General features: G+C 41.7%; 220 protein-coding genes, 1 tRNA gene, 1 rRNA gene, 1 other RNA gene and 3 pseudogenes (1 of these 226 cut by a window edge). 54 read left to right on the top strand and 172 right to left on the bottom strand.

Translation table 11 applies throughout. The features are described 5' to 3' along the window. The 9 genes from IGJ17_RS05275 to dnaE form a co-directional block, all read right to left on the bottom strand. Positions 1-1,255: ribosomal RNA gene (locus IGJ17_RS05275) — 16S ribosomal RNA — on the bottom strand (it extends 305 nt beyond the left edge of the window). A gap of 614 nt (positions 1,256-1,869) precedes the next feature. Then, complete coding sequence (locus tag IGJ17_RS05270) at positions 1,870-3,375, bottom strand: HAMP domain-containing sensor histidine kinase (RefSeq protein WP_034872519.1); 1,506 nt, start codon at positions 3,373-3,375, stop codon at positions 1,870-1,872. A gap of 14 nt (positions 3,376-3,389) precedes the next feature. Further along, entirely contained in the window at positions 3,390-4,076 is a 687-nt protein-coding gene (locus tag IGJ17_RS05265) for a response regulator transcription factor (RefSeq protein WP_005229193.1), read from the bottom strand. Positions 4,077-4,215: 139 nt separating this feature from the next. Further along, the gene (gene gndA / locus IGJ17_RS05260; protein WP_005229192.1) at positions 4,216-5,637 is read right to left on the bottom strand and encodes an NADP-dependent phosphogluconate dehydrogenase; all 1,422 of its coding nucleotides are present in this window, start codon (positions 5,635-5,637) and stop codon (positions 4,216-4,218) included. Between the two features lie 183 nt (positions 5,638-5,820). After that, positions 5,821-6,000: a 50S ribosomal protein L32 gene (rpmF, locus tag IGJ17_RS05255; RefSeq protein WP_005229191.1), complete on the bottom strand. Its 180-nt coding sequence runs from the start codon at positions 5,998-6,000 to the stop codon at positions 5,821-5,823. 56 nt (positions 6,001-6,056) lie between these two features. Next, positions 6,057-6,617 carry a YceD family protein gene (locus tag IGJ17_RS05250; protein ID WP_005237175.1) on the bottom strand — a complete coding sequence of 187 codons (561 nt, stop codon included), beginning with the start codon at positions 6,615-6,617 and terminating at the stop codon, positions 6,057-6,059. Between the two features lie 195 nt (positions 6,618-6,812). Then, on the bottom strand, positions 6,813-8,597 hold the full coding sequence (gene pyk / locus IGJ17_RS05245; RefSeq protein ID WP_005229179.1) for a pyruvate kinase: 1,785 nt from the start codon (positions 8,595-8,597) through the stop codon (positions 6,813-6,815). An 84-nt stretch (positions 8,598-8,681) separates the two neighbouring features. Further along, positions 8,682-9,644 (bottom strand): 6-phosphofructokinase, encoded by a 963-nt coding sequence (gene pfkA, locus IGJ17_RS05240; protein WP_005237177.1) that lies wholly within the window; start codon positions 9,642-9,644, stop codon positions 8,682-8,684. A gap of 161 nt (positions 9,645-9,805) precedes the next feature. After that, entirely contained in the window at positions 9,806-13,117 is a 3,312-nt protein-coding gene (gene dnaE / locus IGJ17_RS05235; protein WP_429961155.1) for a DNA polymerase III subunit alpha, read from the bottom strand. A 147-nt stretch (positions 13,118-13,264) separates the two neighbouring features. Here dnaE and IGJ17_RS05230 point away from each other — a divergent pair, with 147 nt between their 5' ends. Continuing rightward, positions 13,265-13,447 (top strand): YjzD family protein, encoded by a 183-nt coding sequence (locus IGJ17_RS05230; RefSeq protein WP_008377814.1) that lies wholly within the window; start codon positions 13,265-13,267, stop codon positions 13,445-13,447. 47 nt (positions 13,448-13,494) lie between these two features. On the opposite strand, the gene IGJ17_RS05225 is transcribed toward IGJ17_RS05230, so the two are convergent. Both IGJ17_RS05225 and IGJ17_RS05220 read right to left on the bottom strand, forming a co-directional pair. Next, a complete protein-coding gene (locus tag IGJ17_RS05225; RefSeq protein WP_016619879.1) occupies positions 13,495-14,700 on the bottom strand; it encodes a multidrug efflux MFS transporter in 1,206 nt (401 codons plus the stop codon). A 100-nt stretch (positions 14,701-14,800) separates the two neighbouring features. After that, the gene (locus IGJ17_RS05220) at positions 14,801-16,240 is read right to left on the bottom strand and encodes an NCS2 family permease (RefSeq protein WP_005237180.1); all 1,440 of its coding nucleotides are present in this window, start codon (positions 16,238-16,240) and stop codon (positions 14,801-14,803) included. Between the two features lie 250 nt (positions 16,241-16,490). On the opposite strand from IGJ17_RS05220, the gene IGJ17_RS05215 reads away from it, so the two are divergent. After that, the gene (locus IGJ17_RS05215; protein ID WP_005229159.1) at positions 16,491-17,294 is read left to right on the top strand and encodes a Cof-type HAD-IIB family hydrolase; all 804 of its coding nucleotides are present in this window, start codon (positions 16,491-16,493) and stop codon (positions 17,292-17,294) included. Between the two features lie 54 nt (positions 17,295-17,348). Here IGJ17_RS05215 and asnB read toward each other — a convergent pair whose 3' ends face one another. Beyond that, on the bottom strand, positions 17,349-19,244 hold the full coding sequence (gene asnB, locus IGJ17_RS05210) for an asparagine synthase (glutamine-hydrolyzing) (protein ID WP_061054487.1): 1,896 nt from the start codon (positions 19,242-19,244) through the stop codon (positions 17,349-17,351). A 464-nt stretch (positions 19,245-19,708) separates the two neighbouring features. Between asnB and IGJ17_RS05205 the strand changes: the two genes are divergently transcribed. Continuing rightward, positions 19,709-19,858, top strand: a complete 150-nt coding sequence (locus IGJ17_RS05205) for a hypothetical protein (RefSeq protein ID WP_005229155.1) — start codon at positions 19,709-19,711, stop codon at positions 19,856-19,858. Positions 19,859-19,917: 59 nt separating this feature from the next. Here the strand turns inward: IGJ17_RS05205 and IGJ17_RS05200 are convergent, their stop codons facing one another. Beyond that, positions 19,918-20,106 (bottom strand): hypothetical protein, encoded by a 189-nt coding sequence (locus IGJ17_RS05200; protein WP_008377804.1) that lies wholly within the window; start codon positions 20,104-20,106, stop codon positions 19,918-19,920. A gap of 229 nt (positions 20,107-20,335) precedes the next feature. Here IGJ17_RS05200 and IGJ17_RS05195 point away from each other — a divergent pair, with 229 nt between their 5' ends. Then, positions 20,336-20,995 carry an Ltp family lipoprotein gene (locus IGJ17_RS05195; protein WP_008377802.1) on the top strand — a complete coding sequence of 220 codons (660 nt, stop codon included), beginning with the start codon at positions 20,336-20,338 and terminating at the stop codon, positions 20,993-20,995. A 205-nt stretch (positions 20,996-21,200) separates the two neighbouring features. Here the strand turns inward: IGJ17_RS05195 and IGJ17_RS05190 are convergent. Beyond that, positions 21,201-21,288, bottom strand: a tRNA-Ser gene (locus IGJ17_RS05190). 84 nt (positions 21,289-21,372) lie between these two features. Continuing rightward, a complete protein-coding gene (locus IGJ17_RS05185; protein WP_086299272.1) occupies positions 21,373-21,939 on the bottom strand; it encodes a TetR/AcrR family transcriptional regulator in 567 nt (188 codons plus the stop codon). A 277-nt stretch (positions 21,940-22,216) separates the two neighbouring features. Between IGJ17_RS05185 and IGJ17_RS05180 the strand changes: the two genes are divergently transcribed. From IGJ17_RS05180 to IGJ17_RS05165, 4 genes are all read left to right on the top strand, one after another. Continuing rightward, positions 22,217-22,975 (top strand): threonine/serine exporter family protein, encoded by a 759-nt coding sequence (locus IGJ17_RS05180; protein ID WP_086332184.1) that lies wholly within the window; start codon positions 22,217-22,219, stop codon positions 22,973-22,975. After that, positions 22,972-23,442: a threonine/serine exporter family protein gene (locus IGJ17_RS05175; protein WP_005237187.1), complete on the top strand. Its 471-nt coding sequence runs from the start codon at positions 22,972-22,974 to the stop codon at positions 23,440-23,442. Before IGJ17_RS05180 ends, IGJ17_RS05175 begins: the two co-directional genes overlap by 4 nt. 188 nt (positions 23,443-23,630) lie before the next feature. Beyond that, complete coding sequence (locus tag IGJ17_RS05170) at positions 23,631-24,230, top strand: TVP38/TMEM64 family protein (protein WP_005229140.1); 600 nt, start codon at positions 23,631-23,633, stop codon at positions 24,228-24,230. Between the two features lie 173 nt (positions 24,231-24,403). Next, positions 24,404-26,206 carry a glycerophosphoryl diester phosphodiesterase membrane domain-containing protein gene (locus tag IGJ17_RS05165; RefSeq protein WP_086332183.1) on the top strand — a complete coding sequence of 601 codons (1,803 nt, stop codon included), beginning with the start codon at positions 24,404-24,406 and terminating at the stop codon, positions 26,204-26,206. Positions 26,207-26,267: 61 nt separating this feature from the next. Here the strand turns inward: IGJ17_RS05165 and IGJ17_RS05160 are convergent, their stop codons facing one another. The 3 genes from IGJ17_RS05160 to gdhA form a co-directional block, all read right to left on the bottom strand. Then, complete coding sequence (locus IGJ17_RS05160; protein WP_429961154.1) at positions 26,268-26,477, bottom strand: hypothetical protein; 210 nt, start codon at positions 26,475-26,477, stop codon at positions 26,268-26,270. Positions 26,478-26,839: 362 nt separating this feature from the next. After that, on the bottom strand, positions 26,840-28,186 hold the full coding sequence (locus IGJ17_RS05155; protein WP_086332139.1) for a glucose-6-phosphate isomerase: 1,347 nt from the start codon (positions 28,184-28,186) through the stop codon (positions 26,840-26,842). Between the two features lie 102 nt (positions 28,187-28,288). Further along, entirely contained in the window at positions 28,289-29,638 is a 1,350-nt protein-coding gene (gdhA, locus tag IGJ17_RS05150; RefSeq protein ID WP_086332138.1) for an NADP-specific glutamate dehydrogenase, read from the bottom strand. A 160-nt stretch (positions 29,639-29,798) separates the two neighbouring features. On the opposite strand from gdhA, the gene IGJ17_RS05145 reads away from it, so the two are divergent. Both IGJ17_RS05145 and IGJ17_RS05140 read left to right on the top strand, forming a co-directional pair. Continuing rightward, the gene (locus IGJ17_RS05145; RefSeq protein ID WP_016613916.1) at positions 29,799-31,061 is read left to right on the top strand and encodes an NAD(P)/FAD-dependent oxidoreductase; all 1,263 of its coding nucleotides are present in this window, start codon (positions 29,799-29,801) and stop codon (positions 31,059-31,061) included. A gap of 139 nt (positions 31,062-31,200) precedes the next feature. Then, positions 31,201-32,238 (top strand): tagatose 1,6-diphosphate aldolase, encoded by a 1,038-nt coding sequence (locus IGJ17_RS05140; RefSeq protein ID WP_005237193.1) that lies wholly within the window; start codon positions 31,201-31,203, stop codon positions 32,236-32,238. Positions 32,239-32,293: 55 nt separating this feature from the next. Here the strand turns inward: IGJ17_RS05140 and ybaK are convergent, their stop codons facing one another. From ybaK to IGJ17_RS05125, 3 genes are read right to left on the bottom strand one after another with little or no spacing between them, the layout of a single operon-like run. After that, positions 32,294-32,785: a Cys-tRNA(Pro) deacylase gene (gene ybaK, locus IGJ17_RS05135; RefSeq protein WP_429961153.1), complete on the bottom strand. Its 492-nt coding sequence runs from the start codon at positions 32,783-32,785 to the stop codon at positions 32,294-32,296. Between the two features lie 50 nt (positions 32,786-32,835). After that, positions 32,836-33,588, bottom strand: a complete 753-nt coding sequence (aroD, locus tag IGJ17_RS05130; RefSeq protein ID WP_008377653.1) for a type I 3-dehydroquinate dehydratase — start codon at positions 33,586-33,588, stop codon at positions 32,836-32,838. A 5-nt stretch (positions 33,589-33,593) separates the two neighbouring features. Then, positions 33,594-34,763, bottom strand: a complete 1,170-nt coding sequence (locus tag IGJ17_RS05125) for a class I SAM-dependent rRNA methyltransferase (RefSeq protein ID WP_010749701.1) — start codon at positions 34,761-34,763, stop codon at positions 33,594-33,596. A gap of 237 nt (positions 34,764-35,000) precedes the next feature. On the opposite strand from IGJ17_RS05125, the gene IGJ17_RS05120 reads away from it, so the two are divergent. The 3 genes from IGJ17_RS05120 (at position 35,001) to IGJ17_RS05110 (ending at position 38,455) form a co-directional block, all read left to right on the top strand. Then, positions 35,001-37,085, top strand: a complete 2,085-nt coding sequence (locus IGJ17_RS05120) for an LTA synthase family protein (protein WP_016613914.1) — start codon at positions 35,001-35,003, stop codon at positions 37,083-37,085. Between the two features lie 180 nt (positions 37,086-37,265). Then, positions 37,266-38,003, top strand: a complete 738-nt coding sequence (locus IGJ17_RS05115) for a hypothetical protein (protein WP_086332137.1) — start codon at positions 37,266-37,268, stop codon at positions 38,001-38,003. Next, positions 37,982-38,455, top strand: coding sequence for a hypothetical protein (locus IGJ17_RS05110; RefSeq protein ID WP_005237198.1), 474 nt, complete (start codon positions 37,982-37,984; stop codon positions 38,453-38,455). The genes IGJ17_RS05115 and IGJ17_RS05110 overlap by 22 nt, the downstream gene beginning before the upstream one ends. 117 nt (positions 38,456-38,572) lie before the next feature. On the opposite strand, the gene IGJ17_RS05105 is transcribed toward IGJ17_RS05110, so the two are convergent. From IGJ17_RS05105 to IGJ17_RS05095, 3 genes are read right to left on the bottom strand one after another with little or no spacing between them, the layout of a single operon-like run. Next, the gene (locus IGJ17_RS05105; protein WP_005237199.1) at positions 38,573-40,033 is read right to left on the bottom strand and encodes a sensor histidine kinase; all 1,461 of its coding nucleotides are present in this window, start codon (positions 40,031-40,033) and stop codon (positions 38,573-38,575) included. Then, positions 40,033-40,746 (bottom strand): response regulator transcription factor, encoded by a 714-nt coding sequence (locus IGJ17_RS05100; RefSeq protein ID WP_005237200.1) that lies wholly within the window; start codon positions 40,744-40,746, stop codon positions 40,033-40,035. The genes IGJ17_RS05105 and IGJ17_RS05100 overlap by 1 nt, the downstream gene beginning before the upstream one ends. Then, positions 40,727-41,077, bottom strand: coding sequence for an SdpI family protein (locus IGJ17_RS05095; protein ID WP_005237201.1), 351 nt, complete (start codon positions 41,075-41,077; stop codon positions 40,727-40,729). Before IGJ17_RS05095 ends, IGJ17_RS05100 begins: the two co-directional genes overlap by 20 nt. 145 nt (positions 41,078-41,222) lie before the next feature. On the opposite strand from IGJ17_RS05095, the gene IGJ17_RS05090 reads away from it, so the two are divergent. Together IGJ17_RS05090 and ssrA are read left to right on the top strand one after the other, a co-directional pair. Further along, complete coding sequence (locus IGJ17_RS05090) at positions 41,223-41,993, top strand: Cof-type HAD-IIB family hydrolase (RefSeq protein ID WP_016613911.1); 771 nt, start codon at positions 41,223-41,225, stop codon at positions 41,991-41,993. 62 nt (positions 41,994-42,055) lie between these two features. Further along, positions 42,056-42,419: a transfer-messenger RNA gene (gene ssrA, locus IGJ17_RS05085) on the top strand. Positions 42,420-42,742: 323 nt separating this feature from the next. Here ssrA and IGJ17_RS05080 read toward each other — a convergent pair. After that, positions 42,743-42,958 (bottom strand): helix-turn-helix domain-containing protein, encoded by a 216-nt coding sequence (locus IGJ17_RS05080; RefSeq protein ID WP_034872498.1) that lies wholly within the window; start codon positions 42,956-42,958, stop codon positions 42,743-42,745. A gap of 114 nt (positions 42,959-43,072) precedes the next feature. On the opposite strand from IGJ17_RS05080, the gene IGJ17_RS05075 reads away from it, so the two are divergent. The 3 genes from IGJ17_RS05075 to IGJ17_RS05065 all read left to right on the top strand — a co-directional run bounded on the left by IGJ17_RS05075 (position 43,073) and on the right by IGJ17_RS05065 (position 45,498). Then, positions 43,073-43,372 carry a hypothetical protein gene (locus tag IGJ17_RS05075; RefSeq protein WP_016613909.1) on the top strand — a complete coding sequence of 100 codons (300 nt, stop codon included), beginning with the start codon at positions 43,073-43,075 and terminating at the stop codon, positions 43,370-43,372. Between the two features lie 147 nt (positions 43,373-43,519). Continuing rightward, positions 43,520-43,888, top strand: coding sequence for an ACT domain-containing protein (locus tag IGJ17_RS05070; RefSeq protein WP_005237205.1), 369 nt, complete (start codon positions 43,520-43,522; stop codon positions 43,886-43,888). A 509-nt stretch (positions 43,889-44,397) separates the two neighbouring features. Next, the gene (locus IGJ17_RS05065) at positions 44,398-45,498 is read left to right on the top strand and encodes a mandelate racemase/muconate lactonizing enzyme family protein (RefSeq protein WP_086332136.1); all 1,101 of its coding nucleotides are present in this window, start codon (positions 44,398-44,400) and stop codon (positions 45,496-45,498) included. A gap of 53 nt (positions 45,499-45,551) precedes the next feature. On the opposite strand, the gene IGJ17_RS05060 is transcribed toward IGJ17_RS05065, so the two are convergent. Beyond that, positions 45,552-46,967: a glycoside hydrolase family 1 protein gene (locus tag IGJ17_RS05060; RefSeq protein ID WP_429961152.1), complete on the bottom strand. Its 1,416-nt coding sequence runs from the start codon at positions 46,965-46,967 to the stop codon at positions 45,552-45,554. A 15-nt stretch (positions 46,968-46,982) separates the two neighbouring features. Then, positions 46,983-48,287 (bottom strand): PTS sugar transporter subunit IIC, encoded by a 1,305-nt coding sequence (locus IGJ17_RS05055; RefSeq protein WP_061053887.1) that lies wholly within the window; start codon positions 48,285-48,287, stop codon positions 46,983-46,985. Between the two features lie 170 nt (positions 48,288-48,457). Between IGJ17_RS05055 and IGJ17_RS05050 the strand changes: the two genes are divergently transcribed. After that, on the top strand, positions 48,458-49,159 hold the full coding sequence (locus IGJ17_RS05050; protein ID WP_042890247.1) for a GntR family transcriptional regulator: 702 nt from the start codon (positions 48,458-48,460) through the stop codon (positions 49,157-49,159). Positions 49,160-49,208: 49 nt separating this feature from the next. On the opposite strand, the gene IGJ17_RS05045 is transcribed toward IGJ17_RS05050, so the two are convergent. The 4 genes from IGJ17_RS05045 to IGJ17_RS05030 all read right to left on the bottom strand — a co-directional run bounded on the left by IGJ17_RS05045 (position 49,209) and on the right by IGJ17_RS05030 (position 53,868). Beyond that, the gene (locus tag IGJ17_RS05045; protein WP_005237210.1) at positions 49,209-49,976 is read right to left on the bottom strand and encodes a serine hydrolase; all 768 of its coding nucleotides are present in this window, start codon (positions 49,974-49,976) and stop codon (positions 49,209-49,211) included. Positions 49,977-50,012: 36 nt separating this feature from the next. Beyond that, positions 50,013-50,924: an NlpC/P60 family protein gene (locus IGJ17_RS05040; RefSeq protein ID WP_429961151.1), complete on the bottom strand. Its 912-nt coding sequence runs from the start codon at positions 50,922-50,924 to the stop codon at positions 50,013-50,015. 21 nt (positions 50,925-50,945) lie between these two features. Next, complete coding sequence (locus IGJ17_RS05035; protein ID WP_086332134.1) at positions 50,946-52,019, bottom strand: dipeptide epimerase; 1,074 nt, start codon at positions 52,017-52,019, stop codon at positions 50,946-50,948. Positions 52,020-52,206: 187 nt separating this feature from the next. After that, the gene (locus IGJ17_RS05030) at positions 52,207-53,868 is read right to left on the bottom strand and encodes a peptide ABC transporter substrate-binding protein (RefSeq protein WP_008377628.1); all 1,662 of its coding nucleotides are present in this window, start codon (positions 53,866-53,868) and stop codon (positions 52,207-52,209) included. A gap of 709 nt (positions 53,869-54,577) precedes the next feature. Between IGJ17_RS05030 and IGJ17_RS05025 the strand changes: the two genes are divergently transcribed. After that, positions 54,578-54,916, top strand: a complete 339-nt coding sequence (locus tag IGJ17_RS05025) for an antibiotic biosynthesis monooxygenase family protein (RefSeq protein ID WP_086332133.1) — start codon at positions 54,578-54,580, stop codon at positions 54,914-54,916. An 81-nt stretch (positions 54,917-54,997) separates the two neighbouring features. On the opposite strand, the gene IGJ17_RS05020 is transcribed toward IGJ17_RS05025, so the two are convergent. The 15 genes from IGJ17_RS05020 to rpsP form a co-directional block, all read right to left on the bottom strand. Next, a complete protein-coding gene (locus tag IGJ17_RS05020) occupies positions 54,998-55,771 on the bottom strand; it encodes a hypothetical protein (RefSeq protein ID WP_086332132.1) in 774 nt (257 codons plus the stop codon). Positions 55,772-55,939: 168 nt separating this feature from the next. Beyond that, positions 55,940-56,167, bottom strand: a complete 228-nt coding sequence (locus IGJ17_RS05015) for a hypothetical protein (protein WP_005237217.1) — start codon at positions 56,165-56,167, stop codon at positions 55,940-55,942. Positions 56,168-56,348: 181 nt separating this feature from the next. Further along, positions 56,349-56,810, bottom strand: coding sequence for a GAF domain-containing protein (locus IGJ17_RS05010; protein ID WP_086332131.1), 462 nt, complete (start codon positions 56,808-56,810; stop codon positions 56,349-56,351). A 166-nt stretch (positions 56,811-56,976) separates the two neighbouring features. Beyond that, on the bottom strand, positions 56,977-57,627 hold the full coding sequence (locus IGJ17_RS05005) for an NAD(P)H-binding protein (protein WP_016613898.1): 651 nt from the start codon (positions 57,625-57,627) through the stop codon (positions 56,977-56,979). 130 nt (positions 57,628-57,757) lie between these two features. After that, positions 57,758-58,189, bottom strand: a complete 432-nt coding sequence (locus IGJ17_RS05000) for an Rrf2 family transcriptional regulator (protein WP_061053880.1) — start codon at positions 58,187-58,189, stop codon at positions 57,758-57,760. 192 nt (positions 58,190-58,381) lie between these two features. Next, positions 58,382-58,786, bottom strand: coding sequence for a VOC family protein (locus IGJ17_RS04995; protein WP_086332129.1), 405 nt, complete (start codon positions 58,784-58,786; stop codon positions 58,382-58,384). Between the two features lie 267 nt (positions 58,787-59,053). Then, positions 59,054-59,773, bottom strand: coding sequence for a helix-turn-helix domain-containing protein (locus IGJ17_RS04990; RefSeq protein WP_176257029.1), 720 nt, complete (start codon positions 59,771-59,773; stop codon positions 59,054-59,056). Positions 59,774-59,868: 95 nt separating this feature from the next. Then, entirely contained in the window at positions 59,869-60,882 is a 1,014-nt protein-coding gene (gene adhP / locus IGJ17_RS04985) for an alcohol dehydrogenase AdhP (protein ID WP_008377614.1), read from the bottom strand. Between the two features lie 775 nt (positions 60,883-61,657). Beyond that, the gene (gene rplS, locus IGJ17_RS04980; RefSeq protein WP_002357176.1) at positions 61,658-62,005 is read right to left on the bottom strand and encodes a 50S ribosomal protein L19; all 348 of its coding nucleotides are present in this window, start codon (positions 62,003-62,005) and stop codon (positions 61,658-61,660) included. A gap of 166 nt (positions 62,006-62,171) precedes the next feature. Further along, positions 62,172-62,918 (bottom strand): tRNA (guanosine(37)-N1)-methyltransferase TrmD, encoded by a 747-nt coding sequence (trmD, locus tag IGJ17_RS04975; RefSeq protein ID WP_005237230.1) that lies wholly within the window; start codon positions 62,916-62,918, stop codon positions 62,172-62,174. Then, a complete protein-coding gene (rimM, locus tag IGJ17_RS04970; RefSeq protein WP_005237231.1) occupies positions 62,908-63,432 on the bottom strand; it encodes a ribosome maturation factor RimM in 525 nt (174 codons plus the stop codon). The genes trmD and rimM overlap by 11 nt, the downstream gene beginning before the upstream one ends. Before the next feature lie 155 nt (positions 63,433-63,587). Beyond that, positions 63,588-64,412, bottom strand: a complete 825-nt coding sequence (locus tag IGJ17_RS04965; protein ID WP_034878719.1) for a hypothetical protein — start codon at positions 64,410-64,412, stop codon at positions 63,588-63,590. Positions 64,413-64,498: 86 nt separating this feature from the next. Further along, entirely contained in the window at positions 64,499-64,756 is a 258-nt protein-coding gene (locus IGJ17_RS04960) for a hypothetical protein (RefSeq protein ID WP_005228919.1), read from the bottom strand. A gap of 112 nt (positions 64,757-64,868) precedes the next feature. Next, positions 64,869-65,114 carry a KH domain-containing protein gene (locus tag IGJ17_RS04955; RefSeq protein WP_005228918.1) on the bottom strand — a complete coding sequence of 82 codons (246 nt, stop codon included), beginning with the start codon at positions 65,112-65,114 and terminating at the stop codon, positions 64,869-64,871. 11 nt (positions 65,115-65,125) lie between these two features. Beyond that, positions 65,126-65,401: a 30S ribosomal protein S16 gene (gene rpsP / locus IGJ17_RS04950; protein ID WP_005228917.1), complete on the bottom strand. Its 276-nt coding sequence runs from the start codon at positions 65,399-65,401 to the stop codon at positions 65,126-65,128. Between the two features lie 254 nt (positions 65,402-65,655). Here rpsP and IGJ17_RS04945 point away from each other — a divergent pair, with 254 nt between their 5' ends. Then, complete coding sequence (locus IGJ17_RS04945) at positions 65,656-66,207, top strand: NADPH-dependent FMN reductase (protein ID WP_016613846.1); 552 nt, start codon at positions 65,656-65,658, stop codon at positions 66,205-66,207. 83 nt (positions 66,208-66,290) lie between these two features. On the opposite strand, the gene IGJ17_RS04940 is transcribed toward IGJ17_RS04945, so the two are convergent. Both IGJ17_RS04940 and IGJ17_RS04935 read right to left on the bottom strand, forming a co-directional pair. Further along, positions 66,291-66,824, bottom strand: coding sequence for a dihydrofolate reductase family protein (locus IGJ17_RS04940; protein ID WP_005237235.1), 534 nt, complete (start codon positions 66,822-66,824; stop codon positions 66,291-66,293). A 6-nt stretch (positions 66,825-66,830) separates the two neighbouring features. Next, positions 66,831-67,409, bottom strand: coding sequence for a DNA-3-methyladenine glycosylase I (locus IGJ17_RS04935; RefSeq protein WP_016619836.1), 579 nt, complete (start codon positions 67,407-67,409; stop codon positions 66,831-66,833). Positions 67,410-67,509: 100 nt separating this feature from the next. Here IGJ17_RS04935 and IGJ17_RS04930 point away from each other — a divergent pair, with 100 nt between their 5' ends. From IGJ17_RS04930 to IGJ17_RS04920, 3 genes are read left to right on the top strand one after another with little or no spacing between them, the layout of a single operon-like run. Beyond that, on the top strand, positions 67,510-67,896 hold the full coding sequence (locus tag IGJ17_RS04930) for a GntR family transcriptional regulator (RefSeq protein WP_008377404.1): 387 nt from the start codon (positions 67,510-67,512) through the stop codon (positions 67,894-67,896). Beyond that, positions 67,893-68,774 carry an ABC transporter ATP-binding protein gene (locus IGJ17_RS04925; protein ID WP_005237238.1) on the top strand — a complete coding sequence of 294 codons (882 nt, stop codon included), beginning with the start codon at positions 67,893-67,895 and terminating at the stop codon, positions 68,772-68,774. Before IGJ17_RS04930 ends, IGJ17_RS04925 begins: the two co-directional genes overlap by 4 nt. 12 nt (positions 68,775-68,786) lie before the next feature. After that, complete coding sequence (locus tag IGJ17_RS04920; RefSeq protein WP_005237239.1) at positions 68,787-69,947, top strand: ABC transporter permease; 1,161 nt, start codon at positions 68,787-68,789, stop codon at positions 69,945-69,947. Positions 69,948-69,993: 46 nt separating this feature from the next. Here the strand turns inward: IGJ17_RS04920 and IGJ17_RS04915 are convergent, their stop codons facing one another. From IGJ17_RS04915 to IGJ17_RS04900, 4 genes are all read right to left on the bottom strand, one after another. Continuing rightward, complete coding sequence (locus IGJ17_RS04915; protein WP_008377398.1) at positions 69,994-70,194, bottom strand: CsbD family protein; 201 nt, start codon at positions 70,192-70,194, stop codon at positions 69,994-69,996. 409 nt (positions 70,195-70,603) lie between these two features. Then, entirely contained in the window at positions 70,604-72,022 is a 1,419-nt protein-coding gene (gene ffh / locus IGJ17_RS04910; protein WP_005228902.1) for a signal recognition particle protein, read from the bottom strand. A gap of 14 nt (positions 72,023-72,036) precedes the next feature. Next, on the bottom strand, positions 72,037-72,375 hold the full coding sequence (locus IGJ17_RS04905) for a putative DNA-binding protein (protein WP_005228897.1): 339 nt from the start codon (positions 72,373-72,375) through the stop codon (positions 72,037-72,039). Further along, the gene (locus IGJ17_RS04900; protein ID WP_005237241.1) at positions 72,365-72,838 is read right to left on the bottom strand and encodes a DUF523 domain-containing protein; all 474 of its coding nucleotides are present in this window, start codon (positions 72,836-72,838) and stop codon (positions 72,365-72,367) included. The genes IGJ17_RS04905 and IGJ17_RS04900 overlap by 11 nt, the downstream gene beginning before the upstream one ends. A gap of 150 nt (positions 72,839-72,988) precedes the next feature. Between IGJ17_RS04900 and IGJ17_RS04895 the strand changes: the two genes are divergently transcribed. Further along, a complete protein-coding gene (locus tag IGJ17_RS04895; protein ID WP_005237242.1) occupies positions 72,989-73,693 on the top strand; it encodes a response regulator transcription factor in 705 nt (234 codons plus the stop codon). Beyond that, a complete protein-coding gene (pnpS, locus tag IGJ17_RS04890; RefSeq protein WP_016613838.1) occupies positions 73,693-75,423 on the top strand; it encodes a two-component system histidine kinase PnpS in 1,731 nt (576 codons plus the stop codon). Before IGJ17_RS04895 ends, pnpS begins: the two co-directional genes overlap by 1 nt. 166 nt (positions 75,424-75,589) lie before the next feature. Here pnpS and IGJ17_RS04885 read toward each other — a convergent pair whose 3' ends face one another. Both IGJ17_RS04885 and IGJ17_RS04880 read right to left on the bottom strand, forming a co-directional pair. Next, positions 75,590-76,498, bottom strand: coding sequence for a phosphate ABC transporter substrate-binding protein PstS family protein (locus IGJ17_RS04885; protein ID WP_086332128.1), 909 nt, complete (start codon positions 76,496-76,498; stop codon positions 75,590-75,592). Positions 76,499-76,684: 186 nt separating this feature from the next. Next, entirely contained in the window at positions 76,685-77,854 is a 1,170-nt protein-coding gene (locus IGJ17_RS04880; protein ID WP_008377389.1) for a pyridoxal phosphate-dependent aminotransferase, read from the bottom strand. A 177-nt stretch (positions 77,855-78,031) separates the two neighbouring features. Between IGJ17_RS04880 and IGJ17_RS04875 the strand changes: the two genes are divergently transcribed. Further along, positions 78,032-78,751 carry a DUF2087 domain-containing protein gene (locus IGJ17_RS04875; protein WP_061053872.1) on the top strand — a complete coding sequence of 240 codons (720 nt, stop codon included), beginning with the start codon at positions 78,032-78,034 and terminating at the stop codon, positions 78,749-78,751. A 160-nt stretch (positions 78,752-78,911) separates the two neighbouring features. Here IGJ17_RS04875 and IGJ17_RS04870 read toward each other — a convergent pair whose 3' ends face one another. From IGJ17_RS04870 to map, 8 genes are all read right to left on the bottom strand, one after another. Continuing rightward, positions 78,912-79,439 (bottom strand): type II toxin-antitoxin system Phd/YefM family antitoxin, encoded by a 528-nt coding sequence (locus tag IGJ17_RS04870; RefSeq protein ID WP_005237249.1) that lies wholly within the window; start codon positions 79,437-79,439, stop codon positions 78,912-78,914. A 101-nt stretch (positions 79,440-79,540) separates the two neighbouring features. Continuing rightward, complete coding sequence (locus IGJ17_RS04865) at positions 79,541-81,865, bottom strand: heavy metal translocating P-type ATPase (RefSeq protein ID WP_086332127.1); 2,325 nt, start codon at positions 81,863-81,865, stop codon at positions 79,541-79,543. Between the two features lie 118 nt (positions 81,866-81,983). Continuing rightward, positions 81,984-82,193 (bottom strand): copper chaperone CopZ, encoded by a 210-nt coding sequence (copZ, locus tag IGJ17_RS04860; RefSeq protein WP_005237251.1) that lies wholly within the window; start codon positions 82,191-82,193, stop codon positions 81,984-81,986. A gap of 37 nt (positions 82,194-82,230) precedes the next feature. Continuing rightward, positions 82,231-82,677, bottom strand: a complete 447-nt coding sequence (locus IGJ17_RS04855; protein ID WP_008377382.1) for a CopY/TcrY family copper transport repressor — start codon at positions 82,675-82,677, stop codon at positions 82,231-82,233. A gap of 141 nt (positions 82,678-82,818) precedes the next feature. Beyond that, positions 82,819-83,805, bottom strand: coding sequence for an aldose epimerase family protein (locus IGJ17_RS04850; RefSeq protein ID WP_061053870.1), 987 nt, complete (start codon positions 83,803-83,805; stop codon positions 82,819-82,821). Between the two features lie 286 nt (positions 83,806-84,091). Then, complete coding sequence (locus tag IGJ17_RS04845) at positions 84,092-85,318, bottom strand: glycosyltransferase family 4 protein (protein WP_086332126.1); 1,227 nt, start codon at positions 85,316-85,318, stop codon at positions 84,092-84,094. A 19-nt stretch (positions 85,319-85,337) separates the two neighbouring features. Next, the gene (locus IGJ17_RS04840) at positions 85,338-86,261 is read right to left on the bottom strand and encodes a YihY/virulence factor BrkB family protein (RefSeq protein WP_005237256.1); all 924 of its coding nucleotides are present in this window, start codon (positions 86,259-86,261) and stop codon (positions 85,338-85,340) included. An 80-nt stretch (positions 86,262-86,341) separates the two neighbouring features. Next, on the bottom strand, positions 86,342-87,106 hold the full coding sequence (gene map, locus IGJ17_RS04835) for a type I methionyl aminopeptidase (RefSeq protein WP_086332125.1): 765 nt from the start codon (positions 87,104-87,106) through the stop codon (positions 86,342-86,344). Between the two features lie 176 nt (positions 87,107-87,282). On the opposite strand from map, the gene IGJ17_RS04830 reads away from it, so the two are divergent. Next, a complete protein-coding gene (locus IGJ17_RS04830) occupies positions 87,283-87,729 on the top strand; it encodes a flavodoxin (protein WP_005237258.1) in 447 nt (148 codons plus the stop codon). A 54-nt stretch (positions 87,730-87,783) separates the two neighbouring features. On the opposite strand, the gene IGJ17_RS04825 is transcribed toward IGJ17_RS04830, so the two are convergent. Next, positions 87,784-88,359 carry a TetR/AcrR family transcriptional regulator gene (locus tag IGJ17_RS04825; protein WP_005228861.1) on the bottom strand — a complete coding sequence of 192 codons (576 nt, stop codon included), beginning with the start codon at positions 88,357-88,359 and terminating at the stop codon, positions 87,784-87,786. Positions 88,360-88,590: 231 nt separating this feature from the next. Between IGJ17_RS04825 and IGJ17_RS04820 the strand changes: the two genes are divergently transcribed. The 11 genes from IGJ17_RS04820 to vanS all read left to right on the top strand — a co-directional run bounded on the left by IGJ17_RS04820 (position 88,591) and on the right by vanS (position 100,051). Beyond that, positions 88,591-89,826 carry an aminopeptidase gene (locus IGJ17_RS04820; protein ID WP_429961150.1) on the top strand — a complete coding sequence of 412 codons (1,236 nt, stop codon included), beginning with the start codon at positions 88,591-88,593 and terminating at the stop codon, positions 89,824-89,826. Positions 89,827-89,968: 142 nt separating this feature from the next. Continuing rightward, a complete protein-coding gene (locus IGJ17_RS04815; protein WP_008377371.1) occupies positions 89,969-90,616 on the top strand; it encodes a metal-dependent transcriptional regulator in 648 nt (215 codons plus the stop codon). 9 nt (positions 90,617-90,625) lie between these two features. Then, positions 90,626-92,152, top strand: coding sequence for a glucose-6-phosphate dehydrogenase (gene zwf, locus IGJ17_RS04810; RefSeq protein WP_008377369.1), 1,527 nt, complete (start codon positions 90,626-90,628; stop codon positions 92,150-92,152). Positions 92,153-92,255: 103 nt separating this feature from the next. Beyond that, entirely contained in the window at positions 92,256-93,044 is a 789-nt protein-coding gene (thiD, locus tag IGJ17_RS04805; protein WP_086299203.1) for a bifunctional hydroxymethylpyrimidine kinase/phosphomethylpyrimidine kinase, read from the top strand. Then, a complete protein-coding gene (locus IGJ17_RS04800) occupies positions 93,041-93,520 on the top strand; it encodes an ECF transporter S component (protein ID WP_086332124.1) in 480 nt (159 codons plus the stop codon). The genes thiD and IGJ17_RS04800 overlap by 4 nt, the downstream gene beginning before the upstream one ends. 5 nt (positions 93,521-93,525) lie before the next feature. Then, positions 93,526-94,071, top strand: a complete 546-nt coding sequence (locus tag IGJ17_RS04795) for a TIGR01440 family protein (protein ID WP_176256979.1) — start codon at positions 93,526-93,528, stop codon at positions 94,069-94,071. A 345-nt stretch (positions 94,072-94,416) separates the two neighbouring features. Beyond that, positions 94,417-95,469, top strand: coding sequence for a D-alanine--D-serine ligase VanC (vanC, locus tag IGJ17_RS04790; protein WP_086332122.1), 1,053 nt, complete (start codon positions 94,417-94,419; stop codon positions 95,467-95,469). Continuing rightward, positions 95,466-96,038 (top strand): D,D-carboxypeptidase/D,D-dipeptidase VanXY, encoded by a 573-nt coding sequence (gene vanXY, locus IGJ17_RS04785; protein WP_086332121.1) that lies wholly within the window; start codon positions 95,466-95,468, stop codon positions 96,036-96,038. Before vanC ends, vanXY begins: the two co-directional genes overlap by 4 nt. Beyond that, positions 96,035-98,137 carry a membrane-bound serine racemase VanT gene (gene vanT / locus IGJ17_RS04780; protein WP_086332120.1) on the top strand — a complete coding sequence of 701 codons (2,103 nt, stop codon included), beginning with the start codon at positions 96,035-96,037 and terminating at the stop codon, positions 98,135-98,137. The genes vanXY and vanT overlap by 4 nt, the downstream gene beginning before the upstream one ends. A gap of 98 nt (positions 98,138-98,235) precedes the next feature. Further along, entirely contained in the window at positions 98,236-98,931 is a 696-nt protein-coding gene (vanR-C, locus tag IGJ17_RS04775; protein ID WP_034872470.1) for a vancomycin resistance response regulator transcription factor VanR-C, read from the top strand. Beyond that, positions 98,921-100,051, top strand: a complete 1,131-nt coding sequence (gene vanS, locus IGJ17_RS04770; RefSeq protein WP_422705364.1) for a vancomycin resistance histidine kinase VanS — start codon at positions 98,921-98,923, stop codon at positions 100,049-100,051. The genes vanR-C and vanS overlap by 11 nt, the downstream gene beginning before the upstream one ends. A gap of 83 nt (positions 100,052-100,134) precedes the next feature. On the opposite strand, the gene IGJ17_RS04765 is transcribed toward vanS, so the two are convergent. The 19 genes from IGJ17_RS04765 to IGJ17_RS04675 all read right to left on the bottom strand — a co-directional run bounded on the left by IGJ17_RS04765 (position 100,135) and on the right by IGJ17_RS04675 (position 124,939). Then, positions 100,135-101,574, bottom strand: a complete 1,440-nt coding sequence (locus tag IGJ17_RS04765; RefSeq protein WP_086332119.1) for a glutamate synthase subunit beta — start codon at positions 101,572-101,574, stop codon at positions 100,135-100,137. Between the two features lies 1 nt (position 101,575). Next, on the bottom strand, positions 101,576-106,081 hold the full coding sequence (gltB, locus tag IGJ17_RS04760; RefSeq protein ID WP_429961149.1) for a glutamate synthase large subunit: 4,506 nt from the start codon (positions 106,079-106,081) through the stop codon (positions 101,576-101,578). A gap of 364 nt (positions 106,082-106,445) precedes the next feature. Continuing rightward, a complete protein-coding gene (gene ileS / locus IGJ17_RS04755) occupies positions 106,446-109,241 on the bottom strand; it encodes an isoleucine--tRNA ligase (protein ID WP_086332117.1) in 2,796 nt (931 codons plus the stop codon). Between the two features lie 582 nt (positions 109,242-109,823). Then, the gene (locus IGJ17_RS04750; RefSeq protein WP_005237274.1) at positions 109,824-110,579 is read right to left on the bottom strand and encodes a DivIVA domain-containing protein; all 756 of its coding nucleotides are present in this window, start codon (positions 110,577-110,579) and stop codon (positions 109,824-109,826) included. Positions 110,580-110,599: 20 nt separating this feature from the next. Then, the gene (locus IGJ17_RS04745; protein WP_016613826.1) at positions 110,600-111,382 is read right to left on the bottom strand and encodes an RNA-binding protein; all 783 of its coding nucleotides are present in this window, start codon (positions 111,380-111,382) and stop codon (positions 110,600-110,602) included. 18 nt (positions 111,383-111,400) lie between these two features. Beyond that, positions 111,401-111,664 carry a YggT family protein gene (locus IGJ17_RS04740; protein ID WP_005228822.1) on the bottom strand — a complete coding sequence of 88 codons (264 nt, stop codon included), beginning with the start codon at positions 111,662-111,664 and terminating at the stop codon, positions 111,401-111,403. A 26-nt stretch (positions 111,665-111,690) separates the two neighbouring features. After that, a complete protein-coding gene (locus IGJ17_RS04735) occupies positions 111,691-112,344 on the bottom strand; it encodes a cell division protein SepF (protein WP_016613825.1) in 654 nt (217 codons plus the stop codon). Between the two features lie 16 nt (positions 112,345-112,360). Beyond that, a complete protein-coding gene (locus tag IGJ17_RS04730) occupies positions 112,361-113,032 on the bottom strand; it encodes a YggS family pyridoxal phosphate-dependent enzyme (RefSeq protein ID WP_008377340.1) in 672 nt (223 codons plus the stop codon). Between the two features lie 12 nt (positions 113,033-113,044). Continuing rightward, the gene (ftsZ, locus tag IGJ17_RS04725) at positions 113,045-114,289 is read right to left on the bottom strand and encodes a cell division protein FtsZ (RefSeq protein ID WP_005237278.1); all 1,245 of its coding nucleotides are present in this window, start codon (positions 114,287-114,289) and stop codon (positions 113,045-113,047) included. Between the two features lie 31 nt (positions 114,290-114,320). Further along, on the bottom strand, positions 114,321-115,643 hold the full coding sequence (ftsA, locus tag IGJ17_RS04720; protein ID WP_005237279.1) for a cell division protein FtsA: 1,323 nt from the start codon (positions 115,641-115,643) through the stop codon (positions 114,321-114,323). Positions 115,644-115,796: 153 nt separating this feature from the next. After that, positions 115,797-116,789, bottom strand: coding sequence for a cell division protein FtsQ/DivIB (locus IGJ17_RS04715; RefSeq protein WP_086332116.1), 993 nt, complete (start codon positions 116,787-116,789; stop codon positions 115,797-115,799). A gap of 86 nt (positions 116,790-116,875) precedes the next feature. Continuing rightward, positions 116,876-117,970: an undecaprenyldiphospho-muramoylpentapeptide beta-N-acetylglucosaminyltransferase gene (gene murG / locus IGJ17_RS04710; RefSeq protein WP_005237281.1), complete on the bottom strand. Its 1,095-nt coding sequence runs from the start codon at positions 117,968-117,970 to the stop codon at positions 116,876-116,878. A gap of 15 nt (positions 117,971-117,985) precedes the next feature. After that, positions 117,986-119,344: a UDP-N-acetylmuramoyl-L-alanine--D-glutamate ligase gene (gene murD / locus IGJ17_RS04705; protein ID WP_042890037.1), complete on the bottom strand. Its 1,359-nt coding sequence runs from the start codon at positions 119,342-119,344 to the stop codon at positions 117,986-117,988. Between the two features lie 12 nt (positions 119,345-119,356). Next, on the bottom strand, positions 119,357-120,319 hold the full coding sequence (gene mraY, locus IGJ17_RS04700; RefSeq protein WP_005237283.1) for a phospho-N-acetylmuramoyl-pentapeptide-transferase: 963 nt from the start codon (positions 120,317-120,319) through the stop codon (positions 119,357-119,359). Positions 120,320-120,334: 15 nt separating this feature from the next. After that, a complete protein-coding gene (locus tag IGJ17_RS04695) occupies positions 120,335-122,530 on the bottom strand; it encodes a penicillin-binding transpeptidase domain-containing protein (protein ID WP_008377336.1) in 2,196 nt (731 codons plus the stop codon). Beyond that, positions 122,531-122,950 (bottom strand): cell division protein FtsL, encoded by a 420-nt coding sequence (gene ftsL, locus IGJ17_RS04690; protein ID WP_008377334.1) that lies wholly within the window; start codon positions 122,948-122,950, stop codon positions 122,531-122,533. It abuts the gene before it with no gap. 5 nt (positions 122,951-122,955) lie between these two features. Then, positions 122,956-123,915 (bottom strand): 16S rRNA (cytosine(1402)-N(4))-methyltransferase RsmH, encoded by a 960-nt coding sequence (gene rsmH / locus IGJ17_RS04685; RefSeq protein WP_008377332.1) that lies wholly within the window; start codon positions 123,913-123,915, stop codon positions 122,956-122,958. Positions 123,916-123,940: 25 nt separating this feature from the next. Then, positions 123,941-124,372 (bottom strand): division/cell wall cluster transcriptional repressor MraZ, encoded by a 432-nt coding sequence (gene mraZ, locus IGJ17_RS04680; RefSeq protein WP_005228792.1) that lies wholly within the window; start codon positions 124,370-124,372, stop codon positions 123,941-123,943. Between the two features lie 198 nt (positions 124,373-124,570). Beyond that, on the bottom strand, positions 124,571-124,939 hold the full coding sequence (locus tag IGJ17_RS04675; protein ID WP_005237289.1) for a DUF3397 domain-containing protein: 369 nt from the start codon (positions 124,937-124,939) through the stop codon (positions 124,571-124,573). A gap of 332 nt (positions 124,940-125,271) precedes the next feature. Between IGJ17_RS04675 and IGJ17_RS04670 the strand changes: the two genes are divergently transcribed. Continuing rightward, positions 125,272-125,391 carry a DUF4044 domain-containing protein gene (locus tag IGJ17_RS04670; RefSeq protein WP_005237290.1) on the top strand — a complete coding sequence of 40 codons (120 nt, stop codon included), beginning with the start codon at positions 125,272-125,274 and terminating at the stop codon, positions 125,389-125,391. A 62-nt stretch (positions 125,392-125,453) separates the two neighbouring features. Here IGJ17_RS04670 and cls read toward each other — a convergent pair whose 3' ends face one another. From cls to IGJ17_RS04590, 16 genes and pseudogenes are all read right to left on the bottom strand, one after another. After that, a complete protein-coding gene (gene cls / locus IGJ17_RS04665; protein ID WP_005237291.1) occupies positions 125,454-126,899 on the bottom strand; it encodes a cardiolipin synthase in 1,446 nt (481 codons plus the stop codon). 123 nt (positions 126,900-127,022) lie between these two features. Beyond that, a complete protein-coding gene (gene ftsX, locus IGJ17_RS04660) occupies positions 127,023-127,907 on the bottom strand; it encodes a permease-like cell division protein FtsX (protein ID WP_016620650.1) in 885 nt (294 codons plus the stop codon). Then, complete coding sequence (gene ftsE, locus IGJ17_RS04655; RefSeq protein ID WP_005237293.1) at positions 127,900-128,586, bottom strand: cell division ATP-binding protein FtsE; 687 nt, start codon at positions 128,584-128,586, stop codon at positions 127,900-127,902. The genes ftsX and ftsE overlap by 8 nt, the downstream gene beginning before the upstream one ends. Positions 128,587-128,698: 112 nt before the next feature. Continuing rightward, positions 128,699-129,806, bottom strand: a protein-coding gene (gene prfB, locus IGJ17_RS04650) for a peptide chain release factor 2 (protein ID WP_101495161.1) whose coding sequence is annotated in 2 segments (ribosomal slippage) — positions 128,699-129,733 and positions 129,735-129,806 — 1,107 coding nt in all. Because the reading frame shifts where the segments join, the coding sequence is not laid out codon by codon here. 88 nt (positions 129,807-129,894) lie between these two features. Next, a pseudogene (locus IGJ17_RS04645) lies at positions 129,895-129,969 on the bottom strand (SEC-C metal-binding domain-containing protein); the annotation flags it as partial. Between the two features lie 45 nt (positions 129,970-130,014). Further along, positions 130,015-132,399, bottom strand: a pseudogene (secA, locus tag IGJ17_RS04640) (preprotein translocase subunit SecA); the annotation flags it as partial. Between the two features lie 247 nt (positions 132,400-132,646). Continuing rightward, positions 132,647-133,462, bottom strand: a complete 816-nt coding sequence (locus tag IGJ17_RS04635) for a DUF1189 family protein (protein WP_005237296.1) — start codon at positions 133,460-133,462, stop codon at positions 132,647-132,649. 10 nt (positions 133,463-133,472) lie between these two features. Then, the gene (locus IGJ17_RS04630) at positions 133,473-134,306 is read right to left on the bottom strand and encodes a sugar ABC transporter permease (RefSeq protein ID WP_005237297.1); all 834 of its coding nucleotides are present in this window, start codon (positions 134,304-134,306) and stop codon (positions 133,473-133,475) included. 2 nt (positions 134,307-134,308) lie between these two features. Then, positions 134,309-135,598: a carbohydrate ABC transporter permease gene (locus tag IGJ17_RS04625; RefSeq protein ID WP_005237298.1), complete on the bottom strand. Its 1,290-nt coding sequence runs from the start codon at positions 135,596-135,598 to the stop codon at positions 134,309-134,311. A gap of 160 nt (positions 135,599-135,758) precedes the next feature. Continuing rightward, positions 135,759-137,024 carry an extracellular solute-binding protein gene (locus IGJ17_RS04620; protein ID WP_061053856.1) on the bottom strand — a complete coding sequence of 422 codons (1,266 nt, stop codon included), beginning with the start codon at positions 137,022-137,024 and terminating at the stop codon, positions 135,759-135,761. Between the two features lie 156 nt (positions 137,025-137,180). Beyond that, positions 137,181-138,128 carry a LacI family DNA-binding transcriptional regulator gene (locus IGJ17_RS04615; protein ID WP_005237300.1) on the bottom strand — a complete coding sequence of 316 codons (948 nt, stop codon included), beginning with the start codon at positions 138,126-138,128 and terminating at the stop codon, positions 137,181-137,183. Between the two features lie 187 nt (positions 138,129-138,315). Further along, positions 138,316-138,873, bottom strand: a complete 558-nt coding sequence (gene hpf, locus IGJ17_RS04610; RefSeq protein WP_005237301.1) for a ribosome hibernation-promoting factor, HPF/YfiA family — start codon at positions 138,871-138,873, stop codon at positions 138,316-138,318. A gap of 137 nt (positions 138,874-139,010) precedes the next feature. Then, positions 139,011-139,694, bottom strand: a complete 684-nt coding sequence (locus IGJ17_RS04605) for a ComF family protein (RefSeq protein WP_034872461.1) — start codon at positions 139,692-139,694, stop codon at positions 139,011-139,013. Further along, positions 139,684-140,994: a DEAD/DEAH box helicase gene (locus tag IGJ17_RS04600; RefSeq protein ID WP_086332115.1), complete on the bottom strand. Its 1,311-nt coding sequence runs from the start codon at positions 140,992-140,994 to the stop codon at positions 139,684-139,686. The genes IGJ17_RS04605 and IGJ17_RS04600 overlap by 11 nt, the downstream gene beginning before the upstream one ends. Before the next feature lie 106 nt (positions 140,995-141,100). Beyond that, on the bottom strand, positions 141,101-141,421 hold the full coding sequence (locus IGJ17_RS04595) for a PTS sugar transporter subunit IIB (protein WP_005228768.1): 321 nt from the start codon (positions 141,419-141,421) through the stop codon (positions 141,101-141,103). A 72-nt stretch (positions 141,422-141,493) separates the two neighbouring features. Further along, positions 141,494-141,787, bottom strand: a complete 294-nt coding sequence (locus IGJ17_RS04590) for a DUF7662 domain-containing protein (protein WP_005237305.1) — start codon at positions 141,785-141,787, stop codon at positions 141,494-141,496. A gap of 110 nt (positions 141,788-141,897) precedes the next feature. Here IGJ17_RS04590 and IGJ17_RS04585 point away from each other — a divergent pair, with 110 nt between their 5' ends. Further along, positions 141,898-142,539 carry a YigZ family protein gene (locus tag IGJ17_RS04585; protein WP_086317472.1) on the top strand — a complete coding sequence of 214 codons (642 nt, stop codon included), beginning with the start codon at positions 141,898-141,900 and terminating at the stop codon, positions 142,537-142,539. A gap of 200 nt (positions 142,540-142,739) precedes the next feature. Here the strand turns inward: IGJ17_RS04585 and IGJ17_RS04580 are convergent, their stop codons facing one another. Together IGJ17_RS04580 and IGJ17_RS04575 are read right to left on the bottom strand one after the other, a co-directional pair. Then, entirely contained in the window at positions 142,740-143,447 is a 708-nt protein-coding gene (locus IGJ17_RS04580) for a GntR family transcriptional regulator (RefSeq protein WP_005228765.1), read from the bottom strand. Between the two features lie 199 nt (positions 143,448-143,646). Further along, entirely contained in the window at positions 143,647-147,873 is a 4,227-nt protein-coding gene (locus IGJ17_RS04575; protein ID WP_086332114.1) for a 2-hydroxyacyl-CoA dehydratase, read from the bottom strand. A 174-nt stretch (positions 147,874-148,047) separates the two neighbouring features. Between IGJ17_RS04575 and IGJ17_RS04570 the strand changes: the two genes are divergently transcribed. Continuing rightward, on the top strand, positions 148,048-148,653 hold the full coding sequence (locus tag IGJ17_RS04570) for a TetR/AcrR family transcriptional regulator (protein WP_005237309.1): 606 nt from the start codon (positions 148,048-148,050) through the stop codon (positions 148,651-148,653). A gap of 43 nt (positions 148,654-148,696) precedes the next feature. On the opposite strand, the gene IGJ17_RS04565 is transcribed toward IGJ17_RS04570, so the two are convergent. From IGJ17_RS04565 to IGJ17_RS04515, 11 genes are all read right to left on the bottom strand, one after another. After that, positions 148,697-148,864, bottom strand: coding sequence for a hypothetical protein (locus tag IGJ17_RS04565; RefSeq protein ID WP_005237320.1), 168 nt, complete (start codon positions 148,862-148,864; stop codon positions 148,697-148,699). Positions 148,865-148,969: 105 nt separating this feature from the next. Continuing rightward, positions 148,970-149,161: a hypothetical protein gene (locus IGJ17_RS04560; RefSeq protein WP_086332113.1), complete on the bottom strand. Its 192-nt coding sequence runs from the start codon at positions 149,159-149,161 to the stop codon at positions 148,970-148,972. Positions 149,162-149,321: 160 nt separating this feature from the next. After that, entirely contained in the window at positions 149,322-149,729 is a 408-nt protein-coding gene (locus IGJ17_RS04555; protein ID WP_005237322.1) for a NusG domain II-containing protein, read from the bottom strand. A 25-nt stretch (positions 149,730-149,754) separates the two neighbouring features. Then, a complete protein-coding gene (locus IGJ17_RS04550; RefSeq protein ID WP_086332112.1) occupies positions 149,755-150,150 on the bottom strand; it encodes a hypothetical protein in 396 nt (131 codons plus the stop codon). Positions 150,151-150,187: 37 nt separating this feature from the next. Next, entirely contained in the window at positions 150,188-150,358 is a 171-nt protein-coding gene (gene rpmF / locus IGJ17_RS04545; RefSeq protein WP_005237324.1) for a 50S ribosomal protein L32, read from the bottom strand. A 29-nt stretch (positions 150,359-150,387) separates the two neighbouring features. After that, positions 150,388-150,522: a putative metal homeostasis protein gene (locus IGJ17_RS04540; protein ID WP_005237325.1), complete on the bottom strand. Its 135-nt coding sequence runs from the start codon at positions 150,520-150,522 to the stop codon at positions 150,388-150,390. Positions 150,523-150,537: 15 nt separating this feature from the next. Then, positions 150,538-150,807, bottom strand: a complete 270-nt coding sequence (gene rpsN, locus IGJ17_RS04535) for a 30S ribosomal protein S14 (RefSeq protein ID WP_005237326.1) — start codon at positions 150,805-150,807, stop codon at positions 150,538-150,540. 16 nt (positions 150,808-150,823) lie between these two features. Beyond that, positions 150,824-150,976: a 50S ribosomal protein L33 gene (rpmG, locus tag IGJ17_RS04530; RefSeq protein WP_005225339.1), complete on the bottom strand. Its 153-nt coding sequence runs from the start codon at positions 150,974-150,976 to the stop codon at positions 150,824-150,826. A gap of 298 nt (positions 150,977-151,274) precedes the next feature. Further along, entirely contained in the window at positions 151,275-153,254 is a 1,980-nt protein-coding gene (locus IGJ17_RS04525; RefSeq protein WP_086332111.1) for a S9 family peptidase, read from the bottom strand. A 78-nt stretch (positions 153,255-153,332) separates the two neighbouring features. Continuing rightward, positions 153,333-154,277: a tocopherol cyclase family protein gene (locus IGJ17_RS04520; protein ID WP_086332110.1), complete on the bottom strand. Its 945-nt coding sequence runs from the start codon at positions 154,275-154,277 to the stop codon at positions 153,333-153,335. Positions 154,278-154,491: 214 nt separating this feature from the next. Then, positions 154,492-155,529, bottom strand: coding sequence for an NADH:flavin oxidoreductase/NADH oxidase (locus IGJ17_RS04515; protein WP_086332109.1), 1,038 nt, complete (start codon positions 155,527-155,529; stop codon positions 154,492-154,494). Positions 155,530-155,792: 263 nt separating this feature from the next. Here IGJ17_RS04515 and IGJ17_RS04510 point away from each other — a divergent pair, with 263 nt between their 5' ends. Beyond that, a complete protein-coding gene (locus IGJ17_RS04510) occupies positions 155,793-157,931 on the top strand; it encodes a HelD family protein (RefSeq protein WP_429961148.1) in 2,139 nt (712 codons plus the stop codon). A gap of 163 nt (positions 157,932-158,094) precedes the next feature. Here IGJ17_RS04510 and IGJ17_RS04505 read toward each other — a convergent pair whose 3' ends face one another. After that, on the bottom strand, positions 158,095-159,477 hold the full coding sequence (locus tag IGJ17_RS04505; protein ID WP_223347066.1) for a CHAP domain-containing protein: 1,383 nt from the start codon (positions 159,475-159,477) through the stop codon (positions 158,095-158,097). Between the two features lie 392 nt (positions 159,478-159,869). On the opposite strand from IGJ17_RS04505, the gene IGJ17_RS04500 reads away from it, so the two are divergent. Then, positions 159,870-161,270 carry a metallophosphoesterase gene (locus tag IGJ17_RS04500; RefSeq protein WP_016620636.1) on the top strand — a complete coding sequence of 467 codons (1,401 nt, stop codon included), beginning with the start codon at positions 159,870-159,872 and terminating at the stop codon, positions 161,268-161,270. A gap of 449 nt (positions 161,271-161,719) precedes the next feature. On the opposite strand, the gene IGJ17_RS04495 is transcribed toward IGJ17_RS04500, so the two are convergent. From IGJ17_RS04495 to IGJ17_RS04475, 5 genes are all read right to left on the bottom strand, one after another. After that, complete coding sequence (locus tag IGJ17_RS04495) at positions 161,720-162,073, bottom strand: nuclear transport factor 2 family protein (RefSeq protein ID WP_061053848.1); 354 nt, start codon at positions 162,071-162,073, stop codon at positions 161,720-161,722. Positions 162,074-162,658: 585 nt separating this feature from the next. Beyond that, positions 162,659-162,859, bottom strand: coding sequence for a cold-shock protein (locus tag IGJ17_RS04490; protein WP_005225331.1), 201 nt, complete (start codon positions 162,857-162,859; stop codon positions 162,659-162,661). Positions 162,860-163,106: 247 nt separating this feature from the next. Beyond that, a complete protein-coding gene (locus tag IGJ17_RS04485; RefSeq protein WP_086332108.1) occupies positions 163,107-164,567 on the bottom strand; it encodes a glycoside hydrolase family 1 protein in 1,461 nt (486 codons plus the stop codon). A gap of 1 nt (position 164,568) precedes the next feature. Beyond that, complete coding sequence (locus IGJ17_RS04480; RefSeq protein WP_016620634.1) at positions 164,569-166,011, bottom strand: glycoside hydrolase family 1 protein; 1,443 nt, start codon at positions 166,009-166,011, stop codon at positions 164,569-164,571. Further along, positions 166,008-167,879, bottom strand: coding sequence for a beta-glucoside-specific PTS transporter subunit IIABC (locus IGJ17_RS04475; protein WP_086332107.1), 1,872 nt, complete (start codon positions 167,877-167,879; stop codon positions 166,008-166,010). Before IGJ17_RS04475 ends, IGJ17_RS04480 begins: the two co-directional genes overlap by 4 nt. Before the next feature lie 107 nt (positions 167,880-167,986). On the opposite strand from IGJ17_RS04475, the gene IGJ17_RS04470 reads away from it, so the two are divergent. After that, positions 167,987-168,796, top strand: coding sequence for a MurR/RpiR family transcriptional regulator (locus IGJ17_RS04470; protein WP_008377267.1), 810 nt, complete (start codon positions 167,987-167,989; stop codon positions 168,794-168,796). Between the two features lie 245 nt (positions 168,797-169,041). Continuing rightward, the gene (locus IGJ17_RS04465; protein WP_005237347.1) at positions 169,042-169,623 is read left to right on the top strand and encodes a polymer-forming cytoskeletal protein; all 582 of its coding nucleotides are present in this window, start codon (positions 169,042-169,044) and stop codon (positions 169,621-169,623) included. 193 nt (positions 169,624-169,816) lie between these two features. Here the strand turns inward: IGJ17_RS04465 and IGJ17_RS04460 are convergent, their stop codons facing one another. The 4 genes from IGJ17_RS04460 to IGJ17_RS04445 form a co-directional block, all read right to left on the bottom strand. After that, on the bottom strand, positions 169,817-171,481 hold the full coding sequence (locus tag IGJ17_RS04460; RefSeq protein WP_005237349.1) for a peptide ABC transporter substrate-binding protein: 1,665 nt from the start codon (positions 171,479-171,481) through the stop codon (positions 169,817-169,819). A gap of 228 nt (positions 171,482-171,709) precedes the next feature. Further along, positions 171,710-172,657, bottom strand: a complete 948-nt coding sequence (locus IGJ17_RS04455) for a hypothetical protein (RefSeq protein ID WP_005237351.1) — start codon at positions 172,655-172,657, stop codon at positions 171,710-171,712. Between the two features lie 108 nt (positions 172,658-172,765). Further along, on the bottom strand, positions 172,766-173,605 hold the full coding sequence (locus IGJ17_RS04450) for a Cof-type HAD-IIB family hydrolase (protein WP_005237353.1): 840 nt from the start codon (positions 173,603-173,605) through the stop codon (positions 172,766-172,768). 156 nt (positions 173,606-173,761) lie between these two features. After that, positions 173,762-174,385 carry a GNAT family N-acetyltransferase gene (locus IGJ17_RS04445; protein WP_086332106.1) on the bottom strand — a complete coding sequence of 208 codons (624 nt, stop codon included), beginning with the start codon at positions 174,383-174,385 and terminating at the stop codon, positions 173,762-173,764. A 73-nt stretch (positions 174,386-174,458) separates the two neighbouring features. On the opposite strand from IGJ17_RS04445, the gene IGJ17_RS04440 reads away from it, so the two are divergent. Beyond that, a complete protein-coding gene (locus tag IGJ17_RS04440; RefSeq protein ID WP_005237356.1) occupies positions 174,459-175,247 on the top strand; it encodes a MerR family transcriptional regulator in 789 nt (262 codons plus the stop codon). Between the two features lie 87 nt (positions 175,248-175,334). On the opposite strand, the gene IGJ17_RS04435 is transcribed toward IGJ17_RS04440, so the two are convergent. Beyond that, positions 175,335-177,107: an oleate hydratase gene (locus tag IGJ17_RS04435; protein WP_086332105.1), complete on the bottom strand. Its 1,773-nt coding sequence runs from the start codon at positions 177,105-177,107 to the stop codon at positions 175,335-175,337. Positions 177,108-177,351: 244 nt separating this feature from the next. After that, a complete protein-coding gene (locus IGJ17_RS04430) occupies positions 177,352-178,995 on the bottom strand; it encodes an SH3 domain-containing protein (protein ID WP_086332104.1) in 1,644 nt (547 codons plus the stop codon). 613 nt (positions 178,996-179,608) lie between these two features. Here IGJ17_RS04430 and IGJ17_RS04425 point away from each other — a divergent pair. Further along, positions 179,609-179,764, top strand: coding sequence for a hypothetical protein (locus IGJ17_RS04425; protein WP_176256976.1), 156 nt, complete (start codon positions 179,609-179,611; stop codon positions 179,762-179,764). A gap of 345 nt (positions 179,765-180,109) precedes the next feature. On the opposite strand, the gene IGJ17_RS04420 is transcribed toward IGJ17_RS04425, so the two are convergent. From IGJ17_RS04420 to IGJ17_RS04405, 4 genes are all read right to left on the bottom strand, one after another. Beyond that, positions 180,110-180,568, bottom strand: coding sequence for a GNAT family N-acetyltransferase (locus tag IGJ17_RS04420; protein ID WP_422705367.1), 459 nt, complete (start codon positions 180,566-180,568; stop codon positions 180,110-180,112). A 71-nt stretch (positions 180,569-180,639) separates the two neighbouring features. Further along, positions 180,640-180,939, bottom strand: a complete 300-nt coding sequence (locus IGJ17_RS04415) for a MazG-like family protein (RefSeq protein WP_005237365.1) — start codon at positions 180,937-180,939, stop codon at positions 180,640-180,642. A gap of 146 nt (positions 180,940-181,085) precedes the next feature. Beyond that, positions 181,086-182,399 (bottom strand): PTS sugar transporter subunit IIC, encoded by a 1,314-nt coding sequence (locus IGJ17_RS04410; RefSeq protein ID WP_429961147.1) that lies wholly within the window; start codon positions 182,397-182,399, stop codon positions 181,086-181,088. Positions 182,400-182,411: 12 nt separating this feature from the next. Beyond that, positions 182,412-183,791, bottom strand: coding sequence for a glycoside hydrolase family 1 protein (locus IGJ17_RS04405; protein ID WP_008377252.1), 1,380 nt, complete (start codon positions 183,789-183,791; stop codon positions 182,412-182,414). 199 nt (positions 183,792-183,990) lie between these two features. Here IGJ17_RS04405 and IGJ17_RS04400 point away from each other — a divergent pair, with 199 nt between their 5' ends. After that, the gene (locus IGJ17_RS04400; protein WP_034868333.1) at positions 183,991-184,689 is read left to right on the top strand and encodes a GntR family transcriptional regulator; all 699 of its coding nucleotides are present in this window, start codon (positions 183,991-183,993) and stop codon (positions 184,687-184,689) included. A gap of 64 nt (positions 184,690-184,753) precedes the next feature. Here the strand turns inward: IGJ17_RS04400 and IGJ17_RS04395 are convergent, their stop codons facing one another. From IGJ17_RS04395 to IGJ17_RS04385, 3 genes are all read right to left on the bottom strand, one after another. Further along, positions 184,754-186,073 carry a glycosyltransferase family 2 protein gene (locus IGJ17_RS04395; RefSeq protein ID WP_429961146.1) on the bottom strand — a complete coding sequence of 440 codons (1,320 nt, stop codon included), beginning with the start codon at positions 186,071-186,073 and terminating at the stop codon, positions 184,754-184,756. Further along, the gene (locus tag IGJ17_RS04390) at positions 186,073-186,579 is read right to left on the bottom strand and encodes a hypothetical protein (protein ID WP_086332101.1); all 507 of its coding nucleotides are present in this window, start codon (positions 186,577-186,579) and stop codon (positions 186,073-186,075) included. Before IGJ17_RS04390 ends, IGJ17_RS04395 begins: the two co-directional genes overlap by 1 nt. Before the next feature lie 98 nt (positions 186,580-186,677). Then, complete coding sequence (locus IGJ17_RS04385) at positions 186,678-187,424, bottom strand: YcjF family protein (protein ID WP_016613772.1); 747 nt, start codon at positions 187,422-187,424, stop codon at positions 186,678-186,680. Positions 187,425-187,824: 400 nt separating this feature from the next. Between IGJ17_RS04385 and IGJ17_RS04380 the strand changes: the two genes are divergently transcribed. The 5 genes from IGJ17_RS04380 to IGJ17_RS04360 all read left to right on the top strand — a co-directional run bounded on the left by IGJ17_RS04380 (position 187,825) and on the right by IGJ17_RS04360 (position 189,535). Further along, positions 187,825-188,022 carry a hypothetical protein gene (locus tag IGJ17_RS04380; RefSeq protein WP_086332099.1) on the top strand — a complete coding sequence of 66 codons (198 nt, stop codon included), beginning with the start codon at positions 187,825-187,827 and terminating at the stop codon, positions 188,020-188,022. A gap of 432 nt (positions 188,023-188,454) precedes the next feature. After that, positions 188,455-188,775 carry a hypothetical protein gene (locus IGJ17_RS04375; RefSeq protein WP_252704455.1) on the top strand — a complete coding sequence of 107 codons (321 nt, stop codon included), beginning with the start codon at positions 188,455-188,457 and terminating at the stop codon, positions 188,773-188,775. Between the two features lie 11 nt (positions 188,776-188,786). After that, positions 188,787-189,077: a DUF5960 family protein gene (locus IGJ17_RS04370; RefSeq protein ID WP_429961145.1), complete on the top strand. Its 291-nt coding sequence runs from the start codon at positions 188,787-188,789 to the stop codon at positions 189,075-189,077. A 1-nt stretch (position 189,078) separates the two neighbouring features. Continuing rightward, a complete protein-coding gene (locus IGJ17_RS04365; RefSeq protein WP_429961144.1) occupies positions 189,079-189,345 on the top strand; it encodes a hypothetical protein in 267 nt (88 codons plus the stop codon). Next, a complete protein-coding gene (locus tag IGJ17_RS04360; protein WP_429961143.1) occupies positions 189,275-189,535 on the top strand; it encodes a hypothetical protein in 261 nt (86 codons plus the stop codon). Before IGJ17_RS04365 ends, IGJ17_RS04360 begins: the two co-directional genes overlap by 71 nt. Positions 189,536-189,592: 57 nt before the next feature. On the opposite strand, the gene IGJ17_RS04355 is transcribed toward IGJ17_RS04360, so the two are convergent. The 42 genes and pseudogenes from IGJ17_RS04355 to IGJ17_RS04150 form a co-directional block, all read right to left on the bottom strand. Next, a complete protein-coding gene (locus IGJ17_RS04355) occupies positions 189,593-190,105 on the bottom strand; it encodes a GNAT family N-acetyltransferase (protein WP_051095404.1) in 513 nt (170 codons plus the stop codon). 52 nt (positions 190,106-190,157) lie between these two features. Beyond that, positions 190,158-190,322, bottom strand: coding sequence for a hypothetical protein (locus IGJ17_RS04350; RefSeq protein WP_010750016.1), 165 nt, complete (start codon positions 190,320-190,322; stop codon positions 190,158-190,160). Between the two features lie 563 nt (positions 190,323-190,885). Continuing rightward, positions 190,886-191,581: a lysozyme gene (locus IGJ17_RS04345; RefSeq protein WP_429961142.1), complete on the bottom strand. Its 696-nt coding sequence runs from the start codon at positions 191,579-191,581 to the stop codon at positions 190,886-190,888. Positions 191,582-191,603: 22 nt separating this feature from the next. After that, the gene (locus IGJ17_RS04340) at positions 191,604-192,260 is read right to left on the bottom strand and encodes a peptidoglycan amidohydrolase family protein (RefSeq protein WP_429961141.1); all 657 of its coding nucleotides are present in this window, start codon (positions 192,258-192,260) and stop codon (positions 191,604-191,606) included. A 101-nt stretch (positions 192,261-192,361) separates the two neighbouring features. Then, positions 192,362-192,742, bottom strand: a complete 381-nt coding sequence (locus tag IGJ17_RS04335; RefSeq protein WP_086317187.1) for a transcriptional regulator — start codon at positions 192,740-192,742, stop codon at positions 192,362-192,364. A 45-nt stretch (positions 192,743-192,787) separates the two neighbouring features. Next, positions 192,788-193,720, bottom strand: a complete 933-nt coding sequence (locus IGJ17_RS04330) for an N-acetylmuramoyl-L-alanine amidase (RefSeq protein ID WP_429961140.1) — start codon at positions 193,718-193,720, stop codon at positions 192,788-192,790. A gap of 33 nt (positions 193,721-193,753) precedes the next feature. After that, a complete protein-coding gene (locus IGJ17_RS04325) occupies positions 193,754-194,023 on the bottom strand; it encodes a phage holin family protein (protein ID WP_086317183.1) in 270 nt (89 codons plus the stop codon). Next, entirely contained in the window at positions 194,024-194,356 is a 333-nt protein-coding gene (locus IGJ17_RS04320; RefSeq protein ID WP_429961139.1) for a hypothetical protein, read from the bottom strand. Positions 194,357-194,358: 2 nt separating this feature from the next. Then, on the bottom strand, positions 194,359-194,718 hold the full coding sequence (locus tag IGJ17_RS04315; protein WP_086317179.1) for a hypothetical protein: 360 nt from the start codon (positions 194,716-194,718) through the stop codon (positions 194,359-194,361). 35 nt (positions 194,719-194,753) lie between these two features. Continuing rightward, a complete protein-coding gene (locus IGJ17_RS04310) occupies positions 194,754-195,002 on the bottom strand; it encodes a hypothetical protein (protein WP_005237380.1) in 249 nt (82 codons plus the stop codon). Between the two features lie 41 nt (positions 195,003-195,043). After that, positions 195,044-195,457, bottom strand: coding sequence for a DUF1617 family protein (locus tag IGJ17_RS04305; RefSeq protein WP_086317177.1), 414 nt, complete (start codon positions 195,455-195,457; stop codon positions 195,044-195,046). 31 nt (positions 195,458-195,488) lie between these two features. Next, a complete protein-coding gene (locus tag IGJ17_RS04300; protein WP_429961138.1) occupies positions 195,489-199,862 on the bottom strand; it encodes a hypothetical protein in 4,374 nt (1,457 codons plus the stop codon). An 11-nt stretch (positions 199,863-199,873) separates the two neighbouring features. Next, a complete protein-coding gene (locus IGJ17_RS04295; RefSeq protein WP_159151150.1) occupies positions 199,874-200,230 on the bottom strand; it encodes a DUF6711 family protein in 357 nt (118 codons plus the stop codon). A 13-nt stretch (positions 200,231-200,243) separates the two neighbouring features. Next, positions 200,244-205,139, bottom strand: coding sequence for a transglycosylase SLT domain-containing protein (locus tag IGJ17_RS04290; RefSeq protein ID WP_429961137.1), 4,896 nt, complete (start codon positions 205,137-205,139; stop codon positions 200,244-200,246). A gap of 10 nt (positions 205,140-205,149) precedes the next feature. Beyond that, entirely contained in the window at positions 205,150-205,524 is a 375-nt protein-coding gene (locus IGJ17_RS04285; RefSeq protein WP_429961136.1) for a hypothetical protein, read from the bottom strand. Positions 205,525-205,547: 23 nt separating this feature from the next. Next, positions 205,548-205,955 (bottom strand): DUF6096 family protein, encoded by a 408-nt coding sequence (locus tag IGJ17_RS04280; protein WP_429961135.1) that lies wholly within the window; start codon positions 205,953-205,955, stop codon positions 205,548-205,550. Between the two features lie 39 nt (positions 205,956-205,994). Continuing rightward, complete coding sequence (locus tag IGJ17_RS04275) at positions 205,995-206,258, bottom strand: putative Ig domain-containing protein (RefSeq protein WP_429961134.1); 264 nt, start codon at positions 206,256-206,258, stop codon at positions 205,995-205,997. Positions 206,259-206,278: 20 nt separating this feature from the next. Further along, entirely contained in the window at positions 206,279-206,692 is a 414-nt protein-coding gene (locus tag IGJ17_RS04270; RefSeq protein ID WP_429961133.1) for a phage tail protein, read from the bottom strand. A 12-nt stretch (positions 206,693-206,704) separates the two neighbouring features. Continuing rightward, on the bottom strand, positions 206,705-207,067 hold the full coding sequence (locus IGJ17_RS04265; RefSeq protein WP_010749493.1) for a hypothetical protein: 363 nt from the start codon (positions 207,065-207,067) through the stop codon (positions 206,705-206,707). Next, positions 207,067-207,609, bottom strand: a complete 543-nt coding sequence (locus IGJ17_RS04260; RefSeq protein ID WP_429961132.1) for an HK97 gp10 family phage protein — start codon at positions 207,607-207,609, stop codon at positions 207,067-207,069. Before IGJ17_RS04260 ends, IGJ17_RS04265 begins: the two co-directional genes overlap by 1 nt. After that, the gene (locus tag IGJ17_RS04255) at positions 207,599-207,949 is read right to left on the bottom strand and encodes a hypothetical protein (RefSeq protein WP_429961131.1); all 351 of its coding nucleotides are present in this window, start codon (positions 207,947-207,949) and stop codon (positions 207,599-207,601) included. Before IGJ17_RS04255 ends, IGJ17_RS04260 begins: the two co-directional genes overlap by 11 nt. Next, positions 207,946-208,281, bottom strand: a complete 336-nt coding sequence (locus IGJ17_RS04250; RefSeq protein WP_429961130.1) for a phage head-tail connector protein — start codon at positions 208,279-208,281, stop codon at positions 207,946-207,948. The genes IGJ17_RS04255 and IGJ17_RS04250 overlap by 4 nt, the downstream gene beginning before the upstream one ends. Positions 208,282-208,294: 13 nt before the next feature. After that, positions 208,295-208,555 carry a conjugal transfer protein gene (locus IGJ17_RS04245; RefSeq protein ID WP_121262110.1) on the bottom strand — a complete coding sequence of 87 codons (261 nt, stop codon included), beginning with the start codon at positions 208,553-208,555 and terminating at the stop codon, positions 208,295-208,297. An 11-nt stretch (positions 208,556-208,566) separates the two neighbouring features. Beyond that, positions 208,567-209,589, bottom strand: a complete 1,023-nt coding sequence (locus tag IGJ17_RS04240) for a major capsid protein (protein WP_429961129.1) — start codon at positions 209,587-209,589, stop codon at positions 208,567-208,569. A gap of 22 nt (positions 209,590-209,611) precedes the next feature. Beyond that, entirely contained in the window at positions 209,612-209,938 is a 327-nt protein-coding gene (locus IGJ17_RS04235) for a hypothetical protein (protein ID WP_429961128.1), read from the bottom strand. A gap of 19 nt (positions 209,939-209,957) precedes the next feature. Next, positions 209,958-210,623, bottom strand: a complete 666-nt coding sequence (locus IGJ17_RS04230; RefSeq protein ID WP_429961127.1) for a DUF4355 domain-containing protein — start codon at positions 210,621-210,623, stop codon at positions 209,958-209,960. Positions 210,624-210,820: 197 nt separating this feature from the next. After that, positions 210,821-211,027, bottom strand: coding sequence for a hypothetical protein (locus IGJ17_RS04225; RefSeq protein WP_142424825.1), 207 nt, complete (start codon positions 211,025-211,027; stop codon positions 210,821-210,823). 1 nt (position 211,028) lies between these two features. Then, positions 211,029-211,358, bottom strand: a complete 330-nt coding sequence (locus IGJ17_RS04220) for a polymorphic toxin type 50 domain-containing protein (RefSeq protein WP_429961626.1) — start codon at positions 211,356-211,358, stop codon at positions 211,029-211,031. A 150-nt stretch (positions 211,359-211,508) separates the two neighbouring features. Beyond that, a pseudogene (locus tag IGJ17_RS04215) lies at positions 211,509-212,615 on the bottom strand (minor capsid protein); the annotation flags it as partial. A 12-nt stretch (positions 212,616-212,627) separates the two neighbouring features. Next, on the bottom strand, positions 212,628-212,831 hold the full coding sequence (locus tag IGJ17_RS04210) for a hypothetical protein (RefSeq protein WP_086317145.1): 204 nt from the start codon (positions 212,829-212,831) through the stop codon (positions 212,628-212,630). After that, the gene (locus IGJ17_RS04205; RefSeq protein WP_429961126.1) at positions 212,824-214,263 is read right to left on the bottom strand and encodes a phage portal protein; all 1,440 of its coding nucleotides are present in this window, start codon (positions 214,261-214,263) and stop codon (positions 212,824-212,826) included. Before IGJ17_RS04205 ends, IGJ17_RS04210 begins: the two co-directional genes overlap by 8 nt. 13 nt (positions 214,264-214,276) lie before the next feature. Continuing rightward, on the bottom strand, positions 214,277-215,572 hold the full coding sequence (locus tag IGJ17_RS04200; RefSeq protein WP_429961125.1) for a PBSX family phage terminase large subunit: 1,296 nt from the start codon (positions 215,570-215,572) through the stop codon (positions 214,277-214,279). Further along, positions 215,557-216,336 (bottom strand): terminase small subunit, encoded by a 780-nt coding sequence (locus tag IGJ17_RS04195; protein ID WP_429961124.1) that lies wholly within the window; start codon positions 216,334-216,336, stop codon positions 215,557-215,559. The genes IGJ17_RS04200 and IGJ17_RS04195 overlap by 16 nt, the downstream gene beginning before the upstream one ends. Before the next feature lie 227 nt (positions 216,337-216,563). After that, complete coding sequence (locus IGJ17_RS04190; RefSeq protein WP_429961123.1) at positions 216,564-216,908, bottom strand: hypothetical protein; 345 nt, start codon at positions 216,906-216,908, stop codon at positions 216,564-216,566. Continuing rightward, on the bottom strand, positions 216,898-218,109 hold the full coding sequence (locus tag IGJ17_RS04185) for a helix-turn-helix domain-containing protein (protein WP_429961122.1): 1,212 nt from the start codon (positions 218,107-218,109) through the stop codon (positions 216,898-216,900). Before IGJ17_RS04185 ends, IGJ17_RS04190 begins: the two co-directional genes overlap by 11 nt. A gap of 52 nt (positions 218,110-218,161) precedes the next feature. After that, positions 218,162-218,347 carry a hypothetical protein gene (locus IGJ17_RS04180; protein WP_207490761.1) on the bottom strand — a complete coding sequence of 62 codons (186 nt, stop codon included), beginning with the start codon at positions 218,345-218,347 and terminating at the stop codon, positions 218,162-218,164. A gap of 234 nt (positions 218,348-218,581) precedes the next feature. Continuing rightward, positions 218,582-218,995 carry a hypothetical protein gene (locus tag IGJ17_RS04175; protein WP_113849809.1) on the bottom strand — a complete coding sequence of 138 codons (414 nt, stop codon included), beginning with the start codon at positions 218,993-218,995 and terminating at the stop codon, positions 218,582-218,584. Between the two features lie 488 nt (positions 218,996-219,483). Beyond that, positions 219,484-219,726 carry a hypothetical protein gene (locus tag IGJ17_RS04170; protein WP_429961121.1) on the bottom strand — a complete coding sequence of 81 codons (243 nt, stop codon included), beginning with the start codon at positions 219,724-219,726 and terminating at the stop codon, positions 219,484-219,486. A 2-nt stretch (positions 219,727-219,728) separates the two neighbouring features. Next, positions 219,729-219,947, bottom strand: a complete 219-nt coding sequence (locus IGJ17_RS04165) for a hypothetical protein (protein WP_429961120.1) — start codon at positions 219,945-219,947, stop codon at positions 219,729-219,731. Beyond that, positions 219,934-220,149, bottom strand: coding sequence for a hypothetical protein (locus IGJ17_RS04160; RefSeq protein WP_429961119.1), 216 nt, complete (start codon positions 220,147-220,149; stop codon positions 219,934-219,936). Before IGJ17_RS04160 ends, IGJ17_RS04165 begins: the two co-directional genes overlap by 14 nt. A 23-nt stretch (positions 220,150-220,172) precedes the next feature. After that, the gene (locus tag IGJ17_RS04155) at positions 220,173-220,454 is read right to left on the bottom strand and encodes a hypothetical protein (protein WP_429961118.1); all 282 of its coding nucleotides are present in this window, start codon (positions 220,452-220,454) and stop codon (positions 220,173-220,175) included. After that, a complete protein-coding gene (locus IGJ17_RS04150) occupies positions 220,441-220,770 on the bottom strand; it encodes a hypothetical protein (protein WP_429961117.1) in 330 nt (109 codons plus the stop codon). Before IGJ17_RS04150 ends, IGJ17_RS04155 begins: the two co-directional genes overlap by 14 nt. Positions 220,771-220,998: the final 228 nt, after the last annotated feature.

Raw genomic sequence — 220,998 nt, 5'->3', positions numbered from 1 at the left:
TGTAGCACGTGTGTAGCCCAGGTCATAAGGGGCATGATGATTTGACGTCATCCCCACCTTCCTCCGGTTTGTCACCGGCAGTCTCGCTAGAGTGCCCAACTAAATGATGGCAACTAACAATAAGGGTTGCGCTCGTTGCGGGACTTAACCCAACATCTCACGACACGAGCTGACGACAACCATGCACCACCTGTCACTTTGCCCCCGAAGGGGAAGCTATATCTCTAGAGTGGTCAAAGGATGTCAAGACCTGGTAAGGTTCTTCGCGTTGCTTCGAATTAAACCACATGCTCCACCGCTTGTGCGGGCCCCCGTCAATTCCTTTGAGTTTCAACCTTGCGGTCGTACTCCCCAGGCGGAGTGCTTAATGCGTTTGCTGCAGCACTGAAGGGCGGAAACCCTCCAACACTTAGCACTCATCGTTTACGGCGTGGACTACCAGGGTATCTAATCCTGTTCGCTCCCCACGCTTTCGAGCCTCAGCGTCAGTTACAGACCAGAGAGCCGCCTTCGCCACTGGTGTTCCTCCATATATCTACGCATTTCACCGCTACACATGGAATTCCACTCTCCTCTTCTGCACTCAAGTCTCCCAGTTTCCAATGACCCTCCCCGGTTGAGCCGGGGGCTTTCACATCAGACTTAAGAAACCGCCTGCGCTCGCTTTACGCCCAATAAATCCGGACAACGCTTGCCACCTACGTATTACCGCGGCTGCTGGCACGTAGTTAGCCGTGGCTTTCTGGTTAGATACCGTCAAGGGATGAACGTTTTACTCTCATCCTTGTTCTTCTCTAACAACAGAGTTTTACGATCCGAAAACCTTCTTCACTCACGCGGCGTTGCTCGGTCAGACTTTCGTCCATTGCCGAAGATTCCCTACTGCTGCCTCCCGTAGGAGTCTGGGCCGTGTCTCAGTCCCAGTGTGGCCGATCACCCTCTCAGGTCGGCTATGCATCGTTGCCTTGGTGAGCCGTTACCTCACCAACTAGCTAATGCACCGCGGGTCCATCCATCAGTGACGCAAAAGCGCCTTTCAACTTTCTTCCATGCGGAAAATAGTGTTATACGGTATTAGCACCTGTTTCCAAGTGTTATCCCCTTCTGATGGGCAGGTTACCCACGTGTTACTCACCCGTTCGCCACTCTTTTTCTTTCGGTGGAGCAAGCTCCGGTGAAAGAAAAAGCGTTCGACTTGCATGTATTAGGCACGCCGCCAGCGTTCGTCCTGAGCCAGGATCAAACTCTCATAATGATTTGTTTGAATGACCATACGGTCATTAAGCTCATAAAAATTAACTTTGCTAGCTATTGCTTGCATGTATTTGTTTCAATAAATTGAAACGTCCTACACATTGGTTCGTTTGCTTGCTTTGTTCAGTTTTCAAAGGTCTACCGTGCTGTGTTAGCAACTTTTATATCATATCAGAGCGACAGTTGATTGTCAACTCTTTTTTAAAAGTTTTTTTCAAGAAGTTGTTATTTAACTTCTTTCTTAACCTCAGCGACTTTTTCATCTTACCATCTCAACCGTTATATGTCAAACACTTTTTTGAAAATTTTTTTTGATTTATTAGGTTTTTCAGAGATGATATTTTTTCGACTTTGTTATAATAACACTTGTAAAATGTTTCGTCAACAACTAATTTCAAAAAAGTTCAATCAGTGTTTGTTACAAATGTCTTAACAAGGACAAGTAATAATATAGCAATTCTTAAAGGAAAAATCAACTAAAAAAATAGGCTTTTGGGCAACTATTTTTATAAGCGAATTATTCATTGTCAAACGATTCGAACGTTCGCTTATAAGAAGTATTTCACGGCTAAATCTATCAATAATGGATAAAAAAAGAGAACTTAAGCTTTTCGCCTAACGTTCTCTTTTCGTCCGATCTTCCGTTTGAAGAATCGGTATATAAATTCGAAAGATTGTTCCTTGGCCAATGACACTCTCCGCCGTGATTTTTCCTTTATAGCTTTCCAATAGTTGTTTTGCTATAGATAACCCCAAACCATTGCCACCTTTGGTTCTAGCACGAGCTTTATCTACCCGATAGAAACGATTGAAGATCTTATCGAGGTCTTCTTTGGAGATGCCTTCCCCGAAATCTTGGATGGCAATTTCAAAAGATTGACGATCCAATGAAATGGATAGATGAACTTCTTTTCGATCAGTGGAATACTTTACTGCGTTATCCAAGACAATAATAATGATCTGTTCAAAATGATTGCGATAGATTTTCAGCTTCAACTCATGATACAAATCATCATCCAATGTAAAGACAAAATCCGGATACAGTATTTTAAAGTTATTGAACACTTGATAGACAACTTCTTTTGCATTAGTTGTTTCATTTGCATAATGAACATCCACTTGTTCCGCTCTTGAGAGATCCAACATTTCCTGTACTAGCGTCTTCATTCGACTGATCTCTTGCATACTGGCTGCGAGGGACTCATCCAAGATCTCTGGATCATCTTTCCCCCAACGTTGCAACAAATTCATGTGTCCTTCAATGATTGCTACGGGTGTCCGTAACTCATGAGAAACATCTTCAACGAATCGCTCTTGCTGCTCAATGTACAGGCGCATGCGATCCAACATCTCATTAAATATATCTGCTAAATCAGACAGTTCATCATTCGTATTTAATTCTGGCATATGCACGGTTGACTGCGGGTTTTTCCGAACAGTTTCCATCGTATCCCGTAGTACCTTTAACGGCTGAAGGAAATATGCTGATAAAAAGAACCCGAGTACACTGCTGAGAATCAGAGAGACGACTTCTAAGATAATCAAAGTCAGCAGCAGTTTGCTGCGTATTTCATAAAAAGAAGTCAACTCATAAAAGGTTTGTGCATAGCCAATCCGCTCTCTGGTGCCTTTTGAATAAATGGGTTGGATCGAGAGAAAGCCTGTGATACCATCCAGCGTTACGATAGTTGGCGCTTTGCGCTGCGTGTCGATCAGTGCTAAATCATTTTCATGGGTTTTAAACACAAGGTCCTCATTCAAATTATAAACAAACAGGCTCAATGGTGCTTGGCCTAATTCCGAAATAAAGGAGTCGATTTTCATTAAGTTGCCATCGATTGTTGAAGTGCGATCATAAATGCTCGTCGTTCCCGCATCATTTTTGGTTAAATTACGATACGTTCGGACCAATGTTAGTTCTTGATCCGAATTGGCTAAACGAGAAGCAACCTCTGACATCGTCCGCTCCACATTGTTTTCTTCTTTAGCGACGATCAAATTCACCGATGTTTTATAGGTGATCACGGCAAAGATCGTAAATACGACGAATATAAAGAAAGAACTTGCGAAGGCCCACTTTACAGTTAAAGAAGGCCCCTTCAGTTCTTTTAATTTTTTCATTCTTTTTTTAAGGTTCACGACCGCATCACATAACCTGTACCACGAACGGTTTGGATATAGCTTTCCTCCCCTGGTACATCAATTTTATTCCGTAAGTAGCGGATGTAAACATCGACAACGTTGGTTTCAACTTCTGTCTCATAGCCCCAGACTTTGTTTAATAAAACATCTCTGGCCAAAACGACATTAACGTTTTCCATTAAAGTCAACAATAGCTCATATTCGCGTTTCGTTAGTTCAATGACATCTGTTCCGCGACGAACGACACGATTTTCTTTTTCAATCGTTAGGTCTCGGTATGTGATCGTGGTTTGTTTTGCAACGTTTTTGTCCCCTTCGATATCGATACGGCGAAGCAACGCACGTAAGCGTGCCAGCAATTCTTCAATTGCAAAAGGCTTCACAATATAATCATCGGCACCATGATCTAAACCTGATACTCGATCAATCACGGAATCTCGTGCGGTCATCATGATGATCGGGGTGTTCTTCGATTGACGCACGCGGCGGCAAACTTCTAACCCATTTAACTCAGGAAGCATCAGATCCAATAAGATCGCATCCCATTCATTATTCAGCGCCGCATCCAGTCCCGTCCGTCCGTTGTAATGAACTTCAGTATTATACCCTTCATGCTTCAATTCTAATTCCACAAATCGAGCTAAGTTCTTTTCATCTTCAATGATTAGAATATTACTCATTATTGATAGCCCCTTTATTGATTATTCTGCCTTTAAATTAGACATTATCTGTCTTATTTTATCATGTATCTAAAAAATAAAAAAGAGATTGACCGAAAGTTCTCACTTTCGGCCTTTCTCTTTTGGATTCTCTTAAAGCTTACGCTTCGTCATACCATGAATAATGGAAAATTCCCTCTTTATCTGTCCGTTCATACGTATGCGCTCCGAAGTAATCCCGTTGTGCTTGGATCAAGTTCGCTGGCAAACGATCAGAACGATAAGAATCGAAGTACGCGATCGCAGATGAGAACGTCGGCACAGGTACACCGGCTTGGACAGCTAGTGCAACTACTTCACGTACAGAAGATTGATAACGTTTCGTAATATCTTTGAAGTAGTCATCTAATAGTAAGTTTTCAATGTCGGCATTCTTGTCATAAGCATCCGTGATTTTTTGTAAAAATTGAGCCCGGATGATACAGCCTGCACGCCAAATTTTGGCAATTTCACCAAAAGGAAGATCCCAATCATACTCTTTTGATGCTGTACGTAATTGCGCGAATCCTTGTGCATAGCTCATGATCTTACTGAAGTATAATGCTTCGCGGATCTTATTGATAAACTCTTCTTTGTTTCCTTCAAAAGCAACTGCTTCTGGTTTTGGTAAGACTTTGCTGGCATTGACCCGTTCTTCTTTGTAAGCCGAGATATAACGGGCAAAAACAGATTCAGTGATCAATGGTAGTGGTACGCCTAGGTCTAAGGCACTTTGGCTTGTCCATTTCCCAGTTCCTTTATTACCAGCAGCATCTAAAATCACATCAACGATTGGTTTGCCTGTACCTTGATCGTCTTTGCGAGTCAAAATATCCGCTGTGATCTCAATTAAGTAGCTATCCAATTCGCCTTTGTTCCATTCAGCAAAAATATCAGCCATTTCATCAACAGATAGACCTAATATGTTTTGCATCAAGTCATAAGACTCAGCAATCAGCTGCATGTCCCCATATTCGATCCCGTTATGAACCATTTTTACGTAATGGCCTGCACCGTTTGGTCCAATATAAGTCACACAAGGTGTTCCATCTTCGGCTTTTGCAGAAATTTGTTCCAAGATTGGCGCAACCAATTCATACGCTTCTTTTTGTCCTCCTGGCATGATCGAAGGACCTTTCAAGGCGCCCTCTTCCCCACCAGATACACCTGTACCGATAAAGTTGATTCCTGAGTTTGCCAACTCTTCGTTACGACGAACCGTATCTTTAAAGAAGGTATTTCCGCCATCGATCAAAATATCGCCTTTGTCTAGATGAGGCAATAATTCTTGGATCGTTGCATCTGTCGCAAATCCTGCTTTTACCATTAATAAAATACGACGTGGTTTTTCAATAGATTGAACAAATTCTTCTATCGTATAGGTTGCTTTAAAATTTTTATCTGGATGTTCTTTTACTACTTCTTCTGTCTTTGAACCAGTACGGTTAAATAAGGCAACTGAATAACCGCGGCTTTCGATGTTCAACGCTAAGTTTTTGCCCATAACAGCCATACCGACAACGCCGATTTGTTGTTTTGTCATCTTTCATCCTCCTAAGATTCAATTATCTTTTTCATTATAGCGCAAATGTACCTGCTTTTGAACTATTCTCTTTCGCTGGACAAAAATATTTCTGAAAAGTTCCATATTAGTCAAAAAAACAAAAAAACCTCAGGCTCCATGGTTAGCCTAAGGTTTTAGAATCCTCTTTCTGAAAAAAAGGAATTATGCTTCTTTTGTTGCTACGTCTTTGCCATCGTAATGACCACAGTTTGAGCAGACATGGTGGCTTTTTTTCATTTCACCACAGTTTGCACATTCGTTCAAACCGTTGATTGTCAATTTGTAATGTGTACGACGTTTTGCTTTCTTCGCTTTCGAAGTTTTTCTAGCTGGTACTGCCATTTTGCTACACCTCCTTGTTAATGAACGCAACCTTGAGGCTGCAATTTATTCCAATCCTACGCGTTATCGTCATCTGATTCAGTGAATAATTCGGATAATTTTGCAAGACGAGGATCAACTTGTTGAGCTTGCGCTTCTTTTTGATTTGCAAAGTCTTCTTCTGACAAAACAGCCCAATCGTTGCCAGATGGCATTGCTGAACCTTGCTTTTCTTCTTCTGTCAGGACTTGCAAAGGAATCGCAAGTAATAGGTTATCAGCGACTGATTCATCTAAGCTGATGGTTTGACCTTCAACGATCAAAACTTCTTCTTCGACGATCGTTTCATCGCGACGCTGAAATTGCTCTGGTGTCATGAAGTGTTCATCCACTGAAAAATCAAAAGGAATCGCTACAGGTGTCAAAGAACGAGTAGATGGCAATGTCATCGTCGTTTCTACTTGATAGTGCAGCAAGTATCCTTGCTTATCAACACTCATCAGCCCTTTTACTTTTACAGGAGACAAATCAATGATCTGTCCATCGCGTTTTATCAGTTGACTCTTTAAGTCAAGTGTTTCTTCAAACATCAGCGGTGTCTCTTGGTATTTTTTTAATTCCAATAAAGACCATTTCATTTTTATCACCCCTAAGCAACAAAAGCAATTATACAGGGCTTCTGAGGCTTTGTCAATGAAATTTTCTTGACACCTTTTTCATTTTTGATCGTGTCATTTTAATGCCCTTTCTCAAGGGATTTCGACCCTCTCAAAAAAACAACAGGAAGCGCACAACGTGCACTTGCCTGTTGCTTGATCAATCGTTAAAAATCATTAGATCGCTGTTGTTTCTCCACGATAAACGATACCGCGACGAGAATCAAGAGTAACCAATTCGCCATCTTTGATGGTTGTTGTTGCGTCTTTGGCACCAACGATGACTGGTAGATCTTTCGCGATTCCGACAACTGCTGCATGAGAAGTCAAGCCGCCATCTTCAACAACTAAAGCTGCTGCTTTTTCGATTGCTGGCATATATTCTTTATCTGTTGTTGGTACAACTAAAATCATGCCATCTTTTGCTTTCGCAATTGCTTCTTCGGCACTGTGAGCGATCACGGCATTGGCAACAACTGATTTTTCACCAATCCCTTGCGCTTCAAGCAATTTTGAACCGATCAATTGGATCTTCATGACGTTGGTTGTTCCGCGTTCACCAACAGGAACACCGGCTGTGATCAAGATTAGATCGCCTTCTTTAGCAAAACCTAAATCAACTGCTTGTTTTGCTGCTAATTCAAACATTTCATCAGTTGTTGATGGTTTTTCAGCAACGGTTGGGTAGACACCCCAGTTAAGCATCAAGCCACGTTTTGTACGTTCATCAAATGTAACAGCTAAAATGTCAGCATCTGGACGATATTTAGAGATCATTTTTGCAGTGTAGCCAGATTCAGTCGCTGCAACGATTGTTTTAACCCCTAGGTTTTTCGCCGCACGAGCAACAGATAAACCGATTGTTTCTGTTACATCTGTTTTATCGAATTGGTTGATTTGGAATGTGCTGTTTTCTGATAAAGCTTTTTCAGCTTCAACGTCGATCCGTGCCATTGTTGCTACTGCCTCAACAGGGTAGTCACCGTTTGCTGATTCACCAGAAAGCATTGTTGCATCGGTACCATCAAAGACAGCATTGGCAACGTCAGAAGCTTCTGCACGGGTTGGACGTGGGTTTTGTTGCATTGACTCTAACATTTGTGTTGCTGTGATAACTGATTTACCAGCAGCGTTACATTTTTTAATGATGCTCTTTTGAACCATTGGTACTTCTTCAGCAGGGATCTCAACACCCATGTCCCCACGGGCAACCATGATACCATCAGAAACTTTGATGATTTCATCGATATTATCGATACCCTCTTGTGATTCGATTTTAGAGAAGATTTGCACATGAGTCATGTCTTTTTCTTCTAAAATTTCACGAATTTCTAAAACGTCTTGCGCTTTACGTACAAATGAAGCGGCAATGAAGTCGATATCGTTATCAAGACCAAAACGGATATCTTCTGCATCTTTTTCAGTAATACCAGGTAAGCTGATTGATACGCCAGGAGCGTTGACCCCTTTACGTGATCCTAACATTCCAGCATTTTTAACAACAACCACTAATTCGCGGGTTGCTTCGTCTTTTTCTTTGATTTCCATGTCGATCAAACCATCATCAAACAAGATGTGTCCGCCCACATGAACATCTTCAAATAAACCAGGATAAGTTACAGCAATTTTTTCTTTTGTTCCTTTGTGTTCTGGATCCATTGAAATGCGTGTTTCATCGCCAACGTTAAATTGGATGTATCCAGCACGACCAAAGTCAGCTTCTGTCGTATTTTGTACAGTTGTACGGATTTCAGCACCTTTTGTATCTAAAAGGATACCGACATCTTTACCAGTTTTCTTCACGGCTTCACGAACCATTGTCATACGCGCTAATTGTTCTTCATGATCTCCATGAGAGAAGTTAAAGCGGAAGACATTCGCACCGGCTTCAATCAGTTGAGAAATAATTTCCACACTGTTACTTGCTGGTCCTAATGTACTTACGATCTTTGTTTTTTTCATTACTAAACGCTCCTATTCATTTATTTAAAATAGCTAATAAGCTTTTTTTACAAAATTACTGTTGCGTTGCTCTAAAAAATCTCTTTAGAATGAGATTTCTTTGTTCAAGTTATACAAGCTAAGATCTGGCTTGTGACGATTGTTTTCAAGGGTTTCGATAATATCAGAAGCAATCATTTCATTGTTTTCGATACCGATACATAGACCGCCTTTGCCTTGTTGCAATAATTCAACGGCATATGAACCAAATTTACTTGCTAACACACGGTCACGAGCGCTTGGTGAACCACCACGGACAACGTGTCCTAGAATTGATACACGTGTATGGAAATCGCCGTATTCAGAAAGTTTGTCAGCAAAATCATTTCCGCCCATCACGCCTTCGGCTAAAACGATCAAGCAATGTTTTTTCCCGCGGTCGCGTCCTTCACGGATACGATCAGCAACAACTTGCATGTCAAAATCATGTTCTGGGATGATGATTTCATCTGCACCACCGGCCACACCTGACCATAAAGCGATATCGCCAGCACCACGTCCCATTACTTCGATCACAAATGTGCGGACATGTGATGTCGCTGTATCACGGATACGGTCAATCGATTCTAAGACAGTATTGATTGCTGTATCAAAACCAATCGTGAAATCTGTTCCTGGAATGTCGTTATCGATCGTTCCTGGAATCCCGATTGCTGGGAAACCGTGGCGAGTAAGTGCCATCGCACCATGATAAGATCCATCTCCACCAATCACGACTAGCCCTTCGATGCCAAATTTCTTTAATTGCTCGATTCCTTTTAATTGCCCTTCTTGTGTCGCAAATTCTGGATAACGTGCTGAATATAAGAATGTTCCACCACGTTGAATTTTGTCACCAACATCAGCAACATCTAAGCGACGAATGTCGCCTGCGACTAGTCCGGCATAGCCATAGTTGATTCCGTATACTTCAAGTCCGTCAAAAATACCCTTTCTGACAACTGCGCGAATCGCTGCGTTCATTCCTGGTGCATCGCCGCCACTGGTTAGAATTCCAATGCGTTTCATTATTCTTTCACCTCATCAAAAGATTTTGTTTAGGGAAGCCCCTGTTTGCTAGTTTTCAAGTAATAACCACGAGACATATTCTACCATTATTCCATGAAAATGTCTTGAAATAGTGGGAAAAAGTTGAAAAAAGTGTAAGTTGAATTATCGTTTTCGGAAAATTACTTGAAAATTACATTTCCATTTCCTAATAATGCCTTCAGTTGTGTGACAAAGTTCGGCTCATCCGTTACCCAGTTTTCTTCTGCTAATAACACTTTTTTGCCACTACTTTCATAAAACATCACCACTGGAATATTTCCTTGATGCTGCTTCATTTCCTTCGACAATGCTTGCAGGTGCGACGTTTCGGCTTCAGCAGAAATCTTTAAGTAGCAAGTTTGTGGCGCAATTTTATTTTGAACGTTTTCTGCTAAGTCTATTTTATCAGCAATGAGTTGGATTTCACCATTGTAACGACTTACCTCGACCTTTCCTTCAATATAGAGAACAGCATTTTCTTCGATCAAGGAACGCACTTGTCGATAAACGATGGGAAAAATCGTTACTGAAACTTCTTTGCTAGCATCCGTTCCTTCAACAAATGCCATCTGTTCGCCTTTTTTTGTACGTATCTCCCGAATCTTGCGGACATACAAAAGGATGCGGACCCGTTCATTCGGAACCAGATCGGCAATATCGGTGATTTGTTTTAATTGATGCAATTTTTGAAACTGTTCTACGGGATGGCCAGACAAATAAACACCTAAGTATTCTTCTTCCAAAGCCAGTTTCTCTTCCAGTTTGTAATCGGCAACGGCTTCTTCTTTTAAAGCCATGGTTTCTAAGAGATCCAAACTGCCGCCACTATAAGTAATATTTTGGATTTTCCCTTCTAGTTGGATCAATGCTTGTTTTCGATTAGGCGCAATCACATCGAATACACCGATGCTCAAAAGCGGCAATAAATAGTCCAACTTTAACCACTTGCTGTTCCGCTGATTCAAGCGAAGTAAAAATTGATCCATGGACGTGAAATTGCCATGCTCTTTTCGTTCTGTCAAAATGTCTTGGATCATGTCGCGCCGAATCCCTTTGATACTGCTGAACCCAAAGCGGATTTGTTTCTCATTTTGCAGTTGAAAACTAAACCCACTGGTATTGATCGATGGTGGCAATACTTCTACGCCATAACGTGCGGCTTCATTTAAGTATTCTTTCATTTTGCTTGCAGTATTGCGTACCGAGTGCAAGATCGAAGCAAAAAAAGGTGCCGGATAGTGCACTTTCAAGTACGCCATTTGAAAGCCGATAAAGGAATAGGCAAACGCATGGGAACGGTTAAACCCATAGTTGGCGAAGCGCTCAATATAGTCATAGACCAAATTGGCGGTCTTCTCGTCATAATGATTGGCCAACGCACCTTGCACAAAATGGCGACGTTCTTCATCCAACACGTCTTTTTTCTTTTTACTGATTGCTCGCCGCAAAATATCTGCCTGTCCTAGGCTAAAACCAGCCATTTTGGAAGCTACTTGCATGATCTGTTCTTGATAAACAATGATTCCGTAAGTGTTTTGCAAGATTGGAATCAAGCTGTCATCCGGATAAGAGACCCGCTCTTGTCCTTTTTTCCGCTTGATAAAAGTATCAATATTTTGCATCGGTCCCGGGCGATACAAGGCATTGACTGCAGCAATGTCTTCGATACTTTCTGGCCCTAGCTTGCGCAAGACATTGCGTATTCCCGCTGATTCAAATTGGAAGATCCCTGCCGTCTCCCCTTTTTGAAACAAACGCAATGTTGCTGGATCATCAAGAGGAATCTCTTTTTGGGTTACGATTTGTTGGCTGATTCGTTTGATACCTTTCAAGGTATTATCAATGATCGACAAGTTTCTCAAACCTAAAAAATCCATCTTCAATAGGCCAATGGCTTCCACGTCATTCATGGTAAACTGGGTCAGCCAAATCCCATCGCTGCCTTCTTGCAAAGGCACCAAATCAAGCAGATTCTTGTCACTGATCACCACACCGGCGGCATGGGTCGATACGTGACGGGGCAGTCCTTCTAAGATTTTGGCGACTTGAAACATTACTTGATTCCGCTCATTGAACGAAACCAGCTCTCGCAGCTGATTGGATTGTTCATAAGCAAGATCTAAGGTCATTTTCAAGGCATTGGGGATGGCTTTTGACCAGCGATTAGCTTCACTTTGCGAGAGACCAAAGACCCGAGAAACATCTCGCAAAACCATTTTGGCCGCCATGGTACCAAACGTGGCAATCTGTGCCATATATTCTTGCCCATATTTTTGGCGCACATACTGTAAAATCTCGTCTCTGCGATTGTCAGGAATATCTAAATCAATATCAGGCATCGTGTAACGTTCTGGATTCAAGAATCGTTCAAACAAAAGATCGTATTTGATTGGATCTACGTCGGTGATCGATAAAATATATGCCACCAGTGCTCCAGCAGCCGATCCCCGTCCAGCGCCGGTAACGATCTCTTGTTGGTGGGCAAAGTCCATGACGTCCCAAATAATCAAGAAATAGTCATCAAAGCCCATCTTATGGATAACGGACAACTCATAATCCAAACGCTGTTCGTACGCCGATGTAACGTGGGCAACACGCTGAGGCAGACGCTCAAAACAAATTTTCCGCAAATAGTCCGCAGCACTTTCTTCGGCTGGTAGCGGGTAATGAGGCAACAGCCGCTGATGCAGCGGCAGCTCGACGGCGCATTCAGCTGCAATCCGCTGATTATTCATCAATGCCTGCGACGCTTCGCCAAATGACGCAGTCAATTGGTCTGCCGGTTGTAAAAAAAGCTGCGTAGTCGCTTGCTCTTTTGCCTGACGAAAGTCTTCAATTTGCGAACCATCTTTGATATGGGTCATCACTTTGACTGCAAAGGCTTCTTCTTGTGCTAAAGCCGCGATGGGTTGATACGCACATGGTGCAATGTTTTGCTCGTTAAACCAAGCGATCGTTTCTGGATCTAGCCCTTTGCTAGTAATCCCTAAAAACAAGCTCTCAGAATCAAATTTATGGCTGATTGCTCGCAGTGCTTCTTGATTGGCTTCTAGATCATCGTGCTGAGAAGGCAGAAACCCCTCGCCTTCAGGCAGCAAACCAAAGAGATCCTGCAAAGAATCACAAGCAGCTAAATTCAACTGCTCGGTGATCATTTTTTCACTTGATAAACGCATCAAGGTTTGATAGCCCTTGAGGTTTTTGGCAAATACGTACAATGGAAAGGACATTGATCCCTCTCCGAAGGTACAGTCGAACAAAGCGCCAAAAATCGGCTTGATGCCCTGTGCTAGGCATTGTTGATAAAACTCGACCGCGCCATAGAGAACATTATGATCGGTCAGCCCCAATGTCTGATAGCCCATCTTTTTGGCTTGCTCTATATAGTGAGGAATTTTGATCGTACTTTGCAGCAACGAATAGGCGCTTAAGGTGGTGAGCTGTGAATACATTGAAATCCCTCCAAAAATGAAAATTCTCTTTCTTTCTGCTAGTAAATAGATTTGAAAAACAAAATGAAAAAGTGAAAATCTTTACAATAAATATTTTTGTGATAAACTAAAGTCGAAATGGAAGATACGCAGAAAAGAGGTGTCGTCATGCGTTACCTAGTCACTTTATTTTGGACTTTTGTATTAGGTCAAGTCGTTGGCTATCTAGGCAGCTCACTTGCTGGAGCAACTTATGATTTTCAATTAACTTCAATCATCTCTTTGGTCACAGGTGTGGTGATCATTCTTGTTGGTATTATCGCACCAGCGCCTGAAAAGACAAGCCATTAAAAAAAAACCAGTTACCTTTATTGTAACTGGTTTTTTTTTCTTTTCAACTATTCACTGATGTCCGTTTTACGTAAGCTTTTACGGAAATTAAATCCTGAGATAAAAATATTGATCAGTACAAACCCACTAGTTACCCAAAAGACAGCGGGATAACCAAAACCAGCTGCCACCGTTGAACCGACCATCGGACCTAACACTTGCCCAAAGTTAGAAAACATTTGGTTGTAGCTGTAGATGCGGCTGACCCCTTCCATCGGGGTGATCTTGCTGATCAGTGTATTGATGGACGGCATCAAGGCACCGGTAGAAAAACCAAGCAAGAAGCGTAACACGCCTAATTGAAACGGAGTAGAAACAAAGCCCATCGGAATGAAACAGAAAAATGATAGCACTAAGCCCCCCAATAGTACTTTGTGATTGCCATAACGATCACCGATTTTGCCTAAAAACGGCGAGGAGATAATCGCTGAAACACCGGCAACAGAGACGATCAATCCGCTGACGAACAAAATATTGCCCGTATCCCCGCTTAAATCACGAATATACAATGTGAGGATTGGGCTGATGCTGGTTACACCTAGCTGTAAAATCAGTGACGTAATAAACAAGCCAACAAGCAACTGCATATTTTTGATTTGACCAAAAATTTCTTTGATGGACAGCAGATCGCCCTTTTCAACCGGCTCAAAATCTTCTTGAACGAGAAAAATCGTGAGCAAGAGCGTAATTAGCAGCACGACACCGGTAATGATAAAAACATTTTTCATGCCGAACCATTGCGCCAACGCCCCACCCATGGAAGGACCAATCAAATTCCCTGCGATGGCTCCTGTAGCCAATGTCCCAAGCGCCCAACCGCTTTTTTCTCGAGGCGCCTGCGAAGCGATCAACGCAGTCGCATTTGGAATATACCCCGATAAAATTCCGGTAAAGAAACGCATGATCAATAACCAATAGACATTCGGTACAAAAGCCAAAGAACCCATCGTCACTGTCATCCCCGCAGCCGCGCGAATCATCATTAAACGACGACCTTTTTGGTCTGCTAGATTTCCCCAAACTGGAGCAATGATAGCCGCCGCAAACGCCGTTACTGAGATTGCTAATCCAGAAAACAACTCAATTTGACTCTCTGGAGCGCCTAACTCTTCTATATATAAGGGAATGAATGGCATGACAAGACTAAAACTGGCACCCGTAAAAAAACAACCTACCCATGAAATCAGTAGATTTCGTTTCCAATCAATCTTCATTTACAAACCTTCTTTCACAAATACTATACCGTATCGTGAGTAATAATCAAATAAAAAATCTTTCTGCATTTAAAATACAGAAAGATTTTCATCATTAAACTTAACTGATCAAAGCCAAAATGACAAAGTTCAGGATAAACAACGCATTGACGACCCAGATGATCGGAGACACTTCGTTGGCTTTTCCTTTCACTACTTTCACTAATGCATAGAAAATGAAACCAACAGCGATCCCATTTGAAATACTGTAAGACAAGCCCATAAAAATGGACGCGAAGAAGGCTGGAACTGCTTCTTCTAGATCAGTCCACTTGATGTCCGCAAAAGAAGCCATCATCATTACCCCAACCAAGATCAACGCCGGTGCTGTCGCTTGTGCGGGAACGATTGAGATCAGTGGAGAAAAGATACTGCTGATCGCAAAGAGTGCTGCCACCACAACGGAAGTCAAGCCCGTGCGTCCACCAGCACCGATGCCAGCTGCTGATTCCACATAAGTCGTTGTATTTGAGGTCCCTACGATGGCCCCTACAGAAGTGGCTACGGCATCTGCAAAAAGAGCCTTATCCATCTTCGTATTCAACCCATTACTGTTTTCAACCGCTTCTTCATCTTTTTTCGAAAAGATCCCAGTACGACGTCCGGTCCCAATAAAGGTACCGATCGTATCAAAGACATCTGATAAACTAAACGCTAAAATCGTCATGATTACTTGAGGGATTTTGGCAGAATCACTGAATAATGAGCCCATTCCTTCAGAGCCAAACGCAGCCCCAAAGGTGATGCCTAGTTCGCTGATGGAACTTCCTAATGAATTCCCGTGCCAATCAATGGCACTTAAATCCACCACACCCATCAAAATACCAATGATCGTCGTTCCTAAAATACCAAAAATAATTGCCCCACGAACATTTTTCACCACTAATAAAGTAGTCACTACTAAACCAATCACTGCTAACAAAACAGGTGCATTATTGAAATTCGCCAAAGCTGGGACGATCCCCCCATTAAAATTAGCACTCACGATCGTCTCACCGTCGACAACTGAACCCGTCACTGCGGCAGTGTCTGCACTGAAGTTTAGCAAGTTGGCATTTTTGATCCCTACATAAGCCACAAAGATCCCGATCCCGCCGCCGATTGCATGCTGCATGCTTTCTGGAATCGCATGAATGATCATTTTTCTGATTCGAGTCACCGTGATAAAAATGTTGATCAGGCCGCAGATGAAAACCATCGCTAATGCTTGCTGCCACGTATACCCCAAACCAAAAACAACGGTAAAGGTGAAGAATGCATTAAGTCCCATTCCAGGCGCTTGCGCGTAAGGCACATTTGCAAATAAGCCCATGATCAGGGTACCAATCACTGAAGCGATGATTGTTGCTAAGAAAACAGCTTGAAACGGCATGCCTGCAGCAGATAAAATCGTCGGATTCACAAACAAAATATAACTCATCGCGAAGAAGGTGGTGACCCCAGCCATCACTTCTGTGGAAACCGTCGTTTTATTCTCCTTTAATTTGAAAAACTTTTCCATGTTATGTTTCACTCCTGAACTTTAATCGTTTCTATGAAAAGAAAAAATGAATAATTGCGCTTTTCATCGAACAATTACAAATTATAAGGGAATAATTTTCGCTTTTCAAACCTTTTTCCGAATAAAACGAACCAAAAACGTTTAATGTTCGTGTTTTACTTTGTAACTATTATGAAAACTTACTTGTATTGTGAAATGACAGAAATATGTTACACTTAAGCCACTACCATAAGAGAATGGAGCGAGTCTTTTGAAACCAAAAATCATCGCCATTGATTTAGATGGCACAACCTTAAATACTGAATCCCAACTTTCCCCTCGCACACGTGAGGTACTGGTTCGCGCCACCAAAGCGGGACACTTTGTTACCATCGCTACAGGAAGACCTTTTCGTATGAGTGATCAATTCTATAAAGAATTGGCGCTCACAACACCAATGGTCAATTTTAACGGTGGGTTGGTCCATAAACCTCGACAAGTCTGGGCAAACGAAATGGAGCACTCGATCTCTCGAGAAATTGCGTTTGAGCTCATGGCACAAAAAGAGCAGCTGGGCCTGACGTTTGTGGCAGCAGAAAATCGTGAAACCTTTTTCATCGATGACCTAAGCGGATTTGATCAACACTTTTTCTTTTCGGGTAATGCTTCCGAAAAAAATCTATTAGCAAATTTAAAAACGGATCCCACTTCATTACTGGTGAAAACCGAAAATGAATTAGCAGAATCTGTTTCTTTACGTATCAAGGATCAATTTGACGATGCAGTCGATGTTCGCACGTGGGGCGGGCCTCAAGCCATCTTAGAGATCGTACCAAAAGGGGTCCATAAAGCACTTGGTCTTTCGGTGATCGCGGATTCTTTGTCTTTGGATCGGCAAGATATCATCGCTTTTGGTGATGAACACAATGATTTGGAGATGCTGGATTATGCGGGGTGGGGCGTTGCTATGGCAAATGGCACGCAACAATTAAAATCGATCGCCAATGATGTTACTGACAAAACCAATGCGGAAGATGGCATGGTCGATTACTTGGAAAAATATTTAGGTCTATAAAAAAAGCCGATGCGGGATTGTCCGCATCAGCTTTTTTTTGCTTCCATATTCAAATCAAAGTGTTTCATAAACGATTTCTTTGGCTTCGGGAATCGATTCATCAATAAAGAATACTTTGTACCAGGTCAAGAACGTAAAGATCGTCCAGATTTTTCGCTGAAGATTCGGTTTTCCTTGGCGATGGTCTTCTAGCATTTGCAAAATCGCTGTTTGATCAAAGAAGGTTGCTGCAAAGTCTGACTCAAAAAGGGCTTTAACTGCTTCATACCCTGTTCCTTCTTTCAGCCATGCCTTGATTGGTACAGGAAAGCCTAGCTTTTCACGGTTTGCCCATTCTTTTGGCAAATGACGGTTTGACGCTTGTCGAAACACATCTTTCGTATTGTTTTGATTGATCAAATATTTCGTCGGGATCGTTTGCGCCAATTTTTGCATCTCGATATCCAGTAACGGAACCCGTAATTCTAAAGAACTCGCCATGGACATTTTGTCTGCTTTTAACAAAATATCCTTCGGCATCCATTGATGAAGATCCAAATATTGCATCTTGTTGACCTCGTCTTTGAGACCATTGACTTTCTCATAATGAGGCGCAACGATTTCAGCAACAGATGGTCCTTTTTGATACGTTGGTTTTAAAAGCTGTAGTGCTTCCTCTTCTTCAAAGACCAGGGCTTGCCCGATAAAGAAGTCTTGGGCAGGTGCCGTTGCTTCATAAAGATGAATTCGACCATGGAAGTTTTTCATTTTGCCGATTTGACGCCCTAAACGAAAGCGGATGTTTTGCGGCAGTTTTTTCAAGCCTTGGGCAAAAACGCGAACCGCTTTAGAGTTTGTGTGGAAGCCATAGGCAGCATAACCGGCAAATAATTCATCTGCCCCTTCCCCAGATTGAACGACCCGCACTTGCTGTGCTGCTAGGTTGGCTAAAAAGTACAAAGGGACACAGCTTGGGTTAGAATCCGGTTCGTCCAAGTGATACTGAATCAGCGGAAATGCCTCAAAGGACATTTCACCATCGATGACCGCTGCTGTGTTGTTCAAGCCGAGCTTTTCCGTCAATTTGCGGGCTTCGATCGCTTCGTTGTAGGTTTTGTCATCAAACCCAATTGAAAATGAGTGATCTGGGCGCAAGACCGAGGCCACGTAACTTGAATCGACACCACTGGATAAAAATGAGCCGACTTCAACATCACTGATTTGATGAGCGGCAATTGATTCTTGGACTGCTTGATCGATTTTATCGACCCATTCTTCTCTTGAATGATTTTCTTTCACTGAAAAATCTGCATCCCAGTACTGCTTGATCGTCAATCCCTGTTCATTAAACAGATAATAATGCCCTTCTTGCAAACGATGAACGCCTTTAAAGAAGGTTTCTCCGTTCAAAGGCGAGTATTGGAACGTCAAATAAGGTTTCAACGCCTCCTGGTTTAATTCTTTCTTGAAATCTGGATGAGGCAAAAAGCTTTTGATTTCAGAGCCAAACATGAAACTGCCGTTCATTTGTGCATAGTAATACGGTTTGATGCCAAAGTGATCCCGCGCGCCGAAAAGCTCTTGTTTTTGAGTATCCCAGATGGCAAAAGCAAACATTCCCCGCAGGCGTTGCAAAACATCAATCCCCCACTCTTCATAGCCATGTAAGACTACTTCGGTATCCGCATGGGTAGAAAAGACATGACCTGCTTGGATCAATTCCTCACGCAATACTTGAAAGTTGTAAATTTCACCATTAAAAATGATTACTTTTGTTCGATCCTCATTAAAAATTGGTTGTGAGCCACCTTCTAAGTCGATGATCGATAAACGACGAAACCCTAATGCCACTCGGTCGTCGGTAAATTTCCCTGAACTGTTTGGTCCGCGATGAACGATCCGGTCCATCATGCGTTCAATAATGATTTCTTTTTGGTCTTTTGAATTGACAAAGCCGACAATTCCGCACATATTTTCACATCCGTTTTCATAATCCATTTTCATTTTCTAAAGTAAATCATACCATAGAATTCAAGAGATACGATCTCTTTTTCAAAAAAATACAATCAATATATTTTTGCACAAAACATAATTTGAAGATAAACCTTATGATATCAAGGTTTCCAATCATCTCATACTCTCAATCTTACAAATTTGTTATCTAAGAAAATAGCTATCCTCAAAATTCTTAAGAAATTTTTTATGAATTCTATTTTTCTGAAAATATACAAAGATACTTTTCCCGAATTTACTGACTCCAGCAAACTTCTTTTGCTTCCATTTTCAGCATTGATTTCCTGAAAATAATCAGTCAGATTTGTTCGTTTGATAGTTTTATTGGACTATTGTGAAAAAAAGTGTTATTCTAACTATGGAATTTCGTTATCAACTAACCGTTGCCTTTCAATGACAAGTTTTAAGAAAGGAGAATGACTATGACATTCTATAACACAGATCTACAATATCGTGTAACTCTGGATACCAAATTGAATTTATTTATCGTTTTCGATAAAAAAGATGCGAATCATTTTGCGACTGGAATTACGATCGAGCAAGCTGTACAAGAATTGAAAAAAACTGCATAAGGAGTTTATCCAAATGAAGGATACCGATTCGTACTGAAAGCACCTCGCTAAGGAAATAATTAGCTAGGTGCTTTCTTGTTTTTTGGCTCGCTTTTGTCTTTTGCAGCATCCACTTCTTGCTTCTGTCCACTTTGCTGTTCATCTAGCTGTAAGATTTCATCAACAGATCCTTGCGTAATAAACTTACTCAATCCCTGTGCCGCAACTTTTGTATAACGCATAAAATAATCTTTTTCTTCAAAATCCATCTTCTTGCCTCCTGCTGATACAACTGTGCTTTTATTAAGTTTACCATCTATTTCACTAGTCATTCTTGAGCGTCATTCCTTTAATACTTATGAATGATCCATTAATAGCATACACGTTACATTTGTCAAATCATCCTTTTCCTCTATTCATGAAAAGACAAATCTGTTTTCTGGTACAGAACATAGTACTATTGTCTTTTCAGGAGACTTTTATTTAGGAGGAATTTTTATGGCTACGTTTTTCGCCATTTTGTTTTTCATTGGATTGTTCTGTTTCGTTTTTGGCATTGTCTTATTTTATATTGGGCTAGTAAAACAAAATGCAAAACGAGATCGAAACGTTTTGATCATTGTCGCTTCCGCTTTTATTGCCTTGTTTTCTTATGGTGGCTTGTCCTTCTACCAAGATGTGACATCTTTCGATAGCATCACTGCGCAATTAAGCCTTTCTTTACGTAACGAATCAAGGCAAAGCGAATCCTTTGGCGATGCCGCTGCTTCCATGGAACAACCACAAGGAGAACAAAAAGCTGGCAACAACGAAGCAAGTAGCGCACAACAAGAAGAACCCGCGAACAACGAGCAACATACACCTGAACTTTCTCGTGAAGAAAGAAATGCACTGAATCGTGCAGAAAGATACTTATCCAGCAATGCGTTTTCTCAGTCGAGCTTAAAACGCCAACTACTCTATGAAGATTTTTCTGAGAGCGCAGCAGACTTTGCCGTAGCCACCGTGGATGCCGATTGGAACGAGCAAGCATTGAAAAAAGCGATTCGCTACTCGCAAAATTTATCCTTATCGGATGAGCGTGTGGCGAGCCAACTTTCCTTTGAAGGCTTTACTTCTGAACAAATTGAATACGCCTTAGCACGTTTGCCCGATTGATTCTTTTCGTTTGTTGCAGGACCACAAGCAAAAAAGATATCGGCAAGTTGACGGAACAATTATGCTGTTTTCTAGACCGAGTGTAGGTTAATCGCTTTTCAGATGGTTATCGATCAACCTCGGCAGTCATTTATATTCTTCTGCCCACAACAAACAAAAAAGCCTATCTCGAAAGATAGGCTAAACGCTCCAAAGCGTTGGTATAAGGAGAGTACAGGATTTGAACCTGCGCGCCGGGATGAACCGGGTCGGCGGATTTCGAGTCCGCTGCATTACCACTCTGCCAACTCTCCATAACAGTTATTTTCGCTAGTTTTACAAAAAATGTCAAGAAAAATCTGCATCCAAAATGGAAATGGATACAGATTTTTTGTTCTTTAATCGAAAATATAGTTTTCTTTCTTTTCGATTACGCCTGCGATCGTCTCGTTGATGATTTTGATGATCTGATCATCGGTGGGTGTGATGATACCCGCCGACATTAAGGAAGCCAAACCAGTCACAACGATCCATGCGCCATTATGTAGTGCATTTATCGCATCTTCGGATAGATCTGCATATTTTTCTTCTGATTTGATCAAGGATTTGAAATAGGTGGATGAAAAATCATGCATCAATTTCCCACCGCCGTAGTCGTCGATAAAAAGGGCGATGTAGAGATTGTGCTGCTCTTGCGCGAAGCGTATATAATTCAGGCCTAAATCAACAAGTTTGTCTCCTGTTCGAACGACTGGAAAAACATTTTCCGATAAATCTTTGAAAACAGCCTCCACCAAGGTATTTTTTAAGTCCTGCATATTTTCGAACTCAAGATAAATTGGTTGAGTAGAAATTCCCATGTGCTTAGCGATATTCCGGGCCGTAAAGTTGCCAAAACCTTCTCTATTGATCAGTTCATAAGCGGCCTTCAAAATGTGTTCTCTTGTATAGACCTTCCTTCGCATCAATAAATCCCCCTTTTTATATTTATTTAATTGTAACCGAGATATTCATTTTTTAAAAATAAAACACTCCTTCCGTTATCTTATTTCTATTCACTTTGTTCACTAAAAACGAATGTTTAGTAATAGGAAATGTTCTGCTTTTTTCATTTATCACAAAAAATCCAACGGATGGCGTTCTAGTTATTTTTCAAATCTACTTTTCTTTCTTGTTGAAAACTCGCTGAAATTGTACACTAAGAGTGTAGCACGCAAATTCGATTGAAAAAGGGGTTTGGAAATGGCTGAATCAAAAGAGCTATTATTGGAGACCTGCTTATTAGCAGGGAAAATCATGATGGAAAACGGCTCGGAAGTGTATCGCGTGGAAGATACGATGAATCGAATTGCGGCAAACGCTGGAGAGCAAGGTAGTATTAGTTATGTAACAGCAACTGGACTTTTTATGGGCTTACGCAGTAGCCACTATGCACAAGTAGAAAATGTTCATGATCGAGTCATCAATCTCGAAAAAATCGTTGCCGTCAATGGGCTCTCTCGCGCCTATGCGGAAAATAAACTTTCCTTAGCGGAACTGCATGAGGCATTAAAAAAGGTCAATCAGACAACACCAAGTTTTCCTTACTGGCTACAGGTTCTTAGTGCTGGCGTGGTCAGCAGTACCTTAATGATTATTTTTGGCGGTGCTTGGTTTGACTTTCTAGCGACCTTCGTCATTGGCTGCCTTGGCTTTTTGTGTGCGTATTGGGTCAAGAAACTGATCGACATTCGCTTTTTGGATATGTTTTGTGCCTCCTTACTGATCGGTACTTTGTCTGTCTTAGCGGTCTCTCTTCATATCGCAGAAAACGTCGATAATTTGATTATCGGTGCCGTCATGCCCTTAGTTCCTGGTGTAGCAATCACCAATTCCTTTCGAGATATCTTGGCAGGCCATCTCATTAGTGGCACAGCTCGGGGAACAGAGGCCATCTTTACTGCTGCCGCGATCGGTGTCGGCATTGCCACGGTCTTCACCTTATTTGGAGGGATCTCATGACGATTTTTATTCACCTTTCCTTCAGCTTCTTAAGCACTGTAACCTTCGGCATCTTGACCAATATTCCTAAAAGAGCCTTAGTTGCCACAGGCATTGCTGGAACGGTTGGCTGGATGATCTATTGGTCATTGCAAACGATTGGCTACGGTCTAGGCAGTGCCAACTTCTTAGCCGCATTTGCCGTCGGTTGCGTCAGCATCTTTTTTTCCCGCAGAAAAAAAATGCCCATGATCATTTTTAACATTCCCAGCCTCGTTCCCCTCGTACCGGGTGGCCCTGCCTACAAAGCCGTTCGAGAATTCGCTTTGGGCGACAACTTTGTCGGTTTTGAAAATCTGATGATCGTTGTCATCACCGCTGGGGCGATTGCCGGCGGATTCATGATGACGAGTGTGGTTGAAAAGATCGTCAATCGCTGGCAAGTGAAACGCACAAAAAAACGTCATCCAGATAAAAAAATCTCCTGAAACTATTGGCGCGCAGAAACTATAAATTTTTCTTATTTCAGACTTTAGTACAATGTTTTCTTTTCGGACTTCTTTTATAATAAGGGCATACCTTACAAAACTGTTTGACGTTTGTCATTTGTTTTACTGGATTTTTCTGGTCTCACCCCGTATAGTGAGATTATGAAACATAAAGGAGATGAAGTCCTGTGAGCATAGCAACTTCTCGTCGTATCATTAATACGATTTCTATTATTGGCTTAGGTTTATCGATCGCGTTAACCATCTATTTTATCAATCTAGGTGTTTTCAAAGACATTAATGCACTGCGAGGTCTAGTTGGAAATTCCGTTATCTTAGGACCAATCGTCTTTATCCTATTGCAGATCTTGCAAGTAGTAATCCCGATTATTCCCGGTGGTGTCTCCAGCGCTGCAGGTGTCTTGATTTTCGGTCCTTATCTAGGATTCGTTTATAACTATGTAGGAATCAGTATTGGTTCTGTCATTATTTTCCTGCTTGGCCGACGATACGGTAAACCATTCATTTTAAGTATGATCAGTGACAAAACTTACGATAAATATATCGGCTGGTTAGACAACCAAAGCCGATTTGAAAAACTGTTCGCCCTTGCAATCTTTCTACCGGTTGCCCCAGATGATGCCCTTTGTCTAATGGCTGGCTTGACCAACATGACAGTGAAGAAATTTACGTTGATTATTTTGTTGGCAAAACCTGCTTCAATTTTCTTGTACAGTATGGCATTGATTTACGGTGGAACATTCTTAACTGGTTTGTTAGGCGGATAAGAATCATATGTAAGAAAAACAACGATCAATTCAGCGAGCCGAACGTAAAGAAGCTGCTTTTCAAACAGGGAACTATGCCTGTGGCAAATGTGCTTCTAAAACTGTTCGGCTCTTTTTTACCGCCTTTCTAGAATAAATTGAACCACAATACTTACTTTGTTAGGATGACGACCATGAATTATTTAAAAAACAGCTTAGTCAACACGTGGGATTTTTTGAAAGACAGCAATGCCTACTTCCGTGATGTTTTATTGATGCACGGTGCCTTGTTGTTCTTAGTGATCCCGATATTATCGGCTTCCACCAAGTTCGTCTTAAAGCGCGGCGGCTTGCCTTACCTTTCTTTCGATAATATCGGTAGTATCTTTACAGATCACCCTGTTGTGTTGCTCTCATTAACCCTGATTTTGCTTTTGATCTTATTAGCCGTCTTTTTTGAATTTACTTTCTTGCTGCTGAGTGTCTATTTTATCAAAAAGAAGCAGCCCATCAGCTTGCGGCAATTGTTACGAATGACTATTTTGCAATTGCGCAAATTACGGCCGATGACCTTTTTATTTTTCCTTTTTTACTTCTTACTGATTTTACCCATCGGTGGATTGAGTTTTAATTCGGATTTACTCGCAAAAATCAAAATCCCTGCTTTTATCATGGACTTTATTTTTGCCAATCGTGTCTTGATCATTGGGGCAGTGCTTTTGGTTTATGTTTTGTTGATTTACTTGGGGATTCGCGTGATCTTTGCCTTACCGGAAATGATTTTACGTGATCTGCCCTTTCGAAAAGCGATCAAAGAAAGCCTCCAAGTAACAAAACGCCGTTTTTTTGCCATCGTTGGTCAATTTGTCTTTATCGGTGGTAGTATCTTATTGATCACGACTCTGGGCTTCACGCTGCTGATTACCCTTCAAGCGGTGATTGAAGTTGTTACACCGGACTATGCGTTGTATAGTGCTGTTTTTATTATGACTTTCTTGCAGTTTATTTTGTTACTGAATGTCATTTTATCGACCGTGGCTATTTTTTACATCATCGTTGATTTCATGGATGATGAAGGCTTTTTACCAGAGATCCCTTCGTGGTTCCACCAAGAACCATTGAACCAGCGACATTTTCTAGGACTGAAAAGTTCCTTGTTTACCTTGGTCACGGTACTTTTTGGTGTTGGGGTTAGTCTGTATAATATGAACTATCTGACCTCAGCTGCTTCGATCCATCCGGTAACGATCTCCCATCGAGGGGTAAGCGACGGACAAGGGGTCCAAAATTCCCTTGAAGCGTTACGTTTTACTAGTGAGAAATATCAGCCGGACTACGTGGAAATGGACGTCCAGCAAACAAGTGATGGTCATTTTATTGTCTACCATGATTTTTCTTACCGGCCTTTGACAGGCAGCAAAGGAAAACCCGAGCAATTGCCCTTGAGTTACGCCGAATCACTGACGGTTTCAGAAAACAACCAGACAGCCCGTATTCCAACTTTTGACGAGTACTTGGCGCTTGCCAATCAGTTGGACCAAAAATTACTGGTGGAGATCAAAACCCAACAAAAAGATACTGCGGCACTCGTAGATGCCTTCTTAGACCGATACCAAGAGGATTTAGTTGCAAATGGGCATATCATGCAAAGCCTCTCCTATACAGTAGTTGAAGAATTAAAAGAGAAGGCGCCTGAATTGACGTCGGGATACATCATGCCTTTCAATGTCGTAGGGCCGCCACTGACCAGTGCCGACTTTCTGACAATGGAATACAGTACGATCAACCGCAATTTCATCGCTTCTGCCCGGACCGATGGCAAGGAAGTGTTCGTTTGGACCCCCAATGATGCGGATACTATCAGCCGAATGCGTTTTTACGGTGTAGACGGGATCATTACTGACCAAATGGGGATTTTAAATGAAGAGTTGAGTTTGTCGGAAGAAGACATGACTTATTCAGACAAACTATTGAATTTCGTGATTGGCGTTGGCTGATCTCACACAAAGAAAAATACTGCTCACGGTGATCCGTTGAGCAGCATTTTTTGCTAGTTGGTTAGGCAACGTTCGTTTGCGTACAAATTTTATTGAAACTGACGATCATCCGACGATTACAAGCTTCTACTTGTGCTTGATCTTCTTCTTCATAACTTGAAGCGACGATCAACGCCTTATGTACGTATAGTTTTTCCACCACACCAATCACAGGCTTGCTCGCCCCGACAGGTCGGCAGACATATTTTTCACCGATCGTAATATTCTCCATATCCTCACCTCAACCGTTTTCTTTCATAAAGATATAATAACAAAAAAGCATCAAATTGAAAACGTTTTATTTCAATTTATCACGCATTTGTCACCAAGAAATGACAGTTTCGTTCGTTCAAACGCACTGGTTTGTTCGTGCCACTTCTTAAAAAGCATTTTATACTAAAGGAAATCAAAAGGAGATGAGTCAAATGCCAATTATTCAAACCTGTATCTTTGGACTATTGTCTGCTGCGTTGCTTTGGGGATTAAAAGAAGACCGCTGATTTTTTGGATCAACTATCGAGTAACACAACAAACGCGAAAATAAAACAACGCCTTGTGCCAATCAGAACTGGCACAAGGCGTTTCTTTGTCGAATTATAGACGTTCGTTCAATTCTTTTGCAAGATCTTCGAAACCTGGTTTGCCAAGTAAGGCGAACATGTTTTTCTTGTACGCTTCAACCCCTGGTTGGTCAAATGGGTTCACACCGTTTAAGTAACCAGAGATACCTACAGCGATCTCAAAGAAGTACATCGTGTAACCTAACGTGTACGCATCCATTGTAGGAATTTTTACTAACAGATTAGGTACATCCCCATCTGTATGGGCAAGTAACGTTCCTTCAAAAGCTTTCGTATTAACAAAATCAACTTCTTTTCCTTCTAAGTAGCCAAGACCATCAAGATCTGCTTCTTGTGTAGGGATCGCAATTGATTTGCGTGGTTTTTCAACTTTTACGACAGTTTCAAAGATATTGCGACGGCCTTCTTGGATGTATTGACCAAGAGAATGCAAATCTGTTGAGAAGTTTGCACTTGAAGGATAGATCCCTTTTTGGTCTTTTCCTTCAGACTCACCGAATAATTGTTTCCACCATTCTGAGAAGTATTGCATGCCTGGTTCGTAGTTGATCAGCAATTCGGTTACTTTGCCTTTGCGATAAAGGATGTTACGCATTGCTGCATATTGATACGCTTCATTTTTTTCAAGGTCGTCACTTACGTAAGCATCGCTAGCATCTGCTGCCCCTTGCATCAAGGCATCGATATCTGCTCCGCTGGCAGCGATTGGTAATAAACCAACAGCAGTCAATACAGAGAAACGGCCGCCGACGTCATCTGGAATCACAAAGGTTTCCCAGTTTTCGGCATCTGCTTCAACTTTTACTGCACCTTTCGCTTTATCCGTTGTTGCGTAGATCCGTTTGTTGGCTTCTTCTTTACCGTATTTTTCAATCAAACGTTCTTTGAAAACACGGAAAGCGATCGCTGGCTCAGTAGTTGTTCCTGATTTTGAGATCACATTCACAGAGAAGTCACGGTCACCAATGATTTCGATCAAATCTGCTAAGTAAGTTGAAGAAATCGAATTACCGGCAAAAAAGATTTGTGGTGCTTTGCGTTCTTCATTTGGTAACAAGTTAAAGAAAGAATGATTTAAGAAATCAATCGCTGCTTTCGCTCCTAAATAAGATCCGCCGATCCCGATCACGACTAGTACTTCAGAATCAGATTGAATTTTTTCCGCCGCTTTTTTGATACGCGCAAATTCATCTTTGTCATAATTTTTAGGAAGGTCGATCCAACCTAAAAAGTCGCTACCAGCACCTGTTCCTTCGCGTAATTGTTTGTCTGCTGCTGTAACTTGACTTTGCATGTAGCTCAATTCGTATTCGTTCACGAATGGTGCTACTTTCGAATAGTCAAACTTGATGTGTGACATGATTTGTCCTCCTTGAAAAAATAGTTTTTCATACACTACCTACTTTACGTTTTTTTCCAACTTTTTTCAAGTAATTCCTGATAGATAGCCTGTCAGGTGATTTTAGACAAGTCCTTGAGCAAACATTGCTTTAGCAACTTTTTCAAAGCCTGCTACGTTCGCACCTAACATAAAATTATTTTTTTGATCGAAGGTTTCAGCTGTATCACGGCATGCTTCATAGATCGACTTCATGATATCATCCAATTTGGCATCGACTTCGGCTTTTTCCCATTGCAATCGTTGGGAGTTTTGACTCATTTCTAAAGCAGAAACGGCTACGCCGCCGGCATTGGCTGCTTTTCCTGGGCAGTAGAAAATTCCTTCTTCAATAAAATATTCTGCTGCTTCTAATGAGCTAGGCATATTCGCGCCTTCAGAAACGACCCGGACGCCATTGGCTTTTGCACGTTTGGCTTGCGAGAGATCAATCTCGTTTTGGGTCGCACAAGGAAAGGCTAATTCCGCTGGAGTATCAAAATCCCAGACAGTTGCCCCTTCATGATATTCCGCTGTTGGCCGTTCCTTGGCGTAAGCCATCAACCGTTCGCGTTTCACTTCTTTGATCTCTTTTAATAAGGCCAGATCAATGCCGTCTTTGTCATAAATAAAACCAGAGGAATCAGAACATGTGACAGGGATCGCACCTAATTCTTGCAATTTCTCAATTGCATAGATCGCAACATTGCCGCTTCCAGAAACGATCGCTTTTTTGCCTTCAAATGTTTCACCTAAGTCTGTCAATAAATGCTTAACGAAATAAACAGCGCCATAACCCGTTGCTTCTGTGCGGTTTTTACTGCCCCAGAAGTCTAGTGGCTTACCGGTTAAAATCCCGGCATCGTATTGTTTCAATCGTTTGTAGGCACCAAACAAATAGCCGATTTCCCGACCTCCGACACCAATGTCGCCAGCAGGAACATCTAGGTCAGGTCCGATATGTTTTGACAGCTCCGTCATAAAGCTTTGGCAAAAACGCATCACTTCGGCATCTGATTTGCCTTTTGGATCAAAGTCACTTCCGCCTTTGCCGCCGCCGATCGGCAGACCCGTCAAGCTGTTTTTGAAGATTTGCTCAAACGCCAAAAACTTCAAAATACTCAAGTTTACACTTGGGTGAAAACGCAAGCCGCCTTTGTAAGGCCCCATTGCAGAGTTGAATTGAATCCGATAGCCACGGTTTACTTGCCAGTTGCCTTGATCGTCTTGCCACGGGACTCTGAATTGGATAAAACGTTCTGGTTCAGTTAAGAGTGCAAGGATATTTGATTCAATATATTCTGGATGCTCCTCTAAAAAGGGAACGATCGTAGGCAAAAATTCGTCAATTGCTTGAAGAAATTCCGGTTGGTGTTGGTCTTTCTCGTGAATCTTCGCTTGAATTTCTTTCACGTAAGCTGAAGCTTTGGTCATAGTGCATTACCTCCTTTAAGATATTTTCTATTTTAAAGAAATTTTCTGAAATTGCACGCTTTTTTTTAGAATTGTCAGAATTTTTTATCATTCGAAAAAAATCGCCCTCTCCTTTCAGCAGTCATAGGCGATGTGTTACAATCCCAAAGAGGTGAGAAGAATGGAAAAAACCTATGATGTCATCGTTGTTGGTGCAGGTACGAGCGGTATGATGGCTGCGATCACCGCTGCCAAACAAGGTGCTAGGGTCTTATTAATCGAAAAAAACAAAAAAATCGGCAAGAAACTATTGATGACTGGCGGCGGACGCTGCAATGTAACCAATAATCGGCCGGTAGATGATTTAGTTGCTCATATTCCAGGAAACGGCAAGTTTTTGTATAGTACGTTTTCCCAATTCAATAACTATGATGTAATGGCGTTTTTCGCAGACTTAGGTGTCGTCTTAAAAGAAGAAGACCACGGACGGATGTTCCCTGTGACGAACAAATCAAAAACCATCGTCGAAGCGCTGCTTCAAGCAATCAACGATCATCACGTCACCCTGTTGACGAATACGGTCGTAACCAAGCTGATCCATGATGGCAGCCAAATACGCGGCGTACGAACCGAAACCGATGAGTTCTCTGCCCCAAGCGTGATTTTGACGACGGGTGGCCGCACCTATCCTTCCACGGGCGCGACGGGGGACGGCTATAAGATGGCGAAAAAAGTCGGGCATACCATTACGCCGCTTTATCCAACCGAATCGCCGCTTGTTTCAGAAGAATCTTTTATTCAAGAACGGACCTTGCAGGGCATTTCCTTACAAGACATCACCTTGAGCGTCTTGGATCAAAAAGGAAAGCCCATCGTCGCCCATACCATGGATCTTTTGTTTACCCACTTTGGGTTATCTGGTCCAGCTGCTTTGCGCTGTTCCTCTTTTGTGAACCAAGAATTGAAAAAGCAGCAACCAGTGACGGTTGTTCTGGATTGTCTGCCGACGAAAGCCCAGGAAGCCTTGACCCAAGAATTAATTCAGTCTGCGGCTTCGAAGAAACAATTGCCGAATGCTTTAGCTGGCTTTTTGCCTGAGCGCTTGATGACCTTCTTTTTGCAGCAGCTAGACTTGCATGAGCTGGTTGCTGAAAAAGCCTCACCGGAACAGTTGACGGCGCTCGCTTCCTTGATCAAAGGCTTTTCAATCACCATTGTCCGCACGTTCCCATTAGAAAAGTCCTTCGTGACGGGCGGCGGGGTCCATCTGAAAGAAATCAACCCTAAGACCATGGAAAGTAAGAAAATCAATGGCTTGTATTTTGCCGGTGAATTGCTGGATATCAATGGTTATACAGGTGGTTTCAACATCACCGCTGCGTTTTGCACGGGTCATGTTTCTGGAAAAAACGCAGCAGAAACAGCTAGTTATTTCAATTATTGATCGACGACCCGGGTGTTCGCAGCAATATCCTGGCCTGTAGCTGCGAACACCTGGTTCTCCCCCTCTTTTTGCTTATTAGTTGGGTTTTTCTCAAAGTAGGCGTAGACTAAAGATAGCAAGATCGAGGGAGGTTTTTTTTATGAAACGAATTTCAAGAGGTAAATTTGAACGAATGCAAAAACTTTCAAATGAGGACGGTGTGATTGCCGCACTAGCGATCGACCAACGTGGTTCCATGAAAAAAATGATGAAGGCGGCAACTGGACCGGATGACTTTACGATGGAACACATTTATGAATTCAAACAGTTGGTTTCCCAAGAACTGACCAAATATGTCAGCAGTATTCTGTTAGATGAGGAATATGGCTTCTTAGGGATCGAAGCAAAGAATCCCAATGCTGGCTTGATCCTTTCCTATGAAAAAACAGGCTATGATGTCAACACGCCGGGTCGTTTGCCAGAGATTTTACCCAATGAATCGTTGCAGCGCTTGGTGAAAAAAGGTGCGGATGCTGCAAAAGTCTTGGTTTATTATAATCCAGATGAACCCCAAGAGATTTTAGATACCAAACATGCGTTTTTGGAGCGTTTAGGTACGGAGGCACAGGCGGCCGATATTCCCTTATTTGTGGAACCGATCGTCTATGATGATGAGATCACAGATGACAAATCACCTGCTTTTGCCAAGATCAAACCGAGCAAGGTCATCCGAACCATTCAGGAATTGACGAAAGATCACTACCATATCGATATTTTGAAAGTCGAAGTACCGGTTCAGTTCGACTTAGTGGAAGGCTTCCAAAAAGAAGGCTTAGAGGCCGTCTATACGCAAGAAGAAGCAGCCAATTACTTCAAAGAAGCCAGTGACGCCGCGACTCGGCCATTTATCTATTTGAGTGCGGGAGTTCCAGCGAATGTCTTTCGCGATGAATTGACCTTTGCTGGTCAACACGGTGCTAAATTCTCAGGAATCTTAGGTGGGCGAGCAACTTGGCGCGATAGTGTGGAAATCTATGGGAAGCAAGGCGCCAAAGCATTACTGGAATGGCTGGACACCCAAGGGAAAGAAAATGTTGAAGAATTAAACGCCATTCTAAAACAATATGCCACTCCATGGTTTGACTTTTATGGTGGTTTAGAAAATATTGAGGTTTTCGATATTGAAGTAATGGAATAAAATAGTACAAAATAATCCCCGTGAACGGCATTTCAAGATGGTTCACGGGGATTTTTTATTCGTGTTCAGGTGCCAACAAATCGGCAAAGATCGCCCTAGTCAATTGTTGCAACGCTTGTGGGGCAAGCCCCATCTGCAACCCGCGCTTTCCTGCAGAAACCACGATTTCTTCCAGTGTCTGCGCTTCACGATCAATATAAGTAGGAAAGAGCTTTTTCATCCCGATCGGCGAACAGCCGCCGCGAATATAGCCAGTCGTTTCTTCTAAATCTCTCAGATGCAGCATCTCTACTTTTTTGTTTCCACTGACTTTGGCTAACTTTTTCAGATCCACTTCTCTGTTTCCAGGAATCACAGCCACTAGCGGACCTGTTTTGTTGCCCAGTGCCACCAGCGTTTTGTAGATGGCTTGCGGGCGTGCTAGTTGCACAGCGACGGATTGCGCATCGAGATGGTCTTCCGACCACTCATAGGTGTATTCGTTATAAGCGATTTTCTGTTGTTCTACTTGACGGATCGCATTGGTTTTTTGTTTCTTCTTCGCCATTTTATCCCTCTTTTGTTTTGGTTTCTTTTAAGAGAAGGCCTTGGCTGGTCTTACTCATTGAGTGAAAATTCTTGTAAGTAGTTGGTCATTCGTTCGATCGGTATTTGTCCAGGTGCTGAAGCACCTTGCAACGAAGCAAAAGTAAAGACCGAACCAGTCAATGCCCCACTAATCCGGCTGATTTTCCCCAGCTCCCCCATCGACATGATCGCCAACGGCAGTTGGTTGAAGCCACGCGCTTTAGTAATGATCCCCATCAAACGTAAAACATCTTGGACTTGCTTGGGCATCATCGCTAACTTGCCAACATCGGCACCAAATTGATTCATTACGCCGATCTTTAAAATCAACACAGCATCTTCTGGCGTTTTCTCAAAATCATGATTGCTCAATATCAGCTTTACCTGTGCCTTTTTGATTTCTTGAATAAAGGCTCGACCTAAAAATTCAGCTTTCTCTAATTCGACATCGATCCAATCGATCAAGCCTGAATCAGCAGCAGCTAAACACAATTCTTTGTACTGGGTCAATGTGAACGCCCGCTCGCCCCCTTCTTCCAAGGTTCGAAAAGTGAAGAGCAGCTCTTTGTGCTTTAATGTCGTGCGAATATGTGATAACGCATCTAAGACCGCTTGCTGGTCTTCGACATGTTTGTAATGATCAACACGCCATTCGACGATCTGTGCCTCTGATTCCTCAGCAGCAATGGCTTGTTTCAAGATCTCTTCATTGGTTTTCCCAATCAATGGCACACAAATCAACGGTGTTTTCCCGTCTAACGTTACTGGTTTTGATCGGCTCATCTCCTTCACTCCTTTTTCATTTGATAAAAGAATACTTTCAGATAGTTCCCTTCGGAAAAATGCTTATCTACCGCAAAATCAGCTGGTAGACGATAACTTTGAATACATTCATAAGCAACGTGTGCTTTCTCTAAGGATGCTTCGATCATTTCTTGAAACTTCCTCGGTGAAAGATTGGCCGCATTCGTTGAGGCGATCAACAAGCCATCAGGCGCTAAAATCGCCAAACTATCAGTGACTAAGTCGCCATAATTTTTCGCAACCGAGAAGACCTTTTTCTTGTTGCGGGCAAAACTCGGCGGATCTAAAACGATCACATCAAAGCGCAAGTCTTTTTTGCTGGCATAATTGAAGTAATTGAAAACATCCATGACATGGATACGCTGGGTATCTGGATCAATGCCGTTGACTGCAAATTGTTCGCGGGTCTTTTCTAGACTGCGTTTTGCCAAATCGACGCTCGTTGTTTGAGCAGCGCCACCGACAGCAGCAGCGACAGAAAACGCCCCCGTATAACTGAACATATTTAAAACCGTCTTGCCAGCTGCCAAGCCATCAACAAGTTGCCCACGAACTTCTTTTTGATCCAAAAAGATGCCCGTCATTAGTCCTTCGTTCAAATACGTCGCATACGTGACGCCATTTTCCTTCACCAGTAAGGGTTCAGGTGCCGTTTTTCCATAGACCCATGCTGATTCAGGCAGCTCAGACGTAAAGCGGATTTTTTCATAAGCCCCTTTGATCTCGGGAAATATTTGACGAAAAGCCGCCACGATCGCTTTTTTATGTTGATAAAGGGTGGCATTGTACCAAGAAAAAACGACATACTCGCCATACAAATCTACGGTAAGTCCCCCCAATTGATCCCCCTCGCCATTAAACAGACGAAAGGCATCTGTCAGGTCATCTTGATAGTAAGCAATGCGTTTGCCTTTTGCTTTCGCAAAGCGTTGCGCAAAGAATGCTTGGTCGATCACTGTTTCTTCAAAGGATACGACCCATCCGATCCCTTTATTTTGTTCCCCAAGATAGCCGACACCTAAGAAATGGTTGGCCTGATCAATAAAGGTGACCCACTCCTTCGTCTCGATTGCTTGTTGAAGATCTTCTCGTTGGATCAACGGATTCTTTTTGCGAAGCTTCGCTGATCCTTGCTTCGTTAGTTTTATTTTCATGTTCATCTGCTCCATTCATTCTCCTTTTTAGTATAGCAAAAAGCGACAGTATTGTCTGTATCCTTGAAAGTAAAGAAATACTTAATTCCGCGTCATGACAAGGAATTCATTTGACACGTCTTTCACAGCCTAGTAAAATGTACTGTGATGTAAAATCGTAATTTACCGGTTATACTGGAAAAAGAGAGGACGATTCCTTTGAAAAAAAATAAAGTATCCACCTTTGTGAATACAAGAATGGGCTTTTTTTTCCTATTAGCCCTATTATTTTGGCTAAAAAATATCTTTGCCTATATGGTGGACTTCCACCTAGGTATTGAAAGCAGCATTCAGTACTTCATCTTATTCATCAATCCGATCGCAACGACTTTGTTGTTGCTGTCGATCGCATTGTACGTAAGAAGAACCAAAGCAGCTTATATCACGATGCTTGTGATCTATTTCTTGATGACTCTGCTGTTGTTCTCTAATGTTTCGTACTATCGAGAATTCACTGACTTTATCACCATCAACACGATGCTCGGTGTAGGAAAAGTAGCAAGTGGTCTAGGAGAAAGCGCAATTCGCTTGTTCCGTCCCTACGATGTGTTGTACTTCATTGACTTTATCGTGTTAATTGCAGCCTTTTCAATGAAGAAAATCAAAATGGACACTCGTCCTGTACGGGCACGGATGGCTTTCGCCATTTCAACATTGGCTGTCATGGTCTTTTCTGCCAACCTTTTCTTAGCAGAGGCGGATCGTCCTGAATTGCTTACTCGAACGTTTTCTCGTGACTATTTAGTCAAATATCTTGGGATCAACGCCTTTACGGTTTATGATGGGGTACAAACTTATCAAGCTTCGCAAGTACGTGCCGAAGCGAGTCCCAACGACATGAACGAAGTAGAGAGCTATGTTAAAGAACATTACGCAGAACCAAATGATGATCTGTTCGGTATCGCAAAAGGCAAGAATGTCATTTATATTCACTTAGAAAGTGTTCAGCAATTCTTGATCGATTATAAATTGAAAGATGAAGATGGCGTGGAACATGAAGTCATGCCGTTTATCAATAGTTTATACCATAGCGATAGTACCTTTAGTTTTGATAATTTCTTCCACCAAGTAAAAGCTGGGAAGACCAGTGATGCCGAAACATTATTCGAAAATTCCCTGTTTGGATTGAATCAAGGAGCGTTATTCACTCAACTGGGTGGGAAAAATACCTTTGAGGCAGCGCCAGATATTTTAGGTCAAACGCAAGGCTATACCAGTGCTGTTTTCCACGGAAATACCGGTACCTTCTGGAACCGAAATGAAACCTACAAACGGTTTGGCTATGATTATTTCTTCGACGCATCTTATTATGATGTCAATGATGAAAATTCATTCCAATACGGTCTACATGACAAACCGTTCTTTGAACAATCCGTACAATACTTAGAACGTCTGCAACAACCGTTCTATTCAAAATTCATTGCGGTTTCTAACCACTACCCATATTCTGAATTTACCAATGAAGAAGGCGGCTTCCCGCTAGCGAACACTTCTGATCAAACGATCAATGGCTATTTCGCAACCGCGAATTATTTGGATAAAGCCGTGGAAGAGTTCTTCAATTACTTGAAAGAAAGTGGCTTATACGAAAACTCAGTCATCGTTTTATATGGTGACCATTACGGAATTTCCAATTCTCGTAACCGTAACTTAGCAGAATTGCTTGGAAAAACAAGTTCTACATGGACAAACTTTGACAATGCCTCGTTACAACGTGTGCCTTATATGATTCATATTCCAGGACAATCAAACGGCGGCATCAATCATACGTATGGTGGCCAAGTCGATGCCTTGCCAACCCTATTGCACTTACTGGGTGTGGATACATCAAACTATATCCAATTAGGACAAGATTTATTCTCTGATCAAAACGAACAACTGGTTGCTTTCCGCGATGGCGACTTTGTGACACCAGACTACACCTACTACAGCAGTACATTGTATGACAATCGTACCGGCATGCCGATCAACGATCCATCCGATGAATTGCAAGCCAAAGTCGATGAATGGAAAGCCAAAGTCGACAAGCAGCTTTCGGTTTCTGATCAGATCAATAATGGTGACCTTTTACGATTCTACGCGAAAAGCGGTCTAGAAGAAGTTGATCCTTCGACCTATAACTACAAAGACGCCCTTCAGCAAATGATGGACATTGAAAAGAATCTAGGCAGTGATTCAACTAGTGCCTTTTCTCAAAATGGCAATCAATCGACCGTCGATCTGTATCAAACAAAAACCTTCCAAGAATACCAGCAGATGACGGAACAAGATAGCGGCGAGTAAAGTAAGAACAACCAATAATCAATCCAGTAAGGCACCTGCCTTGCTGGATTTTTTTGCACTATTTGATAAGAAAAAGTCGAACTTTCTTGCCACTTTTTTAGCTTCGATATTTTACTACAAGAACTTCATACTTTATTCAAACTCCCCTTTTATACTATGTACTAGGATGAGGTGACTTAGATGAAAACTATACATTTTGCGATTGCCAGCATTTTTTATCATAAAAAAGCCATGGTGCTTTATACGCTTGTATCCTTCTTTGCCGTGATTGGCTTGATCGTGACGTTTGCCTTGATCTATTCGATGGATCAAGTGATCGCTCAAACAAGAGATCTCTTGGCGACAGAAGATCTGCAAACGAAAGTAGCCGAAGAGATCCAACCAGTCACGACAATTTATCATCAACTGTTCTATTTGATTTTTAGTGCCTTTACACTGGTCTTTATTGGCTTTCAAGTTTACTATCAATTATATAAACGCTCGGAATACACAGCTTGGTTAGCAAGTGGCGCCACCACCAGACAATGGGTAGCGATGCAGATCATTGAAATGCTCTTGCCGCTCTTAGCAGCCGCTGTGATCGCCTTTGTCTTATTGCTACTCTTCCAGCCTTATTTCCAGCGGGAATTACTTAGTGGGCATATCATTGCCCTTGATCGAGAGCGTGCTTCTGATAACTTTTGGGAGGCTGTACAAAGTCTTCCTGGACAAGAATTCGCCATTACGATTCCGCAGAATAGTCAAATTCTGGTCCAAAATGTCGATTTGAACAGCACCACTTGGCTTGCTATTTTATTTGAAAGCACACGCCACACACTTGTCGTCATACTTGCCGCTGTTACCAGTTTTACTGGTTTGATTGCCAGCGGACATAGTCTGTATTGGAGGAAAAAACAATGGAAAAACCAACTCAGCTAACGAAACCAATTGGTTTCTATTATGTTTCGAAAGACAATGAAACAAAAACTTCTGAATTAAGTTTGCTGCTTTCACAAAAAAAAGCCATCTTGATTCGTGCTCAATGGCCTTCCGTTCCCTTTTTATCCGTCATGGACAATGTATCTCTTGCAAATAAAAAAGGGGGCGATTTAGAGGGTGTTCTGCCTTATGTTCAGCTTCCCTTATCGGCTTTGAAAAAAGAGCGGACAGAATTAGGCCCCTTTGAGGAGATCAAAATTCAGCTGCTCTTAGCGTTACTTTCAGAAAGAGAAACCCTTTTAATCGAAAATGTCTTGAGCACGTTAACAACAGAAGAGGTCCAAATCCTGCTACCTTTGTGCCAAGAAATCGCCGAACAATTTGCTGTTGCCATCTATTTGATCCATGAAGACGAATGCTTTGCCCATACGCCCTATACCACTTATCTATAGTTTACATAGCCCTCATACAAAAAGGCTTGCTTGCAAAAGCAAGTCTTTTTGTTTGGGCTGCTGCCAATGAACCGCAAAAAAATCGACCGGCTAAGCGAATTGCTGCCGGTCGATTCCTTATTCTTCATTTAAGTCGATATCTGGAAAAGAGATTTTAAAGGTCGTACCTTTGCCAAGTTCACTTTCTACACTGATCTTTCCTTTGTGCAGGCGTACGAGCTGTTCAACGATTGATAAGCCTAGACCTGATTCGCCAAATTGACGGTTTTTACGGGACGGATCGACTTTGTAGTAACGATCCCAAATATTTTTGACTTGTTCTTCAGACATACCGATCCCCGTATCACTGATTTCGATAATCGTTTCTAAATAGCCTTTTTCTATTCGGACCCGAATTTCTCCATCTTCCGTAAACTGGATCGCATTTTGTAAAATATTGACCATGATCTGGACGAAACGATCATAATCCGCGTAGACATCGATTGGCTCGGTTGTTTCTAAAATCAGCACATCTTTGGCAATTTCTGCCTTGCTCTCCAGTTGCGTCAACAGATTTTTGATGGTTTGCGTCGCATCAAATTTTTTGATGACCATCGAGATTTGATTGGTCCTGATTTTTTCGTAGTCAAGGTTTTCGTTGACTAATCGAATCAAGCGATTGGTTTCATTTTTCATCAAGCGGATCGCATTGTCTTTTTGATTCTCAGGAATTGCGTTGTACTCTAAGCCCTCCAATAAGCCATTGATGGTCGTCAACGGGGTACGCATCTCATGAGAAGCATCCGCCATAAATTGCCGACGACGTTCTTCTTGCCGTTCAATTTCTTCTTGGGATTCTTTTAAGGATTTCGTCATTAAATTAAAATCTTCGGCTAATTCATCAAATTCATCCCGATTATGCACCGGCAAGAAAATATCAAAATTGCCATTAGTAATTTCTTTGGTTGCTCGTTTCATTCGATTGATCCGTCTTACTTGGAACGTAGCGAAAAGGTAACTGATCAATAATGAGACAACGATCGAGATCAAACAAACTTTAAACAAGTTTTGATTAAAAGCACTGACAAGATTCAAAATACTGCTTGCCGATTGCGAAACCACCATTACACCGTAAAAATCCGTGCGATTGACAGAAAAAGGTATCAACACATAGGAAGTCAGTTCTTTTTCCCCGTATAAATTTGTGGCGGAAGTCAGTTGTAGACGCGCCCCATTTTCTAAGGATTGCCAGTCTTTTTCAGAGATCGGAAAATCAACAGCATGAGCGGTATCTAGTGGATAAATAATGTCATCAGGACTTTTAAAGAAAGCAAAGGAGATATCTTGGTTGCTCAAAATATTCTCAGCCAAACGCAAGGAATACTGTAGATAGCCATCCCGGGTCATATTTTGCTGTAAATATTCTGAATCACTGATTTGCGAAATCGTCGCGACCGACGAAGCATACCCCATTAACTGCTCATAATTTCGTTCTTGTAACGTTTGGCGTGTCATTTGAGTAAACGCAATACCAATCGTCATCAAGATCACGAAGATCACCACGAAAAATGCAATCAGCTGTTGATACAGGTAGCGCATTAAGCAGCACCCGCATCATCAAATTTGTACCCAACGCCCCAGACGGTTTGAATGATCTGTGGCCCCACTTTTTCAATTTTTTGTCTTAGTTTTTTGATGTGTGCATCAACGGTCCGTTCATCGCCAAAGTATTGGTAATCCCAAACCAGTTCTAACAGCTGTTCTCTCGAAAACACTTGTCGCGGTTTTTTCGCTAACGTATAAAGCAAATCAAATTCTTTCGGCGTCAACCCATCGATGGGTTTGCCATTTAAATAGGCTTCCCTTGTTTTTGTGTTCATTTTGAAATGATCGGTGACGATATCAAAGGTGGCATCGGAAGCTTCAGGTGTTGTTTTTTCAACCAATTCACTGCGGCGGTGTAATGCCTTGATCCGTGCAATCAAGGTCAATGGACTAAAGGGTTTCGTCACATAGTCGTCCGCCCCCATCTCTAACCCGATGACTTGGTCGCTTTCTGAATCACGGGCCGTCAACATAATAATAGGAACTGTACTAGAGATTTTACGAATTTCGCGCGCCACCATCATGCCGTCCATGGAAGGAAGATTCAAGTCAAGGGTGATCATATCCCACTTGTCTGGTTCAGCAGCAAAGGCCTCTAGTCCTTCTTTGCCATCGTATTTAAATACTGCTTCCCATCCTTCATTCAAGAAAAACATTTGCATCATTTCAGAAACAGATTCATTGTCTTCAATCATTAATATATTCATTTTCTTCACCTCTATGTTCTTTATCAAATCGTTGCAGATTTTCTTCGATCAGGCCAAAGATCGGCACGATGAACCAAGGGATCACGATCATTTCAACTAGAAAAAAATTGGTCCATTCTTGCCATTTCAAGACAAACCCAATGAGCGCCATGATTCCGCCAAAAAGCAGAAAGAATCGGGCAGATAGTTTTTGGGCCTGTCGCCAATTGCGTTCATTTTGTTTTGCTAGATAGGAACGGTATCCATAAATAAGGTTCATTTTTTTTGATGGAAAAAGAAAAAAAGTGAGACCAATCAAGAAAAAAATGCTGCCAATTACTAAAAAAATCATCGTTTCACTCCATTCTTCCTATAGTATACTCGAATTTCTTTCTTCTACCAACAACTTCACCGATTATTCATAAAGGTTTGCCTTTTTTTCAATCTTTGATAAGATTGTGAGTGGACTATGACTATAAACCTTAGGAGTAAGATACATGACCTATAAAGCATTAACTTTTTTTGATCTTGACGGTACACTTTTAGATGCGCACTCGCAAATCACTTCGGAAATTGCTGAGGCGATGGCGAGGTTGCGAAAAAACCAAGTACTGCCGATCATTGCAACAGGCAGAACCGAACCTGAAGTTACCGCTATTCGTGAAGCAGCTGGTATTACCTCGAACATCGTCATGAACGGTGCTTTTATCCGCATTGATGGCAAAGAAGTTTTTTCCGATACCCTTGAGCCTGAGCTTTGCGCAAGGATGTACCAAGCCGTCAAAGACAATGGCGATGAGCTGTGTTATTACAATGAGAAAGGCTATTGGGCGACTGGTCACACCGAGGAAATGGTTGGTGCATATAACTACGTCCGTAGCCCTCTACCAGAAATCGATCCTCTGCATTATGAAACTGATCGGACCAATATGTTGTTGGTTTTAGGTGTCGGCAACGATGCTTATTATCATGAGCGTTTTCCCGAACTAACTTTTTATCGTAATACGCCCTTTTCAATCGATGTCGTAAAATCCGGGACTTCTAAAGGGACTGGCGTAAAAACCTTGGTAGAATTATTGGGTCTAGAAGATGTACCTACCTTTGGCTTTGGTGACGGCAGCAACGATTTCGCCCTTTTAGAAGCTTGTGACCACAAGATTGCAATGGGAAATGGGATTCAAGAGTTAAAAGAGCTGGCAGACTTCGTGACCTTGAAAAATACCGAAGGCGGGATCGTACACGCCCTGAAACATTTTGACTTAATCTGATTCTTTGCACACGCACGAAAATATGGTATACTAGTGAATGGTAGCGATACCCCTTTTATCAAGGGGATGTTACGGATTCGACAGGCATAGTTGAGCCTGAATTGCGCTTCGTAGGTTACGTCTACGTTAAAACGTTACAGTTAAATATAACTGCTAAAAACGAAAACTCTTACGCTTTAGCTGCCTAAAAACAGTTAGCGTAGATCCTCTCGGCATCGCCCATGTGCTCGAGTAAGGGTCCTATTCTAAGTGGGATACGTTTTATCTTTCCGTCTGTAAGATAAAAAAGAGATCATCAGACTAGCGATACAGACTGCCTGTCACTCGGCAAGCTGTAAAGCGAATCTACAAATGAGTTGACTATGAGCGTAGATTTTTAGGTAGCAATATGTTTGGACGCGGGTTCGACTCCCGCCATCTCCATTTTAAACTGTCAGTAAGTGACACTAAGAGCCAAAACCTTGATTTTACAGGGTTTTGGCTTTTTACTTGTGCCAGTATGTGACACTATTTGACTACCAATCTAAATAGTTTTTTCAAAAGCACGCAAAAAAAATCCCGCCACTCCGAAAAGTGGTGGGCTAGAAGTGATGCCGTCCGCTGGCGTGCTTCCTAAATCCTTCTGTGTCGCCTTCTCTGATTTCTATAGGATATAAAAACAAAGAGAACCTTAGAATAGTCACGTCGCTACAGTGTGATTACGATATTCTAAGTGTTCTCTTTTTTGCCTTAGCCTACTTTTCAAAAAGTTATTTTTTCGTGAGTCTGATAATTTCTGAAATATCGTCAATTTCTAATGCATTAGCGATTCTTTCAATATGTTGAAGGTAAACTTTCTCTCGTTTTCCATTTGCCAGCTTATTAATAATCGAAGGTTCAATATCCGATAAGCGTGCTAACTCTCTTAGAGAAATTCCTCGGCTTTTTACAAGCTCTTTTAAGCCTATTTCTATTCTTCTGTTCATGTGTTCCCCACCTTTTCTGCAAACAGATGTTGTTCCTAGAGACATCATATAGTAAAATAGGATTAAAAGTGGTGTCTATACAAACATCAATAAAATCAGAATGGAGGCGTTACGTTGAAAGAAATAGAAAAGATGGGTATTAAGACGAGTAATAAGCAGCCGGTAAAAGAAATTAGCTACCAGGACATATATGGTTTAGGAGATACTTTGGAGCAATTGAAATCTTGGCAAGAACCACTCGGTGTATTAGAAAAATTTTTCAGTGACAAAAAAAGACCCGTGAATAAGCAGAAAATCATCCGAGATTATCATGCCTGCTCCTTATTATTCCATGTTTTTCTCACAGACTTAGGTAGCTCCCTCGAAAAACTGGAACTCCAGATTGGTGATTTAAAGACTCGAAGAAAAGTTTAATACCAGAACGATAGGTTGAGCTCCTATCAAGGTATAGACTATCGTTCTCTTTGCTAATTGGTTTGATAATTGAAAATGTTTAACAGCTTATTCCCTTAGTTCTTCCCATTTGATATGATGAAAGCATCAAACGAAGGACGTGATTAGATGAAACTAACCTTACTGGCTCCCTCTTTTTCTGTCATCCAAGTAAAGAGTATTGATCCTTCGATACTGAAGATTGTTCCTCTTTTTTTTGCCCATACGTCAGAAGAACTTTCTTTGGTGTTACCAACTGCAAACGTTCCAGCTGAAACGCTAAACAGAGAAGATGGATGGAAAGCGATGAAAATAATTGGTGTGCTGGATTTTAGCTTGATTGGCATTATTGCAAAAATCTCTTCCCTTCTAGCCGAGGAGTCAATCAGTATTTTTGCTGTTTCTACCTTCAATACTGATTATATTTTAATCAAGGAGCATCAGGTAGAACAAGCTCGTACTGTTTTAACCGCCAATGATTATTCTTTTGTCAATTGAGAAAAAACTTTTTCTTCCTTACTACAAGTTACTCTCGATCGCTTTATGAAATACAAAAGAACGACTGAACCAAAGAAGTTCAGTCGTTCTTTTGTATTTCACTTGTCGTTGAAGAAAGATAAGAGTACTGGGTATCCCAAATAAAAGACTTCCCCAAGCTTTCATTTTCCCCAGTACTCTTCATTGCTCGTTGTTAAGATAATCATAATACAAAAATGATTTTTATTCAATAACTATGCTTTAAAAATAAACAAAATGCTATTTTGTGACAATTTATAGGGGTTTCACTTCATTTCTAGCTAATATTCCCTATATCTGTTTATATTCTAAATCGTTACGTGAAGCATCAGTTGATGAGATGCGATCCCTTCGATAGCGATCCTCCTTCTTTTAAAGTTTTGAATTTGAGGAAATTCAGCCTTGTCAATCTCGCATTCCCATGCTAACATGAATATGCAAACGTTAACATTAAAATGCACACGTGAACATTAGTTTGAGGAGGATTTTTAATGGCAAAAATTACAGATGTACAAACAGCGTATTATCGGATACCTCTTCCGGAAATCATGGAAGATGCGAAGCACGGCTTACACACCCACTTTGAAGTGCCTATCGTCAAGATCGTTACTGATGAGGGACGTGAAGGTGTGGGCTATACGTATTCTGGTGGCTTCGGTGGCGAATCGATTGCCAAACTGATCGACAAAGAACTAAAAGCAATCCTCTTAGGGAAAGATCCAGCATGTGTGGAGGCCTTGTGGGATCAGATGAACTGGGGCATTCACTATGTTGCCAGAGGCGGTTTAGCGAGTTTCGCCATTGCGGCTTGTGATATTGCCTTATGGGACTTACGCGCGAAAAAAGCACAAGAACCCCTCTACAAACTTTTAGGCGGCGCAAGTAACAAAGTCAAATGCTATGGTGGTGCGATCGATCTAAACTTTTCTCTTGAAAAACTCTTAGCCAATAATCAAAAATATTTAGACATGGGATTAAAAGCGGTCAAAATCAAATTGGGCCAAAAAACACTTGCCGAAGATATTGCTCGAATAAAAGCGGTCAGAGAATTGATTGGTCCCGATGTTGTCTTTATGGTGGATGCCAACATGAGCTGGTCTGTTGAAAAAGCGATCAAAGCCGCCAAACTGATGGCGCCTTATGACATTTTGTTCCTTGAAGAACCAACAATCCCCGAAGATTACGAAGGCTACGCTCGTATCGCTAAAGAAGGGCAAATTGCAGTCGCAGGCGGGGAAAACTTGCGCACCCCTATTGAGTTTGCTCATATGATCAAATATGGCAATGTCGATTTTCCACAACCCGACGCTTCCAATTGCGGTGGGATCACCGGCTGGTTGAAAATTGCTGCCTTAACACAAACAAGTAACTTATCTGTTTCTACACATGGCATGCAGGAATTACACGTCAGTCTACTGGCGGCGATGCCTAATGCTGGGTATCTTGAAATGCACAGTTTTCCAATCGATCAATACACCACGAGACCATTAGTGATCGATCCATCCGATGGCCGTGCGATTGCACCAGAAGAACCAGGGATTGGTGTCATATTTGACTGGGAGAAACTTGCTCCTCATAAACAACCCTTTTAACTGAAAACCCACGATTATTTCCTTTAGGATTAGGAAATAATCGTGGGTTTTTATTACAGAATCAATGGCTTTTCTTCAAATGGAAGCCACCGTTCATCAATAAGGGAACGATACCAAGCGGCTGATTTTTTTAATGACCGGGTCCGTTCTTCATTTAACTCAATTCGGACGAGACCATAGCGGTTCTTAAATGCATTCATAGGTGAAACACAATCGGTAAATGCCCAAAGCATATAGCCTTCGCAGTTGGCGCCTTCCTCGACGGCTTTTAGCAGCCAGTAAAGATGTTCGGTAATAAACTGAATCCGATAATCATCTTGGACTTGACCTGTGGCATCCATATACTGTTCTTCATTTTCCCGCCCCATACCATTTTCAGTGATCAGCCATGGAATATTGCCATAATTTTCTTTAAGATAATTAGCCATATCGTACATGACCTTCGGATAGATTTCCCAGCCACGGGAGTTATTCATTTGTTTTCCTGGCAAATCAAATGTCTCATAAAACATTTCTGGATGAAATGGTGTATCCGAATGCCATTGATATCGTGGTGCCCGCACGCGTTTCGGGTAGTACTGATTGACACCTAAGAAATCCACCGTATGGGTGCGGATCGTTTCCAAATCTTCTTCTGTCGGATCAAAGTAGATGTCATAGGTTTGGCAAAGTGTGATAAGTTCCTCTGGATAATGACCTTTGACCATTGGATCAAAAAAGATCCGGTTGAAAAAGAGATCATACATTTTTTGCGCTTTTTGATCCTCCGGTGAGGAAGAGCGTGCGTAAACCATTTCTGGATTTAGCACACAACCGATGCGCCCCTCGTAGCCCTTTTCATGATAGACAGCCACCGCTTGGGCGGACGCCAATACTTTGTGATAGTTCCAAAGCATCCATTTTTTTGTGTTTTGCTCATGGGGCCAGCGGATCGCATCGAGATAGCAACGAGTCTGAATAACGATCGGCTCATTGAAGGTAAACCACTGTTTGACTCGATCACCGAAACGCTCGAAGGCGATTTCGGCATAACGGGTATATAGATCGACCACTTTCCGCGAGCTCCAGCCATCATAGGCATCCATCAAACTAGCTGGCAGTTCATAATGTTCCAAACAAAGCATCGGTTCGACGCCAGCCGCAAGCAATTGGTCGATAAGCTGATCGATATGAGCAGCATAGTCTTCGTCAACGATCAGCTGTTCATGGTCGGTAAAGAAGCGCGCCCAGTTGATCGATGTTCGGTAATGGGTCAAATGAACCTCCTGCATCAGTTCAACATCCTCTGAAAACTTTTCCATAAAATTCGTCGCAACAGCCGGCCCGTAGCCATTATGCCAGACAAAGCGTTCTTCTTTGTACCAGCGGTCGAGATACGAATCTTGCCCTTCTTTCTTTCCTTGCCAGCCTTCTGTCTGCCAAGCAGACGAAGCAGCCCCTAAAATAAATGTTTCAGGTATTTTTACCATTTTTTTAAAACTCCTTTATGCAACTTCATTGGTCGTACGATTCATTACCAAAACAAAAGGTAGATAGATCAAAATCGCCACGACAATACAGATCACTTGCGTGATCACAGCCCCGATATCCCCAGCAGTAGCTAGATAAGCATTGACGATCGGTGGCATCGGCCATGGGACCATTACCACCGCTTTAGCGGCAAAGCCTAGACTTGTCGCCACGTACCCAATCGTTCCTGTTACTAACGGTGTCAGGATAAAGGGAATCGCCAAAATGGGATTCAGCATAATTGGCATTCCGAAGATCACTGGCTCATTGATATTGAAAATCCCAGGTGCTAATGACAATTTAGTGATTTGGCGCATGTCCTCCCGTTTACCGACGATCAAAATTGCAATCAGCAAACCAATCGTCACGCCAGAGCCGCCCATACTCATATACATATCCCAAAACGGCATCGTAATGATATTGGGTACTTCTTTCCCAGCTTCAAAAGCTTCCGTGTTGACGGCGATCGCTGCCAGCAACAATGGTTCTCGAATGGGTTTGACCATCTGGTTCCCATGAATCCCGATGACCCAAAAGACTTGTGCGATAAACATCAACAACAAGATGCCTGGTAAGCCTTGGACGATTCCTTCCAGTGGTCGTTGGACGACATTGTAGATGATATCGTAGGCATACATCCCTGTGAGTGCTTTGATAGCAAAACCAGCGGTGGCGATGATGGTCACGGTGAAAATCGTTGGAAACAATGCCGAAAAACTTGCCGAAACATTCCCTGGAACACTATCAGGCATCGTGATCTGCAGCCGTTTTTGTCTTCCTAGCCACGCATAAAGCTCGATGGAAACGATTGCAACGAACATGCCTAAAAATAGACCTTTCGTGTCCGTGTATTGCTTAGCCAGCACGTTTTCGGCAACCACCGTCGCATCTTCGTGCAAAAATTCAAAGATCATTGGATTAACAGAAAGATAAGACATCACGGCGATGATTCCTGGAAAGACCCCAGAAATCTTATTTAGTTTTGCTAGCTCAATCCCAATCAAAAACACTGCATAGATCGTTAAGAAACTCAATGTCACATAACTGACCGCAGATGAGATTGGTTTTAAACTTTCTAAAAAGCGCAGTACCTCGATTTGTGCCAATCCATTTTCAGCATCAAAAACCATTGCTGAAAACAATGTACCAAATGCCCCTGTAATGATTACTGGAATCAAAGCAGCAAAGGCATTTTTAATGACCATGATGTAGCGTAAATTGTTGATCCTGTTGGCAAATTTTCCCAAAACGTCAGCGAGTCGATCCATAAATCCTTGCATAAAACTCCCTCCTATACCTTATTCTTCAATTGATGGAAAACGATTACATTACAAATGTAATTCATTTATTGAAGAATGTAAACGCAGGAAAAGCCTTTAAAACAGGGTATGTAAAGCTCCACGTTTACATACTTCGTTTTATCACTTATTATTATTTTGAGGTGAAGCAAATGGCGAACTACCATGACATCGCTGCCGATTTACGGAGCAAAATCAATCACGGGTTTTACGAAGAAGAGAAAAAATTGCCGAAGCAATCCGAACTGGCTGCGGATTATCAAACGAGCCGCGTGACGATTCAAAAAGCATTGAATATTTTACAAATGGAAGGCATTATTTACGGTAAAAAAGGCACGGGTACGTTTATCAGGGATTCCTATTCAACCTTCGATTACAACGCCAAGATCAATCGCGGGCTGACCAAGCGCCTTGGAGAAACAGGAAAGATCACCAGCAAGATCATTTCTTTTGCCATTCTTTTTCCCGATGAGAAAGAACAAGAAAAACTAAACATTCGCAGTGACCAGCAAATTTATGATATCGTTCGTTTGCGTCTATTTGACGATATACCCGTTGTTTTAGAATATACCATCATGCCGCTTCATGTCATTCCTGGCATTACCGAAGAAGTCTTAGCCTCTTCCGTCTATAGCTACATCACGAACCAACTCCACTCCTCGATTGGAACATCTGTCCGTCGTATCAAAGCGGATCGTGCAGACACCTACGACCAGCAATACTTAGCTTGTGCTGCCACCGATCCCATTTTAGAAGTGGAACAAACGGTTTACCTCGGCGATGGGACGCCTTTTGAATTTTCCCAATCACGGCACCGCTATGATATGGGGGATTTTATTGTTGTAAATAATTAATACGCTGCGTATCGATCCTCACTCAGAGGCACTCGATACGCAGCGTATTTTACTTAAAATACTGCTGATAGACTGTTTGACCAATTTCTCTTAGCCAACTGATCCCTCGGCCACTACCGGCTTTATCATAGGAAAATGCCGCAATGATGATCGTCGTTTCATTGGCTTGTAAATATGCTACATCGTGTTCGATGCGGTCAAGACGACCTGTCTTATTAAAAATGCGGCAAGAAGGCTGCGCAGTTTCAGCAAAATTCCCCGCTAATCCATCTTGAAATTGCTGCTGATTTAAAGGTGAAAATCCTAGTGCAGCTTCTTCTCGTTCCACACACCTTAGTAGCAGTTTGGCAGCCACCGAGGGTGTCAAGCGGTTCTCTTTGTCTTTGATCGGTCGCATCATATACCGTTCAAATTGGATCTCCGGCTCCTGAATCCATGCCTGAAGCGTGGGCAACCCTACTAAGTCTAATAGTACATTGGTCGCAGTATTATCAGATACGGCGATCATTGCCGTGAGAAGTTCACTGATGGTCCAACCTTTCTTCTGAGGAAAAAGACGGATCACCCCAGCACCCCCTGTTAGATCAACAGGGCTCACACAAATTACCTGTTGGGGATCGATCTTTTTTTCGATGATTTGTTCAAGATAATACGCGTACAAAACAAGCTTACTAATACTCGCTGCCGAAAACGACTTTTGACCCTGATAGTCAACAAGACATTCCGTTGGCGTACCGATCCATACCCCCATTTCCAACGTTGCCTGGTAGTTTTTTAGAATAGGATCAATTGCTACACGCAAGTCATCTTTTCCCATCAAATGCCCCTTTCCTTACGATCATGAAAAGAATGTTCATGAGTATTCCTGTGATTCATTCGGCTGGTTTTGCCAATAACGCGCCACAACTGCGAGTTCTGGTTCATAATTAGAGCCAGTGATTTTGGTTTTCATGACCCGTGACCCAGGTGTTCTTGAATGAATCATTTCGTCATCCCCCAAATGTAGACCGACATGATGGACTTCGCCTTTTCCTTCTTCATAAGCAAACAACAGCAGATCCCCTGGTTGTGCCTGACTGTAAGGTACGATGTTTGCTTGTTGTGCTTGCTCGATCGTATCTCGGGGGATTAAAATACCATGAAGTCGATGCAGCGAATACATGAATCCAGAACAGTCAAAGCCACTGCCGCTAATGCCTGCCCAGACATAGGGCTGGTTTATAAATTGTTCTGCCAAGGCTATTATTTTTTCTGGGAGCTTTGCCCATGTGTCCGATAGGACGTGAGCAAAAGCTTTAGCGATCGTTGCTGGTCCATTAGGCGTAGCCACTTGATAGGAATCTGCGGTTTCCCCAACAAGTGGTAAAACTGTTCCAAAAGAAACAAGTCGTGTGGTCGAGTCAAAAACAAGCACGGCTTCTTTTGCAATCACACCAATCCTTCTTTTGGCTGTTGCATAGTCTGGTGACAATGGCTTCAATACCTCGTTCGGCAGATAACCCGGATACCCGAGTGGGTGTTTATTGCTTATTTGATCCAAGACGATCACATGGGACCAACCATCCGTTTGGGCGATGACTTCTACAATCGTCCCATATAATACTTCGGAGTCCACTAAGCTTTCCTGATAAAGCCGCATCGTATCTTCATCAGTCAAAAAAGTGTGCAGTGCTTCTAAAGGAAATGCTTTGATTTTTGCTAGTACTTTGTTTTCTTTGGGTTCCTTCCATAAGAAGGAAGAGCCAGCCTGAACAATTTGTTTCATCTTTGCTCCTCTCATAACTGTTTATTCGTTGATTCCTAGTCCGATGCGTTCGGTGACGCTCAAGCTTCCTGGACGCTGAAGAATCCCTTGCATTTCAGGGGAAGTCGTTTGGGTCTCCCACATAAAAGGAACATCCAGATCATAAAATTGGACATCCGCCATCCCCAAGGCAAAATGGGCGGCTGCAGCCATTCCCCCATACCCTTCAATCATCGAACCGACCATCACCGGCATTTGATGCTCTTTTGCCAATTGATAAATTTTTTGTCCCTCTTTGATCCCGCCGCTTTTCATCAATTTAATGTTCATATAATCGCAGCAGTTTTCAGCAATCAAACGTTTGGCATCCTCATAGGAAAAAAGACTTTCGTCTGCCATGATCGGAATCGTCGTCCGAGCAGTCACATAGCTGAGTCCAGCAAAATCATTGGCTTTGACGGGTTGCTCAACAAACTCGATCGGAATGTCTTGCCATTGGTCTAAAATCTGCACCGCTTCTTCTTTGGTCCAGCCTTGATTGGCATCAATTCGAAAGGGGATCTTTCCTGCCAAGCGTTCATTGATGCAGCGAATTTTCGCAACCTCCTCTTCGATCGCACCTACCCCTAGTTTGATTTTCAAGGAGCGAAATCCCGCCTGGACTTTCGCTTTGGCATCATGCAGCATCTGCTCCTGTGAACCAACACTGATCGTATAGTCGGTTGTCAGTGTATTGGCAGAACCACCTAAATAGCGGTAAAGAGGCAAGTTTGCCGCTTTTGCCAGTGCATCATGCAACGCGATATCAATCGCCGCTTTAGGGCTCGTATGATGCTGGATCAACGCATGAAGCTCATCCATTACCAGCAATTGGGCATCTACCTTTCTGCCTAACAGGAACGGGGCAAAGACAGTTTCGATATCTGTTAAAATACTTTCTTTTGTATCACCGGTGATCACTTCGGTAGGTGCTGCTTCTCCGATGCCAACGATCCCATTGTCAAAAGAAAGCAACACTCGAATCACTTCGACGGCGTGCACTTCTCTGAGCGCCGTTTTAAACGGTGCATTCAGCTGGATCGGAATTCGTTTGGTTTCAACTGCTGTGATTATCATTCATGTTCCCCCTAAAAAGAAAAGCCGTTCTTATCTAGCTGGAATGAATGATTCCTCTTCACTGCTAGATAAAGAACGGCTTTATTCCTTGTTCTCAAGTTGCTGAACGCTCGAATCGCGTTCTTCTTTTCTGCAGTACTGTTTGACTACGTCAGTCGGTAGATGTATGAAAAAATTGTTTTTTTACTTATTCTTCGACAAATACATTTTTATAATCATAGGCAGCACCGACACTATGAACGATAAGTCCTTTGATCTTTGATGACCGCAGATGTGCTTCTGCACTTTGGAAAAGCGGTATAACACCCAAATCTTCATTTAAGATTTTTTCTGCTTCCACCATATTTTCCCAACGGGCTTCTGGGTCGTTGGCATTTTCATTGGATGCTTGTTCGATCAATTGGTCGTAGTCATCATTTAGCCATTTCCCACGATTGTAGGAACTGTCTTTTTTGAACAATTCCAAAAAGTTGATTGGATCTGCATAGTCTCCGATCCAGTTGTTCATGACCATCTCAAAATCGCCGCTATTTGAACGATCCAAGCGCACAGAAAAAGGAACGTTTGTGACTTCGACAGTCAATCCATCCAATGTTTGCTGCAAGGTTCCTTGAATGTATTCCGCCATTTTTTTCGATTGGTCGGTATCTGAGGTCAGCAACTCGAAAGACAACGTATCGATCCCCAGCTCAGCTTTGGCCTTTTCCCAATACTCTTGGGCTTTTTCTTCGTCATAGTCTAACGTCGTTGCCGCATCCTTAACAAAGTCAGCTTTTGTCTCTGGATTGAAGGCTAGGTCAGAAGGAACAAAACCGACAGCCGGTAACGAGCCGTTGCCTAAAATATTGTCAACGATTTGTTGTCGATTCATACTATACGAAATGGCTTGCCGCAGATTCGTATTTCGAAAAGGCGAATCTTCTGGTGCTTGATTCATTTCTAAATACTGAGTGGTTGCACTAGGCTGAACAATGTAATCAGCATGGTTCACATTCTGCATCGCCAATTCACCGCTCAAGATAATGTCATCGGCTTGTCCGCTTTCGTACAAGTTATAAGCAGTCGATGAGTCTTTCACGACATCAAAATTAACTTTTTCAAGTTTAACTGAATCGGCATCCCAATAATCCGGATTTTTTTCCAATGACCACTGGATGTCGGTGCCTGGGCCTGCATAATTGGTCAATAGGAATGGTCCATTGTACGCCGCGTTTTCACTTGTTAAGGCGTATTGATCACCAAATTCCTCCACGACACGTTCATTTTGTGGGAAAAAGGTTGGAAAAGCCAGTAAAGATAAAAAGTAAGGCGTCGGTTTTTCTAACGTGATTGTCAATTCATGGTCATTGACTGCTTCGATTCCTAACTCGCTTTTATCCAGCGTGCCATCTGAAATAGCCGACGCATTTTTAATGGGTGCCAGCATATAGGCATAATTAGAAGCTGTAGCTGGATCAACCGTTCGCTGCCAACTGAAAACATAATCAGCCGCTGTAACTGGATCACCATTCGACCATTTTGCCTCTTCTCGCAGTGAAATGGTGTAGGTCAGCCCATCTTCACTAACTTCAGCGTCTTCACTTGCCCCAGCAATCATGGGAACATTTTTCTCATCCAAGCGATAAAGGCCTTCATAGGCATTGTTCAGAGTAATAAAGCTATAAGAGTCGGTTGCTAAAGAAATATCGGCACTGCCCATCTCCGCCGAAAATTGCACATTGATCACTTGCTCTGCGGAAGAAGCTGCTGATGAATCCGTCTCGTTTTCTTGATTGCCATTTTGACAAGCTGCTAAAAAAAAGCTGCTTAGTAACACAAGCGATACTGCATATTTGCTGCGTTTCCCCATTTCTACTCATCCCCTTCTAACATTCAGATAATTCAAAAAATTCTGTTTGTTGTACCGAGTTTACCGCATGTTTATGCAGCCTGTCAATTTAACACGACCAAAAAATGTAAGAGGTTACATAGTTGTGTCAGAAGTTCTCTTCTGAATGTTAAAATTAGAAAAGAGCGACTTTATGCTAAATATCGTTGAAAGGAGTAGTTCCAAGAAACCACACAAAAAAGTTCTGATCTCCTAGCGATCAGAACTTTGGCTGCTCTCTTATACATCATTTCGAAGAAAAATGGATAAAAAAACTCCCACTATTTTCCTAACATTTCGCAAAAAAAAGAAGACACAAATTTTGTCTTCATAGTGCTTTCTCAGAACCTTCCCACTTTTTCGGCTTTCACCTCAAGGAACAAAAGAAATCTCCTCAGAAAGTAAAATAAACGTATCTATTTTAAAATGAGAGTGGTACACTAAACAAACGAAGAGTACTGCACGTGAGAAAAGAAAGACTTCCCCAAGTATCCATTTTCTCCAATACTCTTCGGACTCTTCAGTACGTATATTAATTATACGTACTTTTTTCATTTGTTCAAGGCTTTTGAGGAATTTGATCAAAAAATGACTATCGATAAAAAGCTTACAAGATTCCATAGCTAATTGACAATCATTCTCAATTAGCGCTATACTAAACCAAATCGTCCCGAGTCAAAGGAGGAATTTCATGTATATCCGTACCGTTGCTTTTGAAGTCATTCCAGAAGGAAAAGAACTCTTTCTTGCTAAAATGAAAAAAGATACCGCCTCAATGAAAACATTTGCTGGCTGTCACTCTGCTGAAGCTTGGTTTTCAGAATCAAAAGACAGCCTCGTTTTCCAGTTGGTGTCAAAATGGACCGAGAAAAAAGCCTTTCAAGCTTGGTTAAAACGTCCCGAACATTTGCAAAAGCACCGAGAGGCGTATCGAGCAGAAAAAGAAGGAACTGCAAAACCGAACCTTGTTTTGTCCAAGACCGGTCAAGAATTTGTCTTGATCAATGAAGAACCTACTACTCCTATTTAATGAAAAGAACACCTCTCAAACGCTCAAAGATTGATCGAGCATTTTGAGAGGCGCTTTTTTCTTCTGTGCTTCTTGGTAATTCTACTCCACCGTTCGCTCGTTCAAGGTTCTTCCTTGCTGATCTTTTAATTGCAGCCAACCATTGGTGCCCCCATAGTAAAGAAACATTCCTACCTCGTTGACACTTTTTAATACAACGTCTTCAATCGTGTGTCCCTCTTTGATCGCCGCTTGGTTTTCTTGCCGAATTTTTTCCGCTAAACGAGCAGAAAAACCAACCGATCCGTCTTTATTCAAGGGAATCTCTTGACTCAAAATTGCGCCTTTTTCAATTCGAACCTCGTTGCGTTTTTGCCAATAGACCCTTGCTTTACTCCCTTGATAGTCAACCATGAAGGGTTCATCTTGTAATTCTTTTGACCATTTGTGTCTTGGTTTGCCCCCTTTTTTTGCCTCTTTTGTCGTCTTTTTGCTCGTAGATCCATAGCCAAGAAAATCGATAAAACGATCAAATGGTTTTGCGCTAGCAGCAATGGTTTGCTGCAACTCTTGTGGGATGCCGATGGATGCTTTGGACCCACTAGTTAACTGATATTGTTCTTGATAATAGGCTGCTAAATAAGGAGCCATGATCTCCCAAGATGGTGTGAGGATCATCAAGCGGTCGTATTCTAGCTTGTCGTCAAAGGCTTTATCGTCTGCTACTGAGAAAATTTGGCCGTCTTTGATAAAAAATAGCACAGTATTTTCTTTGACTTGTGCTAGACTTCCCTTAACAATTTGCAGTTGGCCTGCTTCATTCGGCCATTCAAAAAGCAACTGCTGCTCCTCAACGATCGTCTTTTTTAGTTCCATCCTAATCCCTGCTTTCTGTTGTTTTCTCGCCTATTATAGCACTTCTTTTGCTAGATACCTGAGTTTAAGAATCAAAAAAGAGACTGCTTCTGAGAAACAGTCTCTTTTTAAGGGAATTAGTTTACATGCATGGTTTCATTTTATTTTGATTGGTTGATTACCAATGGATCAGCTAAAAAAGCACTCAACTAGCGCTGGTTGATAGATCTCATTGTATTTTGCAACTACTCGTCCGCAACGTTCTTCGATGTCTTCATGATCGATCCCATCGTACCGGATCACATTTAATACGACACATCGTTCCATTTTTCTGACCACTTCACCAATCACGCGGCTTTGTAAGCCGACTGGTTTACATTCATATGCTTTACCTAATACAATTGTTTCTGCTTCCATAATTCTCTCCTTAAAAACTCATTTTTCTAATTGTATTATCATATTATCATCTAATTTTAATTAAATAAAGTAATATGCCCGACATTTTTAAATAATAACTAAAAAAAGCGTTCATTATTCAATGAACGCCCCACTTAAAAACATTATGTTGTTTTATAGTTAAAATTAAAAAACAAGTACTTTATTGACGACTTGCTACCAATAAAGCAGCAAATTCTTCCAGATATTTCTGATCGATCGCATCATAGCTGTTCGCTTTTCCACTATCGATATCCAGCACTCCAAGCAACTGATCATCAACCACCATGGGAACTACGATTTCAGACATCGCTGCTGAGTCACAAGAAATATAATTTTCATGTTCTTTGACATTGGGTACGATCAATGTGGTTTTTTTCTCTGCTGATTCCCCACAAACCCCTTTGCCTAATGTGATTCTGGTGCAAGAGACTCTTCCTTGGAATGGACCTAAAATCAGCTCGCCTTCTTCAAACAAATAATAGCCGGCAAACACTGTATCTTCCAATGTTTCATTCAGTAAAGCAGAAGAGTTGGCTAGGTTGGCGATCCAATTACTCTCCGCTTCTAGCAACCCTTTTAATTGCAGAAGCATCAATTCATACGCTTCGATTTTTTTATTCATTTTATCACCTCTGTCCTTGATTATAAGCAAAGACAGAGGATTTGTCTTGTCTAAATTATTGGGTATTGGAAACAAAAATTGTGAAAAAAGAAGTTGCCTGAAACAGTCTACTTGCCAACCTATGCAGCTATCGATTCTGATCGATTGGGTCAATCATTTGTTGAACCTACTCTGCATCAATCACAGTAAAACGAGTATTTTCATGTTGCACTGTTTCAATTTCATCAAGAATTGCTTTGGCTAACGTACCGCTGGAAGTTACTGATTTCTTTTGGTCGTTGAAAAGCAAGTGATCTTTGCCTAAAATCGCTGGTTTAGCTGGTCCCTCTTGAAATAGATTTCCTGGAGAAATCCCGACCCAATGAACATTTTTGACGGTTTCTAAAAAGAGATATTCATCTAACTGATTTTCTGGGATCGCGATCCAGCTTTCACTTCCTGGGGCTTTTTTCAATTCGGTAAGATTGCGTTCACCCGCTTCATTGAACAAGCTGCCAGCTCCTAAAATGAAGAACAAGCGCGTGTTCTTTTCTCGAAACAAATGAACCAATTTTGCTGCCAGATCCACATGCAAGTACGCTTGGTCAGGACTTGTCGCAAACGCATCGACCAACACATCAAATCCGTCGAGGTCTTCTTCTGTTAACGAAAAAGCATCTTTTGTAAGTGTTTTGACTGTATCACCAAATTGTTCTTTGGCTTTAACTTCATTTCTAACAATAGCAGTCACTTCATGTCCTCGCTGTACTGCTTCTTGATAAATAGCTGAACCTGCATTTCCTGTTGCGCCAATAACACCGATTTTCATGATAATCATCCTTCCTCATCTTTTGTTTGACTAAAACAGTTGTTACTAATCAAGTTACAACTAGAGTATAAAAGAAACTTTCTTTCCTGTCAAGAAATTGCTTAGCAGGTGAAAGTTCTTTTTACTGTGTTGTGTCCGTTCAATCTACTTGATCGGCCTCCCCTTGAATGCCTTCAATGATTGATTGCAGCGAGATGGCGCTCATCTCTTGCTCGATTTTCTTTTGCAGCACATCATAGGTTTCTTCTAATACCCCTTGGATATTCCCCCCAATCAAGCAGTTGGGATTGGTTTTTTTGTCTGCATGTAAAAGATGGTGGTCTTTTTCAACACTCGCATAAATGTCCAACAAAGAAATCTCGTTTGGTTCCTTCGTTAGTTTAGGGTTTGGTTTTCCTCTTTGGCTTTCGATCAACCCAGCAACCCGTAGATCACTCATAATCCGACGAACATAAGCCGGATTCGTTTCAACACTCTGGGCGATCCGATCACTTGATAAATCAGTTCCTTTAAAGAGGTGGATATAAGCGAGGATGTGAATGGCGTCGCTGTATTTGGTTGAGTATTTCACTTCGTCTCCACTCCTTTTTCTTGTATCATACCTCTTTTTTAGCATTTAGACAAAGGGGACTGACCAATCTTACAAAACTCGAGGATCCCGTCAAGAAAAAGCAGCCCTCAAAAAGTTAGTACAAAAGCCTAACTTCTTGAGGGAACTGCATCCTGAACCACTTTTTTACTTTTTATTTAAACAATCACTTTGCTAATAGCCATTCATCCATGCTGATTCAAGCTGATTGCCGTCGGGATCAACGATTTCATAGCCGACCATCATATCCTCTGGAATCCCCATATCAACTTGGAACGATTGGCCACCATTTGCTTCTGCAATCTTTGCAAAATTCTTCGCTTCTTCTGGCGTATCAAAGCTAAACGCGATCAATGCACTACTCGTGTTCTTCGTATCCCCAATACGTCTGCCATTCAGAAACTGTTGATAAAACTCATGTTCTAACAACATCACCCAAATCGATTCACTCCAAACCATTCCGCTGCTAGTCTCGTTTGAGAACTCTTCATTTTTGACAAATCCCAACGCTTCATAAAAGGAGGTTGCACGTTTGATATCAGTGACAGGCAAATTTATAAACACCATTTTATTCGCCATTTTCTTGCCTCTTTTCTTTGATAAGTTGTATTGATGAATCCGCTCTCATTATAGCATCTATCGTTGGATTCACAAAAACATCAGACCTTATCCTACGCCGTTGGTTTCTATCAGCTCATTCAAAACTCGTTTTTCCAAGCAAAAAAACCTTTTCATGAAAGGCCTTTTGCTTTTATCATCTATGGAAAAGTAACCAGATACGCATCACATAGAAGTCATTTTTTCGCTAATCAATTCAACTGCAAGCTGATCTGTTTTTTTCAATACTTAAAGCTCAAGTCTTGAATCGATCACGGTAGCTTTCCCACGATAAATTTTCCGATACTCTTTTGGCGTATAAGTAGTTGCTTTTTTAAATTTCTTACTAAAATAATTTGGATCATTGAATCCTGCTCTGACAGAGATTTCACTGATTGATCGATCACTTGTTGATAGTTCTTTTTTGGCAACTTCAATACGATAAATCATCAAGTACAATGAAAAGGTCATTCCTAATGTATTCTTGATCAAACGACTGGTGTGATACCGGCTTAAATGCAGGTGATCTGCTAAAGTATCTAACGTAATATGTTCTCTATAATTTTCATGAATATAGCGCAATATCTTATGTCTTAAAGAAAGCGAAGGAGAAGCCTCATTATTTTTCTCGATGTGTAGCAAGGAAATCTGATTGATGGATTGAATTCCCCGATCCAATGCATAAACAAAATCATTTGTGATCGGTTCGACCAAGTAATCAATCAAGCCGTAACGCAACGCTTTTTGAGCGATAGCAAAACTTTCTACAGCAGAATACAAAATTGCTTTTGCATTAGGGCAAAATGAAAGCAATACTTTATATAATTCAAAAGAGTCCTCTTCGCCATCCGCATTAATCACTGCAATTTCAACCGGCTGCTCAAGACAGGTACGCTGAAGCGCTTTTTTTGAACAAACCGTCGGAAGCAAGATGACATTCGGAAAATGACGATCGATCAAACGAATCATATCGTTAACTGCTCCATGCTCTTTGCTATCAATGATCAATAAGTTACACACGAAATCTTCTCCTTCGTTTAAAATTCACCCGTTGGTTTTTCTATTTATTTCTCTTGAAAATCAATGACCATTCGCCCTTTGATTTTTCCTGAAAGCATTTCATCAAAAATATCATTGATCTCTTCTAACTGACGCATGACAACTTTAGGAACGACTTTTCCTTCAGCTGCGAATTGGAAAGCTTCTGCTAAATCAGTCCGTGTTCCAACAAGGGAACCGACGATTTTAATACCGTCCAATACAAGTCGAGGAATGTTCAAGTCCATGCTTTCTGGTGGAAGACCAACCGCTACAATCGTACCGCCCGCACGAACGGCATCGACAGCAGAATTGAAGGCTGCTTTTGAAACAGCTGTTACTACAGCTGCATGTGCGCCGCCGGTTGCTTCTTGAATAATTTTTGCCGCATCTTCTTTCGCAGGATTGATCACAAGGTCAGCGCCATGATCTCTTGCAAAGTCCAATTGTTTCTCGTTGATATCAATCCCAATCACTTTTGCATTAAAGACATTTTTTGCATATTGCAAGGCTAGGTTTCCTAATCCTCCTAAACCATAAATCGCGATCCATTGACCTGGTTTAATGTCAGAAACTTTTACCGCTTTATATGTGGTTACACCTGCACAAGTAATGCTGCTGGCTTCAGCAGAACCTAAGCCCTCTGGTACCTTCACTGCATAGTCAGCTACAACGATACACTCTTCAGCCATACCGCCATCTACAGAATATCCGGCGTTTCTAACGGAACGGCATAATGATTCATTCCCGTTCACACAGTATTCGCATGATCCACAGCTTTCATATAACCAAGCGACACTTGCACGGTCACCGATTGCTAGAGAAGTAACATCATCACCGATCGCGACCACTCTACCGATTCCCTCGTGTCCAAGTACGATTCCAGATGCATCTCCGAAGTCACCATCTTTTACATGCAAGTCCGTATGGCAGACACCACAACACTCCATTTTCAATAATGCTTCATTCGGACGAAGCGCTCTCAATTCTTTTTCCTCAATTTTTACAACCTTATCGTTTGATACTACAGCTGCTTTCATAAAGACACCTCTTTCAATTCATTTAAATAAAGAACTTTCTTTTATTTGTGAAGTAATTAACTAACACGAAGAGGTCAGCAATAGCTAGATAAAAGAAAGTTCCCTATCGAGAAGGTTACCATAGAAACCATCAAAAAAAGGGGAATATATTGCTTTTTTTCTGTAATCATTTATGAGAAAAAAATAATGAAATAATTCAAGTTTTTTTCTTAGATTTCAAATTCCATAAACTACAAGGACTAAAAAAACGAAAAAAAATCATCATATAAATAACAAAAGTTTTAATAAAACCTATCAAGAGGAAATTACATAAACATGTAATCTTGGTCTTCCCCATTATTCTCTAATCCTTTTTTTATCAATTCGGTGATTTACGATTTATTTTCTTTCAGGCACTGAGTTTCATATTGGTATTTAACGTGATGTCCCTCATCAGTGTTTTCCTAACAATTTTCACTCCCTTTTTCTCCTTCTCTGCACATAAAAGCAAATAATGCTGAAAGGTGATCGATCAAACAATCTTCAACCTGCAATCTGTCACTATCGGATAGCCGATAAATGACCACAAAAAGTTTCAGTCGATGGCATTGTGTTTCACTCAGACGACTGTTCCCATCAAAATACAAGTTTACCCAGTGGTATGCAGTAATGATCCCCTCCTATTCTTATAGTCGTTTCATGATTTTATCACAACGAATAGAAAGTTTTTGTCACCTCAGACAAAAGAAAAAAGCCCTTGAAATCAAGGGCTTTTGCTTCATCTGATAATAAATGATTAACGACGAATTTCTTTGATACGAGCTGCTTTTCCGTGTAATGCACGTAAGTAGTACAATTTTGCACGACGTACTTTACCGTAACGAACAACTTCGATTTGTGCAACACGTGGTGTGTGCAATGGGAAGGTACGTTCAACACCTACACCGTTTGATACTTTACGAACTGTATAAGTTTCGCTGATACCAGCACCGCGGCGTTTGATGACAACACCTTCAAATAACTGGATACGTTCGCGAGTTCCTTCGACAACTTTCGCGTGAACGCGAACAGTGTCCCCAGGACGGAAAGCTGGGATGTCAGTACGTAATTGTTCTTGAGTTAGTTCTTGAATCAATGGATTCATGTTTATCATTCTCCTTATTCCCAAACATTCTTAAAGCATGAAAGCTCCAGCGGAACATCGTAATAGTTGAGTTTACACTCACTGAAACATCTTACCACAGTCGACCACAGGCTGTAAAGAGAATTTTCTTGTCATCGCGCAGAATATCAAAAAAACTGGCACTATTTTAGTTGCCAGCTTTCGCTTCTTCTTCAATTTCTTTTAAAAGCTTCTGCATTTCTTCCGTCAACGGATAATTTTCTAGCATATCAGGTCGGCGCTGAAAGGTGCGGCGCAATGATTCTTTTAATTGCCACTGCTCGATCAATTTATGATTGCCATTCATCAAAACTTCTGGTACTTTCATGCCTTTAAACTCTGCTGGGCGTGTATATTGCGGATGTTCTAATAAACCAGTGGAATGAGAATCGGTTTGTGCGGAGGTTTGATTGCCTAAAACTTCTGGTAATAGTCTGACCGTCGCATCGATCATGACCATTGCACCCAATTCGCCGCCAGTCAAGACGTAATCTCCCAGTGACACTTCATCAGTGACCAATGAACGGATTCGTTCATCGTATCCTTCATAATGACCACAAATGAAGACGAGGTGCTCTTCGGTAGAAAATTCTTCTGCCATCTTTTGATCAAAAGGTTTCCCCGCTGGGTCTAAAAGGATCACGCGTTTCTTCGTTTCTGGTGCTGCTTCTTCGATCGCTTTGATATTGTCATAGACAGGTTGGACTTTTAATAACATTCCTGCTCCGCCACCATAAGGATAGTCATCCACTGTTTGATGTTTGTTGTCGGAATAGTCACGGAAATTTGAGACGTTGATTTCTAACAGTCCCTTTTCCCTTGCTTTGCCAATGATCGATTCTCCTAGAGGACCTTCGAACATTCGCGGAAATAGTGTCAATACATCAATTCTCATCGTCTAACAACCCCTCTGGGATTTCCACAGTGACCTGACCATTTTCAAGATCGATCGTGTGGACAACCGACTCGATATAAGGAATCAAGGCATCCTTCTTCCCTTTTCGTTGAACGACCCAAACGTCATTGGCACCTGGTGAAAGGATCTCTTTGACTTTACCAATGATTGTGCCATCTTCTTCGACGACTTCCAGACCAATAATTTCATGGTAGTAAAACTCATTTTCTGCTAAATCCACCAAATCATCCTTGGTAACTTTTAAAATGCCGTTACGAAACGGTTCAACATCGTTAATATTGGGATAGCCCTCAAACGTCACTAAATCAAAGTTTTTGTGTTTGCGATGACCTGAAACAATCAATGTTATTGGCTCTTTATTTTCACGAAAAAGTGTCAATTCGGCCCCTTTACGGTAGCGTTCTTCTGGAAAATCCGTTTGTGATATCACACGTACTTCTCCACGGATTCCATGTGTATTGACGATTTTTCCTACGTTTAAATATTCTGTCACGTTCGTTCCCCATTTCTTCTAACTTCTGTTCTATTTTAGCATAGCAAAGTAGCGAATTCTAGCCGTTTCCTAGCGCCCCATGTTTTCCTCAAAATCATCGCGCGAAAAATGCCCCTTCGACGCTTGATCAAAGGGGCATTGTCCTAATATGAACCTTATTGATTCATAGAAACGGCCATTTTCAATGCTGAACGTGCATCTTGATGTTGCACCGTTCGAAGGGTCTTTTCTTGTTGCCAAACCACTGTAGTTGCTGTATGGTCATTTTTTCCCATATCGATAGTGATTTGACCGACCTCAGGCGCTGGGAGCATAGCTTCTTCCAGATACGCTACCACTTCTTTGGCAACCGGAACTGGATCTTGTTCCTCTTGATTGACTGCTCGAACAGTCAATGACCAATTTCCTTCTTGCCAGCTCAAATAACTGGAGCCAGCAGCTCCTTGCATATGCCCAGTAATGCCATATCCGAGATCAACGGCTTGTCCGCCATCATCAGCTGTTACATTGACCGCTGCAGCAGCTTCATCCGCTGATTGATAGTCTTTTGATTGAAAAGCAGCAATCGGTGTTTCCTCGTTCAAAGCCTTGTCATTGAGAGGCAGCTGCTTATCAAGTCCATAATAAAGAATCGAAGCATCGGACTGACTGCCAGCTGTGGCCGCATTCAACACTTTACCTGAAGCAAGTGGAATGTCCTTGGGCAAGACAAGATCAGGGAATGCCGCTTGTATTTGAGCGTAGATATCTGCAGTACTATTCGTGTTTGAAGAATCCCTAGAAGCCGCCTGACTAGAAGACGTACTTGATTGACTTGTTTCTGATTGACTACTTGCTTGCGTTTGGGTACTTTCCACCATACTCGTCGCTGTTGTTTCGGCACTACTGGCTTGACTGGTTTCTGGTTCCTGTTGATTATTGCAGCCAGCTAAGGCGCCCATCGTCAGCAGCGTAACGAATAATCCTAGTTCTTTTTTCATGATGTTCCCCTCCTTATACAAAGAATACCCCTCAATAAAAAAAATGACAAACAAGTCAGATTGTCTGTCATTTTTTTGTTGATTTTTTAAAGATTTGTCACCCAATTTTGCAGTGATTGAAAGCCATCCTTGATCCATTGCCAAACTTGATTGGCGATCGTCGATAGGTCGCCCCAACGAAAGTTTTGTGTCCATTGGTTCAATTGCGTCATGATCTCCTCACGATAGACCCAAATTAAAAAGAGCAACAACAAGATCCCTAGCGTTCGCCAAAGAAAAGAACCAATTTTATAAATAAAGACGAGGATCAAAAGAACGACGATCCATGCGATTAGTTGAGACATACAAGCACCTCCTCCTTTTGATTATCTCAAAACCACCTTTTTTTGTCCTCCATCTTAAGCATGAATTTTACAAAAAAAGCATTCCTCAAAGAGAAATGCTTTTCATTCTTGCTTATTTACCATCAATGATATTCAAACGAACTTTTTTTGGTCCATTTGTCCGTACACTGTAAACGATTGTTCGAATTGCTTTGGCAACCCGACCTTGTTTACCGATGATACGACCAATATCCTCTGGTGCCACAGTAAGATTATATTCCAAGAAATCATCTGACTCTACCAGCTCAAGCTTGATATCCTCAGGTTTGGTAACAAGTGGTGAAACGATCGTTAAGACTAATTCTTGCAAATCTTTCATCCAAAGTCACCTTATTTCTTAGTGAATTTTGCTTCGTGGTGTTTTTTCATAACGCCTTCTTTAGAAAGGATGTTACGAACTGTATCTGAAGGTTGCGCACCTTTAGATAACCAATCAAGAACTAAATCTTCTTTGATTGTCACTTCAGCTGGGTCTAGTAAAGGATTGTAAGTACCAACTGTTTCGATGAAACGTCCGTCACGAGGAGAACGTGAATCTGCTACGACGATACGGTAAAAAGGTTTCTTTTTAGAACCCATGCGTTTTAAACGAATTTTTACTGCCATTATTTACACCTCCATTGATTTAATCACAAGAGCTAGTTTAACAGGTTTTTCCGATGGTGTAAAGAGTTTTTTCTTTACAGCTAAAAAAAGTTTCTTCTTTCTTATTTTCTAAGCATGGTTATCTTTTGCCAGAATGAATCAGGACGCGTATCATTAGTAATAGAGAAACTTTTTAAAGTCAAATCGTTTTATTTGCACCATCCACTTACTTTTGGTAAGCTTAATGAGTAGAAAACAACAAGGAGGAAATTTACATGACAAAAAAAATTGGTTTTATCGTCGGCAGTTTACGGGAAGGATCATTTAATAAACTCGTAGCGAAAAAATTCGCATCATTATTACCAGAAGGTTTTGAAGCATCTTTCATCGAAATCGGCAACTTGCCTTTTTACAATGAAGATTTGGAAGTTGAAGGAAAAGTTCCTGCTGAATGGACAGCATTTCGGGAAGCATTAAGCGCCGTTGACGGGGTCTTCTTCTTTACACCAGAATACAATCGTTCTGTTCCTGCAGCATTGAAAAATGCATTAGATGTTGGTTCTCGTCCTTACGGTGCTAGCAGTTGGGGTGGCAAACCAGCTTTGGTTGTCAGCGTTTCTCCAGGAGCGATCGCTGGGTTTGGTGCAAACCATCACCTACGTCAATCATTAGTCTTTTTGGATATGCCTACTCTACAACAACCAGAAGCCTATATCGGTGGAATCACCAACTTGATTGATGAAAACAACGAAATCAACCCAGATACAGTAAGCTTCTTTGAAACGATCATTGCAAAATATATTGAACTCTTTCAACGATTCAACTAATTAAGAATCCAAACAAAAAGACCAAGAAACTCGGCACTGAGTTTCTTGGTCTTTTTACTGTGAAGAATAATCGTTTGCGCTTTTTACTCGCTGCCTGACACAGACTTTCGGACAAAATGAAGTTCTGTCAGTTCCCCCATCTGTTTTGTTTCAACAAACGTCAAGCGTCTCGCATAATCCCCCGGTTCAAACAGTCGCTTGCCCTCTCCTAAAAACACCGGCGCGATTTGAATAAACCATTCATCGATCAAATCAGCTTCCAGCAATGGTTTTAATAAGGAACCCCCACCTACTACCCATACGTTTTCCTCTTGTTTTAATGCTGAAACAAATGCAACTGGATCCGTTGACACTAGGGTTGCATCCGGCAGCGGCTCTTTTCGGGTACGAGAAAAAACATAGTTGGTCTTTTCAGGATATAGCAGTCCATCATCCATCAGTTTTTTTGCTTCTTGATAGGTCTTTCTTCCCATCACGGTCGCGTCGATGGTTGCAAAAAATGCTTCATAGGTCGTTGCAACACCGGTATCAGTTTGAAACAGCCAGTCCAGTTGATCCTCCATACCTGCTAAATAGCCATCGAGGCTGATTGCACCATAAAATACCACTTTTCCCAATTAGGCTCACTCCTTTATTTTTACGATTGCTTCTGACCTTCGACAAACACAAGTGACTAAGTGATCATTAACCATGCCGACCGCTTCCATAAACGCGTAAATAGTTGTCGTTCCGACAAATTTAAAGCCTCGCTTTTTCAAGTCTTTTGCTAGCTGATCGGAGATTTCCGAATGGGTCGGTACATCGGATTGCTGCTGAAATTCATTGATGACTGGCTCATGATTGACATATCGCCACAAGAATGCGGAGAAACTGCCGTATTCTTGCTGGATTTTTAAAACTTCTTGGGCATTGATGATCGCTGCTTCAATCTTTCGTCGATTGCGAATGATTCCTGGATTCATCATCAGTTCTTCCACTTTTTCTTCCGTATAGTTCGCTACTTTTATGATATTAAACTGATCGTATGCTGCATCGAAATTCGCCATCTTGTTTAAAATCGTTTGCCAGCTCAATCCTGCTTGATTCATATCTAACACCAGTTTTCGAAACAACTGCTGATCCTCATACTCAGGTTTTCCCCATACCGTATCATGATACTCCTGCATTGCTGGTGTACTGTTGGCCCATTCACATCGCTCCATTGTCCTCATCAGCTCCTTTTTGTTTATTTTATCATAAATGACTTTACTTCCACCAGTGTACTACGTATACTAGTACACATAAATGAAAGGAGCTGATTTTGTGGTTCGCATTAACAAAGCCAGCAGCAAACCTTACTATGAGCAATTGGTTTTAAGTATCAAAGAAGATATTCTGAACGGTGTTCTAACCGCCGGAGACCAAGTACCTTCGGTTCGTGAAATGGCCAAGCGCCTGTTGATGAATCCAAATACCGTCAGCAAAGCCTACAAAGTATTGGAAAATGAGCAAGTACTTGTCACCATCAAAGGAAAAGGCACCTTTGTGAAAGTTACTGAGGATCTGCCACGCGATGAGATTCGGATCTTACAAGTGAAAGAACGTTTGAAAGAATTGGTGATCGAAGCACGCCATTTACAGATCAGCATGCGTGAGCTGAGCGATTGGATGAATGGCTTTGAACAAGAGTTAGGAGGCGATCCACAGTGAAGATCGAGCATGTGACCAAGAAAATGGAACAAACAATTGTCTTAGAAAACGTGAACTTCTCTTTGGAAAAAGGAGAACTCGTAGGATTAATCGGCCGCAATGGTTCTGGGAAAACCACGTTGTTTCGGACGATTGCTGGGCATTATTTACTAGATGATGGGGAGATTTCCATCGATAACCAACGCCTGGATCAGCACCCGCAATTAAAAGAACAACTTTTTTATATTGATGAAAAAGAAAACTTTCTTTCGGCCTACTCTTTGAAAAAGCTCAATCAATTTTATCGGCTTGCTTATCCAAATTTCGATCAAAATCTTTACTTAGAATTGATGCAAAGTCACGGTCTTCCTCTGACGCTTTCCTACCGACGGATGTCAAAAGGTATGCAAGGTCTTTATAAAATGATTCTTGCGATTGCCTCAAATGCGACGTTCTTACTGTTAGACGAACCTTTTGATGGGCTTGATGTGATCGTCCGTAAAAAAGTGATTGGATTATTGCTGGAAAGCCTCAGCGAGTCGAATCGTACCGCCTTAATCGCTTCTCATAATCTAAATGAATTAGAACATATTATTGATCGTGCCTTGTTGATCAAAGGGAAAACGATTGAAGGAGACTACCGTTTGGAAACGATTCGCGAACAATCTCGCAAACTCCAACTCGTCTTTCGCAGCAAACAGATTCCTCCCCTTATCAAGCAGCACTCCAAGCTGATTCAAAAACAAGGTCGAGTCTTGACTGCTTTGTTTGACAATTACACAGAGGAGCTGGCGGCTGAGATCCAGCAACTTGATCCTTTGGTTTTCGAAGAATTACCTTTGACTTTGGAAGATCTGTTTGAAGCAAATTTACGACAAGAAGCATTGGTGGAAGGATAGAGGTGGAAAACGATGTTAAGCAATATATTTAAAGAACGCTACGGTAAGCTGTTGATCGGTTTTTGTTTTGTCGTGCTCTTCATGTATCTTAGTGCTGGCTGGCAATCACAAAATTCTTGGCACCAGCAAGAACGTTATTTGGCATCTGAGGAATTTATCAAAGATTTTAACGAAAATCGAGAATACTATGTCAAAAGCTACAACGGTGAAACCCCGGTTTACTTTGATTCGGCAGCAGAGTACCGCGATGCGGTATTGACAATCAACAAAGAGTACTCAGATGATTTTTATTACAATCGCCCGTATATGACCACCATGAATCAATTTGTGATTGTCTTCCTGTTTATTTGGGGCTTTTTGTCCTTTTTTGTCGATGGCCGCACCAATTTCAATCGCTTTTTATTTGCTTTACCCTTTAGCAGAAAGCACGTCTTTCGCAAGAAACTGCTTTTTATCGGCTTACCCTTGACCGCTTGTTTAGTGTTGGGCCTGTTAGGTCATATCCTGATCGAATACACAATGATCCCGGCTCGCTATCTCGCTGTGCCGCTTCAAGACGTGCTGCTTTCCGCCCTTAGTACTTTGGCAACGAATCTACTAGTATTTGCTGTCGGCATCTTGTTGGGCGTTTTACTGGGGAATCTGTTTACTGGCGTGCTGTCGGTGTTCTTCACTCTTTCTCTAGGAACAATGGGGTATAGCTTTTTCCAATGTACCCGCGAGTTTTTTAGTTTTGTATTTCTTGGTCATGGGGATTTTCTGCTTCCTTTTCAAACGTGGATCGATTGGCCGCAAGGATATGTCTATCCTTGGTGGCTACTGCTCCTTTACCTCGGTTTGAGCGGCTTGCTGATTCTTGCTGCCGAAAAAGTGTTCTCGAAAATTTCTTTAGAAAATGACGGTGATTATTTAACGATCCCTAAATTGCGCGCCCCGGTTTATTGGCTGCTTTCTTTAGGAACCTGGTTCTATCTATCCATGATTTCTTATTACCCGCTAGAAATTTTTTACCGTGATCTCTATGAGGGGTATGATGTCAGTCTTTGGAACATCATCCTTCGGCTTGGCTTGTTGCTGGTTGCTTGCTTATTCATCAGTTTATTGCTTGTCTATCCTAAAGCACTGATGAATTGGTGGTACAAACGAAAAAACAAACAGGTCAGCAATATTTAAAAAAGCGTCCCTACAACAAGAAATTGTTGCCGGGACGCTTTTATGTTTAATGTTTAGGTTTGTCGTCGTCTTTTTTGTCAAAGAAGTCATTTACTTTGCGAGAAACATCATCCGCAAAATCTTCAACCTTATCTTTGGCTTTCCCATATTTATTTTGGGTTTTCCCTTTTAACTCCTCGGAGTCATCTCCTGTAAGTTTCCCTTTTGTTTCGGTTACTTTTCCTTCAATGCGATCCTTGTTTGTCATCGTAAAAACTCCTTTCATACTTGCTATAAATTAATAGTAGCATCATTTGCCAGAAAGCACGAATGTTCTGCTTCTATCTTATCCTTTGAGTTGTCCGCAACGATAGTTCTTCGCTATTTTTGACTCTTGGACGATTTAGGATATTCAGTAGAAAGCTGGCTTTCTCTATAAAAAGGGATGTTCTTTAGATGTTCTTTAGATGTTCTATTTGATGTTCTTTGAAGGAGTTCATTTAAAGAGGACACTGTGAACATAAAAAAACCATGACCTGAAAGAAGGCAATCTGAGGAGCTGCAGCTGCTAGAATCAGGAGGTACAGCTTCTCGATTTGGTGTCTTTTCAGGTCATGTTTTTTTTAATTGTACCCTAAGAGAAGGTTCGGTTCTTAGTTCCTATCAGTGCTAAACGATTATTTGCGTTTTTTCTTTTTCTTCTTTTGTTTTTTGACCATACGATTCATGGCCATTTTTCCAAGTTTCCCTTTGACACCGCCGCCAAACATTTGATCCATGCCAGGAATGTTCATATTCCCTTTGCTCATTTGCTGCATCATTTTGCGGGATTCTTTAAATTGTTTGATCATGCGGTTGACTTCGACGACACTGTTGCCAGAACCGGCGGCAATCCGGCGACGACGGCTTGGATTTAACAAATCAGGATTTTCACGTTCTGCTGGTGTCATGGAATAAACCATGGCTTTTTGACGGGCAATTTGTTTTGGATCAACTTTGACGTTCTCGATGCCAGGCATTTGGCTCATTCCCGGAATCATTTTCAAAAGATCTTCAATTGGGCCCATGCCCATGACTTGATCGATCTGTTCAACAAAGTCATTGAAGTCGAAGGAGTTTTCCTTCATTTTTTGAGCAAGTTCTTCTGCTTTTTTCTCGTCGTAATCTTGCTGTGCTTTTTCGATCAAAGTCAGCATATCACCCATACCGAGAATCCGACTAGACATCCGATCTGGATGGAATACTTCAAGGTCGGTCAATTTTTCACCGGTACCAGTGAACTTGATTGGAGCGCCAGTAACTTGACGAATTGACAATGCCGCACCGCCACGAGTATCGCCATCTAGTTTGGTGATGACTACCCCTGTGATCCCCAGTTGTTGATTGAAGCTTTCCGCCACGTTGACAGCATCTTGTCCTGTCATCGCATCCACTACCAGTAAAATTTCATTTGGCTGTGCCAAGTCCTTGATTTGTTTTAGCTCTTCCATCAAGTTTTCATCGATATGCAAACGACCTGCTGTATCGATCAAGACATAGTCATTTTTCTTTTCCCGAGCCAAAGCCAATCCTTGGCGTACGATTTCAACTGGACTGACATCAGTTCCCATATCGAAAACAGGTACATCCAATTGCTGACCTAATACTTTCAATTGGTCGATCGCGGCTGGACGGTACACGTCACCGGCAATCATTAATGGACGTGCGTTTTCGGTTTTGATCAAGTGATTGGCTAATTTCCCAGCAAAGGTGGTTTTCCCTGCCCCTTGCAGACCAGCCATCATGATAATCGTTGGGATCTTTGGTGATTTTTCAATCCCAACTGTTTCTGATCCTAACGTTTTGGTTAATTCTTCGTCAACGATTTTAACGATCTGTTGCGCTGGAGATAAGCTTTCTAATACTTCTACCCCAACTGCCCGTTCACGTACATTTTTGGTAAACTCTTTCACAACTTGCAGATTGACGTCGGCTTCTAATAAAGCTAGACGAATCTCACGCATCATTTCTTTTACATCTGCTTCAGATACTTTTCCTTTTCTGCGCAGTTTGCTCATTGCCTGCTGGAGGCGTTCAGTTAAACTTTCAAATGCCATTTTTTTTCATTCCTTTATTCTTCAATTTCTTGGAGCTGTTGAATAAACCCCTGTAAGGTTTCGTCTTTTGGATAGTGGGTTTTCGTATACTCGCTTAGCTGATCCAGCAAGTCTTCCCGCATGATATAATCCGAAAACATATGTAGTTTTTTTTCATAGTCTTCTAAAATACGTTCGGTGCGTTTGATGTTGTCATAGACTGCTTGACGGCTAACTTGATACTCTTCAGCGATTTCTCCTAGAGAAAAATCATCTGCGTAATACAATTCCATGTAATTCATCTGTTTTTCCGTCAATAACGTGGAATAAAACTCAAACAACGCATTCATGCGATTGGTCTTTTCAATTTCCATTTGCTTCCTCCTGTTTTGCAAGCCATTCGACATCGGACAAAACAGTCATGCCTTGTTGTCGAAAATACGCACAAGCGACACCGATCCCTCTTCTTTTGATTCCAGAAAAATTGCCATCATAAATCATCTGACTGCCACAAGAGGGACTTTTCTCTTTTAGGATCAGTTGGGTGATGCCTTGCTCTTGTAATTTTTGATAAGCAATTTTCGCGCCGGTAGTAAACTGTTCGGTCACGTCTTCCCCTGAGATGGTGACGACCTTCGCTCGTTGCGCCCAAACGTCCACCCCATCGCCACCAACGATTTCTGCCGGTTCCCGTGGGATCGGCAAGCCGCCAAGAACTTCTGGACAAACCATCATTGCTTGACCTGCTCTTACCAGTTCGATCAATGGTGGCACTGCTTGGTGTTTTCCATCATAACGGCAAAGTACACCGCCTAGACACGCACTGATTCCGATCATATAGCACCCTCAGCTTTCCTATGAAATCGTCCTTTATTATAGCATTTATTTAGTGGTTGCAATAGTACCAATTGTCTATTCATGCTAAAATAGGACTTGTTCGTTGAAATTTAATCGTTTCTTGAAAAAAAGAAGCTAAAGGAGTTTGCCATGAAAAAAATACTCGTTGTCGATGATGAACCTTCCATCGTCACACTTTTAACCTTTAATCTAGAAAAAGAGGGCTATCAAGTCGTTTCCGCCTCAGATGGTCAAAAAGCCTACGAATTAGCCTTGTCTAAGCCTTTTGACTTTATCATCTTAGATGTCATGCTGCCGAATATGGACGGCATCGAGATCACGAAGAAATTGCGTCAAGAAAAAATCGAGACCCCGATCCTCGTCTTGACCGCAAAAGATGATCCAATCGATCGGATCTTAGGCTTAGAGATCGGCGCCGATGACTATTTGACGAAGCCTTTCAGTCCTAGAGAGGTATTAGCTAGAATGAAAGCCATCTTCCGTCGTTTAGAACCCCGTCAACAAACACGAGAAGAAGATCAACCTGCAGAGATTCTGCAAGTCGGTGGGATCCAAGCAGACCTGACGAATTTCCAAGTCAGTGTGGATGGTGAGAAAATCTTCCTAACGCCAAAAGAATTCGAGCTGCTAGTTTACTTTATGAAACGAAAAGGCCGCGTAATCGATCGCGATACCTTGCTCAATCGCATTTGGAACTTCGACTTTGATGGACAAAGTCGAATCGTGGATGTTCACATCAGTCATTTAAGAGAAAAATTGGAAGCTGATCCAAAACGGCCGGAATACTTAGTAACGGTTCGGGGATTCGGGTATAAATTTCAGGAGCCAGTCTAATGAAAAAACGCTATGGCTATGGTTTATGGTCGATCGGTCTATTGCTGATTTTTTTCCTGTGCTGGCAAGTTCTAAGCAGTTTTTACCGTCAGCAAGTCATTGCCCAGCAAGTGGCTTTTCTCCAAGAGAAAGCCACCGTATTTTTGAATCTATCAGATAATCAAACCGCCGCCTTAGAACAGTTTGCGGATACCTATGTTGAAGATAGCAATAGTCGCATCACTTTGTTAGATGACCAAGGTCAGATCATTTTCGATACCTATGATCATACACTGCATGAAAACCGCTCCAATCGTCCAGAAGTCCAAGCCGTTTTGCGCGGAAGCTCCGTCGGTCAATCGCTGCGGGAAAGCGACACCTTGCATGAAGAATTGCTTTACGTGGCGATTCCTGTCAAAGAGGATGGAAACTTGACTCAAATCTTGCGAATCGCCGAACCGACCGCGGCTTTTTTTGCAAAAAATGAAGGAATCAAGCAGTCGATCTTGATTGTCTATCTTGTTTTTTGCTTTTTGATCAGCCTATTGATTTTCCATACCTTGCGCCAGCGAAATCGGCCGATCCAAACGATTCTGCCCGTCGTAAAAAAAATGATCACCTCGCCCGATCAACAAGCAATCATTATGCAAGAAACCCCTGAACATGATGAGTTGTATCAACTGATCAATCAGCTGAGCGAGCAAATGAGCCAGACCTATCGTGCCTATGCGGCTTCTGAACAGCAACTGTACGGCTTGCTCAGTGAACTGATGATCGGTGTCTTTATCATCAATGAAGAAAATCAACTGCTGCTGTTGAATCCGACGATGCAAGAACAGCTAGGGATGGAAACCGCACCGATCTTACCGCAACCTTTTACTGAAGTGATCCATGACACACAATTGATCCAGTTGATCTATCAATTTAATGACGAGACCCCTATTTTCCATGCGGAAACCACCCTTAGCGGGGAACGTTCAAAAGTCTTAGATGTTACCTTGCGAAGCTTCCAAGAAAACCAGTTGATTGGTATTTCTTATGACTTGACACGCATCCGACAATTAGAAAAGATGCAAAAAGATTTTGTCGGCAATGTTTCCCATGAATTAAAAACGCCGGTAACTTCCTTGATTGGGTTTACTGAAACACTGCTGGATGGCGCCAAAGAAGACCCTGAAACGTTGCAGACCTTCTTAGAGATCATTCAAAAAGATGCTTATCGCTTGAAAAATCTAATACAAGATATCATCCAATTGTCTCAAGACAGTGATTCTTTCCAGTATGTCGACCAACCGATCAACTTTTCTGAGCTGCTGCAACAAGTCGTTCAAACCTATGGTCCCGCAGCTGTTAAGAAGCAATTGACCTTTCAATTTGAAGGACCCGAACAATTCATTTTATCTACCAAAAAAGAGCTGCTGCAGCCCATCGTAAAAAATCTAGTTGAAAATGCGGTCACCTATTCAAAACCTGGAGGTGTCATCACATTATCCTATTCCGAGCAAGATGACCAGCTGCTTTTTCAAGTGCAGGATCAAGGCATCGGCATCGATGAAGAAGATCAAGAACGGATTTTTGAGCGGTTTTATCGGGTGGACAAAGCCCGTGCTCGCAATTCTGGCGGCACTGGACTTGGGCTGGCTATCGTCAAAGACTATACCAAATTATTAGGCGGCAGCATCAAGGTTGACAGTTTCCCTAAAATTGGTTCTACCTTTACGGTGACTTTGCCGCTTCATGAAAAAAGATGATTATTGATAAAAAACAGCCGATAACAGGTGAATAAAGGTTATCGGCTGTTTTTGTAATCATTTTTAGTTGGTATTCCCCACTAGATGAAGTGCCATCCGATAGTATCTTCTTGATTGTTTAAACAAAAAAAGAAGGAGATTCCTCCTTCTTCGTCCATTCATTTCACTATTCAACATTCGTTACTTCGCCGTCTACACTGCGTTCTACTTTCATATCAGTGATTGGCAAGTATCCTAATTCGATAACGATTCCTTGTTGGACATCGTCTGTCATGATGTAATCAAGAAAGGCTTTGACGTTAGCATCTGGTTCACCATTCGTGTACATATGCTCGTAAGACCAGATTGGCCATTTGTTATCTGCAATATTTTCAGGGGTCGCTTCTACCCCATCAAGAGATAGCGCTTGGATTGAATCATCTAAATAAGATAAAGCAAGGTAGCTGATTGCTCCTGGTGTTTCAGCAACGATTTTACGGACTGTTCCAGAAGAATCTTGCTCTTGTGTTTGGATCGTCTCTGCACCATCTAAGCCCCATTTTTCAAAGGTCGCTCTCGTACCGCTGCCTGACGCACGGTTGATTACAGAGATTTCTTGATCTGCTCCACCGAGTTCAGACCAATTCTTCACTTTGCCTGTAAAGATATCGATTAAATCTTGTTGGCTAAGATCCGTAACGCCTGCGTCTTTATTCACTACTGGTGCCATACCAACTACGGCTACTTTATGGTCAACTAATTTGCTGGCGTCCACACCATCTTTTTCATCCGCAAAAACATCGGAATTGCCGATCGTCACAGCGCCTGTTTCTACTTGACTTAAGCCAGTTCCGCTACCGCCACCTTGAACAGTAATTGTATAATTGGGATTGTCCGCTGAGAAGCTTTCACCTGCTGCTTCAACCAAGGGTTGCAAAGCAGTTGAGCCTACCGCTAAAATTTCTACATTTTCATTTGATGCGGCACCTGATGAAGATCCGCCTGATGCTTGACTGCTATCAGTGCTTGTACCACCGCTCCCACAGCCAGCTAATAATAATCCAGTTGCAAAAAATAAAAGTCCCAATTTTTTCATTTAGTAAATCTCCTTTCGTTATATGCTTAGTTTAGCAAGGCGGTGTAAACCCTTGATGGATTTCATGTAAAGAATCGATAAAGCGATGTAAATCTTTTGTAAAGTTTGTCGATTGCCCAAAAAGCCCCCGCTGAATCCATCAGAGGGGGCTTGCTTTATCTAAAAACGAAAGAAATGTCTGTAGAATCAATTGCTTTGCATATAGCGTGTCAAGCGATCCATCGCTTCCACCAAGTTTTCCATACTTGCCGCATAGCTTAAACGAACATAGCCTTCTGCTTCGGGACCAAAGGCGATACCCGGGATGATTGCTAATTGATTCTTTTCCGCTAAGTCGACACAAAAAGCCATGGAATCTTGGTTGAAACCTGCTGGTATTTTGGCAAAAATGTAGAATGCACCAGAGGGCTTCGCCATGTCAAAACCAAGGGCAGTCATCTTTTCAAACAAGTAATCTCGACGTTCACGGTAATCGGCTTTCATGACTTCTGCATCATTGATGCCTTCGATCAATGCCCGCACAGCTGCTTTTTGAGAAATCGTTGATGCCGCAGTCACTAAGTATTGGTGGACCTTAATGATCTGAGCAGTCAACGCTTTTGGTGCAAAAATGAAGCCGACGCGCCACCCAGTCATCGCGTGAGATTTCGACAAGCCATTGATCACGATCGTTTGATCCCGCAAGTATTCGGCAATGGACACATGGGTTTCATCATAAGTCAACTCACTATAAATTTCATCGCTAATAACAAAAACGGGGTATTTTTCTAAAACCTCCGCCAATGCTTTGACTTGTTCTCGGGTATAAACGACCCCTGTTGGATTGCTAGGATAATTCAAAATGACTGCCTTGACTTGCTCCCCATGCTCTTTTAAGGCTGCTTCCAAAACTTCTGGCGCTAAAACAAAGTCATTGTCCGTCGTATCAAGATAGATCGGTTGGGCATGGGCTAAATGGATGACTGGTTCATAGCCTGGATAAATTGGTGCCGGTAGGAGAACTTTATCGCCAGGTTCCAACGTGGCTAATAAAGAAGCTGAGATTGCTTCCGTTGCACCGATCGTCACTAATACTTCTGATTGAAAGTCGTAATCAAGCTGATATTTATTTTTCAAAAAGAGGCTGGCTGCTTGCCTAACATCTGCTAAGCCGGCCATTCCAGAATAGTGGCTAAAATTTTGTTCGATTGCTTGGACACCCGATTTTTTCACGTGCTCTGGTGTGTTAAAATCCGGCTCGCCTAACGTTAACTTTAAAATATCAGGAATTGAAGAAACCCGTTCATCAAATTTACGAATCAATGAAACAGCTATATTGTACACTTCGTGATTGAAGCGTTGGCTTACGTCTGCCATAGTATCACTCCTTTGAATTAAGCAAATTCATTCGCTATTGTTGTTAATCCTAACACAAAAAGGCGACAATTTTAAGCAACGGATGAAATTAATCTAATAACCACAATTCCGTTTGCTTATTTACAAACAAAAACATTTTATGTTAGTATATAATCAAACAAAAAAGGAGAACCCAAAATGAAACCTTATCAAGAGTTTACCATTTCTGATTATCAGCAAGGATATGTCGAAACAACAACGGATTATTGTTGCGTATTTTGTCAGGAGACCTTCGACAAAGAAGAAATCTATCCCGTTGATGGCGCCTTTTTTACGGCAAAAAAACGAATGATACAACATATCACTGAGCATCACGGAACCGTTTTATCCGCATTATTGGCTTTACCCAAAGAACAAACAGGCTTATCAGAAAGCCAGCAGGAGATTTTACAACTGTTTGCCCAAGATGTTAGCGATACTGTGATTGCCCAGCGCTTAGGTATCTCTTCTTCGACTGTCAGGAATCATCGCTTTAAGCTAAAAGAAAAGCAGCGACAAGCGACTGTTTTTATAAGTATCATGTCCTTGTTGCAAGAAACCCCGTTGCTGCCGCCTCACAAAGGGGCGACGATGCTTGATGATCGCTATGCCATTACGGCTAGTGAAAGAGAAAAGATCATTGCTACTTATTTTGATGAAGCGGGGTTTATCAAACAGTTTCCGAGCAAAGAAAAGCGCAAGATCGTTGTCTTAAGTGTGCTGGCACAAAAATTTGATCCGAAGAAAAATTATTCAGAAGCTGCCGTAAACGATGTATTAAAACAAGCGATCACCGATTATGTCACTGTCCGACGATATTTGATCGAGTATGGATTTATGCAACGGACGAAAGACGGAAAAACTTACTGGCTGACTTAAAACCCAGTCTGTAGTTGGATGGAATTTTTGTTGGTTGGATGGACAGTATCTTTCACAGTTTTGAAAAGTTAACAAGCTCCAGTTTTTTACAAAAAAAGACAAAGTACGAAAACACCCGTACTTTGTCTACTGTCTGAAACGCTGGGACAAGTTCCAGCGTTTATTTTTCTTTTAGAAAGATTTTTTTGATGATCAATTTATCAAATAATTGCGTTTGATTGTCTTGTTCCCCAATGACTTCAGCAGTCACTGATTTGCCGTCTTGTTTTTTGCGCAACTGATAAACAATCTTACCTGTTTCTTTCAATTCGTTCACCATGTCGACGACACCGCCAAAACCTGTTTTACGAGTGATGAAGCCTAACGCCACCATCCGCTCATCTAAATTTTTTGCCGAGATGCTGGCACCGGTGATCAGTGCTTGCCGCATGATTTGTAAGAATTCTTCTAGCCCTGCCACTGGCGGCTGTTCAGGCTCTTCTTCCATCAGCGGTCGCTGACGCAAATAATCTAATTCCTGCAATAACGTTTCGTACTGCTCTTGTGTCAACATGACCCCCGCCACTTTTTCACGATTGAATACATATACTGCTGTTCCTGCTTCTCGCGCTTGATTAAATACATCCATCGGAGATTTTTTTACTTCAGTAATTGAAGTAGTGGGAACATCCAACTTCTTCAGTTCCATAATCAACGTCCTCCTTGTCTCAACGAACACATTATAGCATAAATCCAGAAGCAGATTATAGAGGTATTTCACTGCTCCTAGGAAAAGAAACAAAAAAGCGGCTAATCGCCGCTTTTTTCGATTGATAAGGTCATTGCATTGATGGCAACGATGATCGTACTCATAGACATCAAGACAGCTCCGACTGCTGGGTTCAAAATGATCCCGATTGGTGCGAGCACGCCAGCTGCCAAAGGAATAGCAAAAATATTGTATCCTGCGCCCCACCAGAGATTTTGAATCATCTTGCGCCTTGTTTTTTTCGCCAAAGTCAAGAAGTGCAAGATGTCTTGAGGTTCGCTATTCGTCAAAACGACATCGGCTGAATCGATCGCTACATCGGTTCCAGCTCCGATCGCAATCCCGATCGTCGCTCTTGCAAGACTTGGGGCGTCATTGATCCCATCGCCTACCATTACGACGCGCTTGCCCTCTTTGACATAGTCACTGACTAGACGTTCTTTATCGTCTGGTAACATTGCCGCATGGAAGTCTTCGATTCCTAGGTAATCGGCTACGGCTTGCGCCGCTTCTTGGTTGTCCCCAGTAGCCATAACTGGCGTGATGCCTAAGTCTTTCACTTTTTGAATAAATTGACTCGCTTCTGGTTTCACCTTATCCCCTAATGCGACGATTCCTTCCACTTTGCCGTCATGAACCAAATAGCTAATGGTATTGCCCTGCTCTTGATAATTTTCCAAGGATTTCCCTTGATACTGGATGGTTAATTGCTCCAATCCTTTTTGATTGACGATCAACCACTTTTGTCCATCGATTACGCCTTCCAGACCAATACCCGTCCTTGTTTGAACATCATTCGCCTTTTTGGCTATGATGTTTTCCTTTTCTGCTTGGGCTAAAATACCTTCTGCGATCGGATGATTGGCGGTTTTCTCAAGACCTGCTAGGTAAGCTAGTACTTCTGATGCAGAAAGGCTGCCTGTCGCCTCGATGCCAGTTACGGTAAACGTTCCTTCTGTTAACGTACCGGTCTTATCAAGGATCAGATAATCAACATGATGCGCATTCTCCAATGCGTTGCGATTTTTTAAGAGCAAGCCGTTTTTGGCAGCGATCGATGTTGAACGAGCCACAACGAGGGGAATCGCTAGGCCTAACGCATGGGGACAGGCAATGACGAATACCGTGACCATTCGATCAAGAGCAGTCGGTAGGTCAGCAACAAACAGCCATACAGCAAAGGCCAAAACACCAGCAACTAAGGCGATATAGAACAACCATTTCGCCACTTTGTCCGAAAGTGCTTCTAAGCGGGATTTATCAGCTTGGGCTTTTCGTACCATTTCCATGACTTTTGCCAAATAGCTGTCTTCGCCAGTCCCTGTGACTTCCATCGTAATGGAACCATTGCCGTTGACAGATCCTCCAATGACAGTACTGCCGATGGTTTTAGGTACCCGTCTGGATTCACCGGTAACTGCCGACTCATCGATCGTTGTTTCCCCTTCAAGAATCGTTCCGTCTGTAGGAATCTTATCTCCTGAGCGAACGATCAGCTGTGTTTTGTTGGTCACTTCTTCTAATGGAATCTGTTCTTCTGATCCATCTGCATTTTTCCGAATCACTTCTTTTGGCAACAGTTCTGCTAATTTCTGTAATGCATTGCCGGCATTAGAAACGGCATTCATCTCGATCCAATGCCCCAACAACATGATCACGATCAGAGTCGCTAGTTCCCAGAAGAAATCCATTACATGAGGAACAGCAAGAAAATGATTAGCGATAAACGCGTAAAGACTATAAAAATAAGAAACCGTAATCCCCATAGCAATCAAAGTCATCATGGCTGGGCTTTTTTGTTTCAATTCCATTTTTGCACCACTTAAAAACGGTTGCCCCCCATAGAAAAACAGGATCGTTCCTAAAATCAATACAACCCAATCTGAGCCGGGAAACGTGAACTGAAAGGGCAATTCGATACCCATCATTGGTGATAAAATGACGATTGGAATCGCCAAAACCAAGGATAGCCAAAACTTTTGCTTAAAATTTCCCATATGCATACTATGATCCATACCAGACATCTCATGATCCATATGACTGTGATCCATGCCAGACATCTCATGATCCATGTGGCTATGATCCATGCCAGACATCTCATGATCCATGTGGCTATGGTCCATACTGGAAACCTCATGATCCATGTGAGCATGGTTACTATCGGCGCTTTCATGCTCCTGCAGTTTTGATGTCGCCCATTGATGATCCACCCCATTCATCTCATGGCTTCGGGGCTCAGGGACTTCCTCCGCCTGTGGGTGTGTGAGTCCTTCTTGCCCTTTATTATCCTGCTCATTCCTAGGTTCATGCCTATGATGGCTTGACGTCTGACGATTGTCTGCAGGTGACGTTTTTTTCTGATTCATCCTAGTATTCCCCTTCCTATTTCACTGAATATCCGTACAGTCTTGCGCCTTCATACAAAAGCTTCAAGCGGCTGGACTTTCTAGATTTTTCTCCTTATCACTTTAGCGTTTGCATCGCTTATTCAAAAACACCTTGATAACCAGCTTCAGTTATTGCACTGATTAAGGCTGTTTCTGTCACTTGCGACTCGTCAAATTTGACCGTCCCACGAGCTTTTTTCAAGTCGACTTTAGCTTTTTTCACACCCGGTACTTCATTTAAGGCTTTTTCAACTTTTGCGGCACAATGGGCGCAATTCATTCCGCTGATTTGCATATTTTTTTTCATTACTATTCCTCATTTCTTTTAACAGTTTGTTGGCTACTTATTTTGTTGCATGGGTTTTGCATTGGCACTGACCAGGAATACAATTACACGAAATCGCTGCTACTGGCACTTTTTGGTCGACTGCTGCTTGGAGCATCGCCAAATCTTCTGCCGTCAATGCTGCTTCTTGGATCATTTCTGCTAATGTTTGTCCGACTTTTTTGGCACAAATATGAGAAAAAAGATTCTCAGCTGCACTGCGAACAGTGGCTTCTTCTGAAACAAGTGGCGAGTAAACAAACTTTTTCCCTTGGCTTTCTGTTTTCAATACGCCTTTTTTAACAAGTCGTCCTAAAAGCGTTTTGACTGTCGCTGCTTTCCAATTTTTATTTTCGCTTAACAAAGCGGTGATCTCTTTCGCATCGGATTGTCCCAATGTCCAAATCACACGCATGACTTCCCATTCAGAATCGCTGATTTTGATTGGTTCGACCACTGATTGCATTTGTCCACTTCCTTTCATAACTGATTCACATTTTTAAGTTTACATCTGTAATCGTATTTTGTCAAAAAAAAGCATCGCCAAACTTTCTGCATTTTGGCAATGCTTTTTTCTATTTCGTTAAAAATGGTTTGGTTCCAACGTTTAAAAGTGGACCTGATACGTCGTCACAGAGTGGAAGGGTTCTTCTGGGCGCAGCACGATCTCACCAAAGTGGGTGAATTTCTCAGAGCCAGGAACACCTTGTGTTTCGATCGCCATCCCGCCATGTTTGGCAAAAGGACCGGTCTTCATTGGGGCCCCAGCTTCTCCCTCACCTGTTGTGTAAATAACAACAGCAGGACGGTCAGTAGTTACAGTCAGCTGCACTTTTTGATCGGGACTGGTTACTTTCAGATCCCACTCTTGCTCATGATCCAATAAGAATGGATCATCCAACATGGTCGTTCCCATTGGGCGTTCTTGTCTAAAATCAAACTTTGTGCCTGCGACAGGCGTTTTTTCACCGGTGGTCGTCACGTCATCGTTCGTTTCAGCCACATGTTCGGCATTGATTTGAACCAAGTGGTCATCGATCGGCTGTTGGGTATCACCTGTCAAATTGAAATAACCGTGGTTCGTTGGGTTAAATAAAGTCGCTTTGTCTGTGTTAGCGTCATATGCAAGCAATAGTTCATTGTCATTAGTCAACGTATAGGTGACTTGATAACGAACATTTCCTGGAAAGCCGCCGTCGCCATCTTGTCGTGAGGTAGTAAAAATCACGCCGGCTCTGTCTGCTTCCTCAAAAGTTTCAGCGATCCAGATATCCGTGTCAAGCCCCTTTGAACCACCATGAAGCGTATTGCCGCCATCATTGTCCTCCGTTTGGTATTCTTGCCCCTCAACCTCAAAGCGGGTACCTGCGATCCTTCCCGCTACTGGACCGATCGTTGCACCATAATAGCGTGCTTGGCGATGTCCTTCGATCGTATCATAACCGACCACAATGTCGCGGCCTTCTTCTACTGGAACGACCCAATCCAATAAGCGTGCGCCTTCGGGACTCAGCCTTACGATGGTACCGCTATCATTGGAAAGCTCATAAATCGTTCCCATTTTTTCTGAGGTCGTTTGTTTCACATTTGGCATTCGTTCATATCCTTCTTTCTTTGTTTAGTCTGCTACTCTTTTTAAGTATAGCCGTTAAGGGCTAGATCCGTCAATTCAAGACGGACGGATTCAGTAGGCATTCATTTTATGCCGGGCCGTTTTCACACAAATAAAAAGCGGCAAGAATGCCCAACTGGTTGATTGAATCATGGTCAGCTGATCGTGAGAGAAAGTACTAGGAGAAGCGCTGGCTGCTCCTGTCTTTTCTTCAATAATCAATCACATTCGCTTCGCCTGTTGGGCTCCTATGCCGCAATTGTATCGTTTATTTTTTGTGTTTTGCTTGGTAATGTTTTCTCTTTCGTCGCTTTTCTTTGATTTGAGAAGCACTGGAAGCCAAATCCAAATCCTCGCTTTCCTCTTCTTGCTTGTCTTGTCTTTTTTCCGCACGTGCCATGAGGACTTTTTGCCTGAATCGACGGTTTCCAAGGAATTTCAGTGCGCACATCAATGGTTGACGATTTTCTCCAACCAAACCAATCAATTCGATAAACAATTCAATGCCGAAGCCTGTACTGATGATCAGTAAAATGATTGCTGTGTTGCTGGCATAATTCATCAATAATGCAATAAATGAAAATACCATTGCCAAGGCATAGATCGTCAAAACTGTTCCTCGATGGGTAAACCCTAAGGAAAGTAAGCGGTGATGCAAGTGCATTTTATCCGCTGATGAGATCTTTTGCTTATTGAATTTTCTACGAATCATGGCATAGACGGTATCAGTGATCGGTACCCCTAAAATCAACATCGGGGTGATCACTGTAATGAAGGTCGCATTTTTTAACCCTTGCAACGATAAGACGGAGATCATAAAACCTAGAAAAAGTGCCCCAGTATCCCCTAAAAAAATCGTAGCTGGATAAAAATTGTAAGGAAAAAAACCAACAATTGCGGCAATTAATGTAAAGATCACCATTGGTACTTCAACTGAATTTGGTAAAAAGAAATAACTGATGATCCCAATGGTCGTCAGACTGATAATGGAGACCCCACTCGCTAGACCGTCCAAACCATCAATCAAGTTGACCGCATTTGTGATCGCCAAAATCCACAAGATCGTCATAGGCAATCCAAGCCAGCCCAAATCAAAAACCCCCAGATAAGGGATCGAAACCGTACTGATTTTGATGCCGGCAACAAAATAGATCTCCAAAGCCGCTAACGTCAAGCCTAGCGTTTTTTGCATAGGAGTCAACTCGAAGATATCATCCAATAATCCAGTAACTACGACGATAGCTGCCCCTAAAAGCATTGGCCAGACGTAGTCAAAGGGAATCATTGCGCGAAATTCCCAAAGCAATGCAAAAGAGAAGGAGAGGAAGATGCTTAATCCCCCTGCGGTCGGCATTGTTTTGGTATTGATTCGGCGATCTCCTGGTCGATCGACTGCGCCGATCTTAAAAGAGATCAATTTAATGATCGGTGTTAGGATTAAAGACACGATCATTGTTATAAATAAGCGCATTACAAATTTGAATGCAAAATCCATCGTTTATTCTCGCTTTCCGTTATTTCTCTTTATTGGTAAATGTATCTTCGATTTTCGAAGAAATCCGCTGAACAGGATCTGTTCGTTCTTTGATCTCTTGTCCTGATACATACTCTTCTACCACTGCGTTGATGATTCCACCCAAGATAATAATCGTCGCAGCAAGATTCAACCAGATCATTAAAACAATAAAACTTCCAATAATTTGATAGCCAATGATTTTCGCAGCAAAGTAACGGGCGTATAAGCCAAACACTTGTGACAGCAACATCCAGCCAATCGTTGCAAAGATCGCCCCCGGCAAAGTCGAACGCAACTTGACCTTTGCATTAGGCACTAACCAATAGATCAGCATCATGATAAACAGCAAAGCAACGATCGTGACTGGCCATTTGACTGTTTGGAACGTATCGATCAGATTGTCTTGAAACTTAAAAATCGGCTGCAAAAAATCAAGAATGATTTTTCCAAGCCCAAATACCATCGTAACCCCAACGATCGCAATCATAAAGAGCAGGATGATCACAAATGATACTGCGCGCACCACGATAAAATTGGAACGCTGGTCCACACCGAAGGCTTTGTTCATCGCAATTTGCAAGGCATTGATACTTTGACTCGCGGACCACAACGCCGCTAAAGCGGAGATCGACAACAATCCACCAGAGCTTGTGGTGAGGAGATTTTCGATCGCTGGGCCGATAAAATCATAGATTTGATTCGGGATCAATTCCTGTACATAAGATAAAACCGTGTTCGGATCAATTGATAAATAAGGCAAAAGATTCCCCAGCGCAATCATTAACGGGAAAAGTGAAAGCAATAAATAGTAGGCCACGACGACCGAAGTGGTCCCCATTTCTGAATCAGTTATTCTATTTTGCGTCGTTTCGATGAAACGCATCAGCTTTTGATTGCTTTTTACTTTATCAACGATTTTCATGTTTCTTCCTCCGCCAGCGAATCATCTGCCTTTTTTTTCTTTGTCATACATAACAATCAGAAGTCTCCTACCACCAAAATTTAGTAGGTTCCTTCTTCTCCTTGAGAAGTTAAAATTCTCGGACCATCTTTGGTGATCGCCAAACTATGTTCATATTGGCAGCTTAAGCCGCCATCTAATGTATAGGCGGTCCAGCCATTAGAATCCATTTTCATTTTCCACGTCCCTGTATTGATCATAGGTTCGATGGTAATAACCATTCCTTCTTTTAAACGTAACCCTTTGCCGGCTTCTCCGTAGTGAGGGATCATCGGACTTTCATGGATCGTTGGGCCAATGCCGTGTCCTACGAAATCACGCACAACCCCGTACCCTTCTTTTTCCGCATAGGTTTGAATGGCATGACCGATGTCACCGATTCGGTTGCCCACTTGCGCTTGTTCGATTCCTAGATACAACGCTTTTTTGGTTACTTCCATTAATCGATCAATCTCAGGCGTCGAGTTCCCTACGACATAACTCCAGCAAGAATCAGAAATGGCACCTTTTAAATCAATACACATATCGACTTTGATCAGATCGCCGTCTTTCAATGGTTTTTTTCGAGGAAATCCGTGACAAATCTCATCATTGATACTGCAGCAAGTGGCATATTTGTAATCTTCAAAACCAATTTGGGCAGCGATGCCGCCGTGGCTTTCAATATAATCTCTGACAAACACTTCGATATCCCAACTCGTGATACCTGGTTTGATGAAACTGCGTAATTGTTTGTGGACATCTGCTAACAGCGCGCCGGATTCGGCCATGCGGTCAATTTCTCTGGCAGATTTTAATGTAATCATGTTCTCGTCTCCCTTAATTAAATTCCTCTTATTTTACCATAGAAATCCCTTATTTTACAAAATTCACAGACATTGTAAAGAGTTTTTCAAGTTTTGTTTTCAAACTTTCGTGCATTTGCTATAATCTGTAAGAGAGTTTTCCTTGAGAATAGGAATGAGATTGGAGGAAAAAGCCCATGGCTTTAGCAAAAATCGTCTATGCAAGCATGACGGGGAATACGGAAGAAATTGCGGATATCGTTTCTGAAGCCCTTGAAAATCTTGACATGGAAGTAGAAATGAATGAGTGTACCCAAGTGGATGCAGATGACTTTGAAGATGCCGATATCTGTATCGTCGCAACGTATACATATGGAGACGGGGAGCTACCGGATGAGATCGTCGATTTTTATGAAGATTTGCAAGAACTTGATTTAAGCGGCAAAATCTTTGGAGTCTGCGGCTCCGGTGATACTTTTTATGATGACTTTTGTAAATCGGTTGACGACTTTGAAGCCGCCTTTAGCAAAACTGGTGCGACAAAAGGAGCTGACAGCGTCAAAGTTGACTTGGCTGCAGAAGAAGACGATATTCAAAACTTAGAAGCCTTTGCCAAAAAACTAGCAGAAGCATTCGCTGAATAAAACAAGAAAACCTCTGACAAAATCACTTGATTCTGCCGGAGGTTTATTGTTTGCTTAATGATAACTGATATCGATGGGTGTTTCTCTTGCTAAAATATTATCGGTGGTTTCCGTCATCAGCTTAGCAATCTGATCTTCTGTCGGATGAATGATTCCCGAAGACATCAATGCCGCTAAGCCAGTAGCGACGATCCAGACACCGGTGTGCAAAGATTGTAATTTTACATCAGATAGATCTTGATATTTTGGTTCTTTTTTCACTGATTTCACAAAAAGGTCAAATGAAAACTGTTGCATGGAATCCCCACCACCATGCTCTTCTAAGTATAGCGCTCGGTATAATCGTTTTTCTTTATTTGCAAAGCCAATATAATTTAGCGTTAAGTCAACGATGACATCTCCCCGTCTTTCAACTGGAAAAACTTCTGTCGCTAAGTAGTCGTAAATCTGATTGATCAATGCATTTTTTAAGTCATCCATATTTTTAAATTCTAAGTAGATCGGTTGCGTTGAACATTTCATCTTCGCTGCGATATTGCGTGCGGTAAAACGTGTAAATCCTTCGGTTGCGACAACTTCATAGGCAGCTTTTAAAATCTGGTCTCTAGTAATAGTTTTCTTTCTTGCCATAATTTTTTAATCTCCTTAATTCTGCTATACATCGCTTTCAGAAATACCTTTTACTTATTGTATCATGTTTTTTTAAGTTTGCAAAAAAACTTTTAAAATTATTGCCCTTAGTGTTTCCAGTTTTTCAATTTGAAGACCACTGTTTTTTTGCTCACTTTTTCGTTTGTTTTCAAAAATACTTAGTGCTATCATGAAGACAGTTATAAATTTAGAATAAATGGAGGAATTTTAATGGTTTTACCAAACTTTAATCAGAACCTTGAAAAATATGCCCAACTGATCACTGAAGTTGGCGTAAATGTCCAAAAAGGGCACACGATCGTCATCCAAATCGCCGTGGACCAAGCACCTTTAGCTCGTCTATTAACGAAAAAAGCGTATGAATTAGGTGCAGACGAAGTAATCGTCCAATGGACCGACGATGAGATCCAAAAAGAATTTCTTACTCATGCGGCCGAAGATCGTTTGTCTACGATTCCTCAGCACAAAATTGATCAAACGGAAGACTGGGTTGAAAAAGGTGCCAGCCGTATCAGTGTCGTTTCCGCGAATCCAGATGCGTTAGCGGGCGTCGACTCAGACCGAGTGGCAACCTTCCAAGCAGCTTCTGGTAAAGCGATGATGAAATTGCGTCAAGCAACACAAGCCAACAAAGTCAGCTGGACTGTGGTTGCGGCGGCTGGTCAAGATTGGGCCCAAAAAGTATTCCCTGATGCTTCCCCTGAAGAAGCACAAGACAAGCTTTGGGATCAAATTTTCAAAACGACGCGTATCTATGAAGAAGATCCTGTCGCAGCTTGGAAAAAACACGATGAAACCTTGCAAGTTAAAGCCGAAGAATTAAACAAAGAACAATTCAGTGCTCTGCACTATACGGCACCTGGTACCGATTTGATCATCGGTTTGCCTAAAAACCACTTGTGGGAAGGTGCTGGCAGTTACAATACCCGCAATGAAAAATTCATGGCGAACATGCCAACAGAAGAAGTCTTTACTGCCCCAGATAATAGTCGCATCGATGGCTATATTTCAAGTACGAAACCATTGAGCTACGCAGGCACCATCATCTCTGGGATGAAGTTCACCTTCAAAGACGGCACAGTCGTGGACTTTTCTGCGGAACAGGGCGAAGAAGTGTTAGGCAAACTGCTAGCAATCGATGAAGGAGCAAAATCTTTAGGTGAAGTCGCATTAGTTCCTGATCCTTCCCCTATCTCACAATCCGGCATCATCTTCTTCAATACGTTGTTCGATGAAAATGCCTCAAACCACTTGGCTTTAGGATCCGCTTATGCCTTCAGCTTGCAAGGCGGCACTGAGATGAGTGAAGAAGAACTGGCAGCTGCTGGTTTGAACCGCAGCCAAACCCACGTAGATTTCATGGTTGGCTCTGACCAAATGTCCATCGATGGCATCAGAGAAGATGGCACCACGATTCCTGTCTTTCGCAATGGTGACTGGGCTTAATAAAAAAAGGCTGAGGTGGAGTTGCTCCCCTCGGCCTTCTTTTACATAGAATATTGGAAACCGGCGGGTTTTTTCGTAGTAATCAGCCGGCTTTTTTGATAAAATCTACTTTGATAGTCTTTGATAAGAGAGGATGGATCCGATGACACCAAATCGTGAAGATTATTTAAAGCTCATCTTGGAGCTTGGTGGTGACCAAAAGAAAATCAATAACAAACAAATCGTGTCAGGTCTGGACGTCTCAGCAGCTTCAGTAAGTGAAATGATTTCAAAATTATTAAAAGAAGGCTTAGTGGAACATTCACCTTATCAAGGGGTACAGTTGACTGAAACTGGTTTAGCTTCTGCAAGTGCTCTGATCCGCAAGCATCGTTTATGGGAAGTCTTTCTTGTGGAGCACCTGCATTACTCATGGAATGAAGTTCATGATGACGCAGAAGTTTTAGAACACGTCACCTCGGAAACACTGGCGAGCCGCTTAGAAGCCTACCTTGATCATCCTCGGTATTGCCCACATGGCGGCATGATCCCCGAACAAGGAGAACTCATTCACGAAGGCGAAAAAAACACCATGAGTTCCTACCCGGTAGGAACCAAGATTCGTATCGCCCGTGTCCTTGATGAACGAGAACTGCTGGATTACCTTGTTTCGATCCAATTGAATATTCATGAAGAATACGAGATCATCGATGCGGCAGCATACGAGGGTCCGATTACGATCAAAAATGACACAAAAGAAATTGCTGTCAGCTACAAAGCCGCCAGCACGATTTTTGTTGATAAACTGTAAGGAGTGAAGATGATGGAAAAAAAGGTCCTTTTTACGATTTTTGGCGGTACGGGCGACCTTGCCCAACGCAAACTATACCCTTCTTTGTTTCGGTTGTACAAAAAAGGCGATTTGAAAGAAGATTTTGCAGTCATCGGTACTGCTCGCCGTCCTTGGTCGGATGAACACTATCGTGAAGTAGTGATAGGTACGATCAAAGAATTGAGCGACTCACAAGAGCAAGCAGAGACATTCGCTTCTCATTTCTACTACCAATCACATGATGTAACAGATACGAGTCATTATGATTCATTAAAGGATTTGGCGGAAACCTTAGATCAGAAATACCATTTAGAAGGCAATCAGATTTTTTACTTAGCAATGTCCCCTAATTTCTTTGGGACGATCGTTTCTCACTTGAAATCCCAAGGAATGCTGGATACTGACGGCTACCATCGGGTGATCATCGAAAAACCATTTGGAAGCGACTACGACTCAGCAAAAGAATTGAATGAAGAGATCAATCAAGTCTTTACAGAGCAAGAAATCTACCGGATCGATCATTATTTAGGAAAAGAAATGATCCAAAACATTTCTGCGATTCGTTTTGCCAATAACATTTTTGAGTCGATGTGGAACAATCGGTACATTGACAATGTTCAGATCAATATCGCAGAAAACTTAGGTGTTGAAGAACGCGGTGGGTATTATGATAAGAGCGGTGCCTTGAAAGATATGGTCCAAAACCATATTCTGCAGATCCTTTCCTTATTAGCCATGGAACCGCCAGTGGCTTTTTCTGAAAAAGAATTACGGACGGAAAAAATCAAAGCCTTAAATGCGATCCGTATTTACTCCGAAGAAGAAGTGAAACAACACTTCGTTCGTGGTCAATACGCCAAAGGACAATTAGAAGATAAGGAATTTGCTGGCTACCGAGAAGAAGCCAATGTCGATGAAGAATCGGCAACTGAAACCTTCGTTGCTGGAAAATTCTTGATCGACAACTTCCGCTGGTCCGGCGTACCTTTCTATGTACGAACCGGGAAACGCTTGACGGAAAAAGGCACTCGCATCAACATTGTCTTTAAACAAGTCCCTGTCAATGTCTTTAAGCAAGACCTGAATGAACAAAAGCAAAACGAGAGTTTGGCACCGAATGTGCTGACAATCTACATTCAACCGACAGAAGGCTTCTCTCTTTCCTTGAATGGAAAAGAAATTGGCCAAGGGTTTGAGACATTGCCAGTGAAGCTCGATTATCGGAATAGTACTGAAATCGTCGAAAACACCCCTGAAGCCTACGAAAAATTGATTTTAGATGCTTTGAACGGGGATGGCACTAACTTTACCCATTGGGATGAAGTTGCCCAATCTTGGCGCATCGTTGATGTGATCCGTCACGCTTGGGACCAAGAAACGCCTGATTTTCCAAACTATGCCGCAGGAACGATGGGACCCCAAGCTGCCTATGATCTCTTAGCTGCCGATGGTTTTGAATGGATCTGGCGCCCCGATGAATGGTATCGTGAGCGAGATTTACTAAATGAAAAATAAGCAATTGGTCAATTGGATGAGGAAAAAACATCCAATTGGCCGTTTTTCTTTTTTACCAACTGTTTATAATAGAAAGAAATGAGAAACGAAAGGAGCAGCATAGATGAAACAAGTCTTATCGATCGCCGGTCTTGACAGTTTGGCAGGCGGCGGCATGACGGCGGATTTGAAAACATTTGAGGAATTCGGGGTGTTTGGTCATGCCTTATTGACCTGTGTTGTCGCCATTAACGATAATCTTTTGTTCCATGATCTTCCTGAGCCTGTGATCCGAGCACAATTGGATTCGCTGCGTTCGACCGTATCCCTAGATGCAATCAAAATCGGGCTGCTTCATCAAACGGCCATCATTGAATTGCTGCGGGATTTTTTACAAACATTTACCGGACCGATCGTGCTCGATCCAGTTCTTGCCTTTAAAGAAGGAGATACTGCCTTTAACCACTCCTATCAAGCAGGATTGATCTCATTGTTTCCTTACACAGCATTAGTAACACCTAATCTACTCGAAGCTCAGCACCTCTCTGGTCAAACCATTACGACGTTGGCGGAAATGAAAACCGCGGCGAAAAAAATCCATGCATTGGGTGCCCCAAATATCCTGATCAAAGGTGGCAGTCGACTAACTGGAGAAAGAGCCTACGACCTTTTATACCACTCTGGGCAATATACTGTTTTCGAAGCAGAAAAAAGTACCCGAACGACTACCAACGGTGCTGGGTGTACCCTTTCATCGGCGATTGCCGCTTTACTTGCCAAAGGCACTTCATTGGAAACAGCTGTTCAAACTGCAAAAGCATTTGTTTGGGCAGGGATCGAAGACGGTCTGCCTTTAGGAACCTCTGGCAACGTCAATCAGCTCGCCTATTTTAAAAAGGAGGAACACCTATGAAAGTAAGAAACCTAACCATGATCGCTATGCTGACGGCGCTTACCTGTGCACTTTCTTTGACCTTTATCATTCCTGTTCCACAAACGAAGGGCTTTGTGACCTTATGTGAAGCAGGGATCTATATCTCGGCCCTTTTGTTCGGACCTAGCGCCGGGGCCTTCGTCGGTGGAATGAGCGGCGGCATCATTGATTTTCTATCAGGTTACCCTGAATGGGCCTTCTTTTCCATCGTGATTCATGGTGTACAAGGCTGGATCGTAGGCAGAATGAGCCACCGGCCACTAGCAGCCGTCATTGTCGGCAGCTTGATCATGATCGCCGGCTACGCAGCAGCAACAGTTTTACTATTCGGTTTAGGCGCTGGGATCGCCTCGATTCCAAGTAATTTGATCCAAACGGTCTTTGGCAGCATCGTTGCTTTACCGCTGACGCATGCCTTGCGCCGCACGAAAAAGTTTTCTTTAAATGAAAGGTGATTCTTATGACAGATATCAATCAATTAAAAACGGATTTAACTACGATCGTTGAAGAAGTCATTACGACAGCGAACGTTGGTGAAAACGATCTTTTTGTCCTTGGCTGTTCAACAAGTGAAGTCGTGGGCGGCTTGATTGGCAAAAATTCCAGTCAAGAAGTAGGCATGATCATCGTCGAAACACTGCGAGCGATCTTGCGTCCTAAAAATATTCATTTAGCCGTTCAAGGCTGTGAACACCTCAATCGGGCTTTAGCCGTTGAGCGTGAAACGGCTCAGCTCTATCACTTAGAAGAAGTCGCTGTAGTGCCCCAGCTGCATGCAGGCGGGGCTTGCTCAGTTGCGGCTTTCCAGCTGTTCGATGAGCCTATTGAAGTGGAGCACATAGTGGCAAAAGCTGGCATCGATATTGGTGACACAGCGATCGGCATGCATGTCAAACATGTTCAAATCCCGATCCGTCCCTCTATCAAGACCCTTGGCGCTGCCCATGTCACAGCTCTGGGATCACGGCCCAAATATATCGGTGGTCCTCGTGCTCATTACGCATAATAAGCGAATCGTATAATGAGCGAAAAACCATCTTCAAAAGGAAAAAGCATGCTTCGGCGTGCTTTTTTTGTGTCAACGTTCCTGCTATTGCCTCTCCTTTCCTTCCTTAAATGTGCTCTCCTTTCACTATTTTCTCCGCTCCATCTTATGGCAGCTTTTTCTACTTCAAATTCTGTTTCCTTTCTTGCGTAAAAAGAGCGACAGCTGTCGCCTTCCTTTTGTCATAAATTCGTCACAATTTCATCACAAAAAGAAAAGAAAGATACCAGTAAGCCCGTAAATTTCTTTTTTCTTTCCTTGATAGACTGAATGTAGCAAGAATCGAAAAGTGGAAGGAAGAAAAATATGAAAAAAATCGCCATTATTTTTGGAGGCAATTCATCGGAATACACCGTTTCTTTAGCCTCAGCAACTAGCGCAATCGAAGCACTCCAATCATCTCCCTATGATTACGACCTCTCTTTGATCGGGATCGCCCCAGATGCTATGGATTGGTATTTGTACACAGGAGAACTGGAAAACATCCGACAAGACACGTGGCTGTTGGATACGAAACATAAACAGAAAATCCAGCCGCTTTTTGAAGGAAACGGCTTTTGGCTAAGTGAAGAGCAACAAACGTTGGTACCTGATGTTTTATTTCCCATTATGCATGGCAAATACGGGGAAGATGGCAGTATCCAAGGATTGTTTGAATTGATGAAACTACCTTATGTAGGCTGCGGTGTGGCGGCCTCCGCATTATGTATGAACAAATGGTTATTGCATCAAGCAGCAGAAGCGATTGGCGTACAAAGCGCTCCTACGATTCTCTTGACAAATCAAGACAACCAGCAAAGACAAATCGAAGCCTTTATCCAGACCCATGACTTTCCGGTTTTCTTTAAGCCTAATGAAGCTGGCTCCTCAAAAGGGATCACAAAAGTGACTTGTGTCGAAGAAATTGCTCCTGCCTTGAAGGAAGCCTTCGCTTATTGTTCAGCAGTGCTCTTACAAAAAAATATAGCTGGCGTTGAGATTGGTTGCGGTATCTTAGGCAACGACTCTTTGACTGTCGGTGCTTGTGACGCTATTTCATTAGTAGAAGGCTTTTTCGATTTTGAAGAAAAGTACCAGTTGATTAGCGCCAAGATCACCGTTCCTGCACCATTGGCTGAAACGATTGAAACCAAAGTCAAAGAACAAGCTCAGCTGCTCTATCACAGTCTTGGTCTTAAAGGACTTGCTCGCATCGACTTTTTTGTCACGGATCAAGGAGAACTATACTTGAATGAAATCAATACTATGCCGGGCTTTACGAGTCACTCCCGCTATCCTGCCATGATGGCAGCAATCGGCTTATCCTATCAAGAACTACTACAAAAACTGCTTGTCTTAGCAAAGGAGGAAGGCAAATGAATCCCTATCTACAGTTAGTTAGCAAAGAGTTTCCATTAGAAAAAAACCAAGAGCCGCCCCACCTCGTCCTTTCTGCTTTTAGTGAAGAAGAAGTTTACTTGCAGCCTGAAGCAGCCAAACAATGGGAACGCCTCGTCAAAGCCTTAAAACTTGAAAACGAGATCTGCTTATTAGACGGCTATCGAACCGAAAAGCAGCAACGGCATTTATGGGAATATTCCTTAAAAGAAAATGGATTAGCCTATACGAAACAATTTGTGGCGTTGCCCGGCTGCAGCGAGCATCAGTTAGGCTTAGCGATCGATGTTGGTTTAAAAGGCCAGCAAGGTGATTTGATCTGCCCACGGTTTCGTGACAGCGCAGCGGCGGATTTATTTACACAGGAAATGATGAACTACGGATTTATTTTACGCTATCCCGCAGACAAACAGGAGATTACAGGGATTGGCTATGAACCATGGCATTTTCGTTATGTCGGTCTACCTCATAGTCAAATCATCGCCAGTCAACAGTGGACATTGGAAGAATACTATCAATATCTTGAACAAACCGCGAGGCAGTTCGCATGAAGAAGAATCAAGAAATCGAGCAGTTTCGGGTGATTTTAGCGATGATGGTGGTCGCAATCCACTGTCTGCCCCTTCATCGATTGTGGCCCGATGGTGATATCCTGATCACATTGACTCTTTTCAGAATCGCCGTCCCCTTCTTTTTTATGATCAGCGGGTATTATGTGTTCAGTGATTTAGCCACCCAAAACAGCTATCCTGCCAGACAACGTATCTGGTTATTTATCAAAAAACAGCTGCAAGTCTATCTCATTGCCACACTGCTCTTTTTGCCGCTTGCTTGGTACAGCGGCATACTAGGATTGAACATGCCACTAGACACTTTTATTCAAACTTTGCTAGTCAACGGCATTCTTTACCATCTTTGGTATTTTCCTGCGATCATTACCGGCGGTCTACTAGTGATGGGCCTCTTGACACGTCTTTCTTTCAAGCAGGTGTTTTTCATTGCTGTCGGTTTGTATGTGGTTGGTTTAGGTGGGGACAGTTGGTCTGGACTGGCTGCACAAACACCCATCACGCCACTCTATTCACTGATTTTCCAACTATTGGATGGAACTCGCAACGGCATTTTTTTTGCTCCCTTATTTTTGATCTTAGGGGTACTAGCCAGAAGATTTGCCAAAAAACCTGCTTCTCCCCATCGCTATAGTTATCTGATGATTAGTCTTATTTGCTTGCTTCTGGAAAGTTATCTCTTGCATCACTTTACTACACCTAAACATGACAGCATGTATGTCTTTTTGCCCTTCGTTCTCTTGTTTTTATTTCCGATCATTCAGCAATGGCAAGCACCCGTGATCTGGAAACAAGCGGGTCGTCTGTCCCTTTGGCTCTATTTGCTCCATCCTTATACCATTGCAGTAACCCATTTTCTTAGTCAGAAACTGCCCTTGCTTCAAAACAATCTAATCAATTACTTCGTGGTCTTAGGATTGACCATCGGGTTGATTTATGGTCTCTTTGCTTTGCAAAAGCTGTTCCCGTTTCCAAAAAAAACGCCGCTCCACTTGCAGCGGGCAGCCAAAGAATTTTCCGCCCCCGCCCTGTTGCACAACTTGCAGGAAATCAAGCGATTGATCCCCGCAAAAACAAAAGTGATGGCGGTGGTTAAAGCAGATGCCTATGGTTGCGATGCACAATTGGTCGCTCGTACCTTAGAAAGAGTAGGCGTCGATTTTTTTGCTGTTGCCACCATAGAAGAAGCCATCGAATTAAGGCGAGCTGGCATTAAAAGTCGCTTACTGATTTTAGGGTACACTTCTGCCCAACGTGCCAAAGAGCTGAACCGATATTCCTTAATTCAAACTATCGTCAGTGAAGCGCATGGACAAGCGTTAGCCCGAACAGGCATTCCAATCGAATGCCATTTAGCGGTAGATACTGGTATGCACCGCTTAGGCGTTGCACCTGATGTTGAGACAGTTACTGGACTTTACGCCTTGCCATCTCTCAAGATCACGGGCATTTTTTCCCATCTAGGCTCTTCAGATCAGCTGGATACGGCAAGTATCTTGCGGACACAAGCCCAAATCACTTGTTTTGATGATCTGTTGGCTGGCTTATCCGCTAGAAATATCGCCTATGGACTGACACATCTGCAAAGCAGTTACGGCATTTTGAATTATCCAGAGAAACACTATGATTATGTGCGCCCGGGTATTCTTTTAACTGGTTCCCTGAGTGTCCCGAATGAACCAACAAAACAGAAGATAAACGTACAGCCGATTCTGACCCTAAAAGCCTTACTAGTGGACAAAAAAACAGTCGCCGCTGGTGAAGCGATCGGCTATGGACTAGCCACTGTTTTTGATCGACCTACCACGATTGGGATCGTTAGTATCGGCTACTGTGACGGAGTCCCCCGTGCCCTATCAAATCAAGGATTCCAATTGTCTTATCAAGGGGTTTTACTCCCGCAGGTTGGGTTGATTTGTATGGATATGCTCTTGATCGATTTAACGGACTATCCAGAACTGGCGGTCGAAAGTTGGTTAGAAGTAATCAGCGATTGGACGAATACAGCTGATCAAGCACAAACCATTCCCAATGAATTGATCAGTCGACTAGGTTCCCGCGTCCCTTCAATGTCAAAGTAGAAAACGAATGCATTCGCTTACCGATTACGGTATGATGTGGGTAGAGTAAATGGTAGTTTAAATGAAAAAAAATCGTAGATAGTTGGAGTGAATCAAGGATGGCAGAAAAAATAATTGTTGTTGATGATGAAAAAGAAATCGCCGAGTTAGTCACGACGTTTCTAAGGAATGAAGGCTTTCAAGTGGAACCTTTTTATGATGGAACGAGTGCTTTGGCTTATCTCGAAAAAGAAACAGTCGATGTGGCAGTTTTAGATGTGATGCTGCCGGATATCGACGGCTTTCAGCTGTTACAGACCATTCGCAAAACCCACTTTTTTCCAGTACTGATGCTCACTGCCAAAGGAGAAGATCTGGATAAAATTACCGGTCTAAGTCTAGGTGCAGATGATTATGTGACGAAACCCTTCAATCCATTAGAAGTTGTTGCTCGGGTCAAAACGCAACTACGGCGATACCAACGATACAATCAGTCAGCTGTTCCGCAGAAGATTGAAGAATACGAAAAGGAAGGCTTACTGTTGAAAATCAACAGCCACCAATGTTTTCTTTATGGCAAAGAGGTTTTCTTGACCCCCATCGAATTTAAAATCTTGCTTTACTTATTTGAACACCAAGGATCGGTCGTTGCCTCGGAAACCCTTTTTGAAGCAGTTTGGAAAGAAAAGTATTTAGACAACAATAACACAGTGATGGCACATATCGCCCGTTTGCGGGAAAAACTGAACGAACAACCCCGCAAACCGAAATTAATCAAAACCGTATGGGGGGTCGGCTATATCATTGAAAAATAGAAGTCCATTGATCCGGAAACTTTTGACTCAATACTTTATCACCACAGGTGTTTTAATGCTCCTTTTGATTCTGATCCCTTTAACTGTTCGCTTTGTAGCAGGATTGAGGGTTTGGTACGGCTATGAGCCCATTTATCAAATATTACGGCTTTTTGCTGATTATTGGCTCGTCTGTCTAGCGATCGGTGCCTTGCTGATTTGGGTCAGCACAACGATTTATTATATGAGTAAAGCTATCAGTTATTTGAATGAAACGATCCAAGCCACAAACCAACTGATTGCCGAACCCACGAAGCGAATCGTTCTTTCCAGCAATATGATTGATGTGCAAGAAGAAATGAACCAGTTGCGAGAGAAAAACTTACAGGATCAACGAGCCGCCAAAGAAGCGGAACAACGAAAAAATGATTTGATCGTCTATCTCGCACATGATTTACGAACGCCTTTGACCAGTGTGATCGGCTATTTGACGCTTTTAGAAGAGGAACCGCAGCTTTCTACCGAACTACGCGCACGCTATACGAAGATCGCCTTGCAAAAAGCCCAACGGCTGGAACTATTGATCAGCGAATTTTTCGAAATCACCCGCTTTAATCTTACAACGATCGCCTTGCAAACGGAAACCACGGATCTGAGCTTGATGCTGGAACAGTTGACGTTTGAATTTTTGCCGCTGTTAGAAGAAAAAAACCTCCATTGGCAACTTCAGCTACAGAAGAAAGTCTTTGCAACCGTTGATACGGAGAAAATGGAACGCGTTTTTGATAACTTGATCCGCAATGCCATCAATTATAGCTATCCTAACTCCCCTTTGCGATTAGCCATCAGCGAGTCTGATGATATCCTGATTCGTTTGACCAATCAAGGAAAAACGATCCCAGCTGAAAAGATCGATTTGATTTTTGAGCCTTTCTACCGAATGGATGCTTCCCGAGCAACAGCGACGGGTGGGACGGGTCTTGGTTTGCCGATCGCCAAAGAAATCGTTGAAGCATTAGGTGGAAAGATCTGGGCGGAAAGCCGTGATGAAACCATCGTCTTTTCGATTCGCCTACCGAAGGCAGCAATGGAAAAAAATGAACAGCGGTCAAAGCCCCATCCATCTGAACCAACCGCTTAACAGGCAAACAACCTGAGCATTTCGCTGCTCCCCTTCTAATTCAGAAGGAGGAATAGCTGCTCAGGTTGTTTTTTATTGATTGCTTATTGATACACCAAAGATCGTAATGCTTGATCGACTTTTTCTGCCGCTAAGCGTCCTTCACGAATCGCCCAGATGACTAAACTCGGTCCTCTTTTGGCATCTCCTGCGACTAACACTCGTTCATTGTTCGTCGTGTAATCATCGTACACTTCTCGCACACCAAAGGCATCGAAGAGTTGGGTCTCTGCACCAACAAAGCCCATTGCCAGCAAGACCAAATCCGCCTTGATCACTTGCTCTGTGCCAGGGATCGGCTGAAACTGTTGATCTACTGAGACCGTTTCGATGGCGATCAACTGGCCGCGTTCGGCGCCGATAAAGGCCGTTGTGGACACTCCATGATACGTCACTTGTGTTTGTAGCACTTCAGCCGCTTCTTCTTGCCCATATCCTGTGCGAGCTGTCATTGGGTATTCTGGCCAAGGATTGCTGTTGGTCCGTGTCAATGGCAGTTGGGGCGTGATCTCCAATTGACGCACAGAAGCGGCTCCTTGCCGAATCGCTGAACCAATACAGTCATTTCCAGTGTCGCCGCCACCAATCACGATAACATGCTTGCCAGCAAGTTTTTTACTTGTTGCCGCTTTGCCATGCTTTAACACATCTTTGGTTGCTTCCGTCAGATAATCGACTGCAAATTGCACCCCAGTCAATTCACGACCTGGAATCTTCAAGTCACGAGGAACACTAGCTCCTGTTGCCAAGATGACCCGATCATACTGAGCGGCCAATTCTTCTGCTGACAAGTCACGACCGATCTCCGTATTAGCGACAAAGGTCACGCCTAGCTCTGCCATCAAGTCAATCCGTCGCTGAACGACGTCTTTATCTAATTTCATATTTGGAATACCGTACATCAGTAAACCGCCAAAGCGATCACTGCGTTCATAGACCGTCACTTGATGCCCTAGTTGATTCAAGCGCCATGCAGCGGATAAACCAGCTGGTCCGCTGCCGACGATGGCAACTTTGAACCCAGTCGCTTCTTGAGGCAATCCCGAGGCTTTGACCCAATCATTTTCAAAAGCAGTATCGATAATAAAGCGTTCATTGTCGTGGATCGTGACACCTGAGCCATTCAGTGCTTCGGTACAGCCTTTTTCACAAGGAGCTGGACAAACACGACCAGTCATTTCAGGTAATGGGTTGGTTTTGGCAAGACGCTCAAAAGCGGCTTGGAAACGCCCTTGATAAACCAAGTCATTCCATTCAGGAATCAGGTTGTCATTGGGACAACCTGAAACCGCTCGTTGCCCCCCGTAAAAAGAACCGGTATGACAAAAAGGAATCCCGCAGTTCATACAGCGTGCTGCTTGCTCTTGACGCTCATTTTCAGGCAATGGCGTCTGTAATTCTTGCCAGTCTTCGATTCGTTCTGCCACTGGTCGGGTAGGATTTTCTACTCTTGGGTACTTTAAAAAACCAAATGGATCTGCCATATTAGTCACGCTCCTTTCCTGGGATGGTCAATTGTGGACCGACGACAGCTTCGAAGGCTTTCGTCACAAGTTCATCTCCGACAAACCCTTGGTCCGCCAAGGTCTCCGTCGCTTGGATCATCTGATGGTATTCTGTCGGATAGACTTTGATGAAATGGTGCTGCTGATTTTCCCAATCTTCTAGGATCTCAGCCGCCTTCAATGAATCTGTATAGGCGAAATGCTGCTGGATCATCTCTTTTAGTTGGTGGTCATCGCCGCTTTCGCCAATCCGATATAAATCGACCATTTCCCGATTGCATTTATCGGCAAAGGTTTGATCGGGGTCGTAAACATACGCCACGCCACCGGACATTCCAGCACCGAAGTTGCGGCCGGTTTTTCCTAATATCACCACAACACCGCCAGTCATGTACTCACAGCCATGATCGCCAACACCTTCGACAACGACATTGGCTCCACTGTTACGAACACAAAAGCGTTCGCCAGCAATGCCTCGGAAATAGCCTTCGCCTCGATTTGCCCCGAAGCACGCTACATTACCAACAATTGGTGAATGCTCTGCGTCATAAGCGGCATCTTCAGGTGGCACAATGATCAAGCGGGCACCGCTCAACCCTTTGGCTACATAATCGTTGGCCTCACCGATCAGTTTCAACTGGATGCCCTGGGTGGCAAAAGCCCCAAAGCTTTGTCCAGCAATACCTCGATACGTAAACTGTAACAGACCTGGCGTAACTTCATAATTGCCAAAACGTTCCGCGATCCAGCCTCCTAAACGCGCGCCGACTGAGCGTTGAACATTATTGATCGTATGATTCGTCACGATTTCTTGATTGTTGTCGATAGCAGCTTGTGCAAAAGCATCTAATTCTGGCCATTGACGTTTCTCAAGGAATGGATCGGTCACTTTGCGTTCGATTGGGATCGTCGTCCCAATCATTTTCGAAAAGTCTAATGACTTTGCTTTGCCTTTAGCAACGAAGCGTGGTGTCAACAATTCCGCGTGTCCTACCATCTCATCAATCGTGCGAAACCCTAGCTCGGCCATCGTTTCCCGTAAATCTTCTGCTAAAAAGTACATCGTATTGATGATGTGCTCAGGTTTCCCTGCGAAAAATTTGCGCAACGCTGGGTTCTGTGTAGCAATGCCGACAGGACATGTATTGATACTGCAAACTCGCATCATGACACAACCAATCGCAACTAGCGCTAAAGAGGCAAAGCTATATTCTTCTGCTCCTAAAAGAGCAGCAATGGCGATGTCACGCCCCGTCATTAATTTTCCATCTGTCTCTAAGGTCATTCGCTGCCGCAAATGATTCATAGCTAACGTTTGATGGGCTTCTGCAAGCCCCATCTCCCAAGGCAAGCCAGCATCCCGAATCGAATTTCTCGGAGAAGCACCGGTCCCACCGTCATAGCCTGAGATCACGACTACGTCTGCACCGGCTTTGACGACACCGGTAGCGATCGTACCCACACCTGTACTAGAAACCAATTTGACATTGATGCGGGCATACGGGTTGATTGCCTTTAAGTCATAGATCAGCTGGGCTAGATCTTCAATCGAATAAATGTCGTGATGTGGTGGCGGCGAAATCAGTCGGACACCAGGTGTTGAGCCACGAATCTCCGCTACCCATGGGAAGACTTTGTTGCCTGGCAATTGACCACCTTCACCAGGTTTTGCCCCTTGGGCCATTTTGATTTGGAGTTCGTCCGCACTCATTAAATATTCGGCATTGACACCAAAACGGCCAGAAGCTACTTGTTTGATACGACTGTTATAGTTAATGCCCTTCACTGGTTTGAAACGATTCCGATTTTCTCCACCTTCTCCACTGTTGGATTTTGCACCGATCGCATTCATCCCTTCAGCAATACAGCGATGCGCCTCTTCACTTAGAGAGCCGTAAGACATCGCGCCGACTTTAAACCGTTTGACGATCGTTTCAACAGGTTCCACCTCAGCTAAAGGAATACTGCGTCTCGTGTTCCCAAAAGTCCACATAGAACGGAGGGTCGTTGGATTCTCTAACGCGTCTTGGTTCATCTCCGCCGCATATTCTTTATAAAGCGCATAGCTGCCTGTACGAACAGCTTTTTGAAACCCATAGATCGTTTTTGGATTGAACAGATGATGTTCCCCGTCGGCTTTGTATTGGAAACTACCGCCCGAATCAAGATAATCCACGCGTTTCTCGCCATACGCCGCTTCATAACGCATTAAGTATTCTTGCTCGATTTGCGCTAATGAAAGTCCACCGATACGAGTAACCGTGCCGGTAAAGTATTCGGAGATGACTTTCTCAGAGATACCAACAGCTTCAAACAATTGCGCCCCATGGTAACCGGCGATCGTTGAAATCCCCATTCGTGACATGATTTTGACAATGCCCTTTTCACATGCTTTACGGTAACTTTCGATCTTCTCTGAAAGCTCAAAATGCGCCAATGTCTGGTAAGCCCCATAAGGGTGGACCCCACTTACTCCGTAGCCGACTAACATGGCATAATGATGGACCTCACAGACTTCCGCAGTATCCGCAACGATTGATGCCAAGGAACGTTTGCCTTTTCGCACCAAGTAATTGTGCAGACCTGATACCGCCAAGAGAATCGGAATCGCCACTTTTCCTTCTTGCGCTTGGATGACTTCCCGATCACTTAAAATGACGATCGTTGCCCCAGAATCGATTTTTTGCTCCGTCTCTTTAAAAAGCGCTTCTAACGCTTGTTGCAAAGCTGCCCCGTTTTCTGGTACATAATCATAAAGAATCGACTGTAAAGCCGCTTTTTGACCATTTTGATCTAACTGTTTGATTTTTTCATATTCACTCGTTTTTAACACCGGACTAGCAATCTGCAGCTTATTACAATTGATTCGAATGTCCTTTGAAACATCCCCATCTCGACCTAAAAACAGCTCGGTACCGATCACCAATTTTTCGCGAATCGCATCGATTGGCGGATTGGTCACTTGGGCGAATTGTTGCTTGAAGTACGTAAACAAGGATTGGGGACGTTCGCTCAAAATAGCTAAGGGTGAATCAAACCCCATGGAGATCACTGGTTCTTCTCCCGTTTGAGCCATTGGTAAAATCAACGTGCGAATGATCTCATCCGTGTAACCATTTCGTTTCCAAAGGGTCTGGATCGCATCATCTGCTGTTTCCTCCTGCTTCTCAGTCTCAGGAAGCAGCTCTGGTATCAATAAGTGATCCGCTAGCCACTCCTGGTAAGGATGGGCATTCGCATAATGAGCTTTGATTTCTTGATTGCGTAAGATCACTCCTTTTTTGGTATCCACCAAAAACATATTTGCTGGTCCAAGCACCCCTTTTTCAATCACTTCCGATGCTGGCAAATCGACAACACCTGACTCAGAGGCCACGACCACAAAACCAGTTTTCGTGATCGAGTAGCGAGATGGCCGTAACCCATTTCGATCGAGTGCAGCCCCTACCAAATCCCCATCTGTAAAACATAAAGCTGCCGGTCCATCCCAAGGAGCCATAAAGCTTGCGTTGTACTCATTAAAAGCCGTCAGCTCCGGCGACAATCCAGCTTCTTTTGACCACGCTTCTGGCACCATCATCAACAGTGCTTGAGGAATATCTCGCCCTTGACGGTACAAATATTCCATACAATTTTCTAGTTTCGCCGAATCAGAATTTTCATCATCATAGACTTCGATCTGATGTCCATGCATCCAATTTTCTGCCCCGCGTAACGTGTTGATTTCGCCATTATGGGCTAAGAAACGAAAAGGTTGCGCCCGACTCCAGCTTGGAAAGGTATTTGTCGAAAAACGAGAATGGGTCAATGCGATACAAGAGGTCATTTCTGGGCTTTGAAGATCTTTGAAAAATAAGCCAACTTGATAGGCATGCAGCATTCCTTTATAAACAACTGTCTTACTGGACAAGCTGCAGATAGACAACTCATCAGTATGATACGTTTTTTCCAGTTTACGTCGTAGCCGGTAAAGCTGATCTTCAAAGGGACGGCCAGCAGCTACATCGACAGGTTTTTCAATAAAGACTTGCACAAATGAGGGCATGACTTTTTGCGCCCCCGGTCCACACTGATAATAATCATAAGGCACATCCCGTTGCCATAAAACGGTAAAACCCATTTGTTGAATGTCTTTAGTTACTTCTTCTTGGACCTGTGCTGCTCGGAGCTTTTCTTTCGGTAAAAAAAACATCCCAACAGCATAGGCACCTTTTTCAGGCAATGGGATTTCGGCCTCTTTTGCTCGCTGTTGAAAAAATGGGTCAGGCATTGCCATCAAAATTCCAGCTCCGTCACCTGTGTCAGGTTCAGCGCCAGTTCCCCCTCGGTGGTTCATCCGTTCTAACATTGTTAAGGCATTTTGCACAAGTTCTCGGGAATAGCGACCATCTTTTTGTGCAATAAACCCCATCCCACAAGCATCTTTTTCAAAAGCGGCATCGTACATCGTTTGGTTCGTTTTCCTCATCATCTCTAAATCACTCATGGAATCACACTTTCTTTCAATATTCTGAATATTCCGATTTTTAACAGTTTACAACCTGTTTTTCTATCTGGCAAGTTTTTTTTACTTGATCCGAGCTCGTTGGTTTCTTCTGTTGACAGTGAAATACTCCATCTCGAACAAACAATTGCCTACAGACCTTAAGGAAGAAACTTCGTCTAGTAAGGTTTTTTTATTATACAATAAACTGTCGAAAAATTATTGCAAACAAATGAGAATCGTTATCAATTGCCACCTATTTTCTCATATTCATGTCAGAAACGTGCGTTTTTCTCCCATTCTCAAGGAATAAGAATGAGCAAGCGCAAAAAAGATGACCCGCAATGGGTCATCTTTTTTCGTTCTATTATTTTTCAAAGCCTTCTGCAACTGCTTCGGGATAGTTTTCTTTGACGATGGTTGCACAATGCCCACAAAGTGTTGGCAGTTGCTCTTCTACACCAACATCTACCCGGATTTGGCGACAACGTTCACATACTTCCCCTTCGGCTTTTTCAACTAAGATCGCCACATCCTCAAATTGATATGCCGCTTCAGGAGCTGCTTCACCGACTTCTTTGATCGTTAAGAAGTCTGGTGAAATGATCAGCAGTTGTGCAATATCTGAATCGATAGCTTTTAGCAATGCCGCAACTGGCTCAGTTGGATAAACAGTGACTTTCGCTTCAAAGGACTTTCCGATCAATTTTGCATTACGCGCTTCTTCTAATGCTTTTAAGACATTGTCACGGAAACCAAGGAAGGCCCGCCAAAGATCGAGCAGTTCTTCTTGGTTAGCAAATGTATCATAGCCAGGGAACTCCGCTAACTGTACGTATTCCTCTTCTTCTTTCAAGTGTGACCAGATTTCTTCTGCGGTATGCGGAATGATCGGTGTCAATAATTTCGTCAATGCAACCGCTGTTTGATAGAAGACGGTTTGCATGGCGCGACGTTGGAAATCATTTTCAGCTTCGATATAAACGACATCTTTCGCAAAATCCAAATAGAAGGACGACATATCGACTGTCAAGAAGTTGATGACTGTCCGGTAAATATGCAAGAAGTTATATTTTTCATAGCCATCTTCCCGAATCGTTTTGATGGTTTGATTCAAACGAACCATCATGTATTTATCGACAGAACGCAAGTTTTCAAAAGGTACGCTGTCTTTTGCTGGATCAAAATCACTCGTGTTCGCTAATAAGAAACGCATGGTATTGCGAATCTTCCGATAGACTTCTGACACTTGATTCAAGATATCCATAGACACTCGGACATCCGCTTCGTAGTCAACACTGCTGACCCAAAGACGCAAAATATCCGCACCCATTTGATTGATCACTTTTTCTGGTGCAATGGTATTACCAAGAGATTTACTCATCTTGCGACCTTCGCCATCTAAGGTGAAGCCTTGAGACAAGACGGCTTTATATGGTGCGACTTCATTGATCGCAACACTAGTCGTGATACTTGAGTTGAACCACCCACGATATTGGTCAGAACCTTCCAAGTACATGTCAGCTGGGAACGTCAATTCTGGACGTTGACGTAACACGGCTTCGTGAGAAGAACCTGAATCAAACCAAACATCCATGATGTCAGTCTCTTTCGAGAATTTGCCATTTGGTGAGCCCGGATGCGTGAAGCCAGCTGGCAGTAATTCTTCTGCTTCTTTTTCAAACCAAATCGTTGAACCATGTTCAGCAAACAAGTTTGCCACATGCTCGATCGTTTCAGGCGTAATGATGGCTTCGCCGTTTTCTGCATAAAAGATTGGCAACGGAACGCCCCACGCACGTTGACGAGAGATCACCCAGTCGCCGCGGTCGCGAATCATATTGTATAAACGAGTTTTGCCCCATGGAATGATCCAATCTACTTTTTCGATTTCATCCAAAATATTTTGGCGGAACTTATCAATAGACGCAAACCATTGTGGTGTTGCCCGATAGATGACTGGTTTTTTCGTCCGCCAATCATGTGGATAGCTGTGAGTAAAGAAGTTTAGTTTTAGTAGGGCTCCTTTTTCTTCTAAAAGCTCAGTGATCATTGGATTGGCTTTGTCATAAAAGACCCCTTCAAATCCTGGTGCTTCTTCTGTGAAGACCCCACGGCTATCGACTGGTGATAAGACATCTAGACCATATTTTTTGCTGACGATGTAGTCATCTTCCCCGTGTCCTGGTGCAGTGTGGACCAAACCAGTACCGGCATCCAATGTCACATGGTCCCCTAACATCAATAGAGACGTACGATCATAAAAAGGATGTTGTGCCGTCATTTTTTCCAATTGATCGCCAGCCAATTCTTGTAATACTTCGACAGATTCCCAACCGATCTCATTCGTCACGGTTTCTAATAAATCTTTTGCCACGACGAATTTGCGGCCATCGGCCAAGATTTGAACATAGGCAAAGGTTGGATTCACAGAGATTCCTAGATTCGCTGGTAAGGTCCATGGCGTCGTCGTCCAGATAACAAAAGATGTATCTGAATCAAGCAAATCTTTGCCATCTGCTACTGGGAAAGCCACATAGATCGATGGTGATTTCACATCTTTGTATTCGATCTCAGCTTCTGCTAATGATGATTCACTAGATGGTGACCAGTAAATTGGTTTCAATCCTTTGTAGATGTAGCCTTTTTCTGCCATTTTTCCGAACACGCGGATTTCTGCTGCTTCATAATCTGGTGTCAATGTGATATATGGATGATCCCAGTCACCAGAAACGCCTAAACGTTTGAAATCAGCTCTTTGTGTATCCACTTGTGTCAAAGCATATTCTTCACATTTTTTGCGATATTCTGCCAAGCTCATTTCTTTGCGCTTGATCCCTTTATTGGTCAGTACTTGTTCGATCGGTAAACCATGAGTATCCCAACCAGGTACATAAGGGGAACGGAAACCTGACATCGATTTGGAACGTACGATGATGTCTTTACTGATTTTGTTTAATGAATGTCCGATATGGATATTTCCATTTGCGTAGGGAGGGCCATCGTGTAAGACAAAGGTTGGCTTGCCTTCATTTAATTCTTGACGACGTTGATACAATTGATTTTCTTCCCATTCTTTTTGCCAATCCACTTCGCGGTTCGGCAAGTTGCCTCGCATTGGAAAAGCGGTTTTTCCAAGATGCAGTGTTTCTTTCATTTTCATTCTTGTTTCGCTCCTTTTCGTCTCTCAACGTTTTGGTATAGTTTCAAAATCCATCGACTCGATCAACCGATTGCTTCTATTGACGTATCAAAATGGATAGGTTGCCATGACTTCCTTGTGTTTAGGTCTCACTGATTTTTAAAAATCAATCCTAGTGATTCCTAGTACGGTTACTACGCTCCCTATGGTCGCCTAGTACTGTTCATCATCTATTCTGTCTTCCTTCGCAAGCCAATCATAGTGATTCCTAGTACGGTTACTACGCTCCCTGCGGTCGCCTAGTACTGTTCATCATCTGCTCTGTTCCGCTTTGCGGACCAATCGCAGTGATTCACAGCAAAAAACACGTCCGTCCCTGGTAAGGGACGAACGTGTTCGTGGTACCACCCAAATTTTATTGTCGGTTGACAATTCTTTGATGATCGGTAACGGGATCAGGCGTCGTTCTCTACTCGAGTCTTTGAAAAGTCAGCTCTTTCAAGAACGCAACTCACAGATGATCTGATTTCTTACAGGGTTTTATTTGGCTTCCACTCTCCCAAACTCGCTTGAAAAATATAAGAAATTTTTCTGTTCTGTGTCTTAGTTATTATCTGTCTTGTTCAATTCGTCTAATAAGTTTCTCGCATCATCTAATGTTTTCACTTCAGGGCTTTCACTTACATCAACGATTTTTTCATCTGATTCAACAATGTCCACATCAAATGTTTCCACTGCTTCTGAGTTTACTCCAGAACCATTTTCACTGTCAAGTTCTTTTGACAAAACTTCTCTGATCACTTGGTGGGAATCTTGTACATAGCTTGAAAATGGCGCCAAAATTTCTTCCCACTCAGGACTCTTCACTTGTTCTAATTGCGTTTGCAACATAACTAATAAGTTGTTATGGAAGACTCTGGTTTTCTTCTTCAAGTCATTTGTTTCTGTCGCCAATTGACGGGCATTGTCGGTTGCATCCGTCAAAATCTCTTTGGCTTTTTCTTCCGCTGAGGTCATCAAGGCATGCGCATGTTTTTCTGCAGTAGCAACCATTTCATCCGCACGGTTTTGAGCAGAAGTAACGATTACTTCTGATTCTTTGCTTGCGCTTGTTTTTACTTTATCCGCCGTATCTTGAGCCACGATAATGGATTGATTCAAGGCATCTTTCAATTCATTGAAATATTCAAGTTTTTCTTCTGCGTGTTTCAACGATTTTTCTAACTCACGATTGCGTTGAACGGCTTCTTCATAATCACGAACGATCATATCCAAGAAGTCATCGACTTCATCTTGGTTGTAGCCTCTCATTTTTACTGAAAAGTTTTTATTTTGAATGTCTAATGGAGTTAATGCCATATTCTATACACCTCTTTGATTTATTTACGTAATACACCTAATAACAATCTAACTTTTTCTTTTTTCGTGGTTCCTTCTAACCCCTGTATTTGAATCCGACCAAATCCTCTTACTGAAACGATATCCAGTAAATCCAGAACAAAATCTGGTCGTAATGCTTCTGTCCAGTTTACTTTTACTTTTCCTGATTCGATCAACTGTTTCGAACGCTGACGAGAGATGTTGTACACGGCAGAGATCACTGTATCAAGACGCAATGAGCTAACCGTTTCTCTTTCCTCGGTCCAACCATCTTTAGGCACGATCAAATCGGTATATTTTGTTTCTTCCAATCGAACGGATACGTTACCGATTTTATCCACTTGGAGTTGAATAAAATGACTGACTTCAGTGGCAACGAATACTTGCCATATTTCACCATCGGAAAGAATGTCTCCAAAGTATTCCCTCTTGACTCCAGTCCCCATTAATGTGCCTAAAACTTTTCCATGACTCAACACCGTAAATTTTTTCGGGTATTGAATCGTAAATAAAGTCATGTCAAACTCATCGGTGGTGGGCTCATAGTAATCGGGATAAATCAAACAACGTCGTCTCTCAGCAGCTTCATATCCACCAAAAAAGCGGAAACTTAAATCCGTTGATTGACGAATCAAGCTTTCTAAGATATACGCTTGTCTCGGATCTAAAAAATCAGTCAAGTAAGGCGCATACTGCATTTGCACTTGTTCGATCCATCCTTGAGCGGAATCAATAAAAGGGCGTTCATCGTTTCGAAAATGTTGATAGACATTTGCGTTCACCGATAACCACCCCTTACGTTAAAATAAAATTGATTGTAGGATCAATATCAATGCTTGTGATGCTAGCTGTAAGACAATAATTGCAAATGCAATCGTAAAATCGATACCAGCAAAACTTAATTTCAATCGATCAAATAAACTCAAATACGGTTCACACACTTTTGCTAAGAAACGGCCAAAAGCGGACTGATACCCTCCTGGAAACCAAGACAAAAGTGCATAGATCACTAATAAAATGGTATACAGATAAACAGCATCACTCAGTAATTTAACGAATCTCAAGAATAAAATTGGCGTTCCTCCTCACTTTAGATATCAAAAAAATTGGTATCTGCTAATGTTTGGGCAGTGCCTTCAATTTCCATACCCTTAGGCGTGCAAAGAAAAATTTCATCGCCAACACGCTTGATATCACCATCTTCAGCGTACACTGTTCCTGTTAAAAAATCAACTATTCGACGAGCTTGGTACTCTTCAATTAAATGAAAATTAACAAGTACAGCATCTCCATTGATGACTTGCTTCGCAATCCCCATAGCTTCTGAATAAACGCGTGGTTCTACGATCGTTATTTTTCCAGCCATTTGTGGAGAAGTTTCTTTAGCTTTTGTGTCTTTGACTCTCGTATTAGTTCTTTGTTGCGCCATTGGAACGACTTTTTCTTCCGTCTTAGGCACCGATCTTACTCGTTCAGCCGCCGCTGAGGATTGTTGATAGGCAGCAGTTTGAGGCTGCTGTCTGTATTGATAGGCTTGATTTTGTGGTTGACTTGTTGTATAAGAAGCCGCTTGGCTAGAAGCACGCGTACTCGCTGTTGTTCTAGGGGCGGTAAAAGCTCCTCCTTGGTTCACAGCTGGTTTCGCTGCCGTGCGTGCCGATTCTTCAGTGGCAAATGTTTCTTCATAATAATCTTCTTCGTCAGTCAATCCAAAAAAATTGGTCAGTTTCTCTTTGAGCGACATCGGTCAACCTCCTTTTTTATTGAAATAATGCTGTTCCTACACGAATAAATGTTGCGCCTTCTTGAATCGCAATGGGAAAGTCATTACTCATTCCCATACTCGTTTCTAAGCAAGGGGCATGTGTAAGATGCAGGTCAGCGATCTGTTGTTGAATCCTTTTTAATTCTTTGAAAATCTGATGCTGCTCGTCTTTGGAAGCAGTGAGCGGGGCCATCGTCATCAATCCAACAACACGAATTTTGTCGAACGAAGCGAGTGCTTCAATAAAAGCCACCACCTCTTCTACGAAAATCCCTTGTTTCGTTGCTTCCTGCGAAACATTCACTTCCACAAAGCAGTTGATCGGATGCTCTGCTCGTTTTTGAATTTCTTGTGCCAGTTTGATTGAATCCAACGCATGGAAAAAATCAATCTCATTTATAACTGATTTTACCTTTCTGCGCTGTAAATTACCAATAAAATGCCAACGGACATCTGGGTAATCAGTTAATGCTGCCTTTTTTTCAAGTAGCTTTTCTACTCGATTTTCTGCACAATCACGCACACCATTTTCTAGAAGTTCTCTTGTCGTTTCTGTATCGACGGATTTTGTCACAGCTGTCAAACAGACCTCACTGGCATTTCTAGAAACAAGAGCACAGGAGTCCTGTATCTCTTGCTGGATCTTGTGCAAGTTCTCAGAAATCATGTGCTCTGCCCCCTAGCGTTTACGACGGAAAAATGGTGGTGTGCTTAATTCGTCGTCATCATTCGAGCGTACTTCATCACGGCTGAAGGTGTCGAATTCTTTCTTTTCTACATTTTCAAATGTGTTTTCTTCTACTTTAGGTCGTACATTTTGTTCTTTACGGATATCCCAATCACCAAAACCATTGCTTTCTTCTGCTTGTGCAGGACGCGCTTGGTCCATATCTAAGGTTGGTTTTTGTGGGATAGAATGAATTTGGCTTTGACTTTGTCTGCTAGAGCGAGACCCACGTTCTTTTTTAGAAGGGTCAATGCCAGTTGCAATGACAGTCACACGGATTTCATCGCCTAAGTCTTCATTGATTGATGTACCTAAAATAATATTTACATCACCTGTTGCCGCATGAGCGACGATATCAGAAGCATCTTGTGCTTCAAATAAAGTCATGTCCAATCCGCCAGTGATGTTCAATAGCACTTGTTCAGCACCATCGATCGATGTTTCTAGCAATGGTGAAGAGATTGCTTTTTTCGTTGCTTCGATCACGCGTTCTTCGCCGCTAGCAACACCGATTCCCATCAAAGCGGTGCCTTGATTTTCCATCACTGTTTTCACATCAGCGAAGTCTAAGTTGACATAGCCAGGTGCAGTGATCAAGTCTGAGATCCCTTGAACCCCTTGACGCAAGACATTGTCTGCTTCACGGAATGCTTCAAGCATTGGCGTTTTCTTATCAACAACTTCTAACAAACGGTTGTTTGAGATGATCAATAAGGTATCGACATTCTCTTTTAATTTAGCGATTCCTTCAGCAGCAAAACGGCCGCGTTTTGGTCCTTCAAATGTAAACGGACGAGTAACGACGCCGACTGTCAATGCGCCGATTTCTTTGGCAATTTTAGCTACGATCGGTGCAGCACCGGTCCCGGTTCCGCCACCCATACCAGCGGTAATGAAAATCATATCCGCGCCTTCTAATGATTCACGAATAGAATCTTCACTTTCTTCTGCTGCTTTTTGACCAACTTCTGGTTGTGAACCAGCACCAAGACCACGGGTATATTTAGGGCCTAATTGAATGACTGTTTCTGCTTTTGAATTTTTTAATGCTTGAACGTCAGTGTTGGCTGCAATAAATTCTACGCCTTTGACATTTTCTTCGATCATACGATTTACTGCGTTGCCGCCACCACCGCCGACTCCGATGACTTTGATCACAGCGCCGTCATTGATGTTATTATCAATTGAAAATTCCATAGTTTATCTTCCTCCTGAGAATCGTTTTAGATTATTCAAAGATATTTGAGAAGAAATCTTTTACTCGGTTTGTGATCGACTCACCTTTTTTCTCTTCTTCTGTTTCTTCATAAGTTTCTTCTGGAGCTTCATATTGTTCGTAATGCACTTCTTGTTGTTGAATGGCAACGGGCTGTTGCGCGACTGTTTTTTCACCAGTGATCGCACTTTTGGCAAGCTGATAGACTTCGCTTAAGTTTGCTGAATAGTCAACGATACTGATTACATTGGTGAATACAGGATTTCTAAGTCCCATATGATTAGGAACGTAAAGCTTAACGTTTGTTTCGAATACTTCTTGAGCCAAATCTACGACACCCGGCAGGCTTGCAGCACCACCAGTCAAAATCACGCCACCTGGCAAATCAAGTCCATCAATTTCATCTAAGACTTCTTTTGATTTGGTAAAAATCTGTTCCATACGTGCTTCGATGATTTCTGACAAATAGCGTTCATCGATCTTCACAGGTTCTGATTTCCCAATCACATCCACTGGAAATTCTTCACTAGCGGATGTCCGTTCAGGATACGCATCCCCATAATTGATTTTTAATGCTTCTGCATTGTTGAAGGAGGTATTTAAAACTGTCGAAATGTCTTTTGTGACAAATTCGCCACCCTCTTGGTTCACATGGGTAAATTTCAATTGCTTGTCGTGCATCGCTGATGTCGTCGTTTGGCCGCCGCCGATGTCGATAACGATCGTACCAAAATCTTTTTCACCATCAGATAAAATCGATTCTGTCAGTGCTAATGGCGTAATGACTACTTCATTAACGATCAGACCAGATTTTTCCACACATTTACGAATGTTGTGAATGATGGTTTTTGGACCTGTATAAACCACACCAAACATCTCTAGGCGAACACCGATCATGCCACGAGGATCTTTGATCCCTTCAAAACCATCCACTGTAAATTCTTGCGGTAAGATAGCAATGATCTGTCTTTCAGGAGGGGTTGAACGTACAAGTGCTGCGGAAGCAACATTGCGGACGTCTTCGTCGGTGATCTCTTTTGATTCACTGTTGACAGCGATCATCCCTTGACAATTTTCCACTTCAAGAAGATTGGCTGGTACACCAACACTTACACTGCGAATTTGAATTCCTGCTTTTTCTTCTGCTTGTCTTACTGCTCTTTGAATGGCTTGTACCGTTTTATCGATATCTACAATGATGCCACGGTTGATTCCTTCTGATTTTGCATTTCCTACACCAATGATATTCATTTGGCTGTCAACGTATTCGGCTACTACAACTTTTACAGATGTCGTACCGATATCAAGGCCAACATACATTCCCGTTTTTGCCATGGATGGGGTTCCCTCCTACTTAAATTGGATATATAGCGAACCATCACAGTCCGTTTTTAGAGTTCATTCGAATAATTTGTTCACTGTTACCAATTCTACCATATAATGGCGCTTTTTAGAAACAAGTTAATGAAAAAAACTCTTGAATTTTTCCTAAGAATCACTATCAGCTGTTTGATTTTCGTCTGCATCGTCTTCTTGTGTATTTGAAATTGGGTAAGTAAAGATCCCAACTTCCATATCCACAATACTGTCCTCGGTCAAATCTTTGGCAATTTGCGGATAATACTGCATTTGACTCACCATATTTGAGATATTGACAATCACTTGATTGCCATCATTCATAAAGAGAGTTAACAGTTCATCATTGCTGTCACGGGGGGTGTATTTGATTTGAGAAATGCCATCTCGAATTTCTGAACTTAATTCTTGATAGGCATTGAGTGTCGCCTTGATTTTGTCTTCAGCCGAAAAATTTTCTAAAACCGGCAATCCTTCCTCTGGCTGCTCACTGATATCATCCAAAACAGCGCCATTTTCCAAAACTGGTGCATAGCCGCCATCTTTGGCTAATAAAGCCACTTCCTGGAATTCAGTGACAGTGATATCAAAACGATTAATACCAGATAAAGAAATAGAAGCATTTTTTATGCGCGGCAATTCTTTTTTGATTGCTGCTACACTCTGATTCCGTTCAAAAAATTGCGGCCACATCTCTTCATTGACGGCTAGGTCAGAATTTTTGAGAATCGCTTCTGCGGATACTTCTTGATTGCCTTTGACCACCACATTAGCCAAACGACTAAGCGGCGAAACAAAATACAAAACAATCAGCAAAGGAATCATCAGTAAACCGATAATCAGCGCTAAACGGCGAATCAATACTTGATTGCGGTACGCCTTTAGATTAGGTAGCCGGTCAGCAAAGGAGCGAGCCTTTTTTTCTGGCTCAGGCAGCTCTTCTTTCCCAGCGTCGGTTTCTTCTATCGCTTGTTCTGCTTCAAAAAGTGCTTCTTCTGCCAACTCCTCTTCATCTTCATGCGCTTCTTTCATGTCTTCTGTTTCTTCAGAAGCGGGTGAAGACCAAGCTGGCTGATTGCCTTTTTCTTGCAAATATTTTAGATTTTCTTTTTGCCAAGGGGTCAACTCTTCCGTTGACGAGGGGGTTTGATCATCATGAGGTGTTTTGTCTTTACTAATGATAATCGCTCCTTTCTATCCCACACATTGTACTATTTGATTACCTCTTGCACAAGTCGAAATAATCGTTCTGAGGCATCGCTGATCCCTTGTTCTTTTGAGGCTTTGGCCATCTTACTACGAAGGGCTTCATCTTGCATGATACTATCTACTGCTTCCACGAGGTTTTGGCTGTTTAGTTCATGATCGGCAATCATTTTGACTGCTCCTGCATTAGCTAAACTTTGGGCGTTCTTTGTTTGGTGGTCATTAGTCACATAAGGGCTAGGAATCAGAATTGCTGGAATCCCTAATGCCGTAAATTCGGCAATCGATGTGGCACCTGCTCGTCCAATCAACAAATCACTATTTGCCATCACTTCTGCCATTTGATCGATATAGGGACGAATACTGATATTAGGGAAAGCATCTTTTGACATCCCGATTTTTTCTTCGATCTCTTTGTAATACCTTTCGCCAGATGCATAAAGTAACTGATACTCTTTTTGAGCAAAAAGCGGCAGCGCATCAATGATCGCTTGGTTGATTTTCAGAGCTCCTTGACTCCCACCAAAAACCAAAACCGTTTTTTTCGCCGGATTTAAATCGTAAGAAGACAAAATCGTCGACTTTTGACTATTCCGTACTTCTTGCCCCCTGGGATTGCCCACTAGCACCGTTTTCTTCGCTGGAAAGTATTGAGAAGCATCGTGAAAAGCAATGGCGATTTTATCCACATACTTGGTTAGAAACTTATTGGTGATTCCAGGAACACTATTTTGTTCATGAATAATGGTAGGTATTTTCAACTTCGCTGCAGCAAAGACCACGGCGCCAGAAACATAGCCGCCGGTGCCAATCACCACATCCGGTTGAAACTCCTTGATGATTTTCTTTGCTGCATAATAGCTTTTCATGAAAAGCTGGATCGTTTTTACGTTATCAAAAGACAGCTTACGCTTAAAGCCTTGAATCTCTAACGTTTTAAAAGGAATACCTGTTGGAGGGACGATTTTATTCTCCAAGCCCCTTGTTGCACCAATGTATAAAAATTCGGCTGTCGGGTCAATCTCTTTTACGTAATCGACAAAAGACAACGCTGGATAGATGTGGCCGCCAGTACCGCCGCCAGTCACAAGTATTTTCATGTCCTTCACTCATTTCTATTTAAGTTCTGCTACTGCCGCCATAAATTTGTCGCCGCGAACTTCAAAATTAGGGTATTGATCCCAACTTGCATTCGCCGGTGACAATAGAATCGTATCTCCAGCAGCACTTAAAGAAAAGGCAACTGGGACGGCGGTTTCAACATTGTCTGTCATTTCAATCGTTTTTACGCCAGCTGCTTGAGCGGCTGCGGCTAATTTTTCTTTTGTTTCTCCAAACACTACGATAGCTTTGAGTCCTTTTAGTGCTGGAACCAACTCATCAAAACTGTTACCACGGTCCAAGCCGCCTGCCAATAAGACCAATTTCTCATTGTCAAAACCGCCTAAGGCCATTTCTGTTGCTAAGATGTTGGTTGCTTTGGAATCATTGAAAAATTTCACCTGATTGATGGTGGTGACATACTGGGTCCGATGAGGTACCCCAGTGAAGGTTTGCAACGCTTGTTTGATTGCTTCGTTTGGCATATTGCAAAGTTTTCCAACAGCGATCGCCGCTAAGGCATTTTCAATATTGTGTGCCCCTGGTACGCCAAGTTCCTCCGCTGCCATAATTGCTTCTTCTTTATAGTAGAGCATCCCATCAAGCATATATGCTCCTGCTACTTTTTCCTTGGTGGAAAAAGGAATGATTTTCGCCTTTGATTTGGCCGACAGTGCTTCTAGTTCCGGTTGGTTCCAGTTGATCACTAAATAATCGTCAGCGGTCATTCGTTGTTGCAAGCGCCATTTTGCTAAGACATATTCCGGGCGACTACCATGGTAATCGATATGGGCTTCATATATATTCGTGATGACAGCGATTTTCGGCCGTAAGGTATCGATTCCCATCAATTGGAAACTTGAAAGCTCCATCACCAAGCGATCTTCAGGCTTAGCTGTTTGAGCAACGGAACTTGCAGGAAACCCGATATTTCCAGAAAGCAATGCCTGTCCTTTTTCCATTCCAGCATTCAAGACATTGGCGATCATAGTCGTTGTGGTGGTTTTTCCATTCGTACCAGTAATACCGATAATCGGCGCTTCAGAGATTTGATACGCTAGTTCCACTTCCGTGATCACAGGAATTTTTTTCTCTAAAGCTTTTTGAACAAGAGGTTGTGAATAGGGGATCCCTGGATTTTTAACGACTAGCGAAAATCCTTCATCCAATAATTCAATCGGGTGGCTGCCAGTGATCACTTTGACCCCTAAAGCCAAAAGATCTTGTGCTTCTGGATTTTCAGCAAATGGCTTTCCGTCATTAACGGTCACAAGTGCGCCCAAATCATGTAACAATTTGGCCGCACTGAATCCACTACGCGCTAATCCTAGCACAAGAACTTTTTTATTTTGATATGTTGTAATTTTTTTCATTTTCTTCATCTCCTACCATACAAGGGCTATTGTGAGCAACGAGCAACCTAACGCGATACACCAAAACACAGTGTCGATCTTCCACTCAGACCATCCGCTCATTTCAAAATGATGATGGATGGGTGACATCTTGAAGATTCGTTTGCCTGTTAATTTGAATGAGGCAACTTGCAGCATCACGCTTGCTGTTTCACAAACATAGACCAGTCCGACAAGCAATAGGGTCCATTCTTGGTGTAAAAGAATCGAGATAGCTGCCAGCAGACCGCCTAAAGCCAGTGAGCCGACATCCCCCATAAAGATTTTTGCCGGTTTGCGATTGTAGGGAAAGAAGCCGATCAATCCGCCGATGATCGCAAGACAAACGATTAACACATCGATTTGATCTTGTCGCCAAGCAATCAGTGCGTAAGTTGAAAAAGAAATCGTGCCCAGTCCTGCGACTAGCCCATCGATACCGTCCGTCAAGTTGACTGCATTTGAAAAACCAACAAGCCAAAAAATGACGAACAAGCCATAAAAAATCGATAGCGACACGTCTATCCCAAAGAAATTCAGTACATCCGCATTGCCTTCGGATCGGAAAACAAAGTAAAAGACGAGTCCGCCTAAAATCTGTCCAATCAGCTTTTGCAACGAGTTCAGCCCCATATTTCGTTTGCGGAAAATCTTGATGAAGTCATCAAGAAATCCTAATGCACCATAAACCAAGGTAATGAACAAAAGAATGAACAATGAAGCAGTCAATTGATTTTGCCATGCTCCTACCCAGATGGCAGTGATCATTGCAGAAATCAAAAATACAAACCCACCCATCGTTGGTGTACCGGCCTTTACATTGTGCCATTTGGGGCCGTCACCACGTATTTCCTGTCCGTATTTCTTCATTTGAAAATAGCCGATAAACAAAGGCATTGTGGCTGTTACGATCGCAAAGCCACTTGCCAAAGGTAATATCATCTCTGTCCATTCCATATTGTTCTCTCCTATTTATTCGTTTTCACTTAGTGTAAACTTGATCGATTGTCCTGATAATTCGGTGTATGGTTCCACGCTTTGTTTGGTACAATAGCCGTTTCCTTCAAAACTGACGTCTACATTCAGCAGACTACCAAATTTGATTAAGTCTGCTTTTGACCAAGAAGTCGTATCCGGCATATAGTACTTATCGCTGTCGGTAACGAGCAGTACCCGTCCGCCAGGCATGATCGAAGTCCCACTGTCAACCGATTGGGCAATGACTTTTTCACCATCCCCGATGACTACCGGGATCAATCCAGCTTTTTGAACATCCGTTGCAGCCGATTCTGTATCGAGATTGCGATAATCCCCCACAGTTGTTTCGCTACCAGATGTTGTGCTTTCTTCTAATGCAGAGTTTTTCAGATCCATGACCCGTTTCATCAATGGATTGGCAATTTCACCCAACACGGTGCTTTCGTGCTTCTCTGGTAATTTAATCGTCAAATACAAAATGTATTCTGGTTCTTCTGAAGGAAACATCAAAACAACGGAATATAGATAATTGGTGCCACCAGACAAATACTTACCGGTTGTTGGATCGGCTACTTGGGCCGTCCCTGTTTTTGCAGAAATGTTGTAGCCAGGTAATTCATAAACGCCATAGGCACTTCCATAATTTTCACTCTCGACAACATCACGCATATATTCACGGACCTCTGTTGCAGCCTCTTTTGTGATCGGATGGCCGACCTCTTCTGGTTGCGTGACCGTTTCTTCTCCAGTATTGCCATCAACGATTTTACTAATAAATTGTGGTTTCAGCATCGTTCCATTATTTGCGACCGATGTGAAAGCCTGCATCATTTGGAAATTCGTCACACCAATCGCTTGACCAAAGGAAGTCATCGCTTGGCTGACAGGATTATCTTCTGGGGTGATTCCAGTATTTTCGTTAGGCAATCCTGAATAGGTGCTACGGCCAAAGCCAAATTCTTTTAAGTATTGTTGCCAACGATCAGCCATCCGCTGCTCCAAGGTCACCATTCCGATATTACTGGACCATGAAAGAGCTTGGCGCATCGTCAGTGTTCCTTTTTGACCAAAGTCCCAGTCATTGATGGTTGCATCGTAAAGTTTTAATCCATCAGGACTTGGGGTAAAGGTTTCGTTCTCATTGAAGATGCCTTGATCGATGGCAGCTGCTGTCGTCAAAATCTTCATGGTTGATCCTGGCTCATAGTTGTCTTCAACTAACAGATTTTGCCAATCATTGATCGAATCCAAATTTTCTGGATTGTAGGTTGGTCGTTGCGCCATCGCTATGATTTCGCCGGTTTTGGCATCCATTAAGTTCGCTGTTAAGTTTTCTGGTTTGTTTTCTTTAAAGACGCTGTCCATCAGCGTTTCCAAATAGCTTTGGATTCGACTATCGATGGTGGTATAAACGTCTTTTCCGTCAACGGCTGCGACGGTCTCTGCTACTGTTCCGGGCAGCGGGTTTTGATTGTTATCTTTTTGATAAACGATCTCACCATCAGTTCCCGATAATACATCATTGTAAGCAGCTTCCAACCCAGTTTTGCCGACTAGACCAGTATCGTCATCATTGGCAACAGCATACCCGATAAAGTGAGAAGAAAAGACCCCATTCGGATAAAGGCGAGCTGGATGGCTATCAAAATGGAAGCCGGCAATATCTTCTTTTTCCATTGCATCTTCGATCGCATTTTTTTGTTCTAATGTAATATTATTTCCCTTGCTCCCAAAAGAGACCCGCCACAATTGTTGCTCAAGGCCATCCTCTAACGTATTGACTGCTGTTTCTTGATCAATGGACAATACATCTGACAAAATTTTGGCCAACTTATTGAAGTTTGCTTTTTCTGCAAAGAGATTTTTGTTGCCATCTTTGTAATTCTGATTCAAAACAGCATAAATGGAATACGAGGTCACATCTTCGGCGATCGGAATCCCATTACGGTCATAGATTGTTCCACGTTTCGCTTTGATCACTTCGCTGCCTTCATAAAGATTTTTGGTCTTTTCTGCTAATGAAGTTCCCGCGACATCCCCGACAATGACGATATAGCTCAAACGCGTGACAAACAAAAAGAACAATCCAATACTCGTAGCAAAGAGAATAATACCTACTTTTTTGCGATTGTTCGTTGTAGTTTGATTGTTCTTTTTTAAGTATTGCTTGAATTTATCTGTTAACTTCATTTAGTCCACTTTCCTTAAATTGCCATCATCGATCGACAATCCATTATCCTCAGCAATCTTTTGGATGCGCTCGGTTTTAGAAAGTTCATTTTTCTCTTGTTCCAACTGTTCTGCTTGTGTTGTTTTCTCAGTGATATCCGATTGGATCAAGGAAATATCATGCTCAACTTGGCTGATATTGGTCCGAATATTGATGGTCAAGATTGCCAACGTCAATACAGCGATAATCACAAAGGCAGCAATCAGTTTTTCTAGAGTAGAAATACTTTTTAACCGACGAGCCGGAGATGCTGGTACACGGATGACCTCAGGACGCTGGGGATCAGTAGGCAGTTTTTCAGTTGTCGGTTCAGAGTGATCCAAAGGTTGTGATTCAAGAGGTTCTCTGAATTCATAGTCATGAACTTTTAGTTCTGCCATAGTTGTTACCCTTCGCTTTCCTTGATTTTTTCCGCGATTCGTAGTTTCGCACTACGAGAACGATTATTTTCAGCTACTTCTTCCTCAGTAGGAAGCAGTGGTTTTCTTGTTATAAGTTTTAGTGTTGGTTGAAATTCTTCTGGTATCATCGGCAGACCTGGTGGCATATCCTTTGGTGTACTGTATTCCTTGAACATCGATTTCACAATGCGATCTTCTAATGAGTGGAACGTGATCACACTGACACGTCCGTTGACTGCTAAAAGATGAATGGCTTGTTCAAGTGATTCTTCAATTACACCTAGCTCATCATTGACTGCAATTCGAATGGCTTGGAAAACCCGTTTTGCTGGGTGACCGCCCTTTCTTCTTGCTGGAGCTGGAATGGCTGTTTTGATGATATCGACCAATTCCCCTGTTGTTTCGATGGGATGATCTTGTCTCACCCGCTCGATTTCCCGAGCGATTTGTTTTGAGAATTTTTCTTCTCCATAACGGAAGAAGATTTTGACTAATTGATGGTAGTCGAATTGATTGACCACTTCATAGGCAGTCAATGCTGCAGTTTGATCCATCCGCATATCCAGCGGTGCATCTTGGTGGTAGCTAAAGCCACGTTCGGCTTCATCTAATTGGGGTGAGGAAACACCTAAATCATACAAAATACCATCGACTCGGCTTACGCCGTGTTGATTCAATGCTTCCTTTAAATAGCGGAAATTACTTTTAATAAACGTGACCATCCCTTTAGCAACATAAGGTGCTAAACGTTCTTTTGCATGGTCGATGGCGGTTTGGTCTTGATCAAAAGCAAAGAGATGTCCTTCTTCAGACAGTTGTGACAATAAATATTCACTATGACCAGCTCCACCTAATGTACAATCGACATAGACGCCTTCTGGACGAATTGATAATCCATCAACGGTCTCCTGTAGCATAACGGTGTAGTGTTGAAAATCTGCCATGTGTTTTTTCCTCTTCCTATCAAGCCTATAAGCCAAAGTCGATCATTGTTTCAGCAATTTCATCAAAGTTTTCTTCTGCTTCTTCAGAGAATGCTTGCCAACGCGTTTCATCCCAAATCTCGATTCGATTTGAAACCCCGATGATCACGCAGCTTTTAGTAAGGTCTGCATGATTTCTCAATGTAACAGGGATATTGATTCGTCCTTGTTTATCGATCTCGCACTCTGTTGCAGCAGAATAAAAGAAGCGGACAAATGTCCGAGCATCCTTTTTCGCTAAAGGCATTTCGTTTAGTTTTTCTTCAAGTTTTTCCCATTCAGATAAGGGGTAGCCAAATAAACAGCCATCTAATCCACGTGTCACAACAAATTTTTCTCCGAGTTTTTCTCGTAGTTTTGAAGGGACGATTAGTCGGCCTTTTGCATCTATCGAATGTTGAAATTCACCCATAAACATCGATAAATAACCCCCGATCTCCACCTGATATTCACAGTCTACCACAATCCCCCACTTTCTACCACAAATTATATGAAATTTGAAAGGGAAGTTGTTTGACTTTTCTTTACCAAATGAACAAAAAGAGGAAATCAGACTCCTTAAAGTCTTTAAAAAAAATTTAAGTGAAAAAATGGACGTTTATCAAGGGGCAAAACACTATAAGTAACTTACGATATTTAGAATGATCAAAACGACATGAAAAATGATCGTAAATAGAAAAATACTGCGCCAATACATCTTAAAATAGCGACCATATTGGATCTCTTCATAGTAGTACGCCTGAAAGACGGCCAGTAGAATGCCTAATAAAAAAATGGAGATCAAATAATACAATGTGATTGCTTGATCAAAAGTATATTTTGATAATTGATGAATCCCCACCATTAAAAATGGTACCGCTAAATCCGGTGCCTTCACATGGAAACGATCATTCAACGAAAGTGCAGAAACGATAAAACGACAAGCAAAATAAACGAGCACAGGAAAAATATACCAAAACAAAACGATTGGATTAAATCCAGACATACAGCAAAATCCTTTCTAACAACTAGTGTCACTATACTTTATTTTCTTTACATCCATGTTTCAGTTCTTTTAAAAATTTAAGCCGGAATAAGACAGCCATGAAATTTTTTAAGGAGGCTCTTATTTCAACAACTAACTTTTGAAAGTTTTAAAGAATGTATTTCTTTACCTATTAAAACAGAAGGGCGTAGCTTCAACAAGCCTATCTTGCCATTCTAACGAATTTTTTTATAGTGAAATTGAAATTTTCTTAATTTCTCCTTGGATCAACTTGAGTTCTTGAGAAATTGAGGGTAAACTGTCACTAGAATAACTCTAAAAGGTGGATTAGAATGAACGAGAAAAAACCAAAAAGTACCTTTGCAAAAATCACGCAAGTCGTGATCTGGACCATGCTTATTCTCACTGTCGGCTCGATTTTCTTAGCAGCGTACACAAGTATTATGGGTTAATCCTATTAAAAAATGCCCTTTTCCAAAATGATGGCTTCCATCTTTTGGAAAAGGGCATTTTTTTACAGTAACGGTGACACAAGACGTGCCAGGCCTTCCTTGATCTTGATCGTCAATTTTCTTTGTTGATATGCTTCGATCGTTAATGGTTTGGAATCGATCGAATCCGCCAGAAACGCTTCTTTTGTTTGAGTCGCAAGTTGCGCATCATAGATAATCGTATTGACTTCAAAATCCAGACGAAAGGATCGAACATCGATATTTGCTGAGCCAATCGATACAAGTCCACTATCTATAATCATCGTTTTCGCATGCATAAACCCTTTCTCATAGGTTTCAATGATTGCGCCAAAATGAAGCAGCTCAGCCGCAAAGGAATAGGTCGCCCAGTAAACCAAGGGATGATCTGGTTTGTTCGGAATTTGTATATGAACTTTCACCCCAGAGAGCAGTGCTAACTTTAAGGCGTTATGAATGGCTTCATCCGGAATATAGTACGGCGTTTGAATTAGGATTTCTTTTTTGGCTAAATTGATCATTTTCAAATACGTCATTTTAATTTCTTCATGTTCCGTATCAGGACCACTAGTGATGACTTGGGCTGCGACTGTCCCCGCTTGTTTGATTTCAGGAAACAAAGAAGGATCATATTTGATCTCCAAGGCGTGTTGTGAATTCCAATCCATGAGAAACCGATTTTGCAGCGAATAGACTGCTGAGCCGGCAATTCGCAAGTGATTGTCTCGCCAATAGCCAAATTTTTCCACTTGCCCTAGATACTCATCTCCCACATTAAAACCGCCTGTATAGCCAATCTCACCATCAATCACCACGATTTTGCGATGATTCCGATAATTGATTCGCGGATTGACATAAGGAACGAACAAAGGAAAGAAAAAAGCAATTTGCCCGCCATGCAGACGCAATTCATCAAAAAACTTCAATGATACTTGAGTACTGCCCCAAGCATCTAATAAGACTCTTACTTTTACGCCTCGCTTTGCGGCTCGTACTAATGCTTCTTTGACTTCATTTCCCAATGCATCACTGCGATAAATATAATATTCCATATGAATGTGATTTTTTGCCTGTTCGATATCCGCGATCAAGGCATCAAATTTCTGCCGCCCATCGGTATAAAGTGTCATGCTATTGGCTGTCGTATAGAGGGATTGACCAAAGACCGTCAATAGATAGACTAACTGCTGGACTTCTACTTGAGCAGTCGGCGGATGCGGAAACAAATGACGCGCGAGTGCTTGTTTTTGTTCTTCTAATTCAACGTTTAGACCAATCTTTGCTTGTGAGCGCATATCGAAAATCTTTTCCTTGGAAATTCCTCTACCAAAGAAAAAGTAAAGCACAAAACCAACGATTGGGATGAACATCAAGACCAAAAGCCAGGCCCATGTCTGAGCAGTCTGACGTCTCTCTCTGAAAATGATAATGATTGATAACAAAATATTAACTATAAATAAAATGGTTACCAAATTATCCATTACAACCATTTTTCCACCTCTTCCCCGATTTCCCGCTACTAAAGCATATCAAAAAATAGTACCTAAAGTAAAGAAACACTGTGATGAAACAAAAAAAGCCGATCTGACGATCGACTTTAATAAAACATACGTTTAGAATTTTAAGAATCGGCGCATTGATAAGATGGAACCAAGCGAACCAATCACGATACCAATCAGTGCCATCACACCGCACACTTGTATTAGAAACATATTTGGTGCAATTAAGCTGTAATTTGAACGTAGCAAGGATGGATTGACCATTGCATAAACTTGATGATACCCGAAGTACATCAACGCAATTGGGACAATTGATCCTAAGAGTCCGATCCAGCCGCCTTCAAGGAAGAATGGCCAACGAATGTAGCCGTTTTTCGCCCCAACCAGACGCATGATTTGAATTTCTCTTTGACGGGACAAAATCGTGATCCGAATCGTATTAGAGATTAGGAACATTGCCACAAAAATCAGTAAGACAGCAGCAGCTAAGCCCCAAGTCCGCACAGCCGCAGACAATTCAAAGATTCGGTCAGAAGAATCTCCACCGTAATCGGCTTTAAAGACATTCGGCAAATCCCCAGCTTGTTCTGCGATCTCTGTCGTATACTCTGGATCTGTTGCACTTACAACAAATACGTTATACAGTGGATTACTGTCGCCTTCGAACAAGTTCCATGAATCCCCCATGGCATCCTGGATCTTCTGCAATTCTTCGTCTCGACTAGAAAATGTCACTTCTGAAACGTTCGGCAGATCATTTAAGGCCTGTTCTAAAGCATCCATGTCTTCTTGTTCTGTACCAATATCAACGAAAACCGACACGTCCACATTCTCACGAATATCTTCGGCTAGTTTTGTTGCATTTAAGATTACACCTAGAAAAATACCGACTAATGTTAATGTGATCGTCACGGCACTCAATGACGCGATAGTCATCCAGCCGTTACGCTTTAAACTTTTAATACTCTCCAGGAGATGACGGAAAAATGTTCTAATCATCGTAACCATATTCTCCTTCCGCTTGGTCGCGAATAATGCGGCCATTCTCAATCGCGATCACGCGATGACGAATCGTATTTACGATCGTACTATTATGGGTCGCCATAACGACCGTTGTTCCTTGTGCATTGATTCGATCAAGCAATTTCATGATTTCCCATGAGTTTTCAGGATCTAGATTTCCGGTTGGTTCATCCGCAATCAATACCTTCGGTGTATTTACGATGGCACGAGCGATCGACACCCGTTGTTGTTCCCCACCGGAAAGTTCACTTGGAAAGACCCGAACTTTATGTTTCAGTCCGACCAAATCCAAAACTTCCATCACCCGTTTTTTGATATCACGGGGTTTGCGTCCGATAACTTGCATTGCATAAGCAACATTTTCAAAGACCGTTTTCCGCGGTAAAAGTTTGTAGTCTTGGAAGACCACGCCGATTTCCCGGCGCATCAAAGGGATCTCACGGTTTTTCATGCCGACCAAATCATATCCTGCGACATTCAAAACGCCTTTTGTTGCTCTTTCTTCTCGATACATCAATTTGATAAAGGTTGATTTTCCGGCGCCGGATGGTCCAACGACATAGACAAACTCCCCTTGATCAATTGAAATCGAAAGGTTACGGATAGCAGTCGTACCATTAGAGTACTTTTTCATTATATCTTTCATTTCTATCATACAGCTATCTCTCCATCTCAAATTTTCATTCTGGCTTATTATAGCATGAATATATTTCACCTTGCTTGCAACAGATTACAATTGTGTTTCAATCTGTTTAAGTCATACCAGGTTATTTTTGATTCAGTTTCAGCTTCAAATAGGCATCGATAAAGCCGTCCAAATCGCCATCCATGACTGCCTGTACATTCCCAGTTTCGAAATTCGTTCGGTGATCTTTGACCATTGAATAGGGATGGAAGACATAAGAACGAATTTGCGAGCCCCAGCCGATCTCTAATTGCTCGCCTCGCAAGGCTGCTGCTTCTTGTTCTTTCTTTTCGACTTCTAATTGATACAGCTTAGCTTTCAACATCCCCATCGCTTGCTCACGGTTTTTCAGCTGTGAACGCTGGGCTTGGCTAGCGACCACTGTACCTGTTGGAATGTGAGTGATCCGCACAGCAGATTCGGTTTTGTTGATGTGCTGTCCACCAGCGCCGCTTGCGCGGTACGTATCGATCTTCAAATCATCTGAGTTGATCTCCACATCGATCGCCCCATCTAATTCTGGCATCACATCCACCGAGCAAAATGACGTATGCCGTCTCTTAGCAGAATCAAAAGGTGAAATACGGACCAAGCGATGCACGCCTTTTTCCGACTTCAAATAGCCATAGGCGTTGTGGCCTTTCACAAGTAATGTGACACTTTTGATCCCCGCTTCATCACCGGCTTGATAGTCCAAAGTTTCCACCTGATACCCATGTTGTTCGCAAAAACGAGTATACATCCGTAACAGCATGCTGCCCCAGTCTTGCGACTCGGTACCGCCTGCTCCCGGGTGCAGCTCGATGATGGCATTGTTTCGATCATAGGGTTCATCTAACAACATCGACAATTCATAAGAAGCCATTTTCTCATTTAACTTACCGATTCGCGCATCAAGTTCTGCTTCCATTTCCGGATCGGCTTCTTCTTGAATCATTTCCAACATCACTTCGAGTTCTTCCAATTCTTCTGCTAGCTGATTGAATTGATCGTAAGTCTCTTTGTTGGCATTGTTGGCGTTAATGACTTGTTGAGCTTTTTCTGAATCATCCCAAAAGGTAGGATCTGCCATTTGGTGTTCCGCTTCCGCAATGTCCTCTTCTAACTGATCTAAGTCAAAGAGACCCCCTAAAACTGATTATTTTTTCATTCATCTGGGTCAATTGATTCCGAATATCTGCGATTTCCATTAAAATTCCTTCTTTCTTTTTTTCTTACAAACGAAAGTAGACTGGACAAAAACGTCTGCCAGCCTACTCTCACCTTTTTCAAAACTTGTTACATATTTTTCCCGTGGCAATTCTTGAATTTTTTCCCGCTTCCGCAAGGACAAGGATCATTGCGGCCCACGTTTTTGAAACTTGGCGCTTGGGCAGCCGGTGCTTCTTCTACCCCTTGTGCTTCTCCTTGGGCTACTTGTTCCCGTTGAACGTTTTGGCGGATTTCTGCCTTCATAAACAGACGAGTTACTTCATACTCGATGGCTCCAACCATGTTTTCAAACATATTGAATCCTTCTGTTTGGTATTCAACTAACGGATTGTTTTGTCCATAAGCCCGTAACCCAACCGATTGGCGCAATTGATCCATGGCATCGATGTGGTCGGTCCACTTCGTATCAACGACTCGTAAAATCACTACTTTTTCAAATTCCAGTAATTGTTCTGGACTATTAAGTTGTGTTTTCTTTTGTTCAAAGACTTCTTCTGCCCGTTGGTTTAGATAATCTTTAATCTCTTGAGCTGATTTGCCCTTGATGTCTTCAATACTGATGGTATCTTCATGAACAAGTGCATTAGCAGCAAAATCAACGATTCCTTCATAATTCCAATTGCTTTCTTCTAATTGCGTATGACTGTCAACGACACGGCTGATGGAACGTTTCACCATATTCATTAATTGTGGTGAAAGATCCGTTTCTTCCATGATTACTTCTTGACGTTGTCCGTAAATAACTTCCCGCTGTTCTCGCATTACGTCATCGTATTGCAAGACGTTTTTCCGGGTATCGTAGTTATTCCCTTCCACTCGTCTTTGGGCAGATTCTACTTGTTTTGAAAGCATCTTACTTTGGATCACGGCATCGCCTTCATCGATTTTCATCCGATCTAAGAACACTTTGATTCGTTCAGAACCAAAACGTTTCATTAAATCATCTTCTAGCGACAGGTAAAATTGCGACATCCCTGGATCTCCTTGACGTCCCGCACGTCCCCGCAACTGGTTGTCGATCCGTCGTGATTCGTGACGCTCGGTACCAATAACTGCCAATCCGCCTAGTTCTGCAACACCAAGACCCAACTTGATATCCGTTCCCCGACCAGCCATATTGGTCGCGATCGTTACAGCGCCTTTTTGCCCAGCATTCAAAATGATTTCCGCTTCTTTAAAGTGATTCTTAGCATTCAATACTTCATGAGGAACTTTCTCCCGATCAAGCATTGATGATAGTAATTCAGAAGTCTCAACAGCGACCGTCCCTACAAGGACTGGTTGCCCTTTGCGGTGACGTTCTTTGATGTCTTGAACGACTGCTTGGAATTTGCTGGTAAGTGTTGGATAAAGCAAGTCCGCACGATCATCCCGTAAGATCGGTTTGTTCGTAGGAATCTGAATGACTTGCATGTTATAGATTTCTCTAAACTCTTCTTCTTCCGTTTTCGCAGTACCGGTCATCCCAGACAATTTTTTGTACATCCGGAAGTAGTTCTGGAATGTGATCGTCGCCATCGTTTTGGTTTCATCTTCGATCTCGACACTTTCTTTTGCTTCAATCGCTTGATGCAGTCCGTCAGAATAGCGGCGGCCATCCATGATCCGACCTGTAAATTGGTCAACAATCATTACTTTGCCATCTTGCACCACGTAATCAATGTCACGGATCATGATGTAATTCGCCCGCAACGCTTGGTCCAAGTGATGGGTCAATGCGGTGTTTTCGATATCATACAAGTTTTCTAAGCCGAAGGTCTCCTCCGCTTTTTCGATCCCACGTTCTGTCAAGCCGATCGTTTTTGATTGAATATCGATTTTGTAGTCTTCTTCTTCCGTCAAGCGTTTGACGAAATTGTCGACCCGATTGTATAGCGCGGTCGATTTTTCTGCTTGTCCTGAAATGATCAATGGCGTTCTCGCTTCATCAATCAAGATCGAATCGACTTCATCGACAATGGCATAGTTTAATGGACGTTGTACCATTTGATGACGATAAACCACCATGTTGTCCCGCAAATAGTCAAACCCTAATTCATTGTTTGTACTATAAGTGATGTCACAAGCATACGCCGCACGTTTTTCTTCTGCTGATTTTGAGTTGATGTTCAAACCGACTGTCAATCCTAAAAAGTTGTACAGCTCTCCCATCTCAGTCGAGTCACGAGTTGCCAAGTATTCATTGACGGTTACGACATGGACGCCTTGACCACTCAAGGCATTCAAATAAACAGGTAATGTCGCCGTCAAGGTTTTCCCTTCACCGGTACGCATCTCTGGAATATTCCCATCATGCAAGACGATCCCACCCATTAATTGGACGTGGTAAGGATAAAGACCCAAAACGCGTTTTGCAGCTTCACGTACTACTGCAAAAGCTTCAGGTAATAATTTATCCAAAGTCTCTCCCTCTTGGAAACGACGACGAAATTCATCGGTTTTCCCGCGTAATTGTTCATCAGATAAAGCGGCCATTTCATCCGCATGTGATTCAACTTGATTCGCAATATGGTCAAGACGTTTTAATTCTTTTTTGTCGTTTTCGATTAATTTTCTAAAAAAATTGGCCATACCTTAATAATTCTCCTTTTACTTCTACATTATCCTAGCTGGAAACTCTCCTAACTATTTTAGCACTAGTTCACCATAAATGAAATATTTTTCGATAGAACTATCGCATCAATCTTGCGTGATAAACGGATTCTTAACCTTTTTTCACAGATTTTAAAGAAACGAAGGGAAAAAATACGCAACAAGCCATCGATCGGTGCCCAAAGTCCAGCGCACGTCCAAATGACTTGTTGCGAATATTTGCAAATTAGGCCGTTTTAAAACGGGTTTTTAAGAAAGCTAAGAAGAGCATCAGCAGCATGCCTAAAGATTGGATCCCAATCATCAAGATGATGTCCGCGCCAATAAATCCTGCCAACATCGCCACCAGAGAGCCTGCCCCCAGTGCATTTAAAATCACGTTGGTACTTTCTTTGAAACTGCTGATCGTCGACAGTCGCGACTTTTTCGTCAGCCAGAGGAAAAACGCTGCGCCCATGACGAGGATACTATTCATTGCCACCAATAAAAATGCCACCGTGATCGTCTGGCTGAAGAAAATCGCCGTCTCGTTGTTGCGATAAAAGCCGTCTTCGATCACTTTCTGAAACGAAGCCGCATCATGCACTTGATCAGGCATCATTTCCGCCGTGTAACGCATCTCATAATGATAGGTTTGTCCATCGATTTCCTCTTTGATGGTCCAGTCTGTCTCACGAAAATTGATGGCATATTTTGCTTCCTCAAGGTCCGCTTCTGAAAGCGCAACACCTATAATGCCCGCTTCTGTTTGCGAAAAGACTTGTGACTCATCCGTTAAAAGTTTGCCATCTTCCAGCTGCAGTTCACTGTATTCGGCTGCTGTTTCAGCAGTCATGAGTGTTTTTGCATGGGGAAAAAATGCTACAAAGGCTTGATCCGTTTGCTTGCTGATCATCAAGGTCAGCGGGATCATCAGCAAGGACATCAAGAAAATATAGACAAACACTTGCTGCCAGCGATTTAATTTTTTACGCCATGCATAGACTTTTGTTGGAGAAAATATGGCCCCAAAGTATGTTAAGGGAAATCGTTGTTCAGACATCCTATCATTCCTATCCTTTTGTTCCGCCCGAGGTCAAACCTGAAACAAAGTATTTTTGTAAGAAGAAAAACAGTGCAGCAATCGGTACGGCGATCAAAATCGCCCCAGCCGCAAAGAGTGCTACCCGTTGGTTACGGGCATCGTTGATAAAAGTCTGCAGACCGACTGCGACGGTCAAACGCTCTTGTGAGCGAAGCAAGAACCGCGCCAGCAAGAATTCGCCGAATGGCCCCATAAAGGCCCACAATGCTTGGACGGCAACCATTGGTTTTACGAGGGGCAAAACGATTTGCCAAAAGATGCGAAAATGCCCTGCACCGTCAAGTTTTGCTGATTCATCCAAGTCGATCGGTACCGTATCAAAGTACCCTTTCATCAGCCAAGTATTCATGGGAATCCCACCACCGATATAGATCAGTGTCAAGAACCAGAAACTATCTAGGCCGTTTGCTAATAAGCCCATGACATAAAAAGCGGTCAACGCCGACATTGTTGGCACCATCTGAACGATCAAGAACACCATCAAACTGCTCTTACGACCGGCAAAGCGATAACGACTGTAAGTATACCCTGCCAGTGTTACGATCATTACTTGGATCACCATCGTGGAAACAGCCACGATCAAGGTGTTTTTATACCATGTCAAATAGGGGGTTTCATTGAACAATCGTCGAAAGTTGTTCAATGTCCAATCCGCATCAAAATCCAAGCGAAAGGCGATCATATTCCCTGCCTTGAAGGCTGAGGTTGCGGTAATCAACAAGGGATAGATGATAACGATCGATAAAGCGATCATAAACAAGTAGGTAAATAATTTGCTGAAAGAAAACTTTTTCTTTTTCATCCTCAATCCTCCATATTAAATGCATTCGTCTTTTTAAACACCAGTAATGAAATGGAAATCACCACAAAGGAAATGATCAAGGTCAATGCAGAAGCAATCGAGTATTGTGGCGAGCCGCCCGTCGTCAATTTGTAGATCCATGAAATCAAAATATCCGTCGAACCGGCATTTCCACCTAAACTCCCTGGACCACCTTCGTTAAAGAGATAGATCATGGAGAAGTTATTAAAGTTCCCTGTATATTGCGTAACGAAGGTTGGTGCTGCCACCAAAAAGATCGCCGGTAACGTAATATTGCGAAAACGCTGAATCGCATTTGCTCCATCCATTTTGGCTGCTTCATACAAATCTTCAGAAATGGATTGTAAAATCCCTGAGACCATAACATAAATATATGGAAACCCTAACCAACCTTGAATCAAAATAATCGCGGTCTTTGTCCAAAACGGGTCGGTTTTCCAAGCAATATTGCCAATATCCACAAAGGGCAGATTGTTCAATAGCGGGATCACCTGCGTATTGATCGCTCCTGCGGTATCATTAAACATATTTGAAAAACTCATGATTGTGATAAACGCTGGCACCGCCCAAGGAAGCAAGAAAATCACCCCGAAGACCCGACGGAACTTCACAAATTTTTGATTGGCAACAACTGCTGTCAGTATTCCTAAGGTAATTTGCAAAGTAGTTGCTAAAACGGTCCAAATCACCGTCCAACTAAACACTTTTACAAAGGTGTCGCGGTAAGAACTTAAGGTGAAGATATTCGTAAAATTCGAAAAACCGATCCAGTCGATTAAGTTTGCTGGCGGAATATGTCGAAAATCATAGTTGGTAAACGCCATGAAGAGTGTCACCATTACCGGAAAAATAATTGCTACGATCATCACCAGATAGGCTGGGATCGTCAATAGATAAGCGAAACCATCCTCATACAATTTATTGAAAAACTCTTTTCTCGTAACTGCCACCGGGAACCCTTTTTCAATACTTTGGCGAACTTGATAGGCATCTTTGATATTTAAAACCCAAAAGATAATGAAAATAACGGTAACGATGACCTGTAGCGTTCCTTCGATCAACAAGAACAAAGAATTGTGTTCCATCGGTACTGATCCCAGTGTGACAAAGTTATATAATGCTTGTCCACCGAACAAAAGCATTTCGCCTAGAAAAATTAGAAAGACCGCAAAAAAGAGTCCCGCTTTAAATTTCTGACCATTTTTGAATTGTCCCACCCCAGGGATGATTGAAAGAAGCGCTGTCTGCGTGGCTTTTGAATTCGTCCTCATATGTATCCTCCTTAAAATCGAAAGTCTGCCAAGCGGCCGACGATCCATAGAAATCAATCTCATCAAGCAATTTCTTGCGTGCTACGTTGCAAGGAATCCTTTTGACAAACATCCTCTATAGAATCGTCGACATGAATGACAGACCGTAATCGGCTATTTATTAATATTTCTGCTCAATCGCTTCTTCGATTGTTTTGGCAGCATTATCCGCTGCTTCTTGAGGAGTCATATTGCCTGAACCTGCATCAAACAGCATGTTTTCAGCCCCTACCCAAACCTCAGACATTTCAGGGATATTTGGCATTGGTTGTGAAACACTGTATTGCTCGATCACTGCTTTTGCTACTGGATCATCAGAAGCAGCAACTGTTTCTTGAGCCATAATGTTTGCTGGAATATCATGACGCATTTCATACAATTTCTCTTGATTAGCTTCGTTTGTTAAATATTCGACAAATTGTTGAGAAATGTCTTTGTTTTGTGAGTAGTTGGAAACAACCCATGCTTTTCCACCACCAAACGTTTCATAATCATTGCCATTGCTCAGCGTTGGGATTTTCGCTACGCCATAGTTAATCCCTGCTTCTTCAAAGCCGTTCACGCCCCATGGTCCGTAAATGATGGCTGCTGTTTTGCCTTGGTTAAAGTAATCTAACATCAAGTTTTCGTTGGCTGATACATCCAGCATTCCTTGCGGCCAGACATTTTGGAACCAATCAGTTGCGTACGTGATTGCTTCAACAGAACCTTCATTGTTGATCCCTAAATCAGATGGATCTGTCCCTTCATCCCCAAAGACATAACCACCATAACCAGCTAATAGACCATACGTATAATAAAAGTCTGTCCAACGAGCTAAGAAACCAACATTGTCATCGCCTTCTGCAAAACGATCATCTTTTGCTAGCTCTTCTAAATCAGAAAAAGTTGCTGGCGCTTCATCGATCAAATCTTTGTTATAGAACATGACAACTGCTTCAATCATTGCTGGTGCGCCATAGATTTTATCATCGATCGTCACTTGTTGCTTGTCTGTATCGCTGTACCGTCCATCATCTGGCAAAGTCATTTCTGCCAAATGCCCTTGCGAGCCTACTTGACCTACACGATCGTAAGGAGACATCGTAACATCTGGACCTTTCCCAGCAGGACCGTCTAGTTGAAGCGCATCCATTTGATCGAACATATCCATTTCTACAACGTTGATGGTAACATCATTTTCAGATTCAAAGTCAGATTTCACTTCATTGATATAATCAATATAGTCTGCTCCTACAGAGACCGTGAGCGTTTTTTCATCGCTACCTGAACCTGCATCTGCATTACTACCATCGGTACTACCACCGTTGCCGCCACACGCCGCAAGCGCTAACAACGCACTTCCTGAAACTAATCCTAGAGCTGCCTTTTTCCAATTCACTTTCATCCTGTTTACCTCCTGCAATTTGTAACTCCATTATGCAACCGGTTTCTTAAAATGGCAAACCTTTTCTAAATGTTAGCGATAACAAAAATAGAAAAAGCCTTTAAATTAAGATGTCGATGAATCGAAAAGAAATTGCGCAACCATTTGCTTAATTTTTCATTTTGTGGATTCACGAACCACGAGTTGAGGTAAAAAGCGCTGTTGTCGCTGGCTCGTATCATTATGTTCGATTTTTTGGATCAATAATTCGCCGCAAACTTCCCCCATTTCCACAATGGCTTGCTTCATCGTTGTCAATTTTGGCGAACTTACCTGATCAAGGAATACGCCATCGTAGCCGATGATCCCAAAATCATCTGGCACCTCCACTCCGATCGACTGTAAGCCTTGATTGATGCCTAACGCTAAACGATCTGTGGCACAGATAAAACAAGTGTTTTTCATTAAATGCTCATTCTGCGATTGGATAAACTTGCGGGCGGCGGAAGATCGGTTGTCAAAACGATAGATTTTTGGTGATATTCCCGCTTTTGTGACTGTATCTATGTACCCTTTTTCTCGGCTTTTCGTAAACGCTTCTTCCAACTCTAAACCAATATAGACCAATTGTTGATAGCCGGTGTCGATAGCATGTTTGCATGCAGAAACGATTCCTTGGTAGTTGTCACTGTCAACAAAACTGAACCCAGCTTCATTTTCGCCAAATAACACCACAGGCTTTCTTAAATTTCTTATCCAGTCCATGTCAGCCTGGCGAAAGCCCGTAATGATGCAGCCATCTGCTGGACCACGATCCACCCCGTCAGTCGTAACTAGCTGCAAAGAATAGTGTGCTTTACCAATAGAACGAGCGATCCCAACCAATAAGTTCATATAGTAAGGTTCCGTCGTATCCATCTCCTCTAAAATATACACTTTGATGATATGGGAACGCTTGGAAACTAATGATTTGGCAGCAATATTCGGCTGATAATCCAATTCAAGCATCGCTTGATGAACCAGCTGCTTTAACTCTTCAGTTACTTTGTCCGGATGATTGATCACTCGAGAAACGGTCATTGCGGAAACATTTGCTTTTTTAGCAACATCTGCTAGCGTAGTCATGATTCACTCTCCTTGTATTATTTCATCTATAGTATAACATAATAAACCAAAAGAATAACCAAGACACTCTCTATATAAAAAAGATTTCCAGCCAATTTAACGAGTATAAAAAAACAGAGTAGCTTCTCAGCTACTCTGTCAAAAAAGACTATTTTTTGGGGTGTCGAGAAAAAGGTATCAACACTTGTTAATCGGTTTCGATCAACCCGTATTTGCCATCTTTTCGACGATACACAATGCTCGTTCCATTCGTTTCCGCATCTTCAAAGATAAAGAAGTTGTGTCCAAGCATGTTCATTTGTAAAACAGCTTCTTCACTGTCCATTGGTTTTAAAGACAAACGTTTTGTACGTACGATGTCTAATTCAGAACCATTGTTTTCTTCATCGTTTGCTTCAGTTGTGAACAAATCACCATCTGTTGGCGGAACCAATGCTGTCTCGCGAGATTTGCGGTTGATTTTTGTTTTAAATTTGCGGATTTGGCGTTCCAATTTGTCAACAACCAAATCGATACTAGCATATAGATCAGGTGAGGTTTCTTCCGCACGCAGAACTAAGAATGGTAAAGGAATCGTTACTTCTACTTTTGCTGTTTTTTCAGTATAAACTTTCAAATTAACATGTGCTGTTGCTTCCGGCACATCGTTAAAATAACGTTCTAATTTACCTACTTTTTTCTCGACGTAATCACGGATCGCTTCTGTTACCTCGATATTTTCGCCGCGCACATTATATCTAAACATAAAAATTACCCCTTTCGTCTACCAGTAAAGAAGGAAAAGGACCACTCTTTTCTTCTTCTTAACTCTATTATATCGAACTCTTGCTCATTTGCCTAGTAAATCGAACAAATTTCTTTAAGCGTTTTCAAAATAACGATTCAACGGGCAAAGGAAAAGGATCGAATCGACTGGGGGCCAAAGGTCTGCAATGCTTCAGCTGCGTGATATAACGTTCTACCGGTAGTGTAAACATCATCGATCAACAACAGTTTCTTGTTTTTTATTTCAACCGTTGCCTCTGGCTTCACCGCAAAAGGTTGCACCTCCTCTAATCGTTGCTTGCGAGAACGTTGAGCTTGTGGTGCGGTATCAACCACTTTATCCAGCCATTCTTTCGACTTAACTCCGCCTGCGTCCAGCACAGCGGTCACTTGATTAAACCCTCGCTCCTGGTAACGTTCTGCCGATAGCGGGATGGGTATCAAACAATCGTAATCAAAGTTGTTGATCTTTTGTCTGATGGCAGCAGCAAAGGTCTCTCGCAACTGATAGTTTCCCATTAATTTGTATTCGTGAATCCACTCCTTCATCCCTTGATCGTAAGCGAACAGTGCCCGATGCTGCAAATGGATCATGGGACAGGTTTTCGCCCAAAAGAGACAGTCACTGCAGGAAATGGTATCCTTTTTGCCACATGTTGGGCAGCAGCTTTGCCAATTGATCACTGTAAATCGCTGAGCGCATTGTGGACATAATTCTTTTTCGGGGATGCGCCAAGGAGCCAACAGCTCAATGATCGTTACCTCTCTTGAAAAAAATATTTGGCACCAACTACACTCCATCGGTCAACCAGCTCCTTGCTAATTGGTTCATCTCATTGATTTCTTTGATTGCTTGACGGATCGCTTCTGTCGTTTGGTCGTAGAAAAAAATGACTTCCCCTTCTGTAAACGCACCTTTGCGATCGACACGGCCAGCGATTTGTACTAACGCCGATTTTGTAAAGACCGGGTGATTGGCTCCCAGTACCACCACTGAGACATTTTCAAACGTTACACCTCGTTCTAAAATCATCGTTGTAAACAACACCTTGTACACTTGGCTGCGTGCCGATTGGACTTTTTCCCTCCGTTTTTCATCTTGTGAAGAAACACTAGTGAGGAGCCATGATGCTTCTTGCCTGCGGACTGCCCCTTCCATTTCCTTCATCAGCTGAATACTTGGACAAAATACCAAGACAAAGTTTTTTTTAACCAACCGCTGCAAGTGCTGTAGCAATGGTCGCAGCCAACGTTTTTTGCGATAAGCCTGCGCCCAGCGGCTATAATGAATAGGTTTCGGAACGATCAGCGGACGCTGATGAAACCGTAGAGGCATTTTTAACACTGCAAATTCCGAATAAATTTCTTGCAACAATCGTTTTGAAGGCGTCGCACTTAAATAGATCAGACACCCGTTTTCTGCCAAGGCATTGTATAATCCGTAACGCAGCTGCGCATCGCCCTCGTAGGGAAATGCATCTATCTCATCCACCACGATCAGTTGAAAGCTGCGATAAAAATGCAGTAGCTGATGAGTGGTGGCAATAAGGATCGTTGTATAACGATAAGGTTCTTCTGATTTCCCATAAAGGAGCAGGCTTTCCTCTTGTGGGAACGCTTGTTGAATCCGGGGGAACAGTTCACGGCAGACATCGATCCGCGGCGAGACGATCGCCACACGACCACCTTCTTGCCGTATGTGGCGGATCGTTTCAAAGATCATCTCGGTCTTCCCTGAACCCGTGACTGACCAAACAAGAGACGATTTCTTTTGTCGACAATTTGCCACTAATTGCTGAGAAATTTTTTGCTGAAACGAAGTCAACACTCCTGGCCAAACGATCTTGTGATCAAAGGCTGCAAGATCCGTTTGTTGAATTACGAGTTGGCCATCTGATGTGATCCGACCATAGCGAATACAAGTTGGACAGTAATAGCAGCCTATCGGCAATAGAACCGACGGCTTGTGGTGGGAAGAACCGCAACGCTGACAAACGATTCTCTTCCCCTGCTCGAGCATTGCCGGTCGAGAATCAAAAGTTTTTCCTACACTCATTGTTTCATCTAAAACAAAAAATTGTCTTCCTTTTTGATTGGTCATAACATACACCTCAGTTTTAAGTACGCAAAAAAATCGGTTCAAGTACTTTTTGAAAAGTACTTGAACCGATTACAGGTTTCTTGTTTGCTTCAACAGCAGGTCTTGCTTATTCGCCGATCAATGTCAAAGCTTGATCTAAGACTTTTTCGCCGTTCATCATGCCGTAATCTGCCATGTTGATTACTTCTAATGGAATTCCTTTTGGCGCTAGACGTTTCTCGAAATCGCCTTTCATGAAACGAACTTGTGGTCCTAATAGTAAAACGTTTACGTCTTTGCTTTCTAAATGTTGATCTGCTTCTGATGCGGAAACTGCAAAAATATCTGCTTCTAATCCTTTTGCTTCAGCTGCTTTTTGCATTTTTGTTACTAATAAGCTTGTACTCATCCCTGCAGAACAAACTAACATAATTGTTTTTTTCGCCATATCGAACACTCCTTGAATTTTAAGAATAAGATAACATTTCCTATCTCTAGTATAGAACAAGTTTGAAATTTGTCAACGCTTTCTATCCAGCAACCAGTTTGATTTTACTAAACGATTAAAAACGACGTACTCTTTTTTTAAATTGACTAGGACTACCTCGTAGCCGGCATTCAGCCACGCATAAGCCCCATTTTCTGGATGTCGGTAATCATTCGCCCACCAATCGCTACTGGTGCGGGCACTTTTGGGCAAACCGGATGCGGGGAAAAGAAATTCATCAAACTGCGTAAACGTTAAGGTGATTTGCGAACCACCGTTGTTTTTTAAATAGTGAGTGATCGTATCGTACTTTTTGCGTCTACCCAAAGCAACTGCCTCCTCTTTTTAGAGTCTATGTTCGTACCTGTTTCTTTCTTCTATTTGTAACTTTCCTTCCGATTGCCTATACTAGAAACATAAAGGAGGCGATCGTGCGCGTGACTTATCGAACGATTCGACAAGACGGAGAAACAGAAATAGAAATCAAAAAATCGCGTTTCCTCTGTTCATTAAAACGAATTCAATCAGAAGACGAAGCCAAAGCGTTTATTCAAGCCCTCAAGAAAGAGCATTGGAAGGCAAATCATCATTGCAGCGCCTATGTATTAGGTGAAAATCATGAGATCCAGCGCAGCAGTGATGATGGTGAACCGAGCGGCACCGCTGGGGTACCGATTTTAGAAGTGTTAAAGAAAAACGAACTGATCAATGTGATCGCCGTTGTTACCCGCTACTTCGGTGGAACGAAACTGGGTGCTGGTGGATTGATTCGCGCTTATTCAAGTTCGGCCTCTGCTGGAATCAAAGAGGTAGGAATCGTCGAGGGTATTTTGCATCAAGAACTTGCCTTGACCATCGATTATCCCCTTTTAGGCAAGCTCCAAAACTACTTAGAACTGCAGAATATCTATATAAAAGATATTGCTTATACGGAGAAAATCGTTGTCACCTTAATGATTCCTGAAGCAGTACTTGCCGACCAAGAAGCCGCTCTGATCGATTTGCTACAAGGTCAAGTGCAATTGACCAGAGGGACTACCGAATATGTAGAACGCTTGATCGAGCAGTCCACAGAGTAAGCCAGCTTACTAAAGACCTTCCAGTGTGTGCTCTTTTCCTCAAGGAGGACGCTGCCAAGTTTGCTACAACCAATGCAGGAAGCCCAAATATTTGAAAAGCCGAAACGGTCATGCAACCAGCGACGCTACGCAACAGCTGAAACGCTCGTAGGGTCCTTTCGGCTTTTTTGGGCTTTTTGTTGCCAATTGAAATAGACAGGTTATTTTTCCATATAAAATTCAAAACGATTACCAACATATTGGGTGCGCACGTATTCAAATGGTTGACCATCTTCAAATGAAGTGATTTGCCGCATACGTAAAATCGCATCGCCGCGTTTGATTTGTAAGTAATCAGCAATTTGCTCGGAAGCGACCATGGCTGAGATTGTCTGTGAAGCGCCACCGATTTTCCGTTGTCCTTTTTCCTCTAAAACTTTATAGAGGGAAGAGATGATCTCCTCTTTGCTAAAGTCATGAATAAACTTCTCAGGGATACTCGCGACTTCAAAACAGATCGGCACATCATCCGCATACCGAATCCGCTCCATCCGTAAAATCGTTTCGTGACCTTCTAATTGCAGCTTTTCCATTTCACTGGAGCTAGGTGCAGTCAAGAAATAAGCGACCGCTTTGCTAGAAGGTTTACGACCAAGAGAATTCATGATTTCGGTAAAACTCGTCGTGCCCGTCATTTTCTCCTGTACTTTTTGGCGAGCCACATAAGTGCCGGAACCGATTTTACGCTCAAGAATCCCCTCATCTGCTAAGGTTTGGATCGCTTGTCGCAACGTCATGCGACTCACACCGAATTGTTTCGACAACTCGCGCTCTGAGGGCAGACGATCCCCGATTTTGTATGTATTGTTTTCAATATTGGCTTTAATTTGATCATGAATCTGGATATAAACAGGTAATTTTTCCACCACTACACATTCCTCCGTTCCCCTCCTATTATAACTGGTATATACCTAAATAGCTAATAAAAAAAGCAAAAACTGCTCTGTTTTTCTCAATTTGTGCGAATTCTTTCCCTATTTTATAGGCAGAAGAAAGAAGTTATCACAAAATGTCCAAACAAGAGCAGTCGCTTTTCTTTTAAATTGGTTCGGTCGCTGGCTTGAGAATTTATTCAGCCAACGCTTTATTGGCAGTGGCCATCAACAAGCGGATACGATTCAATTGATTGACGATCGAGACACCTGGATCATAATCAATGGCCGCAATGTTCGCCTGCGGGTATTGACGACGTAATTCTTTCATAACACCTTTTCCTACCACATGATTGGGCAGACAGCCAAATGGTTGCAGACAAATGATATTGTTGACATTATTTTCCAATAGATCAATCATCTCACCGGTCAAGAACCAGCCTTCTCCCGTATGATTACCAATGGAAACAATCTCGCTCGCTTGCTCCGCAAGCTGATGGATCGAATGGATACCATCAAAACGCGTTGACGCCCTCAGTGCTTTATCCATCGGTTTTTGGAGCCTTTCAATCGCCATGATCGCAAAATCAGCGATCATTTTACTTTTCTTCGCCATCCCCAAATGCTCGTAGCGCCAAATCTGATTGTAGAGGGAATAATTCATGAAGCCGACAATATCTGGTACGACCGCTTCCGCTCCTTCTGCTTCTAACAGGCGAACGACATCGTTATTGGCAGTCGGTGAATACTTCACTAAAATCTCTCCCACGACACCGACACGCGGCTTCTTGATATCTCTTATCGGCACTTGATCAAAGGCTTGAATGATTTTTTTCATATTTCGATTAAACAGACTGAAGGAGCCATTGCGGACATTTTTGGCAATTTTTTCCAGCCATTCTTGATGGAGCCGATCGACAGCCCCTGCTTCTTGCTCATACGGACGGGTGCGATAAACGACCCGTTCAAAGAGATCTCCGTATAAAAATGCCACCGCCAAACGCTTCATCATCGGTAAGGTAAAGCGAAAGCCCGGATTTGATTCAACCCCGGTGTTGCCCATCGAAATAGATACCACCGGCACTTGTGGAAATCCTGCATCGTTCAGTGCTTTACGTAACAAAGGAATATAGTTCGTTGCACGACATCCGCCGCCCGTCTGAGTCATCAAAACACTGGTATTTTCAACATCATATTTTCCGCTTTGCAATGCTTCTACTAGCTGTCCAATGGAAATGATCGCCGGATAGCACGCATCATTATTGACAAAGCGTAAACCGACATTAACCGCCTCACGATCTTCACTAGGTAGACAGACCACTTGATACCCAGAAGCTTGCAAAGCAACATCGACTAACCCGCTTTGATGGATGGGACTCAACATCGGCAATAAGAGCGTGTGCTGCTTGCGCATCTCTTTGGTAAAAATAATCTTTGCCGGTTCCTCGTATTGCTTTTTAGGTACAAAGTGCTGTTTGTCCCGTTCGTTGACTGCTGCTTTCAAGGAACGCAACCGAATCCGAATTGCCCCAAGGTTCGCTCCCTCATCGATTTTCAACACCGTATATAACTTCCCATACTGCGCCATAATCTCTTCGACTTGATCAGTAGTGACTGCGTCGATCCCGCAACCGAATGAGTTTAATTGAACCAGTTGTAATTGTTTGTTTTTCGCGACCACTCGAGCTGCCGCATACAATCGCGAATGATAGACCCATTGATCCACAACCCTCAGATCGCCGACATTTGCTAAATGAGCAATACTGTCCTCAGTCAATACATGGAAGCCTTCTTGGGTAATGACTTCTGCAATCCCATGGTTGATTTCAGGATCCAAATGATATGGTCTTCCAGATAAAACGATCCCTTTTTGATTGGTCGTCATCAGCATACGTAGCGTTTCTTCTCCCCGTTGCGCAATATCTGTCTTGAACTGATCCAGCTCCTCGAAACCGCTGCGTAGGGCTTGGGCAATTTCTTCTTCTACAAAACCAAAATCTTGAAAAGTACTCGTTAAAGTTTTGACCATTGAGGCTTCATCCGCCAAATTCAAAAACGGACAGCGGTAGTCAACCGCCCCTTCACGAATCGCATCGACGTTATTACGAATCACTTCTGGATAGCTTTGCACAATTGGACAGTTAAAATGATTCTCAGCGGCAGTGTTCTCTAATCGCTCAAAAATGACCCCTGGATAAAATATCAACGGTACGTTTTGATCAATCAGTGCTTGGATGTGTCCATGGGCTAGTTTGGCTGGGTAACAAACCGTATCACTAGGAATCGTTTCGATCCCTTGCTCATATAGTTCTTTGTTGGAACGTGGCGACAAGGTTACTCGAAACCCTAACTTGGTGAAAAAGGTATGCCAAAGCGGATAATTTTCATAAAGATTCAATACTCTTGGTAGGCCGATTTCACCATGGACGGCCTCTTTTTTACGCAAGGAACGGTACTTAAACAAGCGGCGATATTTTTCATCCACAAGATTGACTTTGCGGTCTTCTTTCTTGATTTTGATTCGCGCACCACGTTCGCAGCGATTTCCGGTAATAAATTTTCGACCGTCAGAAAAGAGGGTCACCGTCAACAAGCAATTGTTTTCGCATAGACCGCAATTCGTAAATTCTTTTTCTGCTTGGAAATCGGCCATTTCTGCAGGAGACAACAATGTACTAACATCGTCAAGGGCTGCTTCTTCTAAAGCGATCAAAGCGGCACCATATGCCCCCATCAAACCGGCGATCGATGGTCGAACGACTTCACGGCCGCTGATCAATTCAAAAGCGCGCAGAACCGCTTCGTTATAGAAAGTCCCTCCTTGGCAGACGATTTTCTCGCCGAGGTCTTCAGGTCGCCGAACCTTGATCACTTTATAGATGGCATTTTTTATGACCGAGTAAGACAAGCCGGCTGAAATGTCGCCAACAGAAGCCCCTTCTTTTTGGACCTGTTTCACTTTTGAGTTCATAAAGACGGTACAACGCGAACCAAGGTCAACCGGTGCTTGGGCTTTTGTCGCTGCCAACGCAAATTCTTTGACATCCTGATTCATAGATTTGGCAAAAGTCTCAATGAAGGAGCCGCATCCTGAGGAACAGGCTTCATTCAATTGAATCGAAGATAACGCGCCATCTTTGACCGTCATCGCCTTCATGTCTTGCCCACCAATATCTAGGATAAAATCAACCCCCGGCTGGAAATGTTCGGCAGCTTTGTAATGGGCCATCGTTTCCACTTCACCGATATCGACTTTCAGTGCATGTTTGATCAAATGCTCGCCGTAACCTGTGATCGTTGACTTTGCGATGTAAACGTCAGAAGGCATCTGACGATAAAGCTCTTGTAAAACCGCCATCGTTGTCGCTAACGGTTCACCTTCATTATTGCCATAGAAAGAAAACAATAATTCCCCTGCATCATTGATCAAAACCACTTTCGTTGTGGTTGATCCTGCATCGATGCCTAGATAAGCAGCGCCTGTATGCTCAGACAACGCTTTTTCTGTGGCCACCGCTTGAGCATGGCGAGCACGAAAAGCAGTCAATTCCTCCTCGTCTTTAAACAATGGGGCTAATGTATCAGTTGGCGCGAGTTTGCCATCTTCTCCGTTGGCTAAGCGGGCCAATAGCACGGAAAGCTGTTGCTCTTCTTCTGCATACAGTGCGGCCCCCATCGCTACAAACAGTTCTGGGTTCTCGGGAAAAATGATATCTGCTTCTTGCAGGTTCAACGTATCGATAAATCGTTGACGCAGTTCCGACATAAACGTCAGTGGACCGCCTAAGAAGGCTACCTTGCCTTTGATTTTACGACCAGCAGCCAAGCCAGCAATCGTTTGATTGACCACCGCTTGAAAGATACTCGACGCAATGTCTGCTTTTGCTGCTCCTTCATTGATCAGCGGCTGCACATCGGTTTTGGCAAAGACCCCACAGCGTGAGGCAATCGGATAAAGGGTTTGATAATCTTTGGCTAGTTCATTGACCCCATTGGCATCCGTTTTCAATAAAACCGCCATCTGATCAATAAACGCACCCGTTCCACCGGCACAACTGCCGTTCATTCGCTGCTCCAATGCCCCTTCAAAAAAGGTGATCTTCGCATCTTCGCCGCCTAACTCGATAGCCACATCGGTTTCGGGAATCATTGTCTCAACTGTTTTGGTACAAGCGATGACCTCTTGGACAAATGGGATCCGCAAAACTTCCGCCAGACCCATCCCACCCGATCCGGTAATCGCCAGCGCCAGCGGCTGATCTTCGATCACTTCTTGCGCTTCTCTAATGATTTTTTCCGCTGCCTTCTGGATGTCTGCATAGTGTCGTTCATATCTTGAAAAACACGTTTGATTGCCTTCATCTAACAGAACCATCTTGACTGTTGTCGACCCGACATCGATGCCCGCTTTATATTTTTTCATTTGTTGCCTCCATCTAAACAACACTTTGTTGATTATCTAACAAGCCGTTTGTTATAATACTTATGTTCATTGTAATTCTTTTGATTGATAATTCAACAAACAATTCTAAGGAAGGTGTGGGATAAACAACAATTACCCGTTTTTTGTTGTTTATTTTGAAAGGAAATTCACAATATGAAAAAATTGGATTTACGTGTCAAACGAACCAATAAGTACATTATTGAAGCTTTTATCCGCTTAGTGGAAGAAAAAGGCTTCGAGCAAGTGACTGTCCAAAATATCGCCGATGAAGCCATGATCAACCGTGCAACCTTTTATGCCCATTACAAAGACAAACAAGACTTGTATGAAAAGATATTTGACTTGGCTGTCGAATCATTTACCGCGATTCTTGATTTTGAAGATTTTGTTCAAGGAAATCGCATCAAAATCCGCAAAATCGAAGCGGCCATGACCGAACTTTTTTTACACATTCAAAACAATCGTTCCTTTTATTTGACGATCATGGATGCCTCTGCCATTGAGATCATCCGTAAAAAGTTGGGCCTGATTTTGACTGAACGTTACCAAGAGATCTTTTCAACGTTAAGAATCACCGAAGGAGACATTGAAGTGCCCTTAGACTTCATCATTGACTATATGACCTCGATATTTGTTGGTACCTTGCATTGGTGGCTAACGGCAGAAACAACGATGACACCCGACCATCTAGCAAAACTTGTCATCAAACTGGTGGCAAACGGCCACCTGACTGTCTTGGGGATTGAGATTGAGGAATAAAAAAAAGAAGCTGCGAATGTGCAGTTTCTTTTTTATTCCTCAATTAGTGATTCTTTGAACGCCATTTGATCGTGTCTTTCGTCTTGCGCTGTTTCGTTACTTTGATTCCTTTTGGAGCCACACGAATCGCATAATCTTCCTTTTTCACCACATCATAGACATGCTCTGCAACTTCCGTTACTTTTTCTTTTAGATTCAATTTAAATTTCATGTGTTTTCATCTCCCGAATGCTTTACTAATAGCCTATCGCAAATAAAAAAAATCTTCAACTTATAGCCCTTCATAAAAAAGGATTTTTAGGGTTTTCGTTCCTCTTTATTGGACAAGCGATTTAGACGCAACCAATGCTTCGTAATGCTGAACTGTTTTTCTAGGTTTAGTAGAAAATTTGTTGAACAAACGGAACGATCCTTTCTTCTCCCCTTCACCGTTCCCCATTTCTGGCAATTCAGCATTATTGACATAGCTTTGGTTTGAAGGATGTTTGCAGAAACTTATCTTTTTCATATGCTCCTCGTTTCTTATCAAATGAGACTGAGTTTGATCGACAGATTGTCTCCAGTTAGACGCACTTATTTTCTATTTTCAATAAAAAAGTGTCAGTAGAAAATCCAACGATTTCCCACCAACACAAAATAGTGTAGTTTCCAACTACCACGAAGTTCGATTAATAAATTAAATAGTCAGAAGCACCAGCTTGCTTGATCTCGATCACTAGCTTATGAGGCAGGCAAATGCTCGTCTGTCCATTGCGATAGATCCAGCTGGTTTTGACAGCAATTTGGTCCGGGCTATTGTCTTCACGCACTCGGATCGCACCATCTTTGATCTCGACGATATTGTACTGACCTTCTGCTGGATAATACGTTTTTTCCATCGCATCGATTTCTTCCAAGTTGAAACGGTCAACTTCTTCCCCATTGATTCGCACGATCGCATAACGATCCCCAGTATCACTTTGGGCTTGCGCTTCAAATAGAAAAAGCGGTAAAAAAGAGCCAACAACTAATAGAACAAACAATAGATAATCATAGGGCTTTAATAGTTTTAAAAATGGCTGGATCGTCTTTTTCATCACATGTACGCCTTTCACTGTTCATTCACTGTTCCTTTTTAGAAGGTAATCGCTCTTCGAAAAAAGCAGTTAGATCAATGATCTCTTCCTCTGTGAAGGTTTCTTGCTCCCATTGGTCAAGAATTTGTTCTTGCAAAGCCAAATCCATTTCCCAAAAATGATCGATCTTCTTGAAATGCTTTGGGTCAAAGGAACGAAACACGGGGTAGATCATCAAAAATTCTTCAAAGGTAAGATCCCAGTCCTCAGTATAATCTTTAACGACCCCTTCTGACAAGGCTTTTTCCGTTGGATCGCCATTTTCTTTGATTAAACCAGCTTCGTAAAAATGGCGATAGATGGCCTCTTTGGTGATCTCTGGATGAAATTTTTTACTGTGACGATAGGCTTCTTCAATCAATGATGGATAGATGATCTCCATTTTCCCCCTGCTTTCTGGACGGCGTCATAAGACGGCGTTAATTCTTTTCGATTGGGTGCTGTGCTTTGTATTCTGCTAAAGATACATGGTGGCTGCGCTTGAAGGTTCCTGTTGTCCCATCAAACGAAATCGCTGGGGATTTGACGCCATGGTGGGTCCGACGCTTATTCTTTTTTGCTTTTGATGTTTTTCTTGCAGGTACTGCCATGTCATTTCCAACTTTCTGTCACTTTTTCATTATGCACGCAGCTGCAATGCATTTTTTCGTTTGTTTCGTTTAAATTCATGAATGATTTTTAATGCGCGTTTCCTTGTTTTGATGTTCGGGCTCTTTAAACGTCGATACGCACTAGACAAGTCCGTTTTTTCCATGTTGACTCCTTTCTGTTACCAGCTTGCTTTTGTAACGCCGGGAATTTCTCCGAGGTGTGCATGCTTACGGAAATTGATCCGTGACATGCCGAATTTATTCATGTAGCCCCGAGGACGACCATCGATCATATCCCGTTTCTTCAAACGAGTCGGATTCGAATCCTTCGGTAGTTTGGCCAATGCTTGGGTATCTCCTTGCGCTTTTAATTCTTGACGCACTGCTCGGTATTGTTCGATCAGTTGTACTTGCTTGTTGTATTTTGCCATTTTTGATTTTTTTGCCATTCAGTTATTGTCCTTCCTATTTCTTGATTTCACGAAAAATCGCTCTGCGCCGCAACTTTGGTGAATATTTTTTTAATTCTAAACGTTCCGGCGTATTGCGCTGGTTCTTATTAGTCAAATAAAGTCTTTCCCCTGTCTCCACACATGCCAAAATAATATTGTTTCTCATAATAACCAGCTCCTTTCTCTTGCGTCACACCAAAAAAGGTTAAAGTGTAACGATTACGTTTTGTATCATATCACACTCAAACATAGGAAGCAAGCAAAACTATTTCTTCTTTTTGTTATTTAACACGTGAAGAAAACGTCATATGAATTTGTTTTCAATCGTTGCTGTCATTGGCGGCAAGGTAACAGGAACCTGTAGCTTTTGATCGCGCAAAAAAACCACCTGATCTTTAAGGAATCACTGGTCGGGCTTTTCAAGCAGCCCACGTCGTGATCCTTTATCAGGTGATTTCTTTCGGTTAATTTACTGATTTGTTCTCATGTGATGCAAGCCATTCACTGATCGCTTGCAAGCGTTCTATCCGCAAGTTCGGCAAGCCATTGCGTGATAAACCATGAGAGGATTGAGGAAACAGCATCAGCTTCGTATCGACGCCTTTACGCTGCAACGCCATGTAAAACTGCTGTCCTTGTTCTTGCGGACATCGCAAATCATTTTCCCCATGGAGTACTAGCGTAGGTGTCTTGACTTGGCTGGCATAGGCCAAAGGCGACATCTTCCAAAGTCCTTCGGTCTCATCAAGTTCCCGCAACAATTGGAATTTGACAAAGGCAGGTCCAATGTCGCTCGTCCCATAAAAGCTGATCCAATTTGAGATCGAGCGTTGCGTAACTGCCGCACAAAAACGATCGGTATGACCAACGATCCAGTTGGTCATAAAGCCACCATAGCTGCCACCAGCTACATGGATCGTGTTCGTATCGATTTCTGGATGGTTTGCCACCACGGCATCAACCCCCAACAGCAAGTCTTGATAATCTTTATTGCCATAATCACCTAAAATCGATTTGACAAACGCCTGACCGTACCCTTGCCCGCCACGAGGGTTCAACAAGATGACCCCATAGCCGTTAGCGGCATGGACTTGCATCTCGTGGAAAAATGTTTCGCCGTAGCAGACTTGCGGACCGCCATGGATGTACAAAATTGCTGGATGACTTTCTTGTGTTTCGGTCGGGGGCAAATACCAGCCTTGAATTTGCCAACCATCTGCTCCTTCGTACCAAAACGCTTCGGGTTTACTGATCGCTAACTGTGACATAATTGCTTGGTTGGGATCATATAGATCAGTTACTTCGCCACTTGTTAAGTCAATCAAGCCTAAGCGACTAGGGATCGATGGCGTCGCATAAGCAACAGCAAGTTTGGCTTCCGAATAGATCGCCGCATCAAGGATATCCATTTTTTCATCAAGCAGTTTGGTCCATTCTCCTTGGATCGAGGCGCGGTACAATTGTAGCTTGCCATGCTCCGTTACGGGTACAAGGAATGTGTCATCCGTCAACCAGGTGATCGCTACGCCGCGATTTTTTTGTTGAAAATCACTGATGATCGCATTGCCAAAAGCGATGTCAAGATCTTGGGAAAGATTTTTGACCGCTTTCGTTTTTAAATCGATCAAAAATAAATCATCCAAGGTCACAAATCCGTAAGAGAGGTCATTGCCTAATAATAGCAGCTGATCATTGCGCGCTGCAGCAAAAGTATACGTTCCTTCTGGCAGAATGTTTTCTAAACTTTCTGTCTTTTTCGTCTGGCTATTTAGGAGACAAACCTTCGATCCATAGTCCCACTCGTCTTCTTCCTCTTTGTCAAAAGTGAGAAACAAAGTCTCTTGATCATCCGCTAAGCCAGAGAACACAAAGGGATACTTATGCTCAAAAATCAGTTCCGTTTCTTGTGTCGCGATCGTTTTTTTGATGATCGAATGTTTTTTTTCTTTTAAAAAGCCGACGCCATCCGCCAAATAATTGACTTTCGTAGTAGCTTTTACTTGTGGAAATTCCTTTTGCTTGTCCGTCTTTTCTTTGTCGTCTTGATTCTCTGAAACCGTCTCCTCTTGTGCCAGCTGGTAATAGATAGCTGTTGCGTCTTGCTTCCAAAAATAGTCGCCCAGACCTTTTTCAGTCACAAGTGCTTGGGGCTTGCCGCCGGACACCGACATCGTCCATAACGTACTTTCACCTTTCTTTGGATCGGTCGTCACAAAACTGAGCCATTGCTCATCTGGCGAGACCTTTAGGCTGTTGTGGGTCGTCGCTTCGGTGCCCCACTCACGCCTTTCGTTGGTCTTTGGGTCAATACTATAAATCGCTGAATCATACGTATTGGTCTCTTGGTTGACTGCCGTTTCCAAGTAAAAAACCTGATTTTGCCCCACGGCAGGTTGCGCAATCGTTTTCAGTTCAAACAGTGTCTCATTCGTTATTTTTTCCATCCATTTCCCTCCAAATATACGTATTTTCGCAGTAACTATCTACTAGTATATCAAAAGAAACGAATTTTTCTGCATTTTTTAATAGTGAAATCCTCGCAAATTCGCTACTTCTTCAAAACCAGCCGACATCCCTGTCTGCCTTAAGATCTCCTGCCCATTTTCTAAAAGGGTTAAGGTGATTTCCGTACTGGCGCTTTCGCGAATGATCCGATTCATTTGTCCAATAGAAGGTGCTAACAACGAATGGCCTTCTTTCGTCAAAACTTCGATCGTCAGCAGCCACTGTTTTTGTTTGAGATGGATCACTAAACGGTCTTCCGTGCGTTTGACATCATGAATCTTTGCGCCATGATAAGTAGCAAAACGATATTCTTGGCTGCCGACTTGCAGAACACAAATCGTTCCCAAAAAAGCAAAACCCGCAAAGGGAATGTCGGCTGCGGAGAAAAAGAACCGAACATCTGGCGCATCAAAGCTGTTGCACTGAACCCAAATATAAGCTGCTGGAAAGGAGGTTCCCCAATCTTTTTCCAAATAACCGATCCCGTTCGTAAAATCGATTGGTTCTTCGTTCCAGTACAGCGTACCTTCTAAGGTATGACTCATGCTCAAGACACCGTGGTAGCACTCCATAAATGACAGATACGAAAAAGGCCCCATGATACTCGGCGCATAACGTGTCCGCTGAATCGGTTTGTGGTCGTTGTATTTTACTGCTCCTTGTACTTGAAGATCGTTATTTTTTAAAGAGACTTGAATGCCTGCTTCACTAAAGATATTGTCACCAATCGTTACTTTACGCTCCTCTTCTGACACTTGAAAGTCAGTTTCCGGAAAGGAAAAGTAATGCGCGCCCTCATGATTGATCACTTGAATGAACACTTCTTTGGTCCCGTCTTTTTGAATCGAAAAACCAGGAATAAAAGCATAGACTTCTTCACCGATTTGGTGCTTATGGTACCAGCCTTCAAAAAAAGCGGTCTGCTTGTCGTGGCCGTGAAAGAACCGATCTGTTGTCAACATCTTGATTTCCCTCCGTTTCTTTTTTAAGTGTAGCATGAAGCAGAAAGATTCCTCAGGATAATGCTTTTTCTATGTAAAAAAAGCCAGAAACAAGTAAGACACTTGTTTCTGGTTTTGCTTATTGCTCTTTCATCACTCGTTTGAAAATATTCTAGCAGAATAAAAAAATCTCCTAAGAAGAATTTTCTTCTAGGAGATGTTTTTATCAAATATATCAACGTTTCACCCCACGTTGATAGGAATCATTGTACGCTTGAAAGGACTTATCGTGAAGTTTAGCCGCTGCATCTGCCAACCAGTTGACATTTCTGATCAACGCGCGGCCTTGTAAAACCAAATCCACTTGATTGGTTTGCAAAAGATATTCGCAAAGATCAGGATTATCCAATAAACCGACTGCTGCTACGGGAATATCGACCACTTGCTTGATGGCTGCAGCAAAGGGCACTTGGTAGCCATCATAGATCGGAATATTAGGCTTTTTATCCACCACACCACCGGTTGAGCAATCAAGACAATCAATGCCATCTGCTTGAAGCCATTGGGCTACTTGCTGCCAATCTTCCAACGAATTTTGGCGTCCTGGTTCTTCATAGTCTGTCAGTGACAAGCGCATCCACAATGCCCCAGAAAAGACCGCCCGAACTGCTTGTACCGTTTCTTTTACAAAGCGATACCGATTCTCTAAGGAACCACCATACTGGTCGGTGCGTTGATTGACGAATGGCGAAAGAAATTGGTCCATCAAGTAGCCATGAGCCCCATGAAGTTCGATCATCGCGACACCCGCATTAGCTGCTCGTTGGGCAGCCTGAACAAAACTGTCTTGCACCCGTTTGATCTCCGCCAGGGTCATTTCTGACGGTAACGGGTAGCGTTCGTTAAAGGCAACGGCACTTGGTGCCAAAGGATTGGTGGCATCAACTGCTTTTCGTCCTGCATGGCTTAGTTGGATGCCTACTTGCGCATTGAAACCATGCAGCAGTTCCACCAATTTCGTCAGTTCTGTTTGCTGTTCTTCATTCCATAACCCTAGATCATTGTTTGTGATTCGTCCGTCTGGTTCAACGGCAGTTGCTTCGATAATGATCAATCCGGCTTTGCTTAATGCTCGTGCCCCATAGTGAACAAAATGAAAGGGCTCCGCAACACCGTCTTCTTTTTTTACTTCATACATACACATCGGCGACATAACGACGCGGTTGGCCAATGTTAAATTCGCTAGCTTCACTGGTGACAATAGTTTGGACATGTTGACACTCCCTCAACGATTTTTCGCTTTGTATTTTTCTCTATATTCAGTATAAACAGCCCCTTCAAAAACACAAGCAATGACCCTTTTTCTCATTTTTAAAACAAAAAAATAGACGCATTCTGCTTGCTCCCATGACATTGGAACAATCAGCTGCCTCTTCCCACTATTATTATACCGCATCCAGAGTCAAAAAAATAGACTAGTATTTTTGGTGGATGCCCGTATAATTGAGTTACTTTGGAGAATGGATGTGAGTCTGAATGAACAACCTAAAGGCTGAAAAGAAGCATCTCGCAGACACGTACCAGCAATTGCTGACACGAAAGACAGTGCTGAACAGTTTCTTGACTGAAGGCAGAAAAAAAGATCGCCTTGCGATGCAAAGCATCGGCGAAGAGATTCGCTTAAACTTTGATAATTTTGCTGACCGTTTAGATACTTTTGCTGCCATCGAAAGTAAGAATCGTGAGATCGACCAAATGAACGCCGCTCTTCAATCTGCTGAACGTGAATTAGCTGCCATCGACCGTCTTCTGGATAGTCCCTACTTTGGTAAAATCTCCCTACAATTTGAAGATGAGGAAACGATAGAAGATTTTTACATTGGGATCAATGGTTTTGTTAATGAAAATAAGGAAGGGCTGATCTATGATTGGCGCTCCCCAATTGCCGAATTGTTCTATGCCAAACGCTTGGGTCCGGTCTCTTATCAAGTGAACAATCAGACGATTTCTGCCGTTCTTGAACAACGCCGTCAATTTATTATCGAAAAAGATCAATTGAAGCAAGCCTTTGATACCTCAGTGGCGATTCAAGATGACGTGTTACTGGCAGCCCTTGAAGCCAATAATAGCCAAAAAATGCAGGATATCACTGCTTCGATCCAACACGAACAAAACGTCATCATCCGTGACTTAGCGCATAAAAACCTACTGGTCAACGGTGTTGCTGGAAGCGGAAAAACTTCTGCTGTCATGCAGCGGATCGCCTTTTTGCTGTACCATTTTCGTGAAGAGATGACCGCAGAGAATGTCTTGATCCTCTCCCCGAATTCGCGGTTTATTGATTATATTTCGCAAGTGCTGCCTTCCCTCGGTGAAAAAAATCCATTGACGTTGACCATGCGGCAGTTTTGCCAAGTATTTCCTAGCGTTGACTTAGAACCGGAAGAGGCTTATTTTGACCGCATCCAGCAAGCACCCAGTGAAGCAATCGAACTTTTACGCAGTGCTGACTTCAGCCGCTTTCTTCAATCCTTGAGCAAACAGCTGCCAGAAGAACTTGTGCTTCAGTTTAAACCAATCAAAAGAAAAAACGTCGTCCTTTTTTCTGAAGAAACGATCGACACTTTCTTCCAAGAAACACCGAAACAGGCACCCTTGCGCGATCGCATCCAAGCTGTCAAAAAGAAATTGGCTTACGCTTGGGAGGAACGATTGCAAAAAAATGCCTTAGCAGCGAATGTTCACGACCAAGTTCGTTCTTTGACTGAAGATGAACAACGATCCCTTTTAGGGACAGTTTTAAAAGATGATTCAGAAAAAACGATTCAGAAAGCAGCCCTTCGCCTCCTAAAGAAAAAATATGCAAAAGTTACGAAACAAATCAACGACCTTACGTGGTTTGATACGAAACAATTGTTAGCAGACAGTGCCGACTATTTTACTCATGGACAGATCACTTTGACGCAAACAACAGATAGTTTGGATTATACTGTTTGTCTATTGCTGATACGTCATTTGGTGGCCGAAAAACAACCTGTCCCTGCTTTGCGCTATCTCTTTATCGACGAAGTCCAAGATTATACGCCAGCACAACTGCAGTTTCTATTATGTCTTTTTCCTATGACCGCTTTCACCCTCGTGGGGGATCAGCAACAGGCGATTTTTACAAGTGCCATCACCGTATCAGAAATCCAAACGATATTTCAACAACAGGCGAAATCCCTCGAAACGTATCAGCTGACTACGAGTTATCGGTCTAGCGGTGTAATCACACGGTTATTTGCTCAAATGCTACCAAAAGAAAACAATTTAAAAATCTCTGCCGTTCGACCAGCAGGAAAGTTGCCACAGTTTTATGCCAATCTGACTGACGTTGCCTTGGTAGACATAGTAAAGGAACTTAAGCAGCCAGTAACGATCATTACAAAAGATAGTCGATCCAGTGAAGAGCTTAAACAATTCTTCGATAAACAGGCCGTGTCATTTCATGGAACGGTTTTACCGATTCATCTTGCCAAAGGATTGGAATTTAAGCAGGTTCTTTTATATGATGTTTCAGCAGAAAATTATCATACCGATCAAGATCAGCGGATTCTCTATACGGCGATTTCTCGTGCAATGGAAGAACTGATGGTAACTTCAAAAACGACCTTTTCACCGTTTCTCACTATTTGATAGTAGAACGAGAAACCTCCTATTTTCTATAGAATCTTGATAAGATTTGAGAGAACCCTGTCTTGTCTCTCTGGGTAATTCTCTTGTCTGACCGATTTAGAAAGCGATCGATCAAATAAAAAAGCATCAACGCGATTGCGTTGATGCTTTGCTTTTGATTTGATTAGCGATGGATGTAAGTATATCCAGATGCGCTCAATGTTGCAGTGTTTGGTCCACCAGGACTGTCAAAGCCCATTCCGCCTTGAGAGATTGTGATCGTATTGTTTGATGGGTTGTATGATTCAACATAGGCTACGTGACCATAAGTTGGATCAGCAGTCCAAACGCCACCAACTGATTGACCAGCGGCAAAGACTACAACAGCACCGGCTGCTGGTGTACCATTGACAGTGTACCCATCAGCTGCAGCTGACGCACCCCATTGGGCCCCGTTACCCCAGTAAGTACCTACCCAAGGAGCGCGGTTTTTCACGTACCAAGTACATTGACCCCAAGCATACATGTTCCCTGAGCTTGAATGATCTTTTCCGCCGCCTGTAGAAGTACTTCCGGTAGAATCATTGTTTGATGAAGAGTTTGAACCTGAGTTACTTGAACTTGAATTGCTTGAACCATTGTTCGAAGAGCTTGTGTTCGATGAACTTGAGCTGTTAGAACTGCTAGTATTGCTTGAACTTGAGCTTGTGTTGCTTGAAGAACTACTTGTTGCTGTTTCAGTAGAAGCAACTGTATTTTCTGTCGTGCTCTCTGTTGATTGGGCAGCAGCTTCTTCTTGTGCTTCTTTCAAAGCAGCAGCTTGTCTTTCTTCTTCTGCTTTTTGAGCAGCAGCAGCTTCTTGTTGTTCTTTCAAGATACGGGCTTTTTCAGCTTCCGCTTCTTGTTTTTTCTTGTTCAATGCATCTTTGTCTTTTTCAGCAGTTGCTTGTTCTGCTGCTAAGTTTGCTTTCAAGACATTTAAATCAGCTTGTTTTGCTGCAATGGCATCTTTTTGTTGGCTAAGTTCTGCTTGGTTTGCAGCAACTTCTTGGATCTTGCTTTCGTTTTCTTTGACTTTGTCTTCAACATCTTGTTTGTCTTGTTTTTGTTGTTCAACTAAATCATTGTTTGCATTGACGATCGTTGTCATCGCTTGTACGCGACCGATAACATCCGTTAAAGAATCTGCTTCTAAAACAGCATCAATGAAATTGGTGCTTTGACCGTTAACTTGTACATCACGGGCTTGCTTTTGAATTGCTTCTTCACGTTTGGCAATACGCAATTTCAATGTTGCGATTTTGTCTTGCAATTTCTCAGCTTCTTGACCTAACTCAACTTGTTTTGCTTCTAATGAAGCAACTTTTGCACTCACTGTTTCAATTTCTGCTTCTAGAGAATCGATCTGTGATTGGGCGTCAGCTTGCTGACCTTTAAGAGAATTGATTTTTTGGTCTTGCTGCTCGATTTGATCATCAATGGAATCTGCAAATGCTAATGCAGGTGCTGCAACTGCGGTTAATGTTAGTGAACACACCATTAATGCTGATAACAAACTATTCTTCACTCGTTTTTCCTCCGACTAGCTGGTTGATTTGACAGATGAACTGCCTTTATAAAAACTTAATTTTGTCTAAGAAAGTTTAATGTTCGATTTAACGACAAATGAATTCTACCATAATGATATGACACACAGATAAAGGAAATGTTACAAAAATGTTTCAATCTAACACTTCCTTTATCTCAGCGATAAATAACAGAACAATTAAAGACCGTTAAATCAATGTTTCTGAATAAAACACCGCGTTTTCTTTTCATTTTCAAAAAATGATGTTCTTTCTATTTTAGTTATTTTTATCACATAAAAGCACCTAAATAAGAGCACTTATAGTTTTTTCGGAATTATCTTAACAAGAAAAACTATGAAAACAAGAAATCTTTCAAAAAAAGACCCTTTATGTGACAAGATTCCTTTTCCTTCCTATAATAAATAAAACAAGCGAGGAGGGAATCGCGATTCGTACACACAAAAAATGGTTTTGGCCATTGGCACTTCTTACACTTTTTGTCACCTGTTTCCTGTTATTCTTTCAATTTCGTAAGATGCATGAAGCCGATACACCTTTGCAACAGGCAAGCAACAGTGAGTTTTGGCTCTTAAGTGATATTCATTTTCTTTCCTCCACGCTTCATGATAATGGCGAAGCCTTTCAGACCTTCACGCAAGGAGCTGCTGGCAAAGAGATGATGTATCAAGAACAATCAATCGAGGCCTTCACCGCTCAAGCCTTAAAAGAGAAACCCACGGGAATTATTTTGACCGGTGATATGACGCTCAATGGCGAGAAAGCAAGTGCTCAAGAGTTGGCAAGATTGCTTGAACCATTGCAAGAAGCTGGCATTATGGTTTTAGCATTACCTGGCAACCACGAGATTTACAATGGTTGGGCGCGAGCATTTCAAGGTGAAAAGGAATACTATGCCGATCAAATCAGTCCTGAGGATTTTCAAACGATTTTTGCTGAAGGTTACGAAAAAGCCAACAGTATCGACAAGTCTTCCCTTAGCTACAGCATTCAGTTAAATGACAAGTATCGCCTCTTTTTACTAGATTCATGTATCTACGATTCTGAGGTTAATTGGGATGATCCTACAACGAATGGTGAGTTGAAACCAGCTACTCTAACCTGGTTGGAGGAGCAATTAACCCTGACAAAAGAAGCAGAGCAAGTACCACTGATCTTTTTACACCATAACTTGTTTGGTCATAATAAATTGTTACAAGACGGTTATGTTCTCGATAATGCCTCTGAGACTGTCGCTTTGTTGGACCGTTTCAACGTGCCAGCCGTTTTCTCTGGTCATATCCACATTCAAGACATTAACGAAGGGAATGATTCGCTTTATGAAGCAGTCACTGGGTCTTATTCAACAGCAGAATTAGGCTACGGCGTCCTTTCTCTTTCTGACAAGGAAATCGACTATGAAGCTCGTCAAATTGATCTAGATGCTTGGGCGGCTGAAACGAAGCAAACTGATGAACAGTTACTGGACTATCAAAACTACCAGAAAAGTATTTTTGAAAATGACACCGACCAACTGGTCCGCGACCAATTGTCCGCCGTGTCTGAACTGTCAGAAGCCCAGATCACACAACTTTGCACGTTTGTCACGAAGCTGAACACGGCCCTTTTTACTGGCAATGATACTTACTCAGTCGAGGAAATAGCTGCCATCAAAGACTCCGAGGAGTATCAGTGGTTAGCGACCTATTCTTACTTTTTGAAGCAATATGTCGATTCAATGCTCGACGATCAAACCGATGATCGCAAGCTGACGATCCCCCTCACAGCAGAATAAAGCCAAAAAGTGTCTTCTTCCTTTCTTTTAGGAAAAAGACACTTTTTCTTTTCTAATGAACGATAGCCCTCTCGTTTGGGTAAACGAGAAGGCTATCTGACGAGTCAATATTTATTCTTTGAAAGTGCAGCATACTATTACTACTATTATTTATTTCTCATTTAAACGATACAATCCCTAACCTCTATTGTATCCTTGTAACTCTGAAGTTACGCCAGGTTTGAATAAATTTCTTCAAAACAAGTAACGTGTGGTACAAAAATATTTGTCGCTTATTAATAACTATACCACGAGACAGAGTGCAAATGGAAGAAAACGTACTTATTCTTAAACATTACTTAAACAAAAAGCTTTGTTTTCATACAGTGTTGCCCTTTAAGAATTTTACGTGAAGCGATCAACCTTCCTGTCATGCATATCTGCTAACCATTCCTATACGGGAATTCCTTTTATTCAATAGGCAAGTCGTGCTGTTTTAAAAAAGATAATTTATCCCAGTAGCCTCTTTGAAATAAAATTTTATCATTTACTATTTGAAAAAAACCGCAGCCTCTCAAACCTAATGGGTCACACCACTCTAAAATTGCCCATTGTCCATCTTCGAAAATGTTCTCAACGATACAAACCATTTTTGCGTTAGAAAAATCTTGCTCAAACATCTGCTTTATCGCTTCTTTCCCAATAACTGGCTCATTGGCAACCTGATGGTTTATTGCATTGTCATCATATAATTCTGAAATACATTCTACATCTGCTTGATTAAACGCATCAACCCATTGGCAAAGTATTTCTTTTGGCTTCATATAAATCCCCCTCGAAATGTAATCATCTTTGTTCCAATCGCAATAAAAAAGCAGCTAATTTGTATCAATATATTCTACTTTTACAATTCATTCAAGACAATATCGATGAAACGAATAAGAATTATCGATCTTTCACATCGATTGCTCTTGTATAAGTACGGGGGACCATACATTGAATCGTGGCATTTTCCACTGTACCTGTTTCTTTATTCTATTCAAATGAGACATGCCATTTGAATCACTTGCGATCAGTGATTTTATTGGTAGCGATGCTACTAAACCTGTTCAATCACTTTTTCATTTACTGTGAAAAGCATTTATTTATTGAATACGGTATAGTGCCCTCTTTCTCTTTTCCTCTTTTTATACGCTTATCATCGAATGAGAAATCATGGATAAGTAAAACACAACGCTTAGGGTTAGTTGACTATCGAAAGCAAAGATGTACTATTTACCATGTTAGGCTCTCAAATCTGCAACTATTCTCTTGTAGCAGATCATCAAAACCCTATCCATTTCAATACTTATATAAAATAAAACAAAAAAAAAGCGAGAACCCAATGGATTCTCGCTTGTTAACGTCAATTAACCTTTAACGATGTTTGTTGCTTGTAAGCCGCGTTGGCCTTCTTCAACGTCGAAAGTCACTGCTTGACCTTCTTCTAAAGTTTTGAAGCCGTCGCCTTGGATAGCTGAGAAGTGAGCAAATACATCATTGCCGTCTTCACCTGTAATAAATCCAAAACCTTTATCTGCATTAAACCATTTTACTGTACCGTTATTCATAAACGTATACCTCCATATTACACATCGACTGTGTTTATTTGTTTGTAATAGAAAATGATGTGTAATTGAAGTGTGTATCAATAGAAAAGATAAACAAGTATTAACATATCAGAACTTTACCTATTCATCATAGCACGGTTAAAATAAAATAGCAAATAAATTTGGGCTTTTTTCTTGATAATAAGCGAAATTGTTATGAAATCTTATGATTAAGCCTAGGAATTGCTTTATCTGGAAGAATCAAAAATCAAAGAGTTGCGCCGTTTGAAGCAATTACTTTTTTGTACCAATCAAAAGATGCTTTCTTGATGCGTTTCTTTGTGCCATTGCCTTCATCGTCTTGGTCGACGTAGATAAAACCATAGCGTTTCGACATTTGTGAGGTCGAAGCACTGATGATATCGATGCAGCCCCATGCCGTATAGCCAAAGACCTCGACGCCATCATGTAACGCTTCATTGATTTGTTCAATATGCTGACGCAGATAGTCGATTCGATAAAAATCATCGATGGTGCCATCTTCGTTTACGACATCCTCTGCTCCCAAACCGTTTTCGGCAATAAACAAAGGTTTTTGGTAGCGGTCATAGAGTTGATTCAATGCTGTTCGCAACCCTTTGGGATCGATCTGCCAGCCCCATTTACTGCTTGGCAAATAGGGGTTTTTTATCCCACCAGTAATCAAATTCCCGACAGCACTTTCCAATCGTTCTGGATGCGCGCTGACTGCACTGGACATATAGTAACTAAAGGAAACAAAATCCACAGGGTTTTCCCGGATGACTTCTAAGTCTCCTGGTTCGATCACCAATTCCACTCCTTTTTCTTCAAACATGCGGTTGGCATATGCTGGATAATAGCCTCTTGCCTGCACATCACTGAAAAAGAGTGAGGTTCGTTGACTTTCGACTGTTTTTTGGACATCATCTGGATCACAGCTGTACGGCGTTAATAATTGATAGCTGATCATACAGCCGACCTTGGCATCGGGAATCAATCGATGGCAATAGTCAGTCACGATTGCGCTGGCGACAAATTGATGGTGCGCCCCTTGGTACTTTTCTTGTTCAATATTAGGATGGCCTTCTTCAATGATCCCAACACTAACATATGGATGGTGTTTGACACAGTTGATTTCATTAAAAGTCACCCAGTATTTGACTTTCTTTTGGTATCGCTCAATCACCGTCTTGGCAAAACGGACATAAAAGTCGATCACTTGCCGATTCGGCCATCCTCCATACTCAGTCACTAAATACAAAGGCATCTCATAATGGGATAGTGATACCACTGGTTCAATCCCATACTTCAAACATTCATCAAAGACTGCGTCGTAAAATGCCAATCCAGCTTCGTTTGGCTCTACCTCATTCCCCTTTGGAAAGATCCGTGTCCAAGCAATTGACATCCGATAGGCTTTGAAGCCCATCTCAGCAAATAAGCGAATATCTTCTTTAAACTGATGATAAAAATCGATGCCCTGTCTTTTCGGATAGTATTTCGTGCTGTTAGGATCCTGTGCTTCTGCAACTTGCTGATGAGTCATCATATGCCATTGGTCAGTCCAACGTTCTTTCGGCATTGAGGAATCGAACAGATAGACATCAGAAACCGACAAGCCTTTTCCATCGATCCCAGAGCCTCCTTCAACTTGGTTGGCAGCTGTTGCTCCCCCCCAGAGGAAATCTTTTGGAAAATAACTTTTCATTTTACTTGCCGCCTTTCAAAAATGATTCGTACGCCAACGCTTCCCCATTCGTGGCGATCACTTGCTGATAATACGCAAAACTAGCTTTTTTCTTGCGGGAAAGATCTCCGCTACCATCATTTTGCTTATCGACATAGATAAAGCCGTATCGTTTTTCCATCTCTCCTGTCCCCGCAGAAACGATATCGATCGGTCCCCACCATGTATAGCCTAGAATCGTTGCGCCATCTTTGATCGATTCCGCCATTGCCTTTACATGGTCTTTCAAATAAGCCATCCGTTCTTCATCGACGATCGATCCATCTTCATTGACAACATCCTTTAAACCAATTCCGTTTTCAACGATAAATAATGGTTTTTGATAACGATCAGTCAATTCGCTGCAAACATAACGTAATGCCAACGGATCGATCGGCCATCCCCAAGCAGTTTCTTTTAGGTAAGGATTCTTTTTCCCCAATAATCCGCCAGTATTGCCTAAAATTTTCATGCCCGCTTCATGCAATGAGCTGCGGTAAAAACTAAAGCCTAAATAATCGCAGGTCCCCGCTTTAATGATCGCTAGATCTTCTTCTGTAATGTCCAGCAACAGATGATTATCCTTCACGATGCGGTCGAAGTATTCAGGATACGCTCCTCGCAATTGCACATCACTATAAAACAAAGAACGACGGCGCAGTTGATACGATTCAAAAACATCTTGCGGGTTGCACGTTGCAGGATAAATCGGACTCAGTGACAGCATACAGCCCATCTGATTGTTTTCATCTACTGCCTTCCCATTCAGAACTGCTTTGGCACTTGCAACAAACATATTATGACTCGCTTGATAAAGTGCCTGTAATTTTTCTTCTTCAGTCTCGAAAGAAAACACATCGATACCTGCTGCGAGTAAAGGGATCGTATGGGTATGGTTGATTTCATTAAAAGTCATCCAATATTTCACTTTCCCTTTATAGCGTGCAAAAACCACTTTTGTATACCGATCAAAAAAATCGATCAGTGCACGATTTTGCCAACCACCATATTTCGTTACCAAATGCAGTGGTGTCTCAAAGTGAGCTAACGTAACAACTGGTTGGATCCCTTTTTCATTCAAGGCATCAAATAAATCATCATAAAATTGTAAACCTGCTTCATTCGGTTCCGTCTCATCCCCATTCGGAAAAATGCGACTCCAAGCAATTGAGGTACGCAAACACTTCAAGCCCATTTCCGCAAACAGTTCAATGTCTTCTGGGTACCGATGATAAAAGTCGATGGCTTCATGGCTCGGATAAAAGTTTTCCTCTTCAAGCTGCAGTGAAACTTGCTCAATACGTTTTTCACCAACTGGTAAAATATCTGCTACGCTTAATCCTTTTCCTCCTTCCAAATAAGCTCCTTCGGCTTGATTTGCGGCGATTGCGCCGCCCCATAGGAAATTTTTTGGAAATACACTCATGAAATCGCTCCTTTTAATAAATCATTTGCTACCAATGCGGTAACGTCTTTTTTCGCTTGATCCACAACTGTCAATGCATCTTCTTTGATCACACTGGTAAAGACCAACATGGTTGTCGGATCATATCCTTTTTCAATAATTTTTGCTAAGTCAAAGGTGCCAATTTTTTGCCCCTTCACGACTTGATCCCCTTGTCTCACCGAAATCTCAAACACGCCTTTTGCTAAATCAACCGTGTCTAAGCCGATATGAACCAACACTTCCGTCCCAGCAGCTGATTGGATCCCAAAAGCATGTCCAGTTGGAAACACTGTCACAACCGTACCAGTAAGTGGCGCATAAATATCGCCGGCTGATGGATAAACGGCTAATCCATCTCCCATTGCTCGAGAAGAAAATACTTCATCTTTGACATCATCAAGCGTGATCGCTTCACCAGCAACTGGTGTCATCACTTGCAGCCCTGCACCATCTTTTAAAACAGGTTCTAGCGTTTCTTCAAATCCTAATACATAGGTCAAAATAGCAGTACCGAAGAACGCAAAGGCAATGCCGATCAAATAGTACACAAAGGTGTCCCCAAAGAAAGCTGGCAATGTCGTCAATGCTGGAAAAACATAGACGATGGCCTTGGTTTGCATCATGCCCATAAACGCACCAGCAATGGCACCAACGATGGTTTGAGCAATCAACGGCTTTTTAAATTTTACCGAAAGTCCATAGACGATGGGCTCTGTAATTCCTCCAAGCAATGCTGGAAGCAAGGAAGATAGCGCCAGGCCTTTGGTTTCTTTTCTGCGAGAGCGTAAAAATACACCTAAAGCAACCCCAGCACTCGCAAATGTTGCTGCTGCGATCATCGGGCGCAGCGTATCATAGCCATATACCGCTAGGTTATTGACCATGATCGGTACAACTCCCCAATGGATCCCGATCATTACTAAGAATGTCCAACCGCCACCGATCAACAAGCCAGCCAACAGCCCACTCTTATCGCTGATAAAGTTCATGGCATTGCCTAAACCGTCCCCAAGCATTACACCGACCGGTCCAATGATCAAAACGGTCAGAGGCACCATGATCAAAAGAGCCACTAGCGATAGAGCAAAAATCTCGATACTCTTAGGAATGATCCGTTTGAGTAGGCGTTCCAAGTGCGAGTAGATATAGATCGAAACGATCGCTGGAATCACGGTACCCGAATACCCCATCAGCACAGCTGGGATGCCAAAGAAATCAACCGTCACACCGTTTTCCGTCACCATTGCTGTAAAATTCGGCTCCAGCAACGCCCCAACGATTGCTAAAGCAATAAACATATTGACTTTGAAAATCCGCGCTGCACTGATCGCTAAAAATAAAGGCAAGAAATAAAAGACACTATTGCCAGCAGCAGCTAATATTTTATAGGTGCTTCCTTCTGCGTCCATCAAATGATAGGTCGTAAAAACAACTAGTAAAGCTTTCAACATCCCTGCCCCTGCAAGCGCAACAATGATTGGATTAAAGATCGCAGACAATACATTGAAGAATCGGATAAATACATTGCCTTGTTTTTCTGTTGATTCTTCGGCATCTCCATCACTTTCCAAAGCGTTTTGGATCGAATACTTGCTCATGATCGTTTGAAAAACATCTGCCACATGATTCCCGATCACGACTTGAAACTGGCCATTTCCTTCAATGACTGACAATACCCCATCAAGCTGCTGGATTTTGTTCTTATTTTTTCGTGCCAACTCGACATCTTTCAACTTAAAACGCAATCTAGTGATGCAATGATACAGGCTAACGATATTTTGTTCCCCACCGACCTGTGCTATAATTTCACTAGCAAGTTTTGAATAATCTTTTGCCAAATGACTCACTCCCGTGTTTGATTTATAAAGCGCTTTATGGCGTTACTATAGCAGATTTTTTTCTCTCACCTGCGAAAGTTCGCAATTTGGAAACTGCTTACAAGAAAGGAAAGAAAATGGGCCTCTTAATCATTCGTTTATTGAATCTTTTAAATAATGCACCCACTGATTCCACCAACTACTATATCGGTTTGACCATGATCAACTATTACGATCAGATCCAAACTCTAAGTATTGGTGAATTCGCCGCTCTTTGCCATGTGTCAAAGTCAACCGTTTCAAAATTCGCCCGTACCTTAGGCTTTGATGACTATGGTGATTTAAAAGACAACGCAGCTTTCATCGAGAACCGCTTCAACAATCCGCTAAATTATCGCTCGAATATTTTGTCTGCTTTGGAGCAAGAAGGCGTAGACTCCTATTTTGACGCAGTGATACAAGACATCGATTATCTGCGGCATCATCTTGATCTGCCAGCCATCGAACGGGTCGCACAAGCAATTGTTTCGCATAAAAATGTCTTTGCTTTTGGAATATTATTCTCAGAATCGGCTGCTATTGATTTCCAGATCAAACTAGCTTACAACGGCAAGTTCATTCGGACCTTCCAAGACGATCTCGTACAAGAAGAAATCATCAAATCTGCCGATGAAGAATCGCTTTTTATTATTTTTACCAATTCCGGTGACTACCTGACCAAGCAACAAATTCGAAATGGAACGCCTCGAAAAGATTTCTTTGATCGAACCAAAGCCAAAGTCATTGTGATCACCGCCAACCCACAGATCTCGGAACTTCCCTTTGTCCAAGAAGCCATCATCTTCCCTCATCAAACCCATTTCCAAACCCATGCCTTTATGTATCAGTTCATCATGGATTTGATCGTATCGAAGTTCAAGCAGTTGACTGATCGAAAGCGAATGTAGTAATGACCCTCCATTATAGAAGAAGTGCATTTCCTCCATAATGGAGGGTTCTTTGTGAATGAGATGTCTCATTCATTCGTAAGCGTCACGCATTTATTCCTAGTTTCTTTGAAATTTTTTTAATCCTAGGCTGATATTTATTAAATTTCTCCTCATTTATGTTTTTTGTTTCACAAACTTCACTTCGGTATGGTATAATCATTTTGTTTTTAAGAAAACTATGGGAATACAAAGGAGAAGGAAACATGAAAAAAACTAAAATCACTTTAATCGCTGCATCATTGCTTATGGGAGGCACTCTTTTAGCTGCATGTAGTTCAGATAACGACACAGCTGCAAGCTCATCATCAACAGCAGCTTCAACTGCTGCATCAACTGAATCATCAGATGATGTTGTTTCAACTGCTTCTATCAGTGACCAAACTTCAGTCATTGAAAAAGCATTGGGTGCAGATGGTAACTGGATCGTTGCTGTAACTGCTGACATGACATTTGATAACGATGTAACCGTTGATGGCGAATTCCATGATAAAGGCGATGACTCAGCTGATATCTACCGTAAATTTGCATTGTACTCACAAGATGAAGACCGCAACGTAACAGCTGAGTACACAGTAACTGTTCCTAAATTGATCGTTAACTCAGAAAACTTCAACATCGTTCACGGTGTAATCAAAGGTGACGTTGAAGTGAATGCAAACGGCTTTGTATTGAACGGTGCAAAAGTTGAAGGTAACGTAACATTCACTTCAAAAGAATTCCAAGATTCAGCAACACTTGACGAAGATGGCGCTTCTGTAACAGGCGACGTAACAGTTAGCGAATAATCTTTCACTGGATTTCTGTGAAATAGATGAAGAAAAAACGAGGTTGACAAGTTGATCATTGATCCTTGTCAACTTTTTTTTGTTTTTTTATAAACAATTGCATCCGCTCTCATTACTAACATTGTGTAAGTAAGAACAAAGCACAAGAAAAAAACTGGCTTGCTTACGCAAAACCAGCTTCTTCTTTAGGCGCTTATTCTTCAATAACTGCCCACTTGTAATCGTATTGCGCACCGGCACCGTGAGAAACGACCCCTTTTACTTTTGGTGCACGTAAATGAGCTTCAACGTTTTGGTACACAGGGATAACCCCTTGTTGATCCATGATGATTTTCTCTGCATCCAACAAATCTTGCCAGCGGGCATCTGGATTGCCAGCATTTGTCGTGGCAGATGATTTCACTGCTGCATCGTACTCATCGCTTGTCCAACGACCTCGGTTGTATGAATTATCGGTTACAAATAGATCTGTAAAACTGCTGGCATCCGCATAGTCAGCACCCCAGCCACCCATAACGACATCAAAATCACCTGAGTTTGAACGATCAAGGCGAACGGAGAAAGGTACTGGACTTAGGCTAACTTTCACCCCATCAAGCGTATCTTGAATCGCACTTTGAATATATTCAATGGCTTTTTTGGTTGAGTCTGTGTCAGAGGCCAAAATTTCAAAACTTAAAGAATCGATTCCCAAAGCCTCTTTGGCTTTTTCCCAATGTTCTTTGGCTTTTTCTTGATCGTATTCAATGACACTTTCCGCTTCATCGACAAAATCAGTATTATCAGTTGGGTTAAAGGTCATTCCTTTTGGTATCAATCCTGTGGAAGCCAATGAACCATCACCTAAAATCGATGTCACTAATGCATCACGATCGATGGCATAAGAGATTGCTTTACGCAGATCCTCATTGCGAAATGGCGAATCTTCTTCTCGCTGATTCAACTCGATATAGGAAGTACGGGCTAATGGTTCTGACACAAACGCTTCATCATTGGCCATTTGCTGCGCCAATTCTCCTGTTAAGATGACGTCGTCCGCTTGCCCATCCTGGAATAGATTCAAAGAGGTCGATGATTCTTTTACGACACTGACATTGATCGTATCAAGTTTCACCGTATCTTTATCCCAATATTGGTCGTTCTTTTCATATGACCATTCTGTATCGGTTCCTGGACCATCAAAGCCAGCTAACACAAACGGTCCATTGTAAACGGCATTGTCGCTTGTTGAAGCATATTGATCGCCGTTGTCTTCTACGACTGCTTGGCTTTGTGGGAAGAAGGATGGAAATGCCAATAAGTATTGGAAGTATGGCGTAGGTGTCGTCAGCGTGATTTCTAATTCATAGTCGCTGACTGCTTTGATCCCCAATTCTGAGGCATCTTTTTCACCTGCTGTTATCGCTTCGGCATTGGTTACGGGCGCAAATAAGTACGCATATTCAGAACCTGTTTCCGCACTTACGGTGCGTTGCCAGCCAAAGACATAATCCGCTGCTGTTACTGGTTCTCCATTTGACCATTTGGCATCTTCACGTAATTTCAATTTATAGGTCAGACCATCTTCACTGACTTCCGCTAATTCGGCGGCACCTGCTGGTTCGGGCTTACTATCAGCATCTAAGCGGTACAACCCTTCATACACATTATTTAAAGCACTGAAACTGATCGTATCGGTGGCTAAGGATAGATCAGCACTAGGCATTTCTTGTTGAACCACAACATTAAAAATTTGTTCGGCAGCTGCTGTCCCACTACCACTTGAACTTTCACCTGTACTTGATGTCCCTCCTGTTGAGCAACCTGCTAATACGATTCCACAAACAGCGATGACACCATATCCCCATTTTTTCTTCATCTTACCTACCCCTTATGAAAATCCAAAATTTTCAGAATTATTACAAAACTCTGAATGTAAATAAGATTTTAATAAATATTAATTATAAAAGCAAGCTATTTTTCTCATTTTATTATTATTTATTTTTTATGTTAACACTGCATGTTATTATTTATGACACAAAAACAAAAAACACAAAGCGAAAGAGATCGCGCTTTGCGTTTTTTTATCTTTGGATAGAAAAGTGGATTACTCCATTTTATAGCTTTGACGCGTCACTTTCCCCTCTCGTACCGCAGCGATAATAGTTGGAATAGCCCCAATCGCCGTAAAGAGATAGACCAGACCTAAGTTCCCGTAATATTGACTCGCTTCCAAATACCCTTCACGAATCAAATCAGGTAAAATACGGAAAGCGTAGAAGACATCAACGTCTGTGTAATAATTCGCTACACTGATCGACCAGTCGATACGATTCCCGACATAGACCATAATGATCATGACGATGATACTACTAATAATACCTTTTGTACTGAGTTTTCCACCTAATAATTCATACCCTTTGATGGCACAGATCGCCATTGCGATTCCAGACAATGCAGCTACATATCCCAGTTGTCCTAATAAAATAATTGCGCCGGCACCAATCAGTGAACCAAGAAACGCGCCCACTGTTCCAGCTAGCCAATTTTCTTTTTTCTGCCCTTTTTCCCGTTCTTGTGCAAGGACCGCTTCTTGTTGTTTCTTAAAGCAAGCTTCACACGCAATGACGGGAGTGCCGCTAATAGCATACAGCGAAACCGGCTCAGTGATCGTTCCGCAGAAGGTACAAGCATTTTGGTAAGCTTTCGTCTTCAAGAAATTCGTCAATTGGTCCAACGCAGTACGGATCTTGTCCACAGTTTTCCCTGCAGTCATCGCTCCGCGTAATGTATAGGCAACTTGATATCCTTGGATCACACAGTCGGTGATCTCTTTTGACTCACTTAAAACTTCTTTGACTTCTTCTTGGTTCGGAAGTTCCCCCTCTTTGCTAAGGGAAAAATGAGCCACAAGAGAATAACTATTGTTATTCTCTTGAACTAAAAAAAGTTTATAACTATGATACGTTCCATAAATCACCCCGGTGGAAGTATCAACTGAGAGCCCCAACGGCTCGGCAAATTTGGTCAATGTCTTCTCGATCTTCTTATTCATTTTTCTCCTTCTTTCCAACAAACACTTACCTTTTTAGGTATAGCTAAAAGTTTAAGGAGAGTAGAAATGAAAGTCAATCAATTTGTTCAAAAAACCTAGTTTTTTTATTTATTCTGTGACAAATCGCCGCAATGCATCAGCAACCCCATGGTCTGTATTGCTAGCCGTCACAAAATCAGCTTTTGCTTTGACCAAATCGGGCGCATTCTCCATCGCAACACCGATACCGGCTGAAGCAATCATTGGCAGGTCATTAAAATTATCGCCGATCGCTAAGGTTTGCGCCAGCGGCACTTGGAAATAGGCCGCTAATTCATTTAGCGCCTTATCTTTTCCCACAGCTTGATGAGTGACTTCCAAATAATTCTCTTTGGATAAATAAAAGGCGCTTTCTAAAAAGTCAGCGTTCTGGCAGGCAGCATGAAGCGCTTGGATTTCTGCCGTTGTGCCGATCAAAAGAAACTTATGTACCTCAAAAGCTTCTTGTGCCAACAGTTGTTCCAATGAAGTTTCCAAAGGGGTCTCTTTGGTAATCGCCGCTTCTGCCTGTGCCCACTGATCCACTCTTTCGCAATACCACTGATCACCAGAGTAGACATTGATGGAAACGGCAGGAAAATCAGCTTTGATGCGAGCAACCAAAGTCTTTGCTTCTGCTTTTTTGACCTCATGACTAAATATTGGTACAAGCGTACCCGTATGATCGTACCGTCCAATCAGGGCACCGTTGTAGCAAGCCAAGGGCCAGTCTTCTATCTCTAATTCTTCAGCTATCGGTAGCATTCCTTTCGGGGAGCGAGCGGAAGCCAAAACAAAAGGAATCGCTTGCTGCTTCAACCGTTTGATTTCTTCAATCAAAACCGGATCGATTTGATGTTTATGATCCAAGATCGTCCCATCGATATCACTTAAAATAAACCCAATCTGCTTTTTTTCCAAATAAACCATCCTTCCCCATTCCCATCCTTTTTACGAAAGCGAATTGATCCATCGCTTTCGACCAAAACAAGCGCCGTTTCCATAAAACTAAAACAGCTTTCTTGTCCTTCTTTGCTTCCAGTTTACCATACTAGCCAATGAAAAAAAGAGTGCATCGCTGCACTCTTAGGAAGTATAGATATAAAACTCGATTTCCTTCTTGATCGGCTTTTTGATCCAGCGTTTCACAGCAGCTGCCCGCTTCAAGCCCATATGCTCATAAAAACCGTAATTACAAGTGGTATCGGTATAAAGGAAAAACGGAGCTGTTTTATCATGCTGGACCATCGCTAAGAAGGAAGTAAAGAGTTGCTTGCCTACACCCAATCCTTGTGTTTTGGGACTAACGGCAAACAAACCAACTTCGGTCTGAAAAGGAATTTGTAAGTCTTTCAACATCGCTTGATTTAACTCAGCCACCTCTTTGGCATAATGCAGCAGCGTGTTTCTCCCTTGATTAGAAATCATTAAGCAGCCAGCATGCCACATCGTTTTCCCCCAATAGCGCATTGGATGAAGCTTCTTCCCTCTTTTACTGTCTGCTAATAAGATACCGACAGCTTCACCATTTAAAAGAGCCACACGTGAATAGGTAGCACGGGCAAGTTCATAACACAAAAAGACATGAGCAAAGTGTTTGGCGGTCTTCTGGTCAAATTGCTTGTCGTAGTTCCAGCTATCAATAATTACTTGCACAAGCGCAGGCAGATCTTCTCGTTTAAATGGTCGATATGTTACTTGTTTATTCATTCTATCTTCCTCCCAGTAGTTGACTATCTTTAGTATAAAGTTTACAGTAACTGTAAAGTCAAGGAGGAGCGCCATGAAAACCAAATTAAAAGTATCGGAAATGGCACGCTTAGCGCGAATCAATCCTCGGACACTCCACTATTATGACGAGATTGGGCTATTTCAACCAAACAGCAAAGACGAGAACGGGTACCGGTATTATTCCCTTGATCAACTTTTGGATCTCGGATTGATCCTGTCATTGAAAGAATTATCGATGCCCTTAAAAGAGATTCAAACAGCGTTGCAGGGGGATGCCGAGACCATGAGAAACTTATTGGAAGCCAAGCGGCAAACCATCGATGAAAAAATTCAGCAGTTGTCCAACATCCAAAAAATCATCGAACGAAAAGCAGCGGACTTGCGTCTGGCTGCAGAAAAAACTTCCCCCTTCACCTTGAAGGAACAGCCAGAGGAGTATTTCTCCCTTAGTCCTAGATTAAACGGCAGCAGCATCCCAGAGATGATCACCCAAGCCTACGACCTTTTGATGGCACAGCCTTATCTTTTCTCGAATAACGAATACGGTTTTATGATTCGGACGAACAAAGACAATACGCAGGACATCGACTACGTTTATGTGCGGCAAGAAGAACCACAACGAGCTTCCTTCGTGAAACCAGCAGGTTGCTATTTAACCACCATTTATCAGGGGGATGACGAAGGATTGAAGCAGTTCTATCAAAAACTCAAGCAGCTGATTGCAGCGCACCAATGGCAAATCGATGACTACTTCTATGAACGATCGATCCATGAAACGACCCTTAGCAACGAGCAAGCTTATTTGACAGAGATCCAAGTACGGATTTTATCTGAGGAATAAGGATTCGTCTAAACAACACTAAAAAGTAAATGAAAAAACGCAACGACCACGAGCAGTTTCTTTCGCCTCGCCGTCGTTGTGTTTTAATTAAATCAAATGGTTTTCTTTCAACAGATCGCCAATGTAGGTATGTTCGGTTTTCTTAACGAATCCTTCCAATAGTTTCCGTTCGATAAATGGTAGCTCCATTTCCGTGATTTTTTTCTTATCGGTCAGATAATAGACAGCTTTGGCCAAGGTACGCAGATCATAAGCGGAAGCAAACACTTCTGGTACCCCGCGTTCCACATCTAATAGCTGATAAACAGCCTCCATTGCAGTCCGAACGGAATACTCTGTTGTAAAAACAGTGTCTCTTTCAGTCTCTGCGAAATTACCGATAAAAGCTAAATTTTTGGAGCCATTTGGAATAACCAATGGCCGATCCCCTGGCTCACGCAGCATGAAGTAGGAAGTGATAAACGGCATGTAAACCGGAACTGCCACACTTGATTCTTTTGAAATGCGTTGGATTTCTGCTTCCGGCACGCCTAAATGGTAAAGCAGTTCTTGCACGATTTCTTGTCCCGAACATTGTTCAATTGGTTTTTTGATGTAGTTTCCTGGCGTATTTGACAACAATCCATACACCCATGTGATCGTTTGTTGGTCTTTTTGTTCTTTAAAGTGCGGTTGGCGATGGGTCGCAAAGCTCATCATCCAATTGGAATCTTTGATGGTGACGATCCCGCCAGTGACGATTCTGCCTGTTCGCAACTTGCGATGGGTCAATTTTTCTAAATAAGGTTCAACATCAAAATTTTGCCAAGTGACAGTTGCCGAAACAAACCAGCTTTCTTCAGGTAAGTTTTCATAAAAGACTTCTGGATGACCAAACTCAGGCGATTGCGCCGCCAAGTTTTTCCATAAACGCCAGCTACCACCAGGTGCTTTTGAGATAGGCGCTGGAGTATAATGGTCCCCTTGCGTGGAACTTTCAGTGATCGATCCGTTGGTAACAAAGACCAAGTCATCTTCTGACAAAGGAATTTCTTCGATTGCCCCCGCTTTTTCTAGCACAAGTTTTTGAGCAACTTTTTCCTCGCCCACGATCCGAACATCGATATTGCTGACTGTGCATTCATATTGGAAGTCGACTCCTTGTTCTTCCAAATAAGCAAGTAGTGGTTTGACCAATGACTCATATTGGTTGTAACGGGTAAATTTTAACGCGGTAAAATCAGGCAAGCCATCGATATGATGCACAAAACGCAACACATAGCGTCGCATTTCAATCGCCGAATGCCATTTTTCAAAGGCGAACATCGTACACCAGTATAGCCAAAAATTGGATTCAAAGAATTCTTCGCCAAAAACATCTTCGATTTTTTTTCCGATCAATTGATCTTCTGAAGTCATAAATAATTGAGTCAATTCTTTTTGTGCTGTAGCAGACAAGGTAAATTCTCCATCATCTGCTGCTCGTTGGCCGCGATTGTGGATGATCCGACAGTTAGACGAATTTGGATCATCGTGATCCAACCAGTAAAACTCATCTAACACCGAAGCATCTTCCACCTCCAAAGACGGAATTGAGCGAAATAGATCCCACAGACACTCAAAATGATTTTCCATTTCTCGACCGCCGCGGGTCACAAATCCATCATGGGGAATGAATTTTCCGTCTAATGAACCGCCTGATAAAGAAAGTTCTTCAAGGACGTGGATTTTCTCACCCGCCATATGGCCGTCACGGATCAAGAAGACTGCCGCAGCAAGTCCTGCTAATCCCCCACCAACAATATAGGCTTCTTTCTTTTCGACATCTTTCGGTTTTCTGCTTCTTGCAAAAGCTTCGTAATTTCCGTTCGTATATCTCATGTAGATCCCTCCTAATATTGGTACGTTTTTATGGTATCAGTAACTATTTTTTTTGACAAAAATTTGTACTAGTAAAATCAAGTGATTTTGACAAATCGGCCTTTTTGTCAAAAAAACAAGGGCAAAGTCCCACCTTTTAGAAGATCTGCGCCCAGCACAAAAAGCGCCCCTAAGAAAACTGATTGCAGCTTTCTTAGGGGCGTTTCTAACAAAGGACAAACCCTTTGCCTTTTCAATAAAATATTTATTTCACGCGTAGAGCGAAGCTAGCAGTCGAAAAGCCTGATTGTGCTTCGGTGACTGTATAACCCGTGCTTGGCGCATGGATATAGCTTGTATTACTTGTAGCGATCGCTACATGGTAGGTATTCCCTTTTTGACCCCAGAACAGCAAGTCGCCAGCTTGTGCTTGCGAGACAGGAATGATCGTCCCTGCGCTTTCTTGTGGGACTGTCCAATCACCGATGTTTTTGCCCGTCACTTTTAAGAAGACGTAGCGTGTAAACCCAGAACAGTCGAATACATCTGGTCCTTTGCCTCCCCATTGATAAGGAGTGCCGATATGTTTTCTAGCTTCTGCAACGATCGCTGCTCCGTTCACGCTCATCGGAACATTAGTATTGCCTGCGTTGTTATTGTTGCCAGGAGTCGTCGCACTGACTTCTTTGACATATGCTGCAGATACCCAGCCACCAGTTGATAACTTATACCAAGTGGTATTGCCATTGACTGACGTGCCTTGTTTTTGAGCCACTGCTTTGAAGGTCGCATTACTGCCCAAACTGCTGACCACACTTGCAGAAGTCGATGCATTTGAGCGCACATTCATCCCAGTGGTTGTTTGGAACGTCTTATTGATGGCTTGCTCACTCGCATTGCTTGAGCCGTTTGATGAACCAGTATTGTTTGAACCTGTGTTTGAATTATTGTTATTACTTGTATTTCCAGAACTAGACGTGACGTCACGCACATATGCCGCTGTGATCCAGCCACCAGTCGATACTTTGTACCAAACATTGGTGCCGCCAACGGATGTGCCATTTTTCTGGGCAACGACCTTCACCGTCGTGCTGTTGCTTAGGCTGCCAACGACACTGCCGCTTGTTGACGCACTCGAACGAACATTTAATGCCGCTGTTGTTTTCACGTTCTTGGTGATAGCCGTTTCTGCAGAAACACTTGTATTGCCGCCAGAAGAACTATTGCCTGTGGAGCTACTGGAAACATCTTTGACATAGGCTGCCGTGATCCAACCGCCTGTGGACAATTTGTACCAAGTGGTCGTGCCATTCACCGATGTCCCACTCTTTTGTGCAACGACCTGTACTGTCGCATTACTGCTCAAACCGCGTACGACACTAGAACTTGTCGTTGCATTTGAACGGACGTTCAATGCAGTAGTCGTTTTCACTGATTTCGAAATTGCTTTTTCCGATGAAGAAGACGACGAATTGGACGAGCCTGTATTGGCAGAAGAAGAGCCTGAGGTGCTCTTCACATAAGCCCCTGAGATCCAGCCGCCTGTTGATAGCTTATACCATATTGTATTGCCATTCACTGAGGTACCGTTCTTTTGAGCCACCGCAGTGATTGTTGTATTTGCTCTTACACCACTTACGATAGAGGCACTTGTTGAAGCATTTGAACGAACATTCAGTGAAGCTGTTGTTTTAAATTGTCGATTGATCGCCGTTTCAGCTGACGATCTGGCAAGAGTAGCAGTTGTGTTGGTTGATGACGAAGCGTTCGTCGTTTCGGTCGCATGAGCAAGAGACGTAAAGACACCTGATGTTGATGCTAACGCTGCTGTGATACCCAATCCTTTTTGTACGAAAAGGGACCGTTTTTGTTTCACTAAACGCTTCCGTTTGATTTTCCGAGATTCCAATAAAACACCCCCTGTACCCCATTTTAACAAAAATTAATATTTTTTGATATTGTTTTCGTTTTGTATTTTTTTAATTTGCGTTTAATAAAACGTGTCATTTATTTTCCTGCGTTATTCTTTTTAATCACTTTCGCTTTGACGCTGACCGTTGGCACTATATTTACAAAGATTTCTATAAACAACAAAAAAATGCTATTTCATTCAACGTTATTTTAATTCGCGAATAAAAACAGGATTTTTTTTACAAACAAACCCACTTTTTGAAAATCAAGACTGTTATTTGAATAACATTTCTTTCCTGATCCCCTTTTTCAAAAATCGATACTAAAATCACCCATTTATCATTCCTTTTTTACACACGGGGTTCTGTGAAAAAAGTTTTTTTCAAAAAGAATGCTTCTTTTACCAGTGTGATCGACGCTATGATGAAATCCTGTTACATCGCTTCCAACTGGATACGAATTTTTTGATAGAGAAGTCCCTCACTTCTACCGAAAGAAATATTTTCACAATGTATTTCATACGAAAGTTTATAATACCAAGGAGAAAACCAAGAATTTGCACAAGTTTGTGAAATTATGCTATACTAAAAAAAAGGAAGAGGTGACCGAGTATGAAAACAAAGACGAAAGAAAAAGTTTATGCTGAACGACAACATAACTACAAAACGAAAAAAGAAGAGATTTTCAAAAAAGCCCTAGATTCCGTACCGACCACAGACAAGAAAAAAGAAGAACAGAAAAAAGAAGAACAGAAAAAGAAAGCGTAGAATCCTGCGTTTTCTTTTTTTGTTGATCTGTAAAAAGACGAGGCTTCGCCGAAGGGTGGCGAGTCTCGTCTTTATTGTAATCGAAAAAAAAGCAGGCTATGATACTTTCTATCTCAACCATTGTCAATTCACCTTGAAAATCACCGAATGACTACCATCAATGCAATAAAGGGAAACTCTTCCTCAAAAGAAGCGACAGTTTCTTATTCCAACGGGTCTTAAACACAATATTTAGTAGGCGAAAACACGTTCCTACAATATATTGTGGATAAACCTGTTGAAACTGTGCATAACTAAAAAGCCTGCGATTTTTTTGCAGACTTTTTAGTTATTGACATGCTTGAATTAATCTAGAGATAAATAATAGCTCACATTATCTGGTAACGGTTTAAAGCCATTCTTTTTGTAAAAATCCGCTGCGGGCATACTTTCTTCGGTATCTAACAGGATCGTTGGAATCTCTTTCTTGAGCAGATCCTCTTTGATCATTTCTAAGAAAGTGGAACCCAAGCCCTTTCCTTGGTGCTTGCCTGTAATTAAAAAGGTGTCGACCACATACTCTTTTCCTTGATACCAGGGCTTGATAAAGCCTAATGAAAGACCAATCAATTCATTCGATGCTCGGTTTGTTAGTCGATAACCAATAAAAGTATTCATTGCCATCATTGATGATACATAGTCGGTGATTTGCGGCACTGTCAATTGGTCATTCCATGGTTCTGCTGAAAATACAGCAATATAGTGGTCCACGACTTCTGCTAAATCTGCCGTTGTTAATTCACGCATGCTTACGTTCTTTTCCATCCTATCTCCTGCTTCCCTTTCTATTTCGGTCGAGCCTATACTCGAAGAATCCACTAATTTTTGTGCGTGTATCAATCATCGATTCGTTTTGCATAGCCATTGCCATAACTGATATAACGGCGCTTTTGGTTGACGGCCATTTTTTTATGAATCTCTGCTTCAAGATCAATGGAAAGGATTTCTGCTAACCCAAGAAGATAAATCGCCACATCCGCCAATTCTTCTCCTACCTCTTGTTGCTTCCGATAGGCATCAAAGGCCTCCCCTATTTCACCATATAAAGCCAAAAACTCTTTTTCAATATTGGTGACATTGAATTGGTGATCAATCTTGTTTTGATAAATCGCTTTTTGCATTTCTGATAGTTTCATAGTCGCTCCTTTTGGGATAGTATACCATTTAATTAAAATTCAAAATAGAAACTTAGTAAAAAAATCACCTCAAAAAATAGTGACCCCAAAACGTTAGAATTTTGATCTAACTTTTGTAGGTCACTATAATATAGGATTCCCTTTTTTTATTCTGCCCGCTCCAATTCAGCAGATTTGATTGCAACCCGTTGAGCGATTTTTAAAAATGGAAAATAGATTGCTACACAGACGACGATGATGATCACTTGAACCAAAACAACTTTAAAATCCCCTTTTGATGCCAACAATGCACTAAGAATTGGTGGTGTCGTCCAAGGAACCATCACAGAAAGTGGCTCAATGAATCCTACTGCGGTAGCAAAGTAGCCAATCAACGTCGCCACAATTGGACTTGCAACGAAGGGAATGATCATGGGTAAATTGAAGACGATCGGTAAACCAAAGATGATTGGCTCATTGATATTAAAAATACCCGGAGCTAGGGATAGATTGACGACATCCCGAAAAGGTTGGTAATTGCGGACGAATAAGAGCACTGCAATGATCAAGCTGATCGTAAATCCAGTCCCGCCTAGTTGTGCGAAAACCGTCACGAATGCTGAATTTAAGATATTGGGTGGCGTAGCGCCTTCTTGCACGGCTTGCATGTTTTCATTCATATTGACTAACAGCAATGGATCTAATAAGGTGCCATTGATGACGGTTTGGTGAATGCCTAAAGTAAACAGAAAGTTGCCCGTTGAATAGATGATCAAGAACCCAAAAATCGATGTGTTCAATAAACGCAGTGGTTCTTGGATCACTGTGGAAATGATTTGAATCAGATCGGTATCAAAGGCTGCTAGCACGGTCGCAACTAAGGCAAAGAAAGAAATCACTAAAATAGCAGGGATCAACGTGCTGAAGGATTTGCTGACGGCAGGAGGAACTTGATCCCCTAAATTGATTTTTAAGTGCTTGTTTTCTGACAGTCGAATAAATAATTCCGTGGCAACTAACCCACAAATGATGCCAGAAAACATCCCTTTGGTCCCGACATCGTCAAACAGCATCACACCACTGATGGTTACTTCTGCTTGAGCGCCTTCTGGCATCACGGCATGAGCCATCGCCAACATGACCACTAAGCAAGTCGTTGCCACAAAAGTTGCATTGATAGCGCTTGGATTATTTTTGTTGCGACAAAGAAAGTAGGCGATCATCGGAGCAATCAGCAAACCGGCGATATTCAATGTTCCATTGGTGATGGAATTGCCAAACACTTGTATTCGCGCCAAGGCAGCCCCTTCTAAGAACCACGGAAAGAAGACATTATTAAACAACACAGCGATCCCCGCGATAATAAAGGCAGGCATTAAGGTCGCAAACGCATCACGAAGACTTTTGAGATGAACCTGATTGCCGAGACGGACCGAAAACTCTGTAAATTTATCTAAAAACGTGCGCTTTTCTGCTGCCATTTTCTGTTCCTCCTATTCTGCATATGGGTTTGTATAGATCGTACTACCATTCGTTTTGATCACTTCTTTGAACCATTCATACGATTTTTTCGGCACACGTTTCATATCTCGCAACTCATGGTTGCCACGATTGACATACACAAGTCCGTATCGTTTCTCCATATCACCTTGAGAGCTCAAAATGTCGATCAGCCCCCAGCCAAGATAACCAAGACAGACCACTCCATCTTCCACCATCGCTGCAAACATCGCTCGAATATGCTCTTGATGGTAGGCAATCCGGTAATCATCTTGAATCGGTTCGTTGCCATTCCAATGCTCTCTGACACCAATTCCGTTTTCAATCGGAAACACTGGCAAGCGGTACCGCTGATAGACTTTATTTAAGACATCACGGAAGCCGAGCGGATCAATTTGCCAATTCCATTCCGTCGTTTCAATATACGGATTGTCTTGTTTTCCAAAAGTCATGTACCGATTTGGCGGCGTTCCTTCAGGGATTTTTTCAGCGTTCAAGGTAGAAGAAGCATAATAGCTAAAGGCAATGTAATCATTTTTCTGCGCTGCGATCGCTTCTAATTCCCCAGGTAAAATATTCATATTGAGTTGATGATTTTTCACGTATCGGTCTTGTGCTGCCGAATACTTGCCGTGCGCATAGCAATCTAATAAAGTAAAATTCGCAAATTCATCAAACTCTCTTGCTGCTTTGATGTCTTGTGGACGACAAGTCGCTGGATACGCTTCAGAATACGCCAGCATGCCGCCAATCTTCGCATTTGTTGTTTCATGAAGATAGTTACAGATCTCTGCATGGCAAACCATGACATTGTGGAAAATTTGATACAATTCTTCTGTTGTTTCTTCCCCTTCTAAATAGCCGCTGATCTTAAAACCATGATCTTGGTGGAAAAGATTTTGTTCGTTAAAGGTTAACCAATAATGGACTTTATCCGCAAAACGATCCACCATTTCTTTTCCAAAGCGAATGAATGCGTCCTTCACTTCTTTACTGATGAAACCGTTATAGGTTTTCGCCAGATGTAGGGGCATATCAAAATGGTACAAACAAATCATAGGTTCGATTCCTCGAGCTAACAGATCATCAATAAAACGATCGTAATAGGCGATCCCTTCTTCATTAAAGGCACCATCTCCATCGTGAACGACCCTTGACCAAGAAATTTGAAAACGATACATGTTCATCCCCAAATCTTTCATATAATCAAAATCTTCTGTATACGCATGATAGTTATCATTTGCTACATGCCAATCGCTAGCCTGTTCCGAAGCTTCCCGTATATCATAAACGGATAAGCTTTTACCACCTTCATTCCATCCACCTTCTGTCTGCATACTGCTGACACTGTTTCCCCAATAAAATGTCGTCATATTGATTCCTCCATCATTTGTATTCGCTTACAAAACCTATTATAATTAGGTGAAATCGGCATGTAAATTTTTCGAGAACACATGTAAAGCTTTTTCTGTACATATGAATTTCAGTTGATTCTTTAATGATATACCTTGTTTTTATCCCCTTCAAACAAAACTCAAGTCCATGAATTACTTTACATAAGGAGTGATGACTATGACAAAATACAAAGAGATCGTTGATCAGTTGCGGACGAACATTTATGAAGGTGTTTTTCCAGCTTTATCAAAATTACCGGAACAAACTGCGTTAGCCAAACGATTTCAAACCTCGCGAATGACGATCCAAAAAGCGCTAAATCAACTGAAGCAAGAAGGCCTGATTTCCACCAAAAGAGGTCATGGCACCTATGTCAATTCAGCAACCTACCAAGGACAGATCAATGAGTATATCGGTTTAGTCAACCGATATGGCGGGCGGCATAAAGTGCAAAGTAAAATCATTAGTTTCAATGTTCGCTTCCCAGAAGCCAACGAAATGGATTACTTGTCCTTGCGAGAAAACGAACCTGTTTATGATATCGTAAGACTGCGCTATGTTGATAACGAACCCTTTGAATTAGAGTACACGATCATGCCCATCAAAACCATTCCCGATATTGATATGGCGATCCTTGAACACTCGATCTATCGATATATCACTGATTCCTTACACCTCAAAATAGGTCCCGCCATACGTAAAATCCGTGCCGACAAAGCAGATTCCTATGATATCAAATATTTAGAAGTCGATCCCAATGATCCGATCTTAGAATTAGAACAAGTTGCTCGTCTCTCCGACGGGCGGCCCTTCGAATTTTCGCAAACTCGTTATCCTTACCAAAATCGTGAGATTTACTATCTTTCTGAACCTTAATGGCAAAAAAACAAGCCTGAAGAAAACTCAGACTTGTTTTTATTGTCTAGGAAAGGTGAACTCGTTAAGATTCTTCGGTTTTTTTCGCCGTTCGCTCGGGACTGACCCAAACGCCGCTACCGTAGCCAAGGATGGTTTTGACGGCTGGAATAAAGGTAGTGACGATCGTTATGGCATTAATCATCCAGTAAAACAGCATGTAAAAAGGGGCAAAGCGGAAATACTTCAGCTTGCTGCGGTTGTCATCCGCCAAAAGGCTGGTAAATAGCTGCATGACCCCTGCAATCATCTCAAAACACACGAAGAGAAAGGCCATCGTAAACATATGGTAGATCCGCTCGTAATTCCCAGTTGCCCCATAATAAATCAGATAAAAAACAAACAAAGCCGAAGACAACCAGAAAAAGAATGACCAGATAATACTTAAGGACTGATCCACAAACATGGCGGTTCGTCCGATATTTTCAAAAGGGTGTAAGAAAACTTTTTTAAAATTGGTCAACCACACTTCCGTCCCGCCTTTCGCCCAACGTTTCCGTTGCCGATAGAGCATCTTGAGGGTTTCTGGTACCTCCATGAAAAACATCACTCGTGACGCAAATAAGGACAACCAACCATGGAATTGATGGTCCCAGGCAATACTGATATCTTCCGTGGCACGATTTTGTCGAAAAAGACCAACATCCATCAATGCAGCTCTACGATACATCGTGTTGGCACCGCTATAGGCATAGATGACGCCGAAAACGGCTTGCTGGGTTCGTTTGATAATTCCTACGATACTTGAAAACTCAACAGTTTGTGACTTTCCGACGATGGTTGTGCGATTTTGAACGTCCATATTCGCCGTAATAGCAGAGATATTGATGGAATCTTGGCGGATGAAATAATTGAGATATTTCCACAATGCATCAGGTTCAGGGACCGTATCTGCGTCGTTGCTCAAAATCAATTCCCCTTTAGCAAACCCTACACCAATATTAAAAGCATGGGCTTTCCCTTGGTTTTTTTCGATGCGCAAAACCCTTAGATTCGGGTACTGTTCCATCAATCGATCTAGTATCACAGGAGTTTGATCCGTTGAGCCATCATCCGTCACCAACACCTCATAGTTGCTGTAGTTTAGATTGTTCATTAAGTAATGAATCGTGTCTTCAATTACGACTTCTTCATTGTGAGCCGGTACCATAATGGTGATCATCGGCTCGATCTCTTCGGGGATTGGTATCCACTCTAATTGACGATAGCGGAACAAAAAACGATTGCAGATCACCCCGATGAACCAAGCAAAACCTCCTAATATCGGATACGTGAACAGAATCATTAAAACGACCGTTAAAAATGTATCCAACCACGGAAACCCAGTATCAAAATTGACAACCATCAGCCCACCCCATTTCTACGGAAAAGTTCTTGGATCTCCGTTTCTCCAATGTTTTGCTCAGGAGCAACGGCATAGTACTTGGCAGCGTGACGCTCTTCTTTGGTTCCGAAGCGTTCTTCGTAAAAAGCTTCTAATACTTCTTTACGTTTTTCTAAGGCAACTTCGTCATGCATCGATTGCTTTTGCAACAATCGTTTGAAGCGGCGGTTGTTCCTCAAGGTCAATAAAGTAAACGTCAGAACCAAGACCAAAAACGAAATTCCTAAGAACAACGCCAAAAAATCAAAAGTCACTGCTTCTTCAAGATATGTCCGAAAGGCGATCCGATCCGCCAGATTCGGTAAAGTCAGCGGGATGGCCAGCCAGACAAAAGGAACCAAGACCATCAGCCAAGCAAGAATCGTCAAAATCGTTTGGCGGGTCTTCAAAGCAGAACGACCTTTTTGAAAATACGCATCGGTGACCAACCGTTCTTTGACTTCTTCCCGTGTCACTCGTTGTTTCATTTTACTCACTCCTTAAAAAGTATTTTTTTGCTGTGAAGAAAAAGAAGCAACAAAAGCAAGTCGTCTTTTGATGGACCTGCTTCGTTCTTCTTTTTGACCTACTTGGATTTCTTGCCAACTTTCAACGCATTGAACAGCGTGTGAAATTGGCCTTTAAAGGACATCACTTGCTCAAACACATCTTCCCCATCATTCAGCATCTTGACAGTCACCCAGCCTAATGCTTCGGTAATACCGCTAGCCACACTGGCATTGATTGCAGCTCCAGCAACGGTGCCGACTGCTGGGACAAATTTCAAGATATTGCCAACGGCACTGCGACCAAAACTCACAACGACTAGCTCTTTCGAGATACTTTTCGCTAACCCTTCACGCCATGTTCGCCCAAAAATACGATACAAACGGGCCATCATTGTCATCTGAACTGGCACAAGTAACACTGCATCTGAAAAGGGAATCGGTGAACAGCCGATGATCGCCGCCGTCAAAGAAGCCGCATGGATCGTGCGGTGGGCTTTTTTTCGTGTTTCATCATCTACGCCAACCAAAAACTCCTCAAACACCTGATCAAATTGATCCTTGCTTTTCGCTAACACTTTTTCCGCTTGGGCTTTTGATCCGTCATAACCTTTCATCACAAGGGCAGCCGATTTTTTCGGCATTCGCATCATGACATCCGCAAAAAAAGAAGTAAACTCCGCTTCTTCTTGCAGCTCCTCTCCCGTTTGACTTTGCTCGACTTGAACGGACTGTTCCGTTAATAATTCATTTTCGTTTTGTTTCTTTTTGCGTTTTATCCATGGTTTTTTCAAAGAAATGTCTCCTTCTTTCGACTCGTTGTTCATTAAAAAAATCAAAGTGAGCCATGATTTTGTTCCTCTTTCTATTTTAGCTCAGGTTTTTCAAGATAGCGAAAATGTAGCTTGAGAGAGCTTACACTTGCTTAAAAATGCAAATTTGCATCTTTAGATTATTTATTTATATTATCGTTTTTTTATGCTATGATACCCAAAAGGAGTGGATCGAATGAAAAAGAAATTGAATTGGAAAGTCCTTTTTTATCTAGGCTTATTGACTTACTTTCTTTTAAGCGGGATCTTCGCATTCTTTGGCGTCGAAATACCGTTTCTTTATAAACGTTGATCTTCACGTTTTCTCAGAACCATATCATTCAACCCTTTGCTCTATGTTGAGAGAATCTATCATTCTATCGTCCATTCAATCTAATCAGAAAAGGTGATTTTCTTGTCCATTTTATTTGATCTATTGCAGCTGCTTGCCGTTATCTGTATCGCGTATTTATTATTCACAAAAAACCATTTCCTCAAACAATTAACAGATGTTCAGAAAATGGTCTTTGTCGTCTTATGTGTTTCGGTGATACTGCCGGTTCTCTACGAATTTATTACTGGTTTTGCGCAGGGATTTTGGGAACGGTTGTGATTGACGTTCCTTACAAAACTCGCTGCCTTTACAAGACAAATAGATAGCTCATACCTACCAATCCTTTCTCCTTTGATTCAAGCAATGAACCAATTCTTTGGTGCTTAGAATACTAAGAAGAAAGGTTTTTTCTTTTTCTGTGTTGAAGTATTTTTTGATCGCACAAAAAAAGAACCCCTCAAAAGAGGAGTTCTCAAGGCTTGCTTACATCATGCCGCCCATCTAAGGTTGTCTGACACACTCATTTACACTAATATAAAAATGCCTATATAACAGCCTTTTTAACAATTTCAATTATAAAAATAAATCAACTAGTTCGAACTAATAAAGTTATTTTGCCCCTTTTTTGCCCCCTATTCTTTATTTAAGCCCTTTACAAAACGAACAAACGTTCGTATACTGAAGATGAAATAAACAAGAGGAGTGGTCAAAATGAAATATAATGATTTTAAAAACCTTTTGGAAAACCGTCTATCTGGTTACGAAGTATTTATGCAAAAAGCCGAGGACTTCCAAAGCGCCAAAAATAAATTACGGTCTGGAAAGGCTAAGTGGAACGATAAAAAATTAAACAGAGCAATCGAGGGTATGTGGGATCAAGCTGCAAAAAATATCTATCAGTCTGTTAAAAGGATGGACAAAGCTCCTAATAGCAGGGCCTTGGATCCATACAATGACTGGCTAAGGTTCATGGAAAAGGAAAATTTATTTGATACACTATCCGAATCCTTAGCAGAAGTTGAAATGGAATAGGAGTGATTGATATGCAAATACCACTTGCGCACCAACGGACCTATGCATTAGAAAGATATTACTACGAGTTTATAGAAAGAATGGGTCCAGCACACTTACTTTACGATCAGTTTGTTCGGACGATGGAGAACTTCGGGAAACCCTATTTTACTGTACCCATCAGCTATAGTCATTATTCTGAAGAGTTGGCTTTTGTATTTAAAATAGACGGTGAAAATTATCTGTTCGATCACGTCAGGACTCAAGACAAAATTCTCCGAAAATACGATCCGAATATAAAATATAAGCCCGGCGGTAACTGATATGAACATAATCAGTCAATATGAGCAGGATTACCTATCCTTCTCTGAGTTTATAAATGAATTTCCGAATTCGATTTCTGAATCTCAGGAAGCTTTATACGGATCAAAATGTATCGAGTTTTATGTTGCTGTCACTATAGGTAAAACGGATTGTCGCTATTATGTACAAGCTTATGGAGGCGATTGTTATGAAATGAATGAAGGGCTATGTATCAAAGATACGTGTGTTGAAGATGAGCAAGACCCCTTTGGTGCGGTTCTCGATTGATGGAATGAATTGTTTGATTACGACGCATAGTTTGAGCTTCTTGGCCGATGTTGATGAGGGAATGCAAGTTGTGGTTGCTGGTGAGTTTAATGATAGGAAACAGTTTGTTGTGAAGAAATATAGTGTTCTTGGTAAAACGAAGATTATGATTGAATTTGAAGCAATTAATAAAGCACATCACCTTTTCTAAAATAAAAACAAAAAATAAGATAATATCCCCCTTGCTTAGATGGCAAGGGGGATAAAGCTAGTATAAATCGGAAGTGAAAAAGCCCATAGCGCTGTTAATTTGATCTCTACTATCGCCCGTCTTCTCAAAACCCATTTTTTTATAAAAGCCAACAGCACTTTTTAAACTAAATACTGTTATAAGACAAGCTCCTGTATGGCATAATATATTGTACTTTATAAAATAAAGAACGATATCCATAAGATGTTGCCCATTTTTTTCTTCTTTATTCTTCTGGAATCTTTTATCGATTGCAAAATGATGTATTTGTATGCTGGGAATACCCTTATAATTCATTTTGACATGCATCTTTTTTCTTGCTTTGGATGCTTTGATTATAGTCATCTTGTCAGTAGTCAAACTAAAATACCCTTTCAGATCCCCTTCATCATAGTATAACCAAGTTTTAGTTATACCTAAACGAGAATCTTCAAGAGCATCATTAACTAAGTATTCATTAATAGATTTTTCTCCGCAATCAAACTCACTCAAAGCTTCAAGTTTTTTCTCATCCAAATTTGTTATTTTCACTAAAGTACTTTCTTTTATGAAATCTGAACTAGTCTCTTTTTCACACATACCATTAACCAATAATTATCAGATTTTTTATATTCTCAATTCTTTTAGCTGTTGCAGTTGCATTTTTTGATCGCTGTCTTTGACCATCATTTTGATATACTTTATTCATGAATTTTTCATATTCAGAACTTCTCATGACAACTTTACTATCTTTTACTATAGTAGCCATAATAACCCTCCTTAAGATCTGGTTAACTTAACATTGGTCACCAAATTATACAATAAAGAAACGTAACATTTAAATTTACGTCTGCTTCATCCACAAGTTAAATATATCATTCTAAATTTGCTTAATCAATAGTTACGCCTAATCTTGTTTAATTATTTAAATCATATGTTAAATAATTTATGTACTTGATTCATTTTATTCCCTATATAATATTCGTAGATTAAAAAAGCCCCCTACTCTAATTGAGTAAGGAGCATTCCAAATACGTCATGAATATATAATTATAATTTCCTGAAAAATATCTGGCTTTTTTAGACGACTTTCTGAACAATAATATCTATTAAGTAAGAACAATGATAAAATAAAGACGAAGAGTACTGGTCGCAGTCCAGAAAAACTTCCCCAAGTTTCCTGTGCCAGTACTCTTCTTAAATTAATGCATGTTGCACGATAAAGTCTAAGGTATAATTCAATTTAACACAAGCTAAATTACTATCAAAATAATAAATAAGCTCCCTACTCTAATTTGAGTAAGGAGCTTTTTATCTGTAACGAATCAGTTATTAATAATCCGGCTTACGATTCAAAACATTTGCTAGACGGTTATAATAAGGCGCGGCGTCTGTCCAGTTTGTCAAGAATGGGACTTCTTTTCCTGTATTCGCATGATACACTTGGCGAATTGCTCTCATTTCATCTTCGTGTCCAATTGCATATGCATGCTGACCATTAAACCAACGCACAGGCGCATTTTTATTTGCTTGATAAAATACCCACATCAATATTTCCTCACTTTCATTTACTGTATTGTCATTTACTGGTGTTAAAAATAAATCAGTTTCAAGTTGTCTTCGTGTCACAAGCCCCGGTATAACAGAACCATTTCCATTTACATATTTTTTCATTTCGTTAGCTGCTGCTTGCCAATTTTTTGCATTAATATAGGATAACAGTGTAGAACCCTGTAAAATATTTACACCTAAATTAAAGTGAAAACTTGCTAGTGCATCAAACTGGTTTTGGTTCAACTCTACCGTAACGTATTTATAAATACCGGGTAAATGGTTGTCTATATCCTGCTTCAGAAAATTGTTTGCTTGTTCTAAAGTAATAGTCATTCCAGCATATACACCTTGTGTATGACCATATCCTATTGTCCAAACACCAACAGAATCTTGGTACGCAGTCAACCTTAATCCTTCGAAGCCTTTGATTAACTCAAAACCATTCTGAGATAGTTTCATATTTTCATTAGCCATACTTTCTCCTCCTCCTGACGATTTAGAAATCAGGTGTTCGATTCAAGACATTGGCCAAACGATTATGATAAGGAGTTGCATCAGTCCAATTTGTCAAAAAAGGAACATCTTTACCTGTATTCGCTTTGTAAATTTGCTGAATTGCTTTCATCTCATCGGCGTGACCGATAGCATATGCATGCTCTCCATTGAACCAACGAACTGGTACATTTTTGTTTGCTTGGTAAAATACCCACATTAACATTTCCTCGCTTTCTGTATCTGGCATATTTTCATCATCTACATTATTCAATCTATAATATTCAGTTGGTGCTGGGCCCATTCGTCCATCTGCTACAGTTGTTCGAATGTTATCATCATATGCATTGCAATGAATGATTGTACCGTTATCTAAAAAGACTCCCGTATGCCCATCATTTGCCCAATACTTTGATAAGAAAATGTCACCTCTGCGACATTCCGCTCGTGAAATTTTTTTTGCGATAGGCGGTAAAGTTGTATCGTGTAACGATCCGGTCCACCCCATACTTCCCACTGGGATAAATCCACCAGCAATCAAAGCGAAATACACTGCGGAACTACAGTCATAACTACTAGGTCCCAAACGTCCATCTTGGCTATAGTTTACTTTACCTTCTCGGTCTTTAAACCACTGAATCATATTATTTATACTACCCAAATTTAAAGCCTCCTTTGGAAATATATTTCGTGCGTCCACGAGTTCGAAACATGTTCCCTATCTCCACTTACAGTATAAATCGAAGTATGAATCAAAAGAGGTCAAACCGATAACCAGCCTAACCTTTTTGCAATTTCATTAATAAATTCAGCATCCCTTCTCTTTATAGTAGATTCGCTTAGAAAAGTTTCCGCAGATACAACCGCTATACATTTCTTAGAATGGCCGTTGTAATACTTCACGTAAAATATATCTCTAACATCAAGTGTTGAATCTTCTAAGACACCATTAACTACCCTCAAAAAGGATTTGTAAAATAAAATTTGATTCATTGTCCAACTTGGATTTTCTTCACCTAATGGGTACTCCATATAAGGATTTCTATCAGTTGCAATAATATCCGAGAACTCTTTAAACGTTTTTTCGATTTTTTTATATTGCCATAATATACTGCGAATGTGTGCCCTAGTTTCATTAGTCATGCTGACAACTCCTATCAATGGTTTGCAAATATATACAAAATAGTTCTAAGGTAATTTGTTAGTATTCAATGCTTTTTGCAATGCAGATATCACATTTGAAACTGGACTGATAATACCATCTTGCGTAGTACCCAATCGCTTTTGTAAAGCTTTGATTGTAGCTTGACCCATTAATCCATCTTGAGAGACTCCTAACAATTTCTGCAAAGCACGTATTACATTAGATCCTCTCAGTGTTTGATCAAATTGTGCGGCATAAATATTTTGATTAAATTTCTGCTTATACTGATGACTGATGACACCGTCTTGTGTGGTCCCAAAATATTGTTGCAACCGTCTTGCAGTGGCTGGACCAAACTTGCCATCTACTGATAAGGTAATATAACTTGGCTTACTAGCTGGCGTGCTTGGCTTTTCTGATGAAGTATTGTTATTACTAGAATTCCCATTCGAGCCAAAGACTGCATCTTTAAATCGTTCTAATTCGCTTGGCATTGCTACCCAAGGAGCCGGACAATTCTTGCCTGTTACGTCAAAGTGCCGCCAAATCTTTTCTCTTGTAATATTAGGATAGATAGCGATCAATTCTTTAACAGCCTTAACAGTGTTTTGAAAAGTTTTTTCGGTGATCTTTCCATTTTTATCCAAACACATTTCAACCCCAATCGTGGAGTAGTTAGCATTTCCTAAGATACTTCTAAGTGGATAGTACGGTTGGCCACTTACATATTTTTGGATGTCATTCGCATGATAAGCAACTTCATTCAACGGAATAATGCAGATTGCTTCAATATCATCAACGAACAATTGAGCCGAAGCATAGACACTACTCAAATTATTAAAATATGTTTTATGGTTTCGGGCTGTGCCACCATTGTTTGCAGTATAATGCATGATGATGCCTTTAATACCGCTGTTCCTGATACCTGGGCGAGAAAAATTGTTCATATTGATATACTCGTACTTAATAAAACTCATTTAAATCATCCTTTCTAAAATAAAAAGAGCGGCTTATTCAGCCACTCCTTGATTGATAATCCTGGTAAATGTTTGATGCAACCCTGTAGACGCTAGCCCACTAACTGCACCATAAACAATAGATTCAACCGTTAGACCGTTCATTAGAAGCCCTAATACTGCGCCTAGTACTCCGACGATCAATGGGATATAATCATTTACCTTATTAGTTAAAACTGGCGTGTTCTTAATAATATAGCCAACGACTAAACATGCAATTACAATCACTGGTACAAAGTTTTCTGTTACTACTGATAAATCCATTTAAATTCCACCTTTCAAATTTCGTAATTCTTTCTCTGTATTTATTAGTTTCGTTGTCAATTCTTCGTTTTCATCCTCTAGTCTTTCAACTTCAGATTGATAAAATGCTATTTCTTTTTCGTACTTGGTTTTCATGATTTCAATTTGGTGTTCTAAACGATCAACTTTCGCTTCCAATCCTTTATTTAGTTCTTCGTACTTCTGATAAAGCTGAGTTGCATTTTTGATATTCGTTTCAGCTAAGTTCGTTTTATTCGTAGTCTTAGTAGCCGCATAGGTAATTAATCCAGTTACTAACGAAGGCAATATAACTATCCACATTTGCTCTGTCATATCTAACCCTCTTTCAGAGCGATTCCAAACGCTAAAAGCGCCATCGCTAAAGAGAATATCCAAACAGTATTTGCTGGCGGACTAATTAAGAATGAGATAGCAAAAACCATCCATAAAAATGATAAAGTTGTCAGTGAAAATCGTTTGAGAACTTTTTTGTTCAATACCACACCGAGCAACTTCATTAATCCCAGAATAACGAATGTTAAACTGATTAATTTCTGATCAAACATCCCATCTATCAAACGATAAACTTTATAGCTCTGAAGAATATTTGGATACAACAGAAGTTGAACTCCATATATTATAGACACTAGTGACAAAATCAAACTATCCCACTTTAAAGCCAACACTTTCCACATATGCCACCTGCTTTCTAAAAGGAAAAGGAGCAAGCTTACGCTTGCCCCTCAACTTCTTGTAATAAATCATCTTCAACTGTCCAAACCTTATCTTGGAAATCTTCGACATCCTTGCGGCATTCTACGCGATTTTGTCGATACAAATCTTGATTCTCAATCTGTTGATTGATATTCGTATTGCCAGCTGAATCTGTCGTTACAGTTGCCGAAAAATAAATTACACGCTGACCGTTTATTCTCGAATCTCCAGTAATACTAATTGCTTTCTTTACTTCTAATGCCATGATAGTTTCCTCCAATATTTTTTATTTAATAAGGACACTGATTACTCAGTATCCTTTTTTTCAAATTCATCAAGTAATCGATCATAAACTTCTGCATCTTTTCCTGATAGCATGCCATCGTAATCATCCAAGATTCGAGGAATTTCGTCAAAATTTCGGGCATACATGCCGCCTTCAATAACAACTTCTTCCTCCATGAGGATCGCTTGTTCCTTGTTAAATCCAGCTACATCTTTCGCATCCTGATCCTCGCCATCTTTTAGTTGCCCATTTTCATCCAACAAACTGAATTTTTCCATGAGCACCTTTTCTTCATCTGACAATTCTTTGAACGCTTCTCTAATCCGCTTAACTAATTTTGTACGATGACGACTGTCCTTATTTGCTTTGAGAGTCATACCTTCTAAGAAATTGATTGCTGGCGCTAACTCGTTGTTCTTCAATGTGATTTTCATTTGAATTCCTCCATAAAATAAGAGCTAAAAGCTATGCAGCCTCTAACTCTATTACTTTGTTTTTTAATTGATCGACTTCGTTTTTTAGAGACTGAATTTCTCGCTCGTGATCACTAAGGATAACATTTTGATACATGGTTAAACGATCATAAGCTAAACCCTCTACTTGACCAGAAGAGCCATACAAAACAACTTCCTTTAATCCTTTTAAATCAAAATCATCAGCCACAAACCCATAATACCTTTGCGCTTTGCCCCCACGAGCAATCTCAGCTTTGTCGTACCAAGAAGAAGGCAAAATAGACAAAAGTCGTTTTGCTTTAGAAATGACTTCCTCGGCCACTTGAATATCTTCTTTATACTTTCTTGCAGATGTTGACCGACCTATAGTTCCAGCACTTGTGATAAACATATTTGACGCACTAGAATATGTTCGATTATAAATGGCCATACTCCAAATTCTTGGCGTACTATCCATTCCTAGTGTTACACCTGCAGGTGCGTTAGAATAATAACTATCTCCGCCATTGTTTAGCTCCAATCGATCAGTTTTCAAAGTCATGTTCGCACCCGATGTGACGTTCAAATTAATAGTAGTGGTCGTTGCAATTTTTGTATTGTTGTATCTTGCTTCAATTGGTGTATATAGTGTTCCACTTTGATTATGTTTTATCCGAACTCCGTATTCTCCTTCTATAGATAAATAGTTATTCCCATCCATTTGCATGACATAACTATCTTTGTTACCTGTAACAATTCTTTTTGCTTCCACGGTATTCGTACTAACAAATCTAAGTTTTGCGTTTACTGTGTTGTTGAAATTTACTATGGCGTCCACATTCCCCAAACCATACATTTTCCACTCCATATTCGTTCTTGAAGACGTATCTGGAATTTGAAAGATTGGCATAGAAGTTGTATCAGTTGCTGAGCCGGTATTTATTGAAAATACCTCTCCTGGCATCTGTACAATAGCTAATCCCACAGGTTCTTTCGAAATATAAATAGGCTGAATTCTAGCTAATTCGTTTGTGCTTCTTCTAAAGTAGATGCTTCCTTTTAAAAGTTCCATACTATATTCACCGGAATCCGACTGAGTGATTTTCCCACCAGTCAAATCAATTGCATTTAAAGTGCCCGACACAATACTATTCGCATTCAAGTTGATAATGTTCACATTCGCTGCATTAAGCGTTCCTGTGGTAATCTTAGTCGCTGAAAGACTACCGATTTTAGCATCAGTAATCGCTGCATCTGCAATCTGTGCAGTGCTAACTGCGAGATTTGCTATCTGCGCTCTACCGATAACACCATCTTCAATATACGTTTGGCCAGTAATTTGGACTTTGTTACCTGCAATCAAAACACCATCTGTCGAGATATTTATTTGATTTACTACATCATCTTTTGATACTTTTAAGTTAATGGTGTCAGACAACTGAGTAATCTGTGATTGGTTAGAATTAGTAATATCAAACACTTCAAATTTTGCAACATACCATCGGAATGGAGCTTCAGGCGTAGGATTATCACCAGCAACTGATTGAATATACTGGAATCCAAACGTACTAAATGTTCCACCAGTACCACACTGTACTAAATAAGCATACTCAGACCATGTTCCAGTACCTTGTCTAGGCGTTAACCAACGAACTGAACTGCCATCACCTATTTGATTATGTGCATGATACAGAGTTCTACCATTTGGGATATTTGCTATAAATCTAATTATGAACTGAGCATTTACACGTGCATCTAGCCGATAATAGAATCCACCAAGTGCTGGACTTGAAGGGCCTTTTGTTTCTATCATCATTCGATAGGCACTGCCAGTGGGTTGAGTTCCACCTGAAGATAATGGTATATTCTGGCGTGTAAGAACAACCGAACCTCCCGCAGTGTTGTTGTACGGGATTAGGTTATTTGATCCTTTAAGGAATGTGGGATCCGCTGATAGTTGTAACGCTCCTGCCACTCTGCCTTTCCAATCCGTATTCACAGCGGTAGTATTCATTTCGGATACAGTAGAGGTCAATCCATTAGCCGTTGCTTCAACTTGTGTCGCTTTAGTCAAAGCAGAATTGGCCGTTGTCTCAACGCTAGAAATAGTTGTTTTCAGGCCATTCGCAGTTGTTTCGACTTGCGTTGCTTTAGTAAGGGCTGAATCGGCGGTGTTCTTGACACTAGCTACGGTTTGAATAGTTCCCTCAACTGTTGACTCAATTTGATTGACTTTTGTTGTTTGAGCTTTATCTTCAGGTGCTGGAGACCAGTCTGATAGTGCAACTCCTTCTTCGATTTGTGCACGCCATACTGTGAAATCTAATGAATCAGTATTAACTGGTCGATATAATACAAATTGCATTGCTGCTAAATTCACATTATGGTGAGCTTTCATAACAATTCTTTTAGTCTCACCAGGTTCAACAACAACTGATTGACTTAGATTATTATTAAAAGTTACTCGTTTATCGCCATTATTTTTTACATACATAGAGTGAACATAATCAGTATTGTCTTTAACATACGTAATTATATTACCTGGGAGTGTACCACAGATAGTTCCAGTACCACCAGTTACTACATGTCGAACTGCATTCGTTGCATTCCACTCAGGTACTGAAACTGTTGTATAGGTAATAACAGCACTTTGATATGCTCTGAATTTTGGAGCCTCAGATTCACTAACCCAGTTTCTAGCTCCAATATAGAAATCATTCTGCCATTCTTCCACACTTGTCAACGTCTGCTTAACACCATCAACGGTGGATTCCAGAACATTCGCCTTACTCAAAGCGCTGTTTGCTGTTGACGTCACAGTTGCTATTGTTTGTTTTTGGCCATCGACTGTTACTACCAATTCATTCAGTTTCTTCGTTGTACTTGTGGCAGTCGATTCAACATCCGTGATCCTTCCAGTTAAACCAGTGACTGAGGTTTCAAGCGTTGCTGTTCTACTTTCGACAGCATTCGCCTTATTATAGGCTTCGTTAGCTTTACTACTAATAGAATTAACTGTCCCATTGATCGTAGTAACATCAGAAACAAGCCCATTGACATCAATCTGGATTTTATCGGCTTTAGCCTGTGCAGACTGTGCATCAGCTTTTGCTTGATCAGCGGCTTCTTGAGCATTTTCTCCGGCTTGTTTTGCCTGTTCGATTTCTTTCACCAAATCAGGATCTGTTGCAGTGGATACTTTAAACACCCAATCCAATTCTCCAGAACTATTTTTCTCATATACCCAAATTTCAGTATCTACACCACTTGGCTTAAACCAAATATCGCCTTCTTTTGGATCTATAGGCTCTGTTTGATCGTAGTAATTGCTGTTCCATTTATTGGCACTTAGAAGAGATTCAACATAATCCACTCGTTGATTTAAAGGACCACGGTATCTATAAGTTGCCTGTGAACTTGAATTGGTATTTGCTTTTGATTCTGAAGACATTCCACCATTAAAGGTGATATTGTACGACAGATTAGGGACAGAATATCTAGTACCGTCTTTATCAACAATATAGATCCAGTCTCCTGCTTCCAAAATGGGACTTCCACGCCACTTCAATTCGTAAGGAAAATAATTAAGTGTCTTGACTAGTTTCCACATTTGGTTCAAATGTGTTTGAGTCATCACTTTATTCTCAAGCTCAACTTGTGATCCATTGGTAGAACCAACGCGAATGACATCCGTTTCTTCTTCACCAGTTTTTACCGTGATGCCACCAATTCGATAACTGTTCTCATTTTTAGTAAATCCCTTTAACATATATGAGTCTGGAGTGATTTCAAAGTTTGTGGGTGCTAGTCTTTTTATTGTTAATTCACCCTTGCGGTTAAAACTTGCAAAACCGCCTTCAAACTGAGCAATCAAACCGATTGCTTGGCGAAATGTATATCCTACAGGTTTCTGAACCCACTCAGTTCCAAGCGAGGCAAAGGATGCTTGATCGATTTCAACACCTGCTAAATTGGCTATTTCTAACGCAACTTCCCGATATGGCTTAGGATAGGTTAATTTTGATTCATATATTCCTTCCATGTAAATCATTTTGTCATTTGCAGTAATCGTAGTCTTATTACTGTTTCTATCACGCTCAAAGTCCGTTATAAAAAAATTACCTAATTTAGTGAACTGATATTCACCATTAATTAAAATCCCCAACTCTGGTTCAATTTCTAAATCTTCTTTCACTGCTTCTATAATTGTCGGAAAAACTATCTGAACTGAATTCAGGGGGGTTGATCCAATTTGGAAAACTTCACCCGAAATACTGCCAGAATCAAAAGAGAGTGAGGTAATATCCTCACTCCCATACGTAACGTCATTCATTTTTACTCTAATAGATAGCTGTCTTGAGGGACTTAACCAAGCTGCTATTACGTCATCTGTTGTGACTAACAAAATTACCTCACCTACCTTTCAATAAAACTCATCGTTAGCCCTTCCCATTTGGGCAATTTGTCATGCCAGGAATATGCTGGAGCTGATCGATCGCCGACATAAAATGTTTTCGTAATAATGCCGCCTTCCATCGGATCGGGATAAGTGACTTCAAAAAAAGGAGACATCACCGCTTTTAAAATTGGTGAAATCTCCGCATCCGTTAAGGCACCCCATTCAAGGTCCATTTTTCGTTTTGTAGTGATATAATCACGAGTCATATCGCCTTTCGCATTACGACCAGAATCACCATCAACTGCTTGTATGCCTGCAGTAAACTTTTTAGGAGTCTTGATCGTAACTCCATTAATTTTTAAATATCCAGCCATCAGATCAATCCTCCTAAATGTTTAATTCTGTATAACCAAGCTGCTGATGGTATTTGTTGATTTCTTTTACTGCAATACGACCGAATTCTTTACCGCCAATATTAATGACAATATCTCCATTTGGTGCTTGTGTTGGTGTTGCACCCATTGCGGAAATGGCATTCATCAATGTTGTTACCATAGATGAAGTGAAGTCTTTCATGCCGCCACCTTCATAATTCATTTGGTTATTGTTACTAAACGTACTATTTGACGGTGTGAATGTTGGTGTTTGGAACATTTCTGGCAACATTATGCTTGAGTTGAACATATCAAGCCCAAGATACTCAACAGCTTGTTGAATCAATTCAGCAGCACGTTGCGGTTTTTCAAGTGGAATGACCATCTCTTTCTTATTGCCTTCTCCCATACGATATAAACCGTCTTGAGTAACTAGTCCGCCATTCTCATAGCCCACACCTCTGTACGCTGACGCAAGCGACCCGTAACGACTGAGTGCATATCTCATAGAAGCCAAAATATTCGACATAGGATCCCAAATATTCTTGTTGTACGGGCTTCTTGCATAAGCTCTAAATGTTGGATCAATGACCTGCATCAATCCTTTAGAAGGGGTTCCGTTCTTAGCGTTGATATCCCAATTATTGATGGCGTTAGGGTTACCATTTGATTCAGTCTTCATTTGGTAAAGCGTGCGATTTGCATTGGCTAGTGAGTAAATGCCTAGTTTGTTCAATGCGCTATTGACAGTCGATCGCCATCTTTCTACTGATGAACCATACTGACCAGCAACTGCTGCACCTCCAGATGCACCAAACGAAGCATTCTTGTCTATATCGCTTGCTCCGAGTGAGCCGTTGATATGCAAATGATCGTAGTGGTCATTCTGCGGCCATCTTACCCAACTTCCGCTCGATCCAGTACCAGACATTCCTTTTCGGTCTCGAACTTTACCTTGAGTGATTACGTAAGCTACTTTTGAAGCAAAGTTATCAAACACCCAGTTTGCTGGAGCAAAGTATTTCGAAGATCCGTTCATACTTGCTGGATACGCAACGTCAATTGCTTGATGCTTTCCGTGGGAATGTGGATCACCTGGTCTAAACCCAGAAGTGATTCTCATACCAGGATATCGATCGACGGTTTTTCTTGCGATATCATATAGGTATTTGTATACACCCCAACTCCCCATTGATCCATCAAACGAACTATTTTGTGCTTCATATCCTGCATCGAACTTCGATTTAAACCATTCATAAGAACCTTCTGCGATCGTACCAACGGAACCTTTCGCCATTGATAGAGCCGGTTCAACTGCACCTTTCAAGTTAACGAATTTAGAAATTGCTGAATTCAAAAGTTTCTTAGGATTTGATGCATACGACCAAATATCCGATGCAATTTCTTTTGCGCCATCCCATTTCTCTTTTAACCATTCGCCTATACCATTTGCATAGGCTGGTACACCATACATTGCAGCAGTCTTTGGACCACTTAAGACGGATGTTCCTTTTGGAAGGTTAACCATCAGATTTCTTTGCGCCGGAAAGATACCAGTACGTCCATCAGGTGTCCGGTAAGCTTCTTGATAATTAGATCCTAACCCATCATTTACTAAAGCAGGTCCGCCCGGATGATAGCCGGTACCTTTAGCATAAGTAGGAATGGTCCATTTCTTCAGAGCGCTGTCTCCTGCTCCGACTTTACTTAGTACCCAGTTGATACCGCTGATGACTCCATTGACACCTTTTCCGATAACTCCGACCATACCATTGAAAATTTTACCTGCTCCTTCTTTAACTTTCTTAGCGCCATTGCCAAGACCTTTCCCTATTTTTTCTCCTAGTTCATTAGCCCAACCGGTAATCTTTCCGAAAGCTTCAGAAGCGTTTGTTTTCATAGTATCAAATGAGCTTCCCATACTCGTTTTTAAATTACTAAATGCAGTACTTGCTTTTTCTTTAGCTGAATTAGCCGAAGTTGAAACCTTATCACGAATTTCATTCCATTTATCAACTGTATTATTTTTGACATTATTCCATCGATCAGAAACGTTATTCCGAAGTTCTTGTAATCGGTTTGACGCATTATCTTTTGCTGTTCTTGCTTTGTTTGATACATCTGTGGAAAAAGTATCCCAAGTTTCCTTTGTATTCTTTTTGATGTCACTCCATCGACCGCTAACATTATTCCAGATACCAGAAGCTTTCTCAGTAACTGTTTTCTTAGCATTATTCCAAGTGTCACTGGTCCATTTTTGGACATTACCCCAAGTATCTGAAACAGTCTTCATTATTTTGCCAAAGCGATCATCGATAACATCTTTAAGTTCACCAATCGCTTTTTTAGGATTCTTAACTGCGTTAGCAACTTTTTCTAACACACCAGCAAGAAATTCTAACCCTTTTGTCAAAAGTTCAATTTGCCCAATAATCAGGAATTTAGCCACTTGAGTAAGAGGAACAATAACGACGTCCCAGAACCATTTAAAGATTGGTTTGAAAATCTCAATCACTTGGTTCAAGACCTTCAATGCTGCTGAGAACATATCAAAATACTTAGGCACATAGTCTTCAATGAAAAAGCTTGCCAAAGGTAGTAGAACGTTTTTATACAACCACTCAAGTCCATCGCCAACATTTTTCAGGATAGGACGAATCGATTTGAATAATCCATCTATCGCTTTAAGTAATGGCGTGAAATCAAGTTTTTTTGCCCATTCTTCTGTGGCTTTGGTCATACTGTTGATATTACCTAACAAATCATCTACTGCATCGAGTATCGTTCCGAAGATTGATTCTCCAACTCTTCCTTCTTTCCACGCCTTTTTAAGTTGCTCAGCAATGTTGCCAATCGTATTGAAGATATTCGTATAGATTTCAAGAATATTGGCAGCTATACTTTCTCCACGACCATCGTTCCAGGCGTTTCGAAAAGCAACAGCAATTTCATGAAGTAATTCAAGAATTCGATTCCACATATCAAAGAACGATTGAATCAGCCTTGTTCCTCGCCCATCATCTTCCCATGCACGTCTGAACGCACCAGCAATATCACCAATTATGCCAAGTACATCTGCTAATAAAATCAGGATATTCTCAATGAATAATTGACCCGTTCCGTTTGTCCAAACTTCCATAAATGACTTGCCGATAGCAGAAGCCAAACCCATTACCTCACCTAATGCATACTTCCAAGCATCGATCACTCGTTGTCCTTGATTTTTCCATGCATCTTGGAAAGGCTTGAAGAAATCCTTCAATAATTTTTGGATGTCTTTCATCCATTTAGGCGTTGAATAAGTGCCTGTCGCTGAACCAAAATCAATGCCAAGAGTTGTGGAATCTTCCTTCTTTTCATCATCCGTATCCATCGTTAGCTTGTTGATTTGGTCAAATCCCATGAGAGATTTTTGTAGTTTTTTCACTTTCTCATTGGCTTTATTTGCAGAAGACCCAGTATCGTTTAGCGCTTGGATATTGTCATACAATCCACTAGCGCCTTGTTTTGCTGCATCATAGGTTGTCCCGAATAACATTGCAATAAATGAGGCAAGCTGCCCCGTGAGTTGGGCTACTGTGCTCATTAGCGCATTCAACGCTGGTAAGATTGCCGTGTATATTGGATAGAATGCCGTCATAAGATTGACTTTAATCTGATTCAACGAGGCGCTGAATTGATCGTTCGTTTTCAACGCTGACATCATACCGCTAGCTAGTTTGGTAATTGCGCCACCTAACAGCTGATAAACAACCAATGAAGGTAACAGATATTTCATTGACTGACCAAAAGCATTCGTGCTTCCTGTCATTCGATTTGTTCCAGCTGTAACTTTGTTGGAATTACTAGAAAATAGACTTCCGAACTTTCCAATAAATCCAAGAGAGTTCCTTAAGCCATTTCCGACGCTCCCGAATCCGTGTGAAACAGCATTGGACATGCGGTTGAATACACCGCCATATTTAGAAACAGCCCGCTCAGATTGCTTCAGTCCTGTGCCTGTCATACTAGCGCCGCTAGAAGCGTTGCCCGTTTGAATGGATGATTGTCCCAAAGCAGAGTTAACTCGTTGCAGAGCCTTTCTCAACGCATCTGCTCTGTCTTCTGTTTGTGCGTATTCCTTTTGCAAACGATCATTGTCACTTATAAGCTTATTCATCTTGATTGATTGTTTTTGAATCTCTCCAGACGTTTTCAGTGATTGAGGAGTATCTTCATAATTCTTGAATCCAGATGTAAAGCTGCCAGTTGGCACACGTTGATCGTTGTACTCCGCCTTCAACGTCCGAATTCGTTTTCGCATCGCTTCAATTTGGGCTTCGTTTTGGCTCATGCCTTTTGTTATACTTTCCAAGGAAGACGGTACAGCATCTAATTCACGCTTGATTGTATTACCCATGCCTTTTGCCTGATCTTGAAATTTTGTCATCTGAGCTTGCGCTCGAGCGATTTGTTCATCGTATTTAACGACTTTCCCTGTATCTCCTTGACTGGATGCCGTTTGCCTTTGCGATTTCAGATAAGCAACCTTTTCTTGTGCTGCTTTCGCTTGTCCCATTTTAGCGTTGATCTCATTCACCATCGCATCTATTTCCTTGGTAACCTTCGGACGTGCTTTGCGCACCCCGGTTGCGAAGTTGTCGCCAGCAGCTTCAGACGATTGCTTTGTCGATCGCTCGAAGTTTGCTAATGTCTTTTCAAGTGCTTGATTCATTTTTTCTAGTTGTTTCGTGAAATTGCTAGCGCCTTTTTCAATATCCATATTTTTTTCTGTGCGATCCATTGAGTTACCGGACATTTGTTGGATTCGACTCATTGCACCCTCAATTTTTGGCAATACACTCTCTAGGGATTGCTCAACTCGAGCAGTATTGATATCTAACAAGACTTCAAGTGTTTCTAATTCCATGCTTTCTCACCTACCTTTCTTCTATGAGTTTTCTTCTTTCTCTTGTTGCTTTGATAGCCTGCGCTTGGGCCAAGAACATTTCTTGCTCACGCTGCATAGCTTCTTGCTTTGTTTCTTCCTCCGTTTTCGCTTCTTCAACGGCTTGTTCAATTTGTTTGAGAAATGGATAAGCATCTTCAAATTTTGGAAACTTCTTCGGATCATTGAATGCAAAAACGGCTAACCTTTGCTGAGAATAGTCGAATAATGCTTTTTCTTTTAACTCATCCTCCTTGATTTTCTTGTTGGCTTGAACTTGTATCATAATTTCCTCAAGCGTCATTCCCCAGTAGTCAGTGGCAGGGATTCCTGATTCGACCGCTTGTGGGTACATGAATTCAAGCATTTCGGATAGATTATCGAAGTTTTTTATAGAAGACTGTCTTCGCTGTTCGTCTGATCCAAAGATTCCCCATCGGTCGCTTCGTTCGCCGTTTCTTTCTTTCCGAAAAAACCCGCTTCATCCAAGAAGTCATTGATTTCACCAAATAGATCCATGGTTGTTTTGCCTGATTCAATATATTGTTCAAAAGCTTCGATAATTGCTTTTTCAGTAACACCGCTCGTTTTATTTGCTCCTTGCAAAACAATCAGCAAGCTATTTGCTGGCGGCAGTTTAATTTCACCTTGTTTTTTAACGAACAGGCCCATGATTCCTTCATCTAGTTTCTTTTCGATTGCAATAATTGCTTTACCATCTAACCGAAGTTGTAGGTTTAAGTTACCTAATTCAAATGGTGTTGTGTGCGGAAATTGTGCGATATTGTTTTTTGACATAATTGTTTTCCTCCTAATATAAGAAGGCTAGTCTTTCGACTAACCTTCTTGTGGTTCAGTTAATGTTAAAACGTGTGTATCTTTTTTACTTCCTGAGTTCGTCGTAACTGTTGTTGTATACGTTCCGGCTGGCACGCTTGCTGTCCAAGTTATATTGCCAGTATTCGATACACCTAAACCTGCGGTTGCTGGTGCAATGGTGTATACGACTGTCGTATTGGTAGCATTGCTTGGTGCTACAGTTGCCGAAAGTTGGCGATTTGATGCAGTCCCCGCAACTGCGGTAGATGTCTTAGGTGACAAAGAAACCGACTCGGGGTTAATTACTTTGCTGGAGCTGGTGTGATATCTGGACCGTCACTTACAACGATACCTAAGTTAAACCCAATCGCTTGGTTAACTTCAGCTCCATCAAATTTGTAGTAAGGCTCGCCAGTGAATTCAGCTTTCAATCCGTCTGGATATGTGATCGTCCAAGCCGCAGATTTGCCAGTTTCAACCAATGCATGGACATCTCGGAAGTTGTCCCCTTGATAAACGATCGCAAATTCAAAGTTATCTACATCTTCGATACCTTTGATATAAGCTTTCTTTTCTGATCCCAAGTGTGTAACATCAACTTTTTCTGGGTCACTGCCCAATGCCGGGATAGATTTAACTGCTGCTACAGTTTTAGTTGTTGCACCATCTTTGTAGGTTAAGACGGTACCTTTTGATAATAGTCCTGCAAAATCCATGTGTAATTCCTCCTATTTTTTGTAAACATATTTCGTAACATTATCAACTACAGCTGTTACTTCAACGATGATTCGCTTTAGATCAGCCGTGTTAGCATCTTTAGCGGTACCAGAAAAACCAATACTACCGAATGTGCTTAAAACACTTTCAGCAATACTGGTCTGGCTTTTGTCTCCGTATAATTCAACTGTGATTGTCCAATCTGTTTGTAACTCATTACCCAACGAATCAATCTGATGTGGTTTATTGGCTGTCCTATAAATAGCCAATGGGAATGTATTCCAAGTTGAAGGATAGTCCGTGGCAATCTTTTTGATGTCAGTGACGGCTTGTAATACTTCAACAGTGACTGTCTTCATATTCACTCGTTCCATCACTTCAACTCCCTTAACTTCCGTTGTACATGCTCTTTGTAGATTTCTGGTGCTTCACCGATCAAATCTACTAAAGAAGGATACAAGAACGGTCGTGCTGGCTGTCCTTTGGTAATGTAGAAGTCTGTACCTTGAACAGTCACACGAGGAATACCGTATATAGCTTCCAAATCCACAGCAACATCTTTTGCTGGGATAAACCATGCTGTTTGCGAGTAAACTGGTGTAAATCCTTCTGGTAAGTCTTTTTGACTAGCTTCACCGACAGGACCAGTACCAACTTCACGAAATAGCGCTTCTTGCTTGTCGGACCAGACACGCCCAACAATTTGGTTTTGTGCGTTGATCACGACTTCGTTCTTCAAACTACCCAATAATTCTCCACTTGAATATTTCATGCTAGATGATAACCGCAATTCGGCAGCTTGTTTGATCAACTCGGTGATTTCAAAAGTCGCATCCCACATCGCATCATCTAAAATTTGAGGCAGTGCTTTGGCTTTTCGATGTAAGCTTTCCAGTCCTTTGATTTCAACTCCCACGATTATCATTCCTTTCTAGCATAATGTTCTTGTGTGTCGAAAATGTCTGGATAGATTTGATTGTGAAGTCTGGTTCCTCGTCTTTGCCAACATATACACAAACACCATCTAGTTCGTTTTGCGCCTCGTTAATCGTATCGCCTTGATATTTGCAAGCTTTCATTGTTTCAAGCTTGCTACCGTAGATCTGAGCGTTTACCGTACCGCTTGCAGCTTGTACATTCATACGCAACTCAATCGGATCAAACGGGTATGTGATTATTTCTTCTGCTTCTTCGTCATGAGTGACTTTTCGTTTTTTTAGGTAGACAGTTTGTAAATCGCGTTCCCTAAGTCTCATCTGAACGACCTCACTTTTGCCACTCTATAGCGATTGAGTTTTGATTGAATCTTTGCAGGAATACCAATTTCGAACGATTGAGATACACCGCCCTCAGTACGAGCTGTCTCCCCTTCGTTGCCTTCAGTATTTCTGCGAAAGATATACAGATCTTTAACAGAAGACGGCATATTGCCCACAAGCACATCACGATTGCAATAATCCAAGGCATCATACATCGCATCTTTGATATCATCTTTCAATACCTCAACAGCCGTTGGATCCATAATAGAAAACTTACGCCCTAGTTCGACAGCAAGCTTATCTAGGACGATTTGATTTTGTTCATTCATAAGCTATCACTCCTTACAAAGTTACTTGATTGTCATTCATCAGCTGAATCAATGCATCACGATCAGCCTCTTCAGGAATTTCAACCTTTGCAGCTTCAAGTGCCTTACGTAAAGTTGCTTCTTTAACGCCTTTGAACGGCACATTTTCGATTTCTTCGATTTTATCAAACAAATCATCATTCATATGATCGCCTTCGATGATTAATTCTTCACCTGAACCATAGCGTTTCCCCGCATAGAATACGGGGATATCTTTTACTTTGACTTTAAACATATTTTTTCCTCCTATGCGATTGGTTGTGCTTGGAACACTTCATCAGCAGCTGCAAATGAAGGCAATGCAGTTGCAACAGCTTTCGTCCAAGTTCCGACAGGATCACGCGTTTCATCGTAAACAGATGCCAATACGTTGCTGACAAGCGTAGTATCAACCGCTGGATCCCGAGTCAAACGAGTTTCTTCTGCAGTAGGTCCATATAGCGTTTCACCTAACAACTCATCATTAAACATAGCAAATTTGTTTTCAGGGAAATATTTCTTTGTTGTATACGTTCCGTCAGCTTGCTGTACTTTGTATTTCTCGTCATAAGTACGAATTACTGGATAGCTATGAGTTTCCATGAATGCATCCAAGTCAGCTTGTGAAACTACACGCCCAGAATCTTTACCGAAGATTGCAGCAATGATTTTAGGATGGGTAGCAAGCGCACGATAGATTTTCCGAGAAGTGAGCGCACGAGTTGGCTTAGTATCCAATGCATCAATCCAACGTTCGATATCAGCCAATGGATCAGAATTTTCGTTCGTCCAAACGTTCGTACCGGTCAAGGCTTCTTTGTGTTCAGTAGGAACATGGTAATCAAGCGTGAAGTTCAATCCGTTTTCTTTAACAGTCACTTGACCAGAGGCTAATACTTCCATACGCATAGCTTCCACACGAGCACGTACACCTTGCACTAATGAATCGATATCATTGTAGACTTGACCTACTAGATATGCTTGTTCTGCAGGCGTGCGTGGATTTTCCAATGCAATAATGTCGGTTTCTTTCAATTGGATTTTGCGTTTGATCAAGCTCAGTTCCAACTCTTGCTTGTTAGCAATACGGCTTCCGATTTCCGCCTCAGTATCGAAGTCGTGGATAGATGCTGCGATAGGGATGCGGCTACCACCGCTTAATTGATCCAATTTCAAAGACGGTTGTTTGCGCTCTGGGAAGAGTGTTTCACCTAGTAAAGGTTTATATTCGCGATCACGAACATAGCTTAAAACTTCATTTTGTGTAAATAATTCCATAATTGTTGGCATGTTTGTTTCCTCCTGCTTTCTTTTATTCTCCGCCGCCAGCGGCTACTTTTGGTTTTTTGTTAGCATCTAAGAAAGTGATATTCTTCAATGCAGTGATTGCAGCATCCGTGGGTGCTTCTGGCAAACGTTCAGCCAATACATAACCACCTACAAGAATTGCTACTGGTTGCGAACCTGTTTCGGCATCTACAGTTACTGAATTGAATACAATACCTAAAGCTGTACCGTCATTAGCTGGATAAATTTCACCAGCTTTAAAAGATTTGTCAGCTTGGTAGGTAAAGTTTTGGAACGTTGCGCTAGCTAAGAAGTTTAATTGCTCAGCTGTTTTGATTGGTTTTACATACATTTGTATTTCCTCCTATTTTTTATTTCCAAAAGTTATCATTGTCTGCTTTTGTACGACTGTTTGCATTTTTGGCATATTGACTACCGATTGATTCTGCTTCTGAACCGCCACCATTACCTGCTGGGTTATCAGCTGATCCGGCAAGACGAATGTTAACTGCTTGCTCAACTGCTTCACGGAATGCTTTAGATACATTGCCATATGCTTCATCCAAATTCTTTTCATCACCGCCGAACAATGGTGCCAAAACAGTTGATAGCAAATCAGGCAGTTTATCAGTAGAAAGGCGTTTGATTACACCCGCTTCGTCTTTATCACGCTTCAGAGCCACACGATCGGCTTCTAATTGATCACGCTCTTGTTGCAACTCGTATTGAGCTTTTTCTTCGGCAGACATTTGACCTTTTTTCTCAGCATCTTTGATCTTTTTATCTGCTTCTTCTTGCCATTTAGCCTGTGCCGTTTCAATGGCTTTAGAAATACGTTTGTCCACTACAGAATCGAATTCAGATTGACTGGAAAAAGAAACTGGCTTGCTTTCCCCATCACCCGAATCACCATCTTGACCGCCGTCTGCACCGTCACCCTCGCCACCATCAGCAAAGAACTGCAGTTTCATCTTCATCAACCGATTGCTACATATCTGTCCTACAAATTGGTTCATTAACAATTTATTTTCTTTCATATTTTTCTCCTTTACCCATGCACACTCAAAACAGTCATAACAAAAAGCACCCCATCCACGCTTTCGCCCAGACACAGTGCTTTACCTTTGATATTCTATTTTGAACCCACACACGTTATTAGATTTTACTTAGCTTTTATTGCCATCAAAGTTTGGGCATAAAAATAGCACCTAATCAAATAAACGATTGGGTGCTATTACTTCTCAATTATTGACTCTATTTCGTGTTCAAAGAAAGCAACAGATCGATCTTTTAGCTTTCCAGATTGCGGCCTAATAACCAAATATTCTCCTTCATCGTCATTATCTTCACTAGTAGTATAGTCAATTATTCTACCTGACAATATAACACCATCCAAAAACGTTACTCGGACTTCTTTACCTAGATAGCTTTCTAAATCCATCTTAACTCTCTCCTTTCCATGGTACTAAATGGGTTCTATTTGCTGAATGATGAATCTTAAACCCCTTTACCTCTAAACCTGATCGATAATCAAAGCCTAAAAATGAATCAGTCATAATTTTTTCTTTGTTCATTCGACCGTTTTTATTAGTTTCGACAACCCCAGTACCAGCATACTTATCAAATAGCCCTTGAACATCGACATCATCATTGAAATAGCTTTTACCTGCTTTAGCAGTGCTTTTCATATGAGGCGCTTGTTTTTCAGCGTTTATAACAGATCCGTATCTTCCATCTTTCAGGCGAGATTTAACAAAGTAATGATCTTTCAATTCTTCCCATTCGTTACCCTTATTATACTTGATATTCTGGTACTTATCCAATGTCGAAGGTGTATTCTTATCACCTAATACATTTTTTAAGTTTCTGTATTCAGCATTATCTTTTGCAGCATTTTTTATTTTCTTTTGCTGTAATGCAATTTCTTCGTCAGAATACTTTTCTTTCAGCTTGTTCATCCAATCATTATAGGTTGTTTCGCCTTTTATCGGAATGACTTTGCCGCTAATAGGATCCAAAGCGTTTCTGGGCAATTTCAGCGTGCGTTTGCTATACATTACTGCAATCGTTCGACACCAAGGATGGAACGGCGGATATGTACCACTAGCTCCATTTACAACAGCTTCTGAGACTAAATAAACCTTATGGTCTTTGCCTCGACAAATCTCAGATGTCCGCAAATCCAACACAGCCACTAACATGTACTCTTTTACGCCGTTATCTTGCCACGCTTTGAGTTTTGCTTGGTTAGCCATGTAATTAGCTTCCGTGCGTATCAACCGCCTAGCAACACCAATTGAGCGGTCAAATTCACTAGCTATTGCCTTAGCCATCTCAAACTCAGACATGCCAGTCATTGATTCGACAGTGAACAACTCTTCTAATCTTGCCGCTAAAGCTTCAGTGTCGCCCCACAGCCTTTTAGAATAATTTGATCCATGCCAATGGCTATCAAGTATGTTCTTTGTATACCTGGTAGATAATTCTTTGAACTGATAATCCTTTTTGTTCCATACCTCAATGACAACGCCATTTTTAGCATTCTCTTGTGCCTTACGAATGACTGATTCAGCAGTAGCCTCACGATATGTCTCATGAATAGCATCTACATAAAATTCAGTCTGCTTTTCTAACTGGACATCAGCAACATGTTTAGAAACTAAAAAAGACTTGGCTTTCAAGTCCTCTGCACGAGTGATACGCTCTTTAAACGCTAATGCTTGCAATCGATTCTTGGCCGAGGCTTGCAACTCAGGATTTTTAATCTGCTTGGATAGTTTTCTTAACTCCGCTAACTCTTCAACTGATGTTGTTTGATTCAGTATCCGTTTAGCTTCATCCTCAGATAGTCCAGATCGTTGCTGAGAGCGAGCAAATAGCTTCCTAACCTTTTGGGTTAAGTACGTTTGTGCTTGTCTGTATGCCTTGGTCACAGCTTCCTCGACTTTGATTGCACCGTCATTTATCTTTTGTTCAGCATCGATGTCGCGGCGTTCCCAATAAGCTAGCTTGCGTTTCTTTTGAGCCATTTAATCAGCTCCTTATTTCACCCCACCAGTTAAAATGCTGATAGAAAATTTTAAAGCTTGCTCTTCGTTAAATCCCTCTTCTAAACATTTATCAAACAAATATTTCCCTTGCTTGGCTATATAATCTAAACCTTTTTGCATTTCAAAGAAAGTGGCCTCAAGTGTTTGGTTGTTCTCATTCATCTTCATTAGTTCGTTTAGCTGCTTTTCATTCATCTTCTTTGCCCTCCCCTGGCTCGTTGTCCAATTCCGAATGACTGTCTTCAGCTTGTACACCCAATGCTTTGGCTTGAAGCTTCATGTTTTCCTCTTTTTGCTGATTCAACATTTCAACTACTTCTTGAGGATTGTCAATGTCATCCAACCATCCCAGGCTAATCAACAATGGTATAAACTCTTGTGATTCCTTGATCTGGTTAATGATATCTGAGCGGTTAATCGGCAAGTTAGGTTTGAATTTGATTGTTGTTCCTTCGACATCTACATTGTGACCTTTCACATTCAAGATGTTTTGCAACAATTCCAAACGCTGCATGATGCCATCTTCCAAATATCCGATCTTGATTGACAACACAAGTAGCAATCCAAATAACTTGTATTTCATCGCTTCCCCAGACTGAGTGCCAGCAAAGTTCTCATCATTCAGATTGGGGACATACGTTGTTTTGTGGAAATCATCAAGCAAAGAGTCAGCTAGTGTTTGTACTTGAGTTTCATCAAACGTGTTAGTAGCATACTGGAAATCTCCGCCATCTGATTTGGCTGGCGCTTCGATAGCCATTGTTCCATTAATCTCATCTGGCTTTTCGTCTGGCAGACCAAATCCAAACATGATCATAATCGCTTTGACAAAGTTCTTCTTGTCTTTGATACGATCCGTCTGCAAGACGTTGTAACCATCTATTTGAGACAATTGCTGCTCATAGTCGCCTTGTTTTTCTTCGTTGTTCCGAAACTCAACTACAGGTACATCCTTGTAGTAATGTGGTTTAACTTTAGGATTCGGCGATTTATTGATTAAGCTTGTAGGGTCTAATCGCTTCGTTTTAGATAAATAAGTGATCACCCACTTTGGAGTGTAAACTGTTATCTCCCAGAATGTTCTTCTTTTCAAGTCACGCTTCTTGACCATACGAACAGCAAATAGCTTCGTTCGGTCGATAGTATCATCAACCACTAAAAACATACCTCTTGGATCAATCCAAGCAATCTTAGGTATGGTTTCAGGAACATCGTTTCCTTCGGTACCGGGTTTAATAGCAAGGTAATGTAACTCAAGTCCCATGCCCATTGTTGATAAACCTTTTTCTAATTCCTTATCGTGCTTCTTAATTTTCATCTTTTCTAATGCATCGGTAACAGGTGTAATATCTTTATCCTTTGCTGGTGCATAAGATACAGGAGCGCCGACTGTGAATCCGACCATCATGTCCGTTACATATTTGGCGTTATTTACGAATATTTCGTCCATATCGTGAGGTGTTCGAATCTTCGTTTGCCCAATTTTATGCGGTTTACCTTCGTAGTAATCAAACAACATATCTAGCCGTGGTATTTCTTTCTTATGCTCATCCATGCAGAAATTGATTACTTCCATACTAGGGTTATTAATATCACCAGCTAACTCACGATCAATAGCAATTGCCATTCTTTCACCTTCTTTATTCCATCCATGTAGGACGATTAGTAATTTTAACTTTGTTACTCTTAAAGATAATCGTGTAAACGAAATATCTTACGGCATCCATTGCGTGGTCATTTTGCTTTATTGGCTTATCCTCCCCACGATCCATTGCTTTAGAATCCCATATATATGAACTAAATTCCTTAAGGGTATTCACACAAGAGGAATTAAACGCTATTTTTTCTTCGTTAAGGAGAGTACCAACAAAACGAATGCCATCTAGCACATCATTTTTTGCTTTTCTTATTTTGAAGTTTCGCTTCTTTAATTCGGCAATAAAAGAAGCAGCAGACGGATCCACAATCACTTCTTTAATACGGATGCCTTCGGTAAACTTCTGTAATTCATCAGCAAATTCACTATCGGTCTTTTGTTTCTTGCTATCACGTCCAGAATAATAGAATTCTTTTACGCAATACCAGATGCCATCTTTGCCTTTTTGCCACAACAAAAATACGGTAGCGTTCTGCGTACCGTAGTCAATACTTATATAATTATCGCCAAAAATAAAATCAATTAGTTTATTGTAGACATGCTTTGACTGATCAAACATATCGTAAATAACGCCTTCAGCAACTGTCCACAAACCAAGAATATATCGTTTGTAGAAGACTCCTGAATACATGCTGCGATATCTCTTCTTGATTGATTCATCTAAACTAAGGTTGTCATCCATCGTAAAGTGAAGATACACCAGATTTTTTTCTTTGATCTTGTCAATCCAATTCAGTTTGAACCAATGATATGGGCCATCTGGGTTGCAGTTGAACCAAAACTTTGAACCTTTCTCAGAACAACGTCCAGTCGCTTGGTTTACAAAAGATTCTGGCATAAGCGCTACTTCATCAAAGAACATGCCAGCTAATGTGATACCTTGAATCAAATCTTGAGACCGTTCATCTTTACCACCAAAAACATAGAAGTAATTGGTATTGCCTTTTTTAGTGACTTCCAGCATATTGTCAGCACGATGATCTTTATATCGGTATCCTCGTGATAGAAGCATAAGTTTAAGCCAAAAAAGTACATTCCGCCGAAACGAGCCGATTGTTTTGCCTGCCATCCCAAGGTTCTTGCTGTCAAATCTTGACATAGCCCACATGACATAAGATAAACACATTGAAATAGTTTTGCCTGAACGAATAGCACCATCGGCTATGATTCCATCTTTGTCTTTGACAGCGGACTTCTTGGTCCACCATGTAAGAATCATCTTCTGCTTTTTACTGAAAGGTTTGAACTTAAATACTGCCTGTTTTACTCTTCTGGCCATAGTTCTTCACCTTCAGATTCCAAAGCTTCCAGGAAACCATCATCTTCCATGTCAAACTCTTCGCTACCATCTTTATTCTTAGCAATAGCAGCAGTAATCTGCGCTTCTCTTAACCGATCGCCGCCAAGATATTTCATGAGTTCTGACATAGCTTTATGTTTGTCATACAGCTTTACTGAAACGCCGTCTTTGCCTTTCTTCACTTCTTGAATAAGGGAACCATCAACTGAATCCGAATCTTTTAATCGTACAAAAGAAACTGGGCCCTCGCTACCATCACTGAACTGAACTATTTCTTGTCCAAACTCTGTAAAATCAGTGATATCAGAAAAGGCTTGTTTCATATACTCTTGTATCAAATCCTTAGCATCAAGAAAAACATCTTGCTGTAATTCGGCTTTAAGACGATACAATTCTTCTTTTATTACCACATTTGACAACATACGATAACCATGAGAATTTGCTGTTGTGTAATCGCATTGGTAAGCTTTCTGATATGCCTTAGTAGCATTGAAACACTCTAGATAATAAAGACAAAACAGTTTTTGTTGCTCTGTTAGATCATCATTATCTATTACTGGTTGCACCTCTTTTTTGTGTGCAACCTTTTCTTTCTTGGTTGCACCCTTTTTTTCAGGAGGTGCATTCCACTTTCTAGACTTCCAAGATTTAATTGTATTGATAGATACATCATGTTTAGCGGCTATGTCTTTGTACTTCATGCCGTTTTGATAATCTATGTATGCTAACTCCCATTTCTGCACATTAACGCCGCCACCTTTCTATAAAAATCTGTTCAACCTCTCAACAATATGCGAATCACTCTTCCAACCATGCCCAACATATATCAGCCTATGCCGATCGATATACTCGTCACTAAACTGCCCACAGCATTCAAGCAACGTGTGCTTTGGTTTCAACTCCGCTTGTCGGATATTCTTATGCCTTAGTATTCCTACTGATAGTTGGATGTAATAGTAATGCATATCAGTCACCCCAACTCATATTCACGAACTTCATATTGATAAATAGAATTTTGTTCCGTTAATTGCTCAGCCGTTCGTACAGCATCTTCTTTACTTGCCATTATCGAATAGATGTCCACCATATCTCCGAATGGCTCGAATTCCGGTTGTGGAAAAGGATTATTGCATACTGCTCTAACTTTGAATCCCTTTTTAACGACTGCATAGACTTCTTGTCCATTAGATGCCATAAGCTTCTTCATGCGATTTTTCTTTTTCCATAACTCTTCCCACTTGTTCATGTCTTGGGTAACGTAGTAATGCCATTTCATTTGCATCCTGAGCAAAAGATACCTTACTTTATATGTCATAAGTCACCCTCAACCTTTCACTATCATATTCAAACAACTGCAGCACCTTCTTGCCCATCGTCCAACCGTTCTCGATCTCGTAGTTGTCATTCGGTTTAATTGTTCCTAATTGACGATGGATCACTCCTTGGTAGTCGTTCGTCTGTTGCGTGTGGAAATGACCAGTGATTATCTCCCTTGTTGTTGCATTACTCCATATATCGCTAAACTCAGTAGCGAACAACATCGGCAAATCTTTCCGCTTGCCATACTGCCCGTGAGTAATCATGATCGCCACGTCATCCAACATGAATGCTTGTCGATATTTGTTGTGTGCGTGCACTTGGATGTCTGGGTACTTGGCTTCTAGATATAGGAGAAACATATACTCGATAGATCCGCTGTGATTCCCTTCAGCGTGTTCCACAGTTACTTTCTTCGAATGTCTCACACACTCAGTAATCAACACATCAAAAAAGGAGCGAGCGTCTTTAATCGCTTGCTCCATGTCCACATCATCTAATTGTGTTCCAGCCATCGTGACTGACTTTTTGATTTGGCTGCTATGAAATAAATCTCCTAGCTGACCAATAACAATCTGCTTATAGCCTTTTGAGATAACTTCAATCATTCTTGCTAGCTTGTCTTGTAAATCCTCTAGCTTAGTGATGCCAAAATGCCAATCAGCCAAACCGATAAACAAGTTTCTCTCACCCGTCTTGATTGCGGTTAGTTTTACTGGCTCAATTGATTCGGTAAAAGATGCTAAGTTAAATCCTTTAGGTTTCGGTCTAACAACTATCTTTGATTGATAAAGCTGTATAAGTCCATCTACTCGGTTGTTCTGTTCCCAAATGTTGTTAGTCGCTTGGACCAGTTCCCAATTTTCGGGATCATACCCATGTGCTTGTAATACATAATTAGGATTCTTTGACTGTTCTTCAGTCATACGTAACTTGATAAGATTAGTCTGAGTACCATCTGATTTGATTTCTGTAGATACTACATTCTTCTTAGCCTTATCTGTTTGCTTAACACGCATATTCTTTTCGCTCGGTGGCAACTTCAACCTGGCACGTTTACTTCTAACGCTTGGCCATGAGAACTCTTTGCCGAACTCCTCTGACAGCATAGGCGCTATCTCTATATTTGTTAGTCCTTCATTTGCCAATTCCGACAATCGTTTGACCTGCTGTTCCGTCCATTTAGTAATGTCTGCCACCTCGCTTTTCTGCAAAATAAAAAGCCACTCGGAGTGAGTGACTTCTTAGATACTAACTATTCTTCTGAATAACCCTTAGGTTCTCTTCTAAACTTTCACTCAAGGAGTGGATAAAGTCCACTTCTCGAGGAAATATCAGTAGACCCTTCCTAACAATAACTTTATCATTAGGATGCGCCTTTAGATAAGCAACTAATTCTTTAGAAGCTTTCCTTAGTTTAAGCATTTGATTGTTCATGTAAATTCTCCTTTAATATATATAGTAACGGTTTATCCGTCCTATAATATATCCCCTCAAGAAGAATATCTTGTCCCATCGAGAATTACGAAACTAATTACTATCGCCCACAGAATAATTTTTACGTATCAAAAGGAGGTTGAATGCCGTTGTGCGTTTCTGCTTGTGGGCGATATCTGATAATACTATTTTACCCCTATTGACAGTGAGACAACTATACGTTTTTGTCTCAAATTAGTTAATTTCACCAATTCTTCTGCCAAAATCGAATAATACTTTTTGACGAATCCGATAAATTGTTGGCTTGCTATACCCATGCTTATCTCCAAAGGATTTCCAGTCCATCCAACTGTCTTCTCCCCAGTACTTGGTTTCAATCAAAACTCTAATATCCGCACTTTGATCGCTCAGAGTTTCCTTCACAGCTTTCTTCCACAGTTCTCGATTCATAATGTATGGATCGGACATTTCTTTTATTACTTGCGACTCAATCGGATTGCTCATGATATTACTTCGACCGCCACCGATATTTTCATCGACTTCTCGAAGCTTCAGCTCCTCTTTTCGAATAGCAATCTCTTTGTTATATGCATGGTAGTTAGCAAACTTTCTATCTAGCTCATTGATTAATGAATCATTCTTACTCAATCACTTGCCCTCCTAGCTCCTAAATTTTCCAATCAACCAAGTAATACACTCTATTATTCCGAATAGAAGACCTGATGCCTTAAAGCGCAATCTACTAGACTTATCTCTGATTTCAATTCCTGGTCCAAATATCAATAGCATCAAAACTATCACTTGAAAGTCTAACAATTATTTGCCCTCCATGGTTAATCTTGTCCCGCACATAGGACAGAAGGTAATCTCAAACTCTGCTGTGTAACCCGCATTATCAACTTCAGCTGTAACATGCATTGTATTGCCATTCACTCCAACTTCCACACAGTCGGTACGTCCTGACCACAGATAATCAGATCTATACAAAGTTTCCCTATTTCTTGGATCGGGTTTGCAGTACTCACACATTTACTTGCCCTCCTCATTGTCTTCCTTACCGAATATCACGCTTGCAACCACTGTCGCTACGACTGCGAGAAAAATCGCTACTGCAAAGTTCATCATTTATCCTCCGTTTACAAGATAGCTTTGATTTTCTTCAGCTGCTTTTTCTTGATTCTAGATTTCTTTGTCCTTCGATAAATTTGATGATATTTCTTGACCCTTGGATCTCTTGATTGTTTGATTTGAATATTTAGAACAGCTTCATCCATTGATGCACCAAAAGCTCTCAAAGCATCAGAAGCTTTTTTTACTATTTCTTTCCAGTCGTTGTATGCATTAATAAACATTTTTTGACTAGTTTCATCTGATGCCATCTTCATCCTCCCGCTTCCATCGCATCCCTGACTAACGGATCGTTGATAATAATCTTGTGCTTCATCTGCTCATGCTGCAGCTGCTGTTCTAGCTTCACGATTTGCTTTTGCTGGTCCACAATTGTATAGGATAGCCAACTCAAGCCAGCGATTGTCAGCAGTATTATGATGATGGATAGCCTAACATTTGTTTGGTTATTCCTGTTCTTAATCTGTGTCATCTATATATTGACCTTCTTCCAAAATACTATAAGCCGTAGTCCCATCTGCATTTTCAGTTTCTCCCAGACAGTCATCATCTAAAAAAGCAACATATCCTGTTGGATAGAGAGTCACACAATCTTTGTGATAATACTCATCATCCACTTCTATTACTTCATCATCCCAATTGAAATAGTCGGAACATGCTTTACATTTTTCCATAGTTACCTTATCCCTCCTGTTTGCTATTGCTGAAGATCCTTTAAAACTTGATGTAAAACCAACGATATTCTGTTGATCATGTCTTCGTCTTGATCCTCAAACCCAGCTTCATAAAAGATGGCGTGTGTCAGCTCATGTACAAAAGTTTGTTCTTTCCGGGCTTCTGACAATGTCTCAAGAACTTGAATTGTATTTTCATGATAGAGACAGACCCCTTGAAAGTTTCTGTCTCCATCAATTTCAACAAACGGCACTTCTTCAACTTTATATGTCATACCAGCTACTTTGATGCTATTTGGTATCATGTTTGCTAACCTCAAATCTTTTCCAAAGGAAATTGTCATCAACAACTAGTTTATGAATCAATTGACTTTCCGAACATACATCATGCATATCGATATTTTCTAACTCTGTATTGTGCTTTTCTTCTAGATCATTTACGTCGACTTTATAAAGTTCGATTACATCCTCCAAATTTTCGATATCTTCAGTATCTAGAATGTTTTTAATTTTAACTGATGCTTCTATTTCTTTGTCGTAGTATCCGTGTACTGTTCGAATGTTGCCTTGCTGATGAATTAAGGAAAATCTGTATCTTGGATCAAAATCTATAAATGTCATTTTTCCCCTCCGTTCATTTATCGCTGACGATTGCGGAAATAATTGTGTTGCCACATCCTCTCTTTACCATAGTTAAATTTTTAATGGTCTACTTTTAACATTGAATGATATACTTAAAAAAAGGAGTGATTGAAATGTGGCTTTTCAGTTTAGTTTGGTACATTTTCATTGGTTTTTGTTTATACTGGGTCATTAGACTTGCTGTAAAACACGGTATTAATGATTCAA

The sequence above is a fragment of the Enterococcus sp. DIV1096b genome (assembly GCF_050498765.1).
In the GTDB taxonomy this organism is placed as follows: domain Bacteria; phylum Bacillota; class Bacilli; order Lactobacillales; family Enterococcaceae; genus Enterococcus_D; species Enterococcus_D entomosocium.
Note: the sequence above shows the minus strand (reverse complement) of the source record. Positions and strands in the feature narration are given on the sequence as shown.

Coding starts and splice junctions, on each gene's coding strand:
- dnaE (WP_429961155.1), bottom strand. CDS start 13,117: ATGTATTCACAGCTCACCACCTTAAGCGCCTATTCGTTGCTGCAAAGT.
- IGJ17_RS05045 (WP_005237210.1), bottom strand. CDS start 49,976: ATGGGAAAAGATGACTTGCGTGTAGCAATTGATCCTATTCTAAAAAAC.
- murG (WP_005237281.1), bottom strand. CDS start 117,970: ATGAAAATACTTGTGACTGGCGGCGGTACTGGCGGCCACATCTATCCA.
- IGJ17_RS04190 (WP_429961123.1), bottom strand. CDS start 216,908: ATGACATATAAAGTAAGGTATCTTTTGCTCAGGATGCAAATGAAATGG.
- IGJ17_RS04460 (WP_005237349.1), bottom strand. CDS start 171,481: ATGAAGAAAAAATGGGGATATGGTGTCATCGCTGTTTGTGGAATCGTA.
- cls (WP_005237291.1), bottom strand. CDS start 126,899: ATGGTTGTAATGGATAATTTGGTAACCATTTTATTTATAGTTAATATT.
- IGJ17_RS04895 (WP_005237242.1), top strand. CDS start 72,989: ATGAAAAAAATACTCGTTGTCGATGATGAACCTTCCATCGTCACACTT.
- IGJ17_RS04170 (WP_429961121.1), bottom strand. CDS start 219,726: ATGGCATCAGATGAAACTAGTCAAAAAATGTTTATTAATGCATACAAC.
- vanC (WP_086332122.1), top strand. CDS start 94,417: ATGAAAAAAATCGCCATTATTTTTGGAGGCAATTCATCGGAATACACC.
- IGJ17_RS05065 (WP_086332136.1), top strand. CDS start 44,398: ATGGCAAAAATTACAGATGTACAAACAGCGTATTATCGGATACCTCTT.
- IGJ17_RS04330 (WP_429961140.1), bottom strand. CDS start 193,720: ATGAGTTTTATTAAGTACGAGTATATCAATATGAACAATTTTTCTCGC.
- IGJ17_RS04425 (WP_176256976.1), top strand. CDS start 179,609: ATGAAAACAAAGACGAAAGAAAAAGTTTATGCTGAACGACAACATAAC.
- IGJ17_RS04165 (WP_429961120.1), bottom strand. CDS start 219,947: ATGACACAGATTAAGAACAGGAATAACCAAACAAATGTTAGGCTATCC.
- IGJ17_RS04495 (WP_061053848.1), bottom strand. CDS start 162,073: ATGAAGCCAAAAGAAATACTTTGCCAATGGGTTGATGCGTTTAATCAA.
- IGJ17_RS04410 (WP_429961147.1), bottom strand. CDS start 182,399: ATGGCAGCAGAAAAGCGCACGTTTTTAGATAAATTTACAGAGTTTTCG.
- IGJ17_RS05020 (WP_086332132.1), bottom strand. CDS start 55,771: ATGGAACTAAAAAAGACGATCGTTGAGGAGCAGCAGTTGCTTTTTGAA.
- IGJ17_RS05165 (WP_086332183.1), top strand. CDS start 24,404: ATGAATTATTTAAAAAACAGCTTAGTCAACACGTGGGATTTTTTGAAA.
- copZ (WP_005237251.1), bottom strand. CDS start 82,193: ATGAAAAAAAATATGCAAATCAGCGGAATGAATTGCGCCCATTGTGCC.
- IGJ17_RS04560 (WP_086332113.1), bottom strand. CDS start 149,161: ATGAAAAAGATAAGTTTCTGCAAACATCCTTCAAACCAAAGCTATGTC.
- IGJ17_RS05090 (WP_016613911.1), top strand. CDS start 41,223: ATGACCTATAAAGCATTAACTTTTTTTGATCTTGACGGTACACTTTTA.
- rpmG (WP_005225339.1), bottom strand. CDS start 150,976: ATGAGAAACAATATTATTTTGGCATGTGTGGAGACAGGGGAAAGACTT.
- aroD (WP_008377653.1), bottom strand. CDS start 33,588: ATGAGCCGATCAAAACCAGTAACGTTAGACGGGAAAACACCGTTGATT.
- IGJ17_RS04290 (WP_429961137.1), bottom strand. CDS start 205,139: ATGGAATTAGAAACACTTGAAGTCTTGTTAGATATCAATACTGCTCGA.
- IGJ17_RS05155 (WP_086332139.1), bottom strand. CDS start 28,186: ATGTCACACATCAAGTTTGACTATTCGAAAGTAGCACCATTCGTGAAC.
- ftsZ (WP_005237278.1), bottom strand. CDS start 114,289: ATGGAATTTTCAATTGATAATAACATCAATGACGGCGCTGTGATCAAA.
- IGJ17_RS04570 (WP_005237309.1), top strand. CDS start 148,048: ATGAAAAAATTGGATTTACGTGTCAAACGAACCAATAAGTACATTATT.
- IGJ17_RS05225 (WP_016619879.1), bottom strand. CDS start 14,700: ATGAAGATTGATTGGAAACGAAATCTACTGATTTCATGGGTAGGTTGT.
- IGJ17_RS04365 (WP_429961144.1), top strand. CDS start 189,079: ATGAACATAATCAGTCAATATGAGCAGGATTACCTATCCTTCTCTGAG.
- IGJ17_RS04830 (WP_005237258.1), top strand. CDS start 87,283: ATGGCTTTAGCAAAAATCGTCTATGCAAGCATGACGGGGAATACGGAA.
- IGJ17_RS05125 (WP_010749701.1), bottom strand. CDS start 34,763: ATGAAAATAAAACTAACGAAGCAAGGATCAGCGAAGCTTCGCAAAAAG.
- gndA (WP_005229192.1), bottom strand. CDS start 5,637: ATGACAAAACAACAAATCGGCGTTGTCGGTATGGCTGTTATGGGCAAA.
- IGJ17_RS04730 (WP_008377340.1), bottom strand. CDS start 113,032: ATGATTTCTGAGAACTTGCACAAGATCCAGCAAGAGATACAGGACTCC.
- IGJ17_RS05060 (WP_429961152.1), bottom strand. CDS start 46,967: ATGGTAAAAATACCTGAAACATTTATTTTAGGGGCTGCTTCGTCTGCT.
- IGJ17_RS04455 (WP_005237351.1), bottom strand. CDS start 172,657: ATGAATAAGAAGATCGAGAAGACATTGACCAAATTTGCCGAGCCGTTG.
- murD (WP_042890037.1), bottom strand. CDS start 119,344: ATGAAAAAAATTACAACATATCAAAATAAAAAAGTTCTTGTGCTAGGA.
- IGJ17_RS04295 (WP_159151150.1), bottom strand. CDS start 200,230: ATGGCTGGATATTTAAAAATTAATGGAGTTACGATCAAGACTCCTAAA.
- IGJ17_RS04620 (WP_061053856.1), bottom strand. CDS start 137,024: ATGAAAGTGAATTGGAAAAAGGCAGCTCTAGGATTAGTTTCAGGAAGT.
- ftsX (WP_016620650.1), bottom strand. CDS start 127,907: ATGATTAGAACATTTTTCCGTCATCTCCTGGAGAGTATTAAAAGTTTA.
- IGJ17_RS05040 (WP_429961151.1), bottom strand. CDS start 50,924: ATGAAACAAATTGTTCAGGCTGGCTCTTCCTTCTTATGGAAGGAACCC.
- IGJ17_RS05220 (WP_005237180.1), bottom strand. CDS start 16,240: ATGGAAAAGTTTTTCAAATTAAAGGAGAATAAAACGACGGTTTCCACA.
- IGJ17_RS04385 (WP_016613772.1), bottom strand. CDS start 187,424: ATGAACAACGAGTCGAAAGAAGGAGACATTTCTTTGAAAAAACCATGG.
- IGJ17_RS04285 (WP_429961136.1), bottom strand. CDS start 205,524: ATGCTTGAATTCATGTACCCACAAGCGGTCGAATCAGGAATCCCTGCC.
- IGJ17_RS04840 (WP_005237256.1), bottom strand. CDS start 86,261: ATGAAAATCGTTGATAAAGTAAAAAGCAATCAAAAGCTGATGCGTTTC.
- IGJ17_RS05175 (WP_005237187.1), top strand. CDS start 22,972: ATGACGATTTTTATTCACCTTTCCTTCAGCTTCTTAAGCACTGTAACC.
- IGJ17_RS05185 (WP_086299272.1), bottom strand. CDS start 21,939: ATGCGAAGGAAGGTCTATACAAGAGAACACATTTTGAAGGCCGCTTAT.
- vanT (WP_086332120.1), top strand. CDS start 96,035: ATGAAGAAGAATCAAGAAATCGAGCAGTTTCGGGTGATTTTAGCGATG.
- IGJ17_RS04600 (WP_086332115.1), bottom strand. CDS start 140,994: ATGACCAATCAAAAAGGAAGACAATTTTTTGTTTTAGATGAAACAATG.
- rpsP (WP_005228917.1), bottom strand. CDS start 65,401: ATGGCAGTAAAAATTCGTTTAAAACGCATGGGTTCTAAAAAGAAACCT.
- IGJ17_RS04335 (WP_086317187.1), bottom strand. CDS start 192,742: ATGACTAATGAAACTAGGGCACACATTCGCAGTATATTATGGCAATAT.
- IGJ17_RS05180 (WP_086332184.1), top strand. CDS start 22,217: ATGGCTGAATCAAAAGAGCTATTATTGGAGACCTGCTTATTAGCAGGG.
- IGJ17_RS05015 (WP_005237217.1), bottom strand. CDS start 56,167: ATGGAAGCAGAAACAATTGTATTAGGTAAAGCATATGAATGTAAACCA.
- IGJ17_RS04310 (WP_005237380.1), bottom strand. CDS start 195,002: ATGGCATTAGAAGTAAAGAAAGCAATTAGTATTACTGGAGATTCGAGA.
- IGJ17_RS05080 (WP_034872498.1), bottom strand. CDS start 42,958: ATGAACAGAAGAATAGAAATAGGCTTAAAAGAGCTTGTAAAAAGCCGA.
- IGJ17_RS04945 (WP_016613846.1), top strand. CDS start 65,656: ATGACAAAAAAAATTGGTTTTATCGTCGGCAGTTTACGGGAAGGATCA.
- pnpS (WP_016613838.1), top strand. CDS start 73,693: ATGAAAAAACGCTATGGCTATGGTTTATGGTCGATCGGTCTATTGCTG.
- IGJ17_RS05205 (WP_005229155.1), top strand. CDS start 19,709: ATGACATTCTATAACACAGATCTACAATATCGTGTAACTCTGGATACC.
- IGJ17_RS05230 (WP_008377814.1), top strand. CDS start 13,265: ATGCGTTACCTAGTCACTTTATTTTGGACTTTTGTATTAGGTCAAGTC.
- gdhA (WP_086332138.1), bottom strand. CDS start 29,638: ATGACCAAAGCTTCAGCTTACGTGAAAGAAATTCAAGCGAAGATTCAC.
- ybaK (WP_429961153.1), bottom strand. CDS start 32,785: ATGGCGAAGAAGAAACAAAAAACCAATGCGATCCGTCAAGTAGAACAA.
- IGJ17_RS04695 (WP_008377336.1), bottom strand. CDS start 122,530: ATGAAGTTAACAGATAAATTCAAGCAATACTTAAAAAAGAACAATCAA.
- IGJ17_RS04825 (WP_005228861.1), bottom strand. CDS start 88,359: ATGGCAAGAAAGAAAACTATTACTAGAGACCAGATTTTAAAAGCTGCC.
- IGJ17_RS04370 (WP_429961145.1), top strand. CDS start 188,787: ATGCAAATACCACTTGCGCACCAACGGACCTATGCATTAGAAAGATAT.
- IGJ17_RS04735 (WP_016613825.1), bottom strand. CDS start 112,344: ATGTCGCTCAAAGAGAAACTGACCAATTTTTTTGGATTGACTGACGAA.
- zwf (WP_008377369.1), top strand. CDS start 90,626: ATGATGGAAAAAAAGGTCCTTTTTACGATTTTTGGCGGTACGGGCGAC.
- IGJ17_RS04555 (WP_005237322.1), bottom strand. CDS start 149,729: ATGAAAAAGACGATCCAGCCATTTTTAAAACTATTAAAGCCCTATGAT.
- rpmF (WP_005229191.1), bottom strand. CDS start 6,000: ATGGCAGTACCAGCTAGAAAAACTTCGAAAGCGAAGAAAGCAAAACGT.
- IGJ17_RS04180 (WP_207490761.1), bottom strand. CDS start 218,347: ATGAACAATCAAATGCTTAAACTAAGGAAAGCTTCTAAAGAATTAGTT.
- IGJ17_RS05010 (WP_086332131.1), bottom strand. CDS start 56,810: ATGAATAAAAAAATCGAAGCGTATGAATTGATGCTTCTGCAATTAAAA.
- IGJ17_RS04395 (WP_429961146.1), bottom strand. CDS start 186,073: ATGGTTGTCAATTTTGATACTGGGTTTCCGTGGTTGGATACATTTTTA.
- IGJ17_RS05095 (WP_005237201.1), bottom strand. CDS start 41,077: ATGATTTTTTTAGTAATTGGCAGCATTTTTTTCTTGATTGGTCTCACT.
- IGJ17_RS04525 (WP_086332111.1), bottom strand. CDS start 153,254: ATGGAAAAAATAACGAATGAGACACTGTTTGAACTGAAAACGATTGCG.
- IGJ17_RS04885 (WP_086332128.1), bottom strand. CDS start 76,498: ATGAAAAAATTGGGACTTTTATTTTTTGCAACTGGATTATTATTAGCT.
- IGJ17_RS05105 (WP_005237199.1), bottom strand. CDS start 40,033: ATGCGCTACCTGTATCAACAGCTGATTGCATTTTTCGTGGTGATCTTC.
- IGJ17_RS04520 (WP_086332110.1), bottom strand. CDS start 154,277: ATGTTGACAACAGATCGGTTCTTTCACGGCCACGACAAGCAGACCGCT.
- IGJ17_RS04375 (WP_252704455.1), top strand. CDS start 188,455: ATGAAATATAATGATTTTAAAAACCTTTTGGAAAACCGTCTATCTGGT.
- thiD (WP_086299203.1), top strand. CDS start 92,256: ATGAAACAAGTCTTATCGATCGCCGGTCTTGACAGTTTGGCAGGCGGC.
- IGJ17_RS04435 (WP_086332105.1), bottom strand. CDS start 177,107: ATGAGATATACGAACGGAAATTACGAAGCTTTTGCAAGAAGCAGAAAA.
- IGJ17_RS04150 (WP_429961117.1), bottom strand. CDS start 220,770: ATGACATTTATAGATTTTGATCCAAGATACAGATTTTCCTTAATTCAT.
- IGJ17_RS04935 (WP_016619836.1), bottom strand. CDS start 67,409: ATGGAGCGATGTGAATGGGCCAACAGTACACCAGCAATGCAGGAGTAT.
- IGJ17_RS04870 (WP_005237249.1), bottom strand. CDS start 79,439: ATGGAACTGAAGAAGTTGGATGTTCCCACTACTTCAATTACTGAAGTA.
- IGJ17_RS04765 (WP_086332119.1), bottom strand. CDS start 101,574: ATGGCAGATCCATTTGGTTTTTTAAAGTACCCAAGAGTAGAAAATCCT.
- IGJ17_RS04550 (WP_086332112.1), bottom strand. CDS start 150,150: ATGGAGATCATCTATCCATCATTGATTGAAGAAGCCTATCGTCACAGT.
- IGJ17_RS04865 (WP_086332127.1), bottom strand. CDS start 81,865: ATGAATCAGAAAAAAACGTCACCTGCAGACAATCGTCAGACGTCAAGC.
- IGJ17_RS04305 (WP_086317177.1), bottom strand. CDS start 195,457: ATGAAAATCACATTGAAGAACAACGAGTTAGCGCCAGCAATCAATTTC.
- IGJ17_RS04400 (WP_034868333.1), top strand. CDS start 183,991: ATGACAAAATACAAAGAGATCGTTGATCAGTTGCGGACGAACATTTAT.
- IGJ17_RS04615 (WP_005237300.1), bottom strand. CDS start 138,128: ATGACTACGCTAGCAGATGTTGCTAAAAAAGCAAATGTTTCCGCAATG.
- IGJ17_RS04210 (WP_086317145.1), bottom strand. CDS start 212,831: ATGAATGAAAAGCAGCTAAACGAACTAATGAAGATGAATGAGAACAAC.
- IGJ17_RS05025 (WP_086332133.1), top strand. CDS start 54,578: ATGTATATCCGTACCGTTGCTTTTGAAGTCATTCCAGAAGGAAAAGAA.
- ileS (WP_086332117.1), bottom strand. CDS start 109,241: ATGAAAATGAAAGAAACACTGCATCTTGGAAAAACCGCTTTTCCAATG.
- IGJ17_RS04960 (WP_005228919.1), bottom strand. CDS start 64,756: ATGTCTCAACTAATCGCATGGATCGTCGTTCTTTTGATCCTCGTCTTT.
- hpf (WP_005237301.1), bottom strand. CDS start 138,873: ATGTTTAGATATAATGTGCGCGGCGAAAATATCGAGGTAACAGAAGCG.
- IGJ17_RS04905 (WP_005228897.1), bottom strand. CDS start 72,375: ATGGAAATTGAAAAGACCAATCGCATGAATGCGTTGTTTGAGTTTTAT.
- IGJ17_RS04575 (WP_086332114.1), bottom strand. CDS start 147,873: ATGAAAAAATATAAAGCGGGCATCGATGTCGGGTCGACAACAGTCAAG.
- IGJ17_RS04965 (WP_034878719.1), bottom strand. CDS start 64,412: ATGAAAAAAGAACTAGGATTATTCGTTACGCTGCTGACGATGGGCGCC.
- IGJ17_RS04445 (WP_086332106.1), bottom strand. CDS start 174,385: ATGAATAAACAAGTAACATATCGACCATTTAAACGAGAAGATCTGCCT.
- IGJ17_RS04160 (WP_429961119.1), bottom strand. CDS start 220,149: ATGGAAAAATGTAAAGCATGTTCCGACTATTTCAATTGGGATGATGAA.
- IGJ17_RS04490 (WP_005225331.1), bottom strand. CDS start 162,859: ATGAATAACGGTACAGTAAAATGGTTTAATGCAGATAAAGGTTTTGGA.
- IGJ17_RS04800 (WP_086332124.1), top strand. CDS start 93,041: ATGAAAGTAAGAAACCTAACCATGATCGCTATGCTGACGGCGCTTACC.
- ftsA (WP_005237279.1), bottom strand. CDS start 115,643: ATGGCAAAAACGGGAATGTATGTTGGCCTTGATATCGGTACGACATCT.
- IGJ17_RS04855 (WP_008377382.1), bottom strand. CDS start 82,677: ATGCAATCAGTGGTCGAACCAATCAAAATCAGCGATTCTGAATGGGAA.
- IGJ17_RS05265 (WP_005229193.1), bottom strand. CDS start 4,076: ATGAGTAATATTCTAATCATTGAAGATGAAAAGAACTTAGCTCGATTT.
- IGJ17_RS05070 (WP_005237205.1), top strand. CDS start 43,520: ATGAAACTAACCTTACTGGCTCCCTCTTTTTCTGTCATCCAAGTAAAG.
- IGJ17_RS04605 (WP_034872461.1), bottom strand. CDS start 139,694: ATGGAGTGTAGTTGGTGCCAAATATTTTTTTCAAGAGAGGTAACGATC.
- IGJ17_RS04845 (WP_086332126.1), bottom strand. CDS start 85,318: ATGGATTTTGCATTCAAATTTGTAATGCGCTTATTTATAACAATGATC.
- IGJ17_RS04625 (WP_005237298.1), bottom strand. CDS start 135,598: ATGAGGACGAATTCAAAAGCCACGCAGACAGCGCTTCTTTCAATCATC.
- IGJ17_RS04350 (WP_010750016.1), bottom strand. CDS start 190,322: ATGGCTACTATAGTAAAAGATAGTAAAGTTGTCATGAGAAGTTCTGAA.
- IGJ17_RS04875 (WP_061053872.1), top strand. CDS start 78,032: ATGAAACCTTATCAAGAGTTTACCATTTCTGATTATCAGCAAGGATAT.
- IGJ17_RS05140 (WP_005237193.1), top strand. CDS start 31,201: ATGAAACGAATTTCAAGAGGTAAATTTGAACGAATGCAAAAACTTTCA.
- IGJ17_RS04315 (WP_086317179.1), bottom strand. CDS start 194,718: ATGTGGAAAGTGTTGGCTTTAAAGTGGGATAGTTTGATTTTGTCACTA.
- IGJ17_RS05055 (WP_061053887.1), bottom strand. CDS start 48,287: ATGCAAGGATTTATGGATCGACTCGCTGACGTTTTGGGAAAATTTGCC.
- IGJ17_RS04920 (WP_005237239.1), top strand. CDS start 68,787: ATGTTAAGCAATATATTTAAAGAACGCTACGGTAAGCTGTTGATCGGT.
- IGJ17_RS05195 (WP_008377802.1), top strand. CDS start 20,336: ATGGCTACGTTTTTCGCCATTTTGTTTTTCATTGGATTGTTCTGTTTC.
- IGJ17_RS04440 (WP_005237356.1), top strand. CDS start 174,459: ATGAAAACCAAATTAAAAGTATCGGAAATGGCACGCTTAGCGCGAATC.
- IGJ17_RS05050 (WP_042890247.1), top strand. CDS start 48,458: ATGGCGAACTACCATGACATCGCTGCCGATTTACGGAGCAAAATCAAT.
- IGJ17_RS04270 (WP_429961133.1), bottom strand. CDS start 206,692: ATGGATTTTGCAGGACTATTATCAAAAGGTACCGTCTTAACCTACAAA.
- IGJ17_RS04405 (WP_008377252.1), bottom strand. CDS start 183,791: ATGACGACATTTTATTGGGGAAACAGTGTCAGCAGTATGCAGACAGAA.
- IGJ17_RS04540 (WP_005237325.1), bottom strand. CDS start 150,522: ATGGAAAAAACGGACTTGTCTAGTGCGTATCGACGTTTAAAGAGCCCG.
- IGJ17_RS05100 (WP_005237200.1), bottom strand. CDS start 40,746: ATGAATATATTAATGATTGAAGACAATGAATCTGTTTCTGAAATGATG.
- IGJ17_RS04880 (WP_008377389.1), bottom strand. CDS start 77,854: ATGGCAGACGTAAGCCAACGCTTCAATCACGAAGTGTACAATATAGCT.
- mraZ (WP_005228792.1), bottom strand. CDS start 124,372: ATGTTTATGGGTGAATTTCAACATTCGATAGATGCAAAAGGCCGACTA.
- IGJ17_RS04595 (WP_005228768.1), bottom strand. CDS start 141,421: ATGGCGAAAAAAACAATTATGTTAGTTTGTTCTGCAGGGATGAGTACA.
- IGJ17_RS04360 (WP_429961143.1), top strand. CDS start 189,275: ATGAAGGGCTATGTATCAAAGATACGTGTGTTGAAGATGAGCAAGACC.
- IGJ17_RS04995 (WP_086332129.1), bottom strand. CDS start 58,786: ATGGCGAATAAAATGGTGTTTATAAATTTGCCTGTCACTGATATCAAA.
- IGJ17_RS05270 (WP_034872519.1), bottom strand. CDS start 3,375: ATGAAAAAATTAAAAGAACTGAAGGGGCCTTCTTTAACTGTAAAGTGG.
- IGJ17_RS05115 (WP_086332137.1), top strand. CDS start 37,266: ATGAAAACTATACATTTTGCGATTGCCAGCATTTTTTATCATAAAAAA.
- IGJ17_RS04675 (WP_005237289.1), bottom strand. CDS start 124,939: ATGTCTGGATTTAATCCAATCGTTTTGTTTTGGTATATTTTTCCTGTG.
- vanR-C (WP_034872470.1), top strand. CDS start 98,236: ATGGCAGAAAAAATAATTGTTGTTGATGATGAAAAAGAAATCGCCGAG.
- IGJ17_RS05030 (WP_008377628.1), bottom strand. CDS start 53,868: ATGGGGAAACGCAGCAAATATGCAGTATCGCTTGTGTTACTAAGCAGC.
- rpmF (WP_005237324.1), bottom strand. CDS start 150,358: ATGGCAGTACCTGCAAGAAAAACATCAAAAGCAAAAAAGAATAAGCGT.
- IGJ17_RS04225 (WP_142424825.1), bottom strand. CDS start 211,027: ATGGATTTAGAAAGCTATCTAGGTAAAGAAGTCCGAGTAACGTTTTTG.
- IGJ17_RS04320 (WP_429961139.1), bottom strand. CDS start 194,356: ATGACAGAGCAAATGTGGATAGTTATATTGCCTTCGTTAGTAACTGGA.
- ffh (WP_005228902.1), bottom strand. CDS start 72,022: ATGGCATTTGAAAGTTTAACTGAACGCCTCCAGCAGGCAATGAGCAAA.
- IGJ17_RS04465 (WP_005237347.1), top strand. CDS start 169,042: ATGAAAAAAACTAAAATCACTTTAATCGCTGCATCATTGCTTATGGGA.
- IGJ17_RS04345 (WP_429961142.1), bottom strand. CDS start 191,581: ATGGCTAATGAAAATATGAAACTATCTCAGAATGGTTTTGAGTTAATC.
- IGJ17_RS04450 (WP_005237353.1), bottom strand. CDS start 173,605: ATGGTTTATTTGGAAAAAAAGCAGATTGGGTTTATTTTAAGTGATATC.
- IGJ17_RS04820 (WP_429961150.1), top strand. CDS start 88,591: ATGGTTTTACCAAACTTTAATCAGAACCTTGAAAAATATGCCCAACTG.
- IGJ17_RS05145 (WP_016613916.1), top strand. CDS start 29,799: ATGGAAAAAACCTATGATGTCATCGTTGTTGGTGCAGGTACGAGCGGT.
- trmD (WP_005237230.1), bottom strand. CDS start 62,918: ATGAGAATTGATGTATTGACACTATTTCCGCGAATGTTCGAAGGTCCT.
- IGJ17_RS04795 (WP_176256979.1), top strand. CDS start 93,526: ATGACAGATATCAATCAATTAAAAACGGATTTAACTACGATCGTTGAA.
- pyk (WP_005229179.1), bottom strand. CDS start 8,597: ATGAAAAAAACAAAGATCGTAAGTACATTAGGACCAGCAAGTAACAGT.
- IGJ17_RS04230 (WP_429961127.1), bottom strand. CDS start 210,623: ATGAAAGAAAATAAATTGTTAATGAACCAATTTGTAGGACAGATATGT.
- IGJ17_RS04250 (WP_429961130.1), bottom strand. CDS start 208,281: ATGAATGAACAAAATCAAATCGTCCTAGATAAGCTTGCTGTCGAACTA.
- IGJ17_RS04565 (WP_005237320.1), bottom strand. CDS start 148,864: ATGAAATTTAAATTGAATCTAAAAGAAAAAGTAACGGAAGTTGCAGAG.
- IGJ17_RS04240 (WP_429961129.1), bottom strand. CDS start 209,589: ATGCCAACAATTATGGAATTATTTACACAAAATGAAGTTTTAAGCTAT.
- IGJ17_RS04900 (WP_005237241.1), bottom strand. CDS start 72,838: ATGATCGGAATCAGTGCGTGTCTAGGCGGTGTACTTTGCCGTTATGAT.
- IGJ17_RS05250 (WP_005237175.1), bottom strand. CDS start 6,617: ATGAAATGGTCTTTATTGGAATTAAAAAAATACCAAGAGACACCGCTG.
- IGJ17_RS04750 (WP_005237274.1), bottom strand. CDS start 110,579: ATGGCATTAACTCCATTAGACATTCAAAATAAAAACTTTTCAGTAAAA.
- IGJ17_RS04670 (WP_005237290.1), top strand. CDS start 125,272: ATGAACGAGAAAAAACCAAAAAGTACCTTTGCAAAAATCACGCAAGTC.
- IGJ17_RS05110 (WP_005237198.1), top strand. CDS start 37,982: ATGGAAAAACCAACTCAGCTAACGAAACCAATTGGTTTCTATTATGTT.
- IGJ17_RS05200 (WP_008377804.1), bottom strand. CDS start 20,106: ATGGATTTTGAAGAAAAAGATTATTTTATGCGTTATACAAAAGTTGCG.
- map (WP_086332125.1), bottom strand. CDS start 87,106: ATGATTACATTAAAATCTGCCAGAGAAATTGACCGCATGGCCGAATCC.
- IGJ17_RS04485 (WP_086332108.1), bottom strand. CDS start 164,567: ATGAAAAGTTATTTTCCAAAAGATTTCCTCTGGGGGGGAGCAACAGCT.
- IGJ17_RS04155 (WP_429961118.1), bottom strand. CDS start 220,454: ATGATACCAAATAGCATCAAAGTAGCTGGTATGACATATAAAGTTGAA.
- IGJ17_RS05035 (WP_086332134.1), bottom strand. CDS start 52,019: ATGATAATCACAGCAGTTGAAACCAAACGAATTCCGATCCAGCTGAAT.
- pfkA (WP_005237177.1), bottom strand. CDS start 9,644: ATGAAACGCATTGGAATTCTAACCAGTGGCGGCGATGCACCAGGAATG.
- IGJ17_RS04635 (WP_005237296.1), bottom strand. CDS start 133,462: ATGTCTGAACAACGATTTCCCTTAACATACTTTGGGGCCATATTTTCT.
- IGJ17_RS04420 (WP_422705367.1), bottom strand. CDS start 180,568: ATGGAAAAGAACGTAAGCATGCGTGAATTAACAACGGCAGATTTAGCA.
- IGJ17_RS04470 (WP_008377267.1), top strand. CDS start 167,987: ATGGGCCTCTTAATCATTCGTTTATTGAATCTTTTAAATAATGCACCC.
- IGJ17_RS04390 (WP_086332101.1), bottom strand. CDS start 186,579: ATGAAACAACGAGTGACACGGGAAGAAGTCAAAGAACGGTTGGTCACC.
- IGJ17_RS05120 (WP_016613914.1), top strand. CDS start 35,001: ATGGGCTTTTTTTTCCTATTAGCCCTATTATTTTGGCTAAAAAATATC.
- IGJ17_RS04265 (WP_010749493.1), bottom strand. CDS start 207,067: ATGGAACGAGTGAATATGAAGACAGTCACTGTTGAAGTATTACAAGCC.
- IGJ17_RS04325 (WP_086317183.1), bottom strand. CDS start 194,023: ATGGATTTATCAGTAGTAACAGAAAACTTTGTACCAGTGATTGTAATT.
- ftsL (WP_008377334.1), bottom strand. CDS start 122,950: ATGGCAGAACTAAAAGTTCATGACTATGAATTCAGAGAACCTCTTGAA.
- rsmH (WP_008377332.1), bottom strand. CDS start 123,915: ATGGCAGATTTTCAACACTACACCGTTATGCTACAGGAGACCGTTGAT.
- IGJ17_RS04480 (WP_016620634.1), bottom strand. CDS start 166,011: ATGAGTGTATTTCCAAAAAATTTCCTATGGGGCGGCGCAATCGCCGCA.
- IGJ17_RS04850 (WP_061053870.1), bottom strand. CDS start 83,805: ATGCCAAATGTGAAACAAACGACCTCAGAAAAAATGGGAACGATTTAT.
- rpsN (WP_005237326.1), bottom strand. CDS start 150,807: ATGGCAAAAAAATCAAAAATGGCAAAATACAACAAGCAAGTACAACTG.
- IGJ17_RS04280 (WP_429961135.1), bottom strand. CDS start 205,955: ATGTCAAAAAACAATATCGCACAATTTCCGCACACAACACCATTTGAA.
- IGJ17_RS04515 (WP_086332109.1), bottom strand. CDS start 155,529: ATGTCCAAACTATTGTCACCAGTGAAGCTAGCGAATTTAACATTGGCC.
- IGJ17_RS04235 (WP_429961128.1), bottom strand. CDS start 209,938: ATGTATGTAAAACCAATCAAAACAGCTGAGCAATTAAACTTCTTAGCT.
- IGJ17_RS04630 (WP_005237297.1), bottom strand. CDS start 134,306: ATGAAAAAGAAAAAGTTTTCTTTCAGCAAATTATTTACCTACTTGTTT.
- rplS (WP_002357176.1), bottom strand. CDS start 62,005: ATGAATCCATTGATTCAAGAACTAACTCAAGAACAATTACGTACTGAC.
- IGJ17_RS04915 (WP_008377398.1), bottom strand. CDS start 70,194: ATGACAAACAAGGATCGCATTGAAGGAAAAGTAACCGAAACAAAAGGG.
- IGJ17_RS04815 (WP_008377371.1), top strand. CDS start 89,969: ATGACACCAAATCGTGAAGATTATTTAAAGCTCATCTTGGAGCTTGGT.
- IGJ17_RS04245 (WP_121262110.1), bottom strand. CDS start 208,555: ATGTTTAAAGTCAAAGTAAAAGATATCCCCGTATTCTATGCGGGGAAA.
- IGJ17_RS05005 (WP_016613898.1), bottom strand. CDS start 57,627: ATGATTATCATGAAAATCGGTGTTATTGGCGCAACAGGAAATGCAGGT.
- IGJ17_RS04990 (WP_176257029.1), bottom strand. CDS start 59,773: ATGATTCGTTTGATCGATCGTCATTTTCCGAATGTCATCTTGCTTCCG.
- vanXY (WP_086332121.1), top strand. CDS start 95,466: ATGAATCCCTATCTACAGTTAGTTAGCAAAGAGTTTCCATTAGAAAAA.
- IGJ17_RS04955 (WP_005228918.1), bottom strand. CDS start 65,114: ATGAAAGATTTGCAAGAATTAGTCTTAACGATCGTTTCACCACTTGTT.
- adhP (WP_008377614.1), bottom strand. CDS start 60,882: ATGAAAGCAGCTGTAGTATCAAACGATAAGGTTGTAAAAATTGAGGAA.
- IGJ17_RS04510 (WP_429961148.1), top strand. CDS start 155,793: ATGAACAACCTAAAGGCTGAAAAGAAGCATCTCGCAGACACGTACCAG.
- IGJ17_RS05160 (WP_429961154.1), bottom strand. CDS start 26,477: ATGGAGAATATTACGATCGGTGAAAAATATGTCTGCCGACCTGTCGGG.
- IGJ17_RS04415 (WP_005237365.1), bottom strand. CDS start 180,939: ATGAAACTATCAGAAATGCAAAAAGCGATTTATCAAAACAAGATTGAT.
- ftsE (WP_005237293.1), bottom strand. CDS start 128,586: ATGATAGAAATGAAAGATATAATGAAAAAGTACTCTAATGGTACGACT.
- IGJ17_RS04200 (WP_429961125.1), bottom strand. CDS start 215,572: ATGGCCAGAAGAGTAAAACAGGCAGTATTTAAGTTCAAACCTTTCAGT.
- mraY (WP_005237283.1), bottom strand. CDS start 120,319: ATGGAATGGACAGAGATGATATTACCTTTGGCAAGTGGCTTTGCGATC.
- asnB (WP_061054487.1), bottom strand. CDS start 19,244: ATGTGCGGAATTGTCGGCTTTGTCAATTCAAAAGACCAAAAAGAAATC.
- gltB (WP_429961149.1), bottom strand. CDS start 106,081: ATGAGTGATTTAGAGATGATGAGGAAAACGAACCAAACGATGTACGAT.
- IGJ17_RS04205 (WP_429961126.1), bottom strand. CDS start 214,263: ATGGCAATTGCTATTGATCGTGAGTTAGCTGGTGATATTAATAACCCT.
- IGJ17_RS04255 (WP_429961131.1), bottom strand. CDS start 207,949: ATGAGACTTAGGGAACGCGATTTACAAACTGTCTACCTAAAAAAACGA.